Source organism: Methylobacterium sp. GC_Met_3 (assembly GCF_026540775.1).
GTDB lineage: Bacteria > Pseudomonadota > Alphaproteobacteria > Rhizobiales > Beijerinckiaceae > Methylobacterium.
In genome coordinates this window covers 112530-313770 of the sequence record NZ_JALNUL010000004.1, presented here as the reverse complement: position 1 = coordinate 313770, position 201241 = coordinate 112530, and the positions used below count along the sequence as shown (strand labels likewise).

The following is a 201241-nucleotide window of genomic DNA, read 5'->3' as shown; positions in this document are numbered from 1 at the left end:
TAGAGCGGGCTGTCGATTGTCCACCAAGCGTCGCCGTTGGTGCGGGTTGAAAGTCTTCCCAGCCGATCTCTCTCTGGAAATGCAGGCGCCGGCGGACATCGAGGCGGGAAGCTTGCTGCGCCCGCGCGATGCCAGTGCGCAGTGGCGATCGAGCGAAGCCGCTAATCTGCCTGCGCGCTGAACCGCGCATATCCATCCGCCCGCAGGCGGCAGGCCGGGCAGGTGCCGCAGCCATAGCCCCAGGCATGGCGCTGCCCGCGCTCGCCGAGGTAGCAGGTGTGGCTCTCCTCGACGATCAGATCGACCAGTTCGCGACCGCCCAGCGTCTCGGCGAGGCCCCAAGTCTGCGCCTTGTCGAGCCACATCAGCGGCGTGTGCAGCACGAACCGACGCTCCATGCCGAGGTTGAGCGCAACCTGCAGGGCCTTGATCGTGTCGTCCCGGCAATCGGGATAGCCGGAATAGTCGGTCTCGCACATGCCGCCGACCACGTGGCGCAGGCCCCGCCGGTAGGCGAGTGCCGCCGCGAAGGTCAGGAACACGATGTTGCGCCCCGGCACGAAGGTGTTAGGCAGGCCCGAGGCCTCGTAGCCGATCGCGGCTTCGCGGGTGAGCGCCGTCTCGGACACCTGCCCGAGGGCTTCGAGGGCGAGGGTGTGGTCGTCTCCGAGCCGCGGCGCCCAGGCCGGGTTGATGCGCGTCGTGCCGGCCCGCAGGGCCGCACGCCGGTCGAGCTCGACCCGGTGACGCTGGCCGTAATCGAAGCCCAACGTCTCGACATGGTCGAACCGGTCGAGGGCCCAAGCGAGGCAGGTCGCCGAATCCTGGCCGCCCGAGAACAGCACCAGCGCCGAGCGATCGCCCGGGATATCAGTCGCCATCGTATTCGGCCCACGACATCGGGGTTTCGGCCACCCGCACGCGGGCGAGCCCCGGCAGGTCCGGCCGCAGCCGATGCCAGATCCAGGCCGCGATGTTCTCGGCGGTCGGGTTCTCGAGCCCCTCGATCTCGTTGAGGCAATGGTGGTCGAGGCGGGCGAGCAGCGGCCCGAAGATGCTTTCGATTTCGTAGAAGTCGATCACCCAGCCGGTGTGCGGATCGACGGGGCCGCCCACGGTCAATTCGACCCGGTAGGAATGCCCGTGCATCCGGTGGCAGCGGTGGGTCTCGGGCACATTCGGCAGCCGGTGGGCCGCCTCGAAGGTGAAGGCCTGGGTGATCTTCATGGGCGGGGTTCGCGGGCTGAGGACGATCGCGCACTCGCCATAACGCCGACGGGCCGTTCCACGCAAAGGTGCGTGGCGCCGACCCGTGTTGCAGACCGGACGCCAATCGATCGTGGCGGGCTGCCGGATCTTACGGTCAGAAGCCGGCAGTTGCTCATCCGGCCGCAAGAGACGACCGCCGACATCGCCGCCACCGCGCCTTCTCTCCTTCCAACTCAGCGCCTCGAAATCGGGCGACCGATCCGGTCCTCAAGGGGTTCAGGGCCGCGGCATGGGGGGCGCCGGACGGCGGGGCTCTTCGTGGGGGGCGCCGTTTCGGATAACGATTTTATACAATCACCTGCGGCGTGGCGGGCGTTCTGGTTTCGTTGGAGGGCTCGCCGAGAAAGGCCAGCAACGCAGTGGCGACGTGGCCGATATGGTCGATCAGCAGGGCGCAGGCGGCCGAAACATGACCGTTCCGGCAGAGCCGGACCATCTCGCGGTGCTCCCGGTCGGCCCGCTCCAGCTCCGCCGCATCGGTCGAGAGCTGCAGGCGGGTGTAGCGGTCGCATTCCGCCAGCAGGGAGCCGACGAGGCCAAGCGCACGGGGGCGGTTCGCCCGGCTATAGAGAAGGAGATGCAGCTCCGTGTTGAGTGTTCCCCAACGCGCCGTGGCCCCGTCGTTCAGGGCTGCAGCGTAATCCTCCAAGAGCCCATCCGCCCGATCGAAATCCGGTTCGGTCAGCAGCGGCGCAGACAGCGCGAGGAGGCGCGGCTCCAGGGCCGCGCGGAGTTCCAGAGCCTCGGCCGCATCGGCGGACGAAAGTGGCGCCACCGTCGCGCCCCGATGCGGGTGGATGCGCACCAGACCCTCGGCTTCGAGCTGGAACAGCGCCTCCCGGACGGGGATCCGGCTGGCGCCGAACTCCGCGGCCAGCCCGTCCTGTCGCAATTGCGATCCGGCCGGATAGCGCCCGTCGAGAATGCGCCGCCGAATCTCGAATCCGATCGAACCCGCCATGGTCCGGTTCTTCATCGTCTCGCTCCCATCAGGCTCGGGGCTCCGTAGGACCCTTGACGGTGGGTCTAACACTTGAAATTGTATAAAATAACGCGGGCATGGGGGCCCGACGACAAGAGGGATCGACCGCAATGACGCTCCACCGCCGCCAGCTTCTGGCGGGCACCGCCTCGGCGCTCGCCGCCGGTCTCGGCCGCCCATCCCATGCTCGGGCCCAGTCCAGTGGCAGCGTGCTGCGCTTCATTCCGTCGACGCCCCTGCCCTCCCTCGATCCGATCGTCGCCACGAGCTACGTCATCCGCAACCACGGCTATCTCGTCTACGATACGTTGTTCGCCACAGACGAGAACTTCCGGATCCAGCCCCAGATGGTCAGCGCGTGGCAGACCGCGCCCGACGGCCTGCGCTGGACCTTCCATCTCCGGGACGGTCTGAGCTTCCACGACGGCACGCCGGTCGAAGCCAAGGACTGTATTGCCTCCATCGCGCGCTGGTCCAAGCGGGACGCCTTCGGGCAAACCCTGGCGGGCTTCGTGGAGGGGTACGGCCAGGAGGACGCCCGGACCTTCACTATCAGCCTGAAGAAGCCGTTCCCCCTGCTCCCGGCAGCTTTGGGCAAGCTGTCCTCCAACGTGCCGTTCATCATGCCGGAGCGCATCGCCCTGCAGGATGCCTCCAAGCCGATCGCCGACGCGACGGGCTCCGGACCCTGGCGCTTCGAGGCGCGGGAATGGATCCCGGGCCAGAACGCGATCTACACGCGCCACGCCGGCTATCGGCCCCGCGAGGAGGCGCCCTCCTGGGCGGCCGGCGGCAAGATCGCGAAGGTCGACCGGATCGAGTGGCTCGCCATCACTGAGGCCTCGGCGGCGGTCGGCGCGATGATCCAGGGGGCGGTCGACTGGTATGAGCAGCCGGCAATCGACCTGATGCCGGTGCTCAAGGGCAAGCCGGGGATCGAGATCCGCAATGTCCCGCTCGGGCTGATCCTGCTGATGCGGTTCAATCACACGCAGCCGCCGTTCAACAATCCCGAGATCCGCCGGGCCGTGATGATGGCCATGAAGCAGGACGACTACATGCAGGCGGTGGTCGGCGACCCGGACTATTATCGGGAGGCCAAGACCTTCTTCACGCCGGGTTCGCCGATGTCGACCGGTGCCGGCGGGGCTGCCGCCATGCAGGCGGACCTCGCCAAGGCCAAGGCGATGCTGGCCAAGGCCGGCTACAAGGGCGAGAAGGTCGTGCTGCTGGCCCCGGCCGACCAGCCAATCGCCTACAACCAGTCGCTGGTGACCCAGGATCTACTCAAGCAGCTCGGGATGAACGTCGATCTGGTCTCCACCGACTGGGGCAGCTTCATCGCCCGCCGTGGCAACCGCGGGCCGGTCGATACCGGGGGCTGGTCGGTCTTCCACACGCTCTGGTCGGGCGCCGACGTGCTGAATCCGGCCCTGCACCCGCTGATCCGGGCCAACGGTCAGGCCGCGTGGTTCGGCTGGCCGGACGATCCGACCCTGGAGAGTCTGCGGAGCGAGTGGATCGCGACCAGCGACGAGGTGCAGCAGAAGGCGCTGGCCGCGCAGATCGAGGAGCGGGCCTTCGCGGTCGTGCCCTACGCCCCGGCCGGTCTCGTGCAGCAGCCGATGGCCATCAGCACGAAGCTTAAGGGCATGGTCATGGCCCCGGTCCAGTTCTTCTGGAACATCGAGAAGACCACCTGATCAGGGGAATCCATAGGGACCAAGTCCCTTTGGTGGGGTGTCGGGGTGAAGCCCCGACGTGTCAACCCGCGGGACTCGTCCCCTTCCCGGACACCCCCGCCTGCGCGAAGGTCGCCATGCCGGTGTGGCAGGCGAGCGCGCCCTTGAGTAGGCCCATCGCCATGCCGGCACCGGACGCCTCCCCGAGCCGCATGCCGAGCGCCAGCAGCGGCACGAGGCCGAGCCGCTCCAGCACCTCCGCGTGGACGCCCTCGGCCGAGACGTGGCCGGCCAGGCAATGGTCGAGGGCGGTGGGGTCGGCGGCGTGCAGCACGGCCGCGGCTGCGGTGGCCACGTAGCCGTCGATCACCACCGGGATCCGCTGCAGCCGGGCCGCCAGGATCGCCCCCGCCATGGCGGCGATCTCCCGGCCGCCGAGGCGCGCCAGCACCTGGAGCGGGTCGTCGAGATGGCCGGCATGGTGCGCCAACGCCGCCTCGACGGCCGCGACCTTGCGGCTGAGGCCGTCCCGGTCGACGCCCGTGCCGTGCCCGACCCAATGGGCCGGATCGCCGCCGAACAGGGCCGCATAGAGGGCCGCCGCCACCGTGGTGTTGCCGATGCCCATCTCGCCGATGCCAAGGCAATCGGTGCCGGCGGCCACCGCCTCCATGCCGAACGCCATGGTGGCGACCGTCGCGCGCTCGTCGAGGGCCGGCCCTTCCGTGATGTCGCCGGTCGGCATGTCGAGGGCAAGGTCGAATACCTTGAAGCCCAGTCCGTAGGCGGCGCAGATCTGGTTGATCGCCGCGCCCCCGGCGGCGAAATTGTCGAGCATCTGGCGGTTGACCGCGTCCGGAAAGGCCGAGACCCCCCGGCGCGTCACCCCGTGGCTGCCAGCGAAGACGCAGACCAGCGGCCGGTCGAAGCTCGGCAGCGCCTTGCCCTGCCACGCCGCCAGCCACGCGACGAGGTTTTCCAGCCGGCCGAGGGAGCCCGCGGGCTTGGTCAGGGTCGCGTCCCGGGCGGCCACCGCCTCCTGCGCCTCCTGGTCGGGGCCGGGCATGGCCTTGAGCAGGTTGCGGATGTCGTCGAACGGGCCTGGATCGGGCATGGGCCGATGATTTCCTGTGGGTGCTCGCGGACGGGGGGACGGAGCCGGATCGAGCCGCGTATACTGGACCTGCTCGCCCCGTACGAGCGGATGCGAGTGACCGCGATGGACAGGCAGACCGGCGGTGAGGCCGACTGGCCCGGGCGCGGCGCCCTCTACGACCTCGCCGGATGCCTGCGCTTCTACTCGCGTTTGCCGGTGCCGCAACTGCCCGGCGAGCCGGACCCGCATCGCATCCCCGACTTCACCACCCTTCCCCGGATGCTGCCGCTCGTCGGCCTCGTCCTTGCCCTGCCGGCCGCCCTGGTGCTTGCCGCCGCTTGGTGGATCGGGCTCGGCCCGTTCCTGGCCGCCACCCTGGCGGTGGCGACCCTGGTGGTGGCGACCGGCGCGCTGCACGAGGACGGGCTCGCCGACGTCGCCGACGGCTTCGGCGGCGGCGCCACCCGGGAGCGCCGCCTGGAGATCATGCGCGATAGCCGGATCGGCGCCTATGGCGGTGCGGCCCTGGTCCTGTCACTCGCCCTACGCATCGGCGCCCTGGCGACGCTCCTCGACCGCACCGGCTATGCCGCCGCCACCGCCCTGATCCTGGCCGCCGCCCTGTCGCGGGTCGCCGCCCTGGCGCCGATGGTGCTGCTGGCGCCGGCGCGTCCGGGCGGTCTCTCCGCCTCGGTCGGACGCCCGAGCCGGGCGAGCCTCGCCACCGCCCTCGGGCTCGGTCTGGCGCTGGCGCTGGCCGCGTGTCTCCTCGGCCTGACGTTCGGCGGCGTCGTGCTGATGATCCTGTGCGCGGGCCTCGCGGCCTGGGGCCTGACCCGGCTGGCCCAGGCCAAGATCGGCGGCCAGACCGGAGACGTGATCGGCGCCTGCCAGCAGGTCGCCGAGATCGCCGCGCTGGTCGTCCTGGTCGCTGCGGCGGCGAATTAACGCGCGCGGGGAAGGTCATCACCCGGCCACGATCGGACCGCCAAGGTTTTTCGATGTCGCCCGCGCCAAAGCCCTCCTCGCCCTGCACCAAGGTCTGCGTGCTCGACGCCGCGACCGGCCTGTGCTGCGGCTGTGGCCGAACCCGCGACGAGATCGCCGCCTGGGGCGGGATGTCGGAGGTCCAGCGCCGCAGCGTCATGGCCGAGCTGGAGGCCCGGATGCGCGCGGCTGACCTGGTCCCGCCGGAGGGGGCACTGCCGTCATGATCTATCTCGGGCTCGGCGCGATCGCGCTGATCCTCGTCGCCCTGGTCTTCAGTGACGGTAGCGACAGCGTCGGCGGCGTGATGGGGCCCGATCAACTCGCCAGCCTCGCCTGGACGGGGATGATCCTGATCCTGGTGGTGGCCGGGTTCTGGCGGCAGTTCACGGCCCAGCTCGGCGCGAACCTGCGGGCGCTCCTGGCCTGGGCGCTGATCGGCCTCGCCCTGGTGATCGGCTACAGCGAGCGCGACCGGATCCAGGGCATCAGTTCCCAGGTGCTCGGCGCGGTGCGGCCAGGAACCGCGACCACACGCGCCGACGGCGCCGTCACGATCGTCCGGCGGGCCGACGGCGACTTCCGGGTCGAAGCTGAGGTCAACGGCCGCCCGCAGCCATTCCTGTTCGACACGGGCGCGAGCAGTGTCGTCCTGACCGCCGAGAACGCCGCCGCGCTCGGCCTCACGCCTGCGGCCTCTGAGTTCACGGCCCGCGTCTCCACCGCCAACGGCATCACCTATGCGGCGCCCGTCCAGCTCGACTCCCTCGGCATCGGCACGATTACCGAGCGGCGGGTGAACGCCATGGTGGCGAAGCCCGGCGCGCTGTCGGCCAATCTCCTCGGCCAGACCTTCCTGACACGCCTCTCGGGCTACGAGGTCCGCGGCGACCGCCTGATCCTGAGCCCGCCGTAAGGCCCGTCGCTCAGGCGGCCCGCGCCTCGGGCGCCGCCCGGGAGACGAGCGCGACGGCCTCCCGCAGGGTGGCTAGACCGGCGTCGGGCCGCATGCCGTGGGTCGAGAGGTGGCGCCGGTAGGCCCGGGCGCCGGGCCGGCCATTAAACAGCCCCAGCATGTGCCGAGTGACCGCGTGCAGGCGCTCGCCGCTGGCGAGCATCCCGGCCACGTAGGGCTCGAACGCTTCGATCGCCGCGAAGGCATCGGCTGCCGGCGCGGGCATGCCGAACAATTCGGGATCGACGCCGAGCAGCAGCGCCGGCTCGGAATAGGCCGCGCGTCCGACCATCACGCCATCGACCTCCGCGAGGCGCGCCTGCACGGCGTCCAGATCGCGCACGCCGCCGTTGACCGCGATCGGCAGGCGGGGAAGCCGCTGCTTCAGCCGCGCCGCCCGGCCGTAATCGAGGGGCGGCACATCCCGGTTCTCCTTGGGCGAGAGACCCTGGAGCCAAGCCTTGCGGGCGTGGACGATCAGCCCGTCGACGCCCGCCGCCACCACGGCGTCGGCCAGGGTGTCGAGGGCCGCCTCGGGATCCTGATCGTCGACGCCGATCCGGCACTTCACCGTCACTGGCACGGCGACCGCCGCCTTCATGGCGGCGACGCAGTCGCCCACCAGGGCCGGCTCACGCATCAAGCAAGCGCCGAAGCGGCCTTCCTGCACCCTGTCCGAGGGGCATCCGACGTTGAGGTTGACCTCGTCATAGCCGAACTCCGCGGCGATCCGCGCCGCCTGCGCCAGCTCCGTCGGGGCCGATCCGCCGAGCTGAACGGCAACCGGATGGTCCACTGAGGAGAAGCCGAGCAGGCGCTCACGTGGCCCGTGCAGAACGGCGCCGGTGGTCACCATCTCAGTGTAGAGCCGGGCGTGGGACGAGAGTGTCCGATGGAACGCACGGCAATGGCGATCCGTCCAATCCATCATCGGGGCGACGGAAAAGCGCCATCCACTGAGATTTCTGGGTTCTTCCGGTCCGCCAATCACTTGCTGTCGCTCTCGTGCTGTACCTCGCCGAGTCTCGGCGGGCCTCATCGGGCCTCGGATTGATCAAAGTACAGCTTTGCTGTACCCGCTCGACCCCGTGCTGTACCACCGCGGGGGGCGCGATGGGGACCATCGTCGAGCGCGTGCGGAAGAACGGGACGACGGGGTATCACGCCCAGATCGTCGTCAAAAGGGACGGCAAGGTCCACCGCGAGACCCGGACCTTCGACCGGCGTCCCGCGGCCGCGGCCTGGATCAAGAAGCGGGAGAAGGAACTCGACGTGCCCGGCGCCCTCGATCAGCCGAAGGCCGAGGATCCGACGCTTGCTGCGGCGATCGACCGCTACGTCGCCGAATCACGCAAGAGCATCGGCCGGACCAAGGCCCAGGTGCTGCAGGCCATCAAGGGCTACCCGCTGGCCGCCCTGCCCTGCTCGGCGGTGACGCGCGCCGAGATCACCGCCTTCATCACCGAGCTTGGCAAGGGGCGCGATCCGTCGACGGTCGGCAATTACCTGTCCCACCTGTCCGCCGTCATGACGAGCGCCCGGCGCGGCTGGGGCTGGCCGCTCGATCCGGACGTGCTGAAGGATGCCGCCTTCGTCGCCCGGCGCATGGGCCTGGTGGGCAAGTCGAAGCGGCGCGCGCGGCTGCCGACGCTCGACGAGCTCGACCGGCTGATGAAGCATTTCGGTTCGGTGCGGACGCGCCGGCCGTCGTCCCTGCTGATGCGGCGGATCGTCGCCTTCGCGCTGTACTCGACGCGCCGCCAGGACAAGATCGTCCGCATCACCTGGGCCGACCTCGACGCGCCCCACAGCCGCGTGCTGGTGCGCGACATGAAGAACCCGGGCGACAAGGTCGGCAACGACGTGTGGTGCGAGCTGCCGCCCGAGGCGCTGGCGATCATCGCGGCCATGCCGCGCACCGAGGCGCAGATCTTCCCCTACTCCACCGACGCGATCTCGGCGGCCTTCACCCGGACCTGCGCGTTCCTCGGGATCGTGGATCTGCACTTCTACGATCTGCGGCATTGCGGCGTGACCCGCCTGTTCGAGATGGGCCGAACGGTGCCGCTCGCCGCCTCGGTGAGCGGGCACCGCTCCTGGCAGAGCCTGCAGCGCTACACGCATATCCGGCAGACCGGGGACCGGTTCGCGAAGTGGTCGTGGCTCGCGGTGGTGACGAAGTCCTAGCGCGACCGATTTCGACTCAACCCGGCCACCTGGATCGCTTTGGGTGCTTCTCCAGAGCGGCCGTCCTGGCAGCTTGAGCGGGAAGCCACGATTTCTGTTTCATCGACCGCTGAAACTGGATCGATCAGAAGCGTTCGCGATCACGCGACCCTTCTGATCTGCGCCGAGCTTGATGACGCGAACTGGACATGGACCGCTGGGCCAGCGCTATGTCGCGTTTCGCACTGGAAGCGGCGGCCATCGGCGTCGACGATCAGGGCGAATTTCCGCGGTACACCCATCGACGACGCGACGTGCAGACGTGCGCCGCCCTCCGTCAGGTCACGGATCGAGCAGGAGATACGGTCGCCCCCGGGGAGGAGAATATGTGCCGGGAGGAGTACGCGAGGCCGCCGTTCAGAGCGCCGCTCCTCCATGCCGACCGTCCAGTCGTCCAAGCTCGTGCTGATGCTCGAAACGCTGGTCGCCGCGCGGTGCATGCTGGCCAGGATATCCCCGGTCATGCGCGATTGCTCATCCATCGATCCGCTGACGCCCTCGACATGCGAGCTGATCGTGCCGATCGACGTCGTGATCGAAGCGAGCGTGTCCGCAACCTCGGCCGAGATGGCCTGCATTCCCACGACTTCGGTGCCGATCCGCGTCGTGGCAGCGGCGGCCTGCCCGGCCAGTTCCTTCACCTCCGTCGCGACCACGGCAAACCCCTTGCCCGCCGCACCCGCCCGCGCGGCCTCGATCGTGGCGTTCAGGGCCAGCAGATTGATCTGCTGCGCGATCCGCGCGATCATCGAGGCGACGTCGCCCATGGCCCCGGCGGCGGCCTTCAACCGCTCCGTCGCCGCGTCAGCCCGATCCGCGCGGCCACGGATGTCATCCACCACCTCTTTCGACTGAGCCATGCTGCGGGAGATCCCGACCGCGGCGGCGTTCATCGTCTCGGCGGAGCCGGTGATCGCGTGCACGTGGTCCAGGGCGTGTTCCGCCGCGTCGACAGCCACGGAACGCGCCTGCATGTTGGCGGTCACGTCGGTGGCGTACTTCACGATCTTGGTCAGGCGGCCGACCGGATCGAAGATCGGATTGTAGCTGGCCTGGATCCAGATCGACCGGCCACCCTTGCCGACCCGCTGGTACATGCCGGCGGAGAACTGGCCGCCGCGCAGGCGATCCCAGAACGCCGCATACTCTGGTGATTGCGCATAGCCGGGATCAACGAACATCGCGTGCGGCCGCCCGCGAACCTCCTCAAGACGGTACCCAACGGTCTTCAGGAAGTTCTCGTTCGCGCTCAGTACGGTGGCATCCGGCGCGAACTCGATGACGGCCTGCGATCGATTGACGGCGGCGAGCTGGCCCGTCGCATCCGCGTTCCGGAGCTTCTCGGCGGTGATGTCGGTCGCGAACTTCACCACCTTGGTCGGCACGCCGTCGCGGTCGCGGATCGGGTTGTAGGTGGCCTGGATCCAGATCTCGCGCCCGCCCTTGGCGATACGCCGGAACTCTCCCGTAGCGAACTCACCGCGTCCCAGGCGGTCCCAGAAGCTGCGGTATGCGGCGCTGCCATGATCCGCGGGATCGACGAACAGGCTGTGATGGTGGCCCTGGACCTCGTCCAAGCGATAGCCGACCGCCGCGAGGAAGTTCGCGTTGGCGGCCAGGATGGTCCCGTCGAGCGCGAATTCGATGACGGCTTGGGATTGGTGAAGGGCGGCGAGCTGACCATCATGGTCGATGTTGCGCAGCACCTGTGCGGTGACATCCGAGGCGAGCTTGACGACCCGCGTCACATGCCCCGCCCGATCCAGCACGGGGTTGTAAGTGGCTTGGATCCAGACGGATTGCCCGTTCTTCGCGATCCGCTTGAACTCACGGGTCTGCGGTTCGCCCCGGCGCAGGGCGTCCCAGAACAGTCGGTATCCCTGGCTCTCACGCTCAGCGGCAGGCACGAACAGGGTATGATGCCGACCTTCGACCTCAGCTAGCGTGTAGCCCATGAGCGTGAGGAAGTTGGCGTTCGCTGTTTTGACCGTTCCATCCGGCGTGAACTCGATCCGCGCACGCGACCTGTCGAGCGCTGCCATGAGAGCGCGGAGATCGGCGTCGAAGAGTGGCACGCGCTGTTTCCTACGGGGAGTTCTTCGTTTGATTGCCAAATGTCTAGAAACAATTCACTTACGCAATGTAAATGACAATGACTTGATCGGTTTTACTTACAGTTGCATGCCCATGAGCCATCCTCGTTTCGACACGTGTGGCTGCTGGCGACGAGAGCGAAGCAAGCGCCCGCAGTATGGCGCCGCACGATTTCGTGAGGATACGGGCAGCTGCATCGCTGAGGCTCCACCGAATGCGGTCTGGATGATGGCAGGGCAGCTCTGCGCAGGTTCCGAGCGGGCGGAACCGCGAGGTCCGCTCTGATGTCTCCGCCGCTTGGAAGCGGACCGGCGGAAATCCACCCAAAGCGGTCGTCATCGCTGAGCGATTGAGCGCCTCGCGCGCCTCCGGTCACCGGTTTCGCATCAGGTCGGCGATTGCCGTCTTGCCGCCAATAAAAGGTGACGACCCTGAAAGCCGGGCAGGTATTCTCGCTTTGACGGAACTATATGTTTTCGCGCTCCACCTGTTCGGAGCAGGCCTTTGCGACCTCTGAGATCGGCAAGCTCGAGTGGCCGGTCGTCCTTGAGGTATCGTCGAGGCAGGAGCGCACACGATTCCGGGCAGCATCCACACCGCTCGATGCACCCAGCTTGCGCAGGAGATTGTCTTTGTCGGCGGTCGATGCCCCGGCCCAAGCTTGCATCGTGTCTCCTGCGTCCAACGCGAAAACAGGCGTTGCCATCATGACGAGAGCGAGCACTCCGGCAGGAAGAAAGCGCATTGGTATCGCCTCGCAGGACAGTGAATCCGCAGCTGCTGTCGGTGTCGGCTCAGAAGGCATCCGCCGTTGACGCGCGGCCTGCCAAGGATCCAACCGGTGAGCACATTGGCTTGCGGATTGAGATAGGTCCTGAAGCGCTTTGGCGGATTGCCGACGACTTGGGGCAAAACCGCACAGTTTCCCCCGACATCGTGGCGTGGCCGGCGTCGGAGGCGTGCCGCTTCAACCGAAGCGGTCGTCGGAACGGGTGATGCGCGCCTAGGCGTGCGCCACTGGCAGCTCGCCCACCTGCGTGGTGTACCGCGGGGTCCGCATCTCGAACTTCGTGTTCCAGTCCCGCCGGCTCACCAGCCCCGCCCGCGCCGGCACCACGGCGCCCCGGCCCCAGCGCGTGTTGCACGCGTCCATCGCCGCCATCAGCGGCCCGGATCGCGCCCGGTCCAATGCGCCGATCAGCGCCCGCGGGCTGTGCGAGAGCGGCACGAGGTCGTTCATGACGATGCCGGCCTTCGAGTACCGCCATGGACGCTCCCCCGGCTCGCGCCAGGTCGTCGCCACCCCGTGCCGCGCCGCCTTGATCAGCGCCAGCGTGTCCGAGCTGTGCTCGGGCAGGCCCACCGTCGTCGAGACCGAGCGCATCGGCGCGCCCCGGTCGTGCTCGCTGGTGTGGTAGAAGATCGTGACGTGGTCGGTGCCCAGCCCCTCCCGCCGCAGCTTCTCGCCGAGCCGCGTCGCGTGGGCGGCCACCGCCTCCTCCAGGGTGGCGCGGTCCTCGATCCGGCCGGAGAACGAGCGGGTCACCGCGCAGCCCTTGCGCCGGGCCGGCACCAGCTCCAGCGGCAGGCAGGCGAGCCCGCGCAGCTCGTGGATGATCCGCTCGCCCACCACGGTCAGCCCCTTGCGCACCGGCCGCGGGACGAGGTCGCGCAGGTCCGCCACGCTCTCGACGCCCATCGCCTCCAGCTTCGCCAGCGAGGCCCGGCCGATGCCCCAGACCTCGGCCGCCGCGATCCGGCACAGCCAGTGCGCGTAGGCCTCCGGGTCGGTCAGGTCGCACACGCCGTCCAGCGCGGGCACCGTCTTGGCGATGTGGTTGGCGAGTTTGGCCAGCGTCTTGGTCGGGCCGATGCCGACGCAGGTCGGGATGCCGGTCCAGGCCAGCACGGTCGCGCGCAGGTCCCGGGCGAGCTCGACCCGGAGCGCCGGCGCCACGTCGGTGAGGTTCAAAAAACTCTCGTCGATGGAGTAGATCTCCACCTGGGGCGCGAACTGCCGGTAGACCGCGTTGGTGCGGCCCGACATGTCGCCGTAGAGCGTGTAGTTCGACGAGAACACGCGCACGCCCTGGGCGCGGCACAGGTCGCGGATCTTGAAGTACGGGTCGCCCATGCGGATACCGAGCGCCTTAGCCTCGGCTGTCCGGGCGATGGCGCAGCCGTCGTTGTTCGAGAGCACGATCACCGGCACCCGGGCGAGCTTCGGGTCGAAGACGCGCTCGCACGAGCAGTAGAAGCTGTTGCCGTCGATCAGCGCCACGGCGCGGCCGCCGCCGATCCGGTCGCGGCGGCGGGCCTCGTGCGTGCTCACGAGAGCTGCGCGCGGGCGACGTGCCAGCGGATCGAGAAGCGGACCACGCCCCAGATCACGCCCTCGCCGAGTTCCTCGACCGCGAAGGCCGGCAGATCCGGGTTGCAGAAGGCGAGCCGCGCGACGTTGCCGTCGACGACGAGGCGCTTGCACGACATCTGGCCGTCGATCGCCGCCACGACGATGCTACCGTGGGCGGGTTTGAGGCTGCGGTCGACGCAGGCGAGGTCGCGGTCGTGGATGCCGGCGCCCTCCATCGACGTGCCGGAGATGCGCCACAGGAACGTCGCCGGCGGGTTCGGCACGAGCCAGCGCGGCAGTTCGAGGGCCCCCTCCAGGAAGTCGTCGGCGGGCGACGGGAAGCCGGCGCAGAGCGCTTGCCCGATCAGGGGCACGCGGACGGCGTCGGGACTGTGGATCAGCAGTTCGTCGATCCGGTTGAGGTGCACGCGGCGCTCCGTTGTGCTAGAACGGAAGCAGAACAAACATCACCTGTGGTGGCGGTTCAATCCGCGCAGGGAATGTTTCTGCGGCGTCGGTGGACCGGTGTGAACTCGGACTGAAAACGCAAGCCATGACGTGGCGTTAAACCGAAAATCCGGTCGGTGGAGAACCGGATCAAACTGTGGAGAGGATGGGTCGGCGATGGCGATGAAGACGGCGTTCGTTGTGCCGCCGTTCGAGCTGCACCGGACGCCGCTGCGGCCCGCCCGGCAGGAGCCGGCGCAGACGGGGAGCGGTGCGCTGAAGAAGGCGGAGAACCTCGCCAACCGGATGCCAGGCGCGGCGGCGCTGAAGGTGGGCGACTATTTGTCTGTCCTGAGCTTTCGCGCAACAGCCATCAAATAACGACGGTCGGACGGGAGCGTGAGGTTGTTATAGATATCAATGAGCTCAAAAACTTCAGTTTGATCATTGGGCTCGGTATTGTGTTCGAAAAAAGCGCTCTCCGGCTTCTCAAGCGTTTCGGAGATGACACGAAGCAAGCGCGTTGCGTTGCTTTGGCCCCTGGAATGTGGCGCTTTCGGTTTATCCGATGAGCCCATCTCCGGCTCGCCTCTTCTGGACTGTTACGTTTCGTACAAAGCCGGCCCTACTGTAGATCGTTAAGCCCAGAAATTACTCACTGGGTGATTATTATTGCATCAGCTGGAGAGTTCAATCCCGGCGGCTGGAGGCTGTCACCGGCTTATTGATGCGAACTCCCAGACCGGGATACCCGGCGTCTGCCCCTTGAGGAACCGGTAGCCCGAGGTCTGGGCGAACGACACGCGGTCGGCATGGACCGCCTGGGCTGCGCCGGTGCTGAGCATGAGCGCACCGCAGGAATCGACACGCAGGGTTCCGTTCTGCGGATGCACGCCGAACAGCTCGGGCGCGGTCCAGCCGAGCCGATGCGCCTCGGCTCCGAACCGATCGATGAAGGTCAGCGCGTTCGCCCGGATCGCCGCCCATTTCACCGGAGCGAGATACCGGCAGGGTGAGGCGTGTTCGGACAAGCGCTCGATCTGGTCGCGCCAGGAGGCGACGGCAGGCGGGAGGTCTGACATGGCCGCTGCGGTAGGCGCGCCTGGTTAACGCGGCGTCACCCGCAAGTCGCCGCCGTCATCGTCATCGACGAGAACGGCAAGGGTCCGGGGATGCGGCTACGGGCGGCGGCATCCGATGCAACCTAGAGCCTGTCGGCTCCTGAGGGGGGTGGCCGGAGCCGGCGAGCGGCGCGATCACGTTCTCGCGCAGGTCCTTGCGCTGATCGGGCTTGAGGACCTGGTCCATCTGCAGCACGCCGCTCGGACGCACGCCGTTGGCGGACAGCTTGTTGGACACCTCGTCGGCCGCGAGCGCCGCCGAGACCGTCTGACGGGCGAACTTCAGCGGCGACAGCCCGCGCAGCCCGTCGCTGCCGAAGGCGCGGAGGTGAAACACGTCGGCCTCGCCGAGCGCGCGGAAGCCCAGCGGGTCGGCATAGTCGTAGGCCAGCGCGCCGGGTCTCGCGATGGGGACCATCGTCGAGCGGACGCGGAACAACGGGACGACGGGGCGGGGTATCACGCCCAGAGCGTCATCAAAAGGGACGGCGTCGTTCACCGCCATGCCCGGACCTTCGACCGACATGCCGCGGCTGCGGCCTTGATCAAGAAGCGCGAGGCGGCACTCGACGCGCCCGGCGCCCTCGCCCAGGCGACGACTGAGGATCCGATCCTCGGGGCGTGATCCGTCGGCCGTCGTCGCAGCCGATCATCGCTTTCGCGCTCTAACACCACCATCGAGGCGGCGCGAGTGGGCGAAACGGACCGCAGTCTCGCCGTGGTAGCTGCTGAGTCGAAGGGACTGGCCGGCCAGACCGCCGGAGGCCACCGACAGACAGCTGCGGGTCACACGTGACCCGCAGCTGTCTGGAAGCTAGAGTTTCGAAAGGGCCGCATGCCCCATTGGGATCCCGCCGGCCGGCGGTATCACAGAACCGGCATCGCCCCCGCAACCGTGATGAGCGCGCCCGAGGTGTAGCTGCTCTCGTCCGAGGCCAGCATCACGTAGGCCGAGGCGAGCTCGGCCGGCTGGCCGGGGCGGCCGAACGGCACTTGGCTGCCGAACGACGTCACGGCATCCTGGCTCATCCCAGACGGGATGAACGGGGTCCAGATCGGCCCCGGCAGCACGCCGTTCACGCGTACGCCCTTTTTGGCCAACAACTGCGCGAGGCTCAGCACCATGTTGCTCAGGGCACCCTTGGTGGCGCTGTACGCCATCAGCGTCGGCATCGGGTGCTTCGAGTTGACCGAGGAGGTGAAGATCACCGAGGCGCCGGGCTTCATGTGGGGGAGTGCCGCCTTGGTCACGTAGAACGGCCCGAACACGTTCGTGCGGAAATGATCCTCGAAGATATTGTCCTCAATCGCGTCGAGATCCTGGTTTGGCTGCTGGAACGCGCCGTTATTGACCAGCACGTCCAGGCGTCCGAACACTTCCACGGTGCGGGCGACGATCTGGCGCCCATAGGCGGGGTCCTTGAGATCGCCGGGCAACAGCAGCGCACGCCGGCCCGCCTTCTCGATCCACTGGCTCACCGCCTCTGCATCCGCCTGCTCCTCCGGCAGGTAGGAGATCGCGACATCCGCCCCCTCCCGGGCGAACGCGATCGCGACCGCACGGCCGATGCCGCTGTCGCCGCCGGTGATCAGCGCCGCGCGCCCGGTGAGCTTGCCTGAGCCTTTGTAGCTCTGCTCGCCGTGATCGGGCTCAGGCTCCATGCGGCCGGTCTTGCCGGGGAAGCTCTGCGGCTGCGCCGGGAAGGGCGGGCTAGGATATTTTTGGAGTGGGTCCGTAGTCACGTATCGTCTCCGGTTGAATGCTGGTCCAACCGGATGGCGACAGGGGGTGTTCCGAACCGCGTCGCCGCGCCCGATCCGCCGATGTCGCGGTGGGTGTGCAGGGCGTGCATGTCGACACAGGTCAGCAACAGGCGCCCCCCAGTCTTGGCACCGAGGAGGCGCCACGATGATTGAGTTCCAGCCCGAGGATCGTGCGGCCCGCCTGATCGACCGTGTCCTGCTCGGGGCCGCGATGCTCTCGCTCACCTTCGGTCTGGCCACCGGACTCTGGGGGTTGCTGCATTGAGCGCGCTGCGGCGTGCTGCCACGGATCGTGACCGGTGATGCGGATCGGCCGCCCGGAGCGGCGCGGATCCGACGGGATTGCGGGCGTGCTGATCGGCGCGGGGCTTGCGCTGCTCGCGCTGGCGCTTCTGTTTGCCGGTTTCCCGTGACCGGCCGCTGCGGACCGTGGCCCGGCGATGACGATCGGCCGTGATGCTGAACCGCGCCCTGCTCGTGGCCGTGCTGCTCGCGGTCGCCGCCTTCCTGATCTATTTGGCCAACCTCGCCCGCGACGCGCTGTCGCCGAACGAGACCTACGCGACCAGCATCGGACTGACGCTCGACCAGTGCGTCTCGGTGCAGGACGGCCTCGCGCCGGAGGAGGCGCGCGCGTACTGCCGGCGACCCGTGCCGAAGCGCCTTTGAGCCGCCGCCTCCGGCCTGGATCCACGAACGCGAAACATCCCGGGCGCGGAGTCCCGGGACGTTCGATCGGATCGGCGCTGGGCAGCCCAGGCGCGGGCTACTGCAGGATCGCCGTACGAAGCCCGGCTCGATATTCGCTCCGGCGCGACGCGGCTCAGCTGCCGAACTTGTAGTTCAGCCCCACGCGACCGAGCACGCCCTCGTTCTGGAAGCGCGTGACGTAGGCGCCCTGGCCGCGCTTGATTGCCGGCAGCAGAACCGTGCTGTTGCCGAGGTTGTAGTACAGCGCCTCGGCCTTCACCGTGACGGCGTTGGAGTGGAAGACGTTCACGAAGGAGTCGCTCGGCAGGGCGTATTCGATGCCGCCGCCGGCCGCGTAGCCTGTATCGACGCGCGAACGGCCGCCGAAGAAGGTCGGCTCGCCCGCAGGCGTCTGGAAGGCGGCCCGGTCCTTGACGGACGCGTAGGCGAAGCCGCCGGTTCCGTAGACCAGGACACGATCGAAGGCGTAGCCGACGCGGCCGCGCACCGTGCCCAGGAAGTCGCCCGTTTGCCAATAGCTGCTGATGCCGCCGAACTGGCCGACGACGCGGCGGGTGCGGTTCAGGTCCGTATAGCTTGCGTCGGTCTCGACGCCGACCACGAAGCCCGAGCCGGGGGTGAACTGATAATTGTAGCCGAGCTGCCCACCGCCGGTGAAACCGTCCTGCGGCAGCGGGAGGGCGGCCGGACGGTTCCCGATGCGGACACCATCGTTGCCCGGGAAGACGCCCGCTGTCCGCACCGTATCCTGGGTCGTCGTGATGTATCCAGCGTTCAAGCCGAAATACGTGCCCGTCCAGGTGAACACCGGCACGGGGATCGGCGCAGGCGGGAGCGCGCGGCGGGGCAGATCGGCAGCCGAGGCTGCAGCCGTCAAGGTTGCGAAGGCTGCCGCGGAGACAATGAGCTTGTTCATATGAACCGTTCCAGGATGAAGACCCTGAAGCGGATGTAACAATGGGCCGTCTTGGACGCTGTGATTGAACTGCAACAGTCCATTTCATAGCATATTCAACAAATATCTGCGCAATATTTTGATATGTAGCCATTTTTCTTGAGTTAAAGTCCGACATTCATGCATCGGACAGCGATTTTTGTGTCCCGTAAGCTGGAGGTCGATTTAGAATAACGTCTTCGATATGCGGGCGGGACCTGCCGCTTACGCGGCGGCTCGTCCGTCCCGCGGGGCAATGGCGGGGCACGATCGGGCGCCGTTCCCGGCTACAGGCTTCGCCGCGACGGCCCCGCGCCGCCGCCTCGTCCGCGCGGGCGGCCCGTCTCTAATGGTCGTGTCCGCAGCCTGGGCCATGAACGTGGCCGTGGTCGTGCCCGTGGTCATGCGTGTGACCGTGATGGTCGTGTTCATGCGCATGATCGTGGGTTTCGTGGGCGTGGCCGTGATGAGCATGGTCGTGGTGGTCATGACCATGATCGTGCCCGTGATGGTCATGGCTGTGATCGTGACCACAGGTGCTGTGATCGTGGGCCGTGCGCTCGGGTCGGAACGGCCGCGAGACCGGGCTGGCGAGGCAACCCTGGCCCCGCACCAGCTCAGCCGCGGCGGCGGTCGCCGGGACGTAGAGCGCGTCAGCGGTGATCTCGGCGGGCACGTGGCTGCTGCCGAGCTGCCAGGCGAGGCGCATCAGCCGGGCCGGATTCTCGGCGCCCACCTCGAGCAGATCCTGCGCGGCGGCCCGCACCGCAACGAGGCGGCCGTCGTCGAGGCGCAGCGCATCGCCGTCGTCGAGGTCCGCGGCCTTGGTGAGAGCCACCGTGAAATCGAGCCCGCCCTCGGCCACCAGTGTCTCGGGCAGCGCGGATCGGCCTGCATGGTCGAGGCTCACGGTGTCGGCGACGCGGTCGGCGCGCACCGCGGCCCGGCGGACGATCGTGGTGGCTGTGGGCATGGGACCCTCCGAAATGGTGCCGCGGCCCCCAATCAGGGTTCCGTCTGAGGCGCGAGGCATAGGGCGAGACGGGAACCGGGCGCAACTCCGGTCGCGCGCCGATGGAACCTTAGCCGTAGGGTCGCGATTGCATTGCTGCTAAGCTCGGGGCGATCCGCCACGATCACGGCCATTGGCCGGACCGGCTGCACAGACCGGATGCACAAGGGAGTTCTGGGGACCATGAAGAAGCTCACTGCTGCCGCCCTCGCCACCATCGCCGCCCTGTCGCTCGGCGCCTGCAACACCCCCGAGGACCGGGCGCTCGGCGGCGCCGGTCTCGGTGCGCTCACCGGCGCGGCGATCGGCGCGGCCGCGACGGGTCGCGCGGGCGGTGCGCTCGCCGGCGCGGCGATTGGCGGTGCCGGTGGCGCCATTGTGGGCGCTTCGACCGCGCCGCGCTGCCCCTACGGCACCTACCGCGACGCCTACGGCAACATCTACTGCCGCTGAGCCAAAGCGGGCCGGGCTATGGCCCGGCCCTTCCGCACGGCCTGAGGAGCGTTTATTCCGGCGCTGAGCCGGGGCATCCCGGTGCCGGACCTACGCCGCCCACGATGATCGCACCGCGTCGACGATTCGCCCCTGAGCCGGGTCGCCTATGACGTCGGCGGCCGAATCTCATGGCGTCTGGGGTAAGATCGGCGGGGCCGGCCTGGGCCTCGCGATCGGTGGCCCCCTCGGGGCGCTGGTCGGGGGTGTCGCGGGCCATTTTCTGCTGGACCGAGTCGGCGCGCCCTTCGGCCGGACCCCGCGCGACGTGGTGTTCACCACCGGCCTAGTGGCTTTGGCCGCCAAGATGGCCAAGTCCGACGGCGTCGTGCTGCCCTCCGAGGTCGAAGCCTTCGGCCGGGTCGTGCAGGTGGAGCCCGCCGCACGTGCGGGCGTCGAGCGTCTGTTCGATCTGGCGAAGAAGACCACGAACGGCTTCGAGGCCTATGCGCGCCAGCTCGCCACGACCTTCGGCGACGAGCCGGCCCTGCTCGAGGACGTGCTAGACGGCCTATTCCAGATCGCGGGTGCCGATGGGGCGCTCCACGAGGCTGAGGAGCGCTACCTCCGCGCTGTCTCCAGTATCTTCGGCTTCGACGAGGCCGCGTTCCGGCGCATCGCCGCCCGGCACGTGCGGCTGCCCGACGATCCCTACGCCGTCCTCGGCCTCGACCGGGACGCTGACGATGCGGGCCTGAAGGCCCGCCATCGGGCACTCGTGGCCGAGCATCATCCCGACCGGGCGCTCGCCCGCGGCCTGCCCACGGAGGCCGTGGCGATCGCCACGCGGCGGCTTGCGGCAATCAACGCCGCCTACGATCGGATCGTGGAGGAGCGCGGTCTGCGGTGAGCGTCGGCCGTCCCGGGCGGCCGGATCCGCGTAACTGGCCTTCAACGCGATGATGGGTTCGTGTGCGGCCTTCTGCCCGGGCGCATCGACGGTGACGCGACTTGGCGCGATGAACCAAAGCAAGTGTAGCGCATTAATCCGCCGCGTCTTGATGAACCGGGAGAGGATTCATGGCAACACATTCTGCTCAGTGGCAAGAGGGCATGGCGGCCAAGAAGGCCGGTCAATTGTCCCGTGACAATCCGTATGTGGTCGGCTCTCAGCAAAGTGCCGATTGGCTGGATGGCTTCACTTGCGACGAGCCGGAGCAGAACGTGGATCGTCCAGAGCCGGGCGAAGGTTAGGTCCCCACTGGGGCCGGCCGAGCTCGCTTGCACCGGCTGGGAATCCCTTCAATCGCCGTGGGGTCGCGGTGTGGACGCGCCGGCGTCGGATCCGCCCGAGCATGCCGCATTCTGCTCCGGGCCGGCCATCCGGCAGCTCCGATCAGGGGCGCCGTCCGGATCACCATCAAGGGCCGGACGGTCCAGTGCCTCCCGGCGTGAACCGTGGCACAAGCGCGCCATGACGCTGACCCCAGACAGCCCCCTCGCCCGCCGCGTCGCCCCTTCGCCGAACCATGGGGAGCGCCGGGGCAGCCGTCCCGACATGCTGATCTTGCACTACACCGGGATGGAGAGCGGGGCCGCCGCCCTGGCGCGGTTGCGCGACCCGCTGAGCGAGGTCTCGGCCCATTACCTCGTGTTCGAGGATGGCGGCACTGTCCAACTGGTGCCGGAGGCGCGCCGGGCCTGGCACGCGGGTGCAGGCACGTGGAAGGGGGAGACCGACATCAACTCCCGTTCTTTCGGTATCGAGATCGTCCATCCCGGCCATGCCGGTGGGCTGCCCCCCTACCCGGAGGTGCAGATCGATGCCGTGATCGCGTTGGCGCAGGACATCCTGGGCCGCTGGCCGATGCCGCCGGAGCGGGTGCTCGCCCATTCCGATGTGGCGCCCGAGCGCAAGGAGGATCCTGGCGAGACCTTTCCCTGGGACCGGCTCGCGGCGGCGGGGATCGGCCATCACGTGCCACCCGCCACCCTGCGGGACGGCCGCTTTTTCGCCCAGGGCGATGCCGGCCAACCCGTCGAGGCCCTGCAGGCGATGTTCGGCCTCTATGGCTACGATCTGCCGGTCACCGGCCTGTTCGACGCGCGCACCCGGGCCGTGGTCACTGCGTTCCAGCGCCATTTCCGGCAGGCGCGGGTGGACGGCGTGGCCGACGCCTCGACCATCACCACCCTGCGCGATCTCATCGCGGCCATGCCGACGTAGGGCTCAGAGCCAGGGCTATGCCCTGGACCCGCGAAAGGACTTGGTCCTCTCGAAACCTGATGTCAGGCCCGGTGAGCGTTCGCCTCTCGTGGTGCCGGGCCCGTCACCGCCTTCGCCGTGTCGGTCCGGGTCCGCCACAGGCTGTAGGCGACGCCAGCTGCCAGGAAGGCGAGCGTCACCACCAACGAGACCCACGGCTGCACCGTAATGAGCCCGAACGTGTCGGCGACCACGATCTTGGTGCCGATGAAGATCAGGATGAAGGCCAGCGCCGTCTTGAGATAGGCGAAGCGGTCCACCATCGCGGCGAGCGCGAAGTAGAGAGCGCGCAGGCCCAAGATCGCGAAGATGTTGGAGGTGTAGACCACGAAGGTGTCGGTGGTGATCGCGAAGATCGCCGGCACGCTGTCGACCGCGAAGATCACGTCGGCGCCGTTGACCAGCACAAGCGCCAGCGCCAGCGGCGTGAACCACAGGGCGACCTTGCCGGTCTTCGGGTCGGTCTTGCGGATCGCGAAGCGCTGGCCGTGCAGGGTCGGCGTGACTCGGAAGGTCTTCTTGAACCAGCGCACCACGGCACTGTTCTGGAAGTCGCCCTCCTCCTCAGCGCCCGAGAACAGGATCTTCAGGCCGGCATAGATCAGGAAGGCGGCGAACAGCGAGAGCACCCAGTGCACCTGATGCACCAGGGCGGCGCCGAGCCCGATCATCAGGCCGCGCAACAGCACCGCCGCCAGGATGCCCCACAGCAGGACACGATGCTGGGCGGCACGGGGGATGCCGAGTGCCGTGAGGATCATCGCGATGACGAAGACGTTGTCCATCGACAGCGACTTCTCGACCACGAGGCCGGTGACGTATTCCTCGCCAGCCTGGGGCCCGAGATACCACCAGATCCAGCCGCCGAAGGCGAGACCGAGGGCCAGGTAGAAGCCTGTGAGCAGAAGGCTCTCCCGGACGCCGATCTCGTGCTCCTTGTCCCGGTGCAGGAGACCCAGATCGAAGGCGAGCAGGCACGCGATCAGGACGTGGAACCCGAGCCACATCCACAACGGCTTGCCGAGCCATTCGACGGTGAGAACGTCCATCATACGCGGGACCTGATGCTGATTCCGAAAGGAAAGCATCGGCTCCGACATCACGGGCGCTGAACAGCGCCCGCCAGAGGGGCCCGCAGCCGATCCATTCGAGGTAAGCGGTGATCCGGGCGAATCAAGGGCAACGCGCCTCAGCCTTGGGCATGCCGCCGCCGATACTCCGCGGGCGTCGTGCCGACCCGCCGCTGGAAAGCGCGTCGGAAGGTGTCGGCATCCCGGAACCCGCAGGCGCCCGCAACCCGCTTCAGGGCGACACCACCGGTCTCGAGGAGGCGGCGGCCGGCCTCGATCCGCACGGTTTCGACATAGGCGGCCGGGGTCAGGCCGGTCTCGGCCCGGAACAGGCGCGCGAAATGGCGTGGGCTCATACCGGCCCGCCCCGCGAGGTGGTCGACGCCGTGATCCGCCGCCGGGTGGGCGGCGACCCAGCGCTGCACTTCCTGGAGGGCCGAGCGGCCGGACGGGGCGCTGACGCCGCGGCGGCTGAACTGCATCTGGCCCCCGCCGCGCTTGAAGAACATCACGAGTTGGGCCGCCACGAGACGGGCTATCTCGGGCCCCTCGTCCTCCTCCACAAGCGCCAGCGCGAGGTCGAGCCCGGCCGTGACGCCGGCCGCGGTCCGGAGCTTCCCGTCGAACAGGCAGATCGCGTCGGGCTGGACCCGTGCCTGAGGGTAGCGCGCTGCCAGCTTGTCCGCGACGGCCCAGTGGGTCGTGACCCGGCGGCCGTCGAGGAGACCGGCCTGCCCGAGCAGGAAGGCCCCGCTACAGACCGAGCCGTAGCGTCGGCACCGCGCCGCCGTTCGGCTGAGCCACGCGAGGAGATCAGGCCCGAATGCCGCCTCATGGATCCGCGGCGCGCCCGCGACGAGGAGCGTGTCGAAGGCCACATCTGCGGGGGCGACCAGATCCGGCAGCAGTCGCCGGCCCGACGATGTCGTGATGGGTCCGGGTTCCGTCCCGACGAGGGCGAGGCTGTAGGCCGCGCAACCGCTCTGCACGTTCGCCTCGGCGAAGACATCAAGCGGCCCGGCCACGTCGAGGAGCTGGACATCGGGCAGGGCGAGCAGCGCGATCGATCGGGGCGCCATGGGGACTCCGTGGCCGACGGTGCCAGCATTTTGGCAGAGATCGTCGTCTCACGACGATTGATGCCAAGCCGGCCTCCTCGTAGCTCGAAGCGGTCCTCAGCGCAAAGGAGCCCGTCCATGAGTTTCCGGTTCGAAGCCGCCATCCCTGACAGCACGCTGGCCCGAGCGATCACCGAATTCGTCCGCGACAGCGAGACCGAGTTGCTCTTCAACCATTCGAGCCGGGTCTATCAGTTCGGTGCCATAGCCGGGATCAGACGTAGTCTGACCTTCGACCGCGAGCTGCTCTACGCGGGCGCCATGTTCCACGACCTCGGCCTGATGCCGGATCACAGCAGTGCCACGGAGCGCTTCGAGGTGGACGGCGCCAATGCCGCTCGCGATTTCCTCAAGGCCCACAAGGTGCCGGAGGCGGACATCACTACGGTCTGGACCGCCATCGCGCTCCACACCACGCCCGGCATCCCGGTCCACATGCATCCGGTGGTCGCGCTGGTGACGGCCGGCGTCGAAATGGATGTGCTGGGCCTCACCTACGGGCAGTATTCCGATGCCGAGCGCGAAGCAGTCGTCTCGGCTTATCCCCGCACGCCGGACTTCAAGGAGGACATCATCCAGGCCTTCTACGACGGCATCCGGCACAAGCCGGACACCACCTTCGGCAACGTGAAGGCAGACGTGATCGCCGACAAGGACCCGAGCTTCCGCAGGAGCAATTTCTGCAGCGTGATCCGGGCTTCACGCTGGCCCGGTGGCGCACATGAGTCGGGCTGCGGCTGCGGCCAGCACGCTTGAGGCGCATCCGCGTATAAGGCTCAGACCGACCTCTCCGGCGTGCCGCTCATCTTAGGCGTGCCCTGCCCGCCCAGCGGCCGCTCCTCCATCAGCGCCAGGAACCCGAAGGCCGCAAGCAGGCCCAGGCAGGCGGCCGCGAACACGTACCGGAAGGTCAGGGCGAGCTGCGCCGGGTCGGCGCCGCGGATCAGGCTCTCCACGTCATGGCCCCCGGCTCCGCCCGCGACGCCGCCGAGCACGATCGTGCCGAACGCCGCCACGATCAGCGCACCGCCCAGGGACCGGAAGAAATTCATCGCCGCGGTGGCGATGCCGAGCTGGTGGCGGGCCACGGCGTTCTGGATCGCGATGGTCGACAGCGGCAGGATCGTCCCGATCCCCATGGAGAGCAGCGCGAACAGCACCTCCATCAGCCAGAAGGGTAGCGCCCGCCCCTGCCACGCGATGACGGCGCAGCAGGCAAGGCTGATGCTCATCATGGCAAGCGGCAGGCGCTTGTAATGCCGAAAATAGATCATCGAACGGCCCGACAGGGTCGCGCCCGTCACGGTACCGACCATCAGCGGCACCAGCGCGACGCCGGACTCGCTTGCCGAGAGGCCGATCACCCCTTCGAGGAAGATCGGCACGTAGATGGTCAGCCCGATGAAGGTGCCCATGGCGAAGCAGGCCGACAGTGTCGCGCTGTAGACCACTTGGTTGCGTAGCACTTCGGTGGGGATCAGCGGCTCCGCCGCCGTGGCGAGTCTGGCTGCGAAGCCGCCGCAGAGCACCAGGGCCAGGGCGAGGAGGCCCAGCACCGGTGCCGAGCCCCAGGGATAGCGCACGCCGCCCCAGCTCAGGGCGAGCAGCAGGGTGATCGAGCCCGCGACCATCAAAGCGGCCCCGGGCCAGTCGAGCCGATGCCGGCGGTCGTGACGCGGCAGCCGCTTCAGGTTGGCGTTGGTCAGCACGAAGGCGAGGACGCCGATCGGCAGATTGATCCAGAAGATCAGCGACCAGTGGAGGTGCTGGGCGAAGAACCCCCCGAGCAGCGGCCCCGCCACCGAGGCCGTCACGAACACCCCCGCGATGATAACCTGATAGCGCGCCCGCTCCTTGGGAGACATGATGTCGGCCAGGATGATCTGGGCGAGCGCAATCAGCCCGCCGCCGCCGATGCCCTGGAGGCCCCGGGCCAGCGCCAGCGTCACCATCGTGGGGGCCAGCGCGCAGGCGAGCGATCCGATCACGAAGGTCGCGATGGCGATCAGCAGCATGATCCGCCGGCCGTGGATGTCGGAGAGCTTGCCGTAGAGCGGCGTCACCGCCGTGGAGGCCAGCAGGTAGGCGGTGACGATCCAGGGGAGGTTGGCGGCGTCGCCCAAAGCCAGCCCGATGGTCGGCATGGCGGTCGCCACGATGGTCTGGTCCAGGGCCGCGAGCAGCATCGCAGTCATCAGGCCGTAGACGATCGCGCGGATTTCAGCCTGGCCGAGCTGGGCCTGCGCGGCGGGGATGCTCGGGGTCCCAGTGATGGCGACGGGGCTGGCCACGTATCTGAGTCTCTGCGGTTCGGGGTGCGGGCGGCCGAGCCTGGCGCGTCGATCGCGGCAGCTTCGGGGACGGGGGAGAATTTTTTTCTGCAGGTCTGGGTTCCGTCATAAAGGAGCCGCTTGCGCGGCGAGTCCGGTGCCGGATCCCAGATCAGGTTCCGCTGACGCGTCACCTGTCCGAGACAGGGGCGGTCAGGAGGAAACGCTGCCTTTTCCCGGGCGCATGCAGCGCCAGCGGAATGCGACCCGAGAGCCAGCACAGGACTTGCCGCGAAGCGGCTCGGCCTCAGTCCACCGACGGCAGCCACCCTTGACAGGACCGGCCCGCCTGCCGCTCTCCCGACGGATGCCGCAGGATAGGGACGAGATCGCCATCGTGGGCGGCGGGCCGGCCGGGCTCGCTGCGGCCGAGGTGCTGGGCGAGGCTGGCTGCGCCGTCACGGTCTACGAGCGGATGCCCTCCGTCGCCCGCAAGCTGCTGATCGCCGGGCGGGGCGGCCTCAACATCACCCACAGCGAGGCGCGGGCGGACTTCCTCGGCCGCTACCATCCGCAAGGGTATCTCGACGCCGCCATCGCGGCCTTCCCGCCCGAGGCCCTGCGGGACTGGTGCGCGGACCTCGGCGAGCCGACCTTTGTCGGATCGAGCGGGCGCGTCTTTCCGCAGAGCTTCAAGGCCTCGCCCTTGCTGCGGGGCTGGCTCGCGCGGCTCGACCGCCTCGGCGTCCGGATCCGGACCCGGCACCGGCTCACGGCCCTGGACGCGGCGCTGACGATCGAGGCCCCGGACGGCTCCCTCGAAATCCGGCCCCGGGCGGCCCTGCTGGCACTCGGCGGCGCGAGCTGGCCGCGCCTCGGCTCGGACGGGCGCTGGGTGCCGCTCCTCGAAGGGCTCGGCGTGGCGGTGTCGCCCCTGCGCCCGGCCAATGTGGGTTTCGCGGTGGCGTGGTCCGACCTGTTCCGGGACCGGTTTTCCGGGGCGCCGCTGAAGCGGATCGCTCTCGCCTGCGACGGCGCCAGGACGCGCGGCGAGGCCGTGGTCACGCAAACCGGTCTCGAGGGCGGGGCGGTCTATGCCCTGTCCCGCACCCTACGCGAGGCGATCGCCGCCCGAGGGAGCGCCAAACTCGTTATCGACCTGCGCCCTGACCTGACCCGGGACGCCCTCGCCCGCCGCCTGTCCGGCGCCCGGCCGGGCGACTCGACCGCGACCCGTCTGCGGAAGGCCGCGGGGCTCCCGCTAGTGGCGGCGGGCCTTCTGCGCGAGGCGGCCGGCGCCGCCCTCCCGGCCGATCCCGGGATGCTCGCCGGGCTGATCAAGGCCGCGCCGCTGACTCTCACCGCCCCGGCGCCGATCGAGCGGGCGATCTCGACGGCGGGCGGAGTCCGGCTCGACGCCATCGACGGGCGATCGATGCTGCGCGCCCGTCCCGGCCTGTTCCTGGCCGGCGAGATGCTGGACTGGGAGGCACCCACCGGTGGCTACCTGCTCCAGGGCTCCATCGCGGGGGGCCGGGCGGCGGCCGCCGGGATGCTCGAGTGGCTGGCCGAGACCGGCGGCTGAGCCCGGCGACCTACGGCCGCGTGCAGAAGCCCACGATCCCCGCGGCCTCCGCCGGGCAGGAAGCGCCCTCCCCGTCATAGACCGGCGTGCCGACCTTGAGGCAATGGGCGGTCACCAGCGTCTCCCCGCCCTCGCAGGTCACGGTGCAGCCGCCTGCGCAGTCGGATTTGCGCACCGGCCGCAGGACGGCGGTGGCGCCGGCCTCACCCCGCGCTCCTGTCCCGCCCGGCGTTCCGGACAGACCTCTCGGCCCCGGAGCGCCCTGGAGGCCGGAAATCCCTGTCTCGCCCGGTTCGCCCTTCGGGCCGGGTGCGCCCTGCGGACCAGCCGGACCCTGGGGACCGGCTTCGCCCCGGGGACCCATCTCGCCCTTGGGCCCCATCTCACCCTGGGGACCTTGATCGCCCTTGGTACCTGCTTCGCCTTTGGCGCCCGTCTCACCGGGTGGCCCTGCGGCGCCCTGAGGGCCGGGCGGGCCCGGCGGTCCCTCGGGGGCGCAGTTCGCCACCACCGCCTCGCGCTCGTCCGGTTCGGATTTAAGCGTCACCACGCAGGTCGCGGGCCGGTAGGGCACCCGGAAGACGAACCGGCCCCGTCGGTCGGCCTGGATCGAGATGTCGTCGTCCAGCACCACGATGGCGCCGGGCTTGCGCACCGAGCCCGAGACCCGTAGGTCGCCGGCCTCGATGCGGGCGTCGTAGACCATGATCGGCTGGCTCGGCGTCTGCGGCGCCCGGGCCTGTCGTCGCGGTGCGGGGACGCCTTGGCCCCCCGGATCCGCCGGCTGCTGGGCCAAAGCCGCCCCCGACAGGGCGAGCAGGAGCGTGAGGGCGAGGGCTGGGCGCATGCGCGGTCCGTATCGGCCGCGTCAGGCACGCGGCAGCCGCCTTGTGGGCTCGCCCTGCGATTGCGGTCAACCGGGGCCGTTGAATCCGGTGGCAGCGGCTGCCTCCACAGGCGTCCACACCTGTCCACAGGCCAAGCTGCTGCTCTGACGCGAGATTCAGGAGCCCCGCCGAAACCGTTTGTGCATGTTCTTGTTATGTTCTTATCGTCGGGCATGACTGGAGCCGACGGAGATGGGGCTGGACCCTGCGGACGAGACCGAGCGGGACCCCGCACGCGGCTTACGGCAGGCCCGGCTGGCCGCCCTGCGGGCGCGGCTCGCGCCGCCAGACGGTGGCCGGAATCCGCGCCCGGTCCTGCCGCTCGGCCTGCACGCCCTCGATGCACACCTGCCCGGCGGCGGCCTCGTGCTCGGGCCACCCCACGAGATTGCGCCGGCGACGCCCGCGGACACGATCGCGGCCCTTGGCTTCGCCCTGGCGCTCTGTGCCCGTCACCTCGCCGGGCAGCCCGGCGCGACGCTGATCGTGGCCGCGCCGGGCCAGCCCCTACCCTACGGCCACGGCCTTGCCGGCCTCGGCCTCGATCCCACCCGGCTGCTCCTGCTGGAGGCCAGCAGCGATGCGGAGGTCTTTCGCGCGCTGGAAGCGGCCCTGCACGCCCGTGCGCTTACGGCCCTCATCGGCCTGCTGCGGGCCGGGATGCCGCTGAAGCCGGGCCGGCGCCTGCAGCTTGCCGCGGAAGGCTCTGCCCCGCCGCTCCTGCTGCTCCTGCGGCCCGCGGAAGCCGGGATGCCCAACGGGGCCGCCACCCGCTGGCTGATCGCCGCCGCGCCCGCATCCCGGGACCGGTTCGGCACCCTCGACAAGCCGCGCTGGCGGGCGCGACTCGAACGCTGCCGCAACGGGCGCGGCGGCGACTGGCTTCTGGAGTGGGACCATGCCGCGCATCGTCTGCATCTGCTTGAGTCACTGGCCGGTGACGCGGCTGCGGCGGGCCGGTCTCGCGCCTGAGGGCGGCCCGCTGGCGGTGGCGGCCGAGGGGCCGGGCGGCCTGCGGCTCGTGGCCCTTGATCCGAAGGCCCTCGCCCTCGGCCTGCGGCCCGGCGAGCCCCTCGGCCGGGTCCGGGCGCGGATCGGCGTACCGCTTCAAGTCTACCCCGCCGACCGGGATGCCGACCGGGACGCCCTGATCCGCCTCTGCCGCTGGGCTTACCGCTACGCGCCCCTCGTGGCGCCGTTCGGGCCGGCCGAGGCCTCGGACGGGCTCTACATCGACGTCGCCGGTGCGAGCCACCTGTGCGGCGGCGAGGCGAACCTCGTCGACGACCTCGCCGGACGCCTCGCGCGGTCGAAGATCCCGGCGCGGATCGCGCTGGCCGACACGCCCGGCGGCGCCTTCGCGCTGGCCCGCCACGGCGCGACCGACCGGATCATCGTACCGCCGGGCGGGGCCGCCGAGGCGTTGCGATCCCTGCCCGTGGAAGGCTTGCGGCTCGATCCCGGCACGGTCTCGGGCCTCAGGCGGCTCGGCCTGCGCCGGATCGGTGAACTCGACGCCCTGTCCCGAGGTTCGCTCGCCCGGCGCTTCGGTGCGGCGCTGCTGCTGCGCCTGGATCAGGCCCTGGCGCGCCGGCCCGAGCCGCTGACACCCCTGACGGAGGCAGCCGACTACGCCGCCGCCCGTGGCTTCCTCGACCCGATCGGCCGGCAATCGGACATCGTCCGGACCGGCCGTGACCTGATGGCGGAACTCGCGCCCCGGCTGGAGCGGGACGGGCGCGGCGCCTGCGCGGTGCGTCTCGCCCTCCATCGGGTCGACGGCGCGGTCCGCGATCTCGATCTCGGCCTGTCCCGCCCCGAGCGCGATCCCGAGCGGGTCGCGGCCCTGGTCTCCCTGCGCCTCGACCGGCTGGGGGCTGCCCTCGATGCGGGTTTCGGCTTTGAGACGGTGACGCTGGCCGTGACGGTGACGGGCGCCATGCCGGCCCGCCAGACGGATCTCGGCACGGCATCCGCGGGCGACGGGGTTGGGTTCCTGGCCGACGCCCTGGCGCAGCGGCTCGGGCGGGCGCTGCTGCGGTTCGAACCGCGGGCGAGCCATCTGCCGGAGCGGGCTGACGGGGGTGTTGGTTGGGTGGCCGGAGAGGGGCACGGATCGGTGCCGAGTTTGGGTCTTGGCCAGACACAGGCGCCACCCCCTCCCCCCCCTGCGGGGGAGGGTGGCCCCCGAAGGGGGTCGGGAGAGGGGAGCGACGCTGCAAGAGAAGGCGCCGGCCTTCATGACGGTCGCGTTCCTTCCGGAAACGTCGCTCCCCTCTCCCGACCCTCGCTGACGCGCGGGCCACCCTCCCCCGCAGAGGGGGGAGGGAAATCGCACGCCCTTACTTCCCTCGTCGATACCCCCTGGCCCGATCATCTCCCGCCCCGCCCCCTGGTGCTGTTCCCCCGGGGCGAGGCCGCCTGCGATGTGCTCTCGACCATCCCGGAGGGGCCGCCCAGGCGGTTCCGCTGGCGCGCGCAGATCCACCGCGTCACCCATGCCGAGGGGCCAGAGCGGGTCGCCGCCGAGTGGTGGCACGCGCCCGGGAACGACCGGGACTATTACCGCATCGAGTGCGAGGCCGGTCACCGCCTCTGGCTCTACCGCGACGGGCCGCATGCCCCCGACCGCCCGGCCGCGTGGTACGTCCACGGGCTGTTCGCGTGAGCGATCTCGCCTACGCCGAACTCGCCGTCACCACGAACTTCTCCTTCCTGCACGGCGCCTCGCACCCGCAGGATTACGTCGTGCAGGCGGCTTCCTACGGCCTGCGCGCGATCGGCATCGCCGACCGCAACACCGTGTCCGGCGTGGTGCGGGCCCATGCGGCGGCGCTGGCGCTGGAGGGCACCGCGATCCGGATTCTGCCCGGCGTACGCCTCGTCACCGAGGAGGGGTTCGAAGCCGTCACCTACCCGATGGACCGGGCTGCTTGGGGGCGTCTCTGCCGGCTGCTGACCCTCGGCAACCGGCGGGTCCGAAAAGGGGAGTGCCGCTTTTCCTTTGCCGAGATGCTGGAGGCCGCCGAGGGGCAGATGTTCATCGCCATGCCGCCGGCAAGGCGTCTGCAGGAGGGGTTCCGGGCGCGGCTGGAGGCGCTCGCCGCCGCCGCCCCGGGCCGGACCTTCCTGGGGGCGAGCCACACCCGCCGCGGCGACGAACGGCGGCGCCTCGGCCTGCTCGCCGAACTGGGCGCGGCTTCGGGCGCCCCGATGGTCGCGGTCTCGGACGCGCTCTACCACCACCCCGAACGGCGCCCGCTCCAGGATGTGGTCACCTGCATCCGGGAAGGCTGCCGGATCGGGGAGGCCGGCTACCGCCTGGAGGCCAATGCCGAGCGCCACCTGAAGCCCCCCACCGAGATGGCCCGGCTGTTTGCCGACCATCCGGGGGCGCTGGCCCGCACCATCGAGATCGCGCAGGCCTGCGACTTCTGCCTGTCCCAGCTGCGCTACGAATATCCCGATGAGCCGGTGCCGCCCGGTCGCACGCCGCAGGACTATCTGGCGGAAAAGACCTTCGAGCGGGCACGCTGGCGCTACGGCGGTGAGGTTCCGGCCGCCGTCGCGGCAACGCTCCACGAGGAGCTGCGGCTCATCGCCAAGATGGACTATGCGCGCTACTTCCTGACCCTGTTCGACGTGGTCGAATTCGCTCGCAGCAAAGGCATCCTCTGCCAGGGGCGTGGCTCGGCGGCCAATTCCGCCGTGTGCTTCTGCCTCGGCATCACCGCGGTGGACCCGTCCAAGCACCGGCTTTTGTTCGCCCGCTTCATCTCGGAGAACCGGGGCGAGCCCCCCGACATCGACGTCGATTTCGAACACGAGCGCCGCGAGGAGGTGATCCAGCACCTCTATGCCCGCTACGGCCGGGAGCGCGCCGCCCTCTGCGCCACGGTGATCCATTACCGCCCCCGCATGGCGATCCGCGAGGTCGGCAAGGTCTTGGGCCTGACCGAGGACGTGACGGCGGCGATCGCCGACACGGTCTGGGGCTCCTGGGGCACCGGCATGCCGGACCAGCACGTGCGTGAGGCCGGGCTCGATCCCGACAACCCCGCGATCCGGCAGGCACTCGACCTCGCTCATCAGCTGATCGGCTTCCCCCGCCACCTGTCGCAGCATGTCGGCGGCTTCGTGCTGACCCGCGGCCGCCTCGACGAGACCGTGCCGGTGGGCAATGGCGCCATGGCGGACCGCACCTTCATCGAGTGGGACAAGGACGACATCGACGCCATCGGCCTGATGAAGGTCGACGTGCTGGCGCTCGGCATGCTGACCTGCCTCAAGCGCGGCCTCGACTTTCTGGAGCGCGACCACAACACCTTCTACGAGACGCTGGCCGACCTGCCCCGGGAGGATCCCGCCACCTACGCGATGCTGGCGAAGGCCGATTCCGTCGGCGTGTTCCAGGTCGAGAGCCGGGCGCAGATGTCGATGCTGCCGCGCCTGAAGCCGAAGGAATTCTACGACCTCGTGGTGCAGGTGGCGATCGTGCGCCCCGGCCCGATCCAGGGCGACATGGTCCATCCCTACCTGCGGCGGCGGTCCGGGATCGATCCGGTAGAGTACCCCGCCCCGCATCCGGACTATGGACCGGCGGACGAGTTGAAGGAGGTCCTGCACAAGACCTACGGTGTGCCGCTGTTCCAGGAACACGCCATGCAGATCGCCATCACGGCCGCGGGCTTCACCCCGGCCGAGGCCGATGGCTTGCGCCGAGCGATGGCGACCTTCCGCCATGTCGGCACGATCGGCGGGTTCGAGGAAAAATTCATCGGCGGCATGACACGCCGGGGCTATCCGAAGGATTTCGCCGAGCGCTGCTTCGCGCAGATTAAAGGCTTCTCAACCTACGGTTTCCCGGAGAGCCACGCGGCGAGCTTCGCACTCCTCGTCTACGCCTCGGCCTGGATGAAGTGCCGGCACCCCGACGTCTTTCTGGCCGCGATCCTCAACGCCCAGCCGATGGGCTTCTACCAGCCGGCGCAGCTCGTGCGCGACACCCGCGCCCACGGGGTCGAGGTGCGGGGCGTCTGCGTCAATGCCAGCGACTGGGACTGCACCCTGGAGCCGGCCGCGAACCCGGAGATGCACGCCGTGCGGATCGGCCTGCGCGTCGTGCGCGGCCTGCCCGAGGCTGCGATGCGCAGGCTCGTGCGGCTGCGCGCCAACGGCTATGCCAGCATCGAAGGCTTGCAGGCGTCCCTCGCCCTGCCCCGCAACACCCTGGAGCGGCTGGCCGAGGCGGATGCGTTCCGGTCGCTCGGCCTCGACCGGCGTGCCGCCCTATGGATGGTCCGTACCCTGGAGGGGACGTCATCCCGCAAGGCCGCAAAGGCCGACGGCACCGAGCGCCGCGCCCATCTCCTCGATGCGCCCCTGCCGCTCTTCGCGTGGCACGCCGATGACGGCCTGTTCCGGCACGAGCCGGCTGTGGAGCTACCGGCTTTGGCCCCGTCCGAGGCGGTGGCCGAGGATTATGCCGCCACCGGCCTCTCGCTCCAGGGACACCCGGTCGCCTTCTTCCGGGGGCGGCTCGCCCGGATCGGCGCGATCCCGGCCCGGGCCCATCTCGATCCCGCCTTGCCCCAGGGGGCGCGGGTCACGGTGGCGGGGCTCGTGCTGATCCGCCAGCGGCCGGGCACCGCCAAGGGCGTGGTGTTCCTGACCCTGGAGGACGAGACCGGTATCGCCAACGTGATTGTCTGGAAGACGGTGTTCGAGGCCAATCGCCGGGCCGCCATGCAGGCCCGGTTCCTGGCTGTGCGTGGCCGGATCCAGCAGGCGGATGGGGTGGTCCACCTCGTGGCGGAGGGGTTTCGCGATCTCACCGCTTCCTTACGCGACCTGCGCGAGGCCGGGATGACGCTGCCCCCCGAGAAGACGGATTTCGGCGTGCCCCCGGACCGGCGGATGTATCCCAGCCGGGACTTCCACTGAGTCCCTAGGGCGCGACTCTAGGATGTTGCCTTCGACATTATCCCCTTGGATTTATTCTGGTCGCCCGAATGGGTTGATCACCCAAGGTGCGGCGTTCTGTCTACCGAAATATGGACCTTCCGCGCATTGGCCCCGAACCGATCCCATGACTAGGTGGTTAAGCTCGCGATTGCGGAAGCGCAGCCACGACCCGATTGCCGGAGGTGACGAACGCCGGGCAGAAGAGAGCAGGTTCGATGGAACAGCCCGACGCTTGGCATCAGACGGACCGGCTCGATACCGAACAGGGCAAGGGCGATCCCTTCGCCGCCGCGGTCCGCGCCACGCGGATGCCGATGATCATCACCAATCCGCGGCTTGCCGACAACCCGATCGTCTTCGCCAACGACGCCTTCCTGCGGATGACCGGCTACGACCGCGCCGAGGTCATGGGCCGCAACTGCCGCTTCCTCCAGGGCAAGGAGACTGACCGCGGCGCCATCGCGCTGATCCGCGAGGCGGTCACGGCCCGCACCGACATCGCGATCGACATCCTGAACTACCGCAAGGACGGGGTGCCGTTCTGGAACGCGCTCTATCTGAGCCCGGTCGTCAACGAGGCCGGCGAGGTGTTGTTCTTCTTCGCCTCGCAGCTCGACGTCACCGACCGGGTGGACGCGCATCTGCGGGTCCAGCAGGAGAAGGACCGGTTCGAGGCGGAGGTCTCCAAACGCACCCGTGACCTGACCGAGGCGCTGGCCACGCAGACCATGCTGGTCCATGAGGTCGATCACCGGGTCAAGAACAACCTGCAAATGATCGCGGCCCTGTTGTCCATGCAGACCCGGGCGATCACCGATCCGGCCGCCCGCACCGCCATGCAGGCGATGCTGACCCGGGTCGAGGCGCTGGGGACGGTCCATCGGCGGCTCTACCAGTCCAACAATGTCGAGCGGTTCGACGTGGCCGAGTTCGCCCGCGACCTCGCCACCGATCTCGTCCGCGGTTCCGGCGACCGGATCCGCCTGCATCTCGACCTAGAGGCGGTGGAGATCCCGGTCGCCAAGGCGCCGCCCGTGGCGCTGATGATGAACGAATTGATCACCAACGCTCTCAAGCACGCCTTCCCGGGCGACCGCCCGGGGCGGCTCTCCGTGACGGTGGCGCCGGACGAGGCCTACTTCACCATCAAGATCGCCGATGACGGCATCGGCATGCCCCTCCAGGTGATGGAGCAGCGCTCCTTCGGGAAGCGCCTGATCGGCACACTCTGCCGCCAGCTCAATGCCAGCATCGCCTGGATGACCAACGATCCCGGAACGATCGTCACCATACGCCTGCCGCGCGAGATGGCCGGCGGTCTGGAGGCTGCGTGACCGAGCCGCTCAAGATCCTCGTCGTCGAGGATGAAGCCCTCATCCTGATGCAGATCGAGATGATGCTGGAGGACGCTGGCCACTGCGTCGTGGGCACGGCCATGACCGCCCGGGAGGCCATCGCCCTCGTCCACGAGACAAGGCCCGAGTTGGTACTCATCGACCTGCGCCTCGGCGACGGCTCCTCAGGTCTCGACGTGGCGCAAGCGGTGCGCGATCTTGGCGGTATCACGGCCGCGTTCATGACCGCCAACGCCCAGGCGCTCAGCGATGATATGGCGGGAGCCACGGCGGTGATCGCCAAGCCGTTTACCGGTACGGTACTGGAAGAATCTCTGACCTACCTGGAGGATTGCGTGCGCCGGCCGCCGCCAACCGCGAGCGTGCCGCCGGGGATGCGCGTCGCCGAGGCGTGGCTCGCGAATTTTGCCCGGATGCGGGCCGATTCGACCCCTCGACAGGGGCCGCGCCGCAGCTAGAGTGCTGTCATGCCGAGCTTGACCGTGACGCGCCTCCTGGCCGCCCTCGCCTGCCTGCCGCTCCTCGCGGCGGCAGCCCGGGCCGATACCTGCGACGACCTCGCCCGGCAGATCGCGGGGGCGATCGGTGGCAAGGTCGGCAAGCGCGCTGGCCCCAGCATCGACATCCGCCTCGCCGGGCTGATCAAGTTCGACGTGACCTGCCGGGCCGAGCCGATCGTGCAGGCAACCTCGGCCGAGCCCGCCCCCTCGGCGACCTTCTTCCGCGACCTGTCGGTGGCCTCCGAGATCCTGATCGGAGAAGCGGCCGCCACGGTCGAGCCGATCATCGCCAACGCCTACCGGACGTCCCTGTCGGAGCGGCGCAAGTCGTTCATCCAGCAGAACGGCTGGTCGGCCTCCTGCTACACCGACCCGGGCAGCACCACGATGCGCACCCTGTGCTCGGTGGGGCGCATCCCGCCGGGATAAGGCGCCCTTGACCGGGCGAGCGGCCGGCGGGACCCTCCGCACCTGTCGAGTCTGCCCGGGCTATCCCATGACGATTCTCGAGACACAGCCCGTCCACAGGACCGATCCCCACCGGGGGTTCTGGGACTTCATCGTGACGCGTCCCGACGAGGAGAAGTGGGAACTCATCGAGGGCCAGATCGTGATGCAGGCCCATCCGAGCCTCGTGCACCAGGTCATGGTCGTTAATCTCCAGCGCCTCCTGAACGAGGGGCTGGCACAGTCGGGCTCGACGTGGATCGCCCTTCACGACCTGACCATCGACCTCCGACCCTTCATTACGGGACATACCTACGTCCCTGATGTCGCGGTCATCGATGCGGCGACCATCGAGGCTGACCAGAACGTCGTCGACGGCTGCTATCTGGCTGCCGAGATCCTCTCGCCGAGCGACCACCGAAAGCTCCCCGGCACGCGCCAGACGAAGATCGACGTCTAGCGTGCGGGCTACGAGGCCTTGCCGCTCTGTCAGGCCGCGCTCCTGATCGAACAGAAGAGCCCCGCACTGACCCTGTCGGTGCAAATCGGCCAGACCTGGACCCTCATCCACCTGACCTGGGATGACCGTCTGGTCCTCCCCGGCTTCGGTCTCGACTGCGCAGTGGCCGATCTCTGCGCCCGCACGCCCGTGGCGCGGCGCTGATCAATATTCGATCACGCCGTCCAGCGCGTAGTGCTTCACGGTTTTCCGGTTGGCGATCAGCTCGTCCACCGTCGGCTCGCCCTTAAGGGCGCGGGCGATGGCGAGCTTCGTCGCCTCGTAGTTGGTCCGGTAGAGGTCCTTCTGGTCGAGGTTATCGTCCTCGGCGCAGCGCTGATCGAGCCAGATCATGATGATCATGCACAGCTCGTCGAGCCCGTCCTTCGGCAGGATACCCTCGATGATGCAGTCCACGATCGCGTCGCCGGTGGCCGCCTGGACCACGCCTCCGAGGAGTTCGGCATACTCGGCCGTGTGGATCGTGACCTTGGTGGTCATCATCGTGGCGGGGCGCACGAGCTGGTTGAGGTCGCGGACAACGAACATCCGGGTGTGGCCCTGCACCTGACCCATCATCGACGCGAAGGCCTGGCCCACCGGACCGCGCACGGAGCCGATCAGCACCTCTGGCATCGCGTCGGTGTACTGGCCCTCGGCCGCCAGCACCGTGGCCTCGCCCGTACGGAACCAGATCTCTTGCATGTGTCGACTCCACCGTCTCGGAAGACCCGGGGGAGACATCATCGGGCCGCGCGCGTCAATCGCTTCAGAGCAGGCCGACCGCGTCGAGCACACCGACCAGCGCGAAGGCAATGGTGACGCCCGAGACGACGTAGACCACCCACTTGTAGGCGCCCTCGACACGCTTGCCCTCCGGAAGGGCGCGGGTGGCGAGCAGGATCAGGAAGCCGAGCGCGAGCGGCAGGAGCAGGGCGTTCATCACTTCGACGGCGATGTTGAGCGCAACCAGATTCGGCACGAGCTGGACGGCCACCGCGCCGGCCGCCACCACCAGCGCGAAGGCGCCGTAGAAGGCGGGCGCTTCCCGGGGCGATTGCTCCAGGGAATGCGGCTTTCCCATCACGTCGCCGAAGCCCCAGGCCAGCGCGAGGGCGACCACGTTCAGCGCCACGAAGGCCGCCGCGATGATCCCGACCCCGAACACCATCTGCCCGAGCCACGGCCCGAGCGCCGGCGTGAAGGCGCCAGCGAGATCTCCTACTGTCTCCAGCCCGTTCTTCGTGCCCTGCCCGGCCTTGCCGATCGTGGCGGCCGCCGCGATCAGGATCGCCCCCATCACGCATTGCGAAATCACCGCACCCACGAGGGTGTCGATCCGCGAGTTCCGCGCGTGGTCCCAGCCGAGGCCTTTGTCGACAATCGCCGATTGCTGGTAGAAAATCATCCACGGCATGATCACCGCGCCGATATTGGCGGCGATCAGCACCCGGTACTGACCATCACCGAGCGGTATGTGGGCGAACGACGTGGCGATCTCGCCCAGATTCGGCCGCGCCGCGATGGCGAGGCCGATGAAGACCAGCTCGAACAGGCCGACCGCCAGCGCCACCACCTCGACGCGCCGGTAGCTGCCGGTGAAGACGAGCCCGAGGAGCAGAAGGGCCGGCAACCCGAGGCTCACGAGCCGCGGCACCCCGAACAGGTCGCCGATCCCCGCGATGCCGGAGAATTCGGTGACGATGGCGCCGATCCCGGCGACCACGAGGCCGCCATACGAGATCCAGGCCCAGACCGGCCCGTAACGCGCGCGGATCAGCTCGCCATGGCCACGGCCCGTGGCGGTGCCGAGCCGGACCGTCAGCTCCTGGACGACGTACAGGATCGGGATCAGCAGGATCTGCAGGAGCAGCAGCGAGTAACCCCAGCGGGCGCCGCTCTGGGCCGCCGTGATCAGGCTTCCGACATCCGTGTCGGCGAGCATCACGACGAGTCCGGGGCCTGCGGTCTTGAGGAACGCGTTCAGGCGAGGCAGGGAGGCGCTGGGCACGGCTCGGGAACAGGCCCGGGTCAGGGCGGTTCCGGCGGGCGCCTGCGGCGTTTTCCCGGCACGCGGGAGGAGTATGCGATGGCACAGGGCACGGATCGGGGCTCGGGCTGGAGCCTTCAGGCGAGCGCCGTGCCCGATGGGGTGCGGCTCGAACTCGCCCTGTCCGACCTCGGCGGCGGGCCGGTTACCGCCGCAATCGTGCTGGACCGGGCCGAGGCCCGCGCCTTCGCGCGTGCCCTCCTGGCCGCGGCCGGCGACGCGACAGAACGCACCTTCCCGAAGCCGGGGACCTGAGCGGGCCGGCTCAGCGCTGGGCTGCACCCGGGTTGCGGCCCGGCAGGCGCGGCACCACCGTTCCGCGCCGCTCGACCGGCACGTCGCAGGCGTAGGCGAACTCGGACTTCAGCGAATCGAACACGGTCTCGCCGGTGATCCGGCAATCCTCGCGCACGGTCTCGTCGAGATAGGCGCGGGCGGCCGTGCGGAAGCGCGTCACCCGGGTCGCACCCGGCTCCGGATCGATGCGGACCTCACTCAGGTTGCAGCCGGCATATTCGCGCAGGGCGTTGGAGACGACCAGCATCCGGCGCAGCTGCCGGTTGTCGTAGACCTCGTAGGGTTCCTTGCAGCCGATCGTGACCACCTGCGGCGTGAGCGCCACGTAGTTCCGGGAGATGTAGGCGAACCCGGTGGTGCAGCCGGCAAGCGCCGAACCCAGGATCAGGGCGCCGAGGGAGAGCCGGAGGTGCCCTGGAGCCGCGCGCTTTTGCATCCTCGTCATCCCAAGCCAGATACCGCCCCGCTCCCCGGCGAGGCGCGGAGTGCATTGAAACGGCTCCGCTTGTGCCGTCAATGCGTTTATGGTTCGCATCGCCCGCGCCGGGTGGGACTCAGCTCCCTGGCGTCCGGCACGGGTTCGGCATGTCCTTCGTCCCGGGCCTGGAGGCCTGACCGGCAACGACGGTGTGCGTCACAACTTCGGTGCGGCAGGCCGGGGGCGCACCGCGTTCGAACCGGCCGAGGATCGACAAGATCGTCGATCGACCGGACAGCGTGGCCATAACGCGCTTGCAGAACACTTGCGGAACGTTTAACCTGTTCGCGATTTGTTTCAGAGGCCGCCTCGGGGCGGTCCGCAAAGTCGCGAGGCCCCCGTCGATGCTCACGCGCAAGCAGCTTGACCTCCTGCGGTTCATCCAGAGCCGCGTGCAGGAATGCGGCGTTCCCCCGTCCTTCGACGAGATGAAGGATGCGCTCGATCTCAAGTCAAAGTCGGGCATCCACCGGCTTATCACGGCCTTGGAGGAACGCGGCTTCCTGCGCCGGCTGCCGAATCGGGCGCGCGCCATCGAGGTGATCCGCATCCCCGAAAGCCTGGCGCAGGCGGCGGCGCCCACTCCGGAGCCGCGCCGCTTCACCCCAAGCGTGGTGGAGGGCGGCAAGTCCCGACAGCCGGCGGCGCCTCCCATGCCGGCGAGCGCACGGATGATCGACGATTCCGGTCGGGCCATCTCCATCCCCGTCATGGGTCGGATTGCGGCAGGAACACCGGTCTCGGCGATCCAGAACCAGAGCCACGCCATCACGCTGTCGCCGGACTTTCTCGCGGGCGGTGAGCACTACGCCCTGGAGGTGCGAGGCGATTCGATGGTTGAAGCCGGGATCCTCGACGGCGACCTCGTGGTGATCCGCAAGCAGGACACTGCCAATACCGGCGACATCATCGTGGCGTTGATCGACGACGAGGAGGCGACGCTCAAGCGCCTGCGCCGCCGCGGCTCTTCGATCGCCCTGGAGGCTGCCAACCCGGCCTACGAGACCCGCGTCCTGGGCCCCGACCGGGTCCAGATCCAAGGCCGGCTGGTCAGCCTCGTTCGACGCTACTGAAGGGGTTCGGCGGGGGCGTCGATCACGACGTCCGTCGCCGGGGCCTGTGGCGTTTCGGGTAACGCCATGCCGCCGGCTGCTCCGATGGGGGAATCCGTCGATTCGAGACGCGTACGAGCAGGCCTTGGACGCCAGGGGGCGGACCGGCCGTCGCCGTGGGCGGTGCGCATCGTAAACCCGTTTCCATCAGCACGCAGGGCGACGGCCCCGTGCATGGCCAGCATCCGGCGATCGATCACCAGAGGCCCCGTGCAGGTCGGCGGCGCCGCGAGGCTCGTGATCAGCACGGCGGCCCGGGCACAATCCTCGGGGAAGGCGCGCCGATCGCGGACCAGGGCAACGGCCCGTCCGTCCGGGAGAAGCGCGGTACAGCCGAGCCGGTCGCAGCGGCCGCCCGGCGCCGCACCGGAGCCGCGGTCGAGCCGCCGCCCGTCGCCATCCGCCTTCAGCCATTGCTCCAGCACGAAGCCCGAGGGGCTGCCGAGGATCGCGAGCCGGCCATCCGGGCCGCGTACCGCGGCGCCCCAGCCCTGCCGGTCGACATAGAGATCGTGGCGCTCCGGTTGGGCCATCAGGCCAAGCCCGAGCAGTACGGGTGGCAGGGCAAGCCAGCGGAGCTGCGAAACCGGTAGCGTTGCCAGGAGCAGCGCTGCCGTCAGGGCGGCGAGGGCCCCGGTGCCGAAGGCTGGCACCACCACGCTGGCCCGCTCGAACCCGGCGATCCAATGCGAAATCGCCAGCATGCCGCCCACCGCCTGCCCCATCAGCCACCAGACCGGCCGGTCGAGGGCGAAGGGATAGGCAATGCACCCGATCACGGCCGAGGGCATCACCACCAGCGAGACGAGCGGCAGGGTCAGAGCGTTGCCGATAAGGCCGAAGGGCTGGATCGTCTGGAAGTGGTAGGTGGCGAAGGGCGCGGTCGCGATCTGCGCCACCAGCGTCGTCGCCAGGGTGCCGGTGACCGCCGACAGGCCGGTCCCGACGAACCGGCCTATCCGTCCCGCCCCGGGCCGTACGAACAGGCGCCCGTCGATCAGCCGCGCACAGGCGATCAGCCCGGCCACCGCGCCGAACGACATCTGGAAGCTCGGGCCCAGCAGCCCTTCCGGTTCACGGGCCAGGGCGATCAGGGCGGCCAGTGCGAGGTTGCGCATTGACAGGGCTGGCCGGTCCGCGAGAATCGCGCCCAGCATGATCAGGGTCATGATCAGCGAGCGCTCGGCGGCGATGTCCCAGCCCGAGAAGGCGCAATAGCCGCTCACCCCCACCATGGCGAAGCCGGCCGCGATCTTCTTGATCGGCCAGAACAGGGCGCAGTGGGGGACCAAAGCAAGGAAAGCCCGCACTAGCCAGAACACCACGCCGGCGGCCAGCACCATGTGGAGGCCCGAGATCGAGACCACGTGGTAGATCCCGGCGGCGCGCAGGGCATCGTTGCTCGCCGGACCGATCAGCCCACGCTTGCCGGTCACCAGGGCGGCCGCCACGGCCCCCGCCTGGCCACCCTCGGCCTCGGCGATCCGGCGGGTCAAGACGTTGCGGGCCTCGTCCAGCATCGCGGCGAGTAGCAGGCGCAGGGGCGGCGGTTCCGTGGGGGCCGGACCGTGACCGCGCCGACCAGCGAGCCGACCGCGCCGATCCCCTGAAAATACGCATCCCGGGCGAAGTCGTAGCCGCCGGGTCGGGCCGCCTCCGGGGGTGGCAGCAGGCGTGCAGTCGCCGCGATGGTCTCGCCCGGCCTCGGGATCGGCGTCTTGCGGAACGAGACGCGCACCCGGGCCGGCCGCACCTCGGGCCTGAGCCCAGCAAAGCTATCCACCCGAATCACCAGCCGGGCGCCGACCTCGCGCTCGTCGAGCGCCTCAATCGTCCCGGTGAGCGGCCCGATCGTGGTCCGCGCCAGGATCGGCGCGGCCACCTGCGCGACGCGCCAGGTCGCCGCCGCGAAGCCAAGGAACGCGAAGCCCGCCGCGAGCGTCAGCGCCATTGCCACCGGCCGGGCCCCTAGGAACGGCACCGGCGCGAGCGCCAGCGCGGCCCCGATCAGCGGGGCGGCCAGGACGGGCGTGCCGTCCACGACCCCGAAATACAGCAGGATCCCGGCCCCGAACGCCACCGCCAGCCAGGGGAACAGGCGGCGCTGCTCGGCCTCTCGGGCAAGGCCCTCGGCCACCCAATGCCGGAAAGCCGGAAGCGCGGGCGCATGCGGAGCGGCGAGCACAAGGGTGCCCCCCGTCAGCCTCGCGCCGATCCGCCGCATTGCCCCTGCCCCGATCCGCGCGACCTGTCTTCGGCGGCCGGGCGATTCCCCGGGCGATTCTTAACGCATCCGCAGCCCCGTGCTACAGGCGGCGCTTCGTGCTACGGGCGCCCTTTCGAGCGTGCCCGTGTCGAGCTCACCGTCCCGCGCTCCCCGCCTCGCCCCCGAACATACCGGACCGATGTCCTCAGCCGTCGTCACGCGCTTCGCCCCCTCGCCTACCGGCTACCTGCATATCGGCGGGGCCCGGACAGCGCTGTTCAACTGGCTCTATGCCCGTCACACGGGCGGCCGGATGCTGCTGCGCATCGAGGATACCGATCGGGAGCGCTCGACCAAGGGCGCGATCGACGCGATTCTCGATGGGCTCACCTGGCTGGGCCTCGACTGGGACGGCGACGTGGTGTTCCAGTTCGCCCGCGCCGAGCGCCATCGCGCCGTGGCCGAGGAGTTGCTGGCCGCGGGGCGCGCCTATCACTGCTACGCCACCGCCGAGGAGCTCACGCAGATGCGCGAGTCCGCCCGTGCCGAGGGGCGGCCCCCGCGCTACGACGGCCGCTGGCGCGACCGCGACCCCTCCGACGCACCCGCCGGGATCAAGCCGGTGATCCGTCTGCGCGCGCCTGCCGAGGGCGAGACCGTGGTGGAGGACGCTGTCCAGGGCCGGGTGACCTGGGCCAACAAGGATCTCGACGATCTCGTCCTGCTGCGCTCGGACGGAACGCCGACCTACATGCTCGCCGTGGTGGTGGACGACCACGACATGGGCGTCACCCAGGTGATCCGTGGCGACGACCACCTCACCAATGCCGCCCGCCAGGCCCAGATCTTCTCCGCGCTCGGCTGGGACATCCCCAAGATGGCCCATATCCCGCTGATCCACGGGTCGGATGGGGCCAAGCTGTCAAAGCGCCACGGGGCGCTCGGCGTCGAGGCCTATCGCGATCTTGGCTACCTGCCGGCGGCGCTCCGCAACTACCTCGTGCGGCTCGGCTGGAGCCATGGCGACCAGGAGGTGTTCTCCACCGAGGAGATGATCGCGGCCTTCGATCTCGGAGCGGTGGGGCGTTCGGCGGCCCGGTTCGACTTCGCCAAGCTCGCCAACCTCAACGGCCTCTACATCCGCGGCAGCGCCGATGCCAACCTCGTTGCGGCGATCGAGACGATCCTGCCACAGGTCGGGCCCGAGCGCGGCCTGTCGGCGCCGCTGCCGTCGGATCTTAAGGACAAGCTCACTCAGGCCATGCCGGGGCTGAAGGAGCGGGCCAAGACCCTGATCGAACTCCTCGACAGCGCCTACTACCTGTATGCCCAGCGCCCATTGGGGCTCGACGATAAGGCCCGCGCGCTTCTCTCCGATGAGGGTCGCGCGCGCCTTGCCGGCGTCAAGCCGGCCTTGGAGGCGCTCCCCGAGTGGAGCGCGACCTCGACCGAGGGCGCAGTGCGCCAATACGCGGAAGAAGCCGGCTGCAAGCTCGGGCAGGTCGCCCAGCCCCTGCGGGCGGCGCTCACCGGACGCACCACCTCCCCGCCTCTGTTCGACGTGATGGCGGTGCTCGGTCGGGACGAGACCCTGGCTCGCCTCGGTGATCAGGCCCCGCAGGTCTGAGGCCTCTTGGGAACCGCGGGTTCCGGCCCGGATTTCGCATGATGCAATTCGTTTGACGAATTCGCTTGGCGTCGGGGTTCGGTTGTCACCGACCCCGTTGCTGCTGCAGTGCCGTTTGGGTAACCCATGCCAGTGAGCACCCGCAGCATAACGCGGTGTGCTTGAGGCCCCCGGGGCCGATTCGGCGCAGCCCGAGTCCGGCATCCGCCACGTCGCCAGAGAAGGGTCCACGATCCATGAGCGCACCCAGCACCATCACCGTGGACGGCAAGTCGATCGAATTGCCGGTGAAAACCGGCACGATCGGACCGGACGTCATCGATATCGGCAAGCTCTACGCCCAGACCGGCGCCTTCACCTTCGATCCGGGCTTCACCTCGACGGCTAGTTGCGAATCGAAGATCACCTACATCGACGGCGACGAGGGCGTGCTGCTCTACCGCGGCTACCCGATCGAGCAGCTTGCCGAGAAGGGCGACTTCCTCGAGACCTGCTACCTGATGCTGTTCGGCGCCCTGCCGACCGCCGGCCAGCGGGCCGATTTCGAGTATCGCGTCACGCGCCACACCATGGTGCACGACCAGATGAACCGGTTCTTCACCGGCTTCCGGCGCGACGCACACCCGATGGCGGTCATGGTCGCCTCGGTCGGCGCCCTCTCGGCCTTCTATCACGACTCGACCGACATCACGGATGAGAGCCAGCGGCTGATCGCATCGATCCGCATGATCGCCAAGATGCCGACGCTCGCCGCGATGGCCTACAAGTACTCGATCGGCCAGCCCTTCGTATATCCGAAGAACGACCTCGATTACACATCAAACTTCCTCCGGATGTGTTACGCGGTTCCGTGTGAAGAGTACGAGGTCAACCCGGTCTTCGCCAAGGCGCTCGACAAGATCTTCATCCTGCATGCCGACCACGAGCAGAACGCCTCGACCTCGACGGTGCGGCTCGCCGGCTCCTCGGGCGCCAACCCGTTCGCCTGTATCGCAGCCGGCGTCGCCTGCCTGTGGGGGCCGGCCCATGGCGGTGCCAACGAGGCGGCGCTCAAGATGTTGATGGAGATCGGCACGCCGGAGAACGTCGGCAAGTACGTCGCCAAGGCCAAGGACAAGAACGATCCGTTCCGCCTGATGGGCTTCGGCCACCGAGTCTACAAGAACTACGACCCGCGCGCCCGGATCATGCAGCACACCACCCACCAGGTGCTGAAGGAACTCGGCAAGACCGACGATCCGCTGCTTCACGTCGCCATGGAGCTGGAGCAGATCGCCCTGAAGGACGAGTACTTCATCGAGAAGAAGCTCTACCCGAACATCGATTTCTACTCGGGCATTACCCTCAAGGCGATGGGCTTCCCGACCGACATGTTCACGGTGCTGTTCGCGGTGGCCCGCACGGTCGGCTGGATCGCCCAGTGGGCCGAGATGATCGAGGATCCCTCGCAGAAGATCGGCCGGCCGCGCCAGCTCTACGTGGGTCCGGCCCAGCGCGACTACGTGGCGGTCGATCAGCGCGGCTGAGGCGGACCTGTCCTCGGAGAACACTGACGGGGCGGCCGAGAGGCCGCCCTTCGTGTTCGTGGAGGTGCCGGACGGGTTCGGCCTCCGCCTCCCCTACCACCCGCCCTACGACTGGGCGGCGATCCACGCCTTCCTGGGCAAGCGAGCGATCGCCGGCCTAGAGTCAATTGCGCCTGACGGCTCGGCCTACAGGCGCACGATCCGCTTCGCGGAGCGACACGGGATCCTGACGGTGGAGCCTGCTTGGGATCACCTTTGGGTCGCATTGCGCAGCATCGATCCCGTCCACGCCTCCCCGGTGGCCGAGCGTCTGCGCCGCCTGTTCGATTGCGACGCGAATCCGGCCGCCATCGCGGCGTTCCTCAATGCAGATCCGATCCTGGCCCCGATGGTAGCGGCACGGCCGGGCCTGCGCCTGCCGGGCGCCTGGGAGCCGTTCGAAACCGGCTGCCGGGCGATCCTCGGCCAGCAGGTCTCGGTGACGGCTGCGATCGGGCTCGCCGGCAAGCTGGTCGCGGCGTTCGGGACGCCGCTTGCCGCGCCAGTGGGCGGCCTGACCCACGTCTTTCCGGACCCGGCGGCGCTGGTCGAGGCGGATATCGCCCTGGCGCTCAACATGCCGCGGGCCCGCGGCGCGGCGATCCGGGCGCTCGCGGCGGCAGCGCTGAACGATCCGGACCTGTTCGCCCCGGCGGTGTCGCTGGACGCTGCGGTTTTGCGCTTCACGGCGATCCGCGGAATTGGGCCTTGGACCGCGCAGTACATCGCCATGCGGGCGCTCAAGCTGCCGGATGCTCTGCCGGTGGGCGATGTCGGACTGCTGCGGGCGCTTGAGGCCGGCGTCGGGCGGCCGAGCCCTGCTGAACTTTTGGCGCGCGCTGAGGCATGGCGGCCGTTCCGGGCCTACGCGGCTCAGTACCTCTGGGCGGCGGATGAGGCGGCTGTGAAGGGGCGGTGAGGCGAGCGGTAGGCTTCCTTTTCCGCATGGTGACGGCGGTTTAACTTATGGGCCGGCTGGGGGGCCTGGTTGATGTCGGAACTGGACTACGAAGCGCGCGACAAGCTCGTCGTGAACGAGCGCATCAAATTCTCCGCCACCTATGCCAACGGCCTCGCTATCGCAATCTTTGCCGTGGGCGGTTTTGCGCCGTTCATATCGACCGCCCTATCGGACCGTCCGCACTTCGAGCCCGTGCTCTTCGCCATGGTGGTTTGCTGGATCATGAGTGGTGCCATACATTGGTTTGTGAGGCGCACGCTTCGGGATCTTGGCCATGACGACAGCCCAGTTCCTTCTCCTGCTTGCTGTCCCGATTGGTGGCGGTGTGTTGGCCTTTGGCGCGCTCTGGCTCAATCACCGCTCGCACTGAGACGGGATCTGTCCCACCCGCGCCCTCATCCTGGGATGCCGGAGCGTAGCGGAGGCCTCGAAGCAGCCCTCCAGCCAGTCGCGCGATCCCTGTAGGCCTCCTTCGGGGCTGCTGCACAGCATCTCAGGGTAAGGGCGCGGGTTGGAAGCCCGTCACCATCCCTCCCCGCTTCACCGCCCGAACCGCTCGAACTTCGGGAAGCTGCGCGCCATCATCAGTCCGACCTCGGCGCGGTGGCCGATCCACTTCTCCAGCACCGTCGCGTTGGCGAGCCGACCTTCGGCTGAGCCGTCCTGCCAGGGCAGACCATCCGCCAGCTTGAACACGTGCGCGTCAATGAGCCCGCCGCTGCGGCAACGCTGGAGCCGGACGCCCTTGCCGCGGGCGAGTTCGGCTACCTCGGAGGTCGGGAAGATCAGCAGCAGCTTCTCGGTGTTGACCACCGCCACGTGGTCGCCGTCCGCCGGCACCAGCACAGCCGCTTTGGCGTCACCGTCGAGGCCTAGCACGCTCTTGCCCTTGCGGGTGTTGGCCACGAGCGCGTCGGCGGGCGCTATGAAGCCGCGCCCGTCGGAGCCCGCGATCAGCAGCTTGGTCTCCGGCCGGTAGGGCAGAGCCGCCACGATCTCGGTGCCGTCGTCGAGGTCAGCCATCAGCCGCACCGGATCGCCGAAGCCGCGCCCGCCCGGCAGCTTCGACGCTTCCAGCGTGAACACCTTGCCGTTGGTGGCCAGCAGCAGGATTTTTTGCGTGGTCTCGGTCGGGAAGGCGATCTTCAGGGTGTCGTCGCCCTTGAAGGCCACACCCGACAGGTCGGCGACATGGCCCTTCAGCGCCCGGATCCAGCCCTTGGTCGAGACGAGCACGGTGATTGGCTCACGCTCGACCAAAGCTGCCGTGAAGTCGATGCCGCCGACATCCGGCGGGCTCGCCAATTCCGTACGGCGCTTGCCCAGCTTGGTCTCGGGCCCAAAGGTCTTCTTCACGGCGCGGATCTGCGCCTGGATCGCCTTCCACTGCGCCGGCTCGGAGGCCAGCAGGGCGTCGATCTCGGCCTTCTCGGCGGTGAGCGCGTCCAGCTCGCGCTTCAGCTCCATCTCCTCGAGCTTGCGCAGGGAGCGCAGGCGGGTGTCGAGGATCGCATTGGCCTGGATCTCGGTGAGTTCGAACCGGGCCATCAGGGCGGGCTTCGGCTCGTCCTCCTCGCGGATGATGCGGATCACCTCGTCGAGATCGAGATAGACGATGAGCAGGCCGCCCAGGATCTCGAGGCGCCGGTCGATCTGCCCGAGGCGGTAGCGCGAGCGGCGCTGCAGTACCACGCGGCGGTGATCGACCCATTCCCGCAGGCATTCGGTAAGCCCAATCACCTTCGGCACGAGGCCGCCGACCAAGACGTTGAGGTTGAGCGGGATCCGCGCCTCCAGCTCGGTCAGCCGGAACAGCGATTCCATCAGGATCACCGGATCGACCGTGCGCGAGCGCGGCTCCAGCACGACGCGCACGTCCTCGGCGGATTCATCGCGCACGTCGGCCAAGAGCGGCAGCTTCTTCTCCTGCAGCAGCTCGGCCATCTTCTCGATCAGCCGGCCCTTCGGGATGCCGTAGGGGATCTCGGTGACGACGATGTTCCACGTGCCGCGGCCGAGATCCTCCTTGGCCCAGCGGGCGCGGACCCGGAAGGCGCCGCGGCCGGTGCGGTACGCTTCGGCGATCGATTCCGCCGAATCGACCAGGATGCCGCCGGTCGGGAAGTCCGGCCCCTGCACGAACTTGGCGAGATGCGCCGAGGTCGCCTCGGGATGGTTGATCAGGTAGAGCGCCGCGTCGCACAGCTCGGCGGCGTTGTGCGGCGGGATCGAGGTCGCCATGCCGACCGCGATGCCCTGGCTGCCGTTCGCCAGCAGGTTCGGGAAGGCCGCCGGCAGAACGATCGGCTCGTCCTTCTCGCCATTGTAGGAGGGCCTGAAATCGACCGTATCCTCGTCGATCCCGTCGAGCAGCAGGCGCGCGACCTCGGTGAGGCGCGCCTCGGTGTAGCGGTAGGCCGCTGGACCATCGCCGTCGATGTTGCCGAAATTGCCCTGGCCGTCGACCAGCGGGTAGCGCTGGGCGAAGTCCTGGGAGAGCCGCACCAGGGCGTCGTAAATCGCTTGGTCGCCGTGCGGGTGGAAGTCGCCCATCACGTCGCCGACGATCTTGGCGCACTTCTTATGCGCAGTGTTCGGGTCGAGGCGGAGCAGCCGCATGCCGTACAGGATGCGCCGATGCACGGGCTTCAGCCCGTCGCGGGCATCCGGCAGGGCCCGATGCATGATCGTGGAGAGCGCGTAGGCGAGGTAGCGCTCCTCCAGCGCGGATTTCAGCTCGACGCTCTCGATCCCGTCGCCGGACGGCGGCTCGAAGGGCTGGCCCATGACGACTCCTCAATTCAACGACATCACCGCGGCCCGTCAGCCGGGGGCCGCGCAACAGCGCCGACAACCCGAATCCGAGGCCGCGAAAATCTGGAACAGAACGCGAACACTAGCCGGCCTCGCAGCCGAGCGCAACGAATCGCGTCCGCTCTTCGGGGGCGCCGAGGCCATGCGGCCCCCAGACGTGCCGGTCGAGGAAGTATCCCGTCAAGGTAAACCCTTGTGCAACGCCGTCCGGGCCGGGGGAACCGCCCGCGTGCAGGAAGGTCGGGAGCGCCAGCAGGCGATCGCGAAACGGCTCGCCCGCCGAGGCGCTGACCGCCCGTCCGCTCTTCGGCGAGACGTAGGCGAGGGCGTCGTTGCCGCCGGTGGCCGCGCAGGCGGTGAGATCGAGGCCGAAGCCGAGTTCCGACAGGATCTCCAGCTCGAAGCGCACCATCAAGGGCGGCGCGATGGCGGGGTCGTCAAGGTGCTCGACCAGGATCCCCGCCGCCGCGTAAAGCGCCGGGTGCGGATCGCGCTCGGGCAGGAGCCGCAGCAGCGCCGCCAGATGGCCCATCCCGTAGAGCGCCAAGCCCGATCCGATCAGCCGGGAGACCTGTGATTCGAGGGGTTCCACCGCGAAGGCGCCGAGACCCTCGTCGAGGCGCGCCCGCCATGTCAGGCGCACGCGGTTGCCGGGTTGCAGCACCGGCTGCATCCGGCGCGAGCGGCCGCCATGCACCAGGCCGAGATGGCGCCCGTGAGCCTCGGTCATCGCTTCGAGGATGACGCCGCTCTCCCCGTGCCGGCGCAGGCCGAGCACCAGGGCGTCGTCGGTCCATTGCATCGAGTCACGTCATACGGTGGGAGGGGGCGGCTCGCGGCGGGCGCGATCCAGTGGAAGCCCTCATATAGGATGTTCCGGCATCCTGCGCCCGGTCCAGCCCCGGGCAGCCTTGGCGGTGTAGCCAAGCGGAATGCTGCCCCGCGCCGCCCTCGTCGCTCTCCTGTCCCTCGTCGCCGTCGGTGCGCAGGCCGCACCGCGGACGTCGAAGCCGGCGGCCGACGCGGCCCCCTCCCCGGCCCTGCTCCAGCGGATCGCCACGCTGGCGCTGAAGCAGGTCGAATTCGGTTCGGTGTCGCTGCTGCCGGTGCGGTTCGAGGGCAGCCGGATCGCCGGGCCGATCGAGGATGGGAGCCGGGTGATCTATTGCGTGTCGGGTCACATGTACGGCCGGACCTTCGGCAAGCCCGAGAAGCCGAAGGTGGTGTTGCGCTACGCGGACGACCGGCTCACGGTGCTCGACGACGACGAGGTCTGCACCGGGCACCGCACTCGCCCCTTCCCCGAACTCGACGCCTTGGGCAACAAGCGCTGAGGCCGCTGCGTTGAGGGTGATGCCGTTTCAGAATGCCCGAACCCTCGATCTCAGCCTCGACCTGATCGCCCGCGCCCATTCCGTCCCTGTGCCCGACGACCCGGACGCCCTCGCGGTGCTGTCGGACGCTGAGCTGGGGCCGGGCCTGGACGCGATCGTCGACGGCCGTGCGGGCAGCGCGGTCTGGGTGTTCGCCTACGGCTCGCTGATGTGGAATCCGGAATTCCCGGTGGCCGAGCGCCGGATCGGGACGGTCCGCGGCTTCCACCGCCGCTTCTGCCTGCTCCAGCGGCGCTTCCGCGGGACGCCGGAGCGGCCGGGCTTCGTCCTGGCGCTCGACCGCGGCGGCCTGTGCCGGGGCGTCGCGTTCCGCCTGCCCGATTCGGAGATCCGCGAGGCGCTGACGCCGGTGTGGCGTCGGGAGATGCGCGGTCGGGGCTACGTCGCCCGCTGGCTGCCGGTCGCCACCGAGGCGGGGACCGTCTCGGCCCTGACGTTCCTGGCGAACCGCGCCAGCGACCGTTACGCCGGCCGCCTGTCGGATCCCGAGATCGCCGAAAAGATCGCGGTTGCATGCGGCCATAAGGGGCCGAGCGCCGAGTATCTGTTCCGGACCGTGGAAGCCTGCGAACGGCTCGGCATCCGCGACCGGCACCTCTGGAGCCTGCAGGCCCTGGTGGCTGCGCGGCTCAGGGCCGGCGTCCCGGCGGCGTGAGGCTCAGGCCCAGGCGCGCTTCATCACGAGGGCGACACGACCGCCCGCGTGCTCCGCATCCGGGTTGCGCGGCTCCCGGATGCCGGGGGCGCGGCCGGTGGTGACGTAGACCAACAGGGTCAGGACGAGCAGGATTTTCGTACGCATTGGCGACGCTCAAGCTTGAACACCAGTGCATAGGATCGATCGGTTTTTACGGAGTTGCTGCAACGCACGCGGGTGCCGATGCCGCGCAGTTCGCGCGATGATGGTGAATAGAGCGTTGCCGCGGGAGTTCGATCGTCAGATGCCACGAGCCAAGAGGTTGCGTCGATCAACCGGCGAAACGCGATGCGGATCAAGACCCTAGCGGGACGGCCGGGTTCCGGTTTCGGGGGCGATGCGCTATGCCGCCGGCCCGAGATCTCCACAGGCGAGGACAGGATGCGGCTTCGGATCGGCGTGGGCTTGGCGATCGTGATCATCGCGGCCGTGGCCCTCCTCGCAGGACCGTTGCGCCGCGGCGAGCGGTTGTCCGACATCCTCACCGGGCGGACGCCCCTGCTGAACGGCGTCAGCCGGCCACCGGGAGGCAGCGCGGACCTCACCGGTGCCGCCGACCTGGGAACGGACCAGAGGTCGGTGACCCTGCACGTCGCCTGCGATCCAGGCGGTACCGGCCTGTCGGCTGCGCTGACCGTGCCGCGCTTCGCCGAGCTGGCGCCGCGCTTCGATTTCGGCGGGCTCGAAGGCTCCGGCGGCGAGACGCCGCTTACCGGAATCCTGGTTTCCGGCGCCGGCAGCGTGCGCTCTGTGCGCATGCCGGCCCAGGGCGCGGCGACCGGTGCGGATGCGGGCTTTACCCTGACGGTGACCGGGGCCCGCCGCGGCGAGGATCCGCTGCGCGGAATCGCGCTGGCGCTTACGCAACCCAGGGCCAAGCTGACATGGACCCAGGCGAGCCCGCGTTCCGGCGACCCGGCCCTGACCGCGACCTTCGCGCCGTCGGAGAGCGAGGCCGCCGCGCTGCAGGGTGCCCTCGGCGGGTGCCTCGCGGCGCCGTTCTGATACCACCGCGCCGTGTAGGACGGCCATCCGACCCGCCCGAGCCCGCCAGCGGTGATCAGGGCTTGGCGGACCCCGTCGAGGCGCGGATGATGAAATCCGGCTCCAGACGGACCCGCGGGATAGCCGGGCTGCGGCCGTTCAGCCGTTCGAACAGCATCTGCGTCGCGATCTGACCCTGGTGCACGCCATCTGTGCGGATGGTCGTGAGTGCGGGCGTCAGCCAGGGGGCGAAGGGCAGGTCGTCGAAGCCCACCAAGGATAGATCCTGGGGCACAGTGCGGCCGAGGGCATGCGCCGCGCTGAGCACGCCGATCGCGATCGTGTCGTTGCCGGCGAAGATCGCGGTGACGTCCGGACGTCGGTTCAGGAGCGCGAGGCCGGCGCGGTGACCGCTTTCCGAACTGAAATCCCCGACCTCGATCGCGTCCGCGTCCAGCGCCAGCCCATGGGCGTGCAGGCCGGCCTCAAGCGCAGCGAGGCGCGCTTCGGTGGCGATGAAACTGCGCGGTGAGAAGGTGATGGCGCCGACGCGTCGGTGGCCGAGGCTGACCACGTGATCGACCGCCTTCATCAGCACGGGGCGTGTCGCGAAGGTCACCGACACTTCACCCGGGTGACGGACGGAACCGACGAGGACGAGCGGAAAGTCCTTCTCGATCAATGAGACGAGCGCCGTATCCCCCGCTCTTGGATTGAGCACGATCAGGCCGTCGATCCGCCGGGACTCCACCAGATCGTCGTAGGTGCTTCCCGGGCCGCCGCTCTCCAGCCCCGCCACGAGTACATGCAGCCCGAGCTGCCGATTGGCCTTGTCGACCCCGTAGAGTACCTGGGTGACGAACTGATCCACCAAGAGGATGGAGGGATCGGAGACGATCAGGCCGATCGTCTCGCTCTGGCCGCTGACCAACATGCGCGCGGCCGAGTTCGGCTTGTAGCCGAGTTCGTCCACCGCCTGCAGCACCCGCTCCCGCGTCTCCTTCGCGATGACGATGCTCTCAGACCGGTTGAGAACGAGGGAAACGGTCGCCCGCGAGACACCGGCCCGGCGCGCCACATCGTGGCTGGTCACGCGTTTCGTCGGCATCCGTCGCCTCCGCTGATCTGCCCGGGGAGGCCGTGGCTCGCGATCGGCCCGCCGCGAAACCTTCAGTTCGGCCGGTACGCGACCTAGGTCTCGGACAGCCCGTTGACAACGCAAAATTCTCATGACGAGACATTAATAACACGTGTTAGCTAGCGCTTTGGCGCGAGCTGGCACGTGTCAATGCGAACCTCTGGGGGGTGGTTGGCATGGTGGGGACGACGCGATCCGTTTCGCTGATGCAGCGGCGGCAGAGGGAGGCTTTCATCGGCCTGTCCGTCGTCGTCTCCGCTCTTCTGGGCTCCCCGCTGTTCCACCGCCTGCCCAGGCTCAGCGCGGGCGCGATCGGTCCGACCGGCAGGACCATGATGCGGGCGCCGAACACCATCGGCCTCGACCATGACGCCCTGCTGCTTCTGGTGGACGTGAACTCCCGGCGTTTGGCCGGCGTCACGCGCACCGTCTGGCTGCGCGCGGTGGGCATCGCCGGCCAGCCGGAGGCACCTATCCCCTTCCCTCCTCCGACCGAGGCCTGAACGACTCCCATGCGCCGCCCCAGAATCACGTTCATCGGAGCCGGCTCGACCGTCTTCATGAAGAACATCATCGGCGATGTGCTGCATCGCCCGGCCTTCAAGGACGCCATCATCGCCCTGATGGACATCGATACCGAACGCCTCGCGGAGAGCGCGATCGTCGCCGGTAAGCTGGTGCGCGCCCTCAACGCCCGCGCCACGATCGAGACCTATGGTGACCGGCGCGCCTCGCTGGTCGGGGCGGATTTCATCGTGGTGGCGTTCCAGATCGGCGGCTACGAGCCCAGCACGGTCACCGACTTCGAGATCCCGAAGCGGTTCGGCCTGCGCCAGACCATCGCCGATACGCTCGGTGTCGGCGGCATCATGCGGGGCCTGCGCACGGTGCCGCAGCTCTGGGCTATCTGTGCCGACATGCTGGAGGTCTGCCCCAAGGCCATCCTTCTTCAGTACGTCAACCCGATGGCGATCAACACCTGGGCGATCGCGGAAAAATTCCCGCAGATCCGGCAGGTCGGCCTGTGCCACTCGGTGCAGCACACCGCCGAGGAACTGGCGCGCGACCTCGACATTCCCGTCGCCGAATTGCGCTACCGCACGGCGGGGATCAACCACATGGCGTTCTACCTGAAATTCGAGCGCCGGCTACCGGACGGCTCCTTCCGCGACCTGTATCCCGATCTTCTCGAAGGCTACCGCGCCGGTCGTATCCCGAAACCGTCGAGCTGGAATCCCCGCTGCCCGAATACGGTGCGCTACGAGATGTTCGCGCGGCTCGGCTACTTCGTCACCGAGAGCTCGGAGCATTTCGCCGAATACACGCCGTGGTTCATCAAGCAGGGGCGCGAGGACCTGATCGAAAAATACGGCATCCCGCTCGACGAGTACCCGAAGCGCTGCATCGAGCAGATCGCCCAGTGGAAGGAGCACGCGAAGGACCTTACCGGCGACGGCACGATCGTGGTGAAGCCGAGCCACGAATACGCCTCGTCGATCATGAACGCGGTCTGGACCGGCGAGCCTGCGGTGATCTACGGCAACCTGCGCAACAACGGCTGCATCACCTCGCTGCCCGATGCCTGCGCGGTCGAGGTGCCCTGCCTCGTGGATGCCAACGGCATCCAGCCGACCCATGTCGGGGCGCTCCCGCTCCAGCTCACGGCACTGATCCGCACCAACATCAACGTGCAAGAACTGACCGTGACGGCGCTGATGACGGAAAACCGCCAGCACATCTATCACGCCGCGATGATGGACCCCCACACGGCGGCCGATCTCGACCTCGACCAGATCTGGAGCCTCGTCGACCAGCTGACGGAAGCCCACGGCGCGTGGCTGCCGGACTGGGCACGCGCCTGACCGTCGGGCATCCGAACCCGGGGGCTGCGGCGTGCCGGGTGGGGTCCGCGAGCCGCGGGCGCTCTGCCTCTACGTGCGCTTCCTGAACCAGGACATCATCGATCTGAACGCTCGGGTGCCGGTGGGGACGCGGGCGGTTGTGCGGGCAGCCAACGGCTCGGTGCTCTCTGTCTTATGAACCGCGCCCTTTCCCGGACACCTGAAACGCAGTGAACGGTGATCCGAAATCCAGCATGTGAAGCGCCGCGCTGGCGGCACGACTTGATCCAGCTGGACGCTTCGCAACGTCTCGCGCTGGATCCTGGGTCGCATTCCGCTGACGCTCCATGCGCCCGGGATAGGGGTTGTCCCACAAAGGCAGTACCTTTGACGGGTACCGCCCGGTTTAGGCAGCCCCTCAACTCACCTCCACCTGCACCACCCCCGGCACGGTCCGGAGCTGGCCGGCCAGCGCCGGGCTCGCCTGGAATTTACCGGGCAGCCGGATCTCCACCTCGCGCTCGCCGCCGTCGAGTTTGAGGATCAGCGAGACCTCGCTCTCGCCGCGCATCGATAGCCGCTGCTGCACGGGGGCGACCCCGCGCGGATCGCTCAGATGGATGCGGATCCCCTTCTGGTGGCGGGCCACCGCTTGATCGAGCGGTTCGGCGGTGAGGATCCGGGCGCGCACGTCCTCGCCCTCGAGATTCGCCTGGAGCTGAAGCACCAGCGGCCGTCCCGGCTCCAGGATGTCGCGGTACTGGCCGAGTCCCTCGGAGAAGATGATCGCCTCGAAATGCGCGGTCCGGTCCGACAGGGTGACGATGCCCATCTTGTTGCCGGTCTTGGTCCGCCGCTCCGCCCGGTCGAGCACCGAGGCCGCCACCCGGCCGACGCTTGAGGTTCCGGCCCGCACGGCGCGGCAGAAATCCGTCCAGCTCTGCACCCGCAGCTTGTCGAGCAGGTCGCCATACTCGTCGAGCGGATGGCCCGAGATGAAGAACCCGATCGCCGCGTATTCGCGCTTCAACGTATCGGCCATGGGCCAGATCTCGTGGGGCGGGATGCGCAGGGAGACATCGTCCGCCACCACGCCGCCGAACATGTCGGTGACGCCGGCGGTCTCGGCCTCCACCGCGCTGGCGGCGAGCTTCATCATCGGCTCGACCGCCGCGAAGGCGCGCGCCCGGTCGGGCTCGATGCAGTCGAGCGCGCCGGCCTGGACGAGGCTCTCCAGGGTGCGCTTGTTGATCATCCGCGGGTTCAACCGGCGGGCCAAGCAGGCGAGGTCCTTGAACGGCCGGTCGCCGCGCGCCTCCACCAGCGCCCGCACCGCCTCGCGGCCGACGCCCTTGATGGCGGCGAGCGCATAGTAGATCCGGCCGTCGCGCACCTCGAACACCTCGCCCGAGGTGTTGATCGAGGGCGGCTCGACCACGATCTTCAGCCGCTGCGCGTCCTGACGGAATTCGGCGAGCTTGTCGGTGTTGTCGATGTCGAGGGTCATGGCGGCGGCCAGGAACTCGACCGGATGGTTCGCCTTCAGGTAGGCGGTCTGGTAGGTCAGCAGCGCGTAGGCCGCCGCGTGGCTCTTGTTGAAGCCGTAATCGGCGAACTTGGCGAGCAGGTCGAAGATCTCGTTGGCCTTGGCTTTGTTCAGCCCGCGTTCGGTGCAGCCCTTCAGGAACCGGTCGCGCTGCGCGTCCATCTCGGCGCGGATTTTTTTACCCATCGCGCGCCGGAGCATGTCGGCCTCGCCCAGTGAGTAGCCGGCGAGAACCTTGGCGATCTCCATCACCTGTTCCTGGTAGACGATGATGCCAAAAGTCTCCTTCAGCATCGGCTCCAGCTTGGGATCCGGGTACCAGGACGCCTCGTTGCCGGCATCGCGGCCGAGCTTGCGCTCGCAATAGACCAGGATGTTGGCCATCGGGCCCGGCCGGTAGAGCGCCACCAGGGCGATGATGTCCTCCAGCCGGTCGGCCTGCATCTCGCACAGCGCCTTGCGCATGCCGGCCGATTCCACCTGGAACACGCCGACCGTCTCGCCCCGGCCCATCGGCCCGTAGGTTTTTTCGTCGTCAAGCGGCAAGGCGGCCAGATCGATGTCGATGCCGCGCTTCTTCAGCAGATCGGTGCAGCACCGCAGCATGGTGAGGGTTTTCAGGCCCAAGAAGTCGAACTTCACCAAGCCGGCCTGCTCGACCCATTTCATGTTGAACTGGGTCACCCGCATGCCGGTCTTCGGATCGCGGTAGAGCGGGACCAACTCCTCCAGCGGTCGATCGCCGATCACCACGCCGGCCGCGTGGGTCGAGGCGTGACGGTGCAGACCCTCCAGCTTCTTGGAGATGTCGATCAGCCGGCCGACAACCGGCTCCTCCTCCATGGCCTGCTGGAGCTTGGGCTCGCCCTCGATCGCCTGGGCCAGCGTCACGGGGTTGGCCGGGTTCTGCGGCACGAGCTTGGTCAGTTTGTCGACCTGCCCGTAGGGCATCTCCAGCACGCGGCCGACATCGCGCAGCACACCGCGGGCGAGCAATGTGCCGAAGGTGATGATCTGCCCGACCTGCTGCTCGCCGTAGCGCTGCTGCACGTACTTGATCACCCGCTCGCGGCCCTCGACGCAGAAGTCGATGTCGAAATCCGGCATCGAGACGCGCTCGGGGTTCAGGAAGCGCTCGAACAGCAGGCCGAAGCGCAGCGGGTCGAGGTCGGTGATCAGCAGCGACCACGCGACCAGCGAGCCGGCACCGGAACCGCGGCCCGGACCAACCGGGATGTCGTGGTCCTTGGCCCACTTGATGAAGTCCGAGACGATCAGGAAGTAGCCCGGGAACTTCATCGAGACGATGACGTCGAGCTCGAAGGCGAGGCGCTTGCGGTAATCGTCCTCCGAGAAGCCCGGCGCGGTGCCGTGCTGCTTCAGGCGCAATTCCAGCCCGGCCTCGGCCTGCCGGCGCAGCTCGGTCGGCTCGTCGGCCGCGACCGTCTGCACGCCCGTCTCAGCCGCCTCCGCGAGCGCCTCCGCCATCGGCGGTGTCTCACCCGCCGCGACCTTCGAGAAGTTCGGCAGGATCGGCTTGCGGGTCCGTGCCCGGACGGCGCAGCGCATGGCGATCTCGACGCTGGCCTGGAGCGCGTCCGGCAGGTCGCGGAACAGCTCGCCCATCTCGGCCCGGGTCTTGAAGGCGTGGCTCGGCGTCACCCGACGGCGGCGGTCGTCCGAGACGATGCGGCCCTCGGCAATGGCGAGCAGCGCGTCGTGGGCGTCGTAATCGTCGGGCTTGGCGAAGTAGGGCTCGTTCGTCGCAACGATCCCGAGGCCGTGGCGGCCGGCGAGGTCGAGGAGGGCGGTCTCGATCCGTCCCTCCTCGGGCTGGCCGTGACGCTGAAGTTCGACATAGAGCCGATCCTCCCCGAACGCCTCCTTGAGGCGTTTCAGGCGGGCGAGCGCCAGTTCGGGCCGTCCGGCCCGGAAGGCTGTGTCGAGGGGGCCGGAGGGACCACCGGTGAGCGCGATCAGCCCGTCCGAGCCGCCGACAAGGGCCGTGGCATCCAGGCGGGGCGATTCACCGAGCGCCGTATCGAAATAGGCATGGCTCGCAAGCCGCAGCAGGTTGGCGTAGCCGGTCTCGTCCTGGGCGAGCAGCACGACGCCGTGGCTCGTCGGTGCGTTCCGCTGATGCGGATCCGCCGCTTCGAAGGCGACCGAGAGTTGCACGCCGGCGATCGGCTGCACACCATCGCCCGCCGCCTTCTCGGAGAATTCGAGAGCCCCGAACAGGTTGTTGGTGTCGGTGAGCGCCAGCGCCGGCTGCCGGTCGGCGACCGCAGCCTTGATCACGGCGCCGACCTTCAGCGCGCCTTCGAGCAGGGAGTACGACGAGTGGACGTGGAGGTGGACGAATCCGACCTCCTTGAGCTGTCGTGGCATGACCGACCTTGTTCCGGGGACGCACAGCATCCCCGCTCGGCCTTTCTAAGTCGACGGAACCGGAGCCGGCGCCGGACGATATCCACCGGTCGTGCCCCGGAAGCACCAGTTCGGGCCTCCCCTGTGGACAATCGGCACCAAAGGGCGGATCGCCTGTGCATAACCTGCCCGCGACCGGAACCGGACAGGAAATCGCAGCCGTGGGCTAACGCACCGGTGCCAAGGCTATCGCCCAGGCGCCCACCGCCGCGAATAGCGTTCCGAAGGCCATGAACTCCAGCATTCCGGTCAGGACCAACCGCTTCAGCATCGTCGCGCCTCCGTGTTTCTGGCTGAGTATGTTCATGTTTTGTTCCGAATAAAAGGCCTCCGAGTAACACGTCTGCTAGCGCCTATAGTTATGGTAAAAAGTGTCTTGATGCGGATCGGGCAGGCTGGCATGCCCCGCGCCGAGAACATGCTCGTCATCTGAACGGGGGTTCGAAGGAGCACGCCATTACCGCGCACCAGACGCCCGAGCGATGCGACGTCGCCCTCGTGGCCGTCGGCACTCACGGCGACGTGCTGCCGTTTATCGCCCTGGGGTACGAGCTGACCAAGCGCGGCCATGGCGTCTCGCTGGCGGCGCCGGCTCCGTTCGAGGCGATGGCCCGCCGGGCCGGTCTCGCCTTCGAACCGCTCGGCACGGTGGCGGATTACGAGGCGGTGATCCGCCAACCGGAACTCTGGCACCCGCAGCAGGGCTTCCGGCCCATGTTCGACTTCGCCCTGCAGGTCGCGGAGGCCACCTGCCTGTGGCTCGGGGCAACCCGGGCGCGTGGAGTCGACCTGCGGGTGGTCGCCTCGCCCCTCGGCTGGGGCGCGCGGCTCGCTCAGGATCTCTACGCACTTCCGACCGCCACGCTGCACGTGATGCCGTTCCTGATCGAGAGCCGCTTCGACCCGCCCCGGCTGCCCGGCCTGCCGCTGCCGCGTATCCTGCCGGCGTCGTTGCGGGCCTACGTCAATCTCGGCGTCGATGCCGTCGCGGTCGGCCCGTTCACGCTGCCGCCGCTGAATGCGCTGCGCGCGCGCCTCGGCCTCGATCCGGTCAACCGGCTGCGGCACTGGTGGAACAGCCCGTCGCGCATGCTCCTGATGTTCCCCGACTGGTATGCCGCGCCGCAGCCCGACTGGCCGGCCCAAGCGGTGCAACTCGGCTTCCCGCTGGTCGACCGGTTCGGCGACGTGCCCGCCATGCCGCCGGAGCTCGACGCTTTCCTGGCGGCGGGCGAGCCACCGGTCGTCTTCACCTACGGCTCGGCCATGCGCCAGGGTGCGCCCTTCTTCGACACCGCTGTGCAGGTCTGCCGGCGCATGGGCCGGCGCGGCGTCCTGCTCGCGCCTCAGGGCGGGCAGATCCCGAAGCCCCTGCCGGCGGGGCTCATTCACCTGGCCTACGCGCCGTTGAGCACGCTGCTGCCGCGCAGCGCCGCCCTGGTCCATCACGGCGGCGTCGGGACGGTGGCGCAGGCGTTGGCCGCGGGCATCCCGCAACTCGTGGTCCCGGTGGCCTTCGACCATTTCGACGAGGGCCGGCGGCTCAAGGACAGGAACCTCGGCGCGACGCTCAACCGTCGCGCGTTCCGGCCTGCCCGCGCGGCGCGGGTCCTGAGACGATTGCTCGCCGATCCCACGGTCGCGCGCGCCACGGCGGCCGCCCGGGCGCGGATGGCGGGGGGGCGCAACGCGATCGCCGACGCCTGCGACCAGATCGAGGCGCTGGCTGGCGGGCATGGATCTTGAACGCGGTCTCCACGGAGTGGCCGCCGGCTTTGCGATGAAAAACCTGCGACCGCCCAAGCACCGAAGCCACGTTTCAACAGACCCAAAGCCGGCCGCCGCTTCGGGGAGCAGCCGCCGGCTCCGGGGCGTCATCCCGGGATCACAGGCCCAGCAGCACGCCTGCCGAGCCGACCAGGGTCATGAGGATGCCGCTCACGAAGGCGCCGATCATGACGTAGGAGAGGGGTTTGAGCTTCATCCGTGGCGGCGTCGGATCAGCAGCGGTAGCCGCCGGTGGTCTGGCCGTACTGCTTGATCGGCCGGGTCTGCTGGTCGGCGTTGCCCTCGGCGGCCGAACTCATCGGGCAGCCTTCGTAGAACGGGGCGTCGTGGACGCCGAGGCCGAGCGCGCCGGTGGTCTCGGGCGCGTGGGTGTTGAAGCCGGTCCAGCGGGCCTCGGGGGCGGCCAACGCGGAGGACAGCGGCGCAGCGGCCAGGACAAAAGCGGTGCAGGCGGCGGCAAAGCGATTCTTCATGGACATTTCCCTGATGAAGTGAAGTGGCTCTGGGTCGTCTTTCGCAGTTATGCTTGCGTGATTGCAATATAGTGGCCGAATGCTCTTCAGGACGTGACGCGCCGCACGCGACGCGATGGATTAAAAGACACGGGCATTTCCGCGCGCCGGCGCTGACGGCACGGGCGCTCGCGGCGCTCCGGAACAGCCGCCGATCCGGCCGAACGCGACCCCTCCCCTTCCATACGAGGAGTGAGATGCCCCCGGCCGGATCCGGCAATGTGGGGCGTACAGAGGTCAAAGGGATTGCGCGCGAAAGCGCCTGGGTAGTCCGGGCAATCCGGCTCAGTCGAGCGGCGTGATCAGCCCGTCGCGGATCGTTACCCGGCGGTCCATGCGGGCGGCGAGGTCCAGATTGTGGGTCGCCACCAGGGCGGCGAGGCCCGAGGCGCGGACCAAAGCCATCAGCACCGAGAAGACGTGGCCGGCCGTGCCGGGATCGAGGTTGCCGGTCGGCTCGTCGGCAAGCAGCAGCCGTGGGCCGTTGGCGACCGCACGGGCGATGGCGACGCGCTGCTGCTCGCCCCCCGACAATTCAGCCGGGCGGTGCGGCAGCCGGTCCTTGAGGCCGAGGAAGCTGAGCAGTTCCGTGGCGCGGGCCTTCGCCTCGGCGCTCTTCAGGCCGCGGATGAGCTGCGGCATTACCACGTTCTCCAGCGCCGAGAACTCGGGCAGCAGGTGGTGGAACTGGTAGACGAAGCCCATCTCCTCGCGCCGCAGGCGGGTGCGCTCGGCATCCACCATGGCGGCCGTGGGATGGCCGCCGATATAGACCTCGCCCCCGTCCGGCCGCTCCAGGAGCCCGGCGAGGTGCAGGAGCGTCGACTTGCCGGCGCCGGACGGCGCCACCAGCGCGACCAACTCGCCCGGCCAGATCGCGAGGTCGGCCCCGCGCAGGATCTCCAGGGCGCCCTCGGCCTGGGGATAGCGCCGCTCGACGCGGGAAAAGAACAGGGCCGGCACCGGCGGATCGCCGGCGGGCTGGCTCGTATCGCTCATGGGGTACCGCCCGTCAGCCGTAGCGGAGGGCCTGCACCGGATCGAGCCGGGCGGCGCGCCAAGAGGGATAGAGCGTCGCCGCGAGCGACAGCAGCAGCGCGGTGATCACCACGGCGGTGATCTCCTTCGGGTTCATCTGGGCCGGAATCTCGGCGAGGAAGCGCACGGTCGGATCCCAGGCGCCCGGAAACAGCACGTGCTGAATCGGCTTGATGTTCAGCGTGATCAGGACGCCGAGTGCCAGCCCGCCGAGTGTCCCGACGATGCCGATCAACGCGCCGTTGATCAGGAAGACCCGCATGATCGTGCCCGGCGTCGCCCCCATCGTGCGCAGGATCGCGATGTCGCTCGACTTGTCGCGCACCAGCAGGATCAGACCGGAGACGATATTGAGCGTCGCCACCACCACGATCAGGCTGAGGATCAGGAACATCACGTTGCGCTCGACCTCGAGCGCCCCGAAGAAGGTCCGGTTGCGCTGGCGCCAGTCGGTCAGCAGGATCGGGCGCTCGGCCGCCATCTCCAGGGGCTCGCGCATGTCGCCGACATGGTCGGGTTCGTCGACGTAGATCTCGATCATGCTGACGTCGCCGTCCTTGTTGAAGAACGCCTGGGCCTCGGTCAGCGGCATGAACACGAAGGTCTGGTCGAACTCGGTCATCCCGACCTCGAACACCGCCTTGACGGTGTAGCTCTTGGTTCGCGGTGCCGTGCCGAACGGTGTCGAAGAGCCCTTCGGCGTCACCAGCGTGATCGTATCCCCGGCCTGCAACCCGAGCGTGTCGGCAAGCCGCCGACCGATCAGCACGCCGGTGCCGTCGTCGAACCCCTCCAGGGTGCCACCGCGGATCGAGGCCGAGACCGCCGCGAGCGCGTCGAGATCGGCCGCCCGCACGCCGCGGATGATGACGCCGGAGCCGCCATACTGCGACGAGGCGAAGGCCTGCCCCTCGACCAGCGGCACCGCGGCACGCACGCCCGCGACCTTGGAGAGGCGCTCCGACAGGTCGGTCCAGTCGTTGAACGGCCGGTCGATCGGCGTCGCGAACAGGTGGCCGTTGATGCCGACGATCTTGGACAGCAGCTCCGCGCGAAACCCGTTCATCACCGAAAGCACGATGATCAGCGTGGCGACGCCCAGCGCGATACCCAGCACCGAGAAGAACGCCACCACCGAGACGCCGCCGCCCCGGCGGCGGGCGCGCAGATACCGGCCGGCGAGGATCCACTCGAAGGGCGCGAAGGGTGCCGTGCCCGTGCCCTGGCGGAACGCAGCCGCGAAGCCTTTTACCCGGTCCAGCGCCGCTGATGCCGCCATCGGCACGGCTCAGACGCGCCGAATGCGTGCCAGCAGATCGACGATGGCGAGGCTCTCGCGCTCACCCCCGGCGCGCCGCTTGAGCTCGACCTTGCCCTCGGCCAGGCTTTTCGGGCCGACGATCACCTGCCAGGGCAGGCCGATCAGGTCGGCGGTGGCGAACTTGGCGCCGGGCCGCTCGTCGCGATCATCATAGAGCACCGACAGGCCGGCATTCTCCAGATCCGACTGGATCTGCGCGCAGGCGCCGTCGGTGGCGGCATCGCCGGTCTTGAGGTTGATCAGCGCCACGTCGAACGGCGCGACCGAGTCCGGCCAGATGATCCCGGCCTCGTCGTGGCTCGCCTCGATGATCGCCGCCACCAGCCGGCTCGGGCCGATGCCATAGGAGCCCATATGGACAGGGCGCTCGATCCCGTCCGGCCCGGCGACCTTGGCGCCCATCGGCTCGGAATACTTGGTGCCGAAATAGAAGATGTGTCCGACTTCGATGCCGCGGGCCGCCAGCTGGCTCTCCTCGGCCACCTCGGCGAAGGCCTCCTTCTCGTGCATCTCCTCGGTGGCGGCGTAGTGCGAGGTCCAGGCATCGACGATGCCCTGGAGGCCGGCGATATCCTCGAAATCGACGGTTTCCGGCGGGATGTCGAAATCGAGATAGGCTTTGTCGCAGAAGACCTCGCTCTCGCCGGTCTTGGCCAGGATGATGAACTCGTGGGACAGGTCGCCGCCGATCGGTCCTGTATCGGCGCGCATCGGGATCGCCTTCAGGCCGAGGCCCGCGAAGGTGCGCAGGTACGCCACGAACATGCGGTTGTAGGCATGGCGGGCACCCGCCTGATCGAAATCGAACGAATAGGCGTCCTTCATCAGGAACTCGCGCGAGCGCATCGTGCCGAAGCGCGGCCGCACCTCGTCGCGGAACTTCCACGAAATCTGGTAGAGGTTCTTGGGCAGGTCCTTGTAGGAGCGCACGCTCGCCCGGAAAATCTCGGTGACCATCTCCTCGGCGGTGGGGCCGTAGAGCATCTCGCGATCGTGTCGGTCCTTCAGGCGCAGCATCTCCTTGCCGTAGGCGTCATAGCGGCCGGATTCCCGCCACAGCTCGGCCGATTGCACCGTCGGCATCAGGATTTCGATGGCGCCGGCGCGATCCTGCTCCCGACGGACCACCGCGCAGACGCGCTCCAGAACCCGCAGGCCGAGCGGCAACCACGCGTAGATGCCGGCCGATTCCTGGCGGACCAGGCCGGCACGCAGCATCAGCCGGTGCGAGACGATCTCGGCTTCCTTGGGCGTCTCGCGCAAGGTTGGCATGAAGTAGCGGGAGAGACGCATGTCGCCAAAGTCTTGGAAAGGGGGCCGGCCGGGAGGAGCCGCGGCGCGTCGGCACACAACACGTGGGAGCCGCAAATTACAAGCACTGCGCGACCACGACGCGGCGTAATCGCGGCGAAGCCGTGGCACGGGCCTCTCTGCGGAGCGGCAATGCCCGATGGGAGAGCGGTCTGCCTATTTGCCGGCAAGAAAGCGCAGTTTTTTCTCGCAGACCCGGTGACAACACGAATTGTTGTTCCTATAAGCGACCGGCGATGTTTGCGATGCCCGGAAGAGGCGGCGCAAGGTCCGAGTCTCGGGAGGAAAAACGGCCGCCCCGCAAGCAATGCGGAGGATATTCAAGGCCGAGCCATCTTAAGCTTGAAAGCAAGGCCTCGGGCCTTGCTTTTTTTATGCGCGCTCCGGGCTCGCGGCGGGGTGGCCGTTGTGAGCAGCGATGATTGCGCGGAGAACGGGCGGTGCCGCCGGATTTATGCGCGGCGTCGGCAAGCCCTCAACCCGTCACGGTTGTTTCGCACGGCAAGCTTGGCCTGGATCGGCCCGGGTGAGCCCGCCATGCACTTAGAAATCCGCTGGGCCAACACCCTCTGGGCTGAGGATCTCCGTAGCGAAGCCGACCCAGACGATCGCCGAGGCGGATCGGACTTATCCGTCGGCTGCCGAGGTCTCCGCGGCGGCCCTGGCCTTCGCCCATCTGGTGGGGCCGTCTTCCGGCACCCTGTTCTGAGACCGCGCTAAAGCCCGGTCAGCGGGAAGATCGCCAGCGCGAGCAGGAAGGCCGCCCCGGCCACCAGCGTTGTCCAGATCGCCTTCTCGCGCAGCCGCGGGCGTGCGGGCGCACCGGGATCCTGCCCCGGTACCACATGGGTCGGCCGCGTCTCCGGCTGGTTGCGCAGCGGCAGGACCGCGAAGAGCAGCGTCCACCACACCACGAAGTAGAGGGCGATCGCGCCCCCCACGGTCAGCTTGAACAGACCAACCCCCGCCGCCACGAAGGCGGCGACCAGCACCGTGATCACGCCGAGTGTGATCGGCGTCGAGCGGGCTAGGGCGGACATCATCGGTTCACACCTGTTCCAGCTCGACCAGGGTGCCCAAAAAGTCCTTCGGGTGGAGGAACAGGACCGGCTTACCATGGGCGCCGATCCGCGGCTCACCAGTGCCGAGCACGCGGGCGCCCTGCGCCTTCAGCGTGTCGCGGGCCGCCAGGATGTCGTCGACCTCGTAGCAGACATGGTGGACGCCGCCGCCGGGATTGCGGTCCACGAAGGACGCGATCGGCGAATTCTCGCCGAGCGGGGCCATCAACTCGACCTTGCTGTTGGGCAACTCCACGAACACGACGGTGACCCCGTGCTCCGGCTGCGGCAGAGGCGGCGTGACCGTGGCGCCGAGCGTATTGCGGTAGATCGCACAGGCGGCGTCGAGATCCCGCACGGCGATGGCCACATGGTTGAGACGGCCGATCATGGTTGTATCCTCCCCGGCGTGCTCGCTCCCTATCCGGAAGCATTGTTCATTCGTTGGCAGGGCTCAGCCACCGTGTGGGGGCGACATGCACCCTCTCCCGCACGGGAGAGGGGACTTGAGCCTCGCCCGGCAGCCAATCAGCAAGATCAGCCGGCGCAAGTCGCTACAGACTATGACGACTTGAGATCAGCAGCCAGTCTCAAACTTCCACAACCTGCACGTGGCAGGCCGGCTTCTTGCCCCAGACCTCGTTGACCGCGGTGCGCACGGCCCGGTCGACCGCCTTCTCGACGCCCTCCGAGTCCTTGAGCTTGCCCCGCGACAGGCCCGCCAAGCTGCGCGAGACCGCATCCACGATGGTCTCGATCAGTGGGTCGCCGGAGCGTCCGCGGTTCGGCAGGCCGATGATGTCGACCGCCGGCTCGCCGAGCACGACGCCGTCCTCGTCGATGGCGATCGCCACCGAGACAAGGCCCGCCTGCATCAGCTTGCGCCGCTCGGGGATCGCCCGGTCCTTCTCGTCGATCAGGACGTCGCCGTCCTTGAACAGGCGGCCGACCTTCACGTGGTCGATCACCGCGGGCGTGCCAGGGCTGAGGCGGATCAGGCTGCCGTTGCGGGCCTTGACGACGTTCTGCACGCCCTGCGCGCGGGCAAAGCGGGCATGCTCGTCGAGGTGAAGTGCCTCGCCGTGGACCGGGATCGCGGTGCCGGGGCGGGTCCACTTGTACATCTCGACCATCTCGTCCCGGCGGGGGTGGCCCGAGACGTGGACGAGGGCGCTGCGGTCGGTGATCACCTCGACGCCCTGCTCGATCAGGTCGTTGATGATCGACCCGACATCGCGCTCGTTGCCGGGGATGGCGCGCGATGAAAAGATCACCTGATCGCCTGCGGCGAGGCTGATATCCGGATGGTCGCGGCGGGAGACCCGGGCCAAGGCCGCCCGCGGCTCGCCCTGGGAGCCGGTGAGCAGGGCCACGACCCGCTCGCGGGGCAGGCTCTTCCAGGAATCGGCGCGGCGGAACTCGGGCAGGCCGTCGAGATAGCCGCACTCGCGCGCGACATCGATCACCCGGTCCATGGCCCGGCCGACCGCCACGATCTCGCGGCCACAGGCCACAGCCGCCTCGGCGACGGCACGGATGCGGGCGACGTTCGATGCGAAGGTGGTTACCGCGACCCGGTGGGGCGCCTCGGCGATCAGGCTCTTGAGGGTTGCGGCGACCTCGCGCTCGCTCGGGGAAAAGCCCTCGCGGACCACGTTGGTGGAGTCGCAGACCAGCGCCAGGATGCCCTCGTCGCCGAGCGCCGTGAAGGCCTCCGGCGAGGTGATCTCACCGGCCACCGGCGTCGGATCGATCTTCCAATCACCGGTATGGACCACGAGACCCGCCGCCGTACGGATCGCGATGGCGTTCGACTCCGGGATTGAGTGCGAGACCGGGACGTATTCGAGCTCGAACGGCCCGACGGTGATGCGCCGGCCAGGCTTGACCTCGCGCAGGTCGACCTTCGGGGCACCCGGATCCGAGAGGCGGCGGGTCTCCAGCAGGTTCTTGGCGAAGCGCGTCGCGTAGACCGGCGCCTTGACGCGCGACCACAGCTCGGAGATCGCCCCGATATGGTCCTCGTGCGCGTGAGTGATGAAGATCCCGAGCAGGTCCTTGCGCCGTTCCTCGATGAACGAGAGGTCTGGGAACATCAGGTCGACGCCCGGCATGTTCTCCTCGCCGGCGAAGCCCATGCCGCAATCGACCATGATCCATTTCCGGCCCTTCTCCGGCCCGAAGCCGTAGAGCGCCGCATTCATTCCGATCTCGCCCACGCCGCCGAGCGGCAGGAAGACCAGCTCCTCCTGTCCCATTGCCATCTGTATCGTCGTCCAAACTCAGGCCGCCGTCGCGGCCGTTCCGAAATGCACCTCGCCCGCCGTCACGGTATGCCGGTTCCCATCGGGGGCGAGGATCACGAGCCGCCCCCCCTCGTCGATCGTCTCGAACACGCCCTGCAGGATGTGTCCGCCGCTGTGCACCGCGATCTCCGATCCGAGACCGGCGGCCCGCGCCAGCCAATCGGCGCGCAGGGCAGCGAAATTCCGTCCCCGGTCCCAGGCCCGCGCGCGCGCGGCCATCCGGTCCGAGAGGTGTTCCAGTAGCGCCTCCGCGCCGCCGGCGTAACCCGTCGCCGCCAAGCTTGTTGCCGGCAACCCGTCCGGGGCCGCCGCGACGTTGACGCCGAAGCCGACCACGACGGCCCGCCGGCCACCCGGCAGCGTCTCCGCCTCCAGCAAGAGGCCGGCCAGCTTCGCTCCGCCTAGCAGCACGTCATTCGGCCATTTTAGCTCCAGAGATCGGGCGGCGATGCCGGAAGCGGTATCCGGCAGGGTGCCGCAGGCCGCCTCCAGTGCCTCAATCAGCGCGAGGCCCGCCACGAAGCCCAACTCGGCGAGGTGCTCAGGCGCGACCCCGGCCACCGGCCAGAGCACGCTCGCCGCGAGGTTGCCCGGCAGGGACGCCCAGCTGTTGCCCCGGCGGCCTCGCCCCGCCTCCTGGCGATGCGTCGCGACCCAGAGCGGCCCGGTCTCGCCGGCGCGCGCCTGCGCCATCGCCTCCGTGTTGGTGGAGCCGAGGGTCTCGTGGACGTGCAGGCGGTGGCCCTGGCTGCGCGCCTTGGGTCCGAGTCGATAGGGCAAGGCCGTCCTAGAACAGCGACTTGGCGGCCCGCCCCGCGGCACCGACAAGCGGCCCTGGTAGCAGGAAGAACAGCACCACCACCACGCTCGACAAGGCGAGCACCACGCGCAGGCCCGGGGCCATCGCCTCGTAGGGCTCCTTCGGCTCGTCGAAATACATGATCTTGACCAGCCGCAGGTAGTAGTAGGCGCCGACCACGCTGGTCACCACGCCGATCACCGCCAGCGTCACGAGGCCGGCCTTGATGGCGGCGGCGAAGACGTAGAACTTCGCGAAGAACCCAGCGAGCGGCGGGATGCCGGCCAGCGAGAACATCATCGCGGCGAGGCAGAAGGCCAGCCACGGATGCGTGCGCGACAGGCCCGACAGATCCTCGATCTTCTCGAACATCACGTCCCGACGCCGGAGCGACAGGATGATCGCGAAAGTGCCGAGCGTCATTGCGAGGTAGATGATCATGTAGGTGACGAGCCCGCTGATCCCCTCCTCCGAGCCGCAGGCCAGCCCGATCAGCGCGTAGCCTACATTGGCGATCGACGAGTAGGCCATCAGGCGCTTGATCGAGCTCTGGCCGATCGCCGCGAAGGAGCCGAGCGCCATCGACGCCACAGCGACGAAGATGAAGATCTGCTGCCAGATCGCCGTCACGTCCGGCATGGCGCCGATGAAGACCCGCACGGTCATCGAGACCGCCGCCATCTTCGGCGCGGTGGCAAAGAAGGCGGTCACCGGAGTGGGCGAGCCCTCGTAGACGTCGGGCGTCCACATGTGGAACGGAACCGCCGACATCTTGAAGCACACGCCCGCAGCCAGGAACACGATGCCGAGCACGATGCCCAAGCCCGCATTCTCGTTCAGCGCCGAGACGATGCCGGGGAACGAGACCGTGCCGGTGAAGCCGTAGACCAGCGAGGCGCCGTAGAGCAGCATGCCGGAGGAGAGCGCGCCAAGGACGAAGTACTTGAGGCCGGCCTCGGTGGATTTGATGTCGTCCCGGTGGAAGGCGGCGATCACGTAGGCGGCGAGCGATTGCAGCTCCAGACCGAGATAGAGCGCGATCAGGTCGTTGGCCGAGACCATCACCATCATGCCGATGGTGCAGAGTACGATCAGCACCGGGAACTCGAACCGGTCGATGCGCTCGCGCTTGAAGAAGTCGTGCGCCAGCAGGATCGTCGCCGAGGAGCCGAGCAGCACCAGCGACTTCATCACCTTGGAGAAGGAATCCGAGACGAACGCCCCCGACAGGGTCGTTATCCGTCCGTTCACCGGCTGGGAGATCACCACCGAGAGGGCGACGAGGAGCAGCACCAGGGCGCCGACGCTCACGGCCTCGGCGGAGCGGTCGCCGCGCCACGCGCCGTAGAGGATCAGGAGCAGAACGCCGATGCCGAGGATCAGCTCGGGAAGAAGCGGCGCCAGCGAGGGCAGGACGGAGTGGACGGTGGTCATCAGGTCCGTCTCAGTGCGGGACCGGCAGCGCGGCGGCCGCGGTCTGGGTGTTGGACAGGGCGGCCTTCATGCTGGTCATCAGCGCGTCGGTCGAGGGCGCGAACACGTCGAGCACGGGAGCCGGGTGCACGCCGTAATAGATCGTCAGCACCACCAGCGGCGCCAGGATGATCTTTTCGCGGGTATCGAGATCCAGGATGCCCTGGAGGTTGGGCTTGTCCAGCTTGCCGTAGATCACCCGCGCGTAGAGCCAGAGCGCGTAGCCCGCCGACAGGATGATGCCGAAGGTCGAGAAGAACGCGACGTTCGGGTTCGCCTTGAAGGCGCCCAGCATCGACAGGAACTCGCCGACGAAGCCGGAGGTGCCGGGCAGGCCGACATTGGCCATGGTGAACACCATCATGGCCACCGCGTAGAGCGGCATCCGCTTCACGAGGCCGCCATAGGCGGCAATCTCGCGGGTGTGCATCCGGTCGTAGACCACGCCGACGCAGAGGAACAGCGCGCTCGCCACAATGCCGTGGGAGATCATCAGGAACAGCGCGCCCTGGATGCCCTGCTCGTTCAGGGTAAACAGGCCGAGGGTCACGAAACCCATATGGGCCACCGACGAGTAGGCGATCAGCTTCTTGATGTCGGTCTGCATCATCGCGGTGAGCGAGGTGAAGATGATCGCGATCACCGAGAGGGCGAAGACCAGCGGCGCAAAATCCTGGCTCGCCACCGGCAGCATCGGCAGCGAGATCCGGATGAAGCCGTAGCCGCCCATCTTCAGGAGGATGCCGGCCAGGATCACCGAGCCGGCGGTGGGCGCCTCGACGTGAGCGTCGGGCAGCCAAGTGTGGACCGGCCACATCGGCATCTTCACCGCGAAGGAGGCGAAGAAAGCCAGCCACAGCCAGGTCTGCATCTCCACCGGGAAGCGGTATTGCAGCAGGGTCGGGATGTCGGTGGTGCCGGCCTGCCAGTACATCGCCATCACGGCGAGCAGCATCAGCACCGAGCCCAGCAGGGTGTAGAGGAAGAACTTGAAGCTCGCGTAGACCCGGCGCGCGCCGCCCCAGATCCCGATGATCAGGAACATCGGAATCAGGCCGGCCTCGAAGAACAGGTAGAACAGCAGCAGATCGAGGGAGGCGAACACGCCGATCATCGTCGTCTCGAGGACGAGGAAGGCGACGAAGTATTCCTTCACGCGGACGTTGATCGAGTTCCACGAGGCGCCGATGCAGAACGGCATCAGGAAGGTGGTCAGCAGGATCAGCGGCATCGAGAAGCCGTCGACGCCGAGCTTGAAACGGATCGTCTCGGTGAGCCACGCATGGCTTTCCACCAGCTGGAAGCTCGACGAGGCGGTGTCGTAGCGGTTCCAGGCGACCAGCGAGAGCAGGAAGGTGACGATCGTGGTGGCGAGCGCAGCCCAGCGGGTGTTGCGCGCGACCGATGCCTCGTCGCCGTTCAGCGTCAGGATGAAGGCCGCGCCGCAGAGTGGCACGATCAGCAGGCCGGAGAGGATGCCGAGGCCGAGCATGTCAGTGAGCCCCCTTGGGCAGGCCGGACATCAGGTACCAGCTGATCAGGCCGGCGACGCCGATGAGCATCACGAAGGCGTAGTGATAGAGGTAGCCGGTCTGGAGGCGGACCACCCCGCGGGTCACGTCCACGACGCGCGCCGCGATGCCGTTGGGACCGAGCCCATCGATGATCCTGCCGTCGCCCTGCTTCCACAGGAACAGGCCGAAATCCTTGGCCGGGCGGACGAAGATTCGGTCGTAGATCTCGTCGAAGTACCACTTGTTGAGCAGGAACCGGTACAGCGACGGCTGCTGCGCGGCGAGCGCACCCGGCAGTTCCGGCCGGCGGATATACATCCAGTAGGCCAGGACGAAGCCGAGGATCAGCATGATCAGCGGCGAATAGGAGACCAAGGCCGGGACCTCGTGGATCTCGTGCATGATGTGGTTGTTCGGCCCATGCGCCAGGGCATGGCCCCAGAATGCATCCATTCCCTCGCCGATGAAGCGGTTGTGGAAGATGAGCCCGGCGAACAGTGCACCGAAGGCGAGGATCGCCAACGGCAGGGTCATCACCAGCGGGCTCTCGTGGGGCGTGTGATCGCCATGGTGCCCGTGATGGTCATCGGCGACGAGGTCGCTCTGGTGCGCCGGCTCGATGTCGTGGCCGTGATCGTCGTGGGCGGCGCCCTCGGTATGGCCCGGGGCCCCATCCGCCTCGTGCGCCATGGCGGAATGCGCAACCGCGGGGGCATCGTGGTGGTCATGCGCCGCGTGGGCACCCCAGCGGGCCGGCCCTTCGAAGGTCATGAAGAACAGGCGCCAGGAGTAGAACGAGGTGAAGAACGCCGCCACCACCACGCACAGGAAAGCCAGCGTGTGACCCGGGCGGGTTGAGGCGTAGGCCGCCTCAATGATCGCGTCCTTCGAGTAGTAGCCGGCCGTGTAGGGGAAGCCGATCAGCGCGAGGGAGCCGATCGCCATCATGGCGCCCGTGTAGGGGATGTAGCGGCGCAGGCCACCCATGTTCCGCATGTCCTGCTCATGGTGCATCGCGTGGATGACCGAGCCGGCCCCGAGGAACAGGAGTGCCTTGAAGAAGGCGTGGGTGAACAGGTGGAACACTGCGGCCGAATAGGCGCCGACGCCAAGCGCCACGAACATGTATCCCAGCTGCGAGCAGGTCGAGTACGCGATCACCCGCTTGATGTCGTTCTGTACGAGGCCGATCGTGGCTGCGAAGAACGCCGTGATGCCGCCAATCACCGTGACGACGACCAGCGCGTTCGGCGCCTCCTCGAACAGCGGCGACAGGCGCGCAACCATGAACACGCCGGCGGTCACCATGGTGGCGGCGTGGATCAGCGCCGAGACTGGGGTCGGGCCCTCCATAGCGTCCGGCAGCCATGTGTGCAGCAGGAACTGCGCCGACTTGCCCATGGCGCCCATGAACAGCAGGAGGCAGGCGAGCGTCAGGGCGTTCCAGTCATAGCCGAGGAAATGGAAGCTTAGCGTCTTGATCGCGTCGACCTTGCCGAAGATCGCGTCGAACGCCACCGAGCCAGTCAGCACGAAGACCAGGAAGATACCAAGCGAGAAGCCGAAATCGCCGACGCGGTTGACGATGAACGCCTTCATGGCGGCGGCGTTGGCCGAGGGCTTCTCGTACCAGAAACCGATCAGCAGGTAGGAGGCGAGGCCCACGCCCTCCCAGCCGAAGAACATCTGCACAAGGTTGTCGGCCGTCACCAGCATCAGCATGGCGAAGGTGAACAGCGACAGGTAGGCGAAGAACCTCGGGCGGTGCGGATCCTCGTGCATGTAGCCGACCGAGTAGAGGTGCACGAGGGTCGAGACCGTGGTCACCACCACGAGCATCACCCGGGTCAGGGTATCGACCTTGAAGGCCCAGTCGACCTGAAGGTCGCCGGCCGAGAACCAGGACGCAACCTGCACCCGCTCGGCGTGGCCGCCGTCGAGGAAGACGCCCCAGGCGATCAGCGCCGTGAAGGCGAGGAACGCCGTGGTGATGTACTCGCAGGCCCGCGCCCCGATGTACCGGCCGAACAGGCCGGCGATCAGGAAGCCGATGAGCGGGAAGAAGACGATCGCGTGATACATCGCTCTCTTGCAGTCCGTCCTCCGGGCCGGCCGCGAGGCGGCGGCGTCCGGATGTGAGTCGGGGCGGCGGGGAAGGAGGCCCTTAGCCCTTCATCATGCTCACGTCCTCCACCGCGATCGAGCCGCGGTTGCGGAAGAACACCACCAGGATGGCGAGGCCGATCGCCGATTCGGCGGCCGCGACCGTCAGCACGAACAGGGCGAAGACCTGTCCGGTGATGTCATTCAGCTGCGTCGAGAAGGCGACGAGGTTGATATTGACCGAGAGCAGGATCAACTCGATCGACATCAAGATGACGATGATGTTCTTGCGGTTGATGAAGATGCCGAGCACGCCGAGCGTGAACAGGATTGCCGCGACGGTGAGGTAGTGGCTCAGGCCGATCATCGTTCGAGTCTCCCGGCTTTCATCAGATCTCGCATCAGACCTCGACACCCTGGCGAGACGGGACCTTGCGGGTCTCGACCGCCATGGCCTGGGTGCGGGCGTTCTGGACCGCGATGTTCTGGCGCTTGACGCCCGGCCGGTCGCGCAGCGTGAGCACGATCGCGCCGATCATGGCGACCAACAGGATCAGGCCGGCGAGCTGGAAGAAGTAGGCGTAATCCGTGTAGATCACCCGCCCCAGCGCCTGAGCGTTGGTGAGGTTCTCGGCGGAGGCGACGTTGCCGAGCGGCGCCTGGACGAGGCCCGGATCGATGCTCCAGGAGCCGACCACGAGCAGCAGCTCGACCAGAAAGATCGCGCCGATCAGCGCACCCACCGGCAGGTATTGCTGGAAGCCCTGGCGCAGCTCGGCGAAGTCCACGTCGAGCATCATCACCACGAACAGGAACAGGACCGCCACCGCGCCCACGTAGACGACCACCAGGATCATCGCGAGGAACTCGGCGCCCATCAGGACGAAGAGCCCGGCGGCGTTCACGAAGGCGAGGATCAGGAACAGCACGGAGGCCACGGGATTGCGCGAGGCGATCACCATGAAGCCCGACGCGACCGTGATGCTCGCGAACAGATAGAAGAAGGCGGCTGCTGCGGTCATGCGCTGGTCGGGATCGGCCGCCGGAGCGGCCCCTTCTGCCGTGCGTGAAGACGGTCCGCAGCGGGCGGGCCGTCTATAGAACCCGGTCGTCGGGGGCACAACAGCGCCCCCGACATGAGTCAGCGATAAGGCGCGTCCATCGCGATGTTGCGGGCGATCTCGCGCTCCCAGCGGTCGCCGTTCAGAAGAAGCTTCGCCTTGTCGTAGAGAAGTTCCTCCCGGGTCTCCACCGAGAATTCGAAGTTCGGCCCCTCGACGATGGCGTCCACCGGGCAGGCCTCCTGGCACATGCCGCAATAGATGCACTTCACCATGTCGATGTCGTACCGAGTCGTCCGTCGGGTACCGTCGTTGCGGCGGGGACCCGCCTCGATGGTGATGGCCTGTGCCGGGCAGATCGCCTCGCAGAGCTTGCAGGCGATGCACCGCTCCTCGCCGTTGGGATAGCGGCGCAAAGCATGCTCGCCCCGGAAGCGGGGCCCGCGATGGCCCATCTCGAATGGGTAGTTGATCGTGGCCTTCGGCTTGAAGAAATAGCGCATGCCGAGGATCATCCCCGACACGAACTCCTTCAAGAGAAGGCTTTTTGCGACTTGATCGAGCTTCATGCCCGGATCTCCGTTGCGGCGGGTGGGCTCAAGCGCCCGGCGCGAGGCCGGTGAGCTTGAGCACGAAGGCGACGACGACGACCGAGACCAGCGAGATCGGCAGAAACACTTTCCAGCCGAGGCGCATGAGCTGATCGTAGCGGTAGCGCGGCACGATGGATTTCACCATCGCGAACAGGAAGAACAGGAAGCTGGCTTTCAGAGTGAACCAGATCACGTCGGGCACCCAGGTAAAGGGCGCGAACGGGATCGGCGACAGCCAGCCACCCAGGAACAGGATGGTCCCCAGCGCGCACATGCTCATGATGGCGACGTACTCACCGAGCATGAACAGCAGGTACGGGGTCGAGGAATACTCGACCATGTAGCCGGCCACGAGCTCCGACTCAGCCTCCGGCAGATCGAAGGGGGGGCGGTTGGTCTCGGCCAGCGCCGAGATGAAGAACACCACGAACATCGGGAACAGCCACAGCCAGTACCAGCCGAACAGGCCGAGGCTGGTGTCCTGCGCCATCACGATCCGCGACAGGTTGAGCGAGCCGGCGCAGAGCAGCACGCAGATGATCACGAAGCCGAGCGAGACCTCGTACGAGATCATCTGCGCCGCCGAGCGGAGCGCGCCCAGGAACGCGTATTTCGAGTTCGACGCCCAGCCGCCCATGATGACGCCGTAGACGCCAAGGGACGAGATCGCGAAGATGTAGGTGATGCCGACATTGAGGTCTGCGATCGCCCAGCCGTCGGCCAGCGGGATCACCGCCCAGCTCGACAAAGCGAGCATCGCGAAGACCAGCGGCGCCAGCAGGTAGATCGCCTTGTTGGCGCCCGCCGGGATGACCGGCTCCTTGAGCACGAACTTTAGCAGGTCGGCGAAGGACTGGAACAGGCCGAACGGCCCGACCACGTTCGGACCGCGCCGGAGCTGCACCGCCGCCCAGATCTTCCGGTCGGCGAGCAGCGCGTAGGCGATGAAGACGAGCAGCGCCGAGAGCAGCACAAAGCTCTTCAGCACGATCAGGAGCACGGTCCCGAGGATTTCGAGCGACGTCATCGGTCTTGGCTCCTACTCGGCCGCCGCCAGGGGCCGCGCCTCGGCGGCGCGCTCCCGGGCGATGCGCGAGCATTCCGCAAGGATCTGCGAGGCGCGGGTGATCGGGTTGGTTAGGTAGAAGTCGGTCACCGGCGACGCGAAGGCCGGCCCGCTGGCATCGCCGCCAAGGCCCGAGAGACGGTCAACCGCCTCGGTGACCGCGCCGGGTTCCACGGTACCGACCGCCGCAAAATGTGGGTGGGCGGCGTAAAGCGCCCGGCGCAGAGCGGTCAGCGAATCGAACGGCAGGCGCTTGCCGAGTACATCCGACAGGGCGCGCAGGATCGCCCAATCCTCGCGGGCATCCCCCGGCGGGAAGGCGGCGCGGTTGCCCATCTGGACCCGGCCTTCCGTGTTCACCCAGGTTGCCGACTTCTCGCTGTAGGCGGCCCCCGGCAGGATCACGTCGGCGCGGGAGGCGCCGCGGTCGCCGTGGCTGCCCTGGTAAATCACGAAGGCGCCCGGAGCCACGTCGCGCTCGTCGGCGCCGAGGTTGAACAGGACGTCGAGGGCGCCCGGCTCCAGCATCTGCGCGAAGGTCAGACCGCCCTCCCCCGGAACGAAGTCGAGATCCAGCGCGCCGACCCGAGCCGCCGCCGTGTGCAGCACGCCGAAGCCATTCCAATCGGCCGAGATCGCGCCGATATCCTTCGCGAGGGTAGCGGCCGCCGCAAACACGCCCGGCGCCGCATTCGCGCCGACGATCACGAGCGGTGCCTTCGCCTCCTTCAGGATCTCCAGAAAGCTGTGCTCGCCGCGCGCCAGAGCTGCCAGCGAATCGGGGCCGGCGCCGATGTAATGGCTCGGATAGGTCAGATCGACCGGCTCGCCGATCACACCCACGGCCAGCGGCGCCATGCGCCAGCGTTTGCGGATGCGTACGTTCAGCAGCGAGGCCTCGGTCCGCGGGTTGGCGCCGACGATCAGGATCGCGTCCGCCGCCTCGATGCCCGGGATGGTGGGGTTGAAGATGTACGATGCGCGGCCGAGCGCCGGGTCGAGGCCGGCATCGGTCTGGCGGCCATCGAGGTTCGGCGAGCCGAGACTCCGGATCAGCTCGCGAAGCGCAAACATCTCCTCGACGCCTGCGAGGTCGCCGACCACCGCGCCGATCCGCTTGGGATCCGCGCCCTTCACCTTGGCGACGATGGCCTGGAACGCCTCACCCCAGGAAGCGGGCCGCAGGCGGCCGTTCTCGCGCAGGTACGGGCGGTCGAGGCGCTGCATCCGCAGCCCGTCGATGTGGTAGCGGGTCTTGTCGGAGATCCACTCCTCGTTGATCTCCTCGCTGACCCGCGGCTCGATCTGCATGACCTCGCGGCCGCGTGTATCGATGCGGATCGACGAGCCGACCGCGTCCATCACGTCGACCGATTCGGTCTTGTTCAGCTCCCAGGGTCGGACGTTGTAGCTCTGCGGCCGGTGCACAAGGGCGCCCACAGGACAGAGGTCGGCGACGTTGCCCTGGAGCTCCGAGGCCATCGACTGCTCGAGGTAGCTGGTGATCTCCATATCCTCGCCGCGGCCGATGGCACCGAGGTCGGGCACGCCCGCCACCTCCGCCAGAAAGCGCACGCAGCGGGTGCAATGGATGCAGCGGTTCATCGCGGTCCGCACCAGCGGGCCGATATGCTTCTCCTCAACCGCGCGCTTGTTCTCCTGATAGCGGGTCGAATCGACCCCGTAGGCCATGGCCTGATCCTGCAGGTCGCAATGGCCGCCTTGGTCGCAGATCGGGCAATCGAGCGGGTGGTTGATGAGGAGGAACTCCATCACCCCCTCCCGGGCCTTCTTGGTCAGGCCTGAGCGGGTCAGAATCTCCGGCGGCTCGCCGTTCGGGCCGGGGCGGCAATCCTTCACCGCGTAGGCGCAGGACGCCACCGGCTTCGGCGCACCCTTCAGCTCGACCAGGCACATCCGGCAATTGCCGGCGATCGACAGCCGCTCGTGGAAGCAGAAGCGCGGGATCTCGGCGCCCGCGGCCTCGCAGGCCTGGAGCAGCGTGTATTCGGCGGGGACGTCGACCTCGGTGCCGTCGACGAGAAGTTTTGTCATCGGTGCAATCTCAGTGCGGGGCGTCGGCAAGATCGAGGCGCCGCTCGATCCGCTCGATGCGAGGCTCGACCCTGTCGATCCGCCGGTGGACGCCAGCCAGATTCTTGTCGACCGCAGCCCTGCGGCCTTTCACGTCGCGACTATCGTCGCTCAGACGATCGACCGTGCCGTCGATCCGCCGCAGCGACACGGGCATCAGGGTGTGAAGCTGGCCCGTCATTGGTTCACTCAGCCGCCATCGGCACAGGCTCGCTGTGCGGGTTCGCAGTGTAGCGGTCGATGCGCTTCTCGATCTCGGGGCGGAAGTGCTTGATCAGGCCCTGGATCGGCCAAGCCGCCGCGTCGCCGAGCGCGCAGATCGTGTGCCCCTCGATCTGCTTGGTCACCTCGAACAGCATGTCGATCTCGCGCTTCTGCGCGCGGCCCTCAGTCATGCGCTGCATCACCCGCCACATCCAGCCGGTGCCCTCGCGGCAGGGTGTGCACTGGCCGCAGGATTCGTGCTTGTAGAAGTACGAGATCCGCGTGATCGCCGCGACGATGTCGGTGGACTTGTCGAGCACGATCACCGCCGCGGTGCCGAGGCCGGAGCCGAGGTTACGCAGAGTGTCGAAATCCATCTTGGCGTCGACGATCTGCTCAGCCGGCACCAGCGGCACCGACGAGCCGCCCGGAATCGAGCACAGCAGGTTGTCCCAGCCGCCGCGCATGCCGCCGCAATGTCGGTGGATCAGCTCGCGGAAGGTGATGCCCAGCTCCTCCTCGACGTTGCACGGCTTGTTGACGTGCCCCGAGACGCAGAACAGCTTGGTGCCGGTGTTGTTCTTGCCGCCGAGCCCCGCGAACCACGCGCCGCCCCGGCGCAGGATCGTGCCGGCCACCGCGATCGACTCGACATTGTTCACCGTCGTGGGGCAGCCGTAGAGGCCCATATTGGCCGGGAATGGCGGCTTGAGCCGCGGCATCCCCTTCTTGCCCTCCAGGCTCTCGATGAGGGCCGTCTCCTCGCCGCAGATATATGCCCCGGCGCCGTGGTGGACGTAGATGTCGAACGGGTAGTCGTGGACGTTCGACTGGCCGACGAGGCGGGCCGCGTAGGCCTCATCCACGGCCTTCTGGAGCGCGTGCTTCTCGGCGACGTACTCGCCGCGGATGTAGATGTAGCAGGCATGCGCCGCCATCGCGAAGCAGGCCAGCATGCAGCCCTCGATCAGGAGATGCGGATCGTGCCGCATGATCTCCCGGTCCTTGCAGGTGCCCGGCTCCGACTCGTCGGCGTTGACCACGAGATAGTGCGGGCGCCCGTCGGACTTCTTGGGCATGAACGACCACTTGAGGCCGGTCGGGAAGCCCGCGCCGCCGCGGCCACGCAGGCCCGACGCCTTCATCTCGTCGATGATCCAGTCGCGGCCCTGCTCCAGCAGGAACTTGGTCCCGTCCCAGGCGCCGCGCTTCTTGGCGGCGTCCAGACCCGGCGACTGCAACCCGTAGAGGTTGGTAAAGATACGATCCTGATCCGACAGCATGTCAGCTCCTCACTGAGCCGGCGCGGCCAGCGCCTTGGCCTGCCCGACCCAGTCCTCCCGGTCGATGCGACCCGGGAACGCGAGGTAGGTGCCGACCCAGGTGATTTCGTCGCGGCTCCAGGCGGCGATCTGGTCGAAATGGTAGATGCCGAGGCCGTTCAGGCGCTGGCTGTTGTCCGGATCTAAGCCCTCGATCCGGGTGAGGTCATCGGGCCGTCCGGTTCGAGCGGCGTCGAGTGCCGGGGGCCGCTTGCCGACCGCCTCGGCCTTCTGTTCGGGCGTCGCGTCCTTCGGCAGAGCCGCCAGCGCGCCGGCGACGCGCGCCTCCTCGGCCTCCGCCGCAACCTCGGCGTCGCTCGCGCCGGAGGCCTCCGGCTGCTGCGGGACCGCATCGCGCGCCGGCACATCCTGGTTGCCCTGGTCGCCGGCGGCAGGCTCGCCTTCGGCGACGCGCTTGGCTGGCGAGTCGAGCACGTCCGCGTCACCCTGGCGGGCGGCGCCGGCCTTGGCGGTCGACCGGCCGCGCTCGGCCGCATCGGCGCGGTCCTCGGGCTTGACCGGCGTCTCGCCGTCTGCGGCGCGCTGGGCCGGGGCATCGCTGGCGGTCCGCTCGACCGCGCGGCCGGCATCGGGCCGGGCCGGCTTCGGGTTCGTCGCGGCCTGCTGCACGCTGGCCGCCGCCTCGCCGGTCTTAGGGGGCACGCCGGCGGCCGGCTCCTCGGCCTTCCCGGCCTCCTCGAAGCGCTTGCGCCAGGCGCCGACGCGCGAGCCGTCGAACAGGGTCGGGTCAGTCAGCGTGTTCACGGCGCCCTGGGGCTCGGACGAGACGCGCCCGGTCTGCGAACCGACCTTAACGGGCCGGCCGGCCGCGAGGTCGTCCATCAGCTCGCCGAGTGATTCGGGCGTCAGGTCCTCGTAATAATCCTGGTTGATCTGCACCATTGGCGCGTTGCAGCAGGCGCCCAGGCACTCAACTTCGAGCCAGGAGAAGTTGCCGTCCGCCGAGACGTGGCCGGGGGCCCCGAGCCGGTCGTGAAGCATCTCCTTCAGCCCGCGCGCGCCGCAGGAATCGCACGGCACCGTACCGCAGACCTGGATCCAGAAACGCCCCACCGGCTCCAGCGCGAACATCGTGTAGAAGGTCGCGACCTCCAGCACGCGAATGTTCGGCATGCCGAGTTCGGCCGCCACCGCCTCAATGGCAGCACGGGGCAGCCAGCCGCCGTTCTGCTCCTGCGCCTTCCACAGAAGCGAGATCACCGCGGAGGCCTGACGGCCCTCGGGGTACTTGGCGATCTGGGTCTTGGCCCACTCGGCGTTCTCGGGGGAGAACGCGAAGGTTTGAGGCTGCTCGGAGGCGGGGGCGAGTCTGCGGTTGGCCATCGCTTCTGTCTTACCGATCCACTTCGCCGAAGACGATGTCGAGCGTGCCGAGCACACAGGACACGTCGGCGAGAAGGTGCCCGCGGCACATCCAGTCCATCGCCTGAAGATGCGCGAAGCCCGGCGCGCGGATCTTGCAGCGATACGGCTTGTTGGTCCCGTCGGACACGAGATAGACGCCGAACTCGCCCTTCGGCGCCTCGACCGCGGCGTAGACCTCACCTTCGGGCACGTGGAAGCCCTCGGTGTAGAGCTTGAAGTGGTGGATGAGCGCCTCCATCGAGCGCTTCATCTCCCGGCGCGGCGGCGGTGCGAACTTGCCGTCGATCGAGGCGATCGGCCCCTGGCCGGCGGGCTCGCGCAGCTTGGCGATGCACTGCTTCATGATGCGCACCGATTCGCGCATCTCCTCCATGCGGATCACCTGGCGATCATAGGTGTCGCCGTTCTTCCCCACGGGGATATCGAATTCCATCTCCTCGTAGCACTCGTAGGGCTGCGCCTTGCGCAGGTCCCACGGGATGCCGGAGCCGCGCACCATCACGCCGGAAAAGCCCCACTGCATGGCCTCATCCACCGACACGATGCCGATGTCGACGTTGCGCTGCTTGAAGATGCGGTTGGCCATGACGAGGTCGTCGAGATCCTGAACGACCTGCAGGAACGGATCGCAGAACGCGTCGATGTCGTCGATCAGTTTCGGCGGCAGGTCCTGATGGACGCCGCCGGGCCGGAAGTAATTGGCGTGGAGCCGGGCGCCGGAGGCGCGCTCGTAGAAGATCATCAGCTTCTCGCGCTCCTCGAAGCCCCAGAGCGGGGGCGTGAGGGCGCCGACATCCATCGCCTGCGTGGTGACGTTGAGGAGGTGTGACAGGAGGCGGCCGATCTCGCAGAATAGCACGCGGATCAGCTGCGCGCGCCGCGGCACCTCGATGCCGGCGAGCTTCTCGATCGCCAGGCAGAAGGCATGCTCCTGGTTCATCGGCGACACGTAGTCGAGCCGGTCGAAATAGGGCGTCGCCTGCAGGTAGGTCTTGTACTCGATCAGCTTCTCGGTGCCGCGGTGGAGCAGGCCGATATGCGGATCGACTCGCTCGACCACCTCGCCGTCCAGTTCCAGCACGAGGCGCAGCACACCGTGCGCCGCCGGATGCTGCGGGCCGAAGTTGATCGCGAAGTTGCGAATGTTGTGTTCGGTCACGGGCGGTCTCCGCGGCTCATGCCGACGTCGTCTTCTCGTCGCCCGGAAGCACGTAGTCGGTGCCTTCCCACGGGGACAGGAAGTCGAAGTTACGGAACTCTTGGGTGAGCTTCACCGGCTCGTACACGACCCGCGCCTGGTCCTGATCGTAGCGGACCTCGACGAAGCCGGTCAGCGGGAAATCCTTGCGCAGCGGGTGCCCCTCGAAGCCGTAATCGGTGAGCAGGCGGCGCAGGTCGGGATGGCCCGAGAACAGGATCCCGTAGAGGTCGTAGGTCTCGCGCTCGTACCAGTTGGCGGCCGGGAACACCTCGATCACCGAGGGGACGGGCGTCACCTCGTCGGTCTGCACCTTCAGCCGGATGCGCAAGTTATGGCGCAGCGACAGCAGGTGGTAGACCACGTCGAAGCGCTTCTCGCGCTGCGGATAGTCCACGCCGCAAATGTCGATGAAATTGCGGAACGCGCAGGCCGGATCGTCGCGCAGGTAGGTTAGTGCGTAGACGATGTCGGAGGCCTGGACCACCAGCGTCAGCTCGCCGAACGTGATGGTGTGCGACACCACCGCTGGGCCCAGGGCGCCGACGACCCGCTCGGCCAGCGCCGATATCGCGTCTTCGCCGTAGACCGGCTGGGTGTGGGGCAGGATCGAGATGCCGTTGGACATGGCCGCTCCTCAGCGCTCGATCGTGCCGGTGCGGCGGATCTTCTTCTGGAGAAGCAGCACGCCGTAGAGCAGCGCCTCGGCGGTGGGCGGGCAGCCGGGCACGTAGATGTCGACGGGCACCACCCGGTCGCAGCCGCGCACCACCGAATACGAGTAGTGGTAGTAGCCGCCGCCATTGGCGCAGGAGCCCATGGAGATGACGTAGCGCGGCTCGGGCATCTGGTCGTAGACCTTGCGCAAAGCCGGGGCCATCTTGTTGGTCAGCGTGCCGGCGACGATCATCACGTCGGACTGGCGGGGCGAGCCGCGGGGCGCGAAGCCGAAGCGCTCGCAATCGTAGCGCGGCATCGACATCTGCATCATCTCGACCGCGCAACAGGCGAGACCGAAGGTCATCCACATCAGCGAGCCGGTGCGGGCCCAGTTGATCAGCTCGTCCGTGGTGGTGAGCAGGAAGCCGCGATCGGCCAGCTCGTCGCTGATCGACAGGAAGGTCGGGTCGTCGGCGCCAATCGGCCGGCCGGTGTTGGGATCGATGATCCCCTTCGGCTGGGGCGCGACCGCGGGGGCGCGGGACAGGCTGTGGGTCGTGTCGGTGATCAGGGCCATCGGCGACTCGGAATGGGGTGCGGGTAGGCGGCTGTCGCGAATCAATCCCATTCGAGGGCGCCCTTGCGCCACTCGTAGACGAAGCCGACCGTGAGCACGCCGAGGAAGACCATCATCGACCAGAAGCCGAACCAGCCCAGATCCCCGAAGGTGATCGCCCACGGGAACAGGAACGCGACCTCAAGATCGAAGATGATGAACAGGATTGCGACGAGGTAGAACCGCACGTCGAACTTCATGCGGGCATCGTCGAAGGCGTTGAACCCGCACTCGTAGGCCGAGAGCTTCTCCGGATCCGGGTTCTTAAACGCGACGAGGAACGGCACGACCAGCAGAGCCGTGGCGATGAACAGTGCCACGCCGATGAACACGATGAGCGGCAGGTAATCCGCCAACAATCCGGTCATGCCAGGGCCTCGTGAGACAAGGAAAACCGCGGTGCAACGCCGACACCGGATTCGCCCGTGGAATTGTTCTTATGCCAGGATGCGCGCGGCCGGAGGCTTAGTCGAGCCGCCGGCCCGTGACAATGGCTTGTCGCGTCGCACAAAGCGCGCTGTCAGTCCTCTCCAGAGATGGGCATGGGCGGCATGCCTGCAACACGACGGAAGCGCGCAGGTCCATCGGCACCTCGATGCACGAAACCACGGCTGATGCGCTTGACAGCCCCCCGGTCCACCCATAAACCCCGCCCCGTCGCCGGGCGAAACGCCCCTTCGAAGCGACCACGCCGTGCGGGCGTAGCTCAGTTGGTTAGAGTGCCGGCCTGTCACGCCGGAGGTCGCGGGTTCGAGCCCCGTCGCCCGCGCCACGTCCCCTTCCCCGTTGAATACGAGAGTAGTCCGATCCGCGCGGGAGATGCGCGGGCTGCTGTCTTCAACACTTGCGCGTGCAGTTACCGGCGGACGCTAGGGCGGTCGTTACGTGGCCCTCGGCGCCTCTACCGTGGACTGATGTGACCGGCTTGCGGGTCGGGCTCCGCGAAGACTCAGCGCAATGCCCGCCAGAATCAGGCTGCCGCCGGCCACGATGCTCGCGCTGAGCGGTTCGCCCAAGACGAAATGCGTGCTCAGGATCCCCGCCACCGGCACCAGGAGCGCGAAGGGCGTCACGGTGGCTGCGGGATAGCGCGTTAGGAGCCGGCTCCAGAGCCCGAAGGCGAGGAGCGTCGTCGGATAGGCTTGGAACGCTACCGAGCCGATCGCCGCCCAGCTTGGATGCGCCAAGCCCGCGAAGGCGGCCGGTCCCTCCACGATCAGCGACAGGGCGAGGAGCGGCGGCGTTGTGGCCAGGCTGCTCCAGACCATCAGCGCCAGCATATCGACGCGGCCGATGCGCTTCACGACGATGTTGGCGCTGGCCCAGCCCAAGGCCGCGCCGACCACCATCAGCAGCGGCCCGAGCGGAGCGTCGCCGCCCCGCTCGAGCGCAACGGCGGCGACGCCGAGGAGCGCGACCACGCCGCCCAGGACCTGAAGGGTGCGCGGGCGCTCGCCCAGCACGGCCCAGGCGAGCGCCACGGTGAACGGCACCTGGGTCTGGATCAGCAGCGAGGACAGGCCGGCCGGCATGCCGAGCTGGATCCCGGTCATCAGCAGCCCGAACTGGCCGACGCCGAGGGCCAAGCCGAACGCCGTCACCAAAAGGGCGGGCGCGTGGGGCGGCCGGATCACCAACACCGCCGGCACCGCCGCGAAGGCGAAGCGCAGGCTGCACAGCGTCAGCGGCGGGACGGTTTCCAACCCGGCCTTGATGGCCACGAAGGCCAGCCCGAGGATCGTGACGACGAGGAGGGCGGCCAGCACGTCACGCAGCGTCATGGGCGGATCCTACGACCCCGTCCGTCCGATCACCACCGGCGGGTCGGCCGCGCAGATCGGCGCTCGTCGCGGCGGCCGTTCAACAGGTCGATGGCATCGCCGATCCCCGGCCCGAAGGCATCCGCCACGTCCCGGTGTGACAGGCCAATATCCTTCAATTCGCGCTCCGACAGCGTCGAGAGCCGGTGCAGAACGCGCCGGTTCATGGCCGCACGCGACAGGCCGGCCCGGATCTCCGCGCAGGCCTCGGCGATCGCCCGCGCCGCTCGGGCGATCCATGTGGGTCGGGCAGCGGCGCTTTGCGTGAGGCACTGGTCCATGATCCCCTCCTCCATGTCTCTGGGGTAGGGCGATCCTGGCCCAGCAGGACTGGCGGCGACAGGAACAGTTCGGTACGGTTCTGACGAATTGTCCGGTCGGTCGAGCAGTACGGATGGCGGTCGCAGTCAGAAGCCCCGGGACGCGTGTCGAGGCGGTGGTCGGGGAGATCCGGGGGCGGATCGCGGCTCGGCATCTTGTGCCCGGCGTCCGGATTCCCTCGGTGCGCGCCTTTGCGGACACGATGGGCGTGTCAAAATCCACCGTCGTGGAGGCCTACGAGCGGCTGGCCGCTGAAGGCGCGGTCGTGGCCCGGCCGGGCTCCGGCTTCTATGTCGCCGGCAAGACGCGGCCGCTCTCGCTCCAGGCGATGGGACCGCAGCTCGACCGGATCGTCGATCCGCTCTGGATCACCCGGCAGGCGCAGCAGGCGGGATCCGACCAGCTCAAGCCCGGGGCGGGGTGGCTGCCCGATGCGTGGATGCCCCACGAGGCGATCCGGCGCGGCCTGCGCCGGGTGGCCCGAGCCAGCCTCGCCGAGATGACGAACTACGACCGGCCGCTCGGTTACGAGCCCCTGCGCCGCCAGATCGCCCGCAAGATCGGCGAGAAGGGCGTCGGCGCCGAGCCCGACCAGATCGTGCTGGTCGAATCGGCCACGCAGGCGCTCGACCTCGTTTGCCGTTTCCTGCTCCAGCCCGGCGACACCGTGCTGGTGGACGATCCCTGCTACTTCAATTTCCTGGCGCTGCTGCGTGCCCAGCGGGTCACGGTGGTCGGCGTGCCGATCACCCCGGAGGGACCGGACCTGCGGGCGCTCGCGACTCTGCTGGAGCAGCACCGACCGCGCTTCTACCTGACCAACGCCGCCCTCCAGAACCCGACCGGGGCGAGCCTCGCGCCGAATGTGGCGCACCGGGTCCTGAAGCTGTGCGAGGCGCACGACACGCTGATCGTCGAGGACGAGATCTTTGGCGATCTCGAGCCTGACGCCGCGCCCCGCCTCGCAGGCTTCGACGGTCTGGAGCGGGTGATCCAGATCGGCAGCTTCTCCAAAACCCTCTCGGCGGCCGCGCGCTGCGGCTGGATCGCGCTCCGGGCCGACTGGGTCGAGCCGCTGGTCGATCTCAAGCTGGCGCTGAGCCTCGGCAACGGCCACATCACGGCGGCGCTGGTGCACGCGCTGATCTCCGAGGGGGCCTACCGGCGCCACCTCGCGGAGACCCGCCGCCGTCTCGCCTCCGCGATGGTGCAGGCCTCCGCGGAGCTGTGCGCCTGCGGCCTAGAGCCCTGGGCGCAGCCCCGGGGCGGGTTCTTTCTGTGGATGCGCCTGCCGGACGGGCGCGACGGGGCGGATGTCGCCCGCCGAGCGCTGGTTCGCGGGATGGTGTTGGCGCCGGGGACGTCGTTCAGCCTGTCGGAGGCCTGGAACGGCTATATGCGTTTCAACGTCGCTCACTGCATCGACCCGCGTATCCGCCTGATCCTGCGGGAGGCGCTGGGCTGAAGACGGGTTTCCAAAGGGCGTGCCCTTTGGCGGGTCGTCAGGGCGGAGCCCGACAGAAGGGCTTTGCCCTTCACCCACGAAAGGTCGCAGACCTTTCGAAACCAGGACTTTGCCGATCAGGCCGGCAGGGTCAGCTCCGCCCGGAGGCCGCCGAGGTCGGCGCGCCCGAGCGTCAGCCCGCCGCCATAGAGTTCGGCCAGCTCCAAGGTGATGGGCAGCCCGAAGCCATGGCCCGGCACGCCCTCGTCGAGGCGCCGGCCCCGGGCCATCACGGCCGCGGCAGCCTCGGCATTGAGGCCCGGCCCGTCATCCTCGACCCGCACCCGCACCGCGCCATCCTCCGCGACGGCCGAGACCTGCACCCGCCCCCGGCACCAGCGGCAGGCATTGTCCACGAGGTTGCCGAGCATCTCGTCGAGGTCCTGGCCCTCGCACGACACCGCGAGGTCGTCCGGTACGGCCAGCGCGATCGCCGCGCCTTTCTCGGCGTAGAGCCGCACGAGCGCATTGCGCAGGTCCGTGAGCTGCGGCGCCAGGGGCGTGCGGGTCCGGGCCGAGCCCGCCAGCGCTGCCGCCCGGGCTCGGCGCAGATGGTGGCGGACCCGTCGGTCCATGTCCTCCACCTCGCGGCGGAGCGCCCCGTCCGGATCGCGGGTTGGGGCGGCCAGGGCCATCGACAGGGTGGCGAGCGGCGTCTTCAGGGCGTGGGCGAGGTTGGCGACGTGACCCCGCGCCCGCTCCAAGTTCCGGGCATTCTGGTCGAGGAGCGCGTTGAGTTCGGCCACCACGGGTGCGATCTCGGCGGGCTGCTCGGCCGGGACCCGCTCCCGGGTGCCGGCCCGCACCGAGGCGAGATCGGTCCGCAGGCGTCGCAGCGGCGCGAGGCCAAGCTGCACCTGGAACGCCAATCCGGCCAGCAAGCACAGGCCGAGGATCCCCAGCGCCAAAGCGAGGCTGGTCAAAGCCTCGCGCAGCGGCCCGTACAGTTCGCCCTCCGGGGCCGCGACCACGATCGTGGCGGGCTGCGTCCCCGGCAGCGTCACGACGCGCGCATAGAGCGGCTGACCGCGGGGACCCGTACCCCAGGCCGGATGTGGGCGGCCCGGAACGTCCTCCGGCCCGGGCTCGGTCAGGCGGATGTCGCCGCCCCGCAGTGAGCCCGACCGGGTCGTCTCGGGCCCGCGGCGCACCTCCCAGGCCCAGCCGGGGCCGGGCCGGTCGAAGGGCGGCGCGTCGAGACTCTCGGGCAGGATCCCGGCTTCGAGCCCGGCCCGCAGGGCGACGATCTGAGCGTCCAGCCGGCCGTCGAGCTGCCCGCGCACGAACCGATGCAGGATCACCCCGATGGCGAGGCCGGCCACCACCAGGGCGGCCAGGACCAGCACCACGGCGGCGCCAAGCAGGCGGGTCCGCAGCGAGGGGTGGGCTGTCGCTGCCGACATCAGGCGGGATCCGCGTGGAGCCGGTAGCCGTGCCCGCGCACGCTTTCGATCCTCGCCGGGGCGATCTTCCGGCGCAGGCGGGTGATGATCACCTCCACGGAGTTCGAATCGACATCCGCGTCGCCTTCGTAGACCCGTTCGATCAGATGTGGACGCGGCACTACGGTCTCGTGGTTCAGCATCAGGCAGGACAGGACCCGCCATTCGAGACCGGTGAGCTTGAGAGGCAGGCCGTCCTGCTCGAAGGCGCCGAGCCCGGGGTCGAAGCTCAGCGGCCCGCAGGTGATCCGGCTGGCGCCGCCGCCCTGCGACCGGCGCACCAGGGCGCGCAGGCGGATCACCAGCTCCTCCACGCGGACCGGCTTGACGAGGTAATCGTCCGCCCCGGCCTTGAAGGCCGCGACCTTGTCGCTCCAGCCGTCGCGGGCGGTCAGCACCAGCACCGGCAGGGTCCGCCCTGCCGCGCGCCACGCGCGCAGCACCGAAACGCCGTCGCCCTTCGGCAGGCCGAGGTCGAGCACGACCGCGTCGTAACCCTCTGTCTCGCCGAGATGCTGCGCGTCCTCACCGGTGGCGGCGTGGTCGAGGACAAAGTTTTCCGCCCGCAGAACCTTGGCCACCTCGGCGGCGAGCGCCGCATCGTCTTCCACCAGCAGGATCTTCACCCGTTCGTCCTCCGCGGCTCGGCTGTACCGCGCCCGCTGATTGCACCAAGTCATTCAACCCAACATTTGCAAGATCGGCTCGCCTCACGGTTCCATCCTCGGCGCGGTCAGGGCCATCGTCGAATACGGTAACGCTTGATTTGCACGAATGATTTCTTGCCATCCCATTCTTCGATCACCGCCAAACGAGATTAAGAACAGATATCAAGGCCTATACTAAGCTTATAACGCGGTTTTCAAAGTAAATGACGTAATATTGTTCTATATAAGATCCTTAAAGTTCATTAAATGCAACAAAAATACAATAAGTCTTATATTTTAATTGCATTTTTGCAACCTTGCCGTAAAAAAGATTGGAGCTTTTACGTCGTATCATATCGACATTCACATACCTGCTCTATGAGAATCGTTGGGCCGCTGGTACTGAGCGTGCTTCACCATCAAGAATGTCGCTGTTAGCGGTGACTTCGGGCATAAAACTTCAAATCAACTCAGAGTGTCGATCACATTTCAATTTGACGGTGCTCTGAAAAACCACGCGAACAAGAGTTTTCCAATGCCGCACATTCGAATTATCGACTATGTTGCAAATGAAGGGGGTGGGTTGCGCTATGTTACGGAATTGGTACGCGAACTTCTAGATATTCCCGGTTATAGTTTTGATCTCGTAACTGGCGGCCAAGCGCTGGAGCGATATATAAAAGTACTCAATGAAGCAAAGATTTCTATTCAAGTTTTTCAAGACGAAATAACCGCGATCAAAGGCGTCGACGGCTCTCCGTTTTTCGTGCCGGACGTCTTCAGGGAAGGAGCCGACTTAATATGGCTTCCATGGGCGCATCGCCATCTGATTTCCGAGCCATTGGCGAAGAAAACAGTTGCAACGATTTTAGACTTTATTCTGCCGCGACATCAGCCGCACATTATGCCCTTACTGGATGATAATACTCGAAACTACGTTGCCAATATATTGCAGGCTGAGACTGCAGTTACGTCGAGGCTACTCGACTGGCGTGTGCCTATGGCGCTGCTTTCCCACGAGGTTCAGAACGATCTTATACGACTCTTCGAGCGGGCAGGAGACAGTACTGTCATTCCCCTTCCGGGAGCCCACAAAACATTACAAATTGATAGCACAGTTTCGCTGACCGGCCTTCCGGACCGCTATATCTTGTGCCCCGCAACAATATTTCCGCATAAAAATCATATTGCTCTGATCACTGCGCTCGGTCGATGCCGCTGGCGGTTACCCTTGGTATTAACGGGGCCTTACACTGACTACCTGCCGCAATTCCCGGTTGGTCATCATGGATGGCATATCTTTAATGCTATTACCCAAGCAGGCCTCGTCTGGGGTGAAGACGTTATGGGTCTCGGCATGGTGCCGGATAACGTCTTTAATGCAGTACTTCGGCGGGCCGATCTCATGGTTTTCCCAACGCTGGCTGAAGGAGGAGGATTTCCCGTGGCAGAGGCGCTCACGGTGGGCATTCCGGTTGCTTGTTCAAACATCCCAGTTCTGCGTGAACAGTTATCGCGTATCGGCGGAAATGCTATTTTGTTTGACCCTCATGATTGCGATGATATTGCGCGAAAGCTTGAGATGGCGGTCAGACAGATTGATAATGTTAAAGCTAAGGCGCAGATCGACCGTCACCGTCTGACCGATTCCAATTGGGGCGAGGTGGCACGCCGCTATATAAATCTATTCGAGCGGCGCCTTGCAGATATGCGGCGCCCAATTCCCAATCTCCCCGCCACTGTCCGCTTTCACGGGCAATGGAATCCTCCTCAGGACGAGTTGCTTTTCCGGCGTTATTTTGGCGATATGCAAGGGCGCCGCGGGCATTTCATCGAGTCTGGCGCCGCTGACGGTGTGACTGAATCCTCTGGCTTGTTCTTTGAAGAGACGCTGGGTTGGGCGGGCATTAACGTTGAGCCGTTTCCCGATGCTTTCAGAGCGCTGTGTAAAAATCGTCCGAGGGCAATCAACGTGAATGCGGCCCTGTCCGACAGCGATGGTCGGTCGGAATTTCGACAGGCAGTTCATCCGCTTCACGGTCGTAACTTCAACAATGGTTCACTCGATCATACGAAGAAACATCTCGACGATTTGTTGTCGGAGGGGTGCCACTTTGAGCAATTTGATGTTGCCACGCTGACCTATCGGAGCCTGTTGGAGCAGTATCCATTGCCCTCAATCGATCTGTTCATTCTCGATGTCGAGGGCGCAGAAAGCGCAGTGATCGATGGTATGAAAGATTCGCCTATCTTGCCACGCGTGCTGTGTATCGAATATGGGCATAATGATGTCTGGAAATTGATCAGAGATATTGGAACGATCGGGTATCGATATGATGGTTTGATACATAATAACGCTGTGTTCGTTCATGAAAGCGGCGCCGGGTAGACATCATCGAGATATTAGGCGCTTACACTGAATGATAGAGAATTCGGGCAGCTGCGTCATATTAGGCGATCAGACGGTAACAGATTGCCCGTAATAGCCCGGCCTTGCTGTCGATCTCATGCGGTGCTTTCGTCGCTCTCGCGATAAGCGGACACTCTTCGGCCGCAAAAAGGTCATGTCGTTTCAGTTTCTTATCGCTGGGATCGATGTCGCGATGACCTAGAGCCGGCGGTTCATTTTGTTCGCCGGCTCGGGCGCGCTCAAGTGCAGATTGCTCCAGTGCAGATTACAGGTCAGCTTGCGAGGCCAAGCCCTTGATGCCGTATGTGCTTCGGCTCCGCTTGTGCGTCGGATCCCATTACGGATCCGGGTTTAACCGGGGCTGAACCGCCCGGTTCAGTCCGGATTGCCGGGGGGGCCTTAGGAAGGGGCATCGGATCGCACGGATCCGGAGCTCTTTCGAAAGACCACATCATGACCGACGACAAGACCATCGACGGCACCGCGCGGGAGATCCGCGAGCCGGCAACCCCGGCGCGCCGGGCGATCCCACGGCGGACCTGGGTGGTGGGCGCCCTGGCAGCCCCGTTGGTGATGGGGGCCATAGGCCTGTCCCTGGCGCAGGGGACGACCTTCCAGCCGACGCCGGTCGAGCCGGTGGCGATCCAGGCGCTGGCCCCCTCCGGCGCGACCGCCATCAAGGGTACGGTGGCCGAGATCTTCGGCAACAAGTTGGTAGTTCAGGACGGGACCGGCCGGGCGCTGGTGGAGACAGGCCGCGAGGGCGAGGACGGCAAGCTCGTCGCCAGGGGCGAGGCCGTCACGGTGCAGGGCCGGTTCGAGACGGGCTTCCTGCACGCCAGCGTGCTCACGCACGGGGACGGGCGCAAGGTCGTGCTCGGGCCGGCCGGTGGGCCGCCGATGGGGAGCCTCGACTGGGCCAAGGACCGGATCGGCCTCGGGCCGACGCTCGACCTCCCGGCCCTGACGGCCTCCGTGCAGGCGGCCGGCTACAGCGACGTGCGCGTCACCGGCCGCGGACCACGCCACCTCGACGTCGCCGCCAAGGACCAGGACGGGCGCGAGCATCAGCTTCACGTCGGCTTCGACGGGCAGGTCCAGGAGCGGCCGGCGCGCGAGCGGCCCCCGGTGTGATCCCGCGCCGGGGCGGGATGGCATGCAACTCTTCCCGCCCTGCCGCGTCCTCCTGTCTCTGGAGCCAGTAGGAGATACGCATCGTGGAGCCGATGAAACCGATGAAGCCCATGGAACCCATGAAGGGCATGGAACCCATGAAGGGCATGGAACCCATGAAGCCGATGGAGCCGATGAAGGGCATGGAGCCCTGGTGGCCGAAGGATCTCGGCGAGCCCGCGACCAGCGGCGCACAGAACGGGATGAAATACGCGTTCTTCCCCGACAAGCACCGCCTGCTGATCGAACGCGACGGGCAGGTCTCGACCTACGACAGCGGTGACCACCGGATCGGTGGCGTGTCGCAGGCGGATGGGTCGTCGAAGTCGCTAACCTTCTCCAGCCAGAACGGCGACGTGGATCTCGGCTCGCTCAAGAAGCTCGACTGAGCCCGGCGTGGACAGGCCGGGGCGGCGCCCTTAAGCCCGGCCCGGCCATGCGAGCCGCCCGACCCAGACCCCAGACGCCATGCGCGCGCTGATCGACCTCGTCCGCGCCATGCGGGCGCCCGACCGGCGGCGCCTCGCCCTCATTGCGCTGGGCCTCGCGGTGGCGGCGCTACTGGAGGTGGTGGGCGTCGCTGCGGTGATCCCGTTCCTAACGCTGGTGGGCGACCCTTCCGCGGCGACCCGCATCCCCTATCTGGTCCAGACACGAGCCTTCCTCGGTCTCGCCGACGAGCGCAGCTTCCTGTTGGTCACCGGTGGCGCGGCGCTGGTGGCGATCCTCGTCACAGCCCTGGTCAATGCCGGGCTGACCTACGCTCAGCTCCGGTTCACGCATCTGGCCGGCTACGGCTTCAGCCGGCGCCTGCTGTTCCGCTACCTCGACCGGGAGCGCCTGTTCTTCACGCAGGCCAACAGCGCCGAACTCGCCAAGAACGTGCTGTCCGAGACCGACCGGCTGGTGGTCGGTGCTCTGACGCCCGCCACCGTGCTGGCCTCGCGGGCGAGTTCGGCGCTCGCGGTGATCGCCTTCCTGTTGGTCTACGCGCCGCAACTCGCGCTGATTCTCGGGGGCGGCTTCGGCGGGCTCTATGTCGGGATCTACGTTGTGATGCGCGCCCGCCTCGCCCGGCTCGGCGCCCGCACGGTCGCCGACAACGAGGCCCGCTTCCGGATCGTGCAGGAGACCTTCGGGGCGCACACCGAGCTGAAGCTCTACGGCCGGGCGGAAGCCTTCGCGGCCCGGTTCGACGCCCCGGCGCGCGCCTACGCGGTCGCCACCGCGGCGAGCCAGCTCACCGGGCAGATGCCGCGCTTCGTCATCGAGGCGTTCGCCTTCGGCGGCGTGATCGTAGTGGTGCTGTTCGCCCTCGCCCAGGGGCTCGACGTCGCCGGCATCCTGCCGCTGCTGGGACTGTTCGCCTTCGCAGGCTACCGGATGCTGCCGGCCTTCCAGAACATCTTCACCTCGGTGGCGCTGATGCGCTTCACCCTGCCGGCGGTGCGGGTGATCGTCGACGAACTCGCGCAGGAGCGAGCCACCCTGCCCCGCACCACGGATCGCCTGCCGTTCACGCAGGCGATCCGCCTGGAGGGCGTCGGCTTCGATTACGGCACCGGCCGCCCAGCGCTGGCTGGGATCGATCTCACGGTTCCGGTCAACACGACGATCGGCCTCGCCGGGCGGACCGGATCGGGCAAGTCGACCCTCGCCGGCCTGATCCTCGGCGTGCTGAGCCCCGGCGCCGGGCGGATCACGGTGGACGGCCGCACCCTCGATCCCGCCACGCTCCCTGCGTGGCAGAACCGTATCGGCTACGTGCCGCAGGACGTATTCCTGGTTGACGGAACCGTCGCCGAGAACATCGCGCTCGGCGTCGATGCGCCGGACCGCGCCGCCGTCGAGCGGGCGGCCCGGCTCGCGGGCGCCCACGACTTCATCGCCGCCCTGCCCCATAGCTATGACGCGCGGGTCGGCGAGCGCGGGGCGCGGCTCTCGGGCGGCCAGCGCCAGCGTCTCGGTATCGCCCGGGCGCTCTATCACGACCCCGACGTGATCGTGTTCGACGAGGCGACCTCAGCCCTCGACGAGGAGACGCAGGGCGCGGTGATGCGGGCGCTGCGGGCGCTCTCGGGCCGGCGGACGCTGATCCTGATCGCCCATCGACTCTCGACCTTGGAGGGGGCGGATGCGGTCCACGTGCTGGAGGCTGGGCGACTGGTCGCCTCCGGGCCGCCCGAGGCGGTGCTGCCGGGCCTCGGCACGGCGGCGTGACGAGGCCCCTTGCGTCCCGGCCCACCTCCGTTACCTCGGCTCCAAAGCCTGACCGGGAGACCACCGTGAGCACGCGCATCGAGCTGACAGCAGCGGACGGCACCACGGCCACGCTCACCACCTACGGCGCCGAGCCGGTTTCCTGGCAGGTCGGCGGGACCGAGTACCTCTGGAGCGGCGATCCGGCCCATTGGAACCGCCATGCCCCGTGGCTCTTCCCGGTGGTCGGTGCCTCGGCGGGCGGGCAGGTGAAGGTCGGGTCCGAAAGCTACCCGATGGGCCAGCACGGCTTCGCCCGGGATCTGCCCTTCACGGTGGTGGAGCAAAGCGTCGATTCGGTGACCCTGCGCCTGACCGATGGGCCCGAGACTCGGGCGCATTATCCCTTCGCGTTCCGGCTCGACATCACCGCCCGGGTGCGGCCGGCGGGACTCGACTTCGACGTGACCATCGCCAATCCCGGCAACGCGCCCCTGCCCTACGCGCTCGGCTTCCACCCGGCCTTCCCGTGGCCCTTCGCGGGTGGGGCGCGGGCGAAGGATGGCGGTTACGCGGTTGACTTCGACCATCCGGAGCGGCCGTTCGCCCCCCAGGTCGGCCCCGGCGGCCTGCTGCTGCGCGCGGAGCAGCCGATTCCCCTCTCCGGCGAAACGCTACCCCTCGATCCGGCGATCTTCACCGAGGCCTTCGTGTTTCGGAACGCCCGCAGCGGCACGATGCGCTTCACCGGGCCGGATAAGGCGATCCGCATGGAGATGGCGGATTTCCCGCATCTCGCGGTCTGGACCAAGCCTACGGCGCCGTTCCTCTCCCTCGAATGCTGGACCGGCTACGCCGATTGGGCCGATTTTTCCGGTGACCTGACCGAGCGGGATTCACAGCGCCTCCTGCCACCCGGGGCGGAGGCGCGCCACGGCGTCCGCCTGACCCTGGACGTGTGAGGGTTGCGCGTCTGGGTGGCACGGCCGGAACCGGGCGCGTCGCGGACCGGCGCGGCTCTGGCGGCGCGCGGCCACGCGCCGCTCGTGGCCCCAGTCCTGGCGGTGCGGCCGACCGGGGAACGACCGCCCGACGGCCCGTTCGACGCGCTTCTGCTCACCAGTGCCAACGCGATGCCGGCCCTGCGGAACGCCGCCTCGCTGCGGGGACTGCCGGTCTTCGCGGTCGGCGCGCGCACGGCCGCGCTGGCGGCGGAGGCCGGATTCGGGTCGGTGCACGCGGGGCCCGGCGATGCCGCCGGCCTTGCCGCCCTGGCGCGCCGGATCCTGCCGCCCGGCGCGCACCTCCTCCACGCGGCCGGGGCCGAGCGGAAGCCGGAGCCTGCGGCGACGCTTGCGGCGGCCGGGTTCCGGGTCGCGATTTTCGTGGCCTACGCGGCGGAGGCGCTACCGGCCCTGCCCGATTCGATCGACCGCGCATTCGCCGACGGAAACCTGGACGCCGTCCTGCATTACTCCCGGCGCAGCGCCGCAATCGCCCACGCGTTGGCGGAAGACGCCGGCCACGGCGGAGCTTTCCGCCGCCTGAGGCATTACTGCCTGTCGGCGGACGTTGCCGCACCCCTGGAAGCGGCGGGTGTTCCGGTCCATTTCGTCGCGGCGTGTCCGCGGGAAACGGACATGCTGGACGCTCTCGCGCTGCTGCCCGGCTTGGCGTGCGGTGACAGGGAGGCCGGGCCGCCGTATCTCGCCCTCGCGCCTAGGGCCGGGGCGGTGCTAGGGGGGCGCGGCGACGCCGAAGAGTTGGAGGACTTGCCCGTGACGCCACCACCCAGCGACGCCGACAAGCCCGGATCCGGCGGCCGCAGACCGGATCCTGCGCCCGCCAAGCCCGGGCCGACCAATCCGTCCGGCGTCGAGACCCGGCCCGGCGCGTCCGCGACCGGCGCGACCGGCGGCGCGAAGCCGGGCCAGTCGGGGCCGGGCGCGAGCCAGCCCCAGCCTGCCGGTGTGATGCCGAGGCCGGCGACCGAGCCGGTCGTCGCCGCCAAGCCTGGAACGAGCGACGCGAAGCCCGAGGCTGGCAAGTCGGCCTCGGCTGTGGACGGCGCCAAGCCATCCACTGGTCCAGCCGCACAGCCGAGCGCCGTTAAGCCCGATATCGTGAAGACCCCCGATGCCGTGAAGACTGAAGCGACCGGGATGACCCCGCCCAAGGACACATCCGGCAAGCCCGAGACCAATCCGTCGAGCACGGCGAAGTCGGGATTCACCCCGGCGCCGGACGCCGCCAAGTTGGCCGCTGCATCGGCTTCCGCGACCGCCTCGACCGCGTCGGCTACGGGCGCAACCAGTGCCGCGTCCAACAAGCCGGCGACTGAGCCGCCGAAGCCCAGCCAGCCGGGCGCGGGTCAGCAGACGGGTTCCGGGCCGCAGGCCGGATCCCGTCCGGGCGGAGCACCCACGGGCGCTGCCGGCACGGTGAGCGCCGGTACGGTCACGGCCGGTCCGATCCTCGACATGAAGGCCAAGCGCGTCCCCGATCCGCCTGCCCCCAGCAAGGGGACGGGTCCTCAGGTGAACGCGGGTGGCAAGGAGCCGCCGAAGGATGCCCCGAAGGAGTCCGTGAAGGGCCCGATCCCGGGTGTCTCCGCCAGCACGGCGGCCGCTGCTCCGGCGGCCCGGGGCCGGGCCGGGTTCGGCTCGCTGGCGACAGCCGGCTTGCTCGGCGGCGTGATCGGCGCGGGGCTCCTGTTCGGCGCCGAGACGGCCGGGCTTGGACCAGATCCGCGTCTCAACGCCCTCGATCAGAAGCTTACCGGGCAGATCGCCGCCCTCGGCACGCGTCTGGACGGGCTCGCGCCCCGGGATGCCGTGGCCGCCCTCGACAAGCGGATCGCCACTGCCGAATCGACGGCCAAGCAGGCCCTCGACAAGGCGGGAAGCGCTCCTGCGCCGGCTGTTTCCGCTCCGGATGGCTCCGCCTCCGGTCCGGCCCCGGCGGTGCCGGCCGATCTGGCGGCGCGCCTCGACAGTCTCGATCAGCGCGTGGCCGCGCTTCAAGAGGAGCCGGGCCGCGACCAGCCGGCGGATTCCAAGCTCGGCGCGGTCCAGGATAACGGCAAGCAATTTGCCGATCTCGATGCCCGTTTGAGGGCGCTTGAGTCGAATGGGGCTGACGCGGACGCCTCCAAGAAACTCGCCGCGCTGCAGGGCGAGGTCGAGCAGAAGACCAAGGCGAATGCCGACGCGGATGCCGCCCTCGGCCAGCGACTCGACGCGCTCCAGCAGACCCTCGAAGGCCGGGTGAAGGCCGCCACCGAGGCGGTTCAGGCGGCCACACAAGCGAGCCGTACCGCCGCCGAGGCGGGGCAGACCCAAGCCGCGGAAGCCACGAAGGCGGTCGACCGCCGGCTTCAGGAGCAGGCCGACAAGATCGCCGCGCTGGACAAGAGCGTGGCGCAGCGGGCCCAGACCGCCACCGTCCAGGCGGCCCTGCGTGTGGTCGTCGCTGACCGGGTCGCCTCGGCGCTGGAATCCGGATCGGCCTACGCCGAGCCGCTGGCCAGCCTGCGCAAACTCGATCCCGCGACCGACGCGCAGGCCAAGGCGCTCGCCCCCTTCGCGGAAACCGGTGCGCCCACGGCTTCCCAGCTGGCGGACGCGTTCCGGCCGGTCGCCGAGCGGATCGCCGCCAAGCGGCGGGCGCAGCAGTCCAAGACGGCCGCCGAGAGCGGCGACTTCCGCACCAAGCTCCTGAGCATGGCCGATGGCCTCGTTCAGGTGCGCAAGGCCGATGCGCCGGCCCCGGAGGCCGCCGATCAGCCGGAGGCGAAGGTCCAGGCAGCCCTCGATCGCGGCGACCTCACCGCGGCCGCCACGGCCTTTGCGGCGCTGCCGGCCGAGGCACGGGACGAGGCCGGCGACTTCGGCGCCAAGCTCAAGGCGCGGGCCGAGGCCGAACAGGCCGCGCGGACGCTGATCGGAAACGCCTTCCAGGCGCTGCCGACCGGTGAAGGCTCCGGCACGCCCGCTTCCACCCCCGCGCCCGGCCGCTAGGATTGTGACGGTTTCAAGCCGCGCGTCGCGCGGCCGCAACTCCTCCGGGCGGGCGTGCAGGCGCCCCGCCCCTCCCGCACTGAGCGACCGTCGCCGCGCGGCCGTCGATAGGAGACACTGACCCCATGTGGCGCGCCCTCGCCTTCCTGGCCCTGCTCGCACTCGCCGCCTTCGGGGCGGTCTGGATCGCCGACAGGCCCGGCACCGTCACCGTCGTGTGGAACGGCTACCAGATCGGCACCAGCCTGGCGGTGGCCCTCGTCGGGGTGATCGCCGCGGCCATCGTCCTGGGCCTGTTCTGGGCGGTCGTGCGCGGCGTGATCGGCCTGCCCGAGGCCCTGGTCCGCGGCTCCGCCGAGCGGCGCCGGACCAAGGGCCTCTCCGCCCTGTCCCGCGGCATGGTGGCGGTTGGCTCGGGTGATCCGCTGGCCGCCCGCCGGTACGCTGGAGACGCCGAGCGCCTGCTGGGCACCGAGCCGCTGACCCTCCTGCTCAAGGCGCAGGCGGCTCAGATCTCCGGCGACCGGGACGCCGCCGAGAGCGCCTTCCAGCGCATGGTCGACGACCCCGAGACCCGGGTCCTGGGTCTGCGCGGCCTGTTCGTGGAGGCCCGTCGCCGGGAGGACGAGACGTCCGCCCGTGCCTACGCCACCGAGGCCGCCCGCCTCGCCCCGAGCGTCACCTGGGCCAACGAGGCCTTGCTGGAGGCCCAGAGCGTCGACGGCGATTGGGGCGCGGCCCTGGAGACCATCGAGCGCCGCTCTTCGCTCGGTCTGATCGACAAGGCGACCGCAAGGCGTCAGCGCGCCGTCCTGCTGACCGCGATCGCGGGCGAGCGCGAGGCCGGCGAGCCGGAGGTCGCCACCGAGCGCGCCCTCCAGGCCGTCAAGCTGGCCCCGGACCTCGTCCCGGCCGCCTGCATCGCCGGCCGGCTGCTGGCCCGCCGCGGCGACTTCAAGAAGGCGGCCCGCATCGTCGAGGCAGCCTGGAAGGCCAACCCTCATCCCGACCTCGCCAAGGTCTATCTCGGCCTGCGCACCGGCGACTCGGTCCGTGACCGCCTCGCCCGCGCCGAAGTTCTGGCGAAGCTGTCGGTCTGGGATCCCGAGTCGCGGCTTGCCCTCGGTCAGGCCGCCCTGGACGCGCGCGATTACAAGCGGGCGCGAGAGGCCGTGAAGCCGCTCCTCACCGACCGTCCGACCGCGCGGTCCTGCCTGATGATGGCCGCGATCGAGGAGGCCGAGCACGGCATCAATTCCGGCCAAGCCCGCGAATGGTTGGCCCGCGCCGCCCGCGCCCCGCGCGACCGCATCTGGATCGCCGACGGAATCGCTTCCGAGACCTGGGCGCCGGTCTCGCCGGTCAGCGGCCGCCTGGATGCGTTCACGTGGCAGGAGCCGCCGAACACCCTGGCCTCCCCCGCCGTGGTCGATCCGGAAGCGGAGCGCACCGATGCGCCCGCGCCCGTCCTCGTCCCGGCCGCTTCAAGCAATGCCAGTTCTGCCCCGTCGGCGCCGAGCGTGACGAAATCGGACGTCGTCGTGGCGCGCGGCATCGCTCCGGCACCCGGAACGGAGCCCAAGGAGACCGGGCCGGACCCGGTCTCGGCCGGGATGACAGCGGCCGCGCTGCCGGCCTCCAAGGTCGGCGAGCGCGCGGTGCTCAAGATCGGCTGATCGCGTCCGGGCGGGGTCGGCGAGAGGCAAAATTGGTGGTGCAAGTCTTGTATCGGGGCTTGCAGCCCGAGTGTCTCGCGCGCAAGCGTCTGTACTCGGACGCCAAGACTGTCATGCCGTGGTGGTGCGCCGCTTCCGACCCCGGGGACCCGATCATCCGCCTTCTCATGCCCGCCTCGGACACGCCGTCGGCTCGGTCGATCCCGAACCCCATCCAGCACACCGGGGGGCGGCCGTGACGTTTCTGGAGGATGATGGCGAGCCGCGGCGGCAGGTCGGTGCGCTTCCGTTCCGGTTCGGGCGGGACGGTAACCCGAAGGTCCTACTTGTGACGTCGCGGGAGAGCCGGCGGTGGGTGATCCCGAAGGGTTGGCCGATGAAGGGGCGCAAGCCGTTCGAGGCTGCAGCCCGCGAGGCCTACGAGGAGGCCGGGCTGCGCGGAGCGATCGGCAAGCGGCCGATCGGTCACTATCTCTACCAGAAGCGCCTGAAGAACCTCGACGCCGTCCAGTGTCAGGTGAAGGTCTTCCCGCTCAAGGTTCGCAAGCAGCTCAAGCACTTCCCCGAGGAGAATCAGCGCGACCTGCGCTGGTTCACGCCCGCGGAGGCCGCCGAGGCGGTCGCTGAACCGGGGCTCGCCGCTCTGATCCGCGCGGCCTGCCGCTGGTAAAACCTCCGGATGCGGCGTTGCCAACGCGGCGGCGATCCGTTATGGCCCCACTCGACCGGATGGACACGCCCCCCACGGGGGCGCCCCGGACACCGGCTGCGGTAGCTCAGTGGTAGAGCACTTCATTGGTAATGAAGAGGTCGAGAGTTCAATCCTCTCTCGCAGCACCATTTTCACCCATCATCTTCGACGTTTGACGGCATAGGCTTCATCGGAGTCTGAAGCTCGAAGTGTCACGTCTGCATCGCCGCTCCGGCGTTTGGCGCGGGCTGCGTCCCGAGACTGATCAAAGTCCGGCCCAGGCCGCGTGAACGGGACCGGTCGCCGTATCTGGCTTCGATGCGCCGATGAAGATCACCACCGGGCCGTGGGCGGCGCGACGGGGATCGTAGAAGTCCAGCAGGCCCGGGTTGATCTGCTGTAGGAATTCCGGGGACCGGCCGCTCCGGCGTAGCAGGTGGTCGATCACCACCTGATCGCCGTGCACGGCGTTCGGCACCGGGCCGCAGGAGCCCGGACTCATCCAGCGCTCCGGATCGGCCGCGAAGGTCGTGTAGAGGTCGGCGAGTTCGTCGCCGGACCAGCGCAGCAGCGCGCTGGAGAGGCGGCCCGCGTGGAAATAATCCTCCATGGCGGCAAGGCCCGGCTCGGCCAGGGCATCGGCCGGCCCGGTAAGGACGGTGTCGAGATCGCACAGGAGCGTCGGGCCGGTGCTGACACCGGGGCGGAACGCCTCCATCTTGGCCCACCAGATCGGCCAGTCGTGACGAAGCGGCGCCGTCTCCACGCCCGGGACGGTCACGGGCTGGTCCGTGAGGCAGAGCATGCGATCGAAGGCCGGAGCGTGGCGGCGCATCCCGGCCGCGAGACGGGCGACCCAGGTCGCGTCGTAGCGCCCGCCGCTCTTCAGCACCATGATCAGCGTGGCCATGATGTCAGCGTTCCTGCGGAGATGGTGGGTGCACGCGGATGCGTCCGGCTGCCTCGGCCTCGGCGAACCACGCGCGCTCGGCGGCCCAGGGATGGCCGGGCCAGCCGGCGAATCCGAACCCGTAGGCCTGCGCCGGCTGCGCGTGCGCGGAGCGGCCGAGCAGCAGCGCCAGCGTCACGAGGAAGCCGGTGCTCGGGTTCGGCGTCCCCGATGTCCAGGGCGCGAGCTCGGCCTGCGCCTGCGCGTGCAGGGCCTCGGGCAGCAGGTGGATCGGGCGGCCCAGCGGCTGCAGCAGCGTCAGCATCTCCCGGGTCCAGCAGATCGGTTCCGGCACGTTGTGTGCCACCGGCAGGATCGGGAAGGGCAGGATGAAGGCCTGCGCCGCGCGCACGACGGGACGCTCCAGGAAGCCCCGATCGGCCAGCCATTCCCGCGTCTGACCGCCGCGATTGACCAAAGCGAGGTGCGTGACGCGGCACCCGGTCCCGCCGCCGAAGCCCGCGGCATTGTTGAACCGCACCACGCAATCCGCCGCATCGATCGCCGGTCCGGCCGCGCCGATCCCGGGCGCGTTGCCGACGATCGCGAGGGATCCACTGGCGGGCAGGCCGGGAACAAGGGGGTCGACGTCGGGGGGCACGTGCGGCAGGGGTTTGACGCGGAACAGCGGAGGTAAGGCGCCGGGCCGGCGCAGCCAGCCCTCCGCCGAGCGAGCCTGTCGGGGTGGAACCATGCGCCGCTGTTTCGTCTGCGCGGCCGACATGCTCGGGCCGAGCGACCGGCATCTGATCTATCCGGGCGGGCAGCGCCGAACCTTCTCGCTGGCCTGCGGATCCTGCGGGGTCCTGCTCGCGGCCGGGGCCGATCCAGAGGCGTGCCGGATGCATCTCGCCCGCAGCTTGTCCGAACCCCTCTTCGTATCCGACCCGGCGGCGGCCTACGGGCTCGACCTCTACACCCTGCGCAGCGCCGCGACCGGGCGGCGCCTCGGCACCCGTCCGCTCGACGAGGCCGGCCGCACGGAACTCCGGCACCCCCATGGCACCCGGGCCGCCCGGGCGGCGCTGTTCGCGCTCGAACCGTCCGGCGGATGCCCGGTCTCGCTGGGCCTGCTCTGCCGCCCGGCGGATCGGGACGAGGTGCTGGCGGCATTGCCGGTTCACGGCGGCTGGGCGGACGATGTCGCGATCCTGATCGACGGGCCGGCGATGGCCGCAGTGCCGATGCCGGTCGCCGGCTTCGCCGAGGGGGCGGTGCGCGTGGCCGCCCGGCCCCTGGACGGGGATTTCGCCGCGCAGCGCAACGCGCTCCAGGGCCTCGCCCGTCACGGCTGGATACTGCAGCTCGATGCCGACGAAGTGCTCAGCCCGGAAGCCGGCCGCCTGCTGCCCGCCCTGGCGGCCATCGCCGAGGCGCAGGGCGTGGCCTCGATCGGCCTCGCACGGGCCAACCGGGTCGACGGCGTGCTGTCGGACGTCTTTCCGGATGTTCAATACCGGCTGAACCGCACAGGCCTGCGTTACGCGGGCCGCGTCCACGAGCGGCCGGTCCTCGACGGCGGATGGCCGGAGAGCTTCATCGCCCTGCACGGGCTGATCGAGCACCGTCTGAGTGGCGCCCATGTCCGGGCGCGGTCGCGGCGCTACGAGGACCTGGATCCCGGTCGCGGACGCCCGGAGGAGGAGATCGCGCTGCTGCGCCCCTATGCGGACTGACGCACCCGCGCCGCCGCGATTGCCCGTTCGTAGAGCGCCAGAGTCTCGCGCCCGAGGCTTGCCCGATCGAAGCGGCCCGCCGCCGCGAGGGCGCGAGCGCGGTAGGCACGGCGCAGGTCCGGATCTGTGAGCAGCGGGCGCAGGGCCTCGGCCAAGGCCGGCCCGGTGGCGGTCGAGGCCAGGGGGCCGGCGCCGGGAGCGCCCACGAAGGCGCGGGCGCTCGCATCCTCCGCACAGGCGACGACCGGGCGGCCATACGCCAGGGCCTCCTGATAGACGAGGCCGAAGCTCTCGTAGCGGGAGGGGGCGAGCACCGCATGGGAAGCGGCGTAGGCCGCCGACAAGGCCTGCCCGTCGATCCGGCCGCGGGCGCGGACGTGCCGGCGTGCCGCCTCTGGCAGATCGGCCGGGAGATCGTCCGGCGGCACGCCGACGAGGTCGAGCACGAAGGGCGGCAAGTCCCCCCGCGCCTGCTCCGTGCCGAGGAGCGCGACGGCGGCGAGGAGCGCGTCGAAACCCTTGCGCGCCTCCGCCCGCCCGACGAAGAGCAGGCGCAGGGGCTCCGCCGTCTCCGGGTACGGGGCGCCACGGACGGCCGCCGCGACCTCGGGCGGAAGGCTGAGGCCGATCACCGCGGCGGGCTGCCGGCCGGCGAGCCCGTAGGCCCGGGCGACCACGTCGCCGTGCGCGGCGGTGTTGGCGATAAGCCCGGCGCTCCCCCGGACCTGCCGGCGTTCCAGGCGGTCGGCGGTCCATCCGTCGAGGCGATTCCTCACGGAGCCGGCCGGATCGCGGGTGAAGGCGGCCGGTGTCGAACTGCGCGTCACCAGCGGCAGACCCCGATGGCCGGCGAGCAAAGCGGCCGGTGCGTACCAGTTCGTGGCTTCGATCACGTCGAACGGTGCCGCGGCGTGGGCGGCGCGCACGGCGTGCCGGAACGCGAGCGGCGCGGCGAGATGCCCGGCCGAGCCCCAGAGGCGCAGGCGTGCCAGGGGGCTTCCCGGCGGCAGGGCGAGGCCGATGATCGTGACGCCACCGACCCGCGCGTGGCCCGTTCGGTCCAGGGTGAAGACCGTGACCTCCGCCCCCGCTTCGGCAAGGCTCTCGGCGATCTCGCGGGCCGCCGTGGAGAGCCCGCTCGGTGATGGCGGGTAGTCCCAGGCCAGGAGAGCGGTGCGCATCAGGTGGCCAGCAGGCGGTGGTAGAGGGCGAGGTAGTCGCGCGCCATGCGCTCGGCCGTGAAGCGCTCCTCGAATCGGCGGCGGATCCGGGCGCGGTCGAGCTGCCCGATCCGGGCCAAAGCCGCGACCGCCTCGGCCTCGGAGGCGACGATGAAGCCCGTCACTCCGTCCTCGACGATCTCGGGGACCGAGCCGCGGTTCCACGCGACCACGGGGGTCCCGCAGGCCATGGCCTCGATCATCACGAGGCCGAAGGGCTCCGGCCAGTCGATCGGGAACAGGAGTGCCCTGGCACCGCCCAGGAGTTGGCTCTTTTGGGCATCGTCGACGGGCCCGAGATAGGTGGCGTCCGCGCCGAGCAGCGGACGCACCCGGGTCTCGAAATAATCCGGGTTGCCGACATCGACCGTGCCGCCGAGCCGGATCGGCAGACGGGCGGCGCGGGCAACACGGATCGCCACGTCGGGTCGCTTCTGGTCGGTCATGCGGCCCACGAAGGCGGCATGATCGTCCGGCGCGGCGCGGAAACCGTAGCGGTCCCGGTCGATGCCGTGATGGACGATGCCGGCCCGGTTCGCGGCCGGGATGCCGGCCGCTTGCGCCGCCGAGATCGCCGCGACCGGCAGATCCGGAAAGCCCTGGAAGAACAAGGCTCGGTCGAGTTCATCGACCCGCCAGTGGATGGTGGTCAGGCTGCGCCGGCGACGCGCGCCCAGCAGCGCCGCGTGCGCGAATTCGCCGTGGCAATGGACGATGTCGAAATCGTCCAGCCGCAGGCGCAGGGCCTCCAGTTGGAGGGCATCCAGGGCGGCCGGTACCCCGGGCGCGACACGGCCGTATTGGCGCTCCAACGCCGCGAGGCTCGGATATTCACCGACGCGCGGTAAGTCTGTCACACTGTCCGAGGAGCTAAATAATGTTAGTTCGACGCCCAAGCTTCGTAGCGCCGTGCTCAGATCATGCACAACCCGCTCGGTGCCGCCGTGATGGGCTGGGGGGACGGGAAAAATGTTCGGCGCGACCTGGGCGACGCGAAGCACGGCAACCTCTTTACATATGTTAAGCCGGAGCCCGGCAATCGCTTTACATAAGTTAAGTCATCAGGGCTGTCCGAAAACCGCAGCCTGCGCCTGATGTTCGTTCTGCATATCGCCCTGCAGGGCTGCCTGCGCGGCGACGGCGTCGTCTACGGGCTCACCGCCGATACCGGCGGCCATATCCGCTACCTGCTCGATCTGGTCTCTGCCTCCGCGCAGGATCATGACCTTGCGCGGATCGTGGTGGCGACGCGCCTGTTCCGCGGACCCCTCGGTGCCGCCTATGCCGTGCCCGAAGAGCCGATCGCCCACAAGGTCACGCTCGTGCGGCTCGCCAGCGCGTCTGCGGACTATTGCGCCAAGGAAGCGATGCACGCCGAGGTTGCGTGCTTCGCCGAGAATCTCATCGCCTGGATCGCCGCGCAGGAGCGGGCGCCGGATCTCATCCACGCGCATTACGCCGACGCGGCTACGGTGGCGGCCCTCGTGGAGGACCGCCTCGGCATCCCCTTCGTGTTCACGGCTCATTCGCTCGGGCGCGTGAAGGCGCGGATGCTCGACGCATCCCCTGTCCGCCCCGACCTCGCCCACCGAATCGCCGCCGAGGAGGAGGCCCTGGCCCGGGCCCAGCTCGTCATTGCCTCGTCGCGGGACGAGGCCGAGGTGCAATATGCCGGCTATGCCGCCTACGATCCGGGCCGCGTCCGCATCCTGCCCCCGGGCAGCGACCTCGCCCGCTTCGCCACGGCCCGTCCGAACCCCCGGATCGACGCCGCGATCGACCGCTTCCTGGACGATCCGGCCAAGCCGGCCATCCTGGCGCTGACCCGGCCGGTGGCGCGCAAGAACCTCGCGGCTCTGGTGCGGGCCTATGGCGAGAACCGCGCGCTCCAAGCCCGCGCCAACCTCGTGATCGTCGCCGGCACCCGTGAGGATATCGACACCCTCGACGGCGACATGGCCGCCACGATGCGCGACCTCCTGGTGCTGATCGACCGCTACGACCTCTACGGGCGCGTCGCCTATCCGAAGACCCACCGGCCGGAGGACGTTCCAGCGATTTACGCCCATGCCCGGGCGCGGGGCGGCCTGTTCGTCAACCCGGCCCTCAACGAGCCCTTCGGCCTGACGCTGCTGGAGGCCTCGGCCGCAGGCCTGCCGCTGGTCGCCACCGACAGCGGCGGCCCCAACGACATCGTCGAGACGTGTGGCAACGGGCTCCTGGTCGACCCCCGCGCGCCCGAGGCGATCGCCGAGGCCTGCCTGCGGATCCTGGGCGATCCGGCTCTCTACGCCCGCTGCGTGGCCGGCGGCGCCCGGGCGGCGGCTGCCTACGATTGGGACCGGCACGCCGCCCGCTACCACGTGCTGCTGCGTGCGCTGCTGACTCCGGAGCCGCCGGCTCCGGCACCCCGGCAGCTCCTCGTCTGCGATATCGACAACACGCTGGTCGGCTGCGACGCGGCGCTCGGCATCTTCCGCCGGTGGCGGAGCCGGCAGGCGGGGCTCGCCTTCGGCGTCGCGACCGGCCGGTCCTTCCACAGCGCCATGGCGGTGCTGGAGCAGCAGGCGAGTCCCCGACCCCAGGTGATGATCACCTCGGTGGGGTCGGAGATCTACCACCTCGATGCCAACGGCGTGACCTTCACGGCGGACGCCGCATGGCGCCGGACCATCGAGCCGGGCTGGGACCGGCCCGCCGTGCAGGCGGCTCTGGCCGGGCTCGACGGGCTCAGCCCGCAGGGGCCGCTGGAGCAGCGGGCCCTGAAGCTCAGCTATTTCGGCGACCCGGCCGCCGCGCGGCGTGTCCGTGCGTGCCTGGCCGAGGCCGGTCTCGCCGCCCGCGTGATCCACAGCCACGGCCGCTACCTCGACGTGCTGCCGGAATCGGCCTCGAAGGGCACCGCCGTCGACCACGTCCGAACCCTGTACGATCTGCCGGAGCACGCCGTGTTCGTGGCCGGCGATTCCGGCAACGACATCGAGATGCTGGGCGCCCGGGTCCAGGCGATCATCGTGGCGAACTATTCCGACGACCTCGCGAGCCACGCCGCCCTGAAGCACTCCTACGTGGCACGGCGAACCCATGCCCGGGGCATCATCGAGGGGGTCTCGCATTTCCGCCGGATGCTGGCCCATGTCGGCTAAGAAGTCGGCTGAGAAGTCGGCTGATCCCGGGGCAGAGCACAGTCCGAGTGTCCTGACGCTGGTTCGCAACCGGGCCGACCGGCTGCGCAACCTGATGCGCGGGCTTTCCCGCCAGACCCTGCCGCCGCGCGAACTGGTGATCGCCTGGATGCAGCCCGAGCGCGCGCCGGACCTGCCCGATCCGGGCTGCCCGGTCCGGCACCTCCATGTGCCGGGCGAGCCGATGCCGCTCGCCGCCGCACGCAACCGGGCGGCCGAAGCGGCCTCGGCGGATCTCCTCGTCTTCCTCGACGTGGATTGCATCCCGTCATCCGGGCTGGTCGCGGCCTACGCACAGGCCGCCCGGACGGCACGGGGGCTGTTCCTGGGCGAGGTCCTCTACCTGCCGCCCGGCGCGTCCGACGGCGATCCCGATCCGGCGGCCCTCGACCGCCTGGGCCGCGCCCATCCAGCCCGGCCTGGCCTGCCGGAGACGGGTCTGCGGCCGGAACCCGATGCGGGTCAGCTCTGGGGCCTATCCTTCGCGCTGCCGGCCGAGGCGTGGCGCGCGGCCGGCGGCATGGACGAGGCCTTCCTGGGTTACGGCGGCGAGGAGACCGACCTTGCCGCCCGGCTGGCCGCCTCCGGGCTGCCGACCTTCTGGGTCGCGGGCGCCCGCGCCTACCACCAGCACCACCCGGTCCACGTGCCGCCGCTGCAGCACTTCGCGCCGATCCTCGCCAACGCGACGCGATTCCGGGCGCGGCACGGGCGCTGGTGCATGACCTACTGGCTCGACCAGTTCCGCGCGGCCGGGCTGATCGACTGGGACGCCGACGCCCCCGCGATCCGCCTGATCCGCCCGCCCACCCCGACCGAGATCGCCGCCGTCCTGCGGCCCGACGCCCTGTTCTCTTGAGATCGAACCGCCCCCCAATGAAGAAGCCGATCGCGTTCTTCGTCCATCACCAGGGCCGCGGCCACGCCAACCGCACGATGGCGTTGGCCGCCGCCTTCGCCCGCGACCGCCCCGTCTCGGTGCTGACAGCGGATCCGCGCCTGTTCGACGGCTTCACCCGCGACATCGAGATCGTGGCTTTGCCCAACATGATCGGCGCCGCGGTGCCGACCCCGCGCCTCTACGCCGAGCCGACGCCGCAGGTGATGCACTGCGTTCCCCTGGGGCTGCCGGAGATGCGCCGGACCATGCGGACCATCCTCGACCACCTCGACGATCGCAATGTCGGCCTGTTCGTGGTCGACGTCTCGGCGGAGATCGCGCTCCTGTCCCGCATCGCCAGCGTCCCCGCGGTGCAGATCCGCATGCATGGTGACCGCTCCGATATCGGCCATGTCGGCGCCTACGAGGCCTGCGTGGGGATGCTCGCCCCCTTCGACGAGCGCCTGGAGCAGGACGATTACCCGGCGCGCCTGCGTGCCAGGACCTTCTACAGCGGCGGCCTGTGCACGACCGTCGACCGGGTGCCGGAGCGTGCCGAGGCGCGCGCCAAGCTCGGCCTCGACCCCAGCCGGGAGATCATCGTGGCGGTGACCGGCGGCGGCGGCAGCGGTACGCCCTACGCGCCGCTCACGGTCGCGGCCCGGGCCGCGCCGGACGCCCTGTGGCTCACCCTCGGGCCGACCCACCGCGAGGGCCACGAGACCGATTTTTCCAATCTGCGCGAACTCGGCTGGGTGGCCTCGGTGACCGATTACCTCGCCGCCGCCGACATCGTGATCGCCTCGGCGGGCGACAACACGGTCCACGAGGTCGCCCGGGTCAGCGGACGCCTGATCGTGATGCCGGAATGGCGCTACTTCGCCGAGCAGACCCGCAAGGCCGAGGCCCTGGTCCGCCTCGGCGCCGCCGTGCAGGCCCCGATCTGGCCCGGCGATCTCCAGGGCTGGCGCGACCTCCTCGCCCGGGCCCGCACCCTGGACGGGACCGCCCTGCGCGCCCTCTACGCCCCGGATGCGGCCGCCCGGGCCGCCGACTGGCTCGAAGGGCTGACCGACGCGCTCTGGGACCTCGCCCCGGCCGGCGCCGAGCCCGCACCGCACCCCGCCTTCGGACCGCTCCAGGGCGTCGCAGCCGAATGAACACCGCCCCTCCTCCGCCCCCCTCGGAGCCCGAGCGCCGCATGTCTACCGTCTCCGTCGTCACCCTCGCGAAGGGGCGGCCGGCGCACCTGCGCAACGTGCTCCTTGGCCTGGAGCGCCAGACGCAAGCCCCCGCGGCGTTCATCGTCGCGGTGATGCAGGAGACGCCCTACGACCTGCCCGAGGTCGGCTTCCCGGTGCACCAGATCCTCGTGCCGGGCCGTGAATTGCCGCTGGCGGCGGCGCGTAACCGCGGGGTGGCGGCGGCGGACAGCGACGCCGTGGTCTTCCTCGACGTGGACTGCATCCCGGCGCCCGATCTGGTCGCCGACTACGCCCGCGGCCTCGCCGAGCTCGACGGCCTCTTGATGGGCGAGGTGCTGCACCTGCCCGAGCGCGCCACGCTGGGCGCCTGGGACTATGACGGCCTCGACGCCGCGGCGGAACGGCATTCCGACCGCCGCGGGCCCCCGGCCACCGGCCTCGAGATCTGCAACGATTACCGCTGCTTCTGGTCGCTCAGCTTCGCGATCCGGCGGGCCACCTTCCTGGCGACCGGCGGCTTCGACGAGCGCTACACCGGCTACGGCGGCGAGGACACGGATTTCGGCAAGCTGCTGGACAGCCAGGGCATCCCGATCGCCTGGATGAAGGGCGCCCGCGCCTATCACCAGTACCACCCGCACCACATGCCGCCAGTCCATCACCTCGACAGCGTGGTGCGCAACGCCGAATTGTTCGAGGCCAAGTGGGGCTACCGCACCATGGGCCACTGGCTCTACGCCTTCAAGGTGATGGGCCTGATCGACGACACGCCCGACCAGCCGATCCGCATCCTGCGCCGGCCCGACGCCGACGATCTCGCGCTGACCGGACAGCAGGGCCACCAGCCCTACACCAATTCGGCTTCGGTGATCCGCACGATCGCGGCCCGGGCGGGCGAGCCCGCGCCGGTGACGGCGTGAGGATCGCGCTCCTCGCCCATCTCCGTCATCCGATCGCCCCGCCCTTCGCGGGCGGCCTCGAAGCCTACACCTGGAACCTCGCGGACGGCCTCACGGCACGCGGCCACACGGTCGTGCTGTTCGCCTCCGGCGACAGCGACCGGCGCTTCGCCCTGGATCCGGTGATCCCGGTCCATCACGAGCGGAGCTTTTCCGGACTTGAGCACCAGGGCAATGCGGGTCTGAAGGATCATCTCGACGCCGGTTATGCATCCGCCTGCGACCGGATCGCCGCCGGGGGTTTTGACGTACTCCACAACAACAGCCTGAGCCGCCTGCCGCTGGAACCGCGGCGCACCGCCGCCATACCCACCGTCACGTCTCTGCACGTGCCACCTTTCGACGCCCTGCGCTGGTTCGTGCAGGCGAGCCCCGCCGCGGGACACCGGATCACCGCCACGTCGCAGGCGCAACTCGACGCATGGTGGCCGGACGGGGCGCCCCCGGAGGTCTCGGTGCTCCACAACGGCATCGATCCCGCCGCCTGGCCCTACCAGCCGCGCGGGGACGGCAGCGCCGTCTGGTGCGCGCGGATCACACCGGACAAGGGTGCCCATCATGCAATTGCCGCGGCGCGCCGGGCCGGGTTGCCGCTGACCCTGTTCGGCCCGATCGAGGAGCCCGTTTACTGGGATGCGCAGGTCGCGCCGCTGCTCGGCGGCGCGATCCGCTACGGCGGCCGGCTCGGTGGCGCCGCGCTTGCCGCCGAGGTCGGCCGTGCCTCCGTGTTCCTGACCACGCCGTGCTGGGACGAGCCGTTCGGGCTCGCAGCGGTCGAGGCGATGGCCTGCGGCCTTCCGGTCGCAGGCTTCGCCCGGGGCGGCGTCCCGGAAATCGTCGGAGAGGCCGGCTCCCTCGCTGCGCCCGGCGACGCGGCCGACCTCGCCCGTGCCATCGCGGCGGCGCTCGCGATCCCGAGGCCGATCCCGCACGCGCGCGTCCTGCGCCTGTTCACCCGCGCGCTCTGGCTCGACCGCTGCGAGGCGCACTACGCGCAGGCCCAGGCCGGGGCGGCGACCGCACCCTGAAACAATCCGCACCGCCGCGTGCGCTCCAGAGCCCGAGCCCTACCATGACCCGACAGGACCTCATCGCCGCCCTGTGGCACGGCCGCGACCCCTTCGCCGACCCGCCGCCGGATCTGCGGCCGGCCGATCTCCAGGGCTGGCGCAGCATCCATCCCTACTTGGAAGAGGCGGTGATCGATCTCCGCCCCGCCGTCACCGTCGAGATCGGAACCTGGAAGGGGGCGAGCACCCTCTACCTCGCTCGCACCTTGGCCGAGCGCGGCATCGACGGCACGATCGTCGCGGTCGACACGTGGCTCGGGGCCGTCGACCATTGGGCCGATGCGGGCCTCTTCGCGGAACTCCGCACCGAGCACGGCTTTCCGAGCCTCTACCGGACCTTCCTGGCCAACGTCCTGCGCGAAGGCATGGCCGATCGGGTGGTGCCGCTGCCCCTCGACTCCGTGAACGCCGCGGAGCTGATGCGCCTGCGCGGCGTGAGCGCCGACGTGATCCATCTCGATGCCGGCCACGAGGAGGCATCGGTGGCCGCCGACCTGCGGGCGTGGTGGCCGGTCCTGCGACCCGGCGGGCTGTTCATCGCCGACGATTACGACCGGCTCGGCGGCCGCTTCCCGGGTGTGACCCGGGCCGTGGATGCGTTCTGCGCCGAGTTTGGCGTCGCCGGTCCGTGGTCGCAGCGGGGCAAGTGCAAGTTCGTGAAGCCGGAATAGAGCGTAGGTCGCCGGTCATCACCGGCGGCCGAGACCCCTCCGGCCGGCGCCGCCGTGGCGAACAGACCCAGCGTGGCAGAATACGCGGTTGTGGTGCGATCAGGCAGGAACGATCGAGTCCCCAAACAGATGCCCTCATGCGCACCCCGCGCTGTGGAGCCGCCAGCATGTTCATGAAGATCGACCGTCTTCTGACGGAACTGCCCGAGCCGAAGAAGCCCGAACCGAACGCCGCCGCCGCCCTGCAGGAACTGCTCGGTGGCAAGTACGGCGAGATGTCGACCCTCGGGAACTACATGTTCCAGAGCTTTAACTTTCGCAACAAGGAGAAGCTGCGGCCGTTCTACAGCCTGGTGTCGAGCATCTTCGCCGAGGAGATCGGCCACGTCGAACTGGTTTCGACCGGAATCGCCATGCTCAACAACGGCCCGGGCAACCCGAAATCGAATGTCGACATCTCGAAGGCGCCCTTCGAAGAGATGCAGGACATCCGGCTCGCCGGCAGCTTCCTGTCGAACGGCGGCGGCGCCATGCCGATGAATTCCAACGCCGCGTCCTGGAACATGGACATGGTGACGACGACCGGGAACCTGATCATCGACCTGCTGCACAACTTCCACCTGGAGTGCGGCGCGCGCATCCACAAGCTGCGGGTCTACGAGACCATGATCGAGCCGACGGGCCGCGAGACCTGCGCCTACCTGCTCGTGCGCGGCTCGCTGCACGCCCACGCTTATGCCCTGGCGCTGAAGAAGCTCACCGGGGTGCAGATCGAGAAGATGCTGCCGACGCCCAACATCGACCTGTCGCGCATCCCCGAGTGTCAGAAGTACCTCGACGAGGGCAAGCACCGCCGCCTCTACACGTTCAGCGAGTCGGACTACAAGGAGGCGGCTGGCGTGTGGTCGAACGACGAGGTGGCGCTGCCGGGTGACCCGCCGGGGAATCTGGAAGTCGTCGATGGGGCGCCGGAGGGCGGCAAGATCCCGGAACTGGACGGCAATTACGGTGCGTTCGCGCCGGATTACGCCCCGGAGGAGATCTTCGAGATCGCCAGCAAGCTCTACAAAAAGGGGCGCTGAGGGCCCTTCCACCTCGACCCGATCGTGGGCGCCTGCCGTGACGCAGGCGCCCGCGCAGGACCCGCGTTCAGGGTTGGCGCGACCGGGCGGGCTCTGCGCCGGACCTGGGAAGTCCGGACGGTTCAGAACAGGCTGACGAGCGCCACCCCCCGCGAAGATCACCGCGGCTGTGACTGGCTGGCCCAGCGATGTGGATAGGGTCGCGGTCTGTCCAGGCTGAATGGCGTTGGCGATGCCGGCGAGAACAATCAGACCGTAAAGAGATCACAGGCCTGACCAAGCCGCCGCGGACACGGCCAAGTTTTGGCCCACGGCGCAGAAGTTGCGCCCCACGCAGGCAGGTCCAGCGCATGGCCGGGCTTCGCGGGCGAGGCGCGATACGGCCGAAATGCATAATTCTTGCTGGTGAAGGTCGTCGGGCTCTGCGCTCGACCTCCACGCCCGCTCCGCAGTCATCTCCCCCCTCTGTCTGAGGGGCGGCCGTGGATGCCCGGCGCCCGGTCACCGGGGCGGCGGATTCGGAGCGCCGGCGCATCCCGGCCCGAAGGGTGAAGCTTGAACTCTGCCGCCGGGCCTGTTTATTGACCAGGGGACAATTGCGGAGGTCACGTCCCGTAATAACGCGCTCGTGCGGCCGCTCGTCAGGCTCGACCACCCCCGGACCCGTTCTGGTACGACCGCCCGCGGCGCGCCTCGATCCACGGATCGGCACCACGGAGGTCGGTCGCTCCGGGGCCGGGTTGGATCCGCACCCAGCGCCAGACGCGAAGGTCCCACGCACATGACAGATACCGGCGATGAGCCAGACAAGATGGCTGAAGTTGCCGGGCTGGCGGCGGCGATTGCCGATCGCATCCTCGATCAGCATGTGGCGGGCGCGTCGATCCCGCCCGAGCAGTTCAGAATGCTCGTCCGCGCCGCCCGGATGCTCCTGGATAACGGGGTGCCGTGGCCACCATCGGTCGAACACGTCGTGATGGAGGTCGCCCGACGCCTGCAGGATTTCGAGGCGCCCGCCACATCCACCGCGCCCTCAGAGGGCGACGACGTGGTCGTGCAACTCACGCGGAGCCTGGGCGCCGTGAAACGATCCTGAAGCCTACCTTGAGCAGGCAGGTGCATCCCGCGGCAGGCCCGTCCCGATGGAGCAAAGCCCGCCGGTTCTTCGTTGCGGTGTTCGAGGCGGGCGGCGTCGCCGTCTCCGCCGGGGCCATCGCGGGGCCATACGTCGAAGTTGAACGCGCGTCAGGAGGTTGGCCGGTTGGCTCATGTGATCCCGATCGCCGCCGTAGGGGCGGTTGCCTTGCTGGCCTGCGGCTCCGCGCAGGCGGCCTCCGACATCACCATTGCGGCGATTGCGACCGGGCGGCTCTATGTGGTCGGCACCACCGATCAGCCGCATATGCCGGTGGTGCTGGACGGCCGATTCCGCACCGAGTCCGACGATCAGGGCAAGTTCCAGTACGAGTTGGTCTATCACCCGCCGCGTTGCATCGTCTCGGCGGCGATCGCCGGCAAAGCCTACGACGCGGTGGTCAGCAATTGCGGCGAGCAATGCGCGATTCCCGATTCCAGCGACAGCGGCAAGATCCGCGACAGCGGCAAGATCCGCGACAGCGGCAAGATCCGCGGCACCGACACGTCCCGCGACATCGGCGAGACCCGTAGCGTCACCGATTCCCAGCATGCCGAGGGTCCGGGACCGGGCCGGCCGGCGGACTCGGCGGCCGGATCCGAGGCACCGGTCAGCGGGGATCGCGAACCGACGCCGCCGGGATCCCGCATCGTGCGACCGCCGCTCCCGCCGCAGAGGCCGACCTCCGGTCTCGGCACCTGAACGGGCGCGGTCGGTTCAGGCCGGCGACGCGAGGGGCTTGCCCTTCTCCACCGTGTAGGTTCCCGCCACGCGCGTCGATCCGGAGCCGTTGCGCAGGCTATGCGGGGTGACGGCCGGGACCTGGAAGCTGTCGCCGGCCCGCAACGTGCGATTGGGCTGGCCGTCGACGAGCAACTCCGCCTCGCCCGCCAGGATCACCGAGGATTCGATTCCCGGGTGCGTATGGCGCGCGACGGTCGCCCCGGGCGCGATCTCGGCGGCGACCTGCACGACGACGTAATGCCCGCCCGGTAATTCCTCGGTGCTGAGGATCGTGCGCGTGACGCCGGAGGTTTGACCGGCCGGCTGCGCCTGCGCTTCGACCGCGACGGCCGTGAAGCCGCTCGAGAGCATGCAGAGCGCGCAATTCACGAAGCTTCGTCTCGACAGCATGGGCGTCTCCTCGCATTCGCGCGCTTGTTTGTCCCGATTGCCGATCGGTCACGCGCAGCCGTCACGATGGGCCCAGTTCCGGCGGCTCGTAAATGCCTGGTTGCTGGATATTCATGGCCCGCCGGATCGAATGAAAGCAGTCGATCGCCGGTCTTATGTCGGCCGTGAGCTCTGTTTGGCCGCCATCGCGCGCCGGATCCACGGCCGACCGGCACGAAAGAGCCCGCTCCGGCGATCGGAGCGGGCTGAGTATGCCATTGGGGTTTGGGAGGCGCCAGACAACCAGAGGGGAGGCCGGGCCGCATCACCTATTCGAAGGAGGCCTGGGACCGATCTGACCGGATCTCGGCCGCCGCAGCCCGATCAGGCCAGGAGGGCGGCGAACACGGAGACGATGAGTAGGAACGCGCCCGACGAGGCGAGCACCGCACTGCCTTCACGATGCTGGAGGACGAAGGCACGGACTGCAGGGAACATGCACGGGACCGGAGATCAAGGATCGTCCGATCAGGGGTGCCGTCGAACTGTGCCCGTTCGAAGGCTCAGGCGGGTCGGGATCGCGCGATCCGTGTCCTGTCGCAGACCGGCAACAGTCCGGCCGCCGCGTCGTCAGCGGCTTCGGGCGTTCGCATCGCGCACGGCACCCGCCGCAGCCGCGCTGAGCGCCGCACTGATCACGACGAGGAGACTTGCGGAGATCATGGAACAGGCTCCTTGGACTAGAGCGAACCAGCACCGAGGATAGTTAATAACCCGTTAAACAGGCTCTGTTTGGAACGAGCTTTCCGTTGAACCAGTGCCAGGAGAAATCGTGGCCCGCAACATCAGTAATGAACCATAACGCTGAGCTTGTGCCGCGGCGAGGCCGGCTTGCGGATCGTCAACAGGGAAAGCGGAGGCCGGCCCGCCCGATGCCGGCGCATCGAACGAGACCTTGCGGGCGTGCGCGATCACTCTGCAATCGGGCACGTCTCTCATGCTTCGGTGTGAAGTTTTGCCTTACGCCGGACCGGTGGCCGCCGCGGCAGAGCGCACGCTAAAGCCAGCGCTCGTCGATATCCGTGGCGTTTCGTTCGGCGAGGGGCTGCGTTTCGTCGCCCTGGGCGAAGACCACGATATCGTCGGGGCCGACATCGCGGGTGGCATAGAAGTCCCAACGGCGATGGATGACCCGGGGACCACCGAAGATCCGGAAGGCGTTCCAGTACCTGTCGTCGCGGAAGCCGACATAGTGGACGCAGCGCGTCGTCATCCGCCGGTTATCGGCGCTGAGGTGCGTCCTGCCGCGAGACCCACCGCGCCAAGCGCGGCCGCAGGGGCAGTGACAGGCGATAGGTTGCCTCGGCGATCGCCAGCACGGGGCGGAAGCCGAGGATGCGCAGGCCGATCAGACGGCCGAGCCAGCGCCAGCCCGGGAGACTCGTCCAGAGATGGGCGAACGCCTCGGCACCCGAGACCAGCCGCCCGTCCGCCGTGCGGACGTGGAAGCGTCGCAGGGCGGCCTCGTGGGTCAGGCCGGGCGCGAGCGTCGGAGCGGGCTGAGAATGCCCGACATCGACGAAGGCCAGCCGATCGGCGCCGTCGCAGGTGCGATAATGGCCGATCTCGGCGCGGCAGAGCGGGCAATCCCCGTCGTAGAAGATCCTGAGGGTGTCGCCGGATGTGCCGCTGGTCATGGGTTCGTCAAAGCCTCAATTGGCAGGCGGGATCAGGATCAGCTTCCCCTTGAAGGGCGCGGCCTGGTTGCGGGTGCTGGTGCAGGCATAGGTCTCCTCCCCCGCCTTCATCGTCCGCAGGCGCAGCGTGCCCTGGCCATTCTGCTTGATCGTGTAGCCCTTCTCGCTCTCCACATGGACCAGATCGCCGTCCGAATGCTGGATCAGCCCATTCTCGAACTGACCCGGCGCGGTGAGGACCACGGGGGCGTCGGCGCTGCTCTTGATGTGGAGCACGACGTTCGTCTCCGCCGGCAGACGGAGCTCGGCCGGATCACAGACCGGCTTGCCGTCCTGCATGCTGATCGTCAGTTCGACCGGCGGCGTCACGTCGCTCGCCGGGGGCGGAAGCGGCTTGCCCTGCGCGAAGGCCGGCCCCGCGACGAGACAGGCGACGAGGACGGCCGCGCCACGGGTGAGAGTCGGCATCAGGGGCATCTCCGGGACGGGTTTTCGGCGGCAGCCACGCGGCGTGAGCCGACAGGTTCGGCATAAGCCGACGGTACCGTCAGAAAGGCGACGCGCTCCGCCCTGTTCCCGGGCGCAACGCCGCACCGGGACCCGTCGGGCGGGCCTGCCCCGAGGTCAGTCGAGCGCGTAGCCGAGCAGGCCCTCGGTCGCCTGCCCCTCGCACTTGGCGTCGGTCGACACGAAGTGGTCCCGGCCGCCGGCGAGGCAGCGGTAGATCGGGTGGCTGCCCGGGCGCGGCGCCTCGTAGAGATAGCCGGTCTGCCCCAGCGGGGTCCGGCCCTCGCAGTTCGGATCGCGGCTGACGAAGTGGTCCGCCCCGGCCAGGCAGCTCATCAGCTTGGCGGTGCCCGGCTTCGGCAGGAGGAACAGCGTCCCGAGCGCGGTCTCCATCGTGTAGCCGGGGGCGATGAAGCCGGTCGTGACCCAGTGTCCGCCCGGTCCGAGCGCCCGCTTCAGGGGCGCACGGTCGGCGGCCGGGTTCTCGGTCGCCGCGGCGATCCGCCAGGTGCCCGGATAGGGATCGCCCCCGGAGAAATAGACCGTGACGGATGGCAGGAAGGGCGTGAGGCTGCCGAAGGGGTCGCGCTGAAAGCCCGGGCTGTGATTGAGGTAGAACCCCGTCACGTCCGTGTTCAGGTCGCCGGCCGGGACCCAGGTCGCGGGCGCGCCGCTCAGCAGGGCCTTCAGCGGCATCCGGTAGAGACCCATCTGGAAGGTCTCCCGGTCGGGGTTGCGGGCCGGATCCTTGCAGGCGACCTGCTGGCAGTTGCGCCCCGGCAGCCCCGTGATGACGTAGACGTCGCCGGATGACGGGTCGTAGGCGAAATCGGAATTCGGATTGAGGGTCGCGCCGTCGGTGGTCCGGTTGGGCACCCGGACCGGCGGATCGAAATGCACCGCGTCCGCCGTCCGGCGCACGTACAGGTCGCCGAACCCCGCTACGCCCTGCGGGCCGGTCAGGTCGGTGGTGAAGACGAGCAGGCTGGAGCGGCCGTCGAGGTTGATGGTCGCCGGCTGCCCGGCGCCGTAATTGCCCTGGGCCACGGTCGGGTTGAGCGGGGCGATGACCGGCTCGGGGTAGTCGATCCAAGTCACCTTGTCGTTGGAGAAGGCCAGCCCGGTGTGGTTGTTGTGGCCCGGCAGGTTGTCGGCCCCCGAATAGTACATCGCGTAGGCGTAGGGCTGCCCGTCCGCGGGGTTGCGGAACGCGCCCTTGATCACGCTCGGGTCGCAGACATACTGGCGGTTCCAGGATCCCGGCGTGGGCTGGAAGACGACCTGCGCCGGCGAGAAGCCGCCTTGGGCGGTGAAGGTCCGGTGGAAGATCACGTCGGTCTTGCCCTGGCCGCACCACCAGATATCGGTCGTCTGGCCCTCGACGATGACGCTCGGGGCGTAATTGTATCCGCTCGGATTGGCCTCGTTGACGAACAGGGGCTGTGCCCCGGGGCCCTGCCAGCCGGCTTGCGCCACGGACAGGGACAGCGTCGCCGTTGCGGCGAGGGCGAGACGAAGCAGCTTCGGTTTCACGGCCATCCTGTTCCGGCGCAGAGAGCGCCACCGACCCAGCCCGTCTCGCCAAGCCGGTTATATCGCGGCACGGTCACGCGCCCAGCATGGCCGCGGGCGATTCGAATCGGTGCCCGAATCGCCCCGACGCGCGACTTGACGGACGCGGCCGGATTTCACACACTTGGATTACCGCTGCCTGTAAGTCCCTGTATCAGCTTGGGAACCGCGCTCACGCGAGCGCGCGGCACCGGGGCGCGGACATCCGCGTGTCCGGGCTGGAGGACGGGATCGAGCCCCGCCGTCCCACAGGGGCAAGGATCCGCTGGAAGGATTGTGAAGGCCCGTGAATTCGACAGCCCTGTTCACGATGGTGAGCCTCGTTCTCGGATGGGCCATCCTGGCAGGGGCTGCGCTCGCGAGCGGCCGGGTGCCGACCTTCGCGTTTTTGATCCTCACGGTGATCGCGCTCTACCTCTACGTGCCGTGGGTTCGGCTGCGCGCCAGCGGGATCGACGGGTCCAGCCGGCCGGTCCGGTTCTGGACGAACGCCGCCATGCTGATCGTCACGGTGGCGGCCTGCCTCGCCCTCTGCGTGATGCTGGCCCGTCGGATCGGGTGGCTGTGATCGGGGCCCGGTTCCGGGGTCATGGGGCCGTGACGGCCGCGTCGGCGCGGCGCCACTCGGCGCGCGCGTCGGACCAGCGGTTCGAACGGTCCGATCAGGCGGGATCGGCCCAGATCTCCAGATAGGTCGCGTCGAACTGCGCCAGCCGTTCCAGGCGTGGGCGATCGAGGAACGTCAGCTGGCCGCCGCGCAGATGGATCAGCCGGCTCTCGCGCAGGCTCTTCAGCACCCGATTGACGTGGACCGGGGTCAATCCCAGTGCGTCGGCGAAGTCGCTCTGCGTGATCCGCATCTCGAAACTGTCCTCGGTGGCGAAGCCCACCGTCGCCAGCCGCCAGCGCAACTCGCACAGGAGATGCGCCATCCGCTCGATCCCGACCCGGCGCCCCAGGCTGACGATCCATTCCCGGGCGATGGCCGCCTCGCGGCGCAGGCGGTGGCCGAGGATGGCGGTCAGGTCCTGATGATCGAGGGTGGCGATCCGCGCCAGGGAGATCTCGCCGACCGTACATCGGGTGAGCGTGTTGACGGCATAATCCGCGCGGTTCGCCACGATCGCTTCCGGATCGCAGATATCGCCCGGTATCAGGATGGCGGTGATCTGCCGCCGCCCATCCCGCAGCATGCGGCTGCGGCAGGCATGACCGGCGAGCAACAGATGGGCGACCTCCGGCTCGGCGCCGGGCAGGAGCAGATCGTGCTGCTTGGGAATGGACCGCTCGCGCATGGGCAGGCCAAGCTCTCTCGCGAACCCATCAGGGGTTGCCGGACGGGTCCCAAAGAGCTGGGCCAGATCGGCCATTGGGGCAGTGAGCATAGGACGCACTCCAGGCCATTGGCGATGCGCCAACCTGGATATTCACAAGCGCGTGAGATCAACGCATCTTCGAGTACAAGTCGGTCGGATATGATTGGACCAAAAGTCGCTTTAGTATTTTCCGAAGCGTACGCAATCGGACATTAGATATTTGCACGATTTAATTGCGCATTCATCGATCGATTGCCGTCACGGTTGGATCTGAATTTGAACGAGGTCAGAGCCAGCGACACGCCCTCGCGCCACAGCCGCTGCGTGTGTGACGAGCCCGCGGTCGCGACGGGCTGAAGCGCCCGGGTCTGCAGGTCAGGCTATTTCGGGCTCATCCGTCGCCCGAAGGCACGATATTGATCTAGATCTATCGACTAAAACCTATGTTAATATCATGTCATTCGTGTCGCGGGCGGATAACGACGTCTTTTTCGAAAAAAGTTTTGCGTTGATTTCATGAAGGAAAATTGGATTTCGATCATTTAAATCGTTCTCAATGCGTCCGTCGACCGAACCGATGTCCTAAAGCCGGGTTGGGCAGGGAGCGAGGCTCGATGCTCCCGTGGAGTACGGGACCTGCGGCCGATCGTGCGGTGGGCTTAAGCGCGCCGTGCCTCACGCGAGGAACACTCTTCATGTACTATCACGACAAGCGCCTGCAGTACCCGGTCAAGGTCGACAGCCCGGATCCGATTTACGCCCGTATGCTTCAGCAGGCGATCGGCGGTATCGAGGGCGAGATCCGGGTCGCGTTCCAATACTTCTTCCAGGCCTGGGGCAACCGTGCTCCGACGACCAAGTACCGTGACATGCTGCTCCACACGGCCACCGAAGAGATCGGCCACATCGAGATGCTGGCGACCGCGGTGGCGATGAATCTCGAGACCGCCCCCACCAAGGTCCAGGAGGCCGGCGCGGCCGATGCGATCGTCGGCGCCGTGATGGGCGGCGAGAACCCGCGCCACATCGTCGAGGGCATGCTGCACAAGACGCTGCTGTCCACCGGCATGGCCGCCTTCCCGGGCAATTCCGACGGCTTGCCCTTCGACATGAGCCACATCTACGCCAGCGGCAACATCGCGGCCGACATGTACTGCAACGTCGCGGCCGAGAGCACCGGGCGCGTCCTGGCGGTGCGCCTCTACAACGCCACGAACGATGCCGGCATGCGCGACATGTGGAGCTTCCTCATCGCCCGGGACACGATGCACCAGCAGCAATGGCTGGCGGTGATCGAGGAACTCGGGGGTCACGCCGGCACCCTGCCGATCCCGAACTCCTTCCCGCAGGAGAAGGAAAACCAGAAGTTCAACTACAACTTCTTCGGGACCGCTGCGGACGGCTCGCCGCCCCCGGCCGGCCGCTGGACGGAAGGCCCATCGCTCGACGGCAAGGGCCAGTTCAGCGTCGTGCAGAACCAGCCGATGGGCGAGGAGCCGGTGCTCGGTCCGGCACGCCCGGACAGCGCGGCCGAGACCCAGCAGATCGGCTGACGGCACGGCGCTCCGAAGCGCCATCGGTGCGGACTAGGACAGGCAGGTCTCAGAACGGTGACAAGCGCCACATTCGTCGAGGGTCGCGTCTGCCTTGCCCGCACCGACGCGGAGCGTACCCCGCTGGTCCGGCGGCTCGGCCGGATCGAGGGCCAGGTCCGGGGGCTGCGGGCGATGATCGAGGCGGATCGCTACTGCCTCGACGAGATCCAGCAGATCCGGGCGGCCAGCGCCGCGCTGCGCGAAGTGGGGCTTCTGATCATCGGCCAGCATCTCGAGGCGGGCCTGGCTCTGGCGACCCAGCCGCAGGACCGCGAGGCGGTGCTGGAAGACCTCCTGCGCGTCCTGCGGTCCGGCATGACGGAGGCTCGGTCGGGTTGACCGGTTCCGCCTGCGGCGGCTCCGCTTGCGGCAATCGGGGTCGGCAGGGAGGCGGGCTCAGTGACGCGTCAAGGTCTCGACCACCGTGCCGTGCTCGATCGTCTCCGAGAAGCGGGCCAGGCGCCGTTGGCTCGCTTCGCTCAGGCCACCGGCATGGGCGAAGGTGGTCAGCGCGATGCCGACGAGAAAGCGCGCCTCCTCCTCGGTCACGGCGCGTCCGCTCAGCGTGCTGGCCGCACCTCGCACGGCCAGCACGGCCTGCTGGAAGGCCGGATCGTCTTCGAGGTCGGACAGGCGTGTCATGCGTGTAGTCCCGAGTTCGGCGTCCGGTTGCAGCACTACGGCTTCGCTTCGCCGGCCGCCAGCGCAACATGCTTCCGTGCCGGTGCGCAGATGCTGCGTCACGCAGGACAGGTTTTCGCGCGAGACATCCGGAGCGAAAGCGTGCCGTCGGCCCACTATTCCGCTCGGATTAGCAGTCGGCACATCATGGATCAATCTTAAGATCTCGATATCGGCTGATCTATGTTGCGGCGATCGTCCTGGGAACGGGCGCTAATGGCCGGACCGATACTCTTTATTCCTCATAGGTGATCGGCGATCATGCTTCGACATGCCAACGACGGCGGGACAATCGCCCCGCAGGCTCCCCGGCTCCCCGGCAGCGTCCAGTCTCACCTGGGCCATCTGCTCGCTGCGACGTACGCACAGGATGTGATCGAGCCACCCATCGCGGATCGGTTCGCCGACCTGCTGCAGCTCCTGGATGCGGCCTTCGGTAAGGCCCAAGACGGCCACGAGAAGAGGTTCCAGGCTGCCCTGCTGCGCCTGGTGCCGAACCTGCAGCGCTTCGCGCGCTCGCTGCTGCGCAACCATGTCGGAGCCGACGACCTCCTCCAGAACACGCTGCTGCGGGCGTGGCGCTCGCGGGCCAGCTTCGCGCCGGGCACGAACTTGGAGGCGTGGCTGTTCACGATCATGCGCAACCAGTTCTACAACGAGCACCGCAAGCGCGGCCGCGAGGTGCAGGACGAGGACGGCGCGCAGGCGGAGCGGATGGTGTCGCTGCCCGAGCAGGGCGGCCATCTCGACCTAAGCGACGTGCGCGTCGCCCTCGACCGGCTCGCGCCGGCGATGCGGCAGGCGCTGGTGCTCGTGGCGATCGAGAACCTCACCTACGAGGAGACCGCTTCCGTCATGCAGTGCCGGATCGGCACCGTGAAGAGCCGCGTCTGGCGCGCCCGGACCCAGCTCGCCGAGCTGCTGGGCTATACCGGCCTGGAGGTCGGCACCGACGAAGTCATGCTGGCCGCCGCTGGGCCGCGGGGCCGGAGACCCACCACGATCTCCTGATTGCGACCCACGGTCAGGGCTCGCCTCGGGCACCCAGCGCGCGTAGGAACGTTCAACCGTCACGCGCGCCAGGAGCCGTCGGTCCCGCATGCCGTTGCCCGAGTTCGCCCGCCGGACCCTCCTCCTCGGTCTGCTCCTGATCCCATGCGCGTTTCCGGCCCGGGCGGCGCCCGGACCTGCGGCGCGTGCCTGGCTGTCGGATCTCGTCATGCGGATCGATGCCGCCGACCGCGCCGAACGGCGGCCGGGATCGGGGCGGCGGGGCGGCACCGTGGTGGTCCATGTGGAGATTGCCCCCGACGGGGTGTTGCAGCGAGCCGAGGTCGAGCGCAGCTCAGGCTCGCCCGATCTCGACCAGCGGGCGCTGCGCGCGGTCCGGGCCGTCGGTCCGCTCTCGGCACCGCCGGCGGGTCTCGTGAGCAGCGGAGGCGTGGCCGACCTCAGCATTCCGGTCGAACTCGGGCGCTGACCGGTCTGCGGCCCGGCGACGACGCGGTCGCCGGAGCCCTCTTCCGGTACAGCGGGGCTGGATGATCGGCCGCAACGCGAAGTTCGGAATCCAAGAGTCCTAAGAGGAGCGGCGCGGATCCGGCGATGATTCCGCGCCGCAGGGATCCGCGACGCGGGACAAACCCGGTCCCGCACGCCCACGGTGCTTGAGGCCAAACCCGCCGGCAGCCTATGAGCGCGGTCACGGCGGCGCTTCCGCGCGCGCAGCCAACCGTTCCCACGATCCTCCCGGAGGTCGATGTCGGGCTTCAGCTTCATCCACGCGGCCGATCTGCATCTCGGCTCGCCGCTGTCGAGCCTGGCGACCCGCGACGCGGATCTCGCCCGCCGCCTCGCCGCGGCCGGGCGGCACGCCTTCGAGGATCTGGTCACGCAGGCGATCGAGCGGCAGGTCGCCTTCGTGGTCGTGGCCGGCGACGTCTACGACGGCGACTGGGCCGACAACACGATAGGCCTGTTCTTCGCCCGGCAGGTGGCCCGCCTCGACCGGGCCGGCATCCCGACCATCCTGGTCCGCGGCAACCACGACGCCGAGAGCGTGATCACCAAGTCGATCACCCTGCCCCCCTCGGTCCACGTCTTCGAGGCCAAACGCGCCGGCACTCACCGCATCGAAGCGTTGCGCGTCGCCCTGCATGGCCGCAGCTTCGAGAACCGGGCCGTCCCGGAAAACCTGTCGCTGACCTACCCGGAGGCCCTGCCGGGCTGGTTCAACCTCGGGATTCTCCATACCTCCTGCACGGGCCATGCGGGCCATGAGACCTACGCCCCCTGCTCGATCGCCGACCTCCAGGCCCGGGGCTACGATTACTGGGCGCTCGGCCATATCCACGAGTATGCCGAGCTGTCCCGGGATCCCTGGATCGTGTTCCCCGGCAATCTCCAGGGCCGCAGCATCCGCGAATGCGGTCAGAAGGGCGCCGTCCTGGTCGCTGTGTCCGACGGACGGGTGACCGGTCTCACCCGCCTCGCCCTCGACCGCGCGCGGTTCGAGCAGGTGTCGGTGGATCTCTCCGACGCCGCCGATACCCGCAGCGCGATCGAGGCGGCCGAGGCGGCCCTGCGGCCGCTGGCGGACGCGGCGGCGGGCCGCCTGGTCCTGGTGCGCGTCCACCTGACCGGCACCACGAAGGCCCACGACGCGCTCGCTGCCGACCGGGACGGCGTGACGGCCGAGATCCAGGCCGCGGCCCACCGGCTGCACGAGGATCTCTGGCTGGAGCGCCTGAAGATCGCGACGCGTCGGCCGCCGGCCGCAGTCGAGTCCTCCGGTGCCGCGATCGACCCGGCCGCCCTGATGGCGGATCTCGACCGCGATCCGGAATTCCGGACCCGGGCCAAGGCCGCCCTTGCGCAGATCCGTGGCCGTCTACCCGCTCCGGTCGCCGCCGAGGCGGATCTGGAGGCCGAGTTCGATGCCCTCTGCGCCGAGGCCGAGGCGCTGATCCTCGGCCGTCTCACCGGCCGGCACTGCTAAGTGGATCGAGAGCCCCGATGCGCCTGATCCACCTCGCCCTGGAGCGCTACGGCGCCTTCACGGACCGCACGATCGCCTTCCGGCCGGATGCGCGCCTGCACGTGGTGCTGGGTGCCAACGAGGCCGGCAAGAGCACGGCGCTCGCGGCCGTCACCGACCTGCTGTTCGGCTTCGGGAAATCCACCCCGTACGCATTCCAGCACGACATGCCCCTGCTGCGCCTGGGCGCCGAGATCGTCGCCGCGGACGGGCGCCGGCTGAGCTTCCGCCGCCGGAAGGGCAACACCCGCACCCTGATCGACGCCGCCGAGGCGCCGATCCCCGACGACGCCCTGGCACCGTTCGTCGGCGGCATCTCGCGGACCGTGTTCTGCCGCGCCTTCGGCCTCGACGCAGCGAACCTGCGGGCGGGCGGGCGCGAGATGGTCGATGTCGAGGGCGAGGTCGGGGCGAGCCTGTTCGCGGCGGGTTCCGGCCTGCGCGGGCTTACGGAGCTGCACGCTGACCTGGAGGGGGAGGCGGACGCGATCTTCACGCCCCACAAGGCCAAGCACCGGACCTTCTACCAAGCGCTGGAACGCCACGACAATGCCCGCCGGACGATCCGCGAGACGAGCCTGCGCGCGACGGATTGGCGTGCCCTGAACGACGAGATCGCGGCCGCGGCCGGCCAGCTCGAAACCCTCCGCGACGGCCAGAAGGATTTGGCAGTCGCGCGCGCGCGGCTGGAGCGGTTCAAGCGGGTCCGGCCGATCCTGTCCGAGATCGATGCCCTGGCGCAGCGCATCGGGGCCGAGGATGGCTTGGTCGATGCCGATCCTGCCTGGATCGACCGCCTCGGTATGGCCCTCGCGGCGTGTCGCGCCGCGGAGGCCGAAGCCGAACGGGCCGGCTCCGCCGTCGCCCGCGCCCGGGACGACGCGGAGGCGGTGCCCGTCGAGCCGGGCCTGACGCTCCGGGCCGACGAGATCCTGGCGGTTTTCAGTGGCACCAAGGAATTCGAGAAGGGCGGCACCGACCTGCCCCGGATCGAGGGTGAAATCTACAAGGTCGACCTGGATCTCGAACGGCTGCGCGCCCGGATCGGCCTTGCCGACCTCGCGGCCCTGGAGGCCGGCCAGCCGACCGACGCCGCCCGGGCCCGGATCGACCGGCTGATCCGGGACCACAGGACACTCGCGGCCGCCGAGGACCAGCTATCCCGCGATCACGCGGCGGCGCTCACTGAGCGCGACCGTCTGGCCGGGGAGATCGAGGCGGCGGGCGCAACCCGCGATCCGACCCCGCTCCGCGAGGCGCTGAAGCCTCTAGCGCGCCTTCACGAGCGGATTGCCGCGCACGACAGCCTCAGCGCCAACATCCGGCACGAGACGGCGCTGCTGCGCAATCAGGCGGCCCGGATGGCGCCGGCCATCTCGGATATCGCCGTCCTTGTCCGGACGCCCCTGCCCCACCCGGAGGCGGTGGCGGGCTATCGTGTGCTTCTCGACGGGAAGGCCCGCGAGCGGGAGCGGGCCGCCGACCACCGCGACGCGGCGCAGCGTCAGGTGAAGGCCACCCGGGACCGGCTGCGCGAGCGCGCGGCCGGCCAGCCGATCGCCACCCGGGAGCGCGTCGCGGCGCTTCGGGAGGCGCGCGACGCGGCCTTCGCGCCGCTGCGCAGAGCCCTCGAGTCGGGGCGCATGCTGGAGTCCGCCGAGATCGCGGCTTACGAACGTGCGCGGCTCGACGCGGACCGCTTGGCCGACGCGCGCGCCGACGACGCCGCCCGGGTCGCGGCCCACGCGGCCGACCTCGACCGCCTCGCCGCCGAGGAGGAGACCCTCGCCGGCGCCCTGCATGAGCTCTCCGGGATCGAGGCCCAGATCGCCGAGGGCGAGGCCGCGTGGCGCGCGGCTTGGGGGGGTACCGGCATCACCCCCGCGTCGCCGGTCGAGATGGCGGCGTGGCTCGCGGAGGTCGAGGACCTGGTCGAGGCCGAGCAGCGGCTCTCGGGTGACCGGCTCCGGCTCGATGAGACCCGCGCCGCGATCGAGGCCGCCCGGGCGCCTCTCGCCGAACTGAGTGCCAGAGCCGGGCTCGACGCCTCGCCCGGGATCGAGGTCGGGCCGGCTCTCGAACGGCTCGAAGCGCGCCTCGCCACGCTGACCAGCCGCTGGGAGGCCAGCCTACAGACCGGCGGGCTCCTGCGCGCCGCGCGCGCCGCGGCCGAGCGGCTGGACGCTGCCCGGGCCGAGACGGCGAACCGCCGAGCGGGGTGGCAGAGTGAGTGGAGCGCGGCGCTGCGGCTCATCGGCCTCGACGCCTCGGCCCGGCCCGAAGAGGCCGAGAGCGCCCTGGAGGCGTGGCGGGCGGTCCCCGAACGGCTCACCGAGCGCGCCGCGCTGACCCGACGGGCCACCGGCATCCGGCGCGACATGGAGACGTTCCGGAATGCCGCTGCGGCCCTTGTCGAAGCGCTCGCCCCCGATCTCGTGGAGGCCGGCCCCACGGCGGCGATCCGCGCCCTCCACGGCCGGCTCGTCGCCGCCCAGGCCCACGAGGCCCGGCGGGTCGAACTCGACCGGCGGTTGGACGAGGCCGCCAAAGCCGGTCGTGCCGCCGCCGACGCGTTGACGACCGCGCGCGCGGTGCTGACCCGCCACGTCGCCGCACGGATGCCGGACCAAAGCGATGCGTCGATGCCGGAACTCGAAGCGCTGTTCGGCCGTCTCAGCGCCCGGGAGGCGCTCCGTGCCGAGGCGGAGCGGCTGCGTGTCAGCCTCGCGGGCGCGTCGGATGGGCTACCGGAGGCCGAGCTGCGTGCCGGGCTCGAGGCGCTGCCGCCCGAGGCGATCGAGGCCGAGCTGGCCCGGCTTGCCCTTGAGGCCGAGGAGTTGGAGGAACGCGGCCGGGTGATCTTTTCCGACCGGGACAGGGCTGAGCGGCGCCGGGCGGAGCTTGAGGGCGGGACCGGCGCCGAATTGGCGCTCGCCGAGCGCAAGGCCGCGGAAGCCGATCTTCAGGCTGCGGCCCGTTCCTGGGCGGTGCTGCGGTTGGCCGGGCTGATGCTCGGTCAGGCGGTGGCCCGGCACAGGTCGGGCCAGCAGGATCCCCTGGTGGCCCGGGCCGGGGCGCTGTTCCGGTCGCTTACCGGCGGCGCCTTCTCGGGCCTCGCCCAGACCTTCGACGAGGCCGATACCCCGAAGCTCGCCGGGCAGCGCAGCGGGGGCGGATTGGTCGGAATCGAGGGCATGAGCGAGGGCACCCGCGATCAGCTCTACCTCGCCTTGCGGCTCGCCTATCTGGAGGATTACGCTTTGCGCGCCGAGCCGGCGCCGTTCATCGGCGACGATCTTTTTTCGACGTTCGACGAGGCGCGCACCGGGTACGGCCTCGACGCGCTCGCCGAGATCGGCGCTGCGTTGCAGCCGATCCTGTTCACCCACCACCGCCACGTGGCTGAGATCGCCCGTGCGCGGCTGGGGGACGCGGTGGATGTGGTGGCTTTGTAGGGAGCGGGCTTCAATCGCTCATGAGCGGTTGTCTCCGCGGATCGCCCCTTTTGCGGAGGAAGAAGAGACGCAAAGGCCGCTCCAGGCCTCCTCCTACGAAAGCTCGCCGACCCATCACGCCCCGAGATACCGCGCCTCCAGATGCGTCCGGAACGCCGCCGTGCCGAGCGGCGCCCCCGTGGCGCGGGTCAGCAGCGCGTCGGTTTCGAGCAGGCTGCCGACCTCATGCACGTTCGCACGCAGCCAGCGCCGCAGCGGCGCGAAATCGCCCTGCGCCAAGCAGCTTGGCAGCGCCGGCTCGGCCGCCCGGGCAGCCCGGAACAGCTGGGCAGCCGCGAGCGCGCCCAGCGTGTAGGTCGGGAAATAGCCGAACGCGCCACTCGGCCAGTGGATGTCCTGCAGGCAGCCCATCCGGTCGTCCGGGACCGTGAGACCCAGCAACTCCCGCATTCCGTCGTTGAATGCCCCCGGCAGATCCCGCACCGCGAGATCGCCCGCGATCATCGCGGTCTCCAGCCGGTAGCGCAGGAGGATGTGCGCCGGGTAGGTCGCCTCGTCGGCATCGACCCGGATGAAGCCCGGCGCGACCTGGGTGTTGAGCGCGTGCAGGTTCTCCGGAGACCATTCCGGCCCCGTGCGCCCGAACGCCTCCCGCAGCAGAGGCGCCAGGAAGGTGAAGAACTCCCGGCTCCGGCAGGCCTGCATCTCGACGATGAGCGACTGGCTCTCGTGCAGGCTCATGCCCCGAGCCGCGCCCACCGGCTGGTTGCGCCAGGAGGCCGGCCGGCCCTGCTCGTAGAGGGCGTGACCGGTCTCGTGCAGCACACCCATCAGCGCGCGGCCGAAATCGGCCTCGTCGTAGCGGGTGGTGATCCGCACGTCGTCGGTGGCGCCGCCGCAGAACGGGTGGAGGCTGATGTCGAGCCGACCCCGGGTGAAGTCGAACCCCACCGCCTCCATCAGCTTGAGGCCGAGGGCGCGCTGCACCGCCACGTCGAACGGGCCGGTCAGCGGCACCGGCGCCGGGCGGCCGGCCTGGATCTCCCGGGCCTGGGCGATCAGCCCCGGCAGCCACGAAGTCAGATCGGAGAAGAGCGGGTCGATCGTCGCCCGGCGCATGCCCGGATCGTAGCTGTCGAGCAACGCATCGTAGGGGTCGAGCCCGAGGGCTGCGCCCTTGGCCTGGCCGATCTCGCGTTGGAGCCGCAGCACTTCGGCGAGGTGGGGCTCCAGCTTGGCGAAGTCCGCGTCGCGGCGCGCCTCGCGCCAGACCATCTCGGAGCGGGAGACCGCACGGGAACTCGCCTCGACGAGGTCGCGCGGGACCGCTGTGGCGTGGGCCTGCGCGCGGCGCATCTCGCGCAGGTTGGCGGCGGACCAGGCTTCGAGGCCGCCTTCGCGCTCGGCCGCGTCGAGATCCCCGGCCGCCTCGGGCTCGGTGAGCATCGCGTGGGCGAGGCCGCGCAGGATCGCGAGCTGGTCACCCCGCGCCGATGCCGCGCCGTCCGGCATCAGGGTCTGCGCATCCCAGCCGAGGATCCCGGCGGCCCCTTCGAGGGCGGCGAGGCGGGCGAAGCGCTGTTCGAGGGTCTGGTAGGCGGTCATGCGGTCTCCGGTCCGGTCCATCGTGCAGGCGGTTGCGGGACTCACCCCGCCTGCAGCATCTCAAGCTCCAGCCAGCGGTCCTCCGCCTGCGACAGCTCGGTCTCGGCCTGCGCCAGCATGGTCGAGGCCTTGTCGAAGCGGGCGGGGTCGCGGGCATAGAGGTCGGGGTCGGCCAGGATCGTCTTGAGCTGGCCGATCGCCGCTTCCAGCTTCTGCATCCGGGCGGGCAGCGTCTTCAATTCGTGCTGCTCGTTAAAGCCGAGCTTGGGCTTGCCCGCTGGCTGCGCCGCCGGGTTCGCCGATCGTTCGCGCGACTCCTTCGCCTTCGGCGCCGCGGCCCGCGCCTCGACGCCCTGCCCGCGCTGGACCAGCATGTCGCTGTAGCCGCCGGCATACTCGACCCAGCGGCCCGCACCTTCGGAAACCAGGACGCTGCCGGCCACCCGGTCGAGGAAGTCGCGGTCATGGCTCACCAGGATCAGCGTGCCTTGGTAGTCGCCGAGCATCTCCTGCAGCAGGTCGAGGGTCTCGAGGTCGAGGTCGTTGGTCGGCTCGTCGAGGACCAGCAGGTTCGCGGGCTGGGCCAGGGCGCGGGCGATCAGCAGCCGGTTGCGCTCGCCGCCCGACAGCACCGAGACCGGCGTGCGCGCCTGCTCGGGGCTGAACAGGAAGTCCTTCAGATAGCCGATCACGTGGCGGCTGTGGCCGTTCACCGTGACGCTGTCGCCGCGGCCGCCGGTCAGCACGTCGGTGACGGTCATCCCCGGTTCGAGCACGGCCCGGGCCTGATCGAGTACCACCGGCATCAGGTTGGTGCCGAGCACGACCTGCCCGGAATCCGGCTCCAGCCGGCCCATCAGGAGGTTGATCAGCGTCGACTTGCCGGCGCCGTTCGCCCCGACGATGCCGAGCCGGTCGCCACGCATCACCCGGAGCGACAGGCCGTCCACGATTTTGCGTTCCCCGTAGGATTTCGCGATGTCGCGGGCCTCGACCACGAGGCTGCCGGAGGATTCGGCGTCTGAAGCCTGCATGCTGACGCTGCCGACCGGACGGCGTACCTCGCGGCGGCTCTGGCGCAGCTCGTGCAGGTTGCCGAGACGCCGGACGTTGCGCTTGCGCCGTGCGGTGACGCCGTAGCGCAGCCAATGCTCCTCGGCGACGATCTTGCGGTCGAGCTTGTGCTGGTCGCGCTCCTCCTCCTCGAAGAAGGCATCGCGCCACGCCTCGAAACCTGAAAAGCCCTGGTCGATCCGGCGGGTCTCGCCGCGGTCGAGCCAGATCGTCGCCCGCGACAGGGCCGAAAGGAAGCGCCGATCGTGGCTGATCAGCACGAGCGCGGCGCGGGTGGACCGGAGTTCCGACTCGAGCCACTCGATCGCCGGAAGGTCGAGGTGGTTGGTGGGCTCGTCGAGGAGCAGCACGTCCGGCTCCGGGGCGAGCGCCTGGGCGAGCGCGGTGCGCCGCCCCTCCCCGCCCGAAAGCTTCGCGGGATCTTCGTCGCCCGTCAGCCCAAGGCTCTCCAGCAGGTAGCGGGCCCGATGGGTCGATTCCCCGGGCGGCAGGCCGGACTCGACGAAATCCATCGTGGTGGCGAAGCCGGAAAAATCCGGCTCCTGCGCGAGGTAGCGGATCGTGGTGCCGGGCTGCACGAAGCGGCGGCCCTTGTCGGGCTCGACCAGGCCCGCGGCGATCTTCATCAGCGTCGACTTGCCGGACCCGTTTCGCCCGACGAGGCAGGTTCGCTCGCCGGGTGCGATGGCGATCTCGCCGCGAGTGATCAGCGGCGTGCCGCCGAAGGTCAGCGCGACGTCTTGGAGAGTCAGAAGCGGGGGAGCGGCCATGCGCCGGCTTATGGCAGTGTGCGCCGGTCCGTTCAAACCCGCCCCCGCCTCTCTCCGATCCTCCGGTCAGGCGACGGGGTTTGCCGGACCCGGGGGGCTGATCTCCGGCGCGCCCGGATCGTTCACCGGAATCTCCGGCGGCTGGATGCCCGGCGCCTCGGCGGGGGTGTTACCGGGGATCTCCGGCCCGGGCGGCTGGGTCGGCGCCTGCGGGGGCTCGTAGGGCCGGTCCGGTCCGGGTCCGGGCTGCTGCGGCACCTCGGGGATTTGCCCCGGATCGGCGAGGGTGAAATCGGACACTGGGATCCTCCGCGCTGCCGACGCTGCATCTCGGCGTCGTTCCGGCGGAAACAAGGTCCGGCCGATCCGGTTCCGGACCGCTACTTCTTGGTCAGCAGGAGATTGCCCTCCTTGCTCGCCACCTTCTGGATCTTCTCGGCGAACAGGGCGAGCAGGAAGGGCAGCTTCACCTCGAGCCGGACGCTCTCGGGGCCCACGTCGATCGTACCGGCGATCTTCTGCGCGACCGCGGAGACGCCGAAATCGAGGCGATCCCCCGTCCAGGCGAGCTGGTCGACGCTGATGCCGCTCTTGGCCAGGAAGGCGCGCGCCTGATCGGTGCCGTGCTCAAGGCGCCGCTTGGCCTCGTCGCGGCCGAGGTCGTGCGGGATGTCGACGATGAGGGGCTTGGGCATGGTAGGCTGATCCGAGCTGAACCCGGCAGCAGATGGGGCCTCAGGCCGCCTCAGACAACGCCCCCGGGGGCCGCCTTGCCCTGCCGGGACGGAGGCGGCCCGGCACTACAGGCGCGTTGGGATCAGTTCAGGACGTGCAGCGACACGTAGGTCGTGCCGCCCATGCCCAGGGCACGGGCCGATCCGCGCGACAGATCGATGATGCGGCCATGCACGAAGGGCCCGCGATCGTTGATGCGAACCACCACCGAGCGGCCGGTCCGGGTGTTCTCGACGCGGACGCGGGTGCCGAACGGCAGGCTGCGATGGGCGGCGGTCAGACCGTTGGGGTTGAAACGCTCACCATTCGCGGTGCGGTGCCCGCTTCCGTACCAGGAGGCCCCTCCGCTCTGCGCGGTGGCCGGGAGGGTTGTTCCGACGACGGTGGTCAGCATTCCAAGCGAGACAACGAGCTTACCGAAACCAAACGACATTCTCACCGCATTCCCTTTGTTGTTATCGGGGCGGCGCCAGTCGTGTCAGAAATCGTCCGGAATAAGGCAGGTTTTCGCAACCGATTCACGTCACATTTTGGCCGATTTCGTGCTGATCAGCACGATTACATGCCCTAGTGTGACAGTTTATTTCGCTGCTTGTTGCGGATGAAATAGTGCGTAGTCGTCCCTGGGTGGCGGAAAGAACTATGGATGTCGTGCCGCCGGCCTCGAAAATAGGTCGTCGTTCCTAAGCCCTGCGCTGGCCGTGACCCTGCGTCCCGCTGAGATGGAGACGGCGCGCGCCAGCGGTGCGATCGCGGCGGTGATTGTCATGCCGGGCTGGTCCCGAAGAACAGCGGGCCCGAACGGCGGGGCAAGCGCAGACGAGCCAGCCTTTCGCGGCTCAAAGGGCGTCGTGCGCGCGCTGTAACCGAAGCTTAATCTTTCGCGGGATGGGCCGGACATTGCGCTCGGCAAAAACTGCAGCCCCAGAACGGGACGCGGGCCGACGAAATTCGAAAACGCGTCCTTTACCCTGTTCGGGTCATGGTCTGCCGGTCAGTCGCGTAACCGGTGTTTGCCATGGCTTCCCCGCGTACCGTGGCTGCCGACGTCGTCGCCCGGAAACAGGTCTCGCGTGCCGGGCGGCCCGCGTCGGCGCCACGGATGGGTCTCGTACCCGCCCAGCGTTCTCTGCCCCTCGATCAAGTGCTGATCGGGGATTGTATCGCAGCCATGAACAGCCTGCCGGCGTCGAGCGTCGACTGCGTGTTCGCCGACCCGCCCTACAACCTGCAGCTCGGCGATGCCGGCCTGCTGCGTCCCGACCAGAGCCGCGTCGACGCCGTCGACGACGACTGGGACAAGTTCGCGACCTTCGAGGCCTACGACGCCTTCACCCGGGACTGGCTCGCGGCCTGCCGCCGCGTGATGAAGCCGAACGCAACCCTTTGGGTGATCGGGTCATACCACAACATCTTCCGGGTCGGGAGCGCGTTGCAGGATCTCGGTTACTGGATCCTCAACGACATCGTCTGGCGCAAGGCCAACCCGATGCCGAATTTCCGCGGCAAGCGCTTCACCAACGCCCACGAGACCTTGATCTGGGCCTCGCGCTCGGCGGAGTCGAAGGGCTACACCTTCCATTACGACGCGCTCAAAGGGGGGAATGAAGACCTCCAGATGCGCTCGGACTGGTTCATCCCGCTCTGCACCGGCGAGGAGCGGCTGAAGGATACTGAGGGCCACAAGGTCCACCCGACCCAGAAGCCCGAGGCCCTGCTGGCCCGCACCCTGCTCGCGGCGACCAATCCCGGCGACGTGGTGCTCGATCCCTTCTTCGGCACCGGCACCACGGGCGCCGTCGCCAAGCGCCTCGGCCGCCGCTTCATCGGCATCGAGCGCGAGACGACCTACGCCGAGGCGGCCCGTGCGCGGATCGCCGCCGTGGAGCCGCTGTCGAAGGCCGCCCTCATGGTGGCGCCGACAAAGCGGGCCGAGCCGCGGGTGCCGTTCCTGTCGGTGATCGAGGCGGGGCATATCCGTCCCGGTGAGATCGTGACCGATGAGCGCCGCCGCTTCCGCGCCACGGTGCGTCCGGACGGCCAGCTCGACAACGGCCTCGTCATTGGCTCGATTCACAAGATCGGCGCCCTGGTCCAGGGATTGCCGGCCTGCAATGGCTGGACCTTCTGGCACGTGCAGCGCGGCGGCAAGCCGTTGGTGATCGACAGCTACCGGGCCGGCCTGCGGCAGGCGATGGCGAACGGATAGGACCCTTTGCGACTTTGCGAGCGTCGCGACGCTCGCAAAGTCGCGGCGCTGTTTTTTCGACGCGCATCGTGTTGGCGGCCACCCCGGCCGGGACGCTGCCTCAGCGTTTCCGAGCCGGGCCTGATCGCCGTGTCGGCGCCCTGGTGGGCGCCGGAGCCATCCGTGGCTCGACCTCCCCCTCCAGCAGATCATCCACCTCCAGCGGCGGTGCAGGCGCCGGCTTCGGCTGGGGTTTCGGCACGGCCCGGATGCGCGGGCGCGGCTCCGGATCCGGCATCGACACCGGGGCTTCCATCGCCGCCAGCAGCGGCATCGGCGGCGGGTCCTTCTTCGGGCGCCCGCGCGGCTTCTTCTCGGGCTCCGGCTTCGGGTCGAAGGCGTGGGCCAGAACCTTGCGCATCAGGCCGGGCAGCGGCTCGTCGTCGAGGGCGTTGCGCGGCGTGAAGCGCATGCCGGGCGGCGCGGGCGTCGAGAGGGCGACCCGGGCCACGAACACCGTCAGCTCCAGGGGAAAATGCGTGAAGCCGTGACGCACGAGTCCCGGCAGGCGCTTCCAGCGGGCGTCGAGGGGCGCGTCCAGCAGCGCTCCGGCCGCGTCGTAATCGGGCTCCCAGGCGCTGCCCGGCGGTTCGGCCATGTTGCCGAGCAGTCCCTCCGGCGCCCGCGTCCGCAGCAGCACCCCCTCGTCGCCGCTGCGGATCGCCACGAAGGCCGCGCCGCGGCGCAGCGCACCCTTGGCGACCTTGATCTTGCGCGGGAACGTGTCCTGCGTGCCGAGCCCCCGGGCCCGACAGGGCAGCATCCAGGGGCAGAGCGCGCAGGCGGGCCGCTTGGGCGTGCAGATCGTCGCACCGAGATCCATCAGCGCCTGCGCGAAGTCGCCCGGCCTGTCGTCCGGGACGAGCGCCTGGGTCAGTCGCCGGATCTCCGGGCGGCTGCCCGGCAGGGGTGCCTCGACCGCGTAGGCGCGGCTGAGGACCCGCTCGACATTGCCGTCGACGGCCGCTTCAGGCCGGTCGAAGGCGATCGCGGCGATCGCCCCGGCCGTATAGGCGCCGATCCCCGGGAGCTTGCGCAAGGCCTCCGCCGTATCGGGGAAGCGCCCGCCGCCCGCGGCCACGGCCTTCGCGCAGGCGTGCAGATTGCGTGCGCGGGAGTAGTAGCCGAGCCCGGCCCAGGCCGCCATCACGGCCTCCTCGGGGGCGTCCGCCAGGGCGAACACATCGGGAAAGCGCCCCAGGAAGCGCTCGAAATACGGCCGGACCGCCGCGATCGTGGTCTGCTGCAGCATCACCTCCGAGAGCCAGACCCGGTACGGATCGGGCACCTCGCCGGCGAGCGCCCGCCACGGCAGGACGCGCCGATGGCGGTCGTACCAGACGAGCAGGTCGTCGGCGCGCGGTCCGGCACCGGCTTGATGATCCATGGCTGTGCGGGGCGGCATGGGCAGATCGACAGGGTCCGCGCTGCATAGCCGGCGGGGTGAGGCGATCATAGGGCGGCGAAAGCGCGGCTGCGTCCTCCCTTCGTCAACCATCCTGCGCTAACGTCGCCGGATCCACAGGGCCGGGACCACCATGGCGCGCGTCAAACCGCTGGCCGAACTGATCGAGGGTTGCATCGGCCCGGCCTTTGCGGCGCAGGGCTTCGCCTCGACCGACATCCTGGCCGCGTGGCCCGAGATCGTGGGCGAGCGGCTGGCCCGCTACTGCCGGCCGTCCAAGCTCGAATGGCCCAAGCGCCGCCGCCGGGATGGCGAGGCGCCGGAAGCCGGTACGCTGGTCGTGCGCGTCGAAGGGGTGTTCGCCATCGAATTGCAGCACCTCGCGCCCGTGGTGATCCAGCGGATCAACAGACATTACGGCTGGGCCTGCGTGTCGCGGATCGTCCTGCAGCAGGATCGGGTCGGCCGGAGCGGCACGCAGGCCAAACCAACCCGCGTGGATCCCATTCGGGCCGTCGAGGTCCAGAAGGCGGTCGCCGGGATCGCCGATGACGGCCTGCGCGCGGCCCTCGACCGCCTCGGTACCGCGGCCGTCGCCACCCGCCCGGATCGATAAGCGAGGCGATTCGGTCGCCTTGCCAGGACGGCCGCGCCCGAGTACCCGCATCGGGACGCCAAGACTGATCAATCCGGCGGAGCCTGACCGATGACGACGCGACGCGACGCTCTCAAGTTCTCCGGCCTCGCCTTCGGCGCCGGCCTCGCCCTGCCCTACCTGTCCCGCTCGGCGCAGGCACAGGGCGCGGATCTCGCGACCCTGATGCAGCCGGGCCCGCTCGGCGATGTCTGGCTCGGACCGGCGGATGCGAAGTGCACGATCATCGAGTACGCCTCGATGACCTGCTCGCACTGCGCCGCGTTCCATAAGAACACGTGGCCGACGCTCAAGGAGCGGTACATCGACACCGGCAAGGTGCGGTTCACGCTGCGCGAGTTCCCCCTCGACCCGCTCGCCACCGCGGCCTTCATGCTGGCGCGCTGCGAGGGCGATTCGAAGTACTACCCGATCACCGACCTGCTGTTCGATCAGCAGGCGGCCTGGGCCTTCACGCCGAAGCCGGTGGATGCGCTGGAGCAGATGCTGCGGCAGGCCGGCTACACCAAGCAGACCTTCGAGGCCTGCCTGAAGGACCAGAAGATCTACGGCGCCGTCAACACCGTGAAGCAGCGCGGGCTCGACGTGTTCAAGGTCGATTCCACACCGACCTTCTTCATCAACGGCGAGCGCTACACCGGCGAGATGACGGTCGAGGGCATGGAGAAGGTGATCAAGCCGATCATCGGTGCCTGAAGGCCGGGCCGACGCTCTTGCGAAGCACCGTGCAGGAGTTGTGGTCCGAGCTGGAATACCAAATTAAAATCAACGGTTTACCATGTATGGGCTTCGCCTTGACACCCAAGATAGGCGAAACTATGGTGCGCCCGCTTGCTGGGGGCGTCCAGCCGGTTTCGGATCCTCCTGCCCTGTGAGTTTTGAGCCGTGAACGGCGACGACACGAGGGGCGGGGCAAGGGACGGAGACGGGACCGAGGGGACGCCGACGGACAGCGAACTCTCCGCGAGGCTCAGACGTCTCGAAATGCAGATCGAACGGAAGCGGCCGCAGGCTGCTGCCGATCCTTCGACGCGCCCTCGAAACGGCGGAGGCTCGTCGCTGGGCCAGGCCATGACGCTCTCGACCGAGTTCGTCGCTGGCGTGATCGCAGGAGGGGTACTCGGCTGGATCGTCGATCATGTCTTCGGGACCAAACCCTGGGGCTTGATCGTCCTTCTGATGCTCGGGTTCGTCGCGGGGGTCTACAACGTGATGCGGGTGTCGGGTTTCTCCGGCGCGCGTCCAGAGCGGCGCGACCGGCAGGAGCCATAAGGCGCGCCGGTCGGTGATAATCGAGGCGGCCGGCATGAGCCGGTGCGTCGGACAAGAAGGGCGGGAGCGGGAATGGCGGTCACGATCGACCCGATCGAGCAGTTCGAGCTGAAGCCGCTCGTATCGCTCGGCCATATCGGCCATCAGCAACTCGCGTTCACCCAATCCGCCCTGTACATGTTCGCCGCCGTCGGCGTGATCGCGCTGATCACCATCGTGGCGACCTCGTCGCGCTCGATCGTCCCGGGCCGGATGCAGTCGCTGGCTGAGATCTTCTACGAATTCATCGCCGACACGTTGCACCAATCCACCGGCGACGGCGGCAAGCGGTTCATGCCGCTGGTGTTCTCCCTGTTCATGTTCGTGCTGATCCTGAACCTGTTCGGGATGATCCCTTACGCCTTCGCGGTGACCAGCCACCTGATCGTCACCTTCGGGCTGGCCGCGCTGGTGATCTGCACCGTGGTGATCTTCGGCGTGATGAAGCACGGCACCCACTTCTTCGGCCTGTTCGTGCCGTCGGGCGTGCCGAAGCCGCTTCTGGCGATCCTGGTGCCGATCGAGATCATCTCGTTCATCTCGCGCCCGATCAGCCTGTCGGTCCGTCTGTTCGCCAACATGCTGGCCGGCCACATCGCGATGAAGATCTTCGCGTTCTTCGTGGTTCAGCTTCTTCTCGCGGGCGCCTGGAGCGTGCTATCGCCGCTTCCGCTGTTCCTGACGATCGCGCTGACCGCGCTCGAATTCCTCGTTGCGGCGCTGCAGGCCTACGTCTTCGCGACGCTGACGGCGATCTACCTCAACGACGCCCTTCACCCCGGCCACTAATCCGGCCGGCTCCACCCGCCGCAAACGTCAAAGCACGTTTCGATCTGAAGAGACCTCAGGAGTTATCATGGATCCCGTCGCTGCGAAGTACATCGGCGCCGGCCTCGCTTGCCTCGGCATGGCGGGTGCGGGCATCGGCCTCGGCAACCTGTTCGGTCAGTTCCTTGCCGGCGCTCTTCGCAACCCGTCCGCTGCCGACGGCCAGCGCGCCACGCTGCTCCTGGGCTTCGCCCTCACCGAGGCGCTCGGCATCTTCTCGCTGCTGATCGCGCTGCTGCTTCTCTTCGCCGTCTGATCGGCAACGGAGGCTGCGGCCTCCCGGTCAATGGGTGGGCGCTCCGTGATGGGGCGCCCACCTTCGTCCGTCACCGCATCGCGGTGGCTTCAGCGAACGGTGTCAGTGTAGCGGTCCCATGGCGCAGCCCAACCCCCTCACCACGCCGCCCCCGGGCGCCGACACGCAGTTCGTGCCGGGCCATGTCGAGCACCCGGAAGGGCATACCGGCGCCTTCCCGCCCTTCGAGAGCTCCGGCTTCCTGGCGCAGCTGATCTGGCTCGCGCTCGCCTTCGGGCTTCTCTACTACCTTATGGACAAGATCGCGCTGCCGCGGATCCAGTCGATCCTGCACGCCCGCGCGGAGCGTCTGCGGGCCGATCTCGATCAGGCGCAGGCCATGAAGACCGAGGCAGATGCCGCAGGCGTCGCCTTCGAGACCGCGCTGCGGGACGCCCAGGGCAAGGCGCGTGACATCGCGCAGACCACCCGCAACGAACTGGCTGCCGAGGCCGATGCCAAGCGCAAGGCGCTGGAGGAGCAGCTGAACGCGAAGCTCGCTGCTTCCGAAGCAACGATCCGCCAGCGGACCGAGGCCGCCATGGGCAATGTCCGCTCGATCGCGGGCGAGGCTGCAGCGGCGATCGTCGAGCGTCTGACGGGTCAGGCGCCCGATCGGGCAACCCTCGACCGCGCCCTCGACGCCACCGCACACTAGACGGGACCCCAACGATGCTGCTCGAAGCCGAATTCTGGGTCGCCGTCGCGTTCGTCATCTTCATGGGCATCGCCTGGAAGGCCGGTGCCTTCTCGGCGATGACCAAGGGACTCGACGGCCGTGCCAAGCGCGTCCGCCACGAACTCGATGAGGCCAAGCGCCTGCGCGAGGAGGCAGCCGCCGTGCTGGCCGACTACAAGCGCCGCCGCGCCGAGGCCGAGAAGGAGGCCGAGTCGATCGTCGCCGGCGCCCGTGAGGAGGCGCAGCGCGCCGCCGAAGAGGGGCACCGCAAGCTCGACGACTTCCTGGCTCGCCGCACCAAGGCTGCCGAAGTCAAGATCGCCCAGGCCGAGGCGCAAGCCGAAGCCCAGGTGCGGGCTGCGGCCGCGGAGGCCGCCGTGAAGGTGTCGGAGACGATCCTGCGCGATCGGTTGCAGGGCGAGGCCGCTCAGGGCCTGATCCGCGCGAGCCTCGGTGAGGTCCGGACGCGCCTGCGGTCCTGATCCCGTTCATCCCCGCGTAGAGAAGCCGCCTCCGGGTGGCTTTTTTCGTTCAGCGCCTTCGGCTCTCAAGAAAGAGCCCATCGCGCCCCGCTCATTGAGAGCGCCCTGCCTGCGCCGCATCGCTGTCAATCGCGATGACGAAGACCATCGGCACCGGCGAACATCGTGGCTGTGAACGACGTTCCCGAAGCGTGTGAGCACGGGGACGGTATGCCAGATAAGGCACGCATCGTGATCATCGGCGGCGGCGTCGCCGGCATCGAGGTGGCCACGAGCCTCGGGCGCGGCGGTCGAGCCGACGTAATCCTCGCCGATCGCAACCTGTCCCACGTCTGGAAGCCGATGCTGCACACCTTTGCGGCCGGCACGGCCCGGGCCGACCGGCAGAAGGTCGACTTCTTCGCCCAGGCGCACCGCAACGGCTTCCGGTTCCAGCCCGGGGCCCTGACAGGTATCGACCGGGCGGCGAAGCGGGCGAAACTCGCGGTCGAAGCCGCCGAGGGGCGGCCGGAGGTCGACCTCGCTTACGACCTCTTGGTCATCGCCATGGGGAGCAGGGCCAATGATTTCGGCACGCCCGGCGTTGCGGAGCATTGCCTGACCATCGACGATCTGACCGAGGCCGAGCACTTCCACGATCAGCTCCGATGCCATCTGCTGGCGCGGCTGGATCGCGGCGGCCTGCTGGAGATCGCGATCGTGGGTGGTGGGGCAACTGGCGTCGAACTCGCTGCCGAGCTGAAACACGCCATCAACCTGCTCTCGGCCTACGGTTCGCCGGACCTGCCGCAGCGCTTGCGCCTGACCTTGATCGAAAGCGGGCCGCGCCTGTTGCCGGCCTTTCCGGAGCGTGTCTCGCGCGCCGCCGCCCGCACCCTGTCGGACCTCGGCGTCGCGGTGCGGACCGGCGCAATGGTGACGGCGGCGGACGCGTCGGGCTTCACCCTGAAGGATGGAAGCCGCATCTCCGCCGTTCTGAAGGTCTGGGCGGCCGGCGTGAAGGCCCCCGACGTGCTCGCCGGCCTCGACGGGCTGGAGCGGTCACGGACCGGACAGCTCGTCGTCGGCCCAGACCTGCGCGCGACCCGCGATCCAGCGATCATCGCGCTTGGCGATTGCGCCAGCCTCGCCGATCCGCAGACCGACAAGCCGGTTCCCGCCACCGCTCAAGCCGCTCGGCAGCAGGCGCAGCACCTTGCCCGCCATCTCGGACGCGCGCTGTCCCGAGGCGGCACTGTGGCGACCCAGTTGCCGCCATTCCGCTACGTCGAGAAGGGCGCCATCGTCTCGCTGGCCGATTTCAACGGCTGGGGGACGCTGGGCCGCTACACCTTCGGCGGCGGTCGCCTGAACGGGCTGTCCGCCCGGCTCACCCACGACCTGCTGTACCGCCAGCATCAGATCGGCCTGTACGGACCCGTCCGCGGGACCTTGACGTGGCTACTCGACGATCTCGATCACCTGATCAGCCCGCCCGTGAAGCTCGACTGACTGGCAGACCTTAATCAAGCCGTTCGCCCTCGACCGCCTTGGTCTCCTCCACCTCCGGCGCAACCTGTCCGTAATTCAGCACCGCCACCAGAGCGGCTCCGCCGAAGGTGTTGCCGAGCAGCGTCGGCAGAAAAAACTTGAACCCGTAATCGCCCATCGAGGCGGCCCCTGTGACCACGAGGTAGAAGGCCTCCACGGAGCCGGCCACGATATGGGCCAGGCTGCAGAGCGCCACCAGCCACGTCATCAGCAAGATCACGAAGGGTGCCGCGCTGGCCGTGGCGGGCAGGAACCACACCATTAGGGCGATCATCCAACCGGCGAAAACTGCCTTGACGAACGTCGCCCAGAATTCGTGCGCGATGGCGTCGTGGCTGATCTCCGCGAAGGCCTTGAGCACCGGGGGCTCGAAGGCACCCGAATAGGCCACCACCGTCGCGATCGTGAGCGTCCCCAGGATGTTGCCCGACAGGACGATCGACCAGAGCCGGACTACCCTCAGGGCCGTCTTCATGGAGCGGTCGTGCAGCAGCGGCAGGACCGGCGTGATCGTGTTCTCGGTGAAGAGCTGCTGCCGCCCGAGGACCACGACGAGGAAGCCGACCGCGTAGCCCATGGAGCTCACGATCTTCGCCCAGTCCGTCTCGGGCAGGTGGGTCCGCAGGACGCCGGGCACAATCAGGGACAGGGCGATGCTCAAGCCCGCCGAGAAGGCCGAGAGGAACAGCGCGAGGCCGTTGCGCCGCAACTCCTCGTCGCCTTCCAGCCGGATCACCTCGTGCAGGACGTAGGCATCGGGGCGGCCGATCTCCGAGACCTCCTTCAGCAACTCGTCGCGGCGGGCCGCCGGATCGGCCCGCTTGTCCTTGTCCCGCACCATCCACTCAGCTCCGTGACGCAACGCGACCCGATTGGAGGTCCGTCATTCAGGCCGACAGCCGGGCCAGCAAGGCTTCGACCGCGCCGCGCGCCTCGGCGAGCGCCGCAGAATCCCGACTGCGCACGACGATCCGATTGCGAAAACCCTCCGGTGTCATCGCCGGGTACGAACCGATCGACACCTTTGGCCGCTCCTTGGCGATCAGGCCGAGTTCGCCGGCGTAATTGCCCTCCGGCAGGCCGGCCGCCTCGATCGTCTCGGAGAGCATCGCGGCGCCGCCCTGCAGGGTCGGGGCGATCGAATCCAGCATGGCCTGCATGATGGCGGGCACACCGGCCATCACGTGGACGTTGCCGATCCGGAAGCCTGGCGCCTTCGAGACCGGGTTGGCGATCAGGTCAGCGCCGAACGGGATCCGTGCCATGCGCAGGCGGGCTTCGTTCAGATCCTCCGGCTTGTGCCGTTCCAGCAGCATCGCCCGGGCGCGCTCATCGACATCGATGCCGACCCCGAAGGCTCGGGCGACGCAATCCGCCGTGATGTCGTCGTGGGTCGGGCCGATCCCGCCGGTGGTGAACAGATAGGTATAACGGGTTCGCAGGGCGTTGACCGCTTCGACGATCATGTCGGCCTCATCCGGCACGACCCGCACCTCGCGGAGATCGATGCCGGCCGCGGTGAGGAAGTCCGCGATGGTGCCGATGTTCTTGTCCTTGGTGCGACCCGAGAGGATCTCATCGCCGATCACGAGGATGGCGGCGGTGACGGATTCGGTGGTCTGGTCCATGGGTCTCTGGCGTCGGGTGGATCGCGTGGGCAGATAGCGCGACACGCTCTCCTGGCTACGACAATCCCGAGGATGCCATGCAGTTCGCCGCGCCGCTCCTGCCGGGACGGCTGGTTCGACGCTACAAGCGCTTCCTGGCCGATATCGAGACCGCGGACGGGCTCGTCACCGCGCATTGTCCCAATCCGGGGGCGATGCTGGGGCTGAATACGCCTGGGGCGCGGGCACTACTCTCCCGCTCGGCGAACCCGACGCGCAAGCTCCCGCTGACCTGGGATCTGGTCGAGGCCGATCTGCCCGGCGGCCCGCAATGGGTCGGCCTCAACACCCTGCGCCCGAACGCTCTGGTGGCCGAGGCTTTCCGGGCCGGGGCGATTTCGGCCTTGGCCGGATACGACGTGCTGAAGCCGGAGGTCCGCTACGCACAGGCGAGCCGGGTCGATTTCCTGGCGAGCGGCGGTGGTGGCGGGCCGTGCCATGTCGAGGTCAAGAACTGCCACCTGATGCGTCGGGTCGGTCTGGCGGAGTTCCCCGACTGCATGGCCGCCCGCAGCGCCCGGCACATGCGCGACCTTGCCCAGGTTGTCGTCGCGGGTGGGCGGGCGCTGGTCGTCATCGTGGTGCAGATGCACGCGGAGGCGTTCGATGTCGCCCGCGACATCGACCCGGCCTTCGATCGAGCCTTTCGGGAGGCGCGTGCCGCGGGCGTGGAGGTTCGGGCCTATCGCTGTGCCGTCGGCCCGGAGGGCGTGACCATCGCGGAGGAGATACCGGTCGTCACGCCGCCCTGACGGCCGAGCGCTCGAACATCAGGTTGAGCCGGGAGCGCGCGACCTCGCGATAGCCAAAGCCCTCAAGGTGCTTCGGCAGGTCGATCTGCCATTGGCCCGTGCCGTTCTCGATCAGCAGGATGCGTGGCAGGAGGGCTTCCGGCGCCTCGCGCAGAAACGGCTCCAGAATCAGATCCTCGGCGCCCTCCACGTCGAGCTTGACGGCATCGACCCGCGACAGCCCTTCGCCCCGCAGCAGATCCATCAGCGTCACCGCCGGCACGGTAATCCGGGCGCCTTCGTTGGTGCCGACGATCCGCAGGCTCGATTCGCCCCGGTTGCGGGGATCGATGAACAGGGTGAGCTCGCCGGCCTTGTCGGCCACTGCGCAGGCGACTGCCTTCACGGTGTGGAACGGATTCTGGGCGATGTTGTAGGTCAGGCGGTCGAACACGTCGGGCTGCGGTTCCACCGCGACGATCCGCGCACCTGGGCCCGAGAACGCGGCCACGCACAACGCGTAGGCTCCGATATTGGCGCCGATGTCGAGGAAGACGCAGTCCTTCGGCAGGCGTTCCTGAAGAAGTGCCCGTTCCTCGGGATCGAAGAACTGCGGGGTGAACAGCACCTTCTTCTCGCAATTGTTGTTGTACGGGTGCAGCCGCATCCGCGCCCCGTAGCGGGTGACGTCCAGGGGCTTGCCCCGCAGCCGCGAGATCGCGATCCGGCGCAGAAACAGCGCGAGGCGCCGCCCATACCAGGATTCGGCCGGGATCCGGTTCGTGCGGCGGGTGATGGCCGCCACGAGACCGGTGGGTTCGTAGGTGCCGTAAGGCTGCGTGTCCGTCATGACCGGCGGGGTTTGCCAGCCGGCGCGCCACCCCGCAAGCCGATCACGATGCGTTGCCCCGGCAAGCCCGCGTGGTCTAAGCGGTGGCCGAGCGTGAGGAGCATGGGTAGCCCGGCATGGAATCCTTCAATTCCGACGGCGTGCGGATCGCCTATATCGATGTCCCACCGGCGGCAGGGGACAGTCAGTCGGCGGGCAAGCCGATCCTGCTGATTCACGGCTTCGCGTCGAACCACGCGGTCAACTGGGTCAACACCCAGTGGGTGAAGGCCCTGACCCAGGCCGGATACCGGGCGATCGCCCTGGACAATCGCGGCCATGGCGAGAGCGAGAAGCTCTACGATCCGGCTGCCTACAGCTCGGAGTCGATGGCGGGCGACGCGATCCGGCTGCTCGACCATCTCGGCATCGAGCGCGCCCACGTGATGGGCTACTCGATGGGCGGGCGGATCACGGCCCACATCGCCCTGGATCACGCGAGCCGGGTCCGCTCGGCGCTGATCGGCGGGCTCGGGATGCATCTCGTCGAGGGCAAGGGGTTGCCGTCGGGTATCGCGGAGGCGCTGGAGGCGCCCGCCGGCACAAAGGCGGCGAACCCGACCGCGGCGGCCTTCCGCATGTTCGCCGAGCAGACACGGAGCGACCTGCGGGCGCTGGCGGCCTGCATGCGCGGCTCCCGCCAGACCCTGAGCCGGGCGGAACTCGGGCAGATCGAGGTTCCGGTGCTGGTCTCGGTCGGCACCCTCGATACGGTCGCGGGCTCCGGTCCGGGTCTCGCCGCCCTGATCCCGGATGCGCGGGCGCTCGAGATCGAGGGCAAGGATCACTCCACCGCGGTCGGCGCCAAGCCGCACCGGGACGGCGTGCTGACGTTCCTCGCGGCGCAGCCGTGACCGATCAGCTCTTTAGCCGGTAGCCCGTGCGGAAGATGTAGGTGACGAGGCCGAGGCAGATCACCAGGAACAAGGCGGTCATGCCGAGGCTGATCGCGATGTTCACGTCCGCCTTGCCGAAGAACGCCCAGCGGAAACCGCTGATCAGGTACACGACCGGGTTGAGCAAACTCACCGCGTGCCAGAACGGCGGCAGCATGCCGATGGCGTAGAAGCTGCCGCCCAGGAAGGTCAGCGGCGTGACGACGAGGAGCGGCACGAGCTGAAGCTTCTCGAACCCGTCCGCCCACAGGCCGATCACGAAGCCGAACAGACTGAAGGTCACGGCGGTGAGCAGCAGGAAGCCGACCATCCAGACCGGGTGCTCGATCCGCAGCGGCACGAACAGCGCCGAGGTCGCCAGGATGATCAAGCCGATCAGGATCGACTTGGAGGCCGCCGCGCCGACGAAGCCCAGCACGACCTCCAGCGGCGAGATCGGCGCCGACAGGATCTCATAGATCGTGCCGGCGAAGCGCGGGAAGTAGATGCCGAACGAGGCGTTCGAGATGCTCTGCGTCAGCAGCGACAGCATGATCAGCCCGGGCACGATGAACAACCCGTAGGGCACGCCGTCGACCGCCGAGACCCGCGAGCCGATCGCGGCGCCGAACACCACGAAGTACAGCGTCGTCGAGATCACCGGGGCCAGGATGCTCTGCCCGGCCGTGCGCCAGAACCGTCCCATCTCAAACCGATAGATCGCCCGGACCGCCGGCCAGTTCATGCTGTAGGCCGTGCTCATGCCCGTGCTCCTTCTTCGCGCACGAGGCCCACGAAGATGTCCTCCAGCGAACTCTGTTCGGTGTGCAGGTCGTTGAACCGGATGCCCGCCGCGGCGAGCCCGGTGAGCAGCCCGGTGATGCCGGTGCGCTCGGCGCGCGTGTCGTAGGTGTAGACCAGTTCGCGCCCCTCCGCGGCGAGGGCCAATTCGTAATCGGCCAGCTCCGGCGGAACCTCGGCGATCGGCTGCTGGAGATTCAGGGTGAGCTGCTTGCGCCCCAGCTTGCGCATCAGCGCGGCCTTCTCCTCCACCAGGATGATCTCGCCACGGCGGATCACGCCGATGCGGTCGGCCATCTCCTCCGCTTCCTCGATGTAGTGGGTGGTGAGGATGACGGTGACGCCCTGTTGGCGCAGCTCGCGCACCAAGCGCCACATGTCCTGGCGCAGCTCGACATCGACGCCTGCGGTCGGTTCATCGAGGAACAGCACCCGGGGCTCGTGCGACAGGGCCTTGGCGATCAGGACCCGACGCTTCATCCCGCCCGAGAGGGTCATCAGCCGGCTATCGCGCTTGTCCCACAGGGACAGCGCCCGCAGGATCCGCTCGATATGGCCGGGATCCGGCCGCAGCCCGAACAGGCCGCGGGAGAAGCTGACCGTATTCAGCACCGTCTCGAAGGCGTCGGTGGTGAGTTCCTGCGGCACGAGCCCGATGGCGCGCCGCGCGGCGCGGTAGTCGCCGGCAATGTCGTGGCCATCGACCAGCACGGTGCCGGAACTCGGCGTGACGATCCCGCAGACGATGTTGATCAGGGTCGACTTGCCGGCGCCGTTCGGGCCGAGCAACGCGAAGATCTCCCCGGCCTCGATCGCGAGGTCGATGTCGCGCAGGGCCGTGAAGCCGGACGTGTAGGTCTTCGACAGCTGCGAGATGGATATGATCGGCATCAGGGCCTGAATGGAGCGTTGGCGAGCCCGGAGCCGGCAACGTGCGCATCGCTCGCGCGTCGATGCGCCGATGGCCGTCGCCTCGGGAAGGCCGGCCCTATAGCACGCCGATCGCGAAGCCGGACCGATCCGGTGTGCGCCGGCGCACGGCCGGGCACGTCAGCCGCTACCGCTCGCTGAAGCGCTCGACGATCGCCAAGCATTCCCGGCGCTGATCCGGGTCTTCGATGCGTGAGAACGCCGCCAGCAGCGCCGCGCATTCCGAGGCCGCCGGCCCACGCGGTCCCGCGTTCGCGGTCCCGCGTCCCTGGAAGGTCGAGACGGGGATCTTCAACGCCTCTGCAATCTGTCCGAGCAGCCGCACCCGCTCGTCGGCGGAGGACGTGGCTGTCATGGGATCGAAGCCCGCTGCGTCCGTCATGATGCCTTCAACACCAACCCTCGATCGGACGCATGCGCCGACGCCCGGCGCGAACATCCACATATTCGCGACCGGTGCAACCTACCGTTAGGTGTCGAACCCCGCGGCAGACAACGGAGCTTCGATGGACAGGTGGTGCGGACCGGATCAGCCGGCCTCTGGGCAACAGCCAAGTCCATCATCGCGCCGTGAAATGGCGCCGTGATCAGACGAGCTTGGCTCAACCCGCTCGCCGAAGCGTGATGAGCGCGATAAGCCCGACCAGCGTCCCGGCCCCGAGGAACCTGCGCCAGGGATTCACCCCGCGCAGCAACTCATCGAGCGCCCACCACGCGAGGGCGAGGTCAGCGCCGACAGACAGCCATCGCGCCAGGGGCTGGTTCGTCTGGGCCGCCCAGGCGCCCAACGTGAGCCCACCGAACAGCCACAGGGGCAGATTGGGCCATTGACCAACGGTCAGCGCGCCGGTTTTGCGGTTCCGGAACAGCCAATCGACCGCTCTGGCGAACACGCCGGTCCTGCTCTGCTCCATGGCGGCGAACCTTCTGGGAGAATGCGTGCTCTGCCGCACTGCCGCGCCGCGCCGGTGGAGCTAGAACGCGTTAACGGGTTGGGCGCGGTCTTAACGAAGAACTAACCTTAGTAAATGGAAACCGCCCGCAAATCCCTAACGGAAGCTGAAAAGACTCGCGGAAATTCCGTTAATACGTTGGTAATGCGTTGGCCGGGCGGCGAGGCAGCCGCCCTTCAGAGAGGATCGACCATGAGCGCCCGTCTCGAAGACCTGAAGTTCATGCTGACGCTCAGCGCCGTCGTGCTCTTCGGCAGCGGCCTCGATATCATCCTGCGCTGATCGAGACGGCCGCGTCGGCATGGAACCGCTGGCCACCGCGCGCGATGGCGCGCCGGAGGGCGGAACGCGCCGCCGTGTCACGGGTCGGTGCTGTACGGCCTGATTCCGCAGCGTAGGGGATAGCGACCACGCGGGTCCCGAAGGCGGCCCGGTGATGCGAGCCAGCGATATCGCGTGGGGTGGAAACGGTTTGGCCGGAGCGGAGGAAGCTCCGCAGCTCGGCGACTTTCGCCCGACGTTCCGCCTGGATTCTCAACAGAGCAAGCACGAGACCGACCAGCCCGGCGGTCTCCAGAATGGCTGCAACCACGTAGCCCAAAGCCATCCAATTTCACCGAGCACTCTGATGGGGACACCGCGCCGCAGCGGCCGGTCCCGATCTGCGCCCGCATGGTTAGCGCGACCTTAATGGCATCTTCGATCGCCGCCGCGGCTGGGCGCCGTATCGGGCGCCGACGTACCGAAGCTCCGCCGTGTCACAACCCATCTATGTCCCAAGGCCGGGACACGATATCACTCGGCGAGCGACGCCCGCTGCCCTGAGCGCCAGCCCCGCGGTCGGACGCTGATGAGACGATGCCACGGCCGATCCTGCCCTGCGCCGCATGACACCGGACCAATTCTTCGCGTGGCAGCTCGGACAGGACGGGCTCTACGAACTCGTCGATGGCGTCCCGGTGCCGCACGTCAAGATGATGATTGGGGCCAGCGCCCAGCACGATCGGGTCACCGTCAACATCATCGCGGATTTGCATCACCAGCTTCGGGGAACAGGCTGCCGCCCGACCACCGATGACATCGCTCTGCGCACGAGCATCGCAACGCTCCGGCGCCCGGACGTCACGGTCGAGTGCGGCGAGCTGGTGCGCAACAGCTATGAGAGCCGGTCGCCCCGCCTCGTCTTAGAGGTCCTCTCGCCTTCAACAAGCAGCGTCGACCGCTTCCGCAAGCTCGACGAGTATCGCCGACACCCGACCCTGCGCGGCATCCTGCTGGTTGAGACCTGGTTTCCCAGCGTCCTTCTGTACCAACGTACCGGCGAGGCCTGGGAGCCGGAGACCTACGAGGCGATGACCGACATCATCGACCTGTCGGAGATCGGCGCGCGTCTGGCGCTGGCCGACATCTACGAGGCTGTGGCCTTCGAGCCTGGGCTCAACGCGCCGTGACCGCGCGCTACCACATGTCGAGGGCGACGCGGGCCTCGTCCGACATGCGGCTCTGATCCCACGGCGGATCGAACACCATCGTGACCGAGCAGGATTGAACGCCCGGCACCGCAGCCACCGCGTTCTCGACCCAGCCGGGCATCTCGCCCGCCACCGGGCAGCCGGGCGCCGTCAGCGTCATGTCGATCGCCACCTTCCGATCGTCGCCGATATCAACCTTGTAGATCAAGCCGAGTTCGTAGATGTCGGCCGGGATCTCCGGATCGTAGACGCTCTTCAGCGCCGCGACGATGTCGTCGGTCAGGCGATCCAGTTCCGCCGGCGGGATCGCGGAATCGCCGGCGACGGCGGGGGCGTTCATGCCGCCCGTGATGGTGGCGTCGGTGGTCATCGCTTCACTCTCTTCGGACGCGTCCGGATGGGACCAGCCTCGAACCCGTATATCAGGTGAACAGCATTTCTGCCTTGGCGAGCGCCTCGGCAAGGGCATCGATCTCGGCCGTCGTGTTGTAGAGGCCGAACGAGGCGCGGCAGGTCGAGGTGACGCCGAAGCGGTTGAGCAGCGGCATGGCGCAATGGGTCCCGGCCCGCACCGCCACGCCCTGCCGGTCGATCACCGTGGCGATGTCGTGGGCATGGGCCCCCTTCATCTCGAACGCGATCACGCCGCCCTTCCCCTCAGCCGTGCCGATCAGGCGCAGGGAATTCATCGCGCCGAGCCGCTCCTGCGCGTAGGCCGTCAGCTTCGCCTCGTGCGCGGCGATCGCATCGCGCCCGAGCGACATCATGTATTCGAGCGCCGCTCCGAGACCCACCGCCTCGATGATCGCCGGGGTGCCGGCCTCGAACTTGTGCGGCGGATCGTTGTAGCTGATCGCATCTTCGCCGACCGTCCGGATCATCTCGCCGCCGCCCTGGTAGGGCGGCAGCCGATCCAGCCACTCCTTCTTGCCGTAGAGCACGCCGATCCCGGTCGGGCCGTAGACCTTGTGGCCGGTGAAGACGAAGAAGTCGCAATCGAGCGCCCGGACGTCGACCGGCTGGTGCACCGCGCTCTGGGCCCCGTCGAGCAGCACCGGCACGCCGTGGGCGTGGGCGATGCGCACGATCTCGGCGGCCGGCGTCACTGTGCCGAGCACGTTCGACATGTGGGTGATCGCCACCATCTTGGTGCGGGGCGAGAACAGCTTTTCGAATTCCTCGACGAGGAAGTTGCCCTCGTCGTCCACCGGCGCCCACTTGATCACGGCGCCGCGGCGCTCGCGCAGGAAGTGCCAGGGCACGATGTTGGAGTGATGCTCCATGATCGAGAGGATGATCTCGTCCCCCTCCCCGATCAGGCCGCCCCAGCCCATCGACGAGGCCACGAGATTGTAGGCCTCGGTGGCGTTGCGGGTGAAGATGATCTCGTCGGTCGAGGCCGCGTTGAGGAACTGCCGCGTGGTCTCGCGGGCGCCTTCGAACCCTTCGGTCGCGGCGTTGGCCATGTAGTGCAGGCCGCGGTGGACGTTGGCGTAGCCGGTCTCCATGCAGGACACCATCGCGTCGATCACCTGCCGCGGTTTCTGCGCCGAGGCGGCGTTGTCGAGATAGACCAGCTTTTTGCCGTAGACCTGCTGCGCCAGGATCGGGAAATCCTTGCGGATCGCCTCGACGTCGTAGGTGGGGGTGAGGACGGGTGCGTTCATCGCTTCTCACTCACGGGTCGCCCTCCTTCCGGAAGGACGGAGTCCCCTCCCCCTTGTGGGGAAGGGGTTAGGGGTGGGGGTGGTTCAGGAGGCACCGCCGAGCCACACCCGGAGCCACTCCCACCTCCGGCTCCTCCCCAGAGGGGGGAGGAGAGCGCGTCGCGCTAGCCCCGCGCCTTAAGCCAGGCTTCGATCTCGCCGATCAGCGCCGCGCGGGCGCCCTCGTGCGTGACCGCTTCCACCGCCTCGCCGACGAAGGCCTGAACCAACAGGCTCTCGGCGATCGGACGCGGCAGGCCGCGGGCCATCAGGTAGAACAGCAGTTCCGGATCCGGCGCGCCGCAGGTGGCGCCATGGCCGCAGGCGACGTCGTCGGCGAAGATTTCCAGTTCCGGCTTGTTCATCATCTGCCCCTCGTCGGTGAGGAGGAGACAGTCGGACTTCATCTTGCCGTCGGTTTTCTGGGCGGCCTGACGGACGATGATCTTGCCCTGGAACACGCCGGTGGCATCGCCGTCGATGATCCACTTGAACTGCTCACGGCCGACGCCGCCCACGGCGGCGTGGTCGGCCAGCAGCGTCGAGTCGGCGAGCTGGCCGTTGCGCAGCATGGCGGCGCCATTGACCACGACGTTGGTGTCGTCGCCCGCGACATGGACGTAGATCTGGTGGCGCGACAGCACAGCCCCGGTGACGAGGTTCACGGTCTCGACCTGACCCTCGGCCTCGACCTTCAGCGAGAGAGTCGAGAGCGCGATGGTTGCGTCGCCCTCAATGTTCAGGCGGGTGTGCCGGAAGGCGGCCTTGGGGCCGACCACCACGTCGAGGGCGTCGTTCGGCTGGCAGGTGAGGCCGTTCGGTCCCTCGTGGCTCTCCAGCAGGCTGAATTCCGCGCCTTCCCCGATCTGGACGAGCACGCGGGTCGCCGTCGAGAACGGCGTGCTGCCGGTGCCGACGAAGCGCAGGTGGATCGGCTGCTCGGGCTTGGCGCCGGCCGCGACCCGGATCACAGCGCCATCCGCCAGGAAGGCGGTGTTGAGCTGATAGATCGGGTTCTCCCGGGCCTGGGGCACGGGGGCGAGCTGGGTCAAGGCGTCATTGCCCTGGCTCAGCGCGTCGTTCAGCGGCATGACCGTGACGCCGGCCGGGATCCGTTCGAGATCGGACAGCTCGCGGACGAGGTGGCCGTTCACGAAGGTCAAGCGCGCGGCCTCGATCCCAGCAAAGCCCTTCGCCTCGGCGACCGCCACCTTGGAAACATCGAGACTCGGCGCCTCGGCCGGCGGCGCGGCTTCGCTGATCGCGGCGCGCAGGTCGGTGTACTTGAACGCCTCGACCCGGCGGCTCGGCAGACCGGTCGCCTCGAAGAAGCGGAACGCCTCCTCGCGGGCGATGGTGGCGTCGCTGGCAAAGCTCTGGCGGGCCGTCTCGAACAGCTTCGACAGGCCGGCCTCGGCGGGGGAGCGGAGGTTGGTGACGTCGGCCATGGCTCAGGCCGCCTCGTTGGTGCGGTATTCGGCGTAGCCCGAGGCTTCGAGCTCCAGGGCCAGCTCCTTCCCGCCGGTCTTCACGATCTGGCCCTTCGACATGACGTGCACGGTATCGGGCACGATGTGGTTGAGCAGCCGCTGGTAGTGGGTGATCACCAGGAACGCGCGGCCCTGGTCGCGCAGCGCATTCACGCCCTCGGAGACGATGCGCAGGGCGTCGATGTCGAGGCCGGAATCGGTCTCGTCGAGCACGCAGAACTTCGGCTGCAGCAGCGCCATCTGGAGGATCTCCATGCGCTTCTTCTCGCCGCCGGAGAAGCCGACGTTGAGAGCGCGCTTGAGCATCTCCTTGTTGATCTCGAGCTTGTCGGCCGCGCCGTTCACCGCCCGGATGAAATCGGGGGTCGACAGCTCGGCCTCGCCGCGCGCCTTGCGCTGGGCGTTGAGGCAGGCCTTCAGGAACGTCATCGTGCCGACGCCGGGGATCTCCAGCGGATACTGGAACGCCAAGAAGATGCCGGCGGCGGCGCGCTCGTCGGCGGCCATCTTCAGCACGTTGTGCCCGTCGAGCAGGATCTCGCCGTCGAGGACCTCGTAGTCCTCCTTGCCGGCGATGACGTATGAGAGGGTCGACTTGCCCGAGCCGTTGGGGCCCATGATGGCGGCGACCTCGCCGTCATTCACGGTGAGGTTCAACCCGTTCAGGATGCGGTTGTCCTCGATCTGCACGACGAGGTTCTTGATTTCCAGCATGTCTTGGTAGTCCTAAACTTTAGACGTGTTGAGCGGCCGAAGCCGTCAAAGGAATTTCTGAAGGGCCGCAATGACCGCGACGGCCGCCCCCACGATGGCGCCGATCTTCACGGCCGTGCGGAGTTCGAGTTCGCGGAGCGAAGATTCGAGGTCCTTCTTCAGCTCCGCGAGATCTGCCTTGGTTGCCGTATCGGCGAGGACCATGTCCCGAGCGAGTTCGGCATGAGCCACGGCTTGATCGCGCCCGACACCGACCTGTTCCAGCCGCTGCCTGAACTTGAGGGTATCGAACGCGTAAGTCATGGCCGCGAGATCACCCCACCGAGCCTTCCAGGCTGATCGAGATCAAGTTCTGGGCCTCGACGGCGAACTCCATCGGCAACTGCTGCAGCACGTCCCGGACGAAGCCGTTGACGATGAGGGCGGTCGCTTCCTCCTCGGAGAGGCCGCGCTGCTGGCAGTAGAACTTCTGATCCTCGGAGATCTTCGAGGTGGTGGCCTCGTGCTCGAACACCGCCGAGGCGTTCTTCGACTCGATGTAGGGCACGGTGTGCGCGCCGCACTGGTCGCCGATCAGCAGGGAGTCGCAGTTCGTGAAGTTCCGGGCGTTCGAGGCCTTGCGGTGGGCCGAGACCAAGCCGCGGTAGGTGTTCTGCGAACGGCCCGCCGAGATGCCCTTCGAGATGATCCGGCTCGTCGTGTTCTTGCCGAGGTGGATCATCTTGGTGCCGGAATCGACCTGCTGCATGCCGTTCGACACCGCGATCGAGTAGAACTCGCCGCGGGACTCGTCGCCGCGCAGGATGCAGGACGGGTACTTCCACGTGATCGCCGAGCCGGTCTCGACCTGCGTCCACGAAATCTTCGAGCGGGCGCCACGGCAATCGCCGCGCTTCGTCACGAAGTTGTAGATCCCGCCCTTTCCGTCGTTGTCGCCCGGGTACCAGTTCTGGACGGTCGAGTACTTGATCTCGGCGTCATCCAGGGCGACCAGCTCGACCACCGCGGCGTGGAGCTGGTTGTCGTCGCGCTTCGGGGCGGTGCAGCCCTCCAGATACGAGACGTAGGAGCCCTTGTCGGCGATGATCAGCGTGCGCTCGAACTGGCCGGTATCGCGCTCGTTGATGCGGAAATAGGTCGACAGCTCCATCGGGCAGCGGACGCCCGGCGGGATGTAGACGAACGACCCGTCGGAGAAGACCGCCGAATTGAGCGTCGCGAAGAAGTTGTCGGTCGCCGGCACGACGGAGCCGAGATACTTCTTTACCAGCTCCGGGTATTCCTGCACGGCCTCCGAAATCGGCATGAAGATCACGCCGGCCTTCGAGAGCTCCTTCTTGAAGGTCGTGGCCACCGAGACCGAATCGAACACGGCGTCGACCGCGACGCGGCGCTCCGGTGCGATGCCCTCCAGCACCTCGACCTCACGGAGGGGGATGCCAAGCTTCTCGTAGGTCTTCAGGATCTCCGGGTCGATCTCGTCGAGCGACATCGCGGCCGGGCGCTTGGGGGCCGCGTAGTAGTAGATGTCGTTGTAGTTGACCTTGTCGTAGGAAACCCGGGCCCATTCCGGCTCCTGCATGGTCAGCCAGCGCCGATAGGCGTCGAGGCGCCATTCCAGCAGCCAGGCCGGCTCGTTCTTCTTGGCCGAGATGAAGCGCACTACATCCTCGGAGATGCCCTTCTCGGACTTCTCCATCTCGATGGTGGTCTCGAACCCATACTTGTACTGGTCGAGGTCGATCGAGCGGACCCGGTCAATGGTTTCCTGCACGGCAGGCATATGCGTCTCCTAGGCATCTCCGGCGTCAAGGGCCGGGAAGCATCTGGCGGAAAGCGGGGGGACGGCGCTCAGGCCGCCTGTCCTCGCCGTCTATATAGGGTCTGCACGACCCGTTCGAAGGCGTCGAGGAAGCATGCCGCATCCGCGTCCACCGTGTTCCAGCCGAGGCTGACGCGCAGCGCCCCCCCGGCAAGATCCGCATCCACGCCCATCGCGGCGAGCGTCGCCGAGCGCGCGACCTTGCCCGACGAGCAGGCCGAGCCCGACGATACCGCCACGCCGGCGAGGTCGAGGGCGATCACGGACGCGGGCGCGTCGAGGCCCGGGACCGAGAAATTTAAGGTGTTGGGCAGGCGCGGGGCTCCGGCCGCGAAGATGACGGCATCGGGCGCCAAAGCCCGCACCCCGGCTTCGATCCGATCGCGCAGGTCGGTGAGCCGTGTGCTCTCTTCATCGAGCGCCGCGCGGGCGGCCCGGGCTGCCTCGCCCATGCCGACGATGGCCGGCAAACACTCGGTGCCGCAGCGCTGCCGACGTTCCTGGCCACCGCCGCGCAGGAAGGCGCTCTCAAGGCTGACGCCTTCGGCGAGCACCAGCGCGCCGACACCCTTCGGCGCCGCGAATTTGTGGCCCGACAGGGTCAGGGCGTCGAGGTCGAGCGCCTCCATGTCGAGGGGAACCTTGCCGACCGCCTGCACGGCGTCGCTGTGAACCAGCGTCCGGCCATGGGTCCGGGCCAATGCCACGACCTCGGAGAGCGGCTGCACGGCACCGGTCTCATTGTTCGCCGCATGGACCGAGAGCAGCACGCTCTCGTCCGTCAGCGCGGCGAGACCGCTTTCCAGGGCAGCGAGGTCGATGATGCCTTCCCGGGTCACCGGCAGCAGCTCCACCGCAGCCTCCGGGAACCGGTGGCCTGCGGCGACGCAAGGGTGCTCGGTCGCCGTGTGCAGCAGCCGTGTCGGCGCCGGCAGGCCGCGGCGGCGCAGATCGCCCGACAGGACCGCGTTCGCTGCCTCGGTCCCGCCGCTGGTGAACACGACCTGTTCGGGCCGGGCACCGACCAGAGCCGCGACTTCCGCACGGGCGGCCTCCAGAGCGGCCCGTGCGGCGCGCCCCTCGGCGTGGATCGAGGACGGATTACCCGGGAGCATCAGCGCGCGCGCCACCGCATCCGCGACGGTCGGGCGGGCCGGAGCAGTGGCGTTGTAATCGAGATAGGCGCGTGCCCGGCTCATCGGCGTTCCGTGCGATCCTTGTCTGCCGCGCGTCACAATTCCTTGCCTTCCGACCGGTCCGACGTGCTAAGGGCCGCCGATGGATCGAGGCCCGCCGACCGGCAGGATCGGCTCAGGCAGCCCGTGCGACACATCGAGCGGCCTTTTTAGAACAATTCTAATCGACTAGAACTGTTCTAAGAGTGCTTTTATGGTGCTCCCGCATTGAGTCAAGGCTGCCGGAGCTTGGCGCCACGCGGGCGAATGCGAGAGTGAGTAGCGAACCATGCCCGAAGTCATCTTCACCGGCCCCGCCGGTCGCCTGGAAGGCCGCTATCAGGCCCCCAAGAAGCGCGGCGCGCCTATCGCCATCATCCTGCACCCGCACCCGCAATTCGGGGGCACGATGAACAATCAGATTGTGTACAACCTTTTTTACACGTTCGCCAATCGTGGCTTCGCAGCCCTGCGCTTCAATTTCCGCGGGGTCGGCCGCAGCCAGGGCGCGTTCGATCACGGTTCGGGCGAGCTGTCTGATGCCGCCGCGGCCCTCGATTGGGTGCAGTCGGTCAATCCGGAGGCGAAGTCCTGCTGGATCGCGGGTGTCTCGTTCGGTTCGTGGATCGGCATGCAGCTGCTGATGCGCCGCCCCGAGATCGAGGGCTTCATCTCGATTGCCGCGATGGCGAATCGCTACGACTTCACCTTCCTGGCGCCCTGCCCGTCCTCCGGGCTGTTCGTGCACGGCTCGGAGGACCGCGTCGCGCCGGCCCGCGAGGTCATGCCGGTGATCGAGAAGGTGAAGGTGCAGAAGGGCGTCATCATCGAGCATCAGGTGGTCGACGGCGCCAACCACTTCTTCGACGGCAAGGTCGACGAACTGACCCAGACGGTGGACACCTACCTCGATAAGCGCCTCGGCAAGCGCGAGGAGGCAGCCTGACGCTGCGCCAACCCCGCGCCTTGACGGGGAGCGCCCCGGGGGAATACGGCGCGGGCATCGGAATCCACCACAGCTCCGCAGGTCTGATGTCAGAAAGCCCGTGCGACCAACCCGTGGTGCTCCTGGTCGAGGATGATGGTCTCCTGCTGATGGAGGCCGCGGACACCCTGGCGGATGCGGGCTTCACGGTCCTGGAGGCGAGCCACGCCGACAAGGCGCTGAAGGTGCTGGAGAACCGCGACGATGTCGGCGTCCTGATGACGGATGTCGACATGCCGCAGGGCTCGATGGACGGCTTCGCCCTCGCCCGGTTGGTCGCGCATCGCTGGCCGTCGATCCCCGTGCTGGTCGTGTCCGGCATGGGCACGCCCGGCCCGAACGACATGCCGGAGGGTGCCCGGTTCATCCCCAAGCCCTACGAGCCGACCACGCTGGTCCGCACACTGCGCGCCTTCATCCAGCGCGCGGCTTGACGCACCGGTCCGCCCGGGCTCACCGAGGCTCCGGGCCCCGAACCGCCGACCGAGAGCCATGACGGACAGCACGCGACAGCACCGTTTCGCCACGCGGGCCATCCACGCGGGCGCCGCGCCCGACCCCGCCACGGGTGCGCGGGTCCAGCCGATCTACTTCACGAACGGCTTCGTGTTCGACTCGACCGAGCAGGCCGCCGATATCTTCGCGGGCCGCCGCACCGGGTTCTCCTATTCACGCGGTTCGAACCCGACGGTGGCCGCGCTGGAGCGCCGCATCGCCGATCTGGAGGGCGCCAAGGCCGGGGTGGCGGTGTCCTCCGGACAATCCGCCATGCAGCTGGTCCTGATGACGCTGATGAAGAGCGGCGACGCCTATGTCGCGTCCCCGCGTCTGTTCGGTGGTTCCCTCGGCCTGATGCGGCGCCTCGACGGGCGCTACGACCTGAAGCCTCGCTTCGCCCGCGGCATGGCCCCGGAGGATTTCGAGGCGGCGATCACCCCCGACTGCCGGGCGATCTTCTGCGAATCGATCGTGAACCCGTGCGGCTCGGTGATGGACCTCGACGGGATCGCCGCGGTGGCCCGCCGCCACAGCCTGCCGCTCGTCGTGGACAATACCCTGGCGTCGCCGGCCCTGATCCGGCCGATCGAGCACGGCGCCGACATCGTTTGGCACTCCACCTCGAAGTTCCTGAGCGGATCCGGCCAGACCATCGGCGGCATGATCTGCGATGCCGGGACGTTCGATTGGACCAAGGCCGGCGGCTACAACCTGATCACCGAGCCCTGGCCGGATTACGACGACCTCGTGCTGACCGCGGCGTTTCCGGCGACGCCCTTCGCGGCGGCGTGCCGGTTCTTCGGCCTGCGCGACCTCGGCCCCGGCCTGTCGCCGATGAACGCGTTCCTGACGCTGATGGGCATCGAGACCCTGCCACTGCGCATGGAGCGGCACTGCGCCAACGCGCGGGCGGTGGCGGCCTTTCTCAAGGACCATCCGGCGGTGGATTGGGTGAGCTATCCGCTTCTGCCGGGGCAGCCCGGGGAGGAACTGGCGCGCCGCTACACGCCGGACGGGCCGGGCTCGATCTTCACCGTCGCGCTCAAGGGCGGCGAGCCGGCGGCGCTCGAACTCATCGCCGGGCTTGAACTGATCTCGCACCTCGTGAACATCGGCGAGATCAAGTCGCTGGCGATCCACCCCTCCTCGACCACGCACCGGCAGCTGCCGGAGCACGAGAAGGCCGCCGCGCAGGTCGGGCCTGAGACCGTGCGGCTGTCGATCGGACTGGAAAACGAGGCGGATCTGATCGCGGATCTTCAGCAGGCCCTAGATCGGCTGGGCTGAGCGGGGCGCTTTAGCGGTCACGTCGCAGGTAGGCGCGCAATTACCCCTTCCCCGCAGAGCTACGGGCTACACAGGTTTGATGTCTCGGCGGGCTCGTCCGTGGGCAATTTGAGGCGCAGGTCCCCTCTCCCGGGCGAGAGAGGGGGGGCCGTCGCGCTCTGTCATCAGATTGAAGCCCAAAACCTGTGCAGCCCGTAGCCCGCAGAGGGGGAGTGAGAACGCCGGGCGACCATTATCGCCTCAGCGTCGCCGCTCGAGGATCGACACGTAATTCGCCACCGCGGCCCCACCCATATTGAAGATCCCGGCGAGTTCTGCCCCGGGCACCTGCATCTCGCCGGCCTCGCCCATCAGTTGCAGGCAGGCCATCACGTGCATCGACACGCCGGTGGCGCCCACCGGGTGGCCCTTGGCCTTCAGCCCGCCGGACGGGTTGATCGGCAGCCGGCCGCCCTTTTCGGCCAGCCCCTCGCGCACCACGCGGAAACCCTCGCCCGGGGCGGCGAGGCCCATGGCCTCGTATTCGATCAGTTCGGCGATGGTGAAGCAGTCGTGGGTCTCCACGAAGGACAGGTCGTCGTTGCCGATGCCGGCCTGCGCCCGCGCCTTGTCCCAGGCCATCCGCGCGCCCTTGAACTCCGTCGGGTCGCGGCGGGAGAGCGGCAGGATGTCGTTGACGTGCGACCGGGCGCGGAAGCCGATCGCCCGTTCCAGCCCCTCGGCGGTCTCGGCATCGGCCACCACCAGGGCCGCCGCCCCATCGGAGATCAGCGAGCAATCGGTGCGCCGCAGCGGTGCGGCCACGTAGGGGTTCTTGTCCGAGACCCGGTTGCAGAACTCGAAGCCGAGATCCTTGCGCAACTGCGCATAGGGGTTGGCGACGCCGTTGCGGTGGTTCTTGGCGGCGATCCGGGCCAGCTCCTCGCTGCGGTCGCCGTAGCGCTGGAAGTACCCCGCCGCGATCCGCCCGAACACGCCTGCAAAGCCGCCCTCGATCTCGGCCTCCTCCTTCCGGTAGGAGGCACCCAGCAGGATGTCGCCGGTCTCGGCCACGGTCTTGGCGGTCATCTTCTCGGCGCCGATCACCAGGGCGACGCGGCCCCGGCCGCTATCCACGAAATCGAGCGCCGCGTAGAGCGCGGCCGAGCCGGTGGCGCAGGCATTCTCCAGATGGGTCGCCGGCGCGTGGGCGAGGCCCGGCCGGTTCACGGCGACGAGCGAGCCCTCAAAGCCCTGCTGCGAGAAGCCGGTGTTCATCGAGCCGACGTAGATGCCGTCGACCTGCGATTCCTCCACGCCGGCATGGGCCAGCGCCTCGCCGGAGACGCGGGCGATCAGCCCCTCGACATCCGGCTCCTCCAGCTTGCCGAAGGGGGTGTGGGCCCAGCCCACGATGCAGGCGCGCGTCATCCGGTGACCTCCCGATTCTTTGCCGGACGATGGGCCCGGCACGGCCGGCGATCAAGCCGGCCGCTCAGCCGTCGCTCCCCTGCCCCATCAGGAAGTCGAAGTCGCAACCCTCCGGCGCCTGCGTGACGGTACGGCGGTAGAGCGCCTTGTAGCCCCGGGTCGGGGCCGGCGGCGGCTGGTGGTTGGCGAGGCGCCGGGCGATCTCTGCGGGCTCGACCAGCAGGTCGATCCGCTTGTCCCGGATCGACAGCTTGATCCGGTCCCCGTCGCGCACCGCGGCCAGCGGGCCGCCGACGGCCGATTCGGGTGCGATGTGCAGCACGATCGACCCGAAGGCCGTGCCCGACATCCGCGCATCGGAGATGCGCACCATGTCCTTCACTCCCGCCCGGGCAAGCTTCTTCGGGATCGGCAGGTAGCCCGCCTCCGGCATCCCGGCCGCGTGCGGGCCGGCATTCTGGAGAACCAGCACGTCGCCAGGGTTTACGTCGAGATCCGGATCGTCGATTCGCCGGCTCAGGTCCTCCAGACCGGTGAACACAACCGCCCGGCCCTCGGATTCGAACAGCTCCGGGGTCGCGGCCGCGCGCTTGAAGATCGCGCCCTCGGGGGCGAGGTTGCCGGTCAGCGCCACCAGGCCGCCGACCGGCGAGACGGGATTGTCGAAGGCACGGATCACCCCCCGGTCGACCCAGCCGGCAGGTTCGTCGAGACGCTCGGCCAGCGTCCGGCCCTCGACGTCCACGGTGTCGAGGTGGAGGAGCGGGCGCAATTCGCGCAGCAGCGCGCCCATGCCGCCGGCCGCGTGGAAATCCTCCATGTAGCCCTCGCCCACGGGCTTCAGGTCGACCAGCACCGGGGTCTCGTCGGAGATCTGGTTGAAGCGCTCATATGGAACGCGGATGCCGAGCCGCCCGGCGATGGCCGTGAGGTGGACGATGGCGTTGGTCGAGCCCGAGACCGCCATCAGGACCCGAATCGCGTTCTCGACAGACTGGCGGGTGATGACCTGAGACGGCGCGATCCTTGTCTGGATCAACCGCACGGCGGCGCGGCCGGTCTCCTCGGCGGCGACCAGCCGGTCGGAATGCACCGCCGGTATCGCGGCCGTGCCCGGCAGCGACATGCCGAGTGCCTCCGCGATGCACGCCATGGTCGAGGCCGTGCCCATTACCGCGCAGGTGCCGGCGGTGACCGAGAGCCGACCCTCGACCTCGGCGATCTCTTCCGCGTCCACGGTACCGGCCCGGTATTTGGCCCAGAACCCCCGGCAATCCGTGCAGGCGCCGAGGCGCTGGCCCCTGTGGCGGCCGGTCGACATCGGGCCGGTGACGAGCTGGATCGCCGGCAGCCCCGCCGAGGCCGCGCCCATGAGCTGGGCCGGCACGGTCTTGTCGCAGCCGCCGATCAGCACGACCGCGTCCATCGGCTGGGCCTGGATCATCTCCTCCGTGTCCATGGCCATCAGGTTGCGGTACATCATGCTGGTTGGGTTGAGGAAAACCTCGCCGAGCGACACGGTCGGGAACGGCCGCGGCAGGGCGCCGGCCGCCAGCACGCCGCGGGAGACCGCCTCCACCAACTCGTCCATGCCCCGGTGGCAGTTGTTGAAGCCCGAGGGCGTCATGGCGATGCCGATCACCGGCTTGTTCAGAAGCCCGATCGAGATACCCATCGAGCGGGCGAAAGAGCGGCGCAGGTAGCGGGCGAAGTCGCGGTCGCCGTAATTGGTCAGTCCGCGGTCGAGCCCGTGCGGTTCGTCATGGTGGGCGTCATCGCTCATGGCTTCGGTCCCTGAAGGCAGGCACGCCGACGGTCAGCGCAGATGGAAGGCGATCCACGCGACCCCGGTGAGCACGATGGCGGTTAGCAACCACCGCGCGAAGATGCGAGAGCCCATTCTCATGCCGGGAAAAGCTCCGGATGCCGAAGGCGCAGCGCCAGCACGAGGGTCAGCGTCTTCAGATCGGTGAGTTCGGCCCGGTCGGCCCTGGCGGCCAGCTCCGCGAGCGGCATCTCGATGATCCGGATGTTCTCGTGCTCGCCCTCGGCCCCGCCGCCTTCTTCGGCCCGGTCTCCGCGGCCGTAGGCGGCGAGGTAGAGGTGGATCTTCTCGGTGGTCAAACTCGCGCAGGAATAGGCGGCGCCGACGAAGTCCAGGCCATGCAGGCGCAGGCCGACCTCTTCGAGGACCTCCCTGCGGGCATTCTCCTCCGGGCCGCCGTCGTCGATCAGGCCGGCCGGCGCCTCCAGCTGGACCTGCTCGCCGGACGCGAAAAGTGGCGGCACCCGTAGCTCGCGCACCAGCGTCGCGACCCGACGCTCGGGATCGTAGGGGAGGATCCCGACCGAATGTCCGTGATCCTCGATCGCCCGCTCCGCTACGGATCCGTCCTGCAGGCGCACCTGTGCGAGTCCGAACCGGTTCCAGCCCTCGTGAAGGAAGCGGATCGACAGGATCTCGGCCTTCATGATGCGCCCTCGCCCGCCGAACCGTCCCACGTCCGCTGTGCTTACACGAAGGCGTGTCCTCGGGTTCCGGGAACGCCCATGCTTCGAAGCCGGTTGGGTCGATCAGGCGTATGGCTACGCTTTTGAGGCGTCTTCCGGTCAGGATCGATGCGGCTAGGACCGATCAGCGGGCTCAAGGAGCAGTCGACGCGCGATGCCGTCGCGATCTGGGTGCTGCTCGCTCTGACCTACTTGGTCTTCGCCGGCTCCCTGAGCGTCAACGAAGGCATCGCCATGGTGGCTTGCGCGACCCTCGGCACGGCTTGGTGGTGGGTCGTGGCGCGGCACGGCGGCGTGCGCTTCCGGTTCGATCGCGCATCGCTTCGGCCCCTCGGCCCCGCCATCCTGGGCATGGCCCGGCAGACGTGGCGGGTCGGTCTCCATCTGGCGCGGGTGGTGCTCGGGCGCGCAGAGGGTGGTGCGACGCAGGAGCGAAGCGCCGCCACGATCGCGTGGGCGCGGCCGGAGGGGGAGACGGCATCCGCGACGCGGGCTGTCGGGCTGCTCGCCGCCTCGCTCGCGCCGGACAGCTACGTGCTGACCCTCGACCGCGCGCACGGGACGGTGACGACGCACGCCCTGGAGCGTGAGGCGCCATGAACATCTGGACGGCCGCCATCCTGGCGTTGCTGCCGCCGCTGATCCTCGCGGCGGTGCTGGCGTGGCGCGGAACGCCCGGCCAGCGCTTCGCCGCCTACCAGCTCGCCGGCAGCGTGACGGTCCTGATCCTGACGTTGATGGCCTTCGCCACCGATCAGGCCTCGATCACCGACCTCGCCCTCACCCTGGTCCTGCTCAATCTGCCCGGCACGATGCTGCTCGCGGTCTTCCTGGAGCGCTGGATATGAGCCTCGCAATCGGCGTGCTGCTCGCCCTCGTGGTGGCGGTGACGTGGATCGCCGCGCTGGCCCTGTGGCGCCTGCCCCGGGCCCTCGACCGGATGCACGCCCTCGCCTTCCTCAACGTCGCCGCCTCCGTCCTCGTCACCGTGGCGGCCTTCCTGTCCGACGGGATCTCCGGGCGTTCGCTCAAGATCCTGGTGATGATGGTGGTGTTCTTAGGCTGGGCCGCGGTGCTGTCGCACGTGTCCGGCCGGGCCCTGCTGATGCGCGAGGGGCGCTCGGCATGAGGTTGGCCCGATGAGCGTGATCCTGCCGCTGCTGTTCCTGCTCACGGCGATCTCCGGCAGCGCCGTGGTGCTGGTGCGCGATCCGATCCGGCAGGTTTTCGCCATCGCGATCAACGGGCTGGTGCTGACGATCCTGTTCGACGCCCTTCAGGCCCCCGATGTCGCCCTGTCGGAACTGGCGGTGGGCTCGGCCGCGGTTCCGCTCCTCTTCCTCGTGGCGCTGATGGCGGTGCGCACGCAGCCGCCCGGGGCGGAACCGTGAGCCCGCGCATCCGCGTCGCGCTGCTCGCCCTGTCGGGCCTGATCCTGCTGCCCTGCGCCGCCTCGGTGATCGCGGGGCTGCCGGCCTTCGGATCCAAGATCGCGCTGTACGGCGAGCGCATCAACGCGATCACCCCGGAGGCGCGGCACGTCGCCAACATGGTGAGCGCGATCAACTTCGACCTGCGCGGCCTCGACACGCTGGGCGAGGAATTCATGTTGCTCGCCGCCATCACCGGCACGGTGGTGCTGCTGCGTGGCCACCGCGGCGAGGGCATCACCGGGCGCGCCATGCGCCGGCCCGGCCGCGCCGTGATCCCGCGCTCGGAGGCGACGGTGCTGGCCTGCCGGATCGCCGGGCCGCTCACCGGCCTGTTCGGCCTCTACGTGGTGCTGCACGCCACCGTCACCCCCGGCGGCGGCTTCCAGGGCGGCGTGATCCTCGCCTCGGGGACCCTGCTGATCTACCTCGGCGAGGGCTATTCCGGTTGGCGCGACGCCATCCACAGCCACTGGCTCGACGCGCTGGAGGGCGGGGGCGCGCTCCTGTTCGCCTTGTGCGGGCTCGTGCCGATGCTGACCGGCGCCGCGTTCATGCAGAACATCCTGCCGCTCGGCACGCTGCGCGACCTGTTCTCCGGCGGCCTGATGCTGGTCGAGAACCTCGGCGTCGCGATGGCGGTGACGGGCGGGTTCACGCAGCTCTTCCTGGAATTCATGGAGGAGACCCGTGAGGCCGAGGAACCCGACGAGCCCGGGGAGGAATCCGCGTGAGTGTTCTGCCATACGCGGTCGCCGCGTGGCTGTTCGGCATCGGCCTCTACGGCATCGCCACGAGTCGCAACTTCATCCACCTCGTCGGCTGCCTCGGGGTCTGCCAGTCGGCGACCTATGTGCTGCTGCTGGGGCTCGGCTATCGCTGGGGCAGCATCGCGCCGATTTTTTATGATCACCCGCCGGGTACCCCCGCGGTCGATCCCGTGATGCAGGCGCTGGTTCTCACCGACATCGTGGTCGGCGCGACGCTGACCGCCCTGCTCCTCGTCCTGACGGTCCAGGCCTACAAGCGCGGCGGCAGCCTGGACCCGGAAAAGCTCCGGCCGATGCGGGCAGGCGGCAAGTCCGGCCAGTGCCAGGATTCGAGCCAAGTCTCCGACGGTGGGCGCCAAGCCTCGTGACGCTCGCTCCCGCCGCCCTCCTGCCGCTCCCGGTCGCCATCCCGCTCGTGGTCTGCGCCACGCTGCTGGCGACCGCGCACCTGCTGCCGGGCCGCATCCCCGACATCCTGGCGCTGATCGCAGCCCTTGCCGTAGCGGCGCTCTCCGCCGTGATCGCCGTCCACGCCGCCGACGGCCCCCTCGTCTACTGGTTCGGCGGCTGGGAGCCGCGCGACGGCGTCCATCTCGGGATCGGCTTCTCGGTCGATGCGGCGAGCGGCTGGATCGCGGCCTTCATCGGGCTGCTCTACGCCTTGACCTTCGTGTTCGCCTGGGGCTTCTTCGACCGCACCCACGGGCACTTCCACATCCTGATGCTGCTGTTCCTGGCCGCCATGGTCGGGTTCTGCTTCACCCGGGACATGTTCAACCTGTTCGTATGGTTCGAGGTGATGAGCGTCGCGGCCTTCGCGCTCACGGCCTATCACCTCGCGGAATCGTCGCTCGCGGGAGCCATCAACTTCACGGTGGTCAACAGCCTCGCGGGCTTCCTGATGCTCGGCGGCATCGGGTTGATCTACGCGCAGACCGGGACGCTCGATTACGACGGCATGGCGGCTTCCATCGCCCAGGGCGGCCGCAGCCCCGTGGTGGCGGGGGCCTTCTGCCTCGTGGCGGCGGCCCTGATGATCAAGGGATCGATTGTTCCGTTCCAGTTCTGGCTCGCCGACGCCCATGCGGTGGCGCCGAGCCCGGTTTCGGTGATCTTCTCCGGCTCGATGGTCTCGCTCGGGCTGTTCGGCCTCGCGAAGGTGAGCGCCGTCGTGTTCGGGGGCTCCGATCAGGTCCAGGGTGCCCTGCCGGTGCTGCTGATCGGGCTGGGCAGCGCCACGGCCCTGCTCGGCGGCTGGATGGCCCTGCTGCAACGCCACCTCAAGCGGATGCTCGCCTTCTCGACGATCTCGCATGCCGGGATCATGCTGACCGGCCTCGGCGCGCTCTCGGCCGGCGGCACCGGCGGGATGCTGGTCTACGTGGTCGGCCACGGGCTGGTGAAGGGCGCCCTGTTCATGATCGCCGGCATCCTGCTCGCCACGCAGGCGAGCATCGACGAGATCGCCCTGCGCGGCCTCGGCCGCGGGATCTGGCCGGCCGGGATCGCCATGGGGCTGGCCGGCCTCCTGCTCTGCGGCCTGCCCATCGGGATTCTCGACCAGGGCACTCGCCTCGTCCAGGGGGCGCTGTCGCAGAAGGGGCACGGGATCGCGCTCGCCGCCACCGCGATCGGCGCCGCGCTGACCGGGGCGGCGGTGCTGCGGGCGGCGGGTCGCATCTTCCTCGGGCTCGGGCCCGATCCCGGCGACGAGGCCGGTGCGCCGAGTGCGGATGAGCGCGAGAAAGCCAACCGGCCCCTCTGGCTGATGCTGGCCCCGTGCTGCGCGCTGCTGGCGGTCGACGTCGCGCTCCCGGCGGGCCCGATCGCGCACGCCCTCCCCCGGGCCGTCTCGGCCTTCATGCACCGGCCGGAAGCCGGAATGCTGGCTGAGGGGCCGGGCTGGCTGCCGTGGGTCTCGGTGGCGGCGGCCCTGGCGGGGGCCGGTTACGGGCTGTTCCGAAAGCGCTTGCCGGCCTTCGTGGTCTGGCCGGTGAGCGCCACACAGTCGGCGCCGACGCGCGCGCTGGAGATCCTGCATAGCGGGTTGATCGGCGATTATGCGGTCTGGCTCGCCGTCGGCGTGGCGGTGATCGCGGCGGTGCTGGCGATGGTATGAGCGACCCGATCGTCGTTTTCGGTCACTGCGAATCCGAACGACACCGCCGCTCTGCACCGTCAGTCGTCAGGATGCCCCGGATAAAGCGCTCCGCCGATCACGTGTTTGCGCAGAGCTGCATCAGCCTCGTGCACAGAGGTTGCGCCGACGCCGCGACCGTGAGCCCCTGCGTGCGCAGGGTCAGGTCCGGCGCCTCCGGTATTTCGTAGGGCGCCGACACGCCGGTGAAGGCGGAGATCTCTCCGGTCCGCGCCCGCGCGTACAGCCCCTTCGGATCGCGGATCTCACACACCGCGACGGATGTATCGACGTAGACCTCCAAGAATGGCAGGTCTCCGGCGATCTCCCGCGCGCGCGCGGTCTGTCCGGAACGGCGAGATCAGCGACACGATGACCACGAGCCCGGCCTCCGCCATCAGCCGCGCGACTTCGGCGGTCCGGCGCACGTTCTCGGCTCGGTCTGCGGCGCTGAATCCGAGATCGCTGCACAGTCCGTGGCGCAGATTGTCCCCGTCGAGCACGCAGACATGCCGTCCATGCGCCGCCAGTTCCCGGTCCACCGCATCACTGATCGTGGTCTTGCCAGAGCCCGGTAAGCCGGTCAGCCAAGCGATCGCCGGCCGCTGGCCAAGCTGCGCCCAGCGCGCCTCACGCGGCGCGTAGGTTTGCCATCGGATAGTCTTACTCAATCTCGCCTCAAGTCTGCTCGATCCCGAGCGAGGGTCCGTACGCATGCCCACCAACTCCGGGCATCGGAGCGCCGTCAGGAATCGATGTGGTCCGGGTGGGGAGGGAGGATCGCGCGGGCAAACCCGACGCGGCGGAGCGGCCGGGTCAGACGCCAGCTCCACGAGGACGCGATCCCGTTCTGGAAGGCCGCCGCCCATTGATGGAGGCCGGCATGGGCGTCGCGGTGGCGCCGGATCTCCGCCTCGGCTTCGGCGATCGCCGCTGCGTACCGCATGCCCTGCGCCTCGAGGTCCCGGCGTGCAGCGTCTGCGTCTCTGGCGTGCCGTTCGGCCTCCGCGACGGCTTCGTCCCGCGCCTGCACGGCGGCGTCGCGCTGCGCGCGCCGTGACTCGCTGTCCCGGCGAAGAGCTTGTGCGTCTCTGGCGTGCCGTGCGGCCTCCGCAATGGCCTCGTGCCGGGCCAGCACAGCGGCGCCGTGCTGCGCGCGCCATGACTCGCTGTCCCGGCGTGCGGCTTCTGTTTCTCTGGCGTGCCGTTCGGCCTCCGCGACGGCCTCGTCCCGCGCCTGCACGGCGGCGTCGTGCTGCGCGCGCCATGACTCGCTGTCCCGGCGTGCGGCTTCTGCGTCTCTGGCGTGCCGTTCGGCCTCCGCGACGGCCTCGTCCCGCGCCTGCACGGCGGCGTCGTGCTGCGCGCGCCATGACTCGCTCTCCTGGCGAGCCGTTTGGACCTCAATCCGCGCTTGGTCCAAGGATGTGCGAAGGACGTCCAATTCAGCGGCTTGCTGTTCCCGTTCGGTCCCAAGTGCCCGGATGCGCTCCCCCCCTGCGGTCTGAGCGGACCTGTGGTCCTCTGCTGCCTTTACTCGTCCCTCGAATGGGAGAATCTGCTGGAAGGCAGTAAACTGCTCGACAAATCGGGCAATGGCGGCGTGAGTCGCGGACGTCTTTTCCGATTGGCTCAGCAACTCATAGAAATAACGCAGCGCCGGTTGCTGGGTGCTCTTCGGGGTCAGCCCGTCGTGGCGGAGTGACCTATCGATCCGCGTCTCGAGGGACTGCGCGATCGAGGCTCGATCCACGTCGACCACGTCGGAAAGGAAGGCGAGGAGACGATCCAACGTCCGGTCCGGGTCCGTGAACCACGCATCGTACACGATGGTGCAGGGCTCGGTGCGTAGGTTGCGCCAGCAATCCGCATTGTAGACCGCCCAGCGATACTCGCCGGTCGCAAGGGGGAGGCCGTCGCGGTCGTTCAGCGAGCGTGCCACCTGCGATGGGCTTCGCACGCAGAACACGAATCGCGGATCCAGATTCAGGGCGCGGAAAATCGGTGTCCAGAGCGGGAGGAGGCGTGCCGTCCTCGGATCCTTGAAACCGAACGGATGCCCCGGCCGCATCCGTGTCCGGATGAAGTCTTCGAGTTCACGTTGAATGGCGCGAACTGCGGGCTGCGCCCACCAGCCGCTCGGCAAGGGAAAGTCATGGGTCCCGGACCAGTAATCGCGCCCGAGGAGCCGTAGGACACGATCGTGGAACTCGACAATTTCCCAGCGTTCCCAGTGTCCCGCCTGGTTGTTTGGGTGTTGCCCGACATCGTCGGCCATATCCAGGCCCAAGAGACTGAGCACCTGCGAGCACAACGAGGTTCCGCTGCGATGCATGCCCAGTACGATCACGATCGGCGTTCGGACAGGATCGTGCCGGCTGACGGACGGACTCAGAGAATGATCGCTCCGCGTCACAAGCATGGATTCGTAATTCTCGCTTTCACGATTTGTTGATGAGCCGCGCGTGGTCGTTAAAACATTCCGATCTTTGAGTCCATCGAGGAAGTATTGAAGATATAGAAATAACAACTGCTCCCATTTTTCAATTGTAAGTCATTTTTACAATCTAGATTGGGGGATAATTGCACACTATATCTATAAATTAAATCTTTTTCCCGCCGCGTTACTTGATAAAATTGAGTGTAGTAATTTTCTTATTTATGAAAAAATCGTTTCGAAGGGCGCATCTATGCATAAGCTCAAAATATTCCGCGGCATATCCCGCCTATTCGAGTTCTTTCTGCTGAGAACCGCGGCACTGCGAGCCTGAGTTTGGCCTGTTATCTCGGCGATTTTCACCGAGACGCGATGGAACCGCCCCCCTTCCAATTGCCGAGGCCGGATCGATTGAGGGCAATGCCATAGCGCACTATTTTTCCCCTCATCCGGCCCAACCGGAACCGGACGGCGCCCGCACCTCAGCGGATGTCGGATCAAGGAGGAGACATGGACGCGCAAGCGACCGGGGATCCCGGAGGCGGCAACGCCTGGGGACCTCACAACACGGTGACGGTGGTGGATCCGTCGCCGGTCAACTGGCTATCGATCACCTGGAACACGATGGAAGAGGCCAATCGCGTCGATCACGACGGGATCGGCCAGCCGAGCCTCGCGGAATCCTGGCGGTGGCTCGACGGCGAGACCCTCGAACTCAAGATGCGCGATGCCGTCTATCAGGATGGCGAGCCGTACAACGCCGCGATGTTCAAGCTCGGCTTCGACAAGGTGCAGGAATGGACCAACCCGCATCCGCCGGGCGCCTTCCTGAACTTCGCCCGGGACGTCACCTGCGAGGCGGTGGATGATCGGACCATCCGCATGCGCTTCCCCGGCGGCGATTCCGCGGCTCTGATGAAGCTGCGCGGCATGCACCTGCCGTCGACGCGCTTCTGGAACGAATGGGGCTTCATCGACCCGAAGACGGGATCGGCCGAAGGCCATTGGTGAGTCATCGACGCGCCCGGTCCGTGGGGGACTGGCCCGTTCGTGCTTACCGAGGGTGTCTCGCTGATCGACTCCCGCTCCGATCGTGTCGTGATGGAGCCCAACCCGACCTACTGGAACCCGGAGCGCAAGCCGACGGTCCGGATCGTCTACGACAACGGCATCGGTAAGGATGAGGGCATCAAGTCCGTGGCGTCCGGTGACGGCCGTGTGGACGTGGTGTTCGACCTGACGCCCGCGGAGGCCAAAACCTTTCCGCAGAGCGACAAGGGCAGGATCCAGACGAAGAAGGCCAAGACGATCCTCACCGGCGTCTTCAACGAGACCAAGCCCGATTCCGTCTGGCGCGATCCCGCCGTGCGGCAGGCCCTCAACCGCGCCATCGATCGGCAGTTCGTGCTCGACCAGGGCGCGCACGGCTACGGCACGGTGATCCCGGCCTTCATCCAGCCCGGCCGCTACGGGGCCGATCCTGGCATGAGCCCGATCCCGCACGATCCGGAGGCCGCACGCGCGGTTCTGGAGAAGGCGGGCCTCGGTGGACGGGAGATCATGATCGTCGCCTCGCCGAGCTGGCAGGGCGTGGTCGCGGCGATCGGGCAATGCCTGTCCAAGATCGGCCTCTCGGCGCGCTTCGTCAGCGATCGCGGCGCCCTGCCGGAGGATTTCGACGTCAAGATCGAATGGTATTTCGATTGGACGCCGCAATATCCGGTCGCCTGCGTGCACCGCGAGTTCTTCGGTAAGGACGCGACCCTGCGCCAGGGTCCGGAGGATCCGGAGTTCGACGCCCTCTACGAGAAGCTCCTGCACACGCCGGCAGAGCGGACGGAGGAGGTCGTTCGGGAGGTGGAACGGTACATCCAGGACAGGTCCAAGGCCCTGTTCCTGTATTCACCGTTCACGCTGTTCGCGGTCTCCGACCGGGTGGCGTTCACGGCCTACGACACCTGCATGTCCGAACTCGCCGAGACCCGCATCAAGGGCTGACAACACAACCAACCGGCGCGGAGTGATCCGCGCCGGTTCTCAATCGGATTGAACACGCGCGGGCCGCATGATCGTCGCGACAGCGGGGCATATCGATCACGGCAAGACCGCGCTGGTGAAGGCGCTCACCGGTATCGATGCCGACCGGCTGCCCGAGGAGAAGGCCCGGGGCATCACCCTTGATCTCGGCTTCGCCTACGCGCCGGAGGGCGGGCTCCTCAAAACGCCGATCGGCTTCGTCGACGTTCCGGGTCACGAGCGCTTGGTACGCACCATGGTGGCGGGCGCCACCGGCGTCGCCTGTGCGCTGCTCGCGGTCGCGGCCGACGACGGGATCATGCCGCAGACCCGCGAGCACGTCGCGATCCTCGACCTCCTGGGGTTGAGCCGCGGGGTCGTGGCGATCACCAAGACCGACCGGGCGGACCCGGCGCGCATCGCCGCCGTGACCGCGGAGATCGGCACGTTGCTCGCCGAAACCGGGCTCGCCGCTGCGCCGATCCTGCCCTGCTCGGCCCTGACAGGAGCCGGGATCGCCGACCTCGCCCGCCATCTCGAAGCCCTGGGTTACGCCGGCGAGACCGATGTCGCCGCACGCGGATTTCGCCTCGCCGTCGATCGCCACTTCACGGTGCCGGGGGCGGGCCTCGTGGTGACCGGCGCCGTGCATGCCGGCACGGTTCGCGTGGGCGACCGGCTGCTGATCTCCCCCGGCGGATACGAGGCGCGGGTCCGCGCGATCCGCGTCCGCGACGGCGAAGCCGGCTCGGCGCAGGCCGGGGAACGCTGCGCCCTCAACCTGACCGGCCCAAGACTCACGCGGGAGGCGGTCGGCCGCGGCCACTGGATCCTGGTGCCGGACCTTCACGGGCCGACCGTTCGCCTCGACGTGGCGCTGCGTCTCCTGCCCGGCTCAGCGCGGCCGTTGCGGCATCACGCGCCCGTCCACGTGCATCTCGGCGCCGCCGCGGCCACCGGCCGGGTGCTGCTGGAGGCCCATGGCGCAGTATCCCCCGGTGCGGCAGCCCACGCGATCCTCACGCTGGATGCGGGGCTCGGCGCGCTGGCCGGCGACCGCTTCATCCTGCGCGACATCTCGGCGACACGCACCCTTGGCGGTGGCCGGGTCATCGACATCGATGGGCCGCGCCGCGGCGCCTGGGCTCCCGGACGGCGTGCCGTCGTGGAGGCGCTCGATCGGGCGGACGATCGCCGGGCGCTGGAGTGCCTGCTCGCCGCGTCGGAAACCGGCATCGGCCTCGGCCGCTTCGCTCGCTTGCGCAACCTGCCGCCCGAGACGGGAGAGGCCCTGGCGGCGGACCTCGGCGCGGTCGTGATCAAGGCCGGCGCGGCGCGGCTGGCCTTCTCCGGGGCGCGGGTCGCGGCACTGGTCCTGCGCGTGCTGGCCGAACTCGACCGGGCTCATGCCGATGCACCCGACAATCCCGGCCTGCTGGTCGAAGAAATCACCGGTGCGATGCCGGACCCGGACCGGCCGGTCCTCGCAACGGCCCTCGACCGGCTTCTGCGGGATGGCCTAATCGCGCGCAGCGGCCGTCTGTTCCACCGTTCGGGCCACATCGCACGCCTGCAACCGGCCGACGCCGCGCTCTACGCTGCGATCCGGGCCGTTCTGGACGCGGCCGGGCGCGATCAGCCCCGGCTCGCGCTCCTCGCCGAACGGCTCGGGCGCGATCCGGATGTCTTGCGCCCGCTCCTCGACAAGATCGGCCGCATCGGCTGGCTCCACCGGATTTCGAAGAGCTACTACATCCCGCCGGTAATCCTCACCGACCTTGCGCGGATCGCCCGGGACGTGGCGGCGCAGCATCCGGAGGGACTTCTGACCGTGGGGCAGTTCCGCGAGGCCGCCGGCATCGGGCGGAATCTCACGATGCCGCTCCTCGAATTCTTCGACGCGCGGGGGTTCACGCTCCGCATCCCAGAGGGACGGCGTATCCGGGCGGACTGGAGCGCGGTGGAGAACGAGGAGTTGGTGGTGCCGCAAGAGGGATTCGAACCCCCGACCCCCTCATTACGAATGAGGTGCTCTACCAGCTGAGCTATTGCGGCCCGGGCCCCAACGGAGGCCATGCCCGGCGCGCGATCGAGCGCTTCGGACGTGGCAGGCTCATAGCGGCCCGCCCTGCTTTAGGCAAGGCCGGAGCCGTGCCGGATCGCGATCACGCGTCGGATTGGGCGGTCAGCTCGTCGCGCAGGAAGGCCGTCACCGCGGACCGGTCCACGCCCGGCGCGATGAAGCTCTGGCCGATTCCGCGGGCGAGGATGAAGATCAGTGCGCCGTCCCGCACCTTCTTGTCCTGCGCCATCGCGTCCACGATCGCCTCGGCGCCGCCGCACCCGCCCGGGACCGCCTGTAGGCGGGTCGGCAGGCCCGCGAGCGCCAGATGGTTGGCGACGCGGCCGGCCTCCTGGCCGGCACACAGGCCGAGCCGGGCCGAGAAGCGGAACGCCAGCGCGAGACCGATCGCGACGCCCTCGCCATGGACCAGTCGCGCCGAATCGTAGCCGGTCAGGCGTTCAAGGGCATGCCCGAAGGTGTGGCCGAGATTGAGCAGGGCGCGCTCGCCATCCTCCCGCTCGTCGCGGGTCACGACCGCAGCCTTGGCGCGGCAGCAGGCCGCCACGGCCGCCTCGCGCTCCGGTCCACCGGCGAAAATGCCCCGCCAGTTCGCCTCGCACCAATCGAAGAAGCCCGAATCGGCGATCAGCCCGTACTTGGCGACCTCGGCGTAGCCGGCGCGCATCTCGCGCTCCGACAGGGTGTCGAGGGTCGCGGTATCGGCCAGCACGAGGCGGGGCTGATGGAAGGCGCCGATCAGGTTCTTGCCGAGGGGCGCGTTGATGCCGGTCTTGCCGCCGACCGAGGAATCGACCTGCGCGAGCAGGCTGGTGGGCACCTGCACGAAGCGCACGCCCCGCCGCAGGGTTGCGGCGGCGAACCCCGCGAGGTCGCCGACCACGCCGCCGCCGAGCGCCACCACGAGGTCCCCACGCTCCACCTTGAGGCCGAGCAGCCCGTCGCAGACCGCGGCGTAGCCCGCGTAGGATTTCGAGCCTTCGCCGGGCGCCACCGTCACCACGCCCGTCTGCAGGCCGGCCCGCTCCAGGCTCTCCCGCAGGCGGCCGGCATAGAGCGCCCCGACCGTCTCGTCCGTGACGATCGCGGCCCGGCGACCGCCGAGTGCGGCCACCGCCTCGCCCGCCGTATCGATCAGGCCGCGCCCGATCCGGATGTCGTAGGCACGGCCGCCGTCGAGGGGGACGTGGACGGTCAGCGGTTCGGGGCGGGGCGTGGGCTCGGTCACGGTCAATGAATTCCTACTGCGCGGCGAGCGAGATCGAGCGCTCGCCACTGAGATGCGCGTCCAGCGCCTCCAGCACGTCCTGCACGACCCGGTCGTGCGAGACCTCCCGCGAGATCACCATCACGTCGGCCGCGGCGTAGACAGGGTGGCGGACCGCCATCAGCTCGCGCATCGTCGCCTCGGGGTCCTCGGTCTGGAGGAGCGGTCGGTTGCCCCGCTTGCGCACCCGCCGCATCAGGACGTCGAGGTCGGCCTTGAGCCAGACCGAGATCGCCGATTCCGTGATGCGCAGGCGGGTGGCCTCACGCAGATAGGCGCCGCCGCCAGTGGCCAGCACCAGGGGCCCGGCCCGCAACAGGCGCGAGATCACGCGCTCCTCGCCGTCGCGAAAGCTCGGCTCGCCGTAGATGGCGAAGATGTCGGGGATGGTCAGACCGGCCGCCGCCTCGATCTCGATGTCGGCGTCCTTGAAGATCAGACCCAGGCGGCTCGCGAGGCGCCGGCCGACGGTGCTCTTTCCGGCTCCCATCAACCCCACGAGCACGATCGAGCGCAGGCCGAGCGCGCGGCGCAGCCGCGCCTCGATCGGTTCGCCACCCTCCGCCTCGCCCACCGACTCCTGCATCACCCCGTGTACCGCCGCTTCCAACATCCGTCGCACCGCTTCGATTCGGTGCCCCCTTGGCCGCACCGGGCGCACGGCGCCGGGCGATCCTCCATCCTGCGGCAGGCTCTTAGCGCGATTCAAGCGGCCAGCGAAACGCATCGCTGTGTCGTTGTGGGCCTTGTCAGCGCCTTGTTCGCATGGTCGAAACCGGGCACCCGCGTCGGTTGGGAAAAGCCGCCGCCCGTTTTCCCCCGCCGACCGTATCGTCTGCCCGAGGTTCGACCGACGTGCCGACCCTGTTCCGTTTCTTCGCCACCCTTGCGATCCTGGCGGGTCTCGTCTTCGCGGCGATGTTCGCGCTCGCGACCTTCATTCAGCCGACGCCGCGGGAGATGAGCGTGGCCATCCCCGCCTCGAAGCTGCAGCCCGGCAACCGTTGAGCGCGACGGAGGACGGCGGCGGCGACGGGGCGTCCAGCACCGAGGTCGCCGATTATCTCGACATGCTGGCCGCCGAGCGCGGTGCCAGCGCCAACACCCTGGCCGCCTATCGGCGCGACCTGGATGATTATCTGGCCTACCTCGTCCGTTCGGGGATCGCCCGCGATGCCGTGAATGCCGGGACGCTGCGCGCCTTCCTGGTCGATCTGGAGACGCGCGGTCTCAAGGCCTCGTCGGCGGCGCGGCGCCTGTCCTGCGTGCGCGGTTTCCACAAGTTCCTGTACGCAGAGGGTCTCGCCGAGGTCGACCCGAGCGTCGCGGTCTCGGGACCGCGCCAGGGCCGCACGCTGCCCAAGATCCTGTCGGTGGTCGAGGTCGACCGCCTCCTGGCCGTCGCGCAGGCGGCTGCCGACGCCGAACAGGCGCCCGGCCCGGCCCGGCGGTCGCGCCGGATGATGTGCCTGCTCGAACTCCTCTACGCCACGGGCCTGCGCGTATCCGAACTCGTTTCCCTGCCCCGGGCTGCGGGGGCGAGCCGCGAGCGATACCTGATCGTCAAGGGCAAGGGCGGACGCGAGCGCCTCGTGCCGCTCACCGACGCGGCCCGCGCCGCCATGACGGTCCATCTTTCGGCGGTGCCGGAGGAAAGCCCGTGGCTCTTCCCCGCCGACAGCGACAGCGGCCATCTGACCCGGCAGGCCTTCGCCCGCGACCTGAAGGCCGCAGCTTTGGCGGCCGGATTGCGGCCGGACCGCGTGAGCCCGCACGTGCTGCGCCACGCCTTCGCCAGTCATCTGCTGCAGAACGGGGCCGATCTGCGCATCGTCCAGGAATTGCTCGGCCACGCCGATATCTCGACCACCCAGATCTACACCCACGTGCTCGATGAGCGCCTGAAGGCGATGGTCCGGGATCTGCACCCGTTGATGGACGGCTGACGGACTGTCGCGGAACGGCCGGTCACAAGGGCGTTTACGGGAAGCCCAGACGGCGTCGGGGGCGTTTCAGCGTCGGCAACCATGTCCTGTCGCAATGACGCGGCGCGTGCCCTGACGCTTGCGACGATTGTTCTTGTATGCCGAACTGCCTAAATGTGACGGATCGCCATACCGGTACGCGAGCCAGACTTTACCAGAGAGAGATCAATCCATGCCAGGCCCGACTGCTCTGCAGAGCGGCGCTGTGCCGAACCAGTCGGATCATGCAACCGTCGACCCGTCGACGCAGCAGGAGCGGCAGCGGCTCGACAACCAGCTGTGCTTTGCGGTCTACGCCGCCGCACACGCCTTCGGCCGCGCCTATCGCAACCTCCTCGGCCGCTACGAGCTGACTTATCCACAATATCTCGTGCTGCTGGTGCTGTGGGAACAGGACGGCCTGTCGGTCAAGGAGATCGGCAACCGCCTGTTCCTCGATTCCGGCACGCTGACCCCGTTGCTGAAGCGCCTCGAAGCGTCGGGCCGCGTGCGTCGGGCCCGGGACCGGGTCGATGAGCGGCAGGTCAGCATCTTCCTGACACCGGCCGGCGCCAAGCTGCGCGACGTCCTCGCCTGCATCCCCGACGATGCCGGCGGCTTGACCGGCCTCGATACGGAGGGCCGGAAGGCCTTGCTTCACGATCTTGTGACGCTGCGGATGGGCCTGCAGGCCGGCATCATCGCGGATTAGAGCGCTCCCTGCCGCCCGCGCACCGGTTCGGCTCGAGAGGGCGTATCGCGACCAGGGTGCACAGCGGCGCACGATGGCGGCGCGATCGGGTACGGACTTCAACGGTCCCGAAACAGGTCGGGGGCGGCCCTTCGGCCACCCCCGGGGTCACAATCCGTGCGGACGGAACTTAGGACTGCGTCTTCAGGTAGGCGATCACGTCGTTGATCTTCTTATCGTCCGGATAGCCCTGGAAGATCATCTTGGTGCCGGGCACCTTCGCCTTCGGGTTCTTCAGCCACTCGTGCAGATTGGCCTCGTCCCAGGTGATGCCCGAATTCTTCAGGGCCGCCGAGTAGCTGTAGCCTTCGTAGGTGCCCGCCTTGCGGCCCACGACGCCCTTCAGATCAGGTCCGACGCCATTCTTCTGAAAGTTGTGGCAAGCCTTGCAGGGGGCGAACGCCTTCTCGCCGGCGGCCGCGTCTCCGGCCTCCTGGGCCTGAACCGAGAGCGGAACCAGAACGGCAAGGACGGCGCCGAGAACGAGTGAACGCATGGATTTCCTCCTATTGGCCGCCGTCGCGGCAGCACTGTGGGCAGAATGGTCCTGCCTGGAATAGGTCTAATTGAAGTTACAGCCAAGGCGCAACGGTCCCACCCGGCCCAGCCCCCCGCCCGACCGCGACGGCGACCGGCAAAGCCTGAGCGCATCATCGCGATCCCGGCTCGGTGCGGCACATCGAAGCCACGCCGCGCGCCGGCTCATGGACCGAGACACCGTACGAAGGCCTCATCGGTCACGGGCCGGCTTGTGGCCCCGGTCGCCCGTCCTGTAAGCCTCATGATGCCGTGCAGACCGACGAACGACCGCTTCCGACAAGCCTGACGCGCCTGCTCGCCGCGACCCCATCCGCGCGGCTGCCGCCGAGGGAGCACAGGCTGCCCGCGCGGGATGGCGCGTCCGCCCATGTTGCACTGGAATCCGCCTTGCTGCGGGGCTTCGTGTGCGGCGTATCGGGCCTGGTCTGGCTGGTCGTGATGCTGCTGATCGTCCGCCATATCGTGGGTTAGGGGGCTCCCCGGGGCCCTGTGGACAGCGACGATCCACGCATGCGTCCGGCCGATCAATCAAGACTTGTCCGGTCAAATCCGCTATCGACAGGCGATGCTGCGGCCAAGATTGTTCTTGGCCTGCGCGGCAGGCGCTCTGTGCGAGGAACCAGACCATGTCGCTGACCGGGCGCTTCTGGTTTCGAAAATCCTGGACGGGGCGGCTCGTGCTGCTGGTCGAGGAGGAGAAGCCCCGGTGGTTCGGCCGTGGCGCCGGAAAGCCGCGCTGGCGCAATGCCCGATTGCTCGATTTCGCGGAGCCAGAATTGCGGCCGCTGATGATGATGGAGAAGCATCAGCACGCAAACGCCGGATCCGCACAGGTGCGCACCCTACGGCCGGTCCCCGTGCCTACAGAAATGCGGTCGGCCAACGGCTGAGCCGCGGCCTTGCGTGCGCTGGCCGGCCCGGATCACCACGTGAGCGCCGTGCCCCGCCCGGGGCCCGTTCTCGGAGGTGACGGGATCATGCCGCGCTATTTCTTCCACACGCAGATCGGCGACGACCTGATCAGCGATCCGACCGGCGTCGAGCTGCGCGACCCGGACGCAGCCTGGGACAAGGCACGCGACACGATCCGTGCGGCCCTGCGCGAGCAGGGGGACCAAGCCCGGCTCCTGACCGCTTGCCTGATCGTCGCCGATGCGGCTGGCGACATCGTGCTGGAATTTCCGTTCAGCGAGGTGGTCGCCATTCCGACCACGGACGATCCGATCCTGCACTGACAGCGGCGCGATGCGCTCAAGCGCCCTACATCGCGTCGACCGCGAGTGATCAGGATCTGCGCCACGATGGATACACCCCCGAACGACCTCGACGCGCATGCGCTCGGCCAGGCTGCGCCCGCCAAGGGCTTGGCGCGGGAGGCCTGCCCCTACGCCGAGGGCACGCAGGCCCGCGCGCTCTGGCTCGCTGGTTACGATGCGGCGCTGGCGGACGGCGCTGAGCCCATAACGGGCGGCATCGCCGAGCATCCGATCAACGGGGGGCGGTGATGGACGCCCGGACCGGAGCCCATCCCGGCGCCGCCGCGCATCCGGCCCTGGACCGCAAGGCGGTCGGCGCCGTGGTGCTGGGCAACGCGCTCGAGTTCTATGACTTCACGGTCTACGCCTTCTTCGCCAAGCCCATCGGGGCGGCGTTCTTCCCGGCGACCGACCCGACCCACAGCCTGCTCGCATCGCTGGCGCTGTTCGGCATCGGCTACGTCATGCGGCCGATCGGCGGGGCCTTGATCGGCGCCTTCGCCGATCGCGCCGGGCGCAAACCCGCGATGCTGATCACGATCGCGCTCATGGCGCTCGGCATGCTGATGCTGGCCGTTTGCCCGTCCTACGCGGCGATCGGCGGCTGGGCGCAGGTGATCGTCATCGCGGGGCGGCTGATCCAGGGCCTGGCGCTCGGCGGCGAGGTCGGCCCGTCCACCGCCTACCTGCTGGAGGCCGCACCCCCGGACCGGCGCGGCTTCGTGACCAGCTGGCAGATCGCCAGTCAGGGCTGCGCCGCCCTGTTCGCCGGGATCGTGGCCACCACCCTGGCGCTCGTCGTCGGCGATCAGGCGATGAGCGAGTGGGGCTGGCGGCTGATGTTCGTGCTGGGCCTCGGCGTCGTGCCGGTCGGCCTCGTCATCCGCAGCCACCTGCCGGAGACGGCAGGCGTCGAGGCGGATCCGAACGCGGCCGACTCGACCCTCGCGGTGGTCGGCCGGCTCCTGCGCGACCACGGCCGGCTGCTCGGTGTGACCTTCCTGGTGATCTCCGCCTCGACCGTCTCGAACGCCATCGGCACCAACATGCCGGTCTATGCCGGCGCGACGCTCGGCCTGAGCGAGACCGCCGCAACCGCGGTGCCGATTGCGCTGGGGCTCGCTTCGGTGGCGTTCCCGCTGCTGGGCGGCTGGCTGGCCGACCGGATCGGCCGGCGGCCCGTCATGATCTGGCCGCGGGCGCTGATCCTGATCCTGGCGGTCCCGGCCTTCGCCTGGGTGGTACAGGCGCCGAGCGCGGCCAGTGTCTACGCGGTGACGTTCCTGCTCTCGGCGCTCTCCTCCATCAACGCTGCCGCGGTGATCGTCGGCATCCCGGAGGCCCTGCCCCGGGCGGTGCGCAGCGCCGGCCTGTCGATCGTCTACGCGGTCTCGGTCTCGGTGTTCGGCGGCAGCACCAACTTCGTGGTGAACTGGCTGATCGCCACGACCGGAGACCGGCTTACGCCCGCCTACTACCTCGCGGCCTTCAGCCTCGTCGGGACGGTCGCGGCCTTCCTGATGCCGGAGACCCGCGGGCGCGACCTCGACTCGAACGAGGAGGCCGGGGCTCGCTGATCGGGTTGCCGGACTTTGGAGAGAGGCCTCCGCAGCAGGGCCTTGCGGACGCAAATACCGGGTTGGATAGGGCTGACGGGCGGGCGCGCAACTCCCTCCCCCGCAAAGGGGGGAGGGAGACGTGCGCTTCCAGTTCCCGATCCGTGAATATTGTAGCCCGCACGGGAGATGGGACTTGTCGCGCTCTGCCGCCCCTGCCGATCTCCGTCGGAGATCTGCAAATATCGCAGGGGATACGGTTGCCGCAGGCTCTTTCGTCGGCGCGGTGGGCCCGCGTCACCGATGTGTGATCGCGCACGCACGTCGCCCCAACGGAGCTGCTCCCTCGCGGCGATGCTAGGTTGTGAGCCGCGCTGGGCCTAGATCGGTCTAATGCCGACACCCCCTGAGACGCACCGCCCCCTGGTCCTCGCCGCGGTGATGGCGGCGATGTTCATGATCGCCATCGAGGCGACGATCGTCTCGACCGCGATGCCGCAGATCGCCGGTCAGCTCGGGGATCTCCACCTCTATGCCTGGGTGTTCGCGTCCTTCCTGCTGACCCAGACGGCCACCACGGTGGTGTTCGGCAAGCTTTCCGACCTCTACGGGCGCCGGCCGGTCCTGCTGTTCGGCATCGCGGTGTTCCTCCTCGGCTCGCTGCTCTGCGGCCTCGCGTGGTCGATGCCCTCGCTGATCCTGTTCCGCCTGGTGCAGGGGATCGGCGCGGGGGCGATCCAGCCGGTGAGCCTGACGGTGGTCGGGGATCTCTATTCGGCGCGGGAGCGCGGCCGGGTCCAGGGCTATCTCGCCAGCGTCTGGGGCATCTCGTCGGTGGCCGGCCCGCTGGTCGGCGGGCTGATCATCGGCCATCTGAGCTGGCCGTGGATCTTCTGGATCAACCTGCCGATCGGTCTCATCGCGGCGGGCCTGTTCCTCCGGTTCCTGCACGAGGGCGTCGAGCGCCGCAGCCGCCAGATCGACGTGATCGGCGCAGGCTTGTTCACCGCCGCGATCGCGGCTTTGATGATCGCGCTGACCCAGGCGGGCGAGTCGGCTGCAGCAGCGCTTTGGCCGGGCGTGGCCTTCGTGGTCGCCGCGCTCCTGTTCGTGCTGCAGGAGCGCCGCGCGCCCGACCCGATGCTCGACATCCGCCTGTGGATGCAGCGGCCGATCGCCACCGCCAACACCGCGACGCTCCTGTCCGGCATGACGGTGATCGGGCTCACGGCCTTCCTGCCGATGTACGTCCAGGGCGTGCTGCAGCAATCGCCGCTGATCGCCGGCCTGACCCTGACCCTGATGGTGCTGGGCTGGCCGATCGGCGCGACGACCGCGGCGCGCAGCTTCGTGCGCTTCGGCCTGCGCCCGATCCTGCTGGTCGGCGCGGTACTCCTGCCGCTCGGGGCCACCGCGTTCGTCGCCCTGGGGCCATCGACCTCACCCGCCGTGGCGGCTGCGGGCTCGATCGTGATGGGGCTGGGCATGGGCTTCCTGTCCACCGCCGCCATCGTGATCATCCAGGACAGCGTCGCCTGGGCGCAGCGCGGGGCCGCCACCGCGTCGAACATTTTTGCGCGCAACCTGGGCTCGACGCTCGGCGCGACTGCGCTCGGCGCCGTCCTGAACTACCGGCTGGCGCATCCGACGAGCGGGGCCACGGTCAGTTCGGATGAACTCCGGCGCCTGCTCGACGATCCGTCGAGCCTCGGCGCTGGCGGCGAGGCGATCCGGGCCGGGCTGCAGCATGCGCTCCACGGGACGTTCTGGACCGTCTTTGCGATCGCCGTGCTGACCCTGCTCCTGTCGCTCCTCGTGCCGCCCGTTGCGATCTCGGAGGGGCCGCGCGAGCTCGCGGTGGAGTAGGCGGCGAGCCTGGATGCTTCCGTGCCGCGGCCTCATGCATTAGCCTCCCACCATGCCCCTCGTTCCACCCCCGCGCCCCGCCGCCCCGCCCGCGACGGACATCCCGCCGACCAGCGTGCTGACTGCGAACCAGCCCGAATGGTCGGTGGGCGACCTCGCGGGCGCGCTGAAGCGCACCCTCGAAGACGCGTTCGGCCATGTGCGCCTGCGCGGCGAGATCTCGGGCTATCGCGGGCAGCACGGCTCGGGCCATGCCTACTTCTCGCTGAAGGACGGGCAGGCGCGCATCGATGCGGTGGTCTGGAAGGGCGTGTTCGGGCGCCTGCGCCAGCGGCCCCAGGAGGGGCTGGAGGTGATCGCCACCGGGCGCATCACCACCTTCGCGGGCAAATCGTCGTACCAGATCGTGGTCGAGAGCCTGGAGCCGGCGGGCCTCGGCGCCTGGATGGCTTTGCTGGAGGAGCGCAAGAAGCAGCTTGCCGCCGAGGGGCTGTTCGCGCCCGAGCACAAGCGCGCGATCCCCTACCTGCCGCGCGTCGTCGGCGTCGTCACCTCGCCCACCGGCGCGGTGATCCGGGACATCCTCCACCGGTTGGAAGATCGCTTCCCGCGTCCCGTCCTGGTTTGGCCGGTGCGGGTTCAGGGCGACGGCGCGGCCGAGGAGGTCGCCGCCGCGATCCGCGGCTTCAACGCCCTGAAGCCCGGCGGCTCGATCCCGCGCCCGGACGTGCTGATCGTCGCCCGCGGCGGCGGCTCGATCGAGGATCTCTGGGCGTTCAACGAGGAATGCGTGGTCCGCGCCGCCTTCGAGAGCGCGATCCCGCTGATCTCGGCGGTGGGTCACGAGACCGACACCACGCTGATCGACTACGTGTCCGATCGCCGCGCCCCGACCCCGACCGGAGCCGCCGAGATGGCGGTGCCGGTCCGGGCCGACCTGATCGCCACGGTGGCGGATCTCTCCGCCCGTGCGTTCGGCGCGGTCGGGCGCCGGATCGAGCGCGACCGGGTGGACCTGCGGGCGCTGGGGCGGGCCTTGCCGAGCGCCGATGCCCTGCTGGCGGCCAAGCGTCAGCGGCTCGATCTCGCGGAGGCGCGCCTCGCCCCGGCCCTGGCCGCGGGTGCAAGCCGGCATCGGGCACGGCTCCAGCTCCTGCTCGACCGGATGGCGCGGCGTTCGCCCGATGTGGCGCTGGCCAATGCCCGCGCCCGGTTGGCGCGGATCGATCACCGGCCGCTCCACGCCCTGCGCAACGACGTGCAGCGCAAGGGCGAGGCGCTGGTCCAACTCGGGCGCCGCCTTGTCGTCGCCCGCGACGCGAGCCTGGAGCGGGCCCGCGCCCTGCAGGCGCGCCGGACCGACCGGCTGCTCGCCCTGTCCGACCGCCTGGCCCAGGCCGGCGCGCGCGGGATCGAGCGGCGCCGGGATCGCCTGGAGGGGCTGGCCGGGCTCCTCGGCTCGCTCAGCTACCATGCCGTGCTCGAACGGGGTTACGTGCTGGTCCGGGACGCCGCCGGCCTGCCGATGCGCCGCGCCGCCGAGGCTGCCGCCGCCACGCGTCTCAGTCTGCAGTTTTCGGACGGGACTGTCGCCGTCGTGCCGGAGGGGGAGCGGGATCCGGACGACTCGCCCAAGCGCCGGACTGGCGCGCGGCCGACCTCAACCTCTTCTCGCCCGACGGAACGGCGTAGCGCGAAGCCGGCCAGCCCGGTGCGGCAGGGCTCACTGTTCGACGCCTGACAGGGTGGCGGGTTGAAGAAACGCATCGCTGCAATCCACCCGGTCGTCCCGTCGCTGTGCGGGCGAAGCCGGCAGAAGCGACCCGATTAATGATACGACGACGGTAAAACGCCCTCTCGAAGACGTGCAGGCCAGCCCGCGCGGCACCCGTTCAGCCCGGCTCTGGCCCGACCCGGTAGTGGTAGCGGTACAACTCGCGCTCGAATCCGAGGCTGCGATACAGCGCCCGCGCGGGGGTGTTCTCCGCTACCACCTGCAGGCAGGCGGCCTCGGCCCCCTGGGCCCGGCTCCAGCGGAGCAACGCCCCCACGGCGCGCCGGGCATGGCCGCGGCCGCGCAGGGGCGCGGGGGTCGCGACCGACTCGATCACCAGCAACCCGCGGTCGAGGACCCCGAAGGCGATCGCCCCGATCCCGTCCTCTGCGGCCGTGCTGGAGAAAACCCGCGGCAGCATCAGGGCCGCGACCGTGTCGCGAAACACCTGCGCGGCCGCGGCGTCGGCCTGGTTCACCGCGTCGCGAAGCGCCAGCCACTCCGCGCCGGGCGCCGTCGCGACGGTGCCGGACGGGTCGAGCGTATCCGGCACGCCGTCGAGGGTGCGGTACAGGGTGCAGGTCTCGTCAACGACCGCGTAGGCGCCGTGTGCGAGGAGCGGCTCCATCTGCGGCGCGATGGCGGGAATGCGGAAGATCGGGCGCTGGCCGAGGCTCCGGTAGAGCGCGCAAGCTGCCGCGATAGCAGGCTCGGGGGCGCCGCTTCCGCGCATCGGATTGACCGAGTTCTGCCGCTTCGACCGGCCGCCCGCGGCGCGCAGCAGATAGCCCTCAAGCAGGATCTGGCGCGGGCTCGGCCAGGCGTTGAGGCAGGCCTCATCCACGCGCCAGGCCAGATCGGAATCCCCGGTCATGATGTCCTCCTGGCGCGGTGATCGCATGCCGCGGGAACGCGGCCAACGGACCTCCGGCCAAGAGTTTTGCCGTGCGGCGTCGCGTACGCTTGAAGCATTCCAGGCCCGCGCGATGTCTTCGCGATGTCCGAACCCGAATACCTGTTCTGCCTGCACTTTCTCGGCGGGTCTGCCCGAAGTTGGGCGCGGCTCGCCGAGGCGCTCGACGGCGTCGTGACATGCGTACCCATAGACTTGCCGGGCTTCGGCGAGGAAGCCGGCATGACCGGTTTCTCGGTCGACGCAATGGCCGATCACATAGCGGAGGCCATCCGCGCCCGCGCACCCGCTTCCTACGGGATCGCGGGGCACAGCATGGGGGCCAAGGTGGCGTTGGCCCTGGCGCGCCGCTCCGAGGTCGGGGCGCCCGGTCTTGCCGGCCTCACCGACCTGATCCTGGTGTCCGGCTCGCCGCCGAGCCCCGAGCCGATCCCGGAGGAGCGCCGCACCCGGATGGGGGCCTGGATCGACGCGGATCCCGAGACGCGGGCGCGGGAGGCCAGGGCCTTCGTGCGCGAGAATGTTGGGACTACCCTGGATCGCGCGATCGAGGACGCGGCTGTGGCCGATGTGCTCCGGGCCGCGCCGGAAGCCTGGAAGGCCTGGCTCGAGTCCGGTGCCCGGGAGGATTGGTGCCGCCGCATCGGCGTCCTGCGCACGCCGGCCTTGATCCTGGCCGGTTCGGAGGATGCCGATCTCGGCGCGGACGCGCAGCAGGCGCTGATGGCGCCCCATCTCGCGCAGCATCGCCGCGTGACCGTCGATGGCGTCGGCCATCTCCTGCCGCTGGAGCGCCCCGACCTCCTGGCCGGGTCGGTGCGCGAGCATTTCGCCACGCGGGACGCGGCGCCCGTCGCCGGCCCGCCCGAAGTTCCGGCCGCCTACGCGACGCTGATCGCCTCCGAGCGGGTCAACAGCCGGCTGCGCGAAGCACTGAACACCCGTGCCGAGCCGGATGATTCCGCCTACCGGCCGGAGGCCATCGACCCGGTGGAACTCGCGATCCTGCGTGCCGCCCTCGCCCGGGTCCTGCCCGAGGCCGGCCTCGACCTGGCCGCACGGATCGACCGCCGCCTCGCCTCCGGACAGGGCGACGGCTGGCGCTTCTCGGCCCTGCCCGCCGACCCGGACGCCTATCGGGCCGCGCTGCGGACCCTCGATGCTGCCGCACGCGCGGCCCACGGCCGCCCGTTCGTGGCCCTCGACACCGACAACCAGGACGCGCTGCTGACGCTCTGCCAGCGGGGCGAACTGACGGTTCCGGACACACTCGGCGGCCGGCTCGACGCCGACCGGATGCGCTTCTGGTTCGAGGACCTGCGCGGCGACGCGGCCCGGCTCTGGCTCAGCCATCCGGCGGCCCTGGCGCGGATCGGTTTCTCGGGGATCGGCGCCGGCGGCGACCGGCCTGATGCGATCGCCACGGACCTGCCCGGCTTCCACGCGGTCGGGCTCGACACGCCCGAGGCCTGGGAACCACGACCGTCACACGGGGAGACTGCACGATGAACTTCGCGGGGATGCGGACCTACCGCGAGGATGACGTCGTCGATGCCGTGATCGTCGGCACCGGGGCGGGCGGCGCGCCGCTTCTCGCCCGCCTCGCCGCAGCGGGCCTGAAGGTCGTGGCCCTGGAGGCCGGACCGAACTTCACACCGGAGCGCTTCGCCTTCGACGAGACCCTGGCCGACGAGATCTACTGGACGGATGAGCGTCTCAGCGGCGGCTCGACGCCGGAGGCCTTCGGCGGCAACAACAGCGGCACCGGCGTCGGCGGCTCGACGCTGCACTGGGGCGCCTTCGTGCCGCGGGCCGATGCCCGCGACCTGCGGCTCCACATGGAGACCGGCGAGGGCGTCGACTGGCCCCTCGGCTATGACGACCTGCTGCCGTATTACGAGCGCGTCGAGCGCTTCATCGGCGTCTCGGGGGCGCAGAGCTATCCGTGGGATGCCGACCGGCGCTATCCCCTGCCCCCGGTGCCGCGCAACGGCCCCGCGCAGATCATGGCGCAGGCCTGCGAAGCCCGGGGCATCCGCTGGGCCGATGCGCCTGCGGCCGTGGTCTCGCGGGACTTCCAGTCCGAGGACGGACCCCACCGCGGCGCCTGCATCAATTGCGGCTACTGCCACCAGGGCTGCCGCAACGGCGCCAAGGCCAGCATGGATGTCACCTACCTGCCGATGGCGCTGGCCCGCGGTGCGGAGATCCGGGCCGAGGCGTTCGTGCACGGCCTGGAGCGCGGCACGGACGGGCGCATCACCGCCGTGGTCTACCGGCAGGACGGCCAGGACCGGCGCCAGCGTTGCGCCACGGTCTTCCTCTGCGCCGGCGCCGTCGAGACGCCGCGGCTGCTGCTGCATTGCGGGCTGGCCAATTCCAGCGACCAGATCGGCCGGAACTACATGGGCCATGTGGCGACGCAGGTCTGGGGCACCTTCCCGCACGAGGTGCGGATGAACCGCGGCTATCCCTCGTCGCTCATCACCGAGGACTTCATCCGCGCGGGCTCGGATTTCGCCGGCGGCTACCTGATCCAGAGCCTCGGCGTGGTGCCGGTGACCTTCGGCAACGCGGTGGCGCGCGGGCGCGGCCTGTGGGGCAAGCCGCTCCTCGACTATCTCGACCGCTACAACAACCTCGCCGGCATCGGCATCAACGGCGAGACGCTGCCCTGCGACGCCAACGTGCTGACGCTCTCCGACGAAACCGACGCGCGCGGGATGCGCAAGCCCCAGATCAGCTTCGGCTACGGCACCAACGAGAACCGCCTCAACGCCCACGCCACGCAGGTGATGCGTGACCTGTGGGAACAGGCCGGCGCCGACGACATCTGGGTGCTGGAGCGCGTCGCGCACACGCTGGGCACCTGCCGGATGGGCCGCGACGGGTCGAGCGCCGTGGTTGATCCGCAGGGCCGCAGCTTCGACATCGACAATTTGTGGATCTGCGACGGCTCGACCTTCCCGAGTTCGCTGGCTGCCAACCCGGCGCTGACTATCATGGCGCTGAGCCTGCGCACCGCCGACGCGTTTCTGGGCGGCGGATCGGCCGGGCGGGGCTGAGGTCCGGCCGGCGCACGGTGAAACGGCGCAGCGTGGCGGACGCGGCGGCAGCCTGAGACGCGCGAGGGGCGTTCCGTCGGCCTACGCGGCCCGCACCGTCGTGAGGAAGCGATCGACCTCCGCGAAGAGGTGCTCGGACTGGCGCGAGAGTTCGGAGGCCGCCCCGAGGACCTGGCTCGCCGCCGCCCCCGTCTCCTCGGCGGCATCCGCCACGCCCGCGACGTTGCTCCTCACCGCGCCGGTGCCCTGCGCCGCCTGGGTGACGTTGCGCACGATCTCCTGGGTCGCCGAGCCCTGTTGCTCTACCGCCGCGGCGATCGTGGTCGCCACCCCGCTGAGATCCTGGATCCGCCCGGTGATCACCCCGATCGCCGTCACCGCCTGGCCGGTCGAGGCCTGGACCCGCGTGATCTGCCCGGAGATCTCATCGGTGGCCTTGGCGGTCTGCTCGGCGAGCGCCTTGACCTCCGAGGCGACCACCGCAAAACCGCGGCCGGCGGCACCGGCCCGGGCCGCCTCGATCGTGGCGTTGAGCGCCAGGAGGTTGGTCTGGCTCGCGATCGAGGCGATCAGCCCGACCACATCGCCGATGCGCGCGACCGCCCCACTCAGCTCCTGCACCAGCGCGGTGGTCCGATCGGCCTCCGAAGCCGTCGCCTGCGCGAGTTCCGCGGAGCCCTGCACCTGTCGGCCGATCTCAAGAACCGAGGAGCCCAGTTCCTCGGCCGCCGCCGCCACGGTGCTGACGTTGCTGGCGGCCTGCTCGGCGGCGGCCGCCACGGTGGTGGATTGGTCGGCCGTCTGGGCCGCGGTGGCGCTCATGGTCTGGGCGGTGGCCTGCAATTCGGTGGCCGACGCCGAGACGAGGTCGATGATGCTGCCGACCGCCCGCTCGAAGCCGTCGGCCATCTGCCGCATGACGGTCCTGCGCTGCTCCTCGGCGGCCAGCCGCGCCTGGGCGGTCTCCGCCTCAAGCGCGCGGGTGCGGATCAGGTTGTCCTTGAATACCTGCATGGCCGCCGCCATCGCGCCGATCTCATCGCGGCGGTTCAAGCTCGGGATCCGGACGTCCAGATCACCGGCCCCGAGCCTGGACATCGTCCCCTGCATGGCGGTGAGCGGCCGGACGACGCGGAACTGCGTGATCGCCAGGCCCCCCAGGACCACGAGCAACGCCGCCCCGATGACGGCCGACATCGCTGTCATGAGCCGCCGCGCCCGTTCGACCGCGGTTTCCGTCGCGGCTACGACCTGATCCATCGCACTCGTCGCGACGGTCAGGACCGTGCGCTGGCGGACGCCGTTGTCCGCCTGGAGGTCGGCCAGGGAAATCGGCATCGCCCCGCCGACTAGACCCTCGCGGACGGCGTGTCTGAACTGGGCGTTCTCGGCGGAGAACATGCGCGCCTGCGCCACGGCAACGTTCTGCCGGATCAGATCCGGCACGTCCGGCCGGTGAAGGCGCTCTTGGACGGAAGACCAGAAGGCGTCGGCCTTTCCCAGGTTCGCCGCCATGGATTCCGCCTCGGCTGCCGACAGGGGCTTCCGGCCGGCGACCGCCTGCGTGAGCGTGGCATAGGCCGATCCGACTGCGGAGCGGGCGTGCCACGCCGCGTTCTTGATCGCCACGAGGGAGCCGGTTTCGGGCGCGATCCGCTGGATCCGGTCTCCCAGGCCGACTGAGAGACGATCGAGCGTCGCCAGCAGGCGGTCCGCTTGCGTCGCCCAGCGCTCCGCCAGCGCATCATCCCGGTCTTCCGTGCGGGCCAACGCATGGTCGATCGCCGGACGCAGCGCGACGAGCGCCCGATACTCGGAGTGTGTCTCTGCCGCGGCCTTCGTGAGTTCGGGGTCGGCGAACCCGGCCGCCTGCAAACCGATCTCCCGCATCGTCGCATCGACTTCCGAGCGGACCTTGGCGATCCGCTCGATGACTGTCCGGGCCTCCCCGGTACTCGCCTTGAGGCCGGAAAGGCTGTTGCCCCGCTCGAAGCGAAGGGCCTGCAATGCGTTCAAGACGGCTTTGTCCGCGACGGCATCGAGCTTGGCGATTTCAGACGCGGCCACGACCTCCCACGCATGCCACGCCCGCACCGCGACATCGGCGATGAGCGCGAGGCCGAGGAACCCAACGACCGCGAAGAGATTCGTCCGGAGCGAGATATTGAGCACGCGCATGCTCTGTATTCCCTGTCGCTTATAGATCAATCTTCCAGAGTTGTGCGAACAAGGTCATGTTTTTTCGCGCGCAGACTCGGAGTTTCAGAGTATGGCGATAAGATCGACAACTTCGCAATGTGTCTTGAACCGGTCTGCATTGCGGTGCGCGCCGCTCTCCACCGGAGCCGATCGGGTTTCTCGGTCGGTTACATCATGCTCCCTGGCAGGATCGACTTACTCCGATCGACCGGGACGCCGTTCGTGGCGCGTCCCAGGCAGCCTCGACGCGTCCGCCGTGGCTGCGCCGGACGGGTGACCTCAGCCAGCCGCACCGCGCAATGCGGCAAGCCCGCGCCGCTGGCGGCCCTCGGCGTCGAAATTCACGGGATCGAGCCATGCTTCGAAGCCGGCGCGGACCTTCGGCCAGTCCGCGTCGGTGATCGAGAACCACGCCGTGTCGCGCGAGCGACCCTTCACCACGGTGGCATTCCGGAAAATGCCCTCAAAGGTGAAACCCAGGCGCAGGGCCGCCGCCCGGGACGGGGCGTTGAGGCTGTCGCACTTCCACTCGTAGCGGCGGTAGCCGAGCTCGTCGAAGGCGCGCGCCATCATCAGCGCCATGGCTTCGGTCGAGGCCGGGCTGCGCTGCAGGCGCGGCCCATAATGGAGGTGCCCGACCTCGATCACGCCGTTGGCCGGATCGATTCGCAGATACGCGGCGATGCCTAGGGGCTCGCCGCTCTCGCGGTCGAGGATCGCCTGGAACAGCGGATCCCGGCTCGCCGCCCTGGCTTCGAGACGCTCCCGGAACGCTGCCTCGCTCTCGGGCATCTCGTCGGAGAGATAAGTCCACGTCCGCCGATCGGGCGCTGCGCTGTAGGCTGCGAACAGGCCGGCCGCGTGGGCCTCGGCGTCGAGGGGTACGACCCGGCAGGTGCGGCCCTCCATCGGCGTCCGGGGCGGGTGCGGACGCGGCGTCCAGTCCGGCAGAGCCGGTCCGATCGGCTGACCGAAATCGTCGACGCGTGCGCTCATGACCGGCTCCGCTCGGCGACCAGTTCGGCGAGTTCCGCCTCGCCCGCGGCCTGGAATCCCGCGATGACGCCCGCCCGGTCAAGCTCGGTCCTGTTCTGGCTCATCTTCCACTTCCCCTCGATACGCGTGATCGGGATCTCGAGACCGATCAGCGCCCGAACCTGCGCCGCCACGAACGGCTCCGGCGCGTCGGACACCGCCCAGGGCTCGGCGCGCGATCCTTCCCGCAGCGCGGTGAGATCGGCGATCTGGCGCCGCAACCATGCCGCGTCCTCGATCACGCGCGGGCGGCCCCAGGCATGGACGGTGGCGTAGTTCCAGGTCGGCACGACGCGGCCATGAATCGGCTTGCTCGCGTACCAGCTCGGGGTGACGTAGCCCTGCGGCCCCTGGAACACCACGAGGCATTCGGCGACCGCCGCGAGCTCTGCGCCCTGCGGGTTGGCGCGCGCGAGATGCGCGCGCAGGATGCCGTGTTCCCCGCCGGCGTCGATAAGGAACGGGATCGGGTTGGCGATCAGGCCCCCCGGCCCGGCGGTGATCAGGAGGCCGAGCGGATAGGCGCGGATCAGCGCGTGCTGGGCTTCGAGAGCATCCTCCCTGAAGTGTGGCGGCTGGTACACGGGCCTCCTCCTGTCGGGTCACGCGAACGCATCGTTTGCCCGGGGTGCTTGACCATTCGGTGGACCAGAGGAAAGGTCCAATTCCTGAAACGCGACTGGACCACTTGCCGGGATGTCCAGGGCCCCGCTTCCGCTGCCCGTCAGCCTCGATCCGGCGAACCCGCTGCCGCTCCATGTGCAGCTCCGGGAAGCGTTGCGCCGGGCGATCCTCGACCGCCGGCTGCCGCGCGGGGCTCGCCTCCCGGCCTCGCGCGTGCTGGCCGCCGACCTCGCCTGCGCCCGCGGCACGGTGGTGCTCGCCCTCGAGCAGCTCGTGGCCGAAGGCTACCTGATCGCCCGCCCCGGCTCGGCCACGCGCGTCGCCGGGACCCTGCCGGACGATTCGGTGCCGTCGGCGGTCCGGCTTGTCGGAGCGTCGGTCGCACCGCTGCCCACCCTGTCGCGCCGGGGTGCCGGCCTCACCGCGACGCCGCGGCAGCGGTACATGGCGGGATCCACCGCGCCCGACGCCTTCGCGCTGGGCCGTCCCGCACCCGATGCCTTCCCGTATGCGGTCTGGGCGCGCCTGCTCCAGGCCGAATGGCGGCAGGGGCCGGCCGAGCCGCCGGATCCCCGCGGATCACCGGCGTTGCGCGGCGCCATCGCGGCCTATCTGGCGGAAGCGCGGGGCGTCGTCTGCGAGGCCGACGACGTGATCGTCACGACCGGCATCCGGCAGAGCCTGCGGCTGCTCGCGGAGCTGCTGCTCGATCCCGGGGAGACCGCCCTGGTGGAGGAGCCGGGATTTCCCGGGATTGCCCAGGCGCTGGCCAGCGCGGGCCTGCGGCCGGTGCCGATCCCGGTCGGACCGGGCGGGCTGTCGGCGTCCCGCGCGGCCCTCCTGGCGCCCGGTGCGCGGCTCGCCGTGGTGACGCCGGCCCACCACTACCCCCTCGGCCACACCATGAGCCTGGAGAACCGCCTCGACCTCCTGGCTTGGGCGGATTCCGTCGCGGGCTGGATCGTCGAAGACGATTACGACGGCGCCTACCGGTATGCCGGCCGTCCGCTCGCGCCGTTGCGCGCCCTCGATCGGTCGGGCCGGGTCATCTACGTCGGCAGCTTCTCCAAGCTCCTGCTGCCGGCCCTCGGCCTGAGCTACCTTGTCCTTCCCCGGGGGCTGGTGGCCTCGGTCAATCAAGCGCTCGCCGAGATCGGTCCCGCCCCGCCCGGGATCGGCCAGTGGGCGCTCGCGCGCTTCATCGAGGACGGGCACCTCGCCGGCCATCTGCGCCGGACCCGCCGCCTCTACGCCCTGCGGCAGGAGGCCCTGGTGGAGGCCGCCGCGACCTTCGCCGCGGACGTGATCGCGGTCGACCCGATGGAGGGTGGGATGCATCTCATCGCGCGGCCCGGCCCGGCCTGGGTGCCGAGCCTCACCGATGCCGCCGCCGCGGCAGCGCTCGGCCGCGCCGGGATCTCCGCGGTGGCGCTCTCGGCCTATCACGCGGGGGTGCCGGAGCCCGGGCTGCTGCTCGGCTACGCTGCCGTGCCCGACCGGGCGATCGCCCCGGCGGTGCGGCGCCTGGCGGAGGCGCTGCGCCAGATGCTGTGAGACGGAGCCCGTTCAGGGCACGATCGCGCCGGTCTCGGCGAACCGGGCCAGCCGCGCGACGAGGGGCGCGACCATCACGCGGTCCAGCTGCCGCAGCAGACCGCTCTGCGCATGGGCGACGTTCGCCTCGGCCTGCTCGCGCGCTCGGCGGTGCCAGGCCGGACGATCCGCCTTGCAGTCGGTCCAGGCCCGCTCGATCGCGCGAAACACCTGCGGCAGGCGTTCGATCGGGTCGGCGATCGGGTCGTAGCCGTGGTCGATCAGGTCGTCGAAGGTGTGGAACCCCAATTCGGAGAGCCGCGCCACGGCGCGCGGGGCGCCGACCATCACGAAGGGCAGACCGGTCGCGGCGGCCTTCAGGGATTTTTCCGTGATCCGCTCCACGCCGGGTTCGAAGAAGTCGGTCTCCGAGATCACCGTCAGGTCGCAATCGGCGTAAGCCTGCGTGTCCAGGGTCATCACCATGTCGGTGCCCTGGTCGGCATCGATCCGCTGGGCCCGGCGGGGGATCCAGGTTTCGATATCGGCCAGCAGCGGGCCGAAGGCGGCCTCGATCTCCGGCGGCCGGTGAAAGACGTCGATGCCGCCCGCCTTCGGGTTGTCGGTGCCGATGCCGTGGAAGGAGATCACACCGTCGCGGTCCAGGCCGTTGAGCTGGAACCAGCGGAAGAGCAGCACCCGGTGCCAGCGCAGGGCCGCGTTCTGGCACAGGAAGCGCGCCGGACCCGCGCTCCGCGCGAATGGTGCATAGCCGGTGCGATCGAGCGGATGCTGCGGGAAGAGGCGCGGGCCGGCCTCCGCGTCGAGCCAGAGGGCGACCTGGAGCGGGAAGAACTCGAACGTCCAGAAGCGCAGGCCCTCGCCGTAAAGCCGGTCGTACTCCAGCCGCAACAGGTGGTTCTGGGACACGAGCACGACCCGGTCGCGGGGGATCCCGAGGCCGTCGAGGTTGCGGTGGAGCGCCTCGAAGGT

Annotated in this window: 191 protein-coding genes, 3 tRNA genes and 5 pseudogenes (1 of these 199 running past the window's edge); 99 read left to right on the top strand and 100 right to left on the bottom strand. The window is 68.9% G+C overall.

All coding sequences use genetic code 11. The features are described from left to right. Positions 1-181 (top strand): hypothetical protein (locus tag OXS27_RS08750; protein WP_267355502.1); only part of this gene is annotated, 181 nt, incomplete at its 5' end. Here the strand turns inward: OXS27_RS08750 and queC are convergent. The 3 genes from queC to OXS27_RS08735 all read right to left on the bottom strand — a co-directional run bounded on the left by queC (position 162) and on the right by OXS27_RS08735 (position 2245). Next, positions 162-881 (bottom strand): 7-cyano-7-deazaguanine synthase QueC, encoded by a 720-nt coding sequence (queC, locus tag OXS27_RS08745; RefSeq protein WP_267355501.1) that lies wholly within the window; start codon positions 879-881, stop codon positions 162-164. The two genes, OXS27_RS08750 and queC, sit on opposite strands and share 20 nt — an antisense overlap. After that, positions 871-1227, bottom strand: a complete 357-nt coding sequence (gene queD / locus OXS27_RS08740; protein WP_243923198.1) for a 6-carboxytetrahydropterin synthase QueD — start codon at positions 1225-1227, stop codon at positions 871-873. The genes queC and queD overlap by 11 nt, the downstream gene beginning before the upstream one ends. 328 nt (positions 1228-1555) lie before the next feature. Beyond that, entirely contained in the window at positions 1556-2245 is a 690-nt protein-coding gene (locus tag OXS27_RS08735) for a GntR family transcriptional regulator (RefSeq protein ID WP_267355500.1), read from the bottom strand. A gap of 116 nt (positions 2246-2361) precedes the next feature. Here OXS27_RS08735 and OXS27_RS08730 point away from each other — a divergent pair, with 116 nt between their 5' ends. After that, positions 2362-3954 (top strand): ABC transporter substrate-binding protein, encoded by a 1593-nt coding sequence (locus OXS27_RS08730; protein WP_267355499.1) that lies wholly within the window; start codon positions 2362-2364, stop codon positions 3952-3954. A 61-nt stretch (positions 3955-4015) separates the two neighbouring features. Here OXS27_RS08730 and cobT read toward each other — a convergent pair whose 3' ends face one another. Beyond that, entirely contained in the window at positions 4016-5047 is a 1032-nt protein-coding gene (gene cobT / locus OXS27_RS08725; protein WP_267355498.1) for a nicotinate-nucleotide--dimethylbenzimidazole phosphoribosyltransferase, read from the bottom strand. A gap of 105 nt (positions 5048-5152) precedes the next feature. Here cobT and cobS point away from each other — a divergent pair, with 105 nt between their 5' ends. The 3 genes from cobS to OXS27_RS08710 are packed head-to-tail and all read left to right on the top strand — an operon-like array spanning position 5153 to position 6932. Continuing rightward, on the top strand, positions 5153-5977 hold the full coding sequence (gene cobS, locus OXS27_RS08720) for an adenosylcobinamide-GDP ribazoletransferase (RefSeq protein ID WP_267355497.1): 825 nt from the start codon (positions 5153-5155) through the stop codon (positions 5975-5977). A 53-nt stretch (positions 5978-6030) separates the two neighbouring features. Next, on the top strand, positions 6031-6243 hold the full coding sequence (locus tag OXS27_RS08715; protein WP_267355496.1) for a DUF1289 domain-containing protein: 213 nt from the start codon (positions 6031-6033) through the stop codon (positions 6241-6243). Further along, positions 6240-6932, top strand: coding sequence for a TIGR02281 family clan AA aspartic protease (locus tag OXS27_RS08710; RefSeq protein ID WP_243925331.1), 693 nt, complete (start codon positions 6240-6242; stop codon positions 6930-6932). The genes OXS27_RS08715 and OXS27_RS08710 overlap by 4 nt, the downstream gene beginning before the upstream one ends. Before the next feature lie 10 nt (positions 6933-6942). Here the strand turns inward: OXS27_RS08710 and dusA are convergent, their stop codons facing one another. Beyond that, positions 6943-7959: a tRNA dihydrouridine(20/20a) synthase DusA gene (gene dusA / locus OXS27_RS08705; RefSeq protein ID WP_267355518.1), complete on the bottom strand. Its 1017-nt coding sequence runs from the start codon at positions 7957-7959 to the stop codon at positions 6943-6945. A gap of 125 nt (positions 7960-8084) precedes the next feature. Here dusA and OXS27_RS08700 point away from each other — a divergent pair, with 125 nt between their 5' ends. Then, entirely contained in the window at positions 8085-9158 is a 1074-nt protein-coding gene (locus OXS27_RS08700) for a tyrosine-type recombinase/integrase (RefSeq protein WP_267355495.1), read from the top strand. A 140-nt stretch (positions 9159-9298) separates the two neighbouring features. Here the strand turns inward: OXS27_RS08700 and OXS27_RS08695 are convergent, their stop codons facing one another. The 3 genes from OXS27_RS08695 to umuD form a co-directional block, all read right to left on the bottom strand. Next, positions 9299-11272 carry a PAS domain-containing protein gene (locus OXS27_RS08695; protein WP_267355494.1) on the bottom strand — a complete coding sequence of 658 codons (1974 nt, stop codon included), beginning with the start codon at positions 11270-11272 and terminating at the stop codon, positions 9299-9301. 1022 nt (positions 11273-12294) lie between these two features. Next, on the bottom strand, positions 12295-13623 hold the full coding sequence (locus OXS27_RS08690) for a Y-family DNA polymerase (RefSeq protein ID WP_267355493.1): 1329 nt from the start codon (positions 13621-13623) through the stop codon (positions 12295-12297). Then, positions 13620-14072 carry a translesion error-prone DNA polymerase V autoproteolytic subunit gene (gene umuD / locus OXS27_RS08685; protein ID WP_267355492.1) on the bottom strand — a complete coding sequence of 151 codons (453 nt, stop codon included), beginning with the start codon at positions 14070-14072 and terminating at the stop codon, positions 13620-13622. The genes OXS27_RS08690 and umuD overlap by 4 nt, the downstream gene beginning before the upstream one ends. Before the next feature lie 196 nt (positions 14073-14268). Between umuD and OXS27_RS08680 the strand changes: the two genes are divergently transcribed. Next, positions 14269-14472, top strand: a complete 204-nt coding sequence (locus OXS27_RS08680; protein WP_267355519.1) for a hypothetical protein — start codon at positions 14269-14271, stop codon at positions 14470-14472. A 332-nt stretch (positions 14473-14804) separates the two neighbouring features. Here OXS27_RS08680 and OXS27_RS08675 read toward each other — a convergent pair whose 3' ends face one another. From OXS27_RS08675 to OXS27_RS08665, 3 genes are all read right to left on the bottom strand, one after another. After that, entirely contained in the window at positions 14805-15173 is a 369-nt protein-coding gene (locus tag OXS27_RS08675; RefSeq protein WP_267355491.1) for a hypothetical protein, read from the bottom strand. 61 nt (positions 15174-15234) lie between these two features. Then, positions 15235-15717, bottom strand: coding sequence for a phage portal protein (locus tag OXS27_RS08670; protein ID WP_267355490.1), 483 nt, complete (start codon positions 15715-15717; stop codon positions 15235-15237). Positions 15718-16079: 362 nt separating this feature from the next. After that, positions 16080-16955, bottom strand: coding sequence for an SDR family oxidoreductase (locus OXS27_RS08665; protein ID WP_243925338.1), 876 nt, complete (start codon positions 16953-16955; stop codon positions 16080-16082). Between the two features lie 477 nt (positions 16956-17432). On the opposite strand from OXS27_RS08665, the gene OXS27_RS08660 reads away from it, so the two are divergent. Then, positions 17433-17645 (top strand): hypothetical protein, encoded by a 213-nt coding sequence (locus OXS27_RS08660; protein ID WP_243925339.1) that lies wholly within the window; start codon positions 17433-17435, stop codon positions 17643-17645. 154 nt (positions 17646-17799) lie between these two features. Here OXS27_RS08660 and OXS27_RS08655 read toward each other — a convergent pair whose 3' ends face one another. Together OXS27_RS08655 and OXS27_RS08650 are read right to left on the bottom strand one after the other, a co-directional pair. Continuing rightward, the gene (locus OXS27_RS08655; protein ID WP_267355489.1) at positions 17800-18603 is read right to left on the bottom strand and encodes a porin family protein; all 804 of its coding nucleotides are present in this window, start codon (positions 18601-18603) and stop codon (positions 17800-17802) included. 364 nt (positions 18604-18967) lie between these two features. Then, entirely contained in the window at positions 18968-19594 is a 627-nt protein-coding gene (locus OXS27_RS08650; protein ID WP_267355488.1) for an urease accessory protein UreE, read from the bottom strand. A gap of 222 nt (positions 19595-19816) precedes the next feature. Between OXS27_RS08650 and OXS27_RS08645 the strand changes: the two genes are divergently transcribed. The 4 genes from OXS27_RS08645 to OXS27_RS08630 all read left to right on the top strand — a co-directional run bounded on the left by OXS27_RS08645 (position 19817) and on the right by OXS27_RS08630 (position 22292). Next, positions 19817-20086, top strand: coding sequence for a hypothetical protein (locus tag OXS27_RS08645; protein WP_007560631.1), 270 nt, complete (start codon positions 19817-19819; stop codon positions 20084-20086). A gap of 148 nt (positions 20087-20234) precedes the next feature. Continuing rightward, positions 20235-20975, top strand: coding sequence for a TerB family tellurite resistance protein (locus tag OXS27_RS08640; protein ID WP_267355487.1), 741 nt, complete (start codon positions 20235-20237; stop codon positions 20973-20975). Between the two features lie 170 nt (positions 20976-21145). Next, entirely contained in the window at positions 21146-21319 is a 174-nt protein-coding gene (locus tag OXS27_RS08635) for a hypothetical protein (protein ID WP_243925343.1), read from the top strand. 220 nt (positions 21320-21539) lie between these two features. After that, a complete protein-coding gene (locus OXS27_RS08630; protein ID WP_267355486.1) occupies positions 21540-22292 on the top strand; it encodes an N-acetylmuramoyl-L-alanine amidase in 753 nt (250 codons plus the stop codon). A gap of 62 nt (positions 22293-22354) precedes the next feature. Here OXS27_RS08630 and OXS27_RS08625 read toward each other — a convergent pair whose 3' ends face one another. Both OXS27_RS08625 and OXS27_RS08620 read right to left on the bottom strand, forming a co-directional pair. Continuing rightward, positions 22355-23383, bottom strand: a complete 1029-nt coding sequence (locus OXS27_RS08625) for a TerC family protein (protein ID WP_267355485.1) — start codon at positions 23381-23383, stop codon at positions 22355-22357. A 137-nt stretch (positions 23384-23520) separates the two neighbouring features. Continuing rightward, the gene (locus tag OXS27_RS08620; RefSeq protein ID WP_267355484.1) at positions 23521-24480 is read right to left on the bottom strand and encodes a GlxA family transcriptional regulator; all 960 of its coding nucleotides are present in this window, start codon (positions 24478-24480) and stop codon (positions 23521-23523) included. Between the two features lie 117 nt (positions 24481-24597). Between OXS27_RS08620 and OXS27_RS08615 the strand changes: the two genes are divergently transcribed. Further along, positions 24598-25275, top strand: coding sequence for an HD domain-containing protein (locus OXS27_RS08615; protein WP_243925347.1), 678 nt, complete (start codon positions 24598-24600; stop codon positions 25273-25275). Between the two features lie 20 nt (positions 25276-25295). On the opposite strand, the gene OXS27_RS08610 is transcribed toward OXS27_RS08615, so the two are convergent. Next, positions 25296-26810: an MDR family MFS transporter gene (locus OXS27_RS08610; protein ID WP_267355483.1), complete on the bottom strand. Its 1515-nt coding sequence runs from the start codon at positions 26808-26810 to the stop codon at positions 25296-25298. Between the two features lie 346 nt (positions 26811-27156). Here OXS27_RS08610 and OXS27_RS08605 point away from each other — a divergent pair, with 346 nt between their 5' ends. Next, on the top strand, positions 27157-28374 hold the full coding sequence (locus OXS27_RS08605) for a TIGR03862 family flavoprotein (RefSeq protein WP_243925353.1): 1218 nt from the start codon (positions 27157-27159) through the stop codon (positions 28372-28374). A gap of 10 nt (positions 28375-28384) precedes the next feature. Here OXS27_RS08605 and OXS27_RS08600 read toward each other — a convergent pair whose 3' ends face one another. Further along, complete coding sequence (locus OXS27_RS08600) at positions 28385-29221, bottom strand: collagen-like protein (protein ID WP_243925349.1); 837 nt, start codon at positions 29219-29221, stop codon at positions 28385-28387. Between the two features lie 232 nt (positions 29222-29453). On the opposite strand from OXS27_RS08600, the gene OXS27_RS08595 reads away from it, so the two are divergent. The 8 genes from OXS27_RS08595 (at position 29454) to OXS27_RS08560 (ending at position 38191) form a co-directional block, all read left to right on the top strand. Further along, a complete protein-coding gene (locus OXS27_RS08595; protein WP_267355482.1) occupies positions 29454-30233 on the top strand; it encodes an ImuA protein in 780 nt (259 codons plus the stop codon). After that, positions 30160-31929: a DNA polymerase Y family protein gene (locus OXS27_RS08590; protein ID WP_267355481.1), complete on the top strand. Its 1770-nt coding sequence runs from the start codon at positions 30160-30162 to the stop codon at positions 31927-31929. Before OXS27_RS08595 ends, OXS27_RS08590 begins: the two co-directional genes overlap by 74 nt. Next, the gene (locus tag OXS27_RS08585) at positions 31926-35204 is read left to right on the top strand and encodes an error-prone DNA polymerase (protein WP_267355480.1); all 3279 of its coding nucleotides are present in this window, start codon (positions 31926-31928) and stop codon (positions 35202-35204) included. The genes OXS27_RS08590 and OXS27_RS08585 overlap by 4 nt, the downstream gene beginning before the upstream one ends. Before the next feature lie 236 nt (positions 35205-35440). Next, positions 35441-36559: a histidine kinase dimerization/phosphoacceptor domain -containing protein gene (locus OXS27_RS08580; RefSeq protein WP_243918781.1), complete on the top strand. Its 1119-nt coding sequence runs from the start codon at positions 35441-35443 to the stop codon at positions 36557-36559. After that, positions 36556-37038 (top strand): response regulator, encoded by a 483-nt coding sequence (locus OXS27_RS08575; protein WP_267355479.1) that lies wholly within the window; start codon positions 36556-36558, stop codon positions 37036-37038. Before OXS27_RS08580 ends, OXS27_RS08575 begins: the two co-directional genes overlap by 4 nt. 9 nt (positions 37039-37047) lie before the next feature. Further along, the gene (locus tag OXS27_RS08570) at positions 37048-37509 is read left to right on the top strand and encodes a hypothetical protein (RefSeq protein WP_267355478.1); all 462 of its coding nucleotides are present in this window, start codon (positions 37048-37050) and stop codon (positions 37507-37509) included. A gap of 67 nt (positions 37510-37576) precedes the next feature. Next, positions 37577-37987, top strand: a complete 411-nt coding sequence (locus tag OXS27_RS08565; protein ID WP_267355476.1) for a Uma2 family endonuclease — start codon at positions 37577-37579, stop codon at positions 37985-37987. Between the two features lie 18 nt (positions 37988-38005). Further along, positions 38006-38191, top strand: a complete 186-nt coding sequence (locus tag OXS27_RS08560) for a hypothetical protein (protein ID WP_267355474.1) — start codon at positions 38006-38008, stop codon at positions 38189-38191. On the opposite strand, the gene fae is transcribed toward OXS27_RS08560, so the two are convergent. Next, the gene (fae, locus tag OXS27_RS08555; protein WP_020092273.1) at positions 38192-38731 is read right to left on the bottom strand and encodes a formaldehyde-activating enzyme; all 540 of its coding nucleotides are present in this window, start codon (positions 38729-38731) and stop codon (positions 38192-38194) included. 64 nt (positions 38732-38795) lie between these two features. Further along, on the bottom strand, positions 38796-40037 hold the full coding sequence (locus OXS27_RS08550; RefSeq protein WP_267355473.1) for a divalent metal cation transporter: 1242 nt from the start codon (positions 40035-40037) through the stop codon (positions 38796-38798). A gap of 78 nt (positions 40038-40115) precedes the next feature. Between OXS27_RS08550 and OXS27_RS08545 the strand changes: the two genes are divergently transcribed. Next, entirely contained in the window at positions 40116-40331 is a 216-nt protein-coding gene (locus tag OXS27_RS08545; protein WP_243918793.1) for a hypothetical protein, read from the top strand. Between the two features lie 10 nt (positions 40332-40341). Here OXS27_RS08545 and OXS27_RS08540 read toward each other — a convergent pair whose 3' ends face one another. Continuing rightward, positions 40342-40809, bottom strand: coding sequence for a hypothetical protein (locus OXS27_RS08540; RefSeq protein ID WP_267355472.1), 468 nt, complete (start codon positions 40807-40809; stop codon positions 40342-40344). A 386-nt stretch (positions 40810-41195) separates the two neighbouring features. Here OXS27_RS08540 and lexA point away from each other — a divergent pair, with 386 nt between their 5' ends. Next, complete coding sequence (gene lexA / locus OXS27_RS08535; protein WP_243918794.1) at positions 41196-41924, top strand: transcriptional repressor LexA; 729 nt, start codon at positions 41196-41198, stop codon at positions 41922-41924. On the opposite strand, the pseudogene OXS27_RS08530 reads toward lexA, so the two are convergent. Next, positions 41918-44187 (bottom strand): annotated as a pseudogene (locus tag OXS27_RS08530) (ComEC/Rec2 family competence protein). The gene lexA and the pseudogene OXS27_RS08530 sit on opposite strands and share 7 nt — an antisense overlap. Positions 44188-44368: 181 nt before the next feature. On the opposite strand from OXS27_RS08530, the gene gltX reads away from it, so the two are divergent. The 3 genes from gltX to OXS27_RS08515 all read left to right on the top strand — a co-directional run bounded on the left by gltX (position 44369) and on the right by OXS27_RS08515 (position 48280). Next, the gene (gltX, locus tag OXS27_RS08525; protein WP_267355471.1) at positions 44369-45796 is read left to right on the top strand and encodes a glutamate--tRNA ligase; all 1428 of its coding nucleotides are present in this window, start codon (positions 44369-44371) and stop codon (positions 45794-45796) included. A 236-nt stretch (positions 45797-46032) separates the two neighbouring features. After that, positions 46033-47322 (top strand): citrate synthase, encoded by a 1290-nt coding sequence (gltA, locus tag OXS27_RS08520; RefSeq protein ID WP_243918801.1) that lies wholly within the window; start codon positions 46033-46035, stop codon positions 47320-47322. Positions 47323-47374: 52 nt separating this feature from the next. Next, a complete protein-coding gene (locus OXS27_RS08515) occupies positions 47375-48280 on the top strand; it encodes an AlkA N-terminal domain-containing protein (RefSeq protein ID WP_267355470.1) in 906 nt (301 codons plus the stop codon). A gap of 582 nt (positions 48281-48862) precedes the next feature. Here the strand turns inward: OXS27_RS08515 and parC are convergent. Both parC and recO read right to left on the bottom strand, forming a co-directional pair. Continuing rightward, positions 48863-51109, bottom strand: coding sequence for a DNA topoisomerase IV subunit A (gene parC, locus OXS27_RS08510; protein ID WP_267355469.1), 2247 nt, complete (start codon positions 51107-51109; stop codon positions 48863-48865). Between the two features lie 109 nt (positions 51110-51218). After that, positions 51219-51938 (bottom strand): DNA repair protein RecO, encoded by a 720-nt coding sequence (gene recO, locus OXS27_RS08505; protein ID WP_267355468.1) that lies wholly within the window; start codon positions 51936-51938, stop codon positions 51219-51221. Positions 51939-52068: 130 nt separating this feature from the next. Here recO and OXS27_RS08500 point away from each other — a divergent pair, with 130 nt between their 5' ends. Together OXS27_RS08500 and OXS27_RS08495 are read left to right on the top strand one after the other, a co-directional pair. Then, entirely contained in the window at positions 52069-52470 is a 402-nt protein-coding gene (locus tag OXS27_RS08500) for a hypothetical protein (protein WP_243918809.1), read from the top strand. Between the two features lie 19 nt (positions 52471-52489). Further along, entirely contained in the window at positions 52490-53185 is a 696-nt protein-coding gene (locus tag OXS27_RS08495) for a gamma-glutamylcyclotransferase (protein WP_267355467.1), read from the top strand. Between the two features lie 3 nt (positions 53186-53188). Here OXS27_RS08495 and OXS27_RS08490 read toward each other — a convergent pair whose 3' ends face one another. After that, complete coding sequence (locus tag OXS27_RS08490; RefSeq protein ID WP_243918813.1) at positions 53189-53332, bottom strand: hypothetical protein; 144 nt, start codon at positions 53330-53332, stop codon at positions 53189-53191. A gap of 276 nt (positions 53333-53608) precedes the next feature. Here OXS27_RS08490 and OXS27_RS08485 point away from each other — a divergent pair, with 276 nt between their 5' ends. Beyond that, positions 53609-54232: a hypothetical protein gene (locus OXS27_RS08485; RefSeq protein ID WP_267355466.1), complete on the top strand. Its 624-nt coding sequence runs from the start codon at positions 53609-53611 to the stop codon at positions 54230-54232. Positions 54233-54287: 55 nt separating this feature from the next. On the opposite strand, the gene OXS27_RS08480 is transcribed toward OXS27_RS08485, so the two are convergent. Next, the gene (locus OXS27_RS08480) at positions 54288-55319 is read right to left on the bottom strand and encodes a LacI family DNA-binding transcriptional regulator (RefSeq protein WP_267355465.1); all 1032 of its coding nucleotides are present in this window, start codon (positions 55317-55319) and stop codon (positions 54288-54290) included. Positions 55320-55525: 206 nt separating this feature from the next. Here OXS27_RS08480 and OXS27_RS08475 point away from each other — a divergent pair, with 206 nt between their 5' ends. Genes OXS27_RS08475 through OXS27_RS08465 form a run of 3 tightly spaced genes read left to right on the top strand, consistent with a single transcriptional unit; the run spans position 55526 to position 57389 of the window. Beyond that, entirely contained in the window at positions 55526-55852 is a 327-nt protein-coding gene (locus tag OXS27_RS08475; RefSeq protein ID WP_267355464.1) for a hypothetical protein, read from the top strand. A gap of 9 nt (positions 55853-55861) precedes the next feature. Further along, on the top strand, positions 55862-57211 hold the full coding sequence (locus OXS27_RS08470) for an alpha-glucosidase/alpha-galactosidase (RefSeq protein WP_267355463.1): 1350 nt from the start codon (positions 55862-55864) through the stop codon (positions 57209-57211). Positions 57212-57242: 31 nt separating this feature from the next. Next, complete coding sequence (locus OXS27_RS08465) at positions 57243-57389, top strand: hypothetical protein (protein WP_243918824.1); 147 nt, start codon at positions 57243-57245, stop codon at positions 57387-57389. 219 nt (positions 57390-57608) lie between these two features. On the opposite strand, the gene dnaE is transcribed toward OXS27_RS08465, so the two are convergent. Further along, positions 57609-61127 (bottom strand): DNA polymerase III subunit alpha, encoded by a 3519-nt coding sequence (gene dnaE / locus OXS27_RS08460; RefSeq protein ID WP_267355462.1) that lies wholly within the window; start codon positions 61125-61127, stop codon positions 57609-57611. A 537-nt stretch (positions 61128-61664) separates the two neighbouring features. On the opposite strand from dnaE, the gene OXS27_RS08455 reads away from it, so the two are divergent. Further along, entirely contained in the window at positions 61665-62912 is a 1248-nt protein-coding gene (locus OXS27_RS08455; RefSeq protein WP_243918829.1) for a nucleotide disphospho-sugar-binding domain-containing protein, read from the top strand. A 254-nt stretch (positions 62913-63166) separates the two neighbouring features. Here OXS27_RS08455 and OXS27_RS08450 read toward each other — a convergent pair whose 3' ends face one another. From OXS27_RS08450 to OXS27_RS08340, 23 genes are all read right to left on the bottom strand, one after another. After that, a complete protein-coding gene (locus OXS27_RS08450; RefSeq protein ID WP_243918831.1) occupies positions 63167-63427 on the bottom strand; it encodes a hypothetical protein in 261 nt (86 codons plus the stop codon). 324 nt (positions 63428-63751) lie between these two features. After that, on the bottom strand, positions 63752-64465 hold the full coding sequence (locus OXS27_RS08445) for an ABC transporter ATP-binding protein (protein WP_267355461.1): 714 nt from the start codon (positions 64463-64465) through the stop codon (positions 63752-63754). 13 nt (positions 64466-64478) lie between these two features. After that, positions 64479-65783, bottom strand: a complete 1305-nt coding sequence (locus OXS27_RS08440; RefSeq protein ID WP_243918841.1) for a lipoprotein-releasing ABC transporter permease subunit — start codon at positions 65781-65783, stop codon at positions 64479-64481. A gap of 9 nt (positions 65784-65792) precedes the next feature. Then, the gene (gene proS / locus OXS27_RS08435; protein ID WP_243918848.1) at positions 65793-67118 is read right to left on the bottom strand and encodes a proline--tRNA ligase; all 1326 of its coding nucleotides are present in this window, start codon (positions 67116-67118) and stop codon (positions 65793-65795) included. Positions 67119-67852: 734 nt separating this feature from the next. Further along, a complete protein-coding gene (locus OXS27_RS08430) occupies positions 67853-68179 on the bottom strand; it encodes a DUF1467 family protein (protein WP_243918851.1) in 327 nt (108 codons plus the stop codon). Between the two features lie 4 nt (positions 68180-68183). Continuing rightward, positions 68184-68588: a methylmalonyl-CoA epimerase gene (gene mce / locus OXS27_RS08425; protein ID WP_243918853.1), complete on the bottom strand. Its 405-nt coding sequence runs from the start codon at positions 68586-68588 to the stop codon at positions 68184-68186. A 199-nt stretch (positions 68589-68787) separates the two neighbouring features. Continuing rightward, positions 68788-70461, bottom strand: coding sequence for a ribonuclease J (locus tag OXS27_RS08420; protein ID WP_267355460.1), 1674 nt, complete (start codon positions 70459-70461; stop codon positions 68788-68790). A gap of 18 nt (positions 70462-70479) precedes the next feature. Then, positions 70480-71283 (bottom strand): biotin--[acetyl-CoA-carboxylase] ligase, encoded by an 804-nt coding sequence (locus OXS27_RS08415; RefSeq protein WP_267355459.1) that lies wholly within the window; start codon positions 71281-71283, stop codon positions 70480-70482. Between the two features lie 7 nt (positions 71284-71290). Continuing rightward, on the bottom strand, positions 71291-72736 hold the full coding sequence (gene nuoN, locus OXS27_RS08410; protein WP_243918871.1) for an NADH-quinone oxidoreductase subunit NuoN: 1446 nt from the start codon (positions 72734-72736) through the stop codon (positions 71291-71293). 10 nt (positions 72737-72746) lie between these two features. Beyond that, positions 72747-74267, bottom strand: a complete 1521-nt coding sequence (locus tag OXS27_RS08405; RefSeq protein WP_267355458.1) for an NADH-quinone oxidoreductase subunit M — start codon at positions 74265-74267, stop codon at positions 72747-72749. A gap of 1 nt (position 74268) precedes the next feature. Next, on the bottom strand, positions 74269-76371 hold the full coding sequence (nuoL, locus tag OXS27_RS08400) for an NADH-quinone oxidoreductase subunit L (RefSeq protein ID WP_267355457.1): 2103 nt from the start codon (positions 76369-76371) through the stop codon (positions 74269-74271). Between the two features lie 82 nt (positions 76372-76453). Further along, a complete protein-coding gene (gene nuoK / locus OXS27_RS08395) occupies positions 76454-76759 on the bottom strand; it encodes an NADH-quinone oxidoreductase subunit NuoK (protein WP_043351891.1) in 306 nt (101 codons plus the stop codon). A gap of 34 nt (positions 76760-76793) precedes the next feature. After that, complete coding sequence (locus tag OXS27_RS08390; protein WP_161393010.1) at positions 76794-77414, bottom strand: NADH-quinone oxidoreductase subunit J; 621 nt, start codon at positions 77412-77414, stop codon at positions 76794-76796. 119 nt (positions 77415-77533) lie between these two features. Further along, entirely contained in the window at positions 77534-78022 is a 489-nt protein-coding gene (gene nuoI / locus OXS27_RS08385) for an NADH-quinone oxidoreductase subunit NuoI (protein WP_091715437.1), read from the bottom strand. Between the two features lie 28 nt (positions 78023-78050). Continuing rightward, positions 78051-79073, bottom strand: coding sequence for an NADH-quinone oxidoreductase subunit NuoH (gene nuoH / locus OXS27_RS08380; protein ID WP_267355456.1), 1023 nt, complete (start codon positions 79071-79073; stop codon positions 78051-78053). A 12-nt stretch (positions 79074-79085) separates the two neighbouring features. Further along, entirely contained in the window at positions 79086-81167 is a 2082-nt protein-coding gene (gene nuoG, locus OXS27_RS08375) for an NADH-quinone oxidoreductase subunit NuoG (RefSeq protein WP_267355455.1), read from the bottom strand. A 10-nt stretch (positions 81168-81177) separates the two neighbouring features. Continuing rightward, entirely contained in the window at positions 81178-81387 is a 210-nt protein-coding gene (locus OXS27_RS08370; RefSeq protein WP_243927210.1) for a hypothetical protein, read from the bottom strand. A 4-nt stretch (positions 81388-81391) separates the two neighbouring features. After that, positions 81392-82693: an NADH-quinone oxidoreductase subunit NuoF gene (nuoF, locus tag OXS27_RS08365; RefSeq protein ID WP_267355454.1), complete on the bottom strand. Its 1302-nt coding sequence runs from the start codon at positions 82691-82693 to the stop codon at positions 81392-81394. A 9-nt stretch (positions 82694-82702) separates the two neighbouring features. Next, entirely contained in the window at positions 82703-84076 is a 1374-nt protein-coding gene (nuoE, locus tag OXS27_RS08360; RefSeq protein WP_267355453.1) for an NADH-quinone oxidoreductase subunit NuoE, read from the bottom strand. Between the two features lie 10 nt (positions 84077-84086). Then, positions 84087-85277, bottom strand: a complete 1191-nt coding sequence (locus OXS27_RS08355) for an NADH-quinone oxidoreductase subunit D (protein ID WP_243927205.1) — start codon at positions 85275-85277, stop codon at positions 84087-84089. A gap of 16 nt (positions 85278-85293) precedes the next feature. Next, on the bottom strand, positions 85294-85944 hold the full coding sequence (locus tag OXS27_RS08350; RefSeq protein ID WP_243927203.1) for an NADH-quinone oxidoreductase subunit C: 651 nt from the start codon (positions 85942-85944) through the stop codon (positions 85294-85296). A gap of 9 nt (positions 85945-85953) precedes the next feature. Next, entirely contained in the window at positions 85954-86553 is a 600-nt protein-coding gene (locus tag OXS27_RS08345; protein WP_007560753.1) for an NADH-quinone oxidoreductase subunit B, read from the bottom strand. 41 nt (positions 86554-86594) lie between these two features. Further along, positions 86595-86960 (bottom strand): NADH-quinone oxidoreductase subunit A, encoded by a 366-nt coding sequence (locus OXS27_RS08340; protein ID WP_243927201.1) that lies wholly within the window; start codon positions 86958-86960, stop codon positions 86595-86597. Between the two features lie 327 nt (positions 86961-87287). Between OXS27_RS08340 and OXS27_RS08335 the strand changes: the two genes are divergently transcribed. Beyond that, positions 87288-87364 (top strand) — tRNA-Asp (locus tag OXS27_RS08335). A gap of 109 nt (positions 87365-87473) precedes the next feature. Here the strand turns inward: OXS27_RS08335 and OXS27_RS08330 are convergent. Together OXS27_RS08330 and OXS27_RS08325 are read right to left on the bottom strand one after the other, a co-directional pair. Continuing rightward, positions 87474-88373, bottom strand: coding sequence for an EamA family transporter (locus OXS27_RS08330; RefSeq protein WP_243927199.1), 900 nt, complete (start codon positions 88371-88373; stop codon positions 87474-87476). A gap of 29 nt (positions 88374-88402) precedes the next feature. Beyond that, positions 88403-88693, bottom strand: a complete 291-nt coding sequence (locus OXS27_RS08325; protein WP_267355452.1) for a DUF1127 domain-containing protein — start codon at positions 88691-88693, stop codon at positions 88403-88405. A gap of 113 nt (positions 88694-88806) precedes the next feature. Here OXS27_RS08325 and OXS27_RS08320 point away from each other — a divergent pair, with 113 nt between their 5' ends. Further along, positions 88807-90198, top strand: coding sequence for a PLP-dependent aminotransferase family protein (locus OXS27_RS08320; RefSeq protein ID WP_267355451.1), 1392 nt, complete (start codon positions 88807-88809; stop codon positions 90196-90198). Between the two features lie 116 nt (positions 90199-90314). Here the strand turns inward: OXS27_RS08320 and OXS27_RS08315 are convergent, their stop codons facing one another. Beyond that, the gene (locus OXS27_RS08315; protein ID WP_267355450.1) at positions 90315-91640 is read right to left on the bottom strand and encodes a sensor histidine kinase; all 1326 of its coding nucleotides are present in this window, start codon (positions 91638-91640) and stop codon (positions 90315-90317) included. Next, positions 91640-92305 carry a response regulator transcription factor gene (locus OXS27_RS08310; RefSeq protein WP_267355449.1) on the bottom strand — a complete coding sequence of 222 codons (666 nt, stop codon included), beginning with the start codon at positions 92303-92305 and terminating at the stop codon, positions 91640-91642. The genes OXS27_RS08315 and OXS27_RS08310 overlap by 1 nt, the downstream gene beginning before the upstream one ends. Positions 92306-92801: 496 nt before the next feature. Between OXS27_RS08310 and OXS27_RS08305 the strand changes: the two genes are divergently transcribed. From OXS27_RS08305 to OXS27_RS08265, 9 genes are all read left to right on the top strand, one after another. Then, the gene (locus OXS27_RS08305) at positions 92802-94715 is read left to right on the top strand and encodes an FkbM family methyltransferase (protein ID WP_267355448.1); all 1914 of its coding nucleotides are present in this window, start codon (positions 92802-92804) and stop codon (positions 94713-94715) included. A 474-nt stretch (positions 94716-95189) separates the two neighbouring features. After that, positions 95190-95870: a DNA-binding protein gene (locus OXS27_RS08300; RefSeq protein ID WP_267355447.1), complete on the top strand. Its 681-nt coding sequence runs from the start codon at positions 95190-95192 to the stop codon at positions 95868-95870. Positions 95871-95998: 128 nt separating this feature from the next. Beyond that, positions 95999-96298 carry a hypothetical protein gene (locus OXS27_RS08295; RefSeq protein WP_267355517.1) on the top strand — a complete coding sequence of 100 codons (300 nt, stop codon included), beginning with the start codon at positions 95999-96001 and terminating at the stop codon, positions 96296-96298. A 79-nt stretch (positions 96299-96377) separates the two neighbouring features. Beyond that, positions 96378-98129, top strand: a complete 1752-nt coding sequence (locus OXS27_RS08290; RefSeq protein ID WP_267355446.1) for an ABC transporter ATP-binding protein — start codon at positions 96378-96380, stop codon at positions 98127-98129. Between the two features lie 65 nt (positions 98130-98194). After that, on the top strand, positions 98195-99070 hold the full coding sequence (locus OXS27_RS08285; RefSeq protein ID WP_267355445.1) for an aldose 1-epimerase family protein: 876 nt from the start codon (positions 98195-98197) through the stop codon (positions 99068-99070). Positions 99071-99085: 15 nt separating this feature from the next. Next, positions 99086-102127, top strand: coding sequence for a uroporphyrinogen-III synthase (locus OXS27_RS32645; protein ID WP_346732999.1), 3042 nt, complete (start codon positions 99086-99088; stop codon positions 102125-102127). A 125-nt stretch (positions 102128-102252) separates the two neighbouring features. Next, a complete protein-coding gene (locus OXS27_RS08275; RefSeq protein WP_267355444.1) occupies positions 102253-103803 on the top strand; it encodes a heme biosynthesis HemY N-terminal domain-containing protein in 1551 nt (516 codons plus the stop codon). A 235-nt stretch (positions 103804-104038) separates the two neighbouring features. Beyond that, a complete protein-coding gene (locus OXS27_RS08270) occupies positions 104039-104473 on the top strand; it encodes an NUDIX hydrolase (protein WP_243927178.1) in 435 nt (144 codons plus the stop codon). A gap of 95 nt (positions 104474-104568) precedes the next feature. Further along, a tRNA-Thr gene (locus OXS27_RS08265) sits at positions 104569-104643 on the top strand. 116 nt (positions 104644-104759) lie between these two features. On the opposite strand, the gene OXS27_RS08260 is transcribed toward OXS27_RS08265, so the two are convergent. Further along, positions 104760-105404, bottom strand: coding sequence for a hypothetical protein (locus OXS27_RS08260; protein ID WP_243927176.1), 645 nt, complete (start codon positions 105402-105404; stop codon positions 104760-104762). Between the two features lie 4 nt (positions 105405-105408). Beyond that, positions 105409-106137 carry a hypothetical protein gene (locus OXS27_RS08255; RefSeq protein ID WP_243927174.1) on the bottom strand — a complete coding sequence of 243 codons (729 nt, stop codon included), beginning with the start codon at positions 106135-106137 and terminating at the stop codon, positions 105409-105411. Here OXS27_RS08255 and OXS27_RS08250 point away from each other — a divergent pair. Then, positions 106136-107119: a hypothetical protein gene (locus OXS27_RS08250; protein WP_267355443.1), complete on the top strand. Its 984-nt coding sequence runs from the start codon at positions 106136-106138 to the stop codon at positions 107117-107119. The two genes, OXS27_RS08255 and OXS27_RS08250, sit on opposite strands and share 2 nt — an antisense overlap. Here OXS27_RS08250 and OXS27_RS08245 read toward each other — a convergent pair. Together OXS27_RS08245 and OXS27_RS08240 are read right to left on the bottom strand one after the other, a co-directional pair. After that, positions 107107-108300, bottom strand: coding sequence for a glycosyltransferase family 4 protein (locus OXS27_RS08245; RefSeq protein WP_243927171.1), 1194 nt, complete (start codon positions 108298-108300; stop codon positions 107107-107109). The two genes, OXS27_RS08250 and OXS27_RS08245, sit on opposite strands and share 13 nt — an antisense overlap. Next, a complete protein-coding gene (locus OXS27_RS08240; RefSeq protein ID WP_267355442.1) occupies positions 108300-109340 on the bottom strand; it encodes a glycosyltransferase family 4 protein in 1041 nt (346 codons plus the stop codon). Before OXS27_RS08240 ends, OXS27_RS08245 begins: the two co-directional genes overlap by 1 nt. A gap of 93 nt (positions 109341-109433) precedes the next feature. Between OXS27_RS08240 and OXS27_RS08235 the strand changes: the two genes are divergently transcribed. The 7 genes from OXS27_RS08235 (at position 109434) to OXS27_RS08205 (ending at position 117391) form a co-directional block, all read left to right on the top strand. After that, complete coding sequence (locus OXS27_RS08235; RefSeq protein ID WP_267355441.1) at positions 109434-111485, top strand: HAD-IIB family hydrolase; 2052 nt, start codon at positions 109434-109436, stop codon at positions 111483-111485. Then, entirely contained in the window at positions 111475-112383 is a 909-nt protein-coding gene (locus OXS27_RS08230; protein ID WP_267355440.1) for a galactosyltransferase-related protein, read from the top strand. The genes OXS27_RS08235 and OXS27_RS08230 overlap by 11 nt, the downstream gene beginning before the upstream one ends. A 17-nt stretch (positions 112384-112400) precedes the next feature. After that, the gene (locus tag OXS27_RS08225; RefSeq protein ID WP_243927163.1) at positions 112401-113564 is read left to right on the top strand and encodes a glycosyltransferase; all 1164 of its coding nucleotides are present in this window, start codon (positions 112401-112403) and stop codon (positions 113562-113564) included. Positions 113565-113605: 41 nt separating this feature from the next. Then, positions 113606-114529 carry a galactosyltransferase-related protein gene (locus tag OXS27_RS08220; RefSeq protein WP_243927162.1) on the top strand — a complete coding sequence of 308 codons (924 nt, stop codon included), beginning with the start codon at positions 113606-113608 and terminating at the stop codon, positions 114527-114529. After that, positions 114526-115596, top strand: a complete 1071-nt coding sequence (locus tag OXS27_RS08215; RefSeq protein WP_267355439.1) for a glycosyltransferase — start codon at positions 114526-114528, stop codon at positions 115594-115596. Before OXS27_RS08220 ends, OXS27_RS08215 begins: the two co-directional genes overlap by 4 nt. 44 nt (positions 115597-115640) lie before the next feature. After that, positions 115641-116309: a class I SAM-dependent methyltransferase gene (locus OXS27_RS08210; RefSeq protein WP_243927158.1), complete on the top strand. Its 669-nt coding sequence runs from the start codon at positions 115641-115643 to the stop codon at positions 116307-116309. A 167-nt stretch (positions 116310-116476) separates the two neighbouring features. Continuing rightward, on the top strand, positions 116477-117391 hold the full coding sequence (locus OXS27_RS08205) for a manganese catalase family protein (RefSeq protein WP_243927157.1): 915 nt from the start codon (positions 116477-116479) through the stop codon (positions 117389-117391). A 159-nt stretch (positions 117392-117550) separates the two neighbouring features. Here the strand turns inward: OXS27_RS08205 and OXS27_RS32640 are convergent. Further along, positions 117551-117643, bottom strand: a pseudogene (locus OXS27_RS32640) (EamA-like transporter family protein); the annotation flags it as partial. Positions 117644-118202: 559 nt separating this feature from the next. Here OXS27_RS32640 and OXS27_RS08200 point away from each other — a divergent pair. Together OXS27_RS08200 and OXS27_RS08195 are read left to right on the top strand one after the other, a co-directional pair. Further along, positions 118203-118487 (top strand): hypothetical protein, encoded by a 285-nt coding sequence (locus OXS27_RS08200; protein WP_243927155.1) that lies wholly within the window; start codon positions 118203-118205, stop codon positions 118485-118487. A gap of 174 nt (positions 118488-118661) precedes the next feature. Then, on the top strand, positions 118662-119228 hold the full coding sequence (locus OXS27_RS08195) for a hypothetical protein (RefSeq protein WP_267355516.1): 567 nt from the start codon (positions 118662-118664) through the stop codon (positions 119226-119228). A 15-nt stretch (positions 119229-119243) separates the two neighbouring features. Here the strand turns inward: OXS27_RS08195 and OXS27_RS08190 are convergent, their stop codons facing one another. From OXS27_RS08190 to OXS27_RS08170, 5 genes are all read right to left on the bottom strand, one after another. After that, complete coding sequence (locus OXS27_RS08190; protein ID WP_267355438.1) at positions 119244-119660, bottom strand: cupin domain-containing protein; 417 nt, start codon at positions 119658-119660, stop codon at positions 119244-119246. Positions 119661-120696: 1036 nt separating this feature from the next. Continuing rightward, positions 120697-120912 carry a hypothetical protein gene (locus OXS27_RS08185; protein WP_243927151.1) on the bottom strand — a complete coding sequence of 72 codons (216 nt, stop codon included), beginning with the start codon at positions 120910-120912 and terminating at the stop codon, positions 120697-120699. A gap of 7 nt (positions 120913-120919) precedes the next feature. Next, entirely contained in the window at positions 120920-121336 is a 417-nt protein-coding gene (locus tag OXS27_RS08180) for a DUF393 domain-containing protein (RefSeq protein ID WP_267355437.1), read from the bottom strand. A 15-nt stretch (positions 121337-121351) separates the two neighbouring features. Beyond that, a complete protein-coding gene (locus OXS27_RS08175) occupies positions 121352-121804 on the bottom strand; it encodes a cupredoxin domain-containing protein (protein WP_243927147.1) in 453 nt (150 codons plus the stop codon). A 156-nt stretch (positions 121805-121960) separates the two neighbouring features. Then, positions 121961-123382, bottom strand: a complete 1422-nt coding sequence (locus OXS27_RS08170) for a hypothetical protein (protein ID WP_243927145.1) — start codon at positions 123380-123382, stop codon at positions 121961-121963. 319 nt (positions 123383-123701) lie between these two features. Between OXS27_RS08170 and OXS27_RS08165 the strand changes: the two genes are divergently transcribed. Continuing rightward, positions 123702-123983: a hypothetical protein gene (locus OXS27_RS08165; protein ID WP_243927144.1), complete on the top strand. Its 282-nt coding sequence runs from the start codon at positions 123702-123704 to the stop codon at positions 123981-123983. Between the two features lie 94 nt (positions 123984-124077). Here OXS27_RS08165 and OXS27_RS08160 read toward each other — a convergent pair whose 3' ends face one another. Continuing rightward, positions 124078-124710, bottom strand: a complete 633-nt coding sequence (locus OXS27_RS08160; RefSeq protein ID WP_243927142.1) for a Crp/Fnr family transcriptional regulator — start codon at positions 124708-124710, stop codon at positions 124078-124080. A gap of 716 nt (positions 124711-125426) precedes the next feature. Here OXS27_RS08160 and OXS27_RS08155 point away from each other — a divergent pair. Both OXS27_RS08155 and OXS27_RS08150 read left to right on the top strand, forming a co-directional pair. Next, positions 125427-126284, top strand: coding sequence for a manganese catalase family protein (locus OXS27_RS08155; RefSeq protein WP_243927139.1), 858 nt, complete (start codon positions 125427-125429; stop codon positions 126282-126284). A gap of 57 nt (positions 126285-126341) precedes the next feature. Then, complete coding sequence (locus OXS27_RS08150) at positions 126342-126665, top strand: metal-sensitive transcriptional regulator (protein ID WP_243927137.1); 324 nt, start codon at positions 126342-126344, stop codon at positions 126663-126665. A 57-nt stretch (positions 126666-126722) separates the two neighbouring features. Here OXS27_RS08150 and OXS27_RS08145 read toward each other — a convergent pair whose 3' ends face one another. After that, positions 126723-126968, bottom strand: a complete 246-nt coding sequence (locus OXS27_RS08145) for a hypothetical protein (RefSeq protein WP_243927135.1) — start codon at positions 126966-126968, stop codon at positions 126723-126725. 300 nt (positions 126969-127268) lie between these two features. Between OXS27_RS08145 and OXS27_RS08140 the strand changes: the two genes are divergently transcribed. From OXS27_RS08140 to OXS27_RS08125, 4 genes are all read left to right on the top strand, one after another. Further along, positions 127269-128018 (top strand): sigma-70 family RNA polymerase sigma factor, encoded by a 750-nt coding sequence (locus OXS27_RS08140; RefSeq protein ID WP_267355436.1) that lies wholly within the window; start codon positions 127269-127271, stop codon positions 128016-128018. Positions 128019-128106: 88 nt separating this feature from the next. Further along, positions 128107-128487 carry an energy transducer TonB gene (locus OXS27_RS08135; protein ID WP_267355435.1) on the top strand — a complete coding sequence of 127 codons (381 nt, stop codon included), beginning with the start codon at positions 128107-128109 and terminating at the stop codon, positions 128485-128487. A gap of 279 nt (positions 128488-128766) precedes the next feature. Beyond that, positions 128767-130005, top strand: coding sequence for a DNA repair exonuclease (locus OXS27_RS08130; protein ID WP_267355434.1), 1239 nt, complete (start codon positions 128767-128769; stop codon positions 130003-130005). Positions 130006-130022: 17 nt separating this feature from the next. Continuing rightward, the gene (locus tag OXS27_RS08125) at positions 130023-133499 is read left to right on the top strand and encodes a YhaN family protein (protein WP_267355433.1); all 3477 of its coding nucleotides are present in this window, start codon (positions 130023-130025) and stop codon (positions 133497-133499) included. A 114-nt stretch (positions 133500-133613) separates the two neighbouring features. Here OXS27_RS08125 and OXS27_RS08120 read toward each other — a convergent pair whose 3' ends face one another. The 5 genes from OXS27_RS08120 to OXS27_RS08100 form a co-directional block, all read right to left on the bottom strand. Further along, positions 133614-135104 (bottom strand): carboxypeptidase M32, encoded by a 1491-nt coding sequence (locus OXS27_RS08120; protein WP_267355432.1) that lies wholly within the window; start codon positions 135102-135104, stop codon positions 133614-133616. Between the two features lie 41 nt (positions 135105-135145). Further along, positions 135146-136948 carry an ATP-binding cassette domain-containing protein gene (locus OXS27_RS08115; RefSeq protein WP_267355431.1) on the bottom strand — a complete coding sequence of 601 codons (1803 nt, stop codon included), beginning with the start codon at positions 136946-136948 and terminating at the stop codon, positions 135146-135148. A gap of 66 nt (positions 136949-137014) precedes the next feature. Beyond that, positions 137015-137248 (bottom strand): hypothetical protein, encoded by a 234-nt coding sequence (locus tag OXS27_RS08110; protein ID WP_244005274.1) that lies wholly within the window; start codon positions 137246-137248, stop codon positions 137015-137017. 80 nt (positions 137249-137328) lie between these two features. Next, positions 137329-137643: a polyhydroxyalkanoic acid system family protein gene (locus tag OXS27_RS08105; protein WP_243927119.1), complete on the bottom strand. Its 315-nt coding sequence runs from the start codon at positions 137641-137643 to the stop codon at positions 137329-137331. Positions 137644-137765: 122 nt separating this feature from the next. Then, positions 137766-138116 carry a septal ring lytic transglycosylase RlpA family protein gene (locus OXS27_RS08100; protein WP_243927117.1) on the bottom strand — a complete coding sequence of 117 codons (351 nt, stop codon included), beginning with the start codon at positions 138114-138116 and terminating at the stop codon, positions 137766-137768. Positions 138117-138701: 585 nt separating this feature from the next. Between OXS27_RS08100 and OXS27_RS08095 the strand changes: the two genes are divergently transcribed. Next, positions 138702-139892 (top strand): site-specific DNA-methyltransferase, encoded by a 1191-nt coding sequence (locus tag OXS27_RS08095; protein WP_276592446.1) that lies wholly within the window; start codon positions 138702-138704, stop codon positions 139890-139892. A 100-nt stretch (positions 139893-139992) separates the two neighbouring features. Here OXS27_RS08095 and mutY read toward each other — a convergent pair whose 3' ends face one another. Next, entirely contained in the window at positions 139993-141336 is a 1344-nt protein-coding gene (gene mutY / locus OXS27_RS08090) for an A/G-specific adenine glycosylase (protein ID WP_267355430.1), read from the bottom strand. 133 nt (positions 141337-141469) lie between these two features. On the opposite strand from mutY, the gene OXS27_RS08085 reads away from it, so the two are divergent. The 8 genes from OXS27_RS08085 to OXS27_RS08050 all read left to right on the top strand — a co-directional run bounded on the left by OXS27_RS08085 (position 141470) and on the right by OXS27_RS08050 (position 147077). After that, on the top strand, positions 141470-141952 hold the full coding sequence (locus OXS27_RS08085) for a DciA family protein (RefSeq protein ID WP_267355429.1): 483 nt from the start codon (positions 141470-141472) through the stop codon (positions 141950-141952). A gap of 90 nt (positions 141953-142042) precedes the next feature. Next, the gene (locus tag OXS27_RS08080; protein WP_243927111.1) at positions 142043-142687 is read left to right on the top strand and encodes a DsbA family protein; all 645 of its coding nucleotides are present in this window, start codon (positions 142043-142045) and stop codon (positions 142685-142687) included. Positions 142688-142876: 189 nt separating this feature from the next. Then, positions 142877-143263 (top strand): AtpZ/AtpI family protein, encoded by a 387-nt coding sequence (locus tag OXS27_RS08075; RefSeq protein ID WP_243927109.1) that lies wholly within the window; start codon positions 142877-142879, stop codon positions 143261-143263. A 72-nt stretch (positions 143264-143335) separates the two neighbouring features. After that, complete coding sequence (locus OXS27_RS08070; protein ID WP_243927107.1) at positions 143336-144091, top strand: F0F1 ATP synthase subunit A; 756 nt, start codon at positions 143336-143338, stop codon at positions 144089-144091. A 67-nt stretch (positions 144092-144158) separates the two neighbouring features. Beyond that, the gene (locus OXS27_RS08065; RefSeq protein WP_007566773.1) at positions 144159-144386 is read left to right on the top strand and encodes a F0F1 ATP synthase subunit C; all 228 of its coding nucleotides are present in this window, start codon (positions 144159-144161) and stop codon (positions 144384-144386) included. A 118-nt stretch (positions 144387-144504) separates the two neighbouring features. Continuing rightward, complete coding sequence (locus OXS27_RS08060; protein WP_267355428.1) at positions 144505-145083, top strand: F0F1 ATP synthase subunit B'; 579 nt, start codon at positions 144505-144507, stop codon at positions 145081-145083. 17 nt (positions 145084-145100) lie between these two features. Then, positions 145101-145586 carry an ATP F0F1 synthase subunit B gene (locus OXS27_RS08055; protein WP_243927229.1) on the top strand — a complete coding sequence of 162 codons (486 nt, stop codon included), beginning with the start codon at positions 145101-145103 and terminating at the stop codon, positions 145584-145586. A gap of 210 nt (positions 145587-145796) precedes the next feature. Then, positions 145797-147077, top strand: coding sequence for an NAD(P)/FAD-dependent oxidoreductase (locus OXS27_RS08050; protein ID WP_267355427.1), 1281 nt, complete (start codon positions 145797-145799; stop codon positions 147075-147077). Positions 147078-147087: 10 nt separating this feature from the next. Here OXS27_RS08050 and OXS27_RS08045 read toward each other — a convergent pair whose 3' ends face one another. Together OXS27_RS08045 and OXS27_RS08040 are read right to left on the bottom strand one after the other, a co-directional pair. Then, positions 147088-147957: a formate/nitrite transporter family protein gene (locus OXS27_RS08045; protein ID WP_267355426.1), complete on the bottom strand. Its 870-nt coding sequence runs from the start codon at positions 147955-147957 to the stop codon at positions 147088-147090. 46 nt (positions 147958-148003) lie between these two features. Then, positions 148004-148744: a molybdopterin-binding protein gene (locus OXS27_RS08040; protein ID WP_243927100.1), complete on the bottom strand. Its 741-nt coding sequence runs from the start codon at positions 148742-148744 to the stop codon at positions 148004-148006. Positions 148745-148821: 77 nt separating this feature from the next. Here OXS27_RS08040 and sfsA point away from each other — a divergent pair, with 77 nt between their 5' ends. After that, positions 148822-149535, top strand: a complete 714-nt coding sequence (gene sfsA / locus OXS27_RS08035) for a DNA/RNA nuclease SfsA (RefSeq protein ID WP_267355425.1) — start codon at positions 148822-148824, stop codon at positions 149533-149535. On the opposite strand, the gene OXS27_RS08030 is transcribed toward sfsA, so the two are convergent. Continuing rightward, positions 149522-150364 carry an FkbM family methyltransferase gene (locus OXS27_RS08030; protein ID WP_243927096.1) on the bottom strand — a complete coding sequence of 281 codons (843 nt, stop codon included), beginning with the start codon at positions 150362-150364 and terminating at the stop codon, positions 149522-149524. The genes sfsA and OXS27_RS08030 overlap by 14 nt on opposite strands. Positions 150365-150480: 116 nt before the next feature. Between OXS27_RS08030 and OXS27_RS08025 the strand changes: the two genes are divergently transcribed. Continuing rightward, positions 150481-151257 (top strand): alpha/beta hydrolase, encoded by a 777-nt coding sequence (locus tag OXS27_RS08025; protein ID WP_243927094.1) that lies wholly within the window; start codon positions 150481-150483, stop codon positions 151255-151257. Between the two features lie 4 nt (positions 151258-151261). On the opposite strand, the gene OXS27_RS08020 is transcribed toward OXS27_RS08025, so the two are convergent. From OXS27_RS08020 to OXS27_RS08000, 5 genes are all read right to left on the bottom strand, one after another. After that, the gene (locus OXS27_RS08020) at positions 151262-152023 is read right to left on the bottom strand and encodes an ABC transporter permease (protein WP_267355514.1); all 762 of its coding nucleotides are present in this window, start codon (positions 152021-152023) and stop codon (positions 151262-151264) included. A 14-nt stretch (positions 152024-152037) separates the two neighbouring features. Continuing rightward, the gene (locus tag OXS27_RS08015; protein ID WP_243927225.1) at positions 152038-152973 is read right to left on the bottom strand and encodes an ABC transporter ATP-binding protein; all 936 of its coding nucleotides are present in this window, start codon (positions 152971-152973) and stop codon (positions 152038-152040) included. Positions 152974-153136: 163 nt separating this feature from the next. Further along, positions 153137-153391, bottom strand: a complete 255-nt coding sequence (locus OXS27_RS08010; RefSeq protein WP_243927092.1) for a hypothetical protein — start codon at positions 153389-153391, stop codon at positions 153137-153139. Positions 153392-153611: 220 nt separating this feature from the next. Further along, positions 153612-153923: a hypothetical protein gene (locus OXS27_RS08005; RefSeq protein ID WP_267355423.1), complete on the bottom strand. Its 312-nt coding sequence runs from the start codon at positions 153921-153923 to the stop codon at positions 153612-153614. A gap of 307 nt (positions 153924-154230) precedes the next feature. Further along, entirely contained in the window at positions 154231-154569 is a 339-nt protein-coding gene (locus tag OXS27_RS08000; protein ID WP_243927088.1) for a hypothetical protein, read from the bottom strand. 280 nt (positions 154570-154849) lie between these two features. Between OXS27_RS08000 and OXS27_RS07995 the strand changes: the two genes are divergently transcribed. Next, entirely contained in the window at positions 154850-155413 is a 564-nt protein-coding gene (locus OXS27_RS07995) for a Uma2 family endonuclease (RefSeq protein WP_267355422.1), read from the top strand. A gap of 7 nt (positions 155414-155420) precedes the next feature. Here OXS27_RS07995 and OXS27_RS07990 read toward each other — a convergent pair whose 3' ends face one another. From OXS27_RS07990 to OXS27_RS07960, 7 genes are all read right to left on the bottom strand, one after another. Next, entirely contained in the window at positions 155421-155804 is a 384-nt protein-coding gene (locus OXS27_RS07990; RefSeq protein WP_243927084.1) for an SUF system Fe-S cluster assembly protein, read from the bottom strand. A gap of 52 nt (positions 155805-155856) precedes the next feature. Further along, positions 155857-157101, bottom strand: coding sequence for a cysteine desulfurase (locus OXS27_RS07985; RefSeq protein WP_243927082.1), 1245 nt, complete (start codon positions 157099-157101; stop codon positions 155857-155859). Positions 157102-157265: 164 nt separating this feature from the next. Further along, positions 157266-158588 (bottom strand): SufD family Fe-S cluster assembly protein, encoded by a 1323-nt coding sequence (locus tag OXS27_RS07980; RefSeq protein WP_267355421.1) that lies wholly within the window; start codon positions 158586-158588, stop codon positions 157266-157268. 3 nt (positions 158589-158591) lie between these two features. After that, positions 158592-159344 (bottom strand): Fe-S cluster assembly ATPase SufC, encoded by a 753-nt coding sequence (gene sufC / locus OXS27_RS07975; protein ID WP_267355420.1) that lies wholly within the window; start codon positions 159342-159344, stop codon positions 158592-158594. A gap of 45 nt (positions 159345-159389) precedes the next feature. Further along, positions 159390-159647: a hypothetical protein gene (locus tag OXS27_RS07970; RefSeq protein ID WP_267355419.1), complete on the bottom strand. Its 258-nt coding sequence runs from the start codon at positions 159645-159647 to the stop codon at positions 159390-159392. Positions 159648-159657: 10 nt separating this feature from the next. After that, positions 159658-161127, bottom strand: coding sequence for a Fe-S cluster assembly protein SufB (gene sufB / locus OXS27_RS07965; RefSeq protein WP_267355417.1), 1470 nt, complete (start codon positions 161125-161127; stop codon positions 159658-159660). A gap of 68 nt (positions 161128-161195) precedes the next feature. Continuing rightward, positions 161196-162365, bottom strand: coding sequence for a cysteine desulfurase family protein (locus OXS27_RS07960; protein ID WP_267355416.1), 1170 nt, complete (start codon positions 162363-162365; stop codon positions 161196-161198). Positions 162366-162630: 265 nt separating this feature from the next. On the opposite strand from OXS27_RS07960, the gene OXS27_RS07955 reads away from it, so the two are divergent. From OXS27_RS07955 to OXS27_RS07945, 3 genes are all read left to right on the top strand, one after another. Further along, complete coding sequence (locus OXS27_RS07955; protein WP_243927070.1) at positions 162631-163287, top strand: alpha/beta hydrolase; 657 nt, start codon at positions 162631-162633, stop codon at positions 163285-163287. 86 nt (positions 163288-163373) lie between these two features. Further along, entirely contained in the window at positions 163374-163760 is a 387-nt protein-coding gene (locus OXS27_RS07950; protein WP_243927068.1) for a response regulator, read from the top strand. Between the two features lie 58 nt (positions 163761-163818). Beyond that, positions 163819-165111: an O-acetylhomoserine aminocarboxypropyltransferase/cysteine synthase family protein gene (locus OXS27_RS07945; RefSeq protein WP_267355415.1), complete on the top strand. Its 1293-nt coding sequence runs from the start codon at positions 163819-163821 to the stop codon at positions 165109-165111. A 240-nt stretch (positions 165112-165351) separates the two neighbouring features. Here the strand turns inward: OXS27_RS07945 and OXS27_RS07940 are convergent, their stop codons facing one another. From OXS27_RS07940 to OXS27_RS07930, 3 genes are all read right to left on the bottom strand, one after another. After that, entirely contained in the window at positions 165352-166521 is a 1170-nt protein-coding gene (locus OXS27_RS07940) for an acetyl-CoA acetyltransferase (RefSeq protein ID WP_267355414.1), read from the bottom strand. A 64-nt stretch (positions 166522-166585) separates the two neighbouring features. Next, positions 166586-168304, bottom strand: a complete 1719-nt coding sequence (locus OXS27_RS07935) for an IlvD/Edd family dehydratase (RefSeq protein ID WP_267355413.1) — start codon at positions 168302-168304, stop codon at positions 166586-166588. A 119-nt stretch (positions 168305-168423) separates the two neighbouring features. Then, positions 168424-168993, bottom strand: a complete 570-nt coding sequence (locus tag OXS27_RS07930; RefSeq protein WP_267355412.1) for an NUDIX hydrolase — start codon at positions 168991-168993, stop codon at positions 168424-168426. 147 nt (positions 168994-169140) lie between these two features. Here OXS27_RS07930 and OXS27_RS07925 point away from each other — a divergent pair, with 147 nt between their 5' ends. Genes OXS27_RS07925 through OXS27_RS07895 form a run of 7 tightly spaced genes read left to right on the top strand, consistent with a single transcriptional unit; the run spans position 169141 to position 173351 of the window. Continuing rightward, positions 169141-169632, top strand: a complete 492-nt coding sequence (locus OXS27_RS07925; protein WP_267355411.1) for a hypothetical protein — start codon at positions 169141-169143, stop codon at positions 169630-169632. Beyond that, positions 169629-169880: a monovalent cation/H+ antiporter complex subunit F gene (locus OXS27_RS07920; RefSeq protein WP_267355410.1), complete on the top strand. Its 252-nt coding sequence runs from the start codon at positions 169629-169631 to the stop codon at positions 169878-169880. The genes OXS27_RS07925 and OXS27_RS07920 overlap by 4 nt, the downstream gene beginning before the upstream one ends. Then, positions 169877-170161, top strand: a complete 285-nt coding sequence (locus OXS27_RS07915) for a monovalent cation/H(+) antiporter subunit G (protein ID WP_267355409.1) — start codon at positions 169877-169879, stop codon at positions 170159-170161. Before OXS27_RS07920 ends, OXS27_RS07915 begins: the two co-directional genes overlap by 4 nt. 10 nt (positions 170162-170171) lie before the next feature. Further along, positions 170172-170423 carry a DUF4040 domain-containing protein gene (locus OXS27_RS07910; RefSeq protein WP_243927054.1) on the top strand — a complete coding sequence of 84 codons (252 nt, stop codon included), beginning with the start codon at positions 170172-170174 and terminating at the stop codon, positions 170421-170423. Then, a complete protein-coding gene (locus OXS27_RS07905; RefSeq protein ID WP_267355408.1) occupies positions 170420-171196 on the top strand; it encodes an MnhB domain-containing protein in 777 nt (258 codons plus the stop codon). The genes OXS27_RS07910 and OXS27_RS07905 overlap by 4 nt, the downstream gene beginning before the upstream one ends. Then, positions 171193-171600 carry a sodium:proton antiporter gene (locus OXS27_RS07900; protein ID WP_267355407.1) on the top strand — a complete coding sequence of 136 codons (408 nt, stop codon included), beginning with the start codon at positions 171193-171195 and terminating at the stop codon, positions 171598-171600. The genes OXS27_RS07905 and OXS27_RS07900 overlap by 4 nt, the downstream gene beginning before the upstream one ends. Continuing rightward, positions 171597-173351 (top strand): proton-conducting transporter membrane subunit, encoded by a 1755-nt coding sequence (locus OXS27_RS07895; protein ID WP_267355406.1) that lies wholly within the window; start codon positions 171597-171599, stop codon positions 173349-173351. Before OXS27_RS07900 ends, OXS27_RS07895 begins: the two co-directional genes overlap by 4 nt. Before the next feature lie 97 nt (positions 173352-173448). Here the strand turns inward: OXS27_RS07895 and cysC are convergent. Together cysC and OXS27_RS07885 are read right to left on the bottom strand one after the other, a co-directional pair. Further along, positions 173449-174091, bottom strand: a pseudogene (gene cysC, locus OXS27_RS07890) (adenylyl-sulfate kinase). A gap of 23 nt (positions 174092-174114) precedes the next feature. Continuing rightward, positions 174115-175719 (bottom strand): hypothetical protein, encoded by a 1605-nt coding sequence (locus OXS27_RS07885; protein WP_267355405.1) that lies wholly within the window; start codon positions 175717-175719, stop codon positions 174115-174117. Between the two features lie 576 nt (positions 175720-176295). On the opposite strand from OXS27_RS07885, the pseudogene OXS27_RS07880 reads away from it, so the two are divergent. Next, a pseudogene (locus OXS27_RS07880) lies at positions 176296-177804 on the top strand (ABC transporter substrate-binding protein). Positions 177805-177871: 67 nt separating this feature from the next. Continuing rightward, positions 177872-179749, top strand: a pseudogene (gene selB / locus OXS27_RS07875) (selenocysteine-specific translation elongation factor); the annotation flags it as partial. Positions 179750-179801: 52 nt separating this feature from the next. Here selB and OXS27_RS07870 read toward each other — a convergent pair. The 3 genes from OXS27_RS07870 to OXS27_RS07860 form a co-directional block, all read right to left on the bottom strand. Then, positions 179802-179877, bottom strand: a tRNA-Thr gene (locus OXS27_RS07870). Positions 179878-179987: 110 nt separating this feature from the next. Beyond that, positions 179988-181133, bottom strand: a complete 1146-nt coding sequence (gene aroB, locus OXS27_RS07865; protein ID WP_267355404.1) for a 3-dehydroquinate synthase — start codon at positions 181131-181133, stop codon at positions 179988-179990. A 13-nt stretch (positions 181134-181146) separates the two neighbouring features. Beyond that, positions 181147-181758: a shikimate kinase gene (locus OXS27_RS07860; protein ID WP_243927223.1), complete on the bottom strand. Its 612-nt coding sequence runs from the start codon at positions 181756-181758 to the stop codon at positions 181147-181149. Between the two features lie 269 nt (positions 181759-182027). On the opposite strand from OXS27_RS07860, the gene OXS27_RS07855 reads away from it, so the two are divergent. From OXS27_RS07855 to OXS27_RS07845, 3 genes are all read left to right on the top strand, one after another. Beyond that, on the top strand, positions 182028-182180 hold the full coding sequence (locus tag OXS27_RS07855) for a histidine kinase (RefSeq protein WP_243927040.1): 153 nt from the start codon (positions 182028-182030) through the stop codon (positions 182178-182180). Continuing rightward, positions 182177-183118: a site-specific tyrosine recombinase XerD gene (locus OXS27_RS07850; protein WP_267355403.1), complete on the top strand. Its 942-nt coding sequence runs from the start codon at positions 182177-182179 to the stop codon at positions 183116-183118. Before OXS27_RS07855 ends, OXS27_RS07850 begins: the two co-directional genes overlap by 4 nt. Positions 183119-183329: 211 nt before the next feature. Continuing rightward, a complete protein-coding gene (locus tag OXS27_RS07845; protein ID WP_243927038.1) occupies positions 183330-183848 on the top strand; it encodes a MarR family transcriptional regulator in 519 nt (172 codons plus the stop codon). Between the two features lie 169 nt (positions 183849-184017). Here the strand turns inward: OXS27_RS07845 and OXS27_RS07840 are convergent, their stop codons facing one another. After that, entirely contained in the window at positions 184018-184383 is a 366-nt protein-coding gene (locus OXS27_RS07840) for a cytochrome c family protein (protein ID WP_243927036.1), read from the bottom strand. A 293-nt stretch (positions 184384-184676) separates the two neighbouring features. Here OXS27_RS07840 and OXS27_RS07835 point away from each other — a divergent pair, with 293 nt between their 5' ends. The 7 genes from OXS27_RS07835 (at position 184677) to xseA (ending at position 190846) form a co-directional block, all read left to right on the top strand. Next, positions 184677-184898, top strand: coding sequence for a hypothetical protein (locus tag OXS27_RS07835; RefSeq protein ID WP_267355402.1), 222 nt, complete (start codon positions 184677-184679; stop codon positions 184896-184898). Positions 184899-185053: 155 nt separating this feature from the next. Further along, positions 185054-185317, top strand: coding sequence for a hypothetical protein (locus OXS27_RS07830; RefSeq protein ID WP_267355401.1), 264 nt, complete (start codon positions 185054-185056; stop codon positions 185315-185317). A gap of 87 nt (positions 185318-185404) precedes the next feature. Continuing rightward, a complete protein-coding gene (locus OXS27_RS07825) occupies positions 185405-185662 on the top strand; it encodes a hypothetical protein (RefSeq protein ID WP_267355400.1) in 258 nt (85 codons plus the stop codon). 66 nt (positions 185663-185728) lie between these two features. Next, complete coding sequence (locus OXS27_RS07820) at positions 185729-185932, top strand: Rmf/CrpP family protein (RefSeq protein WP_243927029.1); 204 nt, start codon at positions 185729-185731, stop codon at positions 185930-185932. Further along, complete coding sequence (locus OXS27_RS07815; RefSeq protein ID WP_267355399.1) at positions 185932-187260, top strand: MFS transporter; 1329 nt, start codon at positions 185932-185934, stop codon at positions 187258-187260. Before OXS27_RS07820 ends, OXS27_RS07815 begins: the two co-directional genes overlap by 1 nt. A 372-nt stretch (positions 187261-187632) precedes the next feature. Further along, the gene (locus OXS27_RS07810) at positions 187633-189105 is read left to right on the top strand and encodes an MDR family MFS transporter (RefSeq protein ID WP_267355398.1); all 1473 of its coding nucleotides are present in this window, start codon (positions 187633-187635) and stop codon (positions 189103-189105) included. Positions 189106-189157: 52 nt separating this feature from the next. Then, entirely contained in the window at positions 189158-190846 is a 1689-nt protein-coding gene (gene xseA, locus OXS27_RS07805; RefSeq protein ID WP_267355397.1) for an exodeoxyribonuclease VII large subunit, read from the top strand. Between the two features lie 151 nt (positions 190847-190997). Here the strand turns inward: xseA and OXS27_RS07800 are convergent, their stop codons facing one another. After that, positions 190998-191753, bottom strand: a complete 756-nt coding sequence (locus tag OXS27_RS07800) for a GNAT family N-acetyltransferase (RefSeq protein ID WP_243927021.1) — start codon at positions 191751-191753, stop codon at positions 190998-191000. Between the two features lie 123 nt (positions 191754-191876). Here OXS27_RS07800 and OXS27_RS07795 point away from each other — a divergent pair, with 123 nt between their 5' ends. Together OXS27_RS07795 and OXS27_RS07790 are read left to right on the top strand one after the other, a co-directional pair. After that, the gene (locus OXS27_RS07795) at positions 191877-193301 is read left to right on the top strand and encodes an alpha/beta hydrolase (protein ID WP_267355396.1); all 1425 of its coding nucleotides are present in this window, start codon (positions 191877-191879) and stop codon (positions 193299-193301) included. After that, positions 193298-194857, top strand: coding sequence for a GMC family oxidoreductase (locus OXS27_RS07790; RefSeq protein ID WP_267355395.1), 1560 nt, complete (start codon positions 193298-193300; stop codon positions 194855-194857). Before OXS27_RS07795 ends, OXS27_RS07790 begins: the two co-directional genes overlap by 4 nt. An 81-nt stretch (positions 194858-194938) precedes the next feature. On the opposite strand, the gene OXS27_RS07785 is transcribed toward OXS27_RS07790, so the two are convergent. The 3 genes from OXS27_RS07785 to OXS27_RS07775 form a co-directional block, all read right to left on the bottom strand. Continuing rightward, positions 194939-197035, bottom strand: coding sequence for a methyl-accepting chemotaxis protein (locus OXS27_RS07785; RefSeq protein WP_267355394.1), 2097 nt, complete (start codon positions 197033-197035; stop codon positions 194939-194941). A gap of 300 nt (positions 197036-197335) precedes the next feature. After that, a complete protein-coding gene (locus tag OXS27_RS07780; RefSeq protein WP_243927013.1) occupies positions 197336-198052 on the bottom strand; it encodes a GNAT family protein in 717 nt (238 codons plus the stop codon). Beyond that, positions 198049-198675, bottom strand: a complete 627-nt coding sequence (locus OXS27_RS07775; protein ID WP_243927011.1) for an FMN-binding negative transcriptional regulator — start codon at positions 198673-198675, stop codon at positions 198049-198051. The genes OXS27_RS07780 and OXS27_RS07775 overlap by 4 nt, the downstream gene beginning before the upstream one ends. A gap of 112 nt (positions 198676-198787) precedes the next feature. On the opposite strand from OXS27_RS07775, the gene OXS27_RS07770 reads away from it, so the two are divergent. Beyond that, on the top strand, positions 198788-200269 hold the full coding sequence (locus tag OXS27_RS07770) for a PLP-dependent aminotransferase family protein (protein ID WP_267355393.1): 1482 nt from the start codon (positions 198788-198790) through the stop codon (positions 200267-200269). Positions 200270-200281: 12 nt separating this feature from the next. Here the strand turns inward: OXS27_RS07770 and OXS27_RS07765 are convergent, their stop codons facing one another. Further along, positions 200282-201241, bottom strand: partial view of a hypothetical protein gene (locus OXS27_RS07765; protein WP_267355392.1) — the 3' portion only. It continues 285 nt past the right edge of the window; 960 of the gene's 1245 nt are visible here — the last part of the coding sequence; its start codon lies off the right edge, out of view — the gene reads right to left on this strand; its stop codon occupies positions 200282-200284.

Excerpts from the sequence above, each read along its gene's own strand:
- queC (WP_267355501.1), bottom strand. The coding sequence starts at position 881 with ATGGCGACTGATATCCCGGGCGATCGCTCGGCGCTGGTGCTGTTCTCG.
- queD (WP_243923198.1), bottom strand. The coding sequence starts at position 1,227 with ATGAAGATCACCCAGGCCTTCACCTTCGAGGCGGCCCACCGGCTGCCG.
- OXS27_RS08735 (WP_267355500.1), bottom strand. The coding sequence starts at position 2,245 with ATGAAGAACCGGACCATGGCGGGTTCGATCGGATTCGAGATTCGGCGG.
- OXS27_RS08730 (WP_267355499.1), top strand. The coding sequence starts at position 2,362 with ATGACGCTCCACCGCCGCCAGCTTCTGGCGGGCACCGCCTCGGCGCTC.
- cobT (WP_267355498.1), bottom strand. The coding sequence starts at position 5,047 with ATGCCCGATCCAGGCCCGTTCGACGACATCCGCAACCTGCTCAAGGCC.
- cobS (WP_267355497.1), top strand. The coding sequence starts at position 5,153 with ATGGACAGGCAGACCGGCGGTGAGGCCGACTGGCCCGGGCGCGGCGCC.
- OXS27_RS08715 (WP_267355496.1), top strand. The coding sequence starts at position 6,031 with ATGTCGCCCGCGCCAAAGCCCTCCTCGCCCTGCACCAAGGTCTGCGTG.
- OXS27_RS08710 (WP_243925331.1), top strand. The coding sequence starts at position 6,240 with ATGATCTATCTCGGGCTCGGCGCGATCGCGCTGATCCTCGTCGCCCTG.
- OXS27_RS08700 (WP_267355495.1), top strand. The coding sequence starts at position 8,085 with ATGGGGACCATCGTCGAGCGCGTGCGGAAGAACGGGACGACGGGGTAT.
- OXS27_RS08680 (WP_267355519.1), top strand. The coding sequence starts at position 14,269 with ATGGCGATGAAGACGGCGTTCGTTGTGCCGCCGTTCGAGCTGCACCGG.
- OXS27_RS08675 (WP_267355491.1), bottom strand. The coding sequence starts at position 15,173 with ATGTCAGACCTCCCGCCTGCCGTCGCCTCCTGGCGCGACCAGATCGAG.
- OXS27_RS08670 (WP_267355490.1), bottom strand. The coding sequence starts at position 15,717 with ATGGCGGTGAACGACGCCGTCCCTTTTGATGACGCTCTGGGCGTGATA.
- OXS27_RS08660 (WP_243925339.1), top strand. The coding sequence starts at position 17,433 with ATGCTGAACCGCGCCCTGCTCGTGGCCGTGCTGCTCGCGGTCGCCGCC.
- OXS27_RS08655 (WP_267355489.1), bottom strand. The coding sequence starts at position 18,603 with ATGAACAAGCTCATTGTCTCCGCGGCAGCCTTCGCAACCTTGACGGCT.
- OXS27_RS08650 (WP_267355488.1), bottom strand. The coding sequence starts at position 19,594 with ATGCCCACAGCCACCACGATCGTCCGCCGGGCCGCGGTGCGCGCCGAC.
- OXS27_RS08645 (WP_007560631.1), top strand. The coding sequence starts at position 19,817 with ATGAAGAAGCTCACTGCTGCCGCCCTCGCCACCATCGCCGCCCTGTCG.
- OXS27_RS08640 (WP_267355487.1), top strand. The coding sequence starts at position 20,235 with ATGACGTCGGCGGCCGAATCTCATGGCGTCTGGGGTAAGATCGGCGGG.
- OXS27_RS08635 (WP_243925343.1), top strand. The coding sequence starts at position 21,146 with ATGGCAACACATTCTGCTCAGTGGCAAGAGGGCATGGCGGCCAAGAAG.
- OXS27_RS08630 (WP_267355486.1), top strand. The coding sequence starts at position 21,540 with ATGACGCTGACCCCAGACAGCCCCCTCGCCCGCCGCGTCGCCCCTTCG.
- OXS27_RS08625 (WP_267355485.1), bottom strand. The coding sequence starts at position 23,383 with ATGATGGACGTTCTCACCGTCGAATGGCTCGGCAAGCCGTTGTGGATG.
- OXS27_RS08620 (WP_267355484.1), bottom strand. The coding sequence starts at position 24,480 with ATGGCGCCCCGATCGATCGCGCTGCTCGCCCTGCCCGATGTCCAGCTC.
- OXS27_RS08615 (WP_243925347.1), top strand. The coding sequence starts at position 24,598 with ATGAGTTTCCGGTTCGAAGCCGCCATCCCTGACAGCACGCTGGCCCGA.
- OXS27_RS08605 (WP_243925353.1), top strand. The coding sequence starts at position 27,157 with ATGCCGCAGGATAGGGACGAGATCGCCATCGTGGGCGGCGGGCCGGCC.
- OXS27_RS08600 (WP_243925349.1), bottom strand. The coding sequence starts at position 29,221 with ATGCGCCCAGCCCTCGCCCTCACGCTCCTGCTCGCCCTGTCGGGGGCG.
- OXS27_RS08595 (WP_267355482.1), top strand. The coding sequence starts at position 29,454 with ATGGGGCTGGACCCTGCGGACGAGACCGAGCGGGACCCCGCACGCGGC.
- OXS27_RS08590 (WP_267355481.1), top strand. The coding sequence starts at position 30,160 with ATGCCGCGCATCGTCTGCATCTGCTTGAGTCACTGGCCGGTGACGCGG.
- OXS27_RS08580 (WP_243918781.1), top strand. The coding sequence starts at position 35,441 with ATGGAACAGCCCGACGCTTGGCATCAGACGGACCGGCTCGATACCGAA.
- OXS27_RS08570 (WP_267355478.1), top strand. The coding sequence starts at position 37,048 with ATGCCGAGCTTGACCGTGACGCGCCTCCTGGCCGCCCTCGCCTGCCTG.
- OXS27_RS08565 (WP_267355476.1), top strand. The coding sequence starts at position 37,577 with ATGACGATTCTCGAGACACAGCCCGTCCACAGGACCGATCCCCACCGG.
- fae (WP_020092273.1), bottom strand. The coding sequence starts at position 38,731 with ATGCAAGAGATCTGGTTCCGTACGGGCGAGGCCACGGTGCTGGCGGCC.
- OXS27_RS08545 (WP_243918793.1), top strand. The coding sequence starts at position 40,116 with ATGGCACAGGGCACGGATCGGGGCTCGGGCTGGAGCCTTCAGGCGAGC.
- OXS27_RS08540 (WP_267355472.1), bottom strand. The coding sequence starts at position 40,809 with ATGCAAAAGCGCGCGGCTCCAGGGCACCTCCGGCTCTCCCTCGGCGCC.
- lexA (WP_243918794.1), top strand. The coding sequence starts at position 41,196 with ATGCTCACGCGCAAGCAGCTTGACCTCCTGCGGTTCATCCAGAGCCGC.
- gltX (WP_267355471.1), top strand. The coding sequence starts at position 44,369 with ATGTCCTCAGCCGTCGTCACGCGCTTCGCCCCCTCGCCTACCGGCTAC.
- gltA (WP_243918801.1), top strand. The coding sequence starts at position 46,033 with ATGAGCGCACCCAGCACCATCACCGTGGACGGCAAGTCGATCGAATTG.
- parC (WP_267355469.1), bottom strand. The coding sequence starts at position 51,109 with ATGGGCCAGCCCTTCGAGCCGCCGTCCGGCGACGGGATCGAGAGCGTC.
- recO (WP_267355468.1), bottom strand. The coding sequence starts at position 51,938 with ATGCAATGGACCGACGACGCCCTGGTGCTCGGCCTGCGCCGGCACGGG.
- OXS27_RS08500 (WP_243918809.1), top strand. The coding sequence starts at position 52,069 with ATGCTGCCCCGCGCCGCCCTCGTCGCTCTCCTGTCCCTCGTCGCCGTC.
- OXS27_RS08495 (WP_267355467.1), top strand. The coding sequence starts at position 52,490 with ATGCCGTTTCAGAATGCCCGAACCCTCGATCTCAGCCTCGACCTGATC.
- OXS27_RS08490 (WP_243918813.1), bottom strand. The coding sequence starts at position 53,332 with ATGCGTACGAAAATCCTGCTCGTCCTGACCCTGTTGGTCTACGTCACC.
- OXS27_RS08485 (WP_267355466.1), top strand. The coding sequence starts at position 53,609 with ATGCGGCTTCGGATCGGCGTGGGCTTGGCGATCGTGATCATCGCGGCC.
- OXS27_RS08480 (WP_267355465.1), bottom strand. The coding sequence starts at position 55,319 with ATGCCGACGAAACGCGTGACCAGCCACGATGTGGCGCGCCGGGCCGGT.
- OXS27_RS08475 (WP_267355464.1), top strand. The coding sequence starts at position 55,526 with ATGGTGGGGACGACGCGATCCGTTTCGCTGATGCAGCGGCGGCAGAGG.
- OXS27_RS08470 (WP_267355463.1), top strand. The coding sequence starts at position 55,862 with ATGCGCCGCCCCAGAATCACGTTCATCGGAGCCGGCTCGACCGTCTTC.
- dnaE (WP_267355462.1), bottom strand. The coding sequence starts at position 61,127 with ATGCCACGACAGCTCAAGGAGGTCGGATTCGTCCACCTCCACGTCCAC.
- OXS27_RS08450 (WP_243918831.1), bottom strand. The coding sequence starts at position 63,427 with ATGAAGAATCGCTTTGCCGCCGCCTGCACCGCTTTTGTCCTGGCCGCT.
- OXS27_RS08445 (WP_267355461.1), bottom strand. The coding sequence starts at position 64,465 with ATGAGCGATACGAGCCAGCCCGCCGGCGATCCGCCGGTGCCGGCCCTG.
- OXS27_RS08440 (WP_243918841.1), bottom strand. The coding sequence starts at position 65,783 with ATGGCGGCATCAGCGGCGCTGGACCGGGTAAAAGGCTTCGCGGCTGCG.
- proS (WP_243918848.1), bottom strand. The coding sequence starts at position 67,118 with ATGCGTCTCTCCCGCTACTTCATGCCAACCTTGCGCGAGACGCCCAAG.
- OXS27_RS08430 (WP_243918851.1), bottom strand. The coding sequence starts at position 68,179 with ATGATGTCCGCCCTAGCCCGCTCGACGCCGATCACACTCGGCGTGATC.
- mce (WP_243918853.1), bottom strand. The coding sequence starts at position 68,588 with ATGATCGGCCGTCTCAACCATGTGGCCATCGCCGTGCGGGATCTCGAC.
- OXS27_RS08420 (WP_267355460.1), bottom strand. The coding sequence starts at position 70,461 with ATGGCAATGGGACAGGAGGAGCTGGTCTTCCTGCCGCTCGGCGGCGTG.
- nuoN (WP_243918871.1), bottom strand. The coding sequence starts at position 72,736 with ATGACCACCGTCCACTCCGTCCTGCCCTCGCTGGCGCCGCTTCTTCCC.
- OXS27_RS08405 (WP_267355458.1), bottom strand. The coding sequence starts at position 74,267 with ATGCTCGGCCTCGGCATCCTCTCCGGCCTGCTGATCGTGCCACTCTGC.
- nuoL (WP_267355457.1), bottom strand. The coding sequence starts at position 76,371 with ATGTATCACGCGATCGTCTTCTTCCCGCTCATCGGCTTCCTGATCGCC.
- nuoK (WP_043351891.1), bottom strand. The coding sequence starts at position 76,759 with ATGATCGGCCTGAGCCACTACCTCACCGTCGCGGCAATCCTGTTCACG.
- OXS27_RS08390 (WP_161393010.1), bottom strand. The coding sequence starts at position 77,414 with ATGACCGCAGCAGCCGCCTTCTTCTATCTGTTCGCGAGCATCACGGTC.
- nuoI (WP_091715437.1), bottom strand. The coding sequence starts at position 78,022 with ATGAAGCTCGATCAAGTCGCAAAAAGCCTTCTCTTGAAGGAGTTCGTG.
- nuoH (WP_267355456.1), bottom strand. The coding sequence starts at position 79,073 with ATGACGTCGCTCGAAATCCTCGGGACCGTGCTCCTGATCGTGCTGAAG.
- nuoG (WP_267355455.1), bottom strand. The coding sequence starts at position 81,167 with ATGACAAAACTTCTCGTCGACGGCACCGAGGTCGACGTCCCCGCCGAA.
- OXS27_RS08370 (WP_243927210.1), bottom strand. The coding sequence starts at position 81,387 with ATGACGGGCCAGCTTCACACCCTGATGCCCGTGTCGCTGCGGCGGATC.
- nuoF (WP_267355454.1), bottom strand. The coding sequence starts at position 82,693 with ATGCTGTCGGATCAGGATCGTATCTTTACCAACCTCTACGGGTTGCAG.
- nuoE (WP_267355453.1), bottom strand. The coding sequence starts at position 84,076 with ATGGCCAACCGCAGACTCGCCCCCGCCTCCGAGCAGCCTCAAACCTTC.
- OXS27_RS08350 (WP_243927203.1), bottom strand. The coding sequence starts at position 85,944 with ATGTCCAACGGCATCTCGATCCTGCCCCACACCCAGCCGGTCTACGGC.
- OXS27_RS08345 (WP_007560753.1), bottom strand. The coding sequence starts at position 86,553 with ATGGCCCTGATCACCGACACGACCCACAGCCTGTCCCGCGCCCCCGCG.
- OXS27_RS08340 (WP_243927201.1), bottom strand. The coding sequence starts at position 86,960 with ATGACCGGATTGTTGGCGGATTACCTGCCGCTCATCGTGTTCATCGGC.
- OXS27_RS08330 (WP_243927199.1), bottom strand. The coding sequence starts at position 88,373 with ATGACGCTGCGTGACGTGCTGGCCGCCCTCCTCGTCGTCACGATCCTC.
- OXS27_RS08325 (WP_267355452.1), bottom strand. The coding sequence starts at position 88,693 with ATGGACCAGTGCCTCACGCAAAGCGCCGCTGCCCGACCCACATGGATC.
- OXS27_RS08320 (WP_267355451.1), top strand. The coding sequence starts at position 88,807 with ATGGCGGTCGCAGTCAGAAGCCCCGGGACGCGTGTCGAGGCGGTGGTC.
- OXS27_RS08315 (WP_267355450.1), bottom strand. The coding sequence starts at position 91,640 with ATGTCGGCAGCGACAGCCCACCCCTCGCTGCGGACCCGCCTGCTTGGC.
- OXS27_RS08300 (WP_267355447.1), top strand. The coding sequence starts at position 95,190 with ATGACCGACGACAAGACCATCGACGGCACCGCGCGGGAGATCCGCGAG.
- OXS27_RS08295 (WP_267355517.1), top strand. The coding sequence starts at position 95,999 with ATGGAACCCATGAAGGGCATGGAACCCATGAAGCCGATGGAGCCGATG.
- OXS27_RS08290 (WP_267355446.1), top strand. The coding sequence starts at position 96,378 with ATGCGCGCGCTGATCGACCTCGTCCGCGCCATGCGGGCGCCCGACCGG.
- OXS27_RS08275 (WP_267355444.1), top strand. The coding sequence starts at position 102,253 with ATGTGGCGCGCCCTCGCCTTCCTGGCCCTGCTCGCACTCGCCGCCTTC.
- OXS27_RS08260 (WP_243927176.1), bottom strand. The coding sequence starts at position 105,404 with ATGGCCACGCTGATCATGGTGCTGAAGAGCGGCGGGCGCTACGACGCG.
- OXS27_RS08250 (WP_267355443.1), top strand. The coding sequence starts at position 106,136 with ATGCGCCGCTGTTTCGTCTGCGCGGCCGACATGCTCGGGCCGAGCGAC.
- OXS27_RS08255 (WP_243927174.1), bottom strand. The coding sequence starts at position 106,137 with ATGGTTCCACCCCGACAGGCTCGCTCGGCGGAGGGCTGGCTGCGCCGG.
- OXS27_RS08245 (WP_243927171.1), bottom strand. The coding sequence starts at position 108,300 with ATGCGCACCGCTCTCCTGGCCTGGGACTACCCGCCATCACCGAGCGGG.
- OXS27_RS08235 (WP_267355441.1), top strand. The coding sequence starts at position 109,434 with ATGTTCGTTCTGCATATCGCCCTGCAGGGCTGCCTGCGCGGCGACGGC.
- OXS27_RS08230 (WP_267355440.1), top strand. The coding sequence starts at position 111,475 with ATGTCGGCTAAGAAGTCGGCTGAGAAGTCGGCTGATCCCGGGGCAGAG.
- OXS27_RS08225 (WP_243927163.1), top strand. The coding sequence starts at position 112,401 with ATGAAGAAGCCGATCGCGTTCTTCGTCCATCACCAGGGCCGCGGCCAC.
- OXS27_RS08220 (WP_243927162.1), top strand. The coding sequence starts at position 113,606 with ATGTCTACCGTCTCCGTCGTCACCCTCGCGAAGGGGCGGCCGGCGCAC.
- OXS27_RS08210 (WP_243927158.1), top strand. The coding sequence starts at position 115,641 with ATGACCCGACAGGACCTCATCGCCGCCCTGTGGCACGGCCGCGACCCC.
- OXS27_RS08205 (WP_243927157.1), top strand. The coding sequence starts at position 116,477 with ATGTTCATGAAGATCGACCGTCTTCTGACGGAACTGCCCGAGCCGAAG.
- OXS27_RS08200 (WP_243927155.1), top strand. The coding sequence starts at position 118,203 with ATGGCTGAAGTTGCCGGGCTGGCGGCGGCGATTGCCGATCGCATCCTC.
- OXS27_RS08190 (WP_267355438.1), bottom strand. The coding sequence starts at position 119,660 with ATGCTGTCGAGACGAAGCTTCGTGAATTGCGCGCTCTGCATGCTCTCG.
- OXS27_RS08185 (WP_243927151.1), bottom strand. The coding sequence starts at position 120,912 with ATGACGACGCGCTGCGTCCACTATGTCGGCTTCCGCGACGACAGGTAC.
- OXS27_RS08180 (WP_267355437.1), bottom strand. The coding sequence starts at position 121,336 with ATGACCAGCGGCACATCCGGCGACACCCTCAGGATCTTCTACGACGGG.
- OXS27_RS08175 (WP_243927147.1), bottom strand. The coding sequence starts at position 121,804 with ATGCCGACTCTCACCCGTGGCGCGGCCGTCCTCGTCGCCTGTCTCGTC.
- OXS27_RS08170 (WP_243927145.1), bottom strand. The coding sequence starts at position 123,382 with ATGGCCGTGAAACCGAAGCTGCTTCGTCTCGCCCTCGCCGCAACGGCG.
- OXS27_RS08160 (WP_243927142.1), bottom strand. The coding sequence starts at position 124,710 with ATGCGCGAGCGGTCCATTCCCAAGCAGCACGATCTGCTCCTGCCCGGC.
- OXS27_RS08155 (WP_243927139.1), top strand. The coding sequence starts at position 125,427 with ATGTACTATCACGACAAGCGCCTGCAGTACCCGGTCAAGGTCGACAGC.
- OXS27_RS08145 (WP_243927135.1), bottom strand. The coding sequence starts at position 126,968 with ATGACACGCCTGTCCGACCTCGAAGACGATCCGGCCTTCCAGCAGGCC.
- OXS27_RS08140 (WP_267355436.1), top strand. The coding sequence starts at position 127,269 with ATGCTTCGACATGCCAACGACGGCGGGACAATCGCCCCGCAGGCTCCC.
- OXS27_RS08135 (WP_267355435.1), top strand. The coding sequence starts at position 128,107 with ATGCCGTTGCCCGAGTTCGCCCGCCGGACCCTCCTCCTCGGTCTGCTC.
- OXS27_RS08130 (WP_267355434.1), top strand. The coding sequence starts at position 128,767 with ATGTCGGGCTTCAGCTTCATCCACGCGGCCGATCTGCATCTCGGCTCG.
- OXS27_RS08125 (WP_267355433.1), top strand. The coding sequence starts at position 130,023 with ATGCGCCTGATCCACCTCGCCCTGGAGCGCTACGGCGCCTTCACGGAC.
- OXS27_RS08120 (WP_267355432.1), bottom strand. The coding sequence starts at position 135,104 with ATGACCGCCTACCAGACCCTCGAACAGCGCTTCGCCCGCCTCGCCGCC.
- OXS27_RS08115 (WP_267355431.1), bottom strand. The coding sequence starts at position 136,948 with ATGGCCGCTCCCCCGCTTCTGACTCTCCAAGACGTCGCGCTGACCTTC.
- OXS27_RS08105 (WP_243927119.1), bottom strand. The coding sequence starts at position 137,643 with ATGCCCAAGCCCCTCATCGTCGACATCCCGCACGACCTCGGCCGCGAC.
- OXS27_RS08100 (WP_243927117.1), bottom strand. The coding sequence starts at position 138,116 with ATGTCGTTTGGTTTCGGTAAGCTCGTTGTCTCGCTTGGAATGCTGACC.
- OXS27_RS08095 (WP_276592446.1), top strand. The coding sequence starts at position 138,702 with ATGGCTTCCCCGCGTACCGTGGCTGCCGACGTCGTCGCCCGGAAACAG.
- mutY (WP_267355430.1), bottom strand. The coding sequence starts at position 141,336 with ATGCCGCCCCGCACAGCCATGGATCATCAAGCCGGTGCCGGACCGCGC.
- OXS27_RS08085 (WP_267355429.1), top strand. The coding sequence starts at position 141,470 with ATGGCGCGCGTCAAACCGCTGGCCGAACTGATCGAGGGTTGCATCGGC.
- OXS27_RS08080 (WP_243927111.1), top strand. The coding sequence starts at position 142,043 with ATGACGACGCGACGCGACGCTCTCAAGTTCTCCGGCCTCGCCTTCGGC.
- OXS27_RS08070 (WP_243927107.1), top strand. The coding sequence starts at position 143,336 with ATGGCGGTCACGATCGACCCGATCGAGCAGTTCGAGCTGAAGCCGCTC.
- OXS27_RS08065 (WP_007566773.1), top strand. The coding sequence starts at position 144,159 with ATGGATCCCGTCGCTGCGAAGTACATCGGCGCCGGCCTCGCTTGCCTC.
- OXS27_RS08060 (WP_267355428.1), top strand. The coding sequence starts at position 144,505 with ATGGCGCAGCCCAACCCCCTCACCACGCCGCCCCCGGGCGCCGACACG.
- OXS27_RS08050 (WP_267355427.1), top strand. The coding sequence starts at position 145,797 with ATGCCAGATAAGGCACGCATCGTGATCATCGGCGGCGGCGTCGCCGGC.
- OXS27_RS08045 (WP_267355426.1), bottom strand. The coding sequence starts at position 147,957 with ATGGTGCGGGACAAGGACAAGCGGGCCGATCCGGCGGCCCGCCGCGAC.
- OXS27_RS08040 (WP_243927100.1), bottom strand. The coding sequence starts at position 148,744 with ATGGACCAGACCACCGAATCCGTCACCGCCGCCATCCTCGTGATCGGC.
- sfsA (WP_267355425.1), top strand. The coding sequence starts at position 148,822 with ATGCAGTTCGCCGCGCCGCTCCTGCCGGGACGGCTGGTTCGACGCTAC.
- OXS27_RS08030 (WP_243927096.1), bottom strand. The coding sequence starts at position 150,364 with ATGACGGACACGCAGCCTTACGGCACCTACGAACCCACCGGTCTCGTG.
- OXS27_RS08025 (WP_243927094.1), top strand. The coding sequence starts at position 150,481 with ATGGAATCCTTCAATTCCGACGGCGTGCGGATCGCCTATATCGATGTC.
- OXS27_RS08020 (WP_267355514.1), bottom strand. The coding sequence starts at position 152,023 with ATGAACTGGCCGGCGGTCCGGGCGATCTATCGGTTTGAGATGGGACGG.
- OXS27_RS08010 (WP_243927092.1), bottom strand. The coding sequence starts at position 153,391 with ATGACGGACGCAGCGGGCTTCGATCCCATGACAGCCACGTCCTCCGCC.
- OXS27_RS08005 (WP_267355423.1), bottom strand. The coding sequence starts at position 153,923 with ATGGAGCAGAGCAGGACCGGCGTGTTCGCCAGAGCGGTCGATTGGCTG.
- OXS27_RS08000 (WP_243927088.1), bottom strand. The coding sequence starts at position 154,569 with ATGGCTTTGGGCTACGTGGTTGCAGCCATTCTGGAGACCGCCGGGCTG.
- OXS27_RS07995 (WP_267355422.1), top strand. The coding sequence starts at position 154,850 with ATGACACCGGACCAATTCTTCGCGTGGCAGCTCGGACAGGACGGGCTC.
- OXS27_RS07990 (WP_243927084.1), bottom strand. The coding sequence starts at position 155,804 with ATGACCACCGACGCCACCATCACGGGCGGCATGAACGCCCCCGCCGTC.
- OXS27_RS07985 (WP_243927082.1), bottom strand. The coding sequence starts at position 157,101 with ATGAACGCACCCGTCCTCACCCCCACCTACGACGTCGAGGCGATCCGC.
- OXS27_RS07980 (WP_267355421.1), bottom strand. The coding sequence starts at position 158,588 with ATGGCCGACGTCACCAACCTCCGCTCCCCCGCCGAGGCCGGCCTGTCG.
- sufC (WP_267355420.1), bottom strand. The coding sequence starts at position 159,344 with ATGCTGGAAATCAAGAACCTCGTCGTGCAGATCGAGGACAACCGCATC.
- OXS27_RS07970 (WP_267355419.1), bottom strand. The coding sequence starts at position 159,647 with ATGACTTACGCGTTCGATACCCTCAAGTTCAGGCAGCGGCTGGAACAG.
- sufB (WP_267355417.1), bottom strand. The coding sequence starts at position 161,127 with ATGCCTGCCGTGCAGGAAACCATTGACCGGGTCCGCTCGATCGACCTC.
- OXS27_RS07960 (WP_267355416.1), bottom strand. The coding sequence starts at position 162,365 with ATGAGCCGGGCACGCGCCTATCTCGATTACAACGCCACTGCTCCGGCC.
- OXS27_RS07955 (WP_243927070.1), top strand. The coding sequence starts at position 162,631 with ATGCCCGAAGTCATCTTCACCGGCCCCGCCGGTCGCCTGGAAGGCCGC.
- OXS27_RS07950 (WP_243927068.1), top strand. The coding sequence starts at position 163,374 with ATGTCAGAAAGCCCGTGCGACCAACCCGTGGTGCTCCTGGTCGAGGAT.
- OXS27_RS07945 (WP_267355415.1), top strand. The coding sequence starts at position 163,819 with ATGACGGACAGCACGCGACAGCACCGTTTCGCCACGCGGGCCATCCAC.
- OXS27_RS07940 (WP_267355414.1), bottom strand. The coding sequence starts at position 166,521 with ATGACGCGCGCCTGCATCGTGGGCTGGGCCCACACCCCCTTCGGCAAG.
- OXS27_RS07935 (WP_267355413.1), bottom strand. The coding sequence starts at position 168,304 with ATGAGCGATGACGCCCACCATGACGAACCGCACGGGCTCGACCGCGGA.
- OXS27_RS07930 (WP_267355412.1), bottom strand. The coding sequence starts at position 168,993 with ATGAAGGCCGAGATCCTGTCGATCCGCTTCCTTCACGAGGGCTGGAAC.
- OXS27_RS07925 (WP_267355411.1), top strand. The coding sequence starts at position 169,141 with ATGCGGCTAGGACCGATCAGCGGGCTCAAGGAGCAGTCGACGCGCGAT.
- OXS27_RS07920 (WP_267355410.1), top strand. The coding sequence starts at position 169,629 with ATGAACATCTGGACGGCCGCCATCCTGGCGTTGCTGCCGCCGCTGATC.
- OXS27_RS07915 (WP_267355409.1), top strand. The coding sequence starts at position 169,877 with ATGAGCCTCGCAATCGGCGTGCTGCTCGCCCTCGTGGTGGCGGTGACG.
- OXS27_RS07910 (WP_243927054.1), top strand. The coding sequence starts at position 170,172 with ATGAGCGTGATCCTGCCGCTGCTGTTCCTGCTCACGGCGATCTCCGGC.
- OXS27_RS07860 (WP_243927223.1), bottom strand. The coding sequence starts at position 181,758 with ATGCAGGAGTCGGTGGGCGAGGCGGAGGGTGGCGAACCGATCGAGGCG.
- OXS27_RS07845 (WP_243927038.1), top strand. The coding sequence starts at position 183,330 with ATGCCAGGCCCGACTGCTCTGCAGAGCGGCGCTGTGCCGAACCAGTCG.
- OXS27_RS07840 (WP_243927036.1), bottom strand. The coding sequence starts at position 184,383 with ATGCGTTCACTCGTTCTCGGCGCCGTCCTTGCCGTTCTGGTTCCGCTC.
- OXS27_RS07830 (WP_267355401.1), top strand. The coding sequence starts at position 185,054 with ATGTCGCTGACCGGGCGCTTCTGGTTTCGAAAATCCTGGACGGGGCGG.
- OXS27_RS07825 (WP_267355400.1), top strand. The coding sequence starts at position 185,405 with ATGCCGCGCTATTTCTTCCACACGCAGATCGGCGACGACCTGATCAGC.
- OXS27_RS07820 (WP_243927029.1), top strand. The coding sequence starts at position 185,729 with ATGGATACACCCCCGAACGACCTCGACGCGCATGCGCTCGGCCAGGCT.
- OXS27_RS07815 (WP_267355399.1), top strand. The coding sequence starts at position 185,932 with ATGGACGCCCGGACCGGAGCCCATCCCGGCGCCGCCGCGCATCCGGCC.
- OXS27_RS07810 (WP_267355398.1), top strand. The coding sequence starts at position 187,633 with ATGCCGACACCCCCTGAGACGCACCGCCCCCTGGTCCTCGCCGCGGTG.
- xseA (WP_267355397.1), top strand. The coding sequence starts at position 189,158 with ATGCCCCTCGTTCCACCCCCGCGCCCCGCCGCCCCGCCCGCGACGGAC.
- OXS27_RS07800 (WP_243927021.1), bottom strand. The coding sequence starts at position 191,753 with ATGACCGGGGATTCCGATCTGGCCTGGCGCGTGGATGAGGCCTGCCTC.
- OXS27_RS07795 (WP_267355396.1), top strand. The coding sequence starts at position 191,877 with ATGTCCGAACCCGAATACCTGTTCTGCCTGCACTTTCTCGGCGGGTCT.
- OXS27_RS07790 (WP_267355395.1), top strand. The coding sequence starts at position 193,298 with ATGAACTTCGCGGGGATGCGGACCTACCGCGAGGATGACGTCGTCGAT.
- OXS27_RS07785 (WP_267355394.1), bottom strand. The coding sequence starts at position 197,035 with ATGCGCGTGCTCAATATCTCGCTCCGGACGAATCTCTTCGCGGTCGTT.
- OXS27_RS07780 (WP_243927013.1), bottom strand. The coding sequence starts at position 198,052 with ATGAGCGCACGCGTCGACGATTTCGGTCAGCCGATCGGACCGGCTCTG.
- OXS27_RS07770 (WP_267355393.1), top strand. The coding sequence starts at position 198,788 with ATGTCCAGGGCCCCGCTTCCGCTGCCCGTCAGCCTCGATCCGGCGAAC.